We start from the raw sequence: 230,686 nt of genomic DNA, 5'->3' as shown, positions 1-230,686 counted from the left end.
CACCCAACGTTTCGATACCAAGGGACAACGGCGTTACGTCCAGCAGAACGACGTCTTTTACATCGCCTGTCAGTACACCTGCTTGAACGGCCGCACCAAGCGCTACGACTTCATCCGGATTTACGCCTTTGTGCGGTTCTTTACCGATGAATTTTTTAATCGCTTCCTGAACGGCCGGAATGCGCGTAGAACCGCCAACCAGGATTACTTTATCAATGTCGGACGGGTTCAAGCCCGCATCAGACAATGCCTGACGGGTCGGTTTCATTGTACGTTCCACAAGGTGAGCGCTCAGTTCTTCAAATTTCGCGCGCGTTAAGTTTACTTCCAGATGCTTCGGACCGGTTGCGTCCGCCGTAATGAACGGAAGCGAAATCGTAGTTGTTAATACGCCGGAAAGATCCTTCTTCGCTTTTTCAGCGGCATCTTTCAGACGCTGCATCGCCATGCGGTCATTGGACAAGTCAATGCCATGTTCTTTCTTAAATTCACTCACAAGGTAATCGATGATCACTTGGTCGAAGTCGTCACCGCCGAGCTGATTGTCCCCGCTCGTCGCTTTTACTTCAAAGAAACCGTCGCCCAACTCAAGGATAGAAACATCGAACGTACCACCGCCAAGGTCATATACGAGAATGGTTTGGTCTTCTTCCTTCTCAAGACCGTAGGCGAGAGCAGCCGCAGTTGGCTCGTTGACAATACGCAGAACTTCTAGACCCGCAATTTTACCAGCGTCTTTTGTCGCCTGGCGCTGACTGTCGTTAAAGTAGGCCGGAACGGTAATAACGGCCTGTGTTACCGGTTCGCCAAGATAGCTTTCCGCGTCCGCTTTCAGCTTTTGTAGAATCATCGCGGAAATTTCTTGCGGCGTGTACTCTTTCCCCTCAAGATTTACCTTATAATTTGTGCCCATGTGGCGCTTGATGGAAATAACGGTGTTGTCCGGGTTCGTAATCGCTTGACGCTTCGCAGCTTCACCCACGATGCGCTCGCCGTTTTTGAACGCTACCACGGAAGGAGTGGTGCGGTTTCCTTCCGGGTTCGGAATAACAACCGGCTCGCCACCTTCCATTACCGCTACGCAAGAGTTTGTCGTACCTAAATCAATCCCGATTACTTTAGCCATGAAAGTCCTACCAACCTTTCCTAGTATATTTGCATTCATACAATCAATGAAAACAAAAAATTAACAACCTACCTTGCATATATCTTACTAAGTCACATAAAAGGCTTCACAAAGTGCGCTTAAGAACTCACCTTAACCATGGATGGACGAATCACACGATCTTTCAACTTGTAGCCTTTCTGAAACTCTTCGATGATAATGCCAGATTCATACTCATCACTTTCTTCCTGCATGACCGCTTGGTGCATATTCGGGTCGAACGGTTCGCCGACGCCCGGCACTGTCGTCACGCCCTCCTGTTCTAAGACCTGCTGAAGCTGGCGAAACACCATTTCAATGCCCTCAGCAAGAGCGCTCGCGTCTTTCGCATCTTTGCTCGCCGCAATCGCACGCTCAAAGTTATCTACCACAGGCAAAAGGGCTTCAATAACGCGCTGGGACTGATATTTCATCATTTGCTCTTTTTCCCGATTGACGCGTATGCGGAAGTTCTGTAAATCCGCCTGAGCACGTAAATATTTGTTATATAGCTCATCTTTTTCCGCTTGAAGCTGTTGGATTTGCGCCTGTAGCTCCTGTTCGCGCGGCACTTCAACGGCTTCCGCTTGCTCTACAGCCGCTTCTTCTACGTTTGCGGCTTCTTCAGACTGAGAGAATTCTGTCAGCTCGGCCCCTTGCTCTTCCTGTTTTACCGTCTCTTCCATAAACTCATCTGGATTTTTGTTTTCTTCAGTCACAGCACTTCCCCCTATTCATTTGATGGTATAGCTGGAGACTTTTTTCTGATTACAGTATGTATGCGCAGAATCGCGCGGCTAACCTCCCCTGCAGTTTTTAGCGCATGCAGCTTAACCAGCGCAGGATCGACCACCCCGGATTCCAGCATATCCGCACAATGCCCAGTATCGAAATCAAGCCCGATGCTCGACGAATCTGCCTTAGCCTGTGCCGCTTTTACCTGCTCAATTTTCTCCAGCGGATTAAAGCCAGCATTGCGAATCATCTGGGCAAACGGTTTGCGAAGGGCAGCGGCCACCGCTTCCACTCCGAACCCTTCCATTCCTTGAACGGACGTGCGCCATTCCTCAAGATGGCGCGACAAAAATAACTCCAGGCTGCCGCCACCGGGAAGATATCCTCCCCTGAGCGCCGCCTGTACGGCGGCCGCCGCATCTTTGGCAATCCGTTCCCTTTCGCCGACAACTTCACCTGTGGAAGCGCCGATGACCATAGTTGCCGTCGGGATGCCCCGGCCCCCTATAACACGCACCTGACCAAGCGTTTCATCATATTCCAAATGTTCCGCGTAACCAAGTGAGTGCGATAGCTCCTCTACACTTTTATTAAGGGCGATACGCTTTAGTGAACGCGCTCCTGTATAACGGGCGACGCGCTCTCGCTCTGAACGAAAAACGCGGTGCAGGACAACAATACCGTGATCGAGGCAAAATTCTTCCGCCATGCTGTCACAGCTACGATCAAGCACTACCGCGTTTACCCCCAGTTCAAGAAGTTTTTTCAGGTTACGCCGGTACTCTTCTTTTAACTGTAAATACCGCTGAAAGCCAATCTCAGTGCCGAGCGCTTCATCGTCCATTTCTTCCGGTGCGAGCGCGTCGTTCAGCACGAACAAACAAACATTGTCCAACCGTTTCGGCATCTCGCGCGACAACGGGCGCTGATGAATAATAACACCATTCAGCACTTCGTTTTCCGCGCCTTCCCCCGCCGTGACCAATTCGCTGAACGCAAAGTCCGGCTCCAGCATCTTATCGCGTCCGATTAACTTAGCCCCTTCAATAACAAGCCGAGCAATGTCTTCCTGTTCCCTTCCCGCGATATACGCAATATGAAACAGGCGCTCATCCTCAAAAGCTTCAATGGGCAGTGCTGCTTCTTTCAGCTTCGCCACCGCTTCGTTAATCCCCAATTCAATGCCGGCAATAACTTTGGCAACCGGAACCCCCCGTTGAACCTGAGCTGCACCTTCCGTCACCAGTGCCGCAGCAAGCAGGGTAGCGGTTGTCGTCCCATCGCCCACCTCCCTTTGCTGGGAGCGGGCAAGCCCAATCATCAGACGTGCGGCCGGATGTCTGACTTCCATCTCTTCAAGAATAGTGACACCGTCATTCGTAATAATGACGCCGCCTTCTTCATCAACAAGCATCGTATCCAAGCCTTTAGGGCCGATCGTCCCTTCGACGGCGCTCGCAATCGCCTGTACTGCATTCATATTATGAAGCAAGGTGGATAATCGTTCATCTCCTGAGCCATCCCGCTCAGTCGGATGTGAAGCCATAAGCATCCCCTTTTATTCGCAAATTTTTCCGGGACGCACCTTACGCCCCGGATTTGTAAAAGCGTTCAAACGCGTTTGTTAAATTATCGGCCAGTTCGTTCAAAATGGCCATGACCCGGCCATATTCCATGCGGGTCGGGCCGAGAATGCCGACAGTGCCTACCGGCTGGCCATCAAGATGATATGTGGCCGTAATAATGCTGCACCCGCTAACAGCCTGTTCTTTGTTCTCAGAGCCGATGCGCACCTGCAAGCCCCTTTCCTGAGAGTCAAACAAGCGTACTACCATTTCATTCTGCTCAAAAAGTGTCAAAATATCCCTTACTTTATCTACATCGCGAAACTCAGGCTGCATCATGATATTCGTCGTGCCTTTCAACACGATATGATCATCGGGCTCATGTTTCAGCGCCTCTTCAAGAAGCGATATAAAATATTCACACTGTTGGATATAGCGCCCCAATTCCTTGGCGACTTCCGTATGAAGTCTGTTCCGTAGCTCCGCCATCGGCACACCCATAAGCTTTGCGTTCAGCAAATTGACGACACGTTCCACTTCTCCGATTTCTATTTCTTTTGGAAGTGAGATCGTTTTGTTTTCCACTTTTCCGGTATCCGTTACCAGGATGACCACCGCAGAATGCGAAGACAGCGGAATCATTTGAATCGTCTTAAGCCGGGATGATTTTATCTCATGTCCAAGCACGATAGACGTATAGTTCGTAAGACCGGAGAGAATGGACGCCGCCTGGTTCATCACCTGCTCGAACTCATAAAACTTCTCCGCGAACACACGGCGAATGTGCTGGGCGTCTTCTGCTCGCATAAACGGCATATGAACAAGCTGATCCACATAGAAACGGTATCCTTTATTGGAAGGGATACGCCCGGCTGACGTATGTGGCTGCTCCAAATATCCCATCTCTTCCAAATCTGCCATTTCATTGCGAATCGTAGCAGAACTGTATCCAATATCTTCCCGTTTCGAAATCGTGCGTGAACCAACCGGTTCCGCGGAACGTATATAGTTATCGATAATTGCTCGCAAAATTAACTGCTGCCGTTCCGTGAGCATATCGTTTCCTCCCTTGTTAGCACTCAGATAGTTCGAGTGCTAAAAAGCTTACTTCAAACATACCAAAGGATATCAAACTTTGTCAACCAGCCCCAGGAATCTGGCAAACACCTCGTTTCCAAGCGGAATGCCGCGCTTTGTCAGCCGCAGCATCTCACCGTTCCATTCCACCAGTCCAAGTTCGATCAATTCTTTAATTACAGAGCCAAACTGTTCCTCCAGCGTCGTACCGTACCGTTTTTGAAACTCGGACGCCGATACTCCCCGCATCATACGCAACCCCATAATCATATGATCTTCCATCGCTTCCGTCCGGCTTACCGCAAATTGCTCTACGCGCGGCAATCCTTTTTCACCTGCAAGCTGTATATACTGTTTCAACGGTCCGGCGTTGACATGCCGTTCACCGTTTATGTAGCCGTGCGCTCCAGCTCCTATGCCATAATAATATTCATTGTGCCAGTATGTCATATTATGGCGACTCTCCCAGCCTGGACGAGCAAAATTGCTGATTTCATACTGAAGCAAGCCGTGCCTCGCCATCTCTTCCATGAGCAATTCATACATTGCTACTTCCTCTTCCTCGGTCGGAAGCGGCAATTGATCTTTTTCATACAGCGTATAAAAAAGCGTGTTCTCTTCCACCTTTAAGCTATAAGAGGAGAAATGGGGCAGATCAAGGGCAAATGCTTGATCCAGCGTATCTCGAAACTGTTCCACAGTCTGATCAGGCAGACCGAAAATCAGGTCAATGGAAAGGTTTTGAAACCCGGCTGCTTTTGCATTTGCAATACTCCGCAACACCTGTTCACTATCATGAATCCTGCCAATACGCTTGAGCAATTCGTCATCAAACGATTGAACACCAAAGCTAATGCGGTTTACACCGCCATGCCTCATGACGATTAGCTTTTCCATATCCGTCGTTCCAGGGTTCGCTTCCATCGTGAATTCAAGATCAGCGCTCCGCTTTGGGAAATAACGCGCCACTATTTCAAGAAAATATTCCATCTGCTTCGTGTCAAGAAACGTAGGAGTTCCCCCGCCGACAAAAATCGTTTTGATTTCGCCCGGCGGAAACTGACGCACAGTTTCTTTCATCTCTTTTTCAAGCGCATATAAATACTCCCAAATTAATTGCGGGTTCTTAGTTACATACGAATTAAAATCACAATAGTAGCACTTATTTGTACAAAACGGAATATGAATATAAACGGCCTTCGTTTGCATTCTGCCGCACTACCTTTCTATCATAATTAACTATAGCAAAGGAGCGGGGAGCAAAAAGGCTCTTTTCCTTTTTACCCTCCGCTCCTTGTATATGGCCTGTTTCTGATTAATTACCGTCCATCTTAAGCACCGCCATGAACGCTTCCTGCGGTACTTCCACGCTTCCGATGGCTTTCATGCGCTTCTTGCCCTCTTTTTGCTTTTCCAGCAGTTTGCGTTTTCGGGAAACGTCCCCGCCGTAACATTTTGCAAGCACATTTTTGCGCATCGCCTTGATCGTTTCGCGCGCAATAATTTTGTGCCCGATAGCCGCCTGAACCGGTACCTCGAACATCTGACGCGGAATCAGCTCTTTCAGCTTCTCGCACAACACGCGGCCACGCTGGTACGCACTGTCGCGGTGCACGATAACAGACAGGGCGTCCACCACTTCACCGTTAAGCAGGATGTCCATTTTGACAAGCTTTGACTTCTTATAGCCAGACAATTCATAGTCAAATGAAGCGTATCCTTTTGTGCTGGACTTTAGCTGATCAAAAAACTCAAATACAATTTCAGCGAGCGGCATCTCATACACGAGTTGCACGCGCGTCTCATCAATATATTGCATATCAACGAATTCGCCGCGTTTGCGCTGGCACAAATCCATGATGGCACCCACATAATCTTTCGGCACCATAACCGTTGCTTTTACATACGGCTCTTCAATGAAATCGATTTTCTGCTGCTCCGGCATATGGGACGGATTTTCAATCGCAATCTTCTGTCCATCCGTTTTCGTCACATGATAAACAACGCTGGGCGCGGTCGTAATAATCGGGATATCGAACTCGCGCTCGATTCTCTCCTGAATGATTTCCATATGCAGCATGCCAAGAAAACCGCAGCGGAAGCCGAATCCGAGCGCCTGTGACGTTTCCGGCTCAAACTGCAACGATGCATCGTTTAGTTGCAGTTTTTCGAGCGCTTCGCGCAAGTCATTATAATCGGCACTATCCACAGGATATATGCCGCTGAACACCATTGGGTTTACTTTACGGTAACCCGGCAGCGGCTCATCCGCCGGGGTGTCCGCCAGCGTAATCGTATCCCCGACACGCGTGTCGCGTACGCTCTTGATACTCGCCGCAATAAACCCTACATCGCCTACGGTCAGTTCGTCAACCTGTTTCGGGAACGGCGCATGCGTGCCGACTTCCGTCACTTCGAACACTTTGCCAGTCGCCATCATTTTGATTTTGGAACCTTTTTTCACCGTACCATCCACAACCCGCACGAAAGCGATAACCCCGCGGTACGGATCGTACACCGAGTCGAAAATGAGCGCTTTTAAAGGGGCGTCCGGATCGCCGCTCGGCGCAGGCACTTTCGCCACGATTTGTTCCAAAATTTCTTCGATTCCAATGCCTGCTTTTGCCGACGCGAGCACCGCTTCACTCGCATCAAGACCAATGACATCTTCAATCTCCTGCTTCACCCGATCCGGTTCCGCGCTGGGCAAATCAATCTTGTTAATAACCGGAAGGATTTCTAGATCATTGTCAAGTGCAAGGTACACGTTCGCCAGCGTCTGCGCCTCAATGCCCTGGGCGGCGTCCACGACGAGCAGCGCGCCTTCGCAGGCTGCCAGACTACGTGATACTTCGTACGTGAAATCGACGTGCCCCGGCGTATCAATCAGGTGAAGAATATATTCTTCTCCATTTTTCGCTTTATATTTCAATTGTACGGCATTCAGTTTAATCGTAATGCCGCGCTCCTTTTCCAATTCCATTTGATCCAGGAACTGATCTTCTCGCTCCCGCTCGCTTAGCGCCCCGGTAAATTCAAGAATACGGTCAGCCAAGGTTGATTTACCGTGGTCAATGTGGGCGATAATGGAAAAATTCCGGATTTTTTGCTGTCTTTGTCTGCGATCCATACGATACCTCCCACGAGGAAAAAATGCACTAAGTACTATTATATCAGGTGCTGAATAGAACAGCAATTCAAATCTCAAGCTTGGTCAGCGCTTTCGGAAAAGCAGTAAGCGTTTGGGCACCATCCGCCGCCACATACACATCGTCTTCAATTCGCACGCCGCCCACACCTGGGACATATATACCGGGTTCAATAGTAAAGACCATGCCTTGTTCTATCAATTCTTCATTTGTTCCATGTACAGACGGGTATTCATGCACTTCCATGCCGAGCCCATGACCGACCCGATGCGTAAAATACGGCCCGTAACCGGCCGCATTGATTATATTACGAGCGGCTTTATCGACTTCAGCCAGAGGCCGTCCGACCCGTACCGCACGAAGCGCCGCTTCTTCGGCACGCAGAACCGTATCATATATCTTCTCCATTTCCGCACTCGGCTCCCCTATAACAAATGTGCGGGTAATATCGGAACAGTATCCGTCTTTCAATACGCCAAGGTCAAACAGCAAAAATCCGCCTTCCTGCACGATCGTCTTTCCCGGAACACCATGCGGTAACGCTGAATTCGCCCCTGCCAACACCATCGTGTCAAATGCAGGCGCATCCGCGCCTTTCTGTTTCATAATGTATTCCAGTTCAGCAACAAGCTCAAGTTCCGTTATGCCTGCTTTGACGCGTGTTAATCCCTCCGCAAGCACATCTTCAACAAGCTGTACTGCTGCGCGGATGCGCTCAACTTCTTCCTGCGTTTTTTTGTTCCGCATCTTTGCAATGATATGGCCCGCATCAAGCATCTGCAAACCAGGAGACACAGCCATCAAACGTTCAGCTTGACTCAGCCTCATATATTTCTTTTCAACCGCCATCCGCCGAACGGCTCCCTTCATATTTTGTTTTACCAAAGCGAATGGCTCATCCGTATCCCGTACGCCGATAATTTCTCCCTCGATTGCACCTGTTGCGCTCAATGCGTTTTCGGCTTTTTCAAGTTCAAGTAAAGGCACGAATAATACTGCTTTATCTTCCTGCAACAAAAGAGCCATAAAACGTTCGTGTGGATCACAAACAAAGCCGGTTAGATACGCTACGGACAAAGGCGATGTAAGCAATGCCGCATCCGCGCCCCGACCTTCCAACTCCTTACGCAATCTATCGATTCTTGTTCCGTACACGTCCATTGGCCTTCCCCCTGCCTTAAGTAAAGTTCCTCCTCCATGCAATCTTATCATATTCCGTACGCTTCCTCTTCCTCCCTTCCAATCCAGGTAAGAAAAACTTGCTGTTTTATACGCACTACAATGTAAAAAAGCAACCGCTCCAGCGATTGCTTCCTTTACAGCTTATCCATAATCCACTCCATCATATTGCGCGTTATTGCAACCACCCAATTACGCATTTTGTTTCCCAACTGGCTTACCCAGTTCTCGCCTGTCGCTTTGACATCTGAAAACGATTGCTCGGAAATTATCTGCTTCCCCAAAACTTCAACTTCAAAACGCCCGTCCTCCACTTTTTTAACATAAAATCCTTTCAACGGTTGGTCAGAGGCGCCTTCAATACGCTGGATACCTTTCTCCGCCAGATTGATGCCGCATAGAACCCCTGCGAACAAAACACCGACAAGCAAAAAGAATTTGGCGGCCAGCTTCACCGTGCTCCCTCCTGTCAGGACTGTTTCGGCTTCTTTTTCGCATTGACTTTCTCCGCTTCCCAATATATTTCAGCAATCGCATCCCCTAACGCGTCAGCCGTGCGGTAACATTCCTCTAAGGTATTGTCCACACCACCTACTTCGATCAGGATAGCATTGGGAGAAACGGACTGGTTATATTCACCATTCCCACCTTTTTTGCCAAATATACCTTTAGAGAGACCAGGATATTTCTTTTCGACCGCATTGTGTATCTTAAGGGCGAATTGCTGATTTTTCTCCCAGTTTTTGTTACGCATACCGATGACAAAATGAAGTTGTGCATACGTTTTTCCATTAATTTTTACCGTTGTTGAATCACGGCGCAGCGAATCCCTGTGAATGTCGATAAAATAATTCAAGCTTCTGTTTTCGGTCATCACCTCCTTGACCGTTTTTAACGATTCCGCATAAGAAAGCGCGTACGAAGCATGACGATCAATCAAACGACCTGTAAAATCCGTCTTCCCTACAGAAGAGCCGATCCCGTTTTTTTCAAGCGACTGTGCCAAGCGCTTGCTTATGAGGGTAACATTCACTTTTGAATCCATCGCCAAATTCGGATCGTTTTGCTTGCGCGCTTTCGGCACCGCGTGTACCCATGATTCCCTGTTATGCGTGTTATAAATGAAAAAAACTTTTTGGCCGTTGGTAGACAGCGGCTCCCCATTTGGCGGTGCTTCTTTTTCCGAAGTCGCTTCTCTCACCTCACCCGGTGCATCCTTCAGCGCTTCTGGCGGCGGCGAAGATTCAAACGGCAACTCGCTCAATGCTAATTCCTTTCCCGAGACCAGTACTTCCGTATCATATAAGCTAAAGCCCGGCAACTCGTTTCCGAGAAAGCTGCGCGGATCTTTCAAATTAATACTTGTTACAAGCCGAAATGCAAGGGAAGATACATCAATATTTTCTCCATGTTTCGCCATCGTCTTGAAATAAGGAATTTCGTAGCCCATCGTATGAAGAAGCACACTGTTCGACATCGCTACCGTCATTTTTCCGATATGTTGCGAAGAAAGCCGTCTATCCGCCTGCGAGACGAACAAAATACCCATGAATATAAAAATAACCGCCGTTCCCAGCGAAAGGATAACAAAACTTCTCTGCATGCCTGCCCCGTACAAATTCACGACAAAACCGCGATATCTTCTGTACATGCCATACTCTCCTTTCCCGCTGTTCAAAGGTTGTCCATTGTCTTCATCGATTTCTCTACTAAATCTATGAATCGTGAGTCTTTTATAGAACAAAGAAAGACATAAAAAATAAAGAAGTGAGAAAAAGGATATTTCTCCCAGTTTCTCACTTCTTTGTCTATGGTCTATCCATTTTCGTATTTCGCCATTCCTGCTACGCGCCATGAAATAGGGTTGATGTATCAAGTCAATACACCTTAATGCGTGTATGCCGACACATTGTCCATATCAATGGAACCGTGCAAAGCAGCATTAAGCCCGTTCGCAACAACGTTAGCGATATCTTCTACATAATCATCTATTTCTTTCGGGGTCACGATTAAATTGTGGCCGAGCGGGGCGAGTACTTCATGAATAAGCTGCCGCTTTTCATTTTCTTCCAGTCCGCCGATCATGCCAAGAATGGCTTGTTTCTCCTCCGCGTCCGGCATGTCCTCTTCTGTGTATCGCTTCACTTTGCCAGGAAACTGAAAGCCGCGCGGCAGCAGACGGCTGGACGGTTTCGGGTTTTTCGCTTCTTTCAGCTGACGCCCCAGATGACCCAAAATATACGAAATCGTATCATGAACGATGGTCACAGCGTCAACGACCGTAGGTACACCAACAGCGATAACTGGAATGCCGAGCGTTTCTTTGGTTAGCGGTTTTCGCTTATTACCAACGCCTGAGCCCGGGCTGATACCTGTATCTGAAATCTGAATCGTGGTGTTTACTCTTTCAAGTGCGCGTGACGCAAGCGCATCAATTACAATCACAAAATCAGGCTTTGTCTTTTCTACGACCCCATATACAATCTCGCTCGTTTCAATACCGGTAATCCCCAGAACGCCAGGCGAAATGGCGCTGACCGGCCGATACCCTTCTTCCACCTGTTCCGGCATCAATTCAAACAAATGACGAGTGACAAGAACATTTTCTACCACAAGCGGCCCGACTGCGTCCGGCGTCACGTTCCAGTTGCCAAGTCCTACGATCAAAGCACTGTCGTTCTCCTTAATCCCCGTCTCGCTCAGAAACGTATGAAACTCTTGCGCAAACCGTGTTGCCACTCTATCCTGAAGTTCGGAGTCTTGGCTTCGTAAACCGGGAACTTCAAGGGTAACGTACCGGCCCGGCATCTTTCCGATACGCTTCGCGCCTTCCATCGTTTCTACTACCATTTTCGAAACGGTAATTCCGCCTTCTTCTTCGCTGTGGAATCGGATGCCATTCAACTCACCTGCTTGTTCTTGTTCCGCCATCTCCCGTGCTTCCAACGCCAGGTCAGTTCGTACACTATATATGCTTAAATCAAGATGTTTATCCATGCATATCACCTCGTTTCCATGCTTTCCCGTTCCCTTCTCCTTTATACTAAAGTTCTATCGAAAACCTGTACAAGACAAATGCGCCCGAGCGGCCCAGATGTTTTGCGAAGCCGTCCAAGGCGATACAAAGCAGGCATTTTTGCTACGTAAGCGGCAAAAGGAAAACAAAAACTTTCTTGCAAACGTTTGGCGTACATGATACAATTTCATTTGTTGACTTTATAATGACGTATCGGATGCACCAAGGAGGTGAATCTAATGCCAAACATTAAATCTGCAATTAAGCGTACAAAACAGATTGAAAAGCGCCGTGCACACCGTGCCGCTCAAAAATCCGCTCTTCGCACCGCGATCAAAGGCGTGGAGGTTGCTATAGCAGCAGGCGATGTGGAAGCAGCTAAAACCGCGTTGCAAATCGCAAGCAAACGTTTGGATAAGGCTGTAACTAAAGGTCTCATCCATAAAAACGCGGCTGCCCGCAAGAAATCTCGTCTGGCGAAGAAGGTTAACGGTTTGTCCGCATAACCATATATGCATATATGAATGCATTCATATCAAGAAAAAGCGACCTGTATATAAGGTCGCTTTTTCTGTTGCTGCGCTCAGGAAGCATGCATGATATCTTTCAATCCAAGAATAAAAAGCTCCAGCGCAAGCACTTTATCAATTTGCCCGGTTTTAATCCGGATATCTTCTTCAGCCAGTCTGTGCAAAATTTTTCTAAGCGCTTGTTCACTGAATGCCCGCGCCTGCTCAACGGCAAGTTTGGCGACATACGGATGAATCCCAAGCATAGCGGCCATTTGTTGTGGAGAATAGCCGCGCGACTTAAGCGTCTTTATCTGCAACAAAATCCTGAACTGCCGCGCCAGCAAAGCCAGGATTTTCAATGGTTCCCCTTCTCCTTTCGTTTCGCTGCTTCCAACATTTATCCGCTGCAAATCATAATATATTTGAACGGCATCCTCAATTTCGAGGCGTGCAACTTTATCAATTAAACGGAAAATATCATGTTCTAATTCCCGAGTCGCCAGCATTTCAACCGTCTGCTTGGTGATTTCTTCACCTTCGCCGACATACATTGCCATTTTCTCGACCTCTTTATCCAGTTGGCGCAATTGCGTGCCGCTCATCGCGATCAAAAGCTCCGCCGCAGCCACTTCCATGTGGACATGATACCGCTTGGCCTGCCGCACAACCCAATCCGCCAGTTCTGCTTCTTTTAACGGCGCACATTCAAGAACGATGCCGTTATGCTTCAATGCTTTTACCGCTTTTTTTCGCTCATCTAGCTTATCCTGTGCTACTTCAAGAATCAGAACAGAATGTTCAGGCGGATGATTCGCGTATTGTACAAGCGCCTCCAAATCATGTTCTGGCGCACCGGACGGCAACTTCACCCCGGTTAAAAACAGCGCGTGCGAAGCCCGCACAACCCTTTTTTCACCCATAAAAGGAAACGTTTCCGCATCTTGGAGCGCAACCTGCACCGGAATTTCTCGCAAGTCGTACACGCTATAATTAAAATCGCGGCTCGCATCATCCAGCATCCGTTCTTCAATCAGCCTCACCAGCTCGTCCATCATATATTGCTCGCTTCCGTACAATACATACACTGGCGCCACCTTTCCTTGCTTAATTTCCCGTATCACCTGCCGAATCTGCATCTCTTGTCACCCCACTCTCCTCTCATCTATCGTATTATATCAGGTTGAATGCGGACAAATAAAAAAACCATGGCAAAACCACGTGCCATGGCCTATAGAAGGCTATGCGTATATGTAAACGCTCGAGAACCAAGCGGGCCCTTTTCCTGACCCCCGAGCGATAAGCACTGTCGCTTTTACTACATCATACGCAATAAACAAAAAAGCGTGCTTATTTATTAAAAATTGGATGTTCAATATTTTTTTCGAGGTCAATTAACCATTCCTGCGGTTCAGGTACCGGCGCGTCTTCCGTACCTGGACGAGAAATATACTCAAGTTTATACAAAATTTGCTTGTCGTTAATCCAATAATAGGAGACGTTATACACATCAGGCCATGTATGCGTCACAAACTCAATATGCCCTGTTCCATCACGCACAAGCAACCGATTGCCGTTCTTGCTCACAAAAAACTCTCGGCTAGGAGACGGTTTTCCGGGCGGCTTATATGCATTGTTTGCTCCCGTTCCTTCTTTTTCTTGCGCCTGTCCCTCTGCGATAGCAACCTTTTTCTCACCCATAAGCATCGGCGGATGTTCAGTCGTAGCATCTTTCTTTAGCGAGGAAGCCTCACTAGATTTAGCAGCAAACGTTTTATTATCTTCCTGAGGCTCCGTCGCTTTGGCTATGGCGACTTCTTGTCTGGGTTCCGCATCCTCTCTTGGTTCATCTGCCTTAGCAACCTCCGCTTGCGCTTCAGAGTTCGGCTGAGCTAACGACACTTGCGGTGTGGAATCGCGTTTCGGTCCAGCCTGTGGCGTCGCCTCATGTGCCTTTGTTTGCTTGGCAGAAGAAAGACTATCGGATAAATTCCCGGAATTTTGGCGCTTCTCCGCTAAAGAATGTCCCGGGGCTGAAGATTCTCCAAAAGCGGCTGTATTTACTTCTGCTTTATCAGAAGCGGGAGAGCGCAAAGCAATTTTTTGCCCTCCTTGCTGGATATCTTTCTCCTGCTGTGGTTCCGTTCTTTCTTCTTTTGCTTTCATAGCAGTTGATATTCCCGGATTTTCCTTCGTCAAACTCTGCACATTGGTCTCCAAAAGCGATTGTTTCATCGTCGTCTGATCAAGCGTAAAAATGATAGCCGAAATCAGCAAGCCTGCTGCCGTCGCCGTGCCGATATAGCGGTACCAAATCGCCCTTTTCTTCTTTTTCGGCAAAACCTCCACGGAAGCAACTTGCTCACGGTCGGAAGGAGAGAGCTGGCGCGTTCGGTCGATTTCATCAAGCTGTGGCAAAATAGATTGGACAATGCTAAACGGTGGCTCTACTATCGGTAATTGTTCAAGATAGGTAGATAGAGAGTGTAAACGCTCGTACAACAAAGCACATGCTGGACAAGACGTATAGTGCCGCAATAATTCTTCTTTCTCGGCATCATCAAGCTCGCCATCCAAATCGCGCTGCATCCACTCATAAGCTTCTTCGCAACTCACTCTACACACCACCTTTCTGATATTCATGCAGCAATTCCTGAAGATGCTGCCGGGCCCGATAAAGGTATGACTTAACGGTATTCAAAGGCATATCCATAACTTCCGCAATCTCACCATATGATAAATCCTGAAGATAGCGCAATGTAACAACAGTGCGTTGATGCTCGGGTAGCCGCTTGATAGCTTCCCTTACTTCTTCAGCAACTCCTGCCCGCTCTATTTCACGCTCTACATCATGCGAATCGTAAAGCGTAAGCTCATGCTGATCAATTGAGACAGTTTCTTTCTTTTTACGAAATTTATCGATGCATATATTGGTAACGATACGCTGTACCCAAGTGGAAAACTTTGCCTTCTCCTGGTATGTATCGATTTTCGTATAAATTCGAATCAGCGCTTCTTGGGAAGCGTCTAGTGCATCATGCTCGTTTCCCAGTATATAAAACGCGGTACGATACACAGAATGCTCTATGGACTCCAGTAATTGCACAAGAGCCTTCCGATCCCCGTTCTGGGCGGAGCGTATTAACTCTGCATCAACCACGCCCGTGCCTCCCCTCTCATACTTTTAAGACGTAAGGTATATGCTAAATGTTGCGCAAATCATAAATTTTATCTATCTGCACGCCGTAGATTTCCCAAAAGTTCTATATATAACTATGCCATCCCGCACATAAACAGTGATCGCCCCGCATATGTCCGTCCGTAAAATAATGCTATCCAGCGCAGCAAGTCTTGCTATCACTTCACGGTGTGGGTGGCCGTAACGGTTCTTCTTCCCTACGGAAATCACAGACAGCTTCGGCTTAAGATAGTTCACCCAATTTTCCGAAGTCGAACTTTTGCTGCCATGATGCCCAACTTTAAGCACATCCACCCGGCCAATGTTCGCTTCGCTTAATAGACGTTGTTCCCCATCCTTTTCCAGATCGCCCGTAAACAACATGCGCACACCGTAGGCTTGAAGTAACAACACAACCGAATTTGCATTGTCTTCTCCAGTGGATGAAGGCGCGGAAGCAGGATTAAGAACGCGCCATACGATCTCTGGTTCCTCCCTCCACACCTGCCCCTGTTCGGCTTTCCTGACAGAAATGCGTTTTTCTTTAAACAATCGGTTTATTTCTGCTTCGATTTCTGTCTTTGCAGGCAAACCATTTACCATGGCCTGTTTAACGCGAATATGATTTAGCAAATACGGCATCCCCCCAACATGGTCGCTATCTCCGTGCGTAAGCACCAGCAAGTCAATGGTAGAAATCCCCCGCGAATAAAGAAACGGCATAACGACGGATTTGACTGGATTGAACGGGTCTCTTCGCCGCTGCCATGGCTTTTTATTCCCCTCCGGCAGCGGTCCTCCTCCATCAATAAGCACAACATTGCGCGGAGTTTCGACGACGATAGCGTCTCCTTGTCCGATGTCCAAAAATGTAATGGTCACCCCTTTTCTTTCCCAAGAAATAAAAAGAGTTCCGAACAAAAGGAAAGAAAAAGATGCAAAAATCATCACATTTTTCCAATTAAGGGCTATTTTATCATACAACCATCCAAGGAGAAAGAGAAGCCAGAACGTATATCCACCTATCCAAAACAAAGATGGCGAACGAAAAACAAAACGAAAACTCCGCCATTCTTCAGCCTTATCCAACAGCTGTAAAACTGGAAGCAGGAGCGTGTCCACCACTTTTGCCGGCAAGAACCCGAAAGCTGGATGGATCATCCCCAGCATAAATGAAATAGCGGCCATCGGCGCGATCATGATACTTATAAAGGGAACAAACAAAAAATTGACCAGAGGTGAAAGAAAAGAATAAACGTGAAAGTAATAAATCGTCAGCGGAAAAGAAACAAGTGTAGCTGCTAATGTCACCGCAGCAAGACCCCGTACTCCGTCCCGTTTAAAGGGAAGCTTACGCATCAACGGCGGTACAAAGGAAAGCAATCCAAAAGTAACAAGATAAGACAGTTGAAACCCTACATCATGAATATAATAGGGGTTGGCAAGCGCCATACATAAAAAGGAAGCACCCAAAAGGTTCCAGCCATCTTTTGCCCGGCGCATAAGAAGCGCAAACAAGGCCAGTTCACCCATGATAAGCGCACGTACTGCCGAAGCGCTGGAACCGGTCATTACTACGTATACCGGCAACAAACACGCGGTAAGCAAATAAGAACGCTCCCGGGTAAAGCCGAATAAACGTAAAACGTAAACAAGTGCGACAACAAGAAGCGTAATGTGCTGCCCAGAAATCGCAATCACATGGGTAAGCCCAAGCGAAGAAAATGTAGTGTACAATTCCGGGTCTACACGATCCACCGCTCCGAGTAACATTCCTGAAAGCAAGCCCGCTGATGTCGGATGATATAATTCGAAAGCCCGATTCGCCAGCTTTTTCTGCCAGGACATCATCAATCCTGTAAATCCGATTGGTGCATGTCCGTAGGATAAACTTTCAACATCCCATATCTTTCCAATCCGATGAATATGCTTTCTATGGAGATACGTTGGGTAGTCAAAAGCGCCCGGGTTTGTAGGAGGGGCCGGACGTTCGATTTCTATTTTTCCGCTCAAGGTTGCTCCATAGCTGAGAACTTTCTCCGCCTGCCTTCGGCTCGCCTCATTCCGAAAATAAATCGTTGTCTGCACCAGCTCTGGAACTTCTAAGGCTTTCCCATTAAGTACATGAATGCGCAAAATAAATTTGCAGCGATCTCCATCAAACATCACTGCGCTCTGAATCTCTCCCGCAAATGCTGCGTTCGTTTCATCTGGTAAAATGCTCACATTATGTTTTTCGATCCACAAATACCAAGAAAATCCTGTGATAAAGAACAAAAGTCCCGTCACAACAAGTTTATAGTATGCCTTATTCTTGAAAACAGGCAATATCCCCACGATTATAAACCCTAACAGCAAACCGCAACCTAAACGGGCGCTGTTGACAAACTGAGAAGCACACACCAACCCGCTCAGCATGTACAAACCGCAGAAAAAAAGCGCCCGTTGCCTCATTCTTATTTCACATACCCGCGCTTCTTCAACTTTTCCACATGCGCACGCATCAGCGCATCAATATCCATCAAAAAAGTCTCTTCCAATATGTATAACATTGTAAAGCAACACTGGGCAATATGCAGAAGATTTAAACCGCACCCTTTTAAAATTTGTTCATCTGTATGAACCCGCTTCTCTCCGCTAGCACCGCGAAACTTACCGATCCATTGGGCAAACCGCCCGATAGCGACAGAAATATTTAATACTGTACTGTCAAGCGTAACACCAGGAATGGTAAGACGCGGCAAACTCATTGCCCGAAATCCTTCTTCATTCACTTTAATATATACATCACCAGCTACGCTTTCCAAATACCCTTTGCGCAACAGTTTGGCCAGATGGTCATCAATCATATCTTCCAAGCGCACCTCAGGCGCTAAATCTTCCAGAACAAATGTCATAGAAATACAAGTTTGAGCGACATCGAGCAATTCACCGGCTACGTTTTGCAACGCTTCTCGCGCCCGTGGTGTTCCCTGTTCATCCATCCAGCAAAGGATGGCTTCACTGAGCTCTCCCTGTTCTTCCACCAGCTTGCGAAAAGTCGACTCCAGCGAAGGAACGAGTCGATTTAGCCTGGGAAGTACGATCTCCATTTTACTTTCCCCTTTCTCCCCTATACGTTTTTTCTTTCTATTGTATCATAAAAATCAAGATAAATGTAAAAAAAAGGAAGAAGTTTTTTTCCTCTTTCCTTCTAATAATTCTGTAGCTCATTCCATTGATCAGTGAGCAGACACAACTCTTGCTTGATGATATGCACGTGAGGTTCTTTGTTATGTATCATACAATCATTCAACTTCTCCAGCAGGTAATTAATGCGACCTTCTAAAATTTGCCGATCGATATACTGATCCACCAGTATGTTCGACAACTCTTTCTCCTCGCCCAATCCGTTGCTTTCATAGATACGTCCCTCGCGGAAGTGAATATCTCTGCTTACTCCTTCCTCATACAGACGAAGCATGCCGCTCGCTCCCATCAGGTAAATAGAACCATAAAACAGACGAATAAGAGGATTGCTCATCATTTCCTCTTCCGTAATACCATTGATATAAAGACGGCCTTTAATCGGCAGACCTGCTTGTACAACCAAACGAAAGACGCCGTGTTCCGTATAAAAGCCGAGCAACAATGTGCCCTGCATCGTTTTCTTTTCTTCTACCGTTATTTCGGAACGGGATTTCGCTTCTTCCACAATGCGATACACATCATCTGTTCTTTCCTGAGGAGCTTGGAAATTATCACATACGCCACGGATCGTTGCGACATTCGGTTGCATTAAAATCACCTCGTTTATAGTTCAAAAAAATATCCTCTTGCTACATCTTTACCCCCTTAGTTATCATCCATACCACATTTTTACACTTTTTATAAAAAAATATTCTAATCTACAATTTCTATCTGAACCCCGGCCGGAGGCGTATACTCAAGCAACTGACGAAACATAATTTGCTTCTGTTCAAAAAGATGTGCTACCTTCTCATAGTCTTTCAAATATATCCGATGATAGACCACCTCGATGATGCCGCTGTTGGCGATTAAATTAGCGCACATCCAGCACGGCTGATCCGTGACATAGATGGTGGCTCCCTGCCGTTCCTCCTGGTCGGTAAACAAAAGCAAATTCTGCTCTGCATGAATGGTGCGAATGCATTTTTGCTTCTCAACGCTGTTCCCTTGTTCGTCTACCTCATAGTAGGTATGCAACATACATCCAACATCAAGACAAGACTCAACGCCGCTTGGGCTTCCGTTGTAGGCCGTTCCCAGCACTTTTTTATTTTTGGTTAGTACCGCCCCAACGTGACGGCGCGGACATGTGGCCCGGGTCGCGGCCATATACGCTAAATCCATAAAATATTCATCCCATGTCTTCCGTGGGCTCATATCTTTCCCTCTCTTCTGTTTCTTTCTCTTTACTATTCTAACCTGCGAAAAAGAATACCGGAAAGAAAAAAGGGAGAGAAAGTCTTCTTCCTCACCCCTTCTAAAACTTATTACTATTCTGCTTCCGTCAAACTACGATTATGCATTCACCAGTTGGCTGGCTTTAAGCGCCTGCTCAATGTCGGCAATAATATCATCTACCGCTTCAATACCGATAGAGAGACGAATCATATCCGGCGTAACACCCGCACTGCGCTGTTGTTCTTCCGTTAGCTGCTGATGCGTCGTACTTGCAGGGTGGATAACAAGCGTTTTGGCATCGCCAACATTCGCCAAGTGGGAAAGAAGCTTCAGGCTGTTAATAAAGCGTTTGCCTTCTTCCAGCCCACCTTTAATGCCGAACGTGAAAATGGAACCCGGTCCTTTTGGCAAATACTTCTTTGCGCGCTCATAATAAGGACTGCTCTCAAGCCCTGCATAATTCACCCAGGAAACAAGTTCGTTTTCTTGCAAATATTCCGCTACTTTTTTTGTATTTTCCACATGACGCTCCATGCGTAAATGAAGCGTCTCCAACCCTTGCAGGAATAACCAAGAGTTGAACGGAGATATCGCTGCCCCAAAGTCGCGCAGCAATTGTACGCGCGCTTTGATAATGTAGGCAAGATTGCCGACTGCTTCCGTGTATACTACACCGTGATAGCTCGGATCTGGCTCAGTTAACCCTGGGAACTTGCCATTGTTCCAGTCAAAGTTACCGGAGTCGACAATCACGCCTCCAATTGAGGTACCATGACCACCGATAAACTTTGTAGCAGAATGAACAACAATGTCAGCGCCAAATTCAATCGGACGGCAAAGATACGGAGTGGCAAACGTGTTATCTACAATAAATGGAATTCCGTTCTCATGCGCGATGCCCGCTAATGTTTCCAAATCAACTATATCTGCGCGTGGATTTCCGATCGTTTCCGCATAAAGCGCTTTTGTCTTGTGCGTGATCGCGGCACGAATAGCATCCTTATCTTCCGGATCAAAGAATTTCACCGTTATGCCGAACTTCGGAAACGTATGCGCGAACAGGTTGTATGTTCCGCCATATAGATTGCTGGAAGCGATAATTTCATCCCCCGCATGCGCGATGTTTAAAATAGAGAACGTAATTGCCGCCTGACCGGAAGCGACCGCAAGCGCACCCACACCGCCTTCAAGTTCCGCAATCCGCTTCTCAAACGTATCCTGCGTCGGGTTCATAATGCGCGTATAAATGTTACCGAATTCTTTCAATGCGAACAAATTGGCTGCATGCTCCGTGTCTTTAAATACATAAGAAGTTGTTTGATAAATTGGCACCGCGCGCGAAAGCGTCGTCGGGTCCACTTCCTGTCCTCCGTGCAAGCATACCGTCTCGAAATTGAATTTGCGTTCTTCTGCCATTCTCTTTTTCCTCCCTGTCATCATTCTTTGTTTTCGGCGATGCCAACCAAAAGAAAAATCCTCTTCTTTGGAAGAAGAGGATTCTACGCAGGTATGTATCATCGCTCTCATCTTCCAAAGCATGCTGCTTTGCTGGAATTAGCACCTTGCACATACGTGCCGGTTGCCGGGCTTCATCGGGCCAGTCCCTCCGCCGCTCTTGATAAGAGATGTCTTATATAAAATTTTCTCGCTTGAGCTGATTCTGGTTTTATTATAGCCTTACTATTCCTACCTGTCAACTTAATTTGAAGATTTTTATTGTACAGAAATTTTGGCGCGCATTTTCTCCAATGTTTTCGGACCAATTCCTGCTACCTTTGTTAAATCCTCTACCGTTCTGAACAGGCCATTTTCTTCCCTGTATTGAATAATAGCTGCTGCTTTTCCAGGCCCAATACCAGGAATGGTTTGTAGTTGCTCTAATGTAGCTGTATTAATATTAATTTTCTCCTCCTGCCCGGGTGCGCCCGGCGCAGAAGCTGTTCCTGCTGATGCCAGACCCGTTGTACCGATTAGAGCCTCTTCTCCTTTTATCGGAATATATAAGAGCATGCCGTCAACAAGCCGCTGCGCTCCGTTGACTTGCTTTGCATCCGCTTCCGGAAGCAATCCGCCCGCCATCCCGATGGCCTGATACACACGTGCCTCAGCCGGTAACGTATATACCCCTGGCTTCGCTACCGCGCCCTTCACATCAACGACGACAGTCGCCTGAACGGATGGCGCAGGAGAGCGCGCGCTTTCCTCTTTTTCTATGGGATCTCCCGTTTGATCGTTCTCCCCGGCAGTGAAAACGGAGGAGCCCGTAACCGCTTGTTGCTCAGAAAACGGAAGCGTTTTTGCTTCTGTTTCCTCCTGAGTGTAATTATAAAAATAAATACTACTGCCCAAAATAAAAAGACATATACTAATACTGATCCATTTTTTCTTTTCTACAAACCAGCTTTTCACCGCATCTCTCTCCCTTACTTGTAGTTTTCTAACTTTTTGCCTATACTTTTTATATAAACATTCAGAAAATCGCCACTTAAAAAAGGAGGATTGCAAACAATGGGTGTTCATCACGCAATTTCAGCCCACTCCGCAAGGCAAGCTGAGTATATTACGCTCTACCGCAAACTGGATGCGGTGCGGGAAATGTGGATTGAAAAAGCGGTAGAGCAATGCAAGAACGGAGAAAAAATCAGCGTGGAAGAGATTAATAACATCACACAACAAATTAATCAACTTGCGCAACGTTACCATCTTCCGCCGCGCAAACTTGTGACGGAAGAAATGGTACAAAATATTTGTAAATAATTACCACATCTCTATCTTAGCATAATTAGAAAAATATGTGTACTAAATCTTTCTTTCCCCTCATACTTATTAAATAATTATAATCGCCGGGGGGATTTAGATGCATATCGGCTTTATCGGAACGGGAAGTATGGGAACAATCCTCATTGAAGCCTTTATCGAATCTGGTGCTGTTCTGCCCGCCCAAATCTCTGTTGCCAATCGGACACCGGAAAAACTACATGCGCTCACGGCAAAACACCCGGACATCAAGGCTAGCACTAACATAAATGTGGCCCAAAAAGCAGACATTCTATTTCTGTGCACCAAGCCCCTGGAATATCGGACGGTACTCGACGAAATTGGCGAACATTTGACGCCCGATAAACTTGTTCTATCTATCACAAGTTCCGTCGGTGTGCAACAATTAGAAGCATATATTCCTTGCAAAGTGGCCCGTGTCATTCCCAGTATTACGAATACAGCGCTCAGCGGTGCTTCACTCATTACGTTCGGTGCCCGTTTAACCCAGACTGATCGTACCTTGCTGCTCACACTTCTTTCTGCCATCAGTACGCCTATAGAGATTGAAGAATCGCAAACACGAATTTCCTCGGATATTGTAAGCTGCGGCCCAGCTTTTTTTAGCTTTCTAATGCAACGCTTTATTGACAGCGCGGTCGATCATGCATCCATTACGGAGGAGCAGGCTACAAGATTAATGACCGAGATGATTATCGGGCTTGGCCGCCTGCTTGAAGACGGACGTTTTTCGCTGCCGACACTTCAGGCCAAAGTTTGCGTGCCAGGTGGAGTAACCGGCATCGGCTTGCACGTGCTTGATGAAGAAACACAGGATGTGTTTAAACATTTAATTGAAGCAACGCACAATAAGTTCAACATAGATGTACGGGAAGTTCAGGAAATGTTCACCAACCAAAAAAACTCCTTCCATTGAACAAGGAAGGAGTTTTTTGCGCACTCGGAAGATTACTTAACGACCTGAGCGCCTGCTTTTAATTTGTCAGAAATTTTAAGGCTAAAACCCGCAGCAGCTTTCTCATTTACTACTAATTGAACATCTTTCAAAGCTTCAACAGGAATAGAATCCAGCTTCTCGCCCTTTAACCCCCGGGCTGCTATAGTATCGTCTAGCCTACAACGATATTTACCAGTTTGCCCGGAACGGCGATAACTTTACGCACCGTCTTGCCTTCAACCAGCTCTTTGATTTTTTCATTTTCGGTAGCAAGAGTCTCCATCTCCTGCTTCGTCAAATTGGCTGGAATAACCATTTTATCGCGTACTTTGCCGTTGATTTGGACGACAATTTCCACTTCATCAAGCACGAGCGCGGCGGCGTCATACTTCGGCCAGGACTGCTGGTGCACGCTATCTTCATGACCGATCATACGCCACATTTCTTCCGTAATGTGCGGCGCGAACGGCGCGAGCAGCACAACCGTTGTTTCAATGGCGTGAGCTAGCATGCCACGATCCGCAGTTTCCGGATACGCATAAATTTTGTTTACAAGTTCCATGATGGCACTGATTGCTGTGTTGAACTGACGACGCTCACCGATGTCTTCACTTACTTTCTTAATGGTCGCGTGTAACGTGCGGTTCAAATCTTTGGCCGCGCTGTCGGACAAGTTCACCTGCGGGTGTCTTGCCACAAGCTCTGCATGGCTATCCACCATACGCCATACGCGATTTAAGAAGCGATAGCTTCCTTCTACCCCGCTGTCGCTCCACTCAAGATCACGATCCGGCGGCGCCGCGAATAAAATGAACAAGCGTCCAGTATCCGCTCCGTACTTGGCAATGATTTCATCCGGACTGACAACATTTCCTTTTGATTTGGACATTTTTGCTCCGTCTTTCAGCACCATGCCCTGTGTAAGTAAGCTCTTGAACGGCTCGGTAAAGTTAACCATGCCAGCATCATACAATACTTTGGTGAAAAAGCGGGAGTAGAGCAAGTGCAAAATCGCGTGTTCAATACCGCCAATGTACTCATCTACAGGAAGCCACTTATTCACCTTTTTCGAATCGAAAGGAATGTCGTCGTTTTTCGGGTCTGTATAGCGCAGATAGTACCATGACGAATCGATAAACGTATCCATCGTGTCCGTTTCCCTACGCGCTGGCCCACCGCAGGATGGGCAGGTCGTATGCACGAACTCTTCGGATTTAGCTAAAGGATTACTCATTCCGTCAATGACGACATGATCCGGCAGCATGACGGGCAAATCTTCTTTCGGTACCGGAACGATGCCGCAATCGTCACAGTAGATAATCGGGATCGGCGCACCCCAGTAGCGCTGGCGAGAGACGAGCCAGTCGCGCAGGCGATACGATACCGCCGGGCCACCTACCCCCTTCTCCTTCAAATGCTCACTGATGACAGCAAGCGCCTTGCGGTTCGGCATTCCGTCAAATGAATCTGATTGCACAAGTACGCCGTCTTCCGTGTACGCTTCTGCCATTTCCTCATTCGTGTCAACTTCCTCGCCTTCTGGTGCAATTACACGCCTAATCGGCAAGTTGTATTGTTTGGCAAACGCGAAGTCGCGCGTATCATGCGCCGGAACTGCCATCACAGCCCCTGTGCCATAGTCGAGCAACACATAGTTCGCAATCCAGATCGGAATGTCCTCACCGGTCAGCGGATGGCGAGCATACGCCCCGGTAAACATTCCTTCTTTCGGTGCATCGGTCGATGTACGAGTAATGTCCGATTCTTTCTTAATTTTTTCAATGAACTCTAGCACTTCTGCTTCGTTTTCTTTTCCTTTGACAAGCTTGCGTACAATCGGATGCTCTGGCGCCAATACCATGAAGGTTACGCCGTACAGCGTATCCGGACGCGTTGTGAATACGGTCAGCTTCTCGTTCAACTCCGGCACTTCAAATGTAACTTCCGCCCCCGTGCTTCGGCCAATCCAGTTGCGTTGCATCGTTTTGACCTTTTCGGGCCAGCCGTCAAGCTGATCCAAATCTTCAAGCAAACGATCGGCGTAATCAGTAATTTTGAAATACCATTGTTCAAGATCGATTTTTGTGACTTCCGTGCCACAGCGCCAGCAGCAACCGTCTTCCACCTGTTCGTTAGCGAGCACGGTTTGATCGTGCGGGCACCAGTTTACCAATCCTTTTTTCCGGTAAGCCAAACCTCTTTCATAGAACAAAAGAAAGAGTTGCTGCGTCATTTTATAGTATTCCGGCGAGCAGGTTGTTACTTCTCGCTCCCAGTCATAGCTTACCCCAAGCTGTTTCTGTTGGTTTCTCATAAAATCGATATTTTCGTATGTCCATTTTGCCGGCTGGGCCCCCAGCTTAATCGCGGCATTCTCCGCCGGCATGCCAAAAGCATCCCAGCCCATCGGATGAAGAACTCGGTAGCCGCTCATTCTTTTATAGCGTGCGACCACATCGCCAATGGAATACACGCGCATATGGCCCATATGAAGACGCCCGGACGGATATGGAAACTGTTCAAGACAATAGAATTTTTCTTTGGCATCGTCTTCGTTCGTGCGATGCGCGTTTGTTTCATTCCAGTATTGCTGCCATTTTTTTTCGATTTCATGCGGATTGTACGTCCTCATCAACGAATGACCTCCTGATCTTCATTAAGACAAACTCGCAGGCATTGCCCGCAAGTTTTTTCTGCCTACAATTCGGAAAGAAAGTATTTTGGTACGTTATGATTTTAAGATAACATATACTTTCTTATCCACTTGAACACTCCCATTCACGCAGGCTTAAGCCTTTTACGTCCTTATCCTGATACCCGCAACAGGAACACAACTGACTCGATGGGAATATTTTGCACACAATGCTGATTGTACGTCCGTACCATTCGGCTTGGTTGCTTATATTTTACAAAATTGAGGGAGGAAAGAACAGTCGGACTTGTGAGAAGGTAAAAGCCTGCCCTCGTCCGAAGCCGATTCATTCCCCACTTTCACTGGTAACAAAAGCATCTTCACGCTTAGAAGTAGGGGGGCTTCTCGGCTGATATGATAAAAAGCCTCCCGTCCCTATAATCCAGGGACGAGAGGCTTACTCCCGCGGTACCACCCTAGTTAACGCAGAGCTATGTGCAAGCCTTGCGCTCACTTTAGCATCCGTAACGTGGATGAGACGGATAACGGTACCTTTATATCCCGCTATCGGCTCCAAGGCGAGTTCATTGCCGGAAGCGGTTAACTCGCACCAACCGTTAACTCTCTGGTACGCTCCTTAGGCAACTACTACTCCTTATCCATGCCATCATTTACAATTTGTCTAAAATTATATGCAATCTTCCTATCAGGTGTCAACTTTTTATCTAATGAGGCTTACGGGCAATAAAAAATGCGCGTTCGCTGTCTGTTGCTACCGGCTGCGATGTAAAATCCGCGGTAATGGACAGAACATCAAATCCGGTATCCGCAAGCCACTGCCGCAAAGCTTCAAGCGAATACGCCTTCTGGCGATGCCGTTCATGAAACCGGCGGTACAAATCGTCTTTTTCCCGTACAAACAAAGTTAAATCGTGTTCCACTGCTTCTTCATCTTCATAGTAAATGCTCTGCCAAATATACGCCACATGTTCGTCCTGATAAGAGAACGATTCATTCCCAAATACTTCGGCGATTTTATACGGAGTATGCACGTCGAATAAAAATGTGCCGCCGGGCGTAAGCGTAGCGAAAACCCTTGCGAATACCTGTTTTATCCCTTCAGCATCCGGAATGTAATTCAGTGTATCGCAAAAGCTAATCACGCTGTCCACCAGCTCAGGCAGCGCAAGTTCACGGATATCCTGCCTAAGCCAGTGAACGGCAGCGCGCGGATGGCTACGCTGCACCTTCTCCCGTGCTACCGCAAGCATGTCGGCTGACAGATCGACACCCCACACTTCCAGCTCTCGCTCCAGCAGGTAACGGGTCAAAGAGCCTGTGCCACAACCAAGCTCCGCGACGCGGCGCGGTCTCGTCCGCGTCAGGCGCCACGCTTCCACCGCAAACCCCATCCATTGATCGTATGGCGCATCGGCCATCAAATGATCATATACGTCAGCCAATCGCCGATAACTACTGGACAGCGACAACGGGAGCATCCTTCCATAAGCGTTCAATATTATAAAATTCGCGCTCATCACGATGGAACACATGGACAACAACATCGCCCAAGTCTACAAGCACCCAGCGCGCGTCATCGTAGCCTTCACGGCCGCGCACGACAATTCCAGCTTTTTCGGCACTATCTTTTATATGATCAACAATCGCCTGCACCTGTGTCTCTGAGTTGCCGTGACAAACAACAAAATAATCAGCAATAATGGACAGTCCCTTCAAATCAAGAATAACCACATTGTGTGCCTTTTTGTCCTCCGCGGCTTTGGCGGCTAATTGAGCGATTTCCAATTCTGTCATAGTCGCTTTTATTCCTCCTGTTTATTGTTCTTTTTCGACTTTATTAAGGAGTTGCGGGCCAGAACGGTGAGAGGATATATTCTTTTTTCACGGTTTACGAGGAATGCGATGGTGCCGCCCAAAGCTTTGGCAAGCGCCCGATCCAAGTCCTCTTCCGCCACTTGGCGCAATTCCTCCACGCCGGGGAATTGACGACCCGGTTCTATATAATCGGCCAGACAAACGACTTTTTCGAGCAACGTCATATTCTCGCGGCCGGAAGTATGATAACGGATTGCGTTTAGTATTTCTTCATCTTCGATACCAAGGTCACGACGCACCGCTTCCGCTCCGACATGCGCGTGCCATAATTCCTTATCATGTTCCAGCAAATCTTTCGGAATATGCGGCGTTGTCTCGATAATTTTCCGCATGTTTTCTTCTGACCAAAACTTGCAATAATCATGAAGAATAGCAGCCGTCTCCGCCTTTGTCTTATCCGCGCCATACTTCTCAGCGAGACGCACCGCAGTTTCCATGACACCCAGCGTATGTTCATAGCGATGTTTTGTCATTTGTCCCCGCACAGCTTCCAGCAATTGTTCACGCTTCATATAATCGTTTCTCCTCTATATACAATCTTACCGCCTCCGGCACAAGATACCGGATTGACTTTCCATCCGCCGCTTTTTGGCGGATCATAGTTGATGAAACATCCAGCTGCGGCATTCTCACCTGAATAACATCTTGCATATATTTGTTGTCCATTATATAGCCGGGTCTAGCAAGCACCACAAATTTCACCATCGTAATGAGCTCTTCTATTTTGTACCATTTTGGCAAATGTTTAGCCATATCTCCACCAATGATAAAGTAAAATTCTGTGTCCGGGTGTCGTTCTTTCAGCAGACGTACTGTATGATAAGTATATGAAGGCTGTGAACATTCCATCTCCAGTTCCACCGTGCTTAGTGAAAAGTACGGATTGTCCGCAATGGCGAGTTCGACCATCGCTACACGGTGTTTGTCTTCGGTAATCGGGTTCCCCAACTTATGCGGCGGAAGGCGGGCTGGCATAAACCATACTTCATCCAATCCGAGCGCATCCCGTGCCTGTTCCGCTACAATTAGATGAACAGCATGAATCGGGTCGAAGGTTCCGCCGTAAATGGCAACTTTCTTCCGCTTATTTCGGAAGTTCAATGGTTTTTCGTTCCTTTGACTCTTTATATAATACAATTGTATTTCCGATAATCTGCACAATTTCCGCGCCGCTACCGGCAGCAATCTCCTCAGCCACCTCATGCTTGTCCTCACCGCAATTGTTCAGCACGGAAATCTTCAGCAATTCGCGCACTTCCAGCGTATCTTCGACCTGCTTGATTAAGTTTTCATTGACACCGCCCTTCCCTACCTGAAAAATCGGGTCTAAATGATGAGCCAACGAACGCAAATACCGTTTTTGCTTTCCTGTTAACATAACGTTCCTCCTTTTCTCCTACTGTCCACGCAACGCATCCATAACCACTTCGCGCATCACGTTTACGGGAGCCGGCCGTCCCGTCCAATATTCAAAGCTTAAAGCGCCCTGGTAGATGAACATCCCTACCCCGCAATGAACGCGCGCACCCTTCGCTTTCGCATCACGCAACAAGCGCGTTTCCATTGGATTATAAATCAAATCGCTAACCGTAAGCCCGCCGTGCAGCGTTTCCGCCGGGAGAGGGCTCGCTTCCGTTTTTGGATGCATGCCGATTGACGTTGTTTGGATGAGCAACGTGCTAGTTGCAAGCGCCTCTGCAACCTTATTCAGCGGCAGGGCACAAACGGTCGCCTGTGGCACAGCCTGCTTCATATGAGCGGCGAGCTGTTCAGCTTTCTCCACCGTACGGTTCGCAATTACAAGTGAGGGAAGCCCGGCCTTCAGCAGAGCTATGGCTACGCCACGCGCTGCTCCTCCTGCTCCCAGCAGCACGGCAGATTGCGATGCTAAATCAATGCCCGTCTCTTCTGTAAGCGATCGGACATAGCCCCGTCCATCCGTATTATAACCGACAAGTTTGCCTCCTTCATTGACAATCGTATTGACCGCACCGATTATCTTCGCTTCTTCGTCTACTTCATCCAAGTAATCCATAACAGTTACCTTATACGGAATGGTTACATTCACACCGCGCATGCCAAGCGCTCGAACGGCCTGAACGGCCTCCTGCACCCGACTTGGATCAATGTCGAACGCGGCGTACCGGTAATTTAAGCCACACGCTTCAAACGCGCGATTATGCATAAGCGGCGACAACGAATGCCCCACCGGATGACCGAACAGCCCTGTTAATATCGTTTGGCTATCCATATGTTTGCTTCTCTCCTTAACTATCTTTTCCTATTTCTCATCTTATCTCACGGTTCACGTACAAAAAACCCCCTGAAGAACAGGGGTAATCAAAGCGCTTATATTAAAGACGGACGCAGGCTGGCCGCGACGCCTTTCGGCACATGCACCACAACGTTCGCACCTTTACCGTGCAAAGCCACCCATCCTAAACCTGAAACAACGACATCATACTTACCAGGCGGAACTTTAAACATGAATTTTTCCCACACCATTTCTCCGGCCGCTTCTTTTCCTGGCGGCGACAGCAATTCGCCTTTATGCTTTTCATACAATTCATCGGCGTTGGACAGTTTTGTTCGGTGAATGTTCAGATGGTTAGATACATAAACCACAAACGGTTGATGCTCACCTTTGACGAAATCGATACGGGCGAGCCCGCCAATAAATAACGACTGCTCCGCGTTTAGCTGGTACACTTTCGGCTTAATTGGCTTGTCCGGCATCACCAGTTTCAATTCTTGCGGCGCTACTTTATGTACCAGCTGCTCCCGATTTACAATTCCCGGCGTATCGTACAAAGACGATTGCTCGTCAAGCGGGATTTCAATTACATCGAGCGTCGTGCCCGGAAATTGGGAGGTTGTGATGTCCATTTCCGACTCGCCGAATTGCTTAAGCAGGTAGTTAATCAATGAAGATTTGCCAACGTTAGTCACACCGACAACATAAATATCACGCCCTTGACGATGTTCATTCATCGCCGCAACTAGACGGTCAATTCCTTCACCTTTGCGCGCGCTCACTAGCACGACATCTACCGGTTTCAGACCGAGATCAGCAGCCGATTTGCGCATCCAATTCACAAGGCGGTTGCGATTCACATTTTTGGGAAGAAGGTCAATCTTGTTACCAACTAGAAGAATCGGATTGCCTCCCACAAAACGCGGCAGGCCCCTAAGCCAGCTGCCATTAAAATCAAAAATATCCACTACCTGTACCACAAGCGATTCCGTGTCGCCAATGCTGTTAAGAATACGCACGAAATCATCGTCGCCCAGCGTGACGGTGGACGCTTCGTTATAATGCTTAATCCGGAAGCAGCGCTGGCAGATTACTGTCTCTTTTTCCAGCGCCTGTGGCGGGGCATACCCCACTTTGTTTTTATCTTCCGTCTGAATGGCTACACCACAACCAGCGCAATATATCTTCTCTTGCTTATCCATTTGAATCCTCCCAAGGAATTTTGCCACGTTTCCGCATCCAATTGAGGGCGATCTTTTCCAGCTTCCGATTAAAGCGAGTCATAAAACCGTCGGTCTGTGCGACCGGCACGACAAGAATCGTGTAAAAACCCATCCGCTTTCCGCCCAACACATCAGTAAACAGCTGATCGCCGATGACCACAGTCTCATTTACGGACAATCCCATCTCACGTGTCGCCCTGCGGAAGGCGGCGGATGTTGGCTTCTTCGCCTGATGAATAAACGGAACCCCGAGCGGCTCTGCTACTTTAGATACCCGGGTTTTTTTGTTGTTCGATACGATGACAACTGAAAATCCCTGCTCTTTTAGCTCTTTCATCCATTTCACAAGTTCGGGGGTTGCATCAGGACGATTCCACTCAATCAGCGTATTGTCCAAATCTGTAATAATTCCCTTGATGCCGCGTTTTTTTAATTCATTCAAATCAATGTCATACACGGATTCCACATGCAGATCCGGCAATAATAATGGGTAGAGCATGCAACCACTCCATACTTTTTATCCATAATAAAAGTATCTAAATTTAAGAATAGTGTTTGTATAAATCCGGCATTTACTATACCATATCTATCCTCATTCTGTCACGCAAGGCATAAAATAAGAAAAAGCATATGTTACTTTATCACTATAAAGCAACATATACTCTTATACAATATGAACTCCCCCCACTTCCTGTCGATTGAAGTGGGAGTTTCTGAACGATCCTCCTCAGCAGAACAGGCGAGCATTTGTGTTGAAATCCTTCTTTTGCTTAAAGGAAAAAGAAGCGCGATTCATCCTCTACCTACGCCAGGGGCGTGGAGGAAGGGGACTTCTCGCGTATCATGTTAAAAACGCCCTCTTGGAAGAGAGCGTTTCTCATTCTTATTTTTTATCTGCTTGGGAAGCCGAAATCCCTTCTAAAGCGGCTGGCAATTCTTTCGCCTTTTTAGCCTCTTCTGGAAGTTGAACTTTTAGATTATCGTTATAATCACTGTATTTCATATCCTGCGTCATGATCATTCGCTTGAACGGCATATCTTCAATGTTATCTTTGTATGTGACAGCTGTTTGGGTTTGTATACGCTTGACCAGTTTGGTCGCAGGATCGAGTTCCATTACGCCCTGCATGTAAATCGATCCGATCACGCCTTCCGCTTCCTTAAGCGTATCGGTCATTCCCTGCATTCCGTTCATCATGGAAGTCAAATCTGACAATTTGTCGATGCGTCCCTGGAACGCGATCTTTCCCTCTCCCAGATCGCGGTAAAATAATTTCTTTTCCAGTTGCGGCGGAATACCAGACATCTGCTCCACCATTGCTTTCATATCTATGGGGAAGCCGTTTTTCATCTTGACCCAACCGGACGAATGTTCCATGCCTCCGGACAGATTATCCGGCATTTTCATATACATATCCTTACCGAGAATATACTGTTCGAACGCCATGTGGTCCATGCCTTCCTTTTCAAGCGCTGCCGGTGCTTTCATGCTCGTTTGGATGTACATTTTATCCGGCACTTCAAACGTGCTTTTTATATTCATCGATACGCCTTGCAGCATCTCTTTACGTGTTTCTTCAGGCAAGGAAGCAAGCGTCTTCTCATTTCCTTCCATACTAAACGCCACTGTTCCTTCCATGCGGAATGAACGAACATCACGCTGCGCTTTCTGACTTTCTTCCAGCAACTTCTTTGTGCTGTCTGAAGTGGAAAGCATTTGCTGAATTAGCGCTTCTGCTACCTGCTTCGTCAACGGGCGTTCCAGATTGTCCCACTTATAATCAAAGTTGACCGCCGCGAGCCATGATGCCGTGTTATGCGCCCAGTGTGAAGAAGGCAGCGGCGACTTTACGCCTGGCACCTCCTGCTCCGGAATGCCGAGCGCACGACTGAGCATCGCGATTGCCTCTCCCTCTTTTAATACTTGTTTCGGATAAACCATACCATCATCATATCCGCTCAAAACACCGTTCGCCTGAAGCTTGCTTACAATACGAGCAAGTTCGCTGTCACGCTCTACATCCTTGTATGAATACTGCGCCTCTGCTTCCGGCAAATCAATCGCCCGCGCAAGCATTACAAAGAACTCACCGCGTGTCATTTGCTCCGTCTGTGCTTGCATTGTGGTTACCGGTTCAGCTGCTAACACATTTACGGCAGGCACGCCTGTAAGCATCGTCAGACTTAATAACCCGGTCACTGCTATATTACGCTTCTTCATTCCAATTCCTCCTCGAAATTGTTCTTACACCTTTACATACGAAAAAAAGTTGGAAAAAGTTTCAACATTTTATCCGCGTTCCTGATGAATTAACGTTTGCTTTAAATCCCACAGTCTCTGGCTCAAATCTACATGGTATTCATGCGGATTGACAAGCCGCCTGATTTCCGGCGAAAACCGGGCTAGCTGCTTACGAACATAGGCACGAATTTCTTCCAGTGCGGGCGGATCATATAGCCTTCGCCCTCTCTCAATGACCGGATATAACAGTGACTCCGTTCGATAATTGCGCAGTGTTTTTCGTTTGTGCGGGAACAAAGGATGGAAAATTGTAATTTCATCCTGCGGAATCTCTTCTTTCGCAAGCGCGATTAAGTCAGCCAGCGGCTTGTCCGTCGCCCGATCATAAAAACGAATTACCTTTTTATAACCCGGATTCGTAATCTTCGTGGGATTCTCGGAAATCTTCAGTCTCGGTTCCCACTCTCCGTTTTTTTCCACCGCGGCCAGCTTATAGACGCCACCGAGCGCCGGACAATCATACGAAGTAATAAGATTAGTGCCTACACCCCAAATATTGATTTTGGCCTCCTGACTTTTTAAGTCTTGAATCAACCGTTCATCCAAATCACTTGAGGCGACGATCGCCACATCTGTAAGCCCCGCTTCATCCAGCATGCGGCGGGCCTCTTTTGAAAGATAAGCTAAATCTCCGGAATCTAGGCGAATCCCCAACAATTTTTTGCCCTTTTCTCTCATAGCTAGGCCGATCTTGATAGCATGCGGAATCCCCATTTCCAGCGTGTCATACGTGTCCACCAACAGTACTGTCTCATCTGGAAACGCTTCACTGTAAGCCGTAAACGCGTCCAATTCGTGTTCAAACAACTGCACAAAGCTGTGCGCGTGCGTGCCGCGTACCGGGATGCCGAAATCCCGGCCAGCAATTATGTTCGATGTTGCGTGCACTCCGCCGATATAGGCAGCTCGCGCCCCATAATACCCTGCCTCCGCACCCTGCGCCCGACGCAGGCCAAATTCCAGTACGGTGTCGCCTTTTGCCGCTTCAACAATGCGGGCAGCTTTGGTAGCGATAAGCGTCTGATGGTTAATAATTGTTAACATTGTCGTTTCGATTAACTGTGCTTCGCCAATCGGGGCCTCGACCCGTAAGAGCGGCTCTCCTGGAAACACTACAGTTCCTTCTTTCATAGCGGCGATGTTTCCGGTAAAGCGAAAGTTTCTCAACTTCTCTAAAAACGTATCCTCATACGAATAGACGCTTCGCAAATACGCGATATCTTCTTCCGTAAACCGAATATTTTCAATATAGTCAAGCACCTGTTCCAAACCGGCGAAAATCGCATACCCATTTCCACCCGGCGGCTTGCGGAAAAATACGTCAAACACCGCCCGCCGGCCATCCAAGTTTTTCTTATGATAAGCATACATCATATTAATCTGATATAGATCAGTGCTCATCGTCAGGTTGTTCATTTGTTCATCTCCTCGCATCCTCTTTTTCCCAGAATTGACGGAACTTCTGCGGATGATATACTTTGAAATAACAACCGATACGCAAGGAGGCTTCTCCATGTCGTCCATCCATCCACTGCTTATCGATTTGGCCGAGCGCACCGCGACGCTTATTGTACTCGCGTTTTTTCTCTCCCGGTTTCGTTTCTTCCGCCGGGTGCTTCGGCGCACGGACGGACCACGTGACAAAATAATTACAACTATAATATGTACACTCATTGGTATTTACGGAACGTATGCCGCAATTCCCATCGAAGGGGCGCTGGCAAATTCACGCGTGATCGGCCCGGTTATGGCCGGGCTCCTGGGCGGGCCGATCGTCGGTACCGCTGCCGGTTTTCTCGCAGGCTTACACCGCTACTTTCTCGGAGGTTTTACCGATTTGGCCTGCGCCGTCTCCACCACCGTCGAAGGGGCGCTGGCAGGGCTGGTGTACATGCGTTATCATCACCGCTCCATACATTGGAAGATGGCCTGGGTCGTCGGCTTTATCGCGGAAGGGATTCAAATGCTCTTAATTCTTGGGATTGCCCGTCCGTTCGCGGATGCGCTCCACCTTGTCGAAATTATTGCATTACCAATGATGCTAGTCAATGCCTCAGGTATCGCGCTGTTCGTTATGATTGTTCAAACTGCAAAAGCGGAAGAAGAAAAAATCGGCTCTATGCAGGCACAGCGGGCGTTGCAAATCGCTGACATTACGCTGCCGATTCTACGCCAGGGACTCAATGAAACGTCCGCCGAAAAAACGGCTCGCGTGATTTACAATATGACAGAAGCTGCGGCAGTCGCCATTACCGATAGAGAAAAAATTCTCGCTCATATCGGCGCCGGAGATAAGCATCACCAGCGCGGTACCCCTTTGCAAACCGAAGCAACGCTGAAAGCGATCCATACGCAGCAGTTGCTTTGGGCCAAAAACAAAACAGAAATCGGTTGCAGCAGCATCGATTGTCCGCTCCATTCCGCGATTATTGTTCCGCTTCGGAAAAAGGACACGGTGGTGGGCACGCTCAAGCTATATTTTAAAAAACAGCACGAAGTATCCGTCGTCGACTGGGAATTGGCGCGCGGACTTGCGCAATTATTCTCCACTCAGCTTGAAATCGCCGATTTGGAAAAGCAGGCGGCGCTGCTGGCCGATGCGGAAATCCGCGCCTTGCACGCCCAGATTAATCCGCATTTTCTATTCAATGCCTTAAACACAATCTCATCGTTTATCCGTACAAAACCGGAAACTGCCCGCCGTCTAATCGTAAACCTGGCGGAATTTTTCCGGCGCAATCTGCACCAAGGCGACCGGATAATTACCGTAGAAGAAGAGATAAAACATGTAGAAGCCTATTTGGAAATCGAAAAAGCCCGCTTCGGAGACAAACTCCAGATTGTAACCGAGATTCAACCCGAAGCCTGGAAGCAACGCATTCCGGGTCTTATCTTACAACCGATTGTGGAAAATGCCGTTAAGCATGGCCTGCTGCCGAAAAAGGCAGGCGGTACCATCCTTATACGCATCGGAAAAGAAAACAACGCGCTGGTCATTCAGGTTATCGACGATGGTGTCGGCTTTGCCGCGTCGACCGAGTCCCGACCATTCTCCGGCATCGGTCTGCAAAATGTACGCGGCCGCCTGCAATCTCTATACGGCAATCCTTATGATCTGACCATCGAAGCCAATCCTGGAGGCGGCACTGTTTGTACCATTACAATCCCTTGGAAAGAAAGGAATGTATCTTAAATTTATGATACGGGTAATCATTGTGGATGATGAGGCGCCAGCCCGCTCCGAGCTACGTTATTTGTTGGAACAATACGATGACATTGAAGTCATCGAGGAGGCGGCAAGCGGTGAAGAAGCAATTGAACTGATTCAGCGCCAGAAGCCTGATGTTGTATTTCTCGATATTTATCTTCATGATATCGAAGGCATTAAAATTCCGGAAATGATAGAGGGGGAAGAACACAGGCCACATATCGTATACGCCACTGCCTATGACTCGTATGCGCTGCAAGCCTTCGAGACCGAAGCGGCGGACTATATTTTGAAACCGTTTAATGAAGAACGGCTGAAAAAAACGATGACCCGCCTACGCAAAAGAATACAGGAAAAAAAGGCCCAGCCTGCTTCTTTCCCTGCCATCGAACATACGCTTCGCCAAATTATTGAGACGATTCAACCCATGGCAAAATCGTTCTCTTCTTTTTCTCGGATTCCCGTAGAAAAAGCAACAAGCGTAGCGTTTGTCGATATTCATGACATTGTGTACGCGGCAGCGGAAGGCAGGAATTGCCGAATTTTTACAAAAAATGAAGATTATATAACCTCATTCTCCCTTCAGGAACTAGAAAAAAAGCTGCCTGAAGACCGCTTCTATCGCATTCATCGCACCTATCTTGTGAACCTAAGCTGCATTGTCGAATTTATTCCCTGGTTTAAAGGCACCGTTCAGATAAAAGTCGGGGACAAGAATGAAACCGTACTGCCTGTTAGCCGTTCTCTTGTCAAAGATTTAAAAATGCGGCTCGGATTTTAACATCGTAAAAACCCGTTCTTGTGAACGGGCTTTCCATTTACTCAATCCATTTTTTCTTTAGTTTCTCAAATTCTCCTTTTAACTCCATTTCTTCCATCCATAACCCAATCCAATTGCTGAAAACCGTATCCCCGCGGTGCATCATAAAACCTTTCTCATCAATTGTGAACGGCTTATCACTTAACGCCGCGTATAAACGCGGATCTTGTTTAGCATACAGCATCGCTTCAATATTATCAGTAATCATAACATCAAATTTTCCTTCCGCAACAAGATGAGGAATATCGAGATTATTTTCTACAACAGTCACATTTGCTTTCGGAAGGTATGCTCTGACAAACTTTTCATTTGTGCCCCCCGGATTAACGCCGATTCTCACTTCAGGTTTGTTAATATCCTCAATGCTCTTGAACTTCTCCTTATCTTCCTTACGAATCAAAGGCGCTTTTCCAAATTGAATATAGCCTTGAGATAAATGGGCTTTCTTTTGGCGTTCAACATTACGGGTGATGCCCCCAACCGCGATGTCGAACTTATCCGCTAACAAGTCATCCATTAGCGTCGGCCAAGAAGTTTTTACGAACTGTACTTCAACTCCTAAATCTTTAGCGAGCATTTTCGCGGCATCAATATCATATCCTTCAAACTGTTGTGTTTTAGGATTAAAATATGTAAAAGGCTTATAATCTCCCGTCGTTCCTACGCGAATATACCCTCTTTTTAAAATCGTATCAAGCCGGGATTCGATCGAAACCGTTTTGTCTTTTTCATCAATCGTAACATTACGTCCAAGCGCTTTGGCAACGTCCTGCGCCGATACAAAAACATTGCCGTTAACCAGCTGGCTATTTACTTTTTTCCCGTCTATGATTACACTTTCCTCATTGTATGCCTGTGCCTGAGGAAGCGCAATAAAACCGCCCCCAACAAGCAAAGTAGCAGCCAACAATCCCTTTCCTATCATACTGTACAGTTTTTTCATAAGATGCACATCCTTTTCTTACATAAAAATAAATTTATTTTGATAGCTGTTGATGCTCCCTATCATTTACCATGTGAAGGAAATCATCAACAGCTACGTTTATTTATAGTTTAAATTTATGTATCGCTCCTCGAAGATCCCGCACCACACTCTCAAGCGACTTAAGCGAGTCAGAAATTTTCTCCATAGAAGCGATTTGCTCTTCGGTAGCGGATGCAACACTACTCGAATGAGAAGCAGAGTTTTGCGCGATATTGGCCATTTCCTGAATGGAAGCATTTATTTCTTCTGAACTTGCAGACATTTGCTCTGATGCCGCAGAAATCTCCTCGATATACCCCGCCATCCCCTGAGACGATTGGTAAATATGCTGAAAGCCGTTTTTCACTTCTTCAATCAGCGCAATTCCTTCCTGAACATTTTTCTCGCTAGCTCCCATCTCGCCGACAGCATGGGCAATATCCTGTTGAATTTCTTCAATCAATACCGCAATTTGTCTTGCCGACTCATCCGATTGCTCCGCCAGCTTTCTAACTTCGTCAGCGACTACGGCAAATCCTTTTCCATGTTCCCCGGCACGTGCCGCTTCAATAGCTGCGTTTAGCGCCAGCAGATTAATTTGTGAGGCAAGAGTTGAAATGGTATCCAGAATCTGACCAATTTCCTGAGAGCGTCCTTCCAGACGCTGAACGGAAGAAGAGACTCTTACCGTTCCTGCGCTAATTTTGTTCATTTGTTGTACAGCTTTCTCAATCATGCTATTCCCCTGTTCCGCTTCTTTTGCAGCCTCAAGCGAAGAGGAAGCAACCATGGATGTCATACTGGCAATTTGCTGAATACCGGACGCCATCTCCTCCATTGCTTTTGCTGTCTCCTGCGAACTGTTCACTTGTGTTTGCGCTCCTGCAGCTACCGTCTGAATCGAAGCCCCGATCATATTTGCCGCTTTTGTTGTTTGCGTGACGCTGGCGGCCAATTCTTCCGTAAATGAAAGCACGCGTTGCGATGTAGCAGAAACGCCTTGTGTTAACTCTTTTAAGTTGGCTACCGTCCGATTGAAATCGTCCGCTAGGCGCGCAATTTCATCCCGGCCGCTAATATTCACGTGACGGGTTAAATCACCTGTCGCAACGATCCTTACGGCCTCATTCAGCTGCGAAATGGGGCTCACTACATTGCGCGCAATAAAATAAGTAATGACGATACCAACTAGAATTGCAAGAAATCCTAGTTGAAGCAGGATAAATGCAAGCTGTCTTACCGGCGCATACAGTTCTTTCGTCGGGGCTCCAATAACCACTCCCCATCTATCCTTCGTGGCCGCATACGCTCCAAACTTTTCCTGCCCATTAAACATATAGCTCACAATGCCGTGCTTTCCGCTTTTGATATCCGCAAAAACTTTCTGCATTTCAGGAATAGGGGACGCTGAAATATTATCTTTAAAAATTTTATTTTTATCAGGATGCCAAACCGTTGTACCTTTAGCACTAACTAAAAATGCATATCCTGTCTTTCCAAACTTTTCATTAGCAACATATTCCTGTACCTTCTTAATAGAAATTGTGCCTCCGAAATATCCGATTTGCTTCCCCCCCTTCATAATTGGGACAATGATGGTGACAATGTTGTTTCCTGTTCTCTTTGAAACAACAGGCTCTGACACAACAATCTTTCCTTCTCCTTTTCCGGCTTCCCTAAAATGGGCGCGGTCGGAAACGTCTGTTATATCCCCTTTATGATTAATGACATGTCTGGAACTCAGATCGTATGTAAAAAACAGTGTTTCAAAATCAGGGAACTTTTTATTTGCTTTTTGAATGAATGCCAAATCGGTTTGATTATTTTCAGAAGTTAATTTTGCTAATGATACAAGAACTGCCTTTTTTTCTTCAAAGAAGCGATCCAGTTTCCCGGCTAAATTGGCAGCTTGGATTTCTGCTGCATTTTCTAGTTGTTTGCTTAACATAGCCGATGATTTCCAATAGCTCGCAAACGATACAACCACAAGACTTATAACAAGCAAAAGGGAATTTAATAGCAGCAACTTGCTTTTTAGACTTCTCACTCTCTCTTCCTCCTCGTACGCTACAGCGCATAGTAGGTTTTTATTTTATTTTAGTTATAAAGACCCAGTATAAGTAGGTATATAGATGCTATCATACAAGTATAAATGATACATTATTTTCCTTGTTTGGTAAACTAATTTTCTATATTTTAAAAATATCTCAATTAAAAATGCATACAAAACTTGTAGCTAACTACAGATGATGACAAATTTTCTACTGTTCATGTATGGTTTACTACAGATAATTCGGAAAAGGTAGTAAAGAAAGTGCACCTAAGTTACAATATTTTAAAACTAATTTTTTAGAAATTTTAGATTCTGAAAATTTTATAAAAAGGAGGATTCACTATGAAGAGCCGTCTGCTCTCCATTCTCATATGGAGCGCAATCTCCGTGCTTGGCGCTGTCGCCTGGGGCTGGCTGGCGCTTTCGCGCGGCGAAGAAATTAACGCGGCGTGGTTGCTGTTTGCCGCTCTAGCGAGCTATGCGGTTGCCTATCGGTTCTACAGCAGATTTATCGCACATAAAGTCTTCAATCTGGATGATAACCGCGCCACTCCCGCCGAGGTACACAATGATGGTAAAGACTTTGTTCCAACAAATAAATGGGTTGTATTCGGTCATCACTTCGCAGCGATTGCGGGTGCCGGCCCGCTTGTCGGTCCGACATTGGCCGCCCAAATGGGATATTTGCCAAGCACCATCTGGATTGTTGCAGGGGTTATCTTGGCAGGCGCGGTTCAGGACTTTGTCATCCTGATTGCTTCCATGCGCCGCAACGGAAAAAGCCTTGGCCAAATCGCAAAAGAAGAAATCGGCCCGGTTGGCGGCTTGATCGCCATGGTTGGTATTCTTGCTATTATGATTATCTTAATTGCTGTATTGGCGCTAGTTGTCGTCAACGCGTTGGCCGAAAGCCCGTGGGGCACTTTCACAATTGCAATGACCATTCCGATCGCGCTGTTTATGGGTGTATATATGCGCTACATCCGTCCGGGGCGTGTCGGCGAAACATCGTTGATCGGGTTTGTGCTAATGATGCTTGCACTTGTAGCTGGCCAATGGGTAGCCGAATCGCCGACTTTGGCTTCGCTGTTCACATTTAGTCCGGAAGCCCTGGCGATTATGATGATCGTATACGGATTTATCGCATCCATCCTTCCGGTATGGCTGCTGCTCGCGCCACGTGACTATCTAAGCTCGTTCTTGAAAATTGGAACCATCGGCTTGCTTGCGGTCGGTATTCTACTCACGCTGCCGAATCTGCAAATGCCGGCTGTTACGAAATTTATCGATGGAACCGGCCCAGTATTTACGGGCAATTTGTTCCCATTCCTGTTTATCACTATCGCCTGTGGTGCCGTTTCCGGCTTCCACGCACTCGTATCAAGCGGTACAACGCCAAAGCTTATCGCGAAAGAAAGCCATAGCCGTATGGTTGGCTACGGCGGCATGTTGATGGAATCTTTCGTAGCCATTATGGCATTGATTGCAGCTACTATTCTTACACCTGGCACATACTTCGCGATCAACAGTCCGGCCGCTGCGATTGGAAACGATGCCATTACAGCGGCGAGAACCATTACCGAATGGGGGTTTTCTGTATCCGCAGCTGATCTGACGCAACTTGCCGAAGACGTGGGCGAAAAAACAATCCTTTCCCGCACAGGCGGCGCGCCTTCGCTCGCGGTTGGTATGTCCGTTATCTTCTCCACCATCATCGGTGGAAAAGCGCTCATGGCGTTCTGGTATCATTTCGCGATCCTGTTTGAGGCCGTGTTTATTCTTACTACGATCGACGCAGGTACCCGTGTAGGCCGCTTCATGGTAAGCGAACTTATCGGAAACTTCGCATCGAAATTCAAAGATACGACCTGGCTGCCGGGTAACATTATTTCCAGCGCCATCATCAGTCTCGGTTGGGGTTACTTCTTATACGCTGGGGTTATCGACCCGCTTGGTGGAATCAAAACCCTCTGGCCATTGTTCGGTATCGCTAACCAGATGCTCGCTGCTATCGCGCTTGTGGTCGGCACAACGATCATCCTGAAAATGGGCAAAAAAGCGTATGCATGGGTTACTCTTGTGCCGCTGGTCTGGCTTACAACCGTCACAATGGTAGCCGCATGGCAGAAGCTATTCCACCCCGATCCGAAAATTGGTTTCCTGTCTCATGCTTCCGCTTTCACTAAAGCGCTCGAACAGGGGCACCTGCCGAAAGGGGTTAAAACGATAGAAGCGGCCAAGCAGATGATTTTCAACGACCGTGTAGATGCTGTCATGACAGCGATTTTCGTCGGAATCGTGCTGGCGCTTATCATCGACTGCCTGCGCACGTGGATTAGCATTCTGCGCGGTACGTACCGTGGTTCGCTGCAAGAGGCTCCTTACGTACAATCAAAAGGCGATGCTTCCCTTTATACATCGCATTCACACACAGCTTAACTGCGTCTCGAGAAAAAAAGGAGGAAAAAGACATGTGGCGTGATGAGTCTTGCCCGCCGCGCATCTACGTTCCGCCGGAAAAAATAAAAGAGCTGTCCGCAAACCACTCATTGATGCGGCGGATTCGCTCAACGTTCCGAATGATTTTCGGCATTCCGGACTATGAACTATATCTCGACTACTGGCACGCGGCGCCGTCGAAAGGCGAAACCGCGCCGCTATCGGAAAAAGAATTTTTCAGACAAGCAATTGAAGCCCGGTACGGCAAAGGAAACGGTACCCGCTGTTGCTGAGTTAACTAACAACCATCCCCTTCTTCCGTTGCTTGGGTTACTTTTTTCGCTTACGAAACAAATTCGAGACCGAAGCGGAGCGAGCAAGCAACGCTTCTTTGCAAGAAAGTAAGCCAGGCCCAGGAAGAAGGGGAGGATTTGTCAACACGCATACAGCTTATTCCACATGAATTTTCAAATGCTGTTTATACGGGGAAAAATCAATTTGCTTCATTTTCAAATGGGCGACCAGAAACTTATGATCGCGCGCTGGTGTCGCCAAAATATATCCTTTAATTACAAGGTCTTTCGTTATTTTTTCTGCTCCTTCCTCAAGCGCCAGCTTGCCAATTTTGGCCGCGATGCTGCGCCGAGCCACATCCCGGAATAGTTTTGGCACCGGTGTAACAAGTTCGTTTAACAGCTCCATCGTATCCTCAGTCCACATCTGTCGGGTTTTCTCAATATAATAGTCTTGCCAGTCCAACTCTGACATCCCATCCTGTTTTGGCATCGCCTTCAAAAACTTGCGGAACATGAAAAAGCCACCGATCGCGAATAGTGAAATAAGAATGATCATCCATACGATAATAAACGAGCCGAACCACGCTGACATTTCTATAATTTCCCCCTTCCCTTTTTGGTGCTTGATTATGACAACTTAATGGCCTTCGATGATTCGACTTACCTTTTATTATGCACCGTTTTATTCCTGCCTGTCTAATAAAATCCATCTGAACATTTTGTTAGCGAACGTGAAATTTTCAAAACTCATGGAAAAGGCAACGTTTGCACACGTCTTGTGAATTTTTCCTCGTTTATTCTTGGAGAGAAAGCATACGTTGCTTCATCACTATAAAGCAACATCTGCTTTCTTATACGATAAAAAAGCAGACCGGAAATATTCCAGCCTGCCTTTCTTGTCGTTATTTCGATAATGAATGAATACCGTGGCCAAGTGCTGCCTCCGCCGCTTCCATCGTTACTTCTGATAGCGTCGGATGCGCGTGGATGGTCAGCGCAATATCTTCAAGTGTCGCGCCCATTTCGATTGCCAGTCCAGCTTCTGCAATTAGGTCGGACGCTTCCGGCCCAACGATTTGTACGCCCAATACGCGGCCATCCTCTTCATTCGCCACCACTTTTACGAAGCCGTCCGCTTCATTTACACTCAACGCGCGGCCATTCGCAGCAAAGGAAAAACGGCCCGTCTTCACTTTATATCCTTCTTCTTTCGCCTGCTCCTCTGTCAAGCCAACGGACGCCATCTCCGGATCGGAGAAGACAACCGCCGGAATCGCCATGTAGTCAATTTCACTCGGCAGTCCGGCGATAACTTCCGCCGCTACTTTCCCTTCATATGAAGCTTTGTGCGCCAAAGCAGGGCCTGCCACCACATCGCCGATCGCGTAGATATTCGGCACATTTGTCCGGCATTGCTTATCCACTTCAATCAAGCCGCGATCCGTCAGCTTCATATTAATGGCTTCAAGGCCAAGCTCATCCGTATTCGGGCGACGACCTACCGTAACCAGGCAGTAATCCGCTTCAAACACTTCTTCTTTGTCTTTAATATTTGCTGTTACTTTTACGCCGTTCTCTGTCACTTCGCTCTTCGTTGCCATCGCTTCGGTATGGATTTCTACACCCAGCTTTTTGAGTTTTTTCCGAACCATTTGCACCATTTGCTTCTCAAAGCCAGGCAAAATGTTAGACATACCTTCAAGTACGGTTACCTTCGAACCAAGCTTCGCGAACACGGTTCCAAGCTCAATTCCAATATAACCGCCGCCGACTACAAGCAGCTTCTCCGGAATATGGTCAAGCTCCAGCGCTTCTGTAGAAGACAGAATGCGTTCGCCAAATGGCAGCGCAGGAATTTCGATCGGACGGGAGCCGGTCGCAATAATGCAGTGATTGAAACGGTAGCGGTTCACGTCATATCCATGAAATACGCGCACCTCATTTTCGCTAACGAACAGCGCCTCGCCAGGAATGATCTCTACGCCGTTTCCTTTCAGAAGCGTCTGGACACCTCCGGTCAGCTTTTTCACGACGCCTTGCTTCCATTCCTGCACTTTCTTCATATCAACAGAGACGCCTTCCACGTTGATTCCGATGTTGCTTGCTTCCTTCGCCTGTTCATACTGCTTTGCCGCAGAAATAAGCGACTTGGAGGGGATACAACCGCGATTCAAGCACACGCCGCCCACTTCCGCTTTGTCTACGATCGCTACTTTTTTGCCAAGCTGGGCGGCGCGAATCGCCGCCACATATCCGCCCGGACCAGCCCCGATAACAAGTACATCGAGTTCCGTTGTAAATTCGCCTACGACCATGCGTTACACCTCCATGACAAGCATTTCCGGATTTTGCAGCAGTTCTTTCACATAATTCACATACAGTTGTGCCATTTCACCGTCAATCAGACGATGATCGAAGCTTAAGGACAGCGCCATCACAGGTGCCACCACAATTTCATCATTCTCGTTCACAACCGGCTTCTTCGTAATGCGGCCTACCCCAAGAATCGCCACTTCTGGGTAATTGATAACCGGTGTGAAGAACATACCACCGGCAGAACCGATGTTTGTAATCGAAAATGTGCTGCCCTTCAACTCATCAGCCGAAGCTTTTCGTTCGCGGGCTTTCGTCGCCAATTCAGAAATTTCGCTTGCGATTTTCCAAATCGGCTTACGATCCGCATCTTTGATAACCGGTACGAGCAATCCTTCATCTGTCGCTGTCGCGATACCAATGTTATAGTACTTTTTGATGACGATTTCATTCGTTTCATCGTCAATACTTGCATTCAATTCAGGGAATTCGCGCAGGCCAGCAATAGCTGCTTTGACGATAAACGGCAAGTATGTCAGCTTAACTTCTTTCTTTGCCGCAATCGGCTTGAAGCGTTCGCGCATTTCCACAAGCTTAGATACGTTCACTTCATCCATAACAGTTACATGCGGCGCAGTGTACACCGACTTTACCATCGCGGTCGCGATTGCTTTGCGAATGCCTTTCAGCGGTCTGCGCTCCTCCAATCCGCCAGGTGCCGCAACTACGGCTGCTGGCGCTTGTTTTTCTTCGACTTTCTGTTGTGCTACTGGAGTTGCTTGCTCTGTTTGAGCCACGCCTGCTGCCGGGGCTTGGCCGCCACCCTTGGCAAATCGCTCTACGTCCTCGCGCGTTACGCGGCCATTTTTGCCTGTACCCTGCACCTGGCGGATATTAACGCCAAGCTCACGCGCCAATTTACGTACGGCCGGAGTCGCGTATACGCGCTTATTCTCATCAACCAGCCCGGTCTGATTTTGTGCAGGCACAGTTTCCACCTTTGCCTGCTCTGTCTGCGCTTTTAACTCTTCACCGGCATTATGTCCGGCTGCGCCCACCGTTTCATTCTTCGGTTCCGGCGCCGCCTCCTGAGCGGGAGCCGCTCCTTCCGCTTCGAACTCTACAAGCACGTCGCCAACCACCGCTACCGTGCCTTCGTCCACTTTGATAGACAGAACTTTACCGGTTACGGGAGATGGAATCTCCACAACCGCTTTATCGTTCTGCACTTCCATAATAATCTGGTCTTCTTCGACATGGTCGCCTTCTTTAATATGCCATTTTACGATTTCGCCTTCGTGAATACCTTCACCGATGTCCGGCATCTTGAACTGGAACGCCATGAATGAAACCTCCTCTTTCGCTTTCTCGCAGGTCGTAATTTAAAATCCGTCATACAATCAACTTAGAAGTCAAGTACTTTATTAAGACCTTCAATTACGCGGGCCGGGTCAGGTAACCAGATATCTTCCGCGGCCGCAAACGGATAAACGGTATCCGGAGACGTTATGCGAAGAACCGGCGCTTCCAGGGAAAGAATCGCTTTTTCGTTAATTTGCGTAATAACTTCCGCGGCAACTCCCGCCTGTTTTTGCGCTTCCTGCACAACAATGGCACGGTTCGTTTTTTCTACGGATTGAATAATGGTTTCTGTATCGATCGGATTTATCGTACGCAGGTCAATCACTTCTACAGAAACGTTACGTTCTTTTTCAATTTGTTCGGCTGCTTTCAAAGATGTTTGTACCATTGCACCATAGGTAATGATAGTTACATCTTTACCCTCTTTCACTACGCTTGCTTTTCCGAGCGGTACTGTATACGAGCCTTCCGGCACCTCCGCGCGGAAAGAACGGTATAACTTCATATGTTCCAAGAAGATGACCGGATCATTGTCGCGAATCGCTGAAATCAACAATCCTTTCGCATCGTACGGATTAGAAGGGATGACAACTTTTACACCCGGCGTTTGTACGAACAAACCTTCCAGGCTGTCGGCGTGAAGTTCTGGCGTTTTTACGCCGCCACCAAACGGAGCGCGGAATACGATCGGAGAATGATAACGCCCGCCGGAACGATAACGCATGCGCGCCGCCTGGGATGCAATGGCGTCAAATGTTTCAAACACAAAACCAAAAAATTGGATTTCAGCAACCGGGCGGAATCCTTGCAGCGCAAGACCAACCGCCATACCTCCAATCGCGGACTCAGCAAGCGGTGTATCGAATACGCGTTCTTCCCCGAATTCTTTTTGCAATCCGTCCGTGGCGCGGAATACCCCGCCATTTACCCCTACGTCCTCACCAAAGACAAGCACATTCGGGTCTTCTCTCATCTCTGTACGCAGCGCGTCGGTAATGGCTTGAATCATCGTCATTTGTGCCATGGCTTAGTTCATCTCCTTCTGCTTATACTCATCGTATTGCTCCTGCAGAGCTGGAGTCTTCTCTTCGAACATAATGTCGATTAAGTCTGTTACTTTTTGCTTCGGCTGTGCATCGGCTTTCTTAATCGCTTCGTTAATTTCCGCTTTCGCCTGCTCAATTACTTTATCTTCTTCTTCTTTGGACCATAGATTCTTGCTCTCAAGATACACACGAAAACGAACGAGCGGATCTTTTTGCTCCCATTCGGTCATTTCTTCCTGTTTGCGGTAACGTGTCGGGTCATCGCCGGCCATTGTATGCGGGCCATAGCGGAATGTCAATGCTTCAATCAAAGTTGGCCCTTCGCCTGCAAGCGCACGCTCTCTCGCTTCGCGCACAGCTTCGTATACGGCAAGCACATCCATACCGTCTATCTGTACGCCTTTAATGCCCGCAGCAGCCGCTTTTGCCGCGATAGATTCCGCCGCAGTTTGTTTGGAGAACGGCGTGGAAATCGCGTAACGGTTGTTTTGCACGAAGAATACGGCCGGTACTTTGTATACACCAGCAAAGTTCAGTCCTTCGTAGAAGTCACCCTGGGACGTACCGCCGTCGCCTATGTACGTAATGGCGATGCGTTTTTCGTTTTTCTTCTTGAACGCCAGCGCTACGCCCATCGCCTGGGTAATTTGTGCAGCGATGATAATTTGCGGCATTAAAACGTTTACACCTTCGGGGATTTGACCGCCGTGGAAATGTCCGCGAGAGTACAGGAACGCTTGATACAGCGGTAATCCATGCCAAACAATTTGTGGAATGTCACGGTAACTCGGCAAAATGAAGTCTTCTTTGGAAAGCGCGCTTTGGCTTCCGATCATGCACGCTTCCTGCCCCGCAACCGGCGCGTAGAAACCGAGACGGCCCTGGCGGTTCAAACTGATTGCGCGCTGGTCCCAAACGCGGGTATACACCATTTTGCGCATTAATTCTTTCAAAGTGGCGTCATCGACTTGAGGCATTTGCTTTGTGTCAGTTACCTTGCCTTCAGGAGAAAGAATTTGTAACATCATGACAACTCCTTTTTTGATAAAATATGAAAAAAAGAAACATTACCAACACTGTAATAGAACAAGTTTACAGTATAACACCTTTTGTTGCACAACAAGTACAGTTTTAGTATTCTTGACTCGCGATGAGTATAGCACTTCCTCTTTATCATGTCCAATTTTTTTTAGCAATACGTAAAAACATTCGGAGGATTGATACATATGGATCAGAAGTTACGCAAGCGGACGATCGTGCGTCGCGAACTTACAAGCTCTTACCTTGGTGAGACGCGTTCCTACAAAGTATATTTGCCACCCAACTACGACCGAAACAAAGCGTATCCGGTACTGTACGCGCAGGATGGCGAGCAGTTTCTCAACTTCGGACGCGGGGCGACCATCGCTCAAGAAATGATTCTGAATGGCAAGCTGTTCCCTTTTATTATTGCCGCTGTTACAGTTTCGCGCGAAAATCGGACAGAAGAATATGGAACCGGACGCAGCCGCAATGCCATCTACAAATCGTTTTTCACAGAGGAACTGCTGCCCGCAGTTGAGGAAGAATTTTCAGCAAGCGACCGTGTGCTTGTTGGCGACTCTCTCGGCGGCACAGTTAGCCTTGATCTCGCACTGGACAGACCCGATCTATTTAATAAAGTGCTGTCACTTTCCGGAGCTTTCTATCCTGATGTAATGAAAGGGGTCCTGCGTAAGCCAGATCTTTCCTACCTCCTCATCTATATGCTTATAGGACTTGAGGAGACAGCGGTTCCAGTCAGCGACGGCAAAACCGTCGACTTCTTAAGCTATAACCGAGAAATGAAGAATCTACTTGAACAACGGGGCGCTTCTGTAACCTATGTCGAAGAAAAAGGTGGGCACGATTGGGGCTTCTGGCAAAGCCAACTTTCTAGTGCATTTTCCTTCTTTTTTGAGGTAAAATAAAATCATGAATTGGACAGAGATTAAAGCGTATTTTTCTGAAGAAAATTTATTGGCGCTACTAGCCAAATACGAATCGCTCGGTCCATTGCCCGGAATCGTTCTTCCCTTTCTAGAAGCGTTGTTCCCGCCTTTCCCGCTGTTTGCGATCGTAGCCGGAAACGCGGCTGCCTATGGGCTTTGGCTTGGTTTTTTGTATTCTTGGCTCGGTGTTTGCCTAGGAGCAGTGTTTGTGTTCTCTATTTGTCGCAAGCTTGGGCGACACCGCTTCTTGAACTTTCTTACCCGCCATCCGAAGGTAAGAGAAGCGATGGAATGGATGGAGCGGCATGGCTTTAGCGCGATTTTTCTTTTGTCGTGTTTCCCGTTTTCACCTTCTTCCCTTATTAACGTGGTGGCCGGATTATCTAACATGCCAATGAGCCAATTCGTGGCCGCGATCATACTGGGCAAAACCATTATGATTTTCATTATGTCCTTTATCGGACACGATGCGATATCGTTTATTGATCATCCATGGAAATTGTTTATTGTGCTTTTCATCATTTTCGTTCTCTGGTACATCGGCAAAAAAGTAGAGATGCGTCTGACAACGATAAAACAGTGATGAAAGAAAAAGTGGTAAACCCTCTAACTCACGGGTTTACCACTTTTTCGTGTGCAACCTAAAGGCGAAACTGCTCCGATCTTACACTCTTCCAATCACGCGGAGCGCTCCGGATAAAAGCCTAACTTTACTAGGGGTTTTGCCGTTTTTTTCACCATCCATATCAATGAATTGCGCAGGGCTGCACGCAATCGTAAGTTCAGATGCTTTAAACCTGAAAATAGCTTCATGTTGAATCGGTTCGCGGCGCAAGTATGATGATGCCACACTCATGATTTCCGATAGTCCAATATTTTCCACAATAATGACTTCAAACTGGCCGCTATTCAATTCCTTGTCGCCAAACAATTCAAGGCCAGCCAACGATTGTCCATTCGCTACATATACCATGACCGCCTCTTTTTGAATCGTTTTGTCTTCCGTCGTAATCGCAACGCGAAATAGGCTATCCGACTGCAAATATTGCAGCGATTTTAAGTAATATGTAAAATGCCGCAAATATGTTTTCGTTTCGTTTTTTATTTCACTGGATACGGTCGAGATTAATCCAACCCCAAAAAAGTTTACAAAATAACGGTCGTTACACCTCCCTATATCGATAGCACACGGCTGTTCCTGCTTCATAAACTCGCACGCTTCCAGCAAGTCGAGCGGCACCTGCATTGTGCGGGCGATATCGTTTGCCGTGCCGCCAGGCACAATTCCGAGGATCGGACGTTTATCAAACCGCATGAGTCCGTTTACCACTTCATGGATCGTGCCGTCACCTCCAGCGGCTACGACTACGTCATATCCTTCGCTTTCTTGAGCCGCGATTCGTTCCGCATGTCCGCCACACAATGTCGGACGGATGGTCAAGTCCCATTTCTCCTGCAATGAACGCGCAATGTCCCCGATCATCTGGCTTACGGTTTCTTGCCCGGCAACCGGATTATATATCAGCAATAACTTCGCTTTGTCGCCTTCCTTACCCATCTTGCTTTTCCCAGCCTTTCCTGCTAATAAACACAACACTTACTACAAATTATTCCCTAAAAAGAAAGCAGCATAATCGTTAACTTTACACTATCTCCCTCCTATTTCCCCTTTTCTCCTCTGTACAAAAAGCAAAACAGCGAACACAGGCGCCTCCTTTCTAAAGAAAGCCGGATGCTTTGTGTTCGCTGCCTTCCATGCAGTATTTAAAGCGCTTATTCATTATGCGCGTTTGCTTTTTTCTCTACATTGCTCCTATATCTGTAAACGGATAAAACCGAAAACGTACCGTTCCTTCAATCGCATCAGCGTCTACAAATGGAGTGGGCCACAGATGCGAATCATAGCTCTCGTTACGATTGTCCCCGAGAAAGAAAAACTTACCCGGTGGAACGGTAACAGGACCAAACTCATAGTTCATCGGTTCTTTGATATACGGCTCATCCACCTTTTGACCGTTACGATACAAAGCGCCGTTCTTGATCTCTATCGTATCACCTCCGATTCCAATCAGCCGCTTAATAAACCTCTCACCCTCCTTCTCCGGAACCGGAGGATAAAAGACGACGATATCGCCTCGCTGTAAATCTTCCGGTCGAATCAATTTATCAACAGCCAATCGATCGTTAATATGAATGGTCGGTAACATAGAACCGCTCGGCACGACGACCGCTTCCCCTATATAGGTGCGAATGGTCAAGCTTAGGACAATGGCTAGCACAATCACAGGTACCCATTCTTTTATCAACTTTCTCATAACAAGAAGCTCCTCCTGTTTCCTTCCCAAAATAAAAAACGATATACTCTGCTTTTCCTCTCAATTTTAAAACAAAAGAAAGATAAAGTAACGATTTTTTTTACTAATCGTTGATAAGACATTCTATTGGGACGGGCCGTTTCATAGGATAGTAGAGAAATTGAAGCGAAAAGAGGTGGTGAATCGCGAAAACAAATAAAAACAAAGGGAAAGCGATGATACAAGTCGGTTTTACGTATATCGGAACAATTGTCGGCGCCGGATTCGCAAGCGGGCAGGAAATTTTCCAATTCATTACACGATTCGGCAGCAAAAGCACCATTATCATCGCTATTAGCATTTTTCTGTTTACTTTAGCGGGGGCGAAAGTCATGCTGCTCGCACAAAAAATCGAAGCATCTTCCTATCATCAATTCAACCACTACATGTTCGGTGAACGAATTGGCAACTGGGTTAACGGATTTATGCTGGTAACCCTAATCTGTATTACCGGAGTGATGCTGGCCGGAACCGGTGCCCTGTTCGAGCAGCAGTTCGGAAGATTCTACCAGATCGGTATTTTAGTTACGGCGATGTTCGTATACATTGTAACCTCCCGCGGTATAGGAGCGGTTATGACCGTTAATTCGTTTGTCGTACCGCTTATGATTAGTTTTACGGGTCTCATTGGCGCCCATACTTTTCTTGCCGAAAACTATTTTTCGGATTCTCCCACGGTTTCGACCACTCCCCTTTGGATTCTGTCACCTTTTTTATACGTCGCCTTCAACATTTCGCTCGCGCTTGTCGTACTCGTACCGATTGGGGGTGAAATACGAGACCGGAATGTGCTAATCGGAGGAAGCATCATTGGGGGGGCCGGGCTTGGCCTGCTGCTCTTGCTGAGCAACTACACGCTTCTTGTCCATAGCGAAGAAGTTTCTGGCGCGGAAGTGCCGATGGCGATGGTTGTTTCATCGTTTGGACCGCTTATGCAGTGGATGTTCAGCGCCATCATTCTAGCTGAGATCTTCACAACTTTGGTCGGAAACGTCTTCGGTGTCACGCGTCAATTGCAAGTTCATTCCGCTTTCGGAAAGGATAGACGCTTCATCATCATCGGTTTGCTCGCGATTTGTTACGTCATTAGTCAGTTCGGCTTTTCCTCTCTCGTACACCGCTTGTATCCGTTGTTCGGATATATAGGCGCCGGTACACTGCTGATGATTTTTATCATGGGAAAAAACAACAAGAAGACGCGGGACGCTTAACATTGCGTCCCGTGTCTTCTTTTGAGCAGAGAAAAGATGAATGGCTCCGTTCCCTGAATAATAACCGGACTTTTATCCGGGTCAAGCCATTTGAGAACCGCGAGCAAATTCGCTCTGGCAAGGGCCACGCAACCCGCCGTATAGCTGGATGGCCCGCGCCAAATATGCATAAAAATCGCGCTCCCTTTTCCCGGCATGATAGGGTCATCGTTGTATCGAATAACAAGCGCGTATTTATAAAGCGGTATTGCTAGTCGTTCAAACGACTTCCATCTTTTTGCCGGGTTTCCTTCGTAATGTACCCACGTATTGTATTCGGGAGAGGTCTTGTCATCCACCCAGTAATCCCGTCTGGTAACAGGGCGGTACGGCATTTTTAGACCGCGCGGCCTTGCCGCTGTACCAAATGCGGTGCCAATTTTGTAAATTCCGGCCGGAGTTTTGCAATCTCCCTCTTTTTTTTGTTCGGGAAGCGCAAACCCATACTTGCCTACTACCGCCGCCATAGGTGCGAGCGCTGGCATCCACTTGCCTGCTGCTATTTTTTCGAACGTCCGCAAGCGGGCGCAACGGCTGTTCCAATCGGGAACAGTAACGACAATGATCTGCCTTACCGTGTCCCCCAGTGTACAGGCCGCATCATCCGTCAACACCATCCGCGCGAAATCTTGCTTCATAAAAGCCACTCTCCCATAAGCAAAACTTGCAGGCAAGCTCCGCGAGCTATTTCCTTGTATTAGAAAGTTTGCACCCTTTACTAAAAACACCGATCATGCGGCCGATGCTTTACTCTTTAAACGATTTGCTTTAGGAATTTTTGCGTTCGCTCATGCTTCGGTGATGTGAAAATTTGCGCGGGATGCCCCTCTTCAATAATATGACCGTCTGCCAGCATAATGACTCTGTCTGCTACCTCCCTGGCAAAGCCCATTTCATGGGTTACAACAACCATGGTCATGCCATCTTTCGCTAATTCTTTCATAACTTGAAGAACCTCACCGACCAGTTCAGGATCAAGCGCAGAAGTCGGCTCGTCGAAAAGCATCACCTTAGGTTCCATGGCCAGCGCCCTTGCGATAGCAACGCGTTGCTTCTGACCACCGGAAAGCTGTTCCGGATAGGCATCCGCTTTATCGCCAAGCCCTACCTTACCGAGTAGTTCCATTGCTTTTTGCTTTGCTTCCGTTTTGCGTTTCTTTTTTACATGAACCGGGGCTTCGATGATATTCTCAATAACAGACATGTGCGGAAATAGATTAAAATGCTGAAATACCATTCCCACTTCCTCTCTTACTTTGTTGAGATTTGTCTTCTTAGGATCAATATATTCCCCATCAATCCAGATCTCGCCCGAATCGGCAACTTCCAAAAAATTCAAACAGCGCAAAAGCGTACTTTTTCCCGAACCGCTCGCACCTATTAATACTACAACTTCACTTTTTTGAATATCTAAATTTATATTTTTCAAGACCTGTTGTCCATCGAATGATTTTGTTAAATTTTTTACTTGAATCATGCTGCTCTCACCTCACGCTGCGCCCTTTTACTTTTTCCTTTTCCAACATCTAACTTTTCTTCTACTTTATTTAAAATAATAGTAAAAATAAGTACAAGAACAAGATAATAAATCCCAACCACAAAATACGTTTCAAATGGCATGTAATTTTCTCCTTGGGCTGAAAGCGCAGTATTAAACAATTCGGTAACAGCAATATAAGCGACAAGCGATGAATCTTTTAACCCGATAATAAATTGGTTTCCAAGCGGAGGGATCGCCCGTTTCAGTGCTTGTGGAAAAATAATGCGTCGCATTGCCAGCGCATACGGCATTCCTAATGAACGCGCCGCCTCCATTTGTCCTCTATCGATGGATTGAATGGCCCCGCGAAAAATTTCAGCAATATAGGCTCCAGAGTGAATGCCAAGCGCAAGAGCTCCTGCAGTAAAGTCGCTTAGCGTTACAATGCTTGAAATTCCGTAATATAAGAACATCAACTGAACAATAAGCGGCGTTCCTCGAATAAGCGTAATATATACATCCGCGATTCGCTGTAAAAGCTTGCTGCTAGAAATCTTAAAAAATGCGAAGACAAGTCCAATAATAGTAGCGAATACCAGGGAAACCGCCGTAATCTCTATCGTCACCCAGGAGGCCTTTAAAAAAGCGAGGCCATGCACCTGAAAAATTTGAGCAATATTATTGATAAAGTCCCCCATTTACCTTCTCCTTTCCTGTTAGAAAAAAGATGCGCAGGCAAACGGCGCAACGTTCCCTGCTTATTTTAAAATATTGCGGTTAAACCACTTCATGCTGATTTTTTCGTATGTTCCGTCCGCGATCATATCAGCCAACGCTTTGTTCATCTGTTTGAGCAACTCTGTATTTCCCTTGTTAACAGCCATGCCGATTTTATCTTCGTACAAAAGTTCACCGACAGGCTTAATTTTTAGATGCTGCTCATTCATCGCGTTGATTCCTACCATTTTATCGGTAATCACAGCATCAAGACGGCCTGGTGGCAAATCTTGCAATGCATACACATCGCTCGGAAAACTTTTGATTTTTTTCGTATACTTTTCGGCCAAAACCTTAAAAGTGCTTGACTGCACAACCCCGATTACCTTATCTTTCAAATCTTCTTTTGATTTAATAGTATTATTTGATTCGGCTACGAAAATTTGAGCGCCCGATATGTAATATGGGTCTGTAAAATCAACCTGTGCGGCGCGCTCCGGAGTAATGGACATACTGCCGATAATTGCGTCATACTTATTTCCTTTTAATCCCTGAATGATCGTTTCCCAAGGATTTGTAACCGCTTTCGGCTTAAGGCCCATACGCTTTGCAAGCTCATTGCCAATGTCTACGTCAAATCCCGTTAACTGACCGTCTTTCTTAAAGTTAAACGGTTTGTATAAACCGCTGGAAGCAAAAACTAATGTTCCTTCTTCCACCAATTTCATTTTTGTCCCCTGCGCCTTATTCTCTCCCGTAGATTGATTGGAAGCCGTTTCTTTTGCTCCTTGCGAAGAGTTGCAACCCGTTAATACTAGAAAACATAATAAAGCGCAAGTCATTAAAATACTCGTTAGCCTCTTCATATTTCCCCCTCTTTATTACCTTTAATTTAATTTTTCATTCAGTTTTTTTTATATTATAAATTTTTTGTTCATTTTAATATAATCAAAATACACAAAAAATATAGTTATATTTTATACACTATGTACAAAAAAATGATTTTTTTAAATTATTATTCTTTTTACTCTTCAATAAAGCGCAAAAAAGTATCAATATAATGAAAGATTGAATGATTTCGATAAGAAGGAGTGAATATGTTTTATGCTATCCTGCTACGAAGACATACTTTCTTTAACAAAAGAACTGGTACGTACTGAAAGCATTGTAAATACGGAAGGAGAGCAAGTGCTTGCGGAGCAACTATATAACATGATTAAAGCTTGGCCTTACTTCAGACATCATCCAGAACAAGTCATCTGTGCGCCTACGGTTCATGACACAAGCAAACGTTCCAATGTGCTAGCTTGCGTGCGGGGCACAAAAACAGAAAGCCCACGCACCGTAATTTTGATGGGACATTTCGATACGGTCGGCATCGATGACTTCGGTTCGCTCAAAAACAAAGCCTTTCAGCCGGATAAACTCATGCAAGCGCTCCGAAATGAAACTCTTCCTCCCATAGTCAAAGAACAACTAGAATCGGGTGAATGGTTGTTCGGTCGCGGTGTACTCGATATGAAAAGCGGAGTCGCAAGCAACCTATACCTGCTTCGTTATTATGCAGAACATCCAGAGGAACTGGCGGGAAATCTGGTGCTGATCGCAGAATGTGATGAGGAAGACAGTTCACACGGTATACTGTCTGCACTAAGAAACCTAAAGGAATGGAGGGAAAAATACGGATTCGAATACATAGCAGCTATCAACTCCGATTTTGTGTCCTCACGTTCCGAAGGAGATGAAACCAGGTATGTATACAAAGGCACTGTAGGAAAGCTGCTTCCTTCTTTCTTCATTACGGGAGCAGAAACACACGTTGGAGCCTGCTTTGAGGGATTGGATCCAAACTTCATCGCTTCGGAGTTGACAAGGCAAATCGCCTATAATCCGGAATTGTGCGATGAAGCGCACGGCGAAATCCCTGCGCCGCCCGTTTCCTTAAAACAAATGGATTTAAAACCTTCTTACACGGTTCAAACTGCGCTAGCCGCTTATGTATATTACAACTTTCTCATATATTCTTGGTCGCCAAAAGATGTCCTGAAAAAACTAAAAGAACAGGCCAAAATCGCGTTTGATAACGCGCTACGCCTGTTTGCGGAACGTTATAAAGCATACTGCAAGCGTAGCGGGGAGCCATACAAAGAAATTCCGTGGACAAGCCGTGTGTATACATATGAAGAAATGAACGATATGTTGAAAAACGAATGGGGAGACAAATATATTCACCATATGACCGCCTATAAGGAACAGTTGCTTTCCGATACAAGCCTGGACAGTCGAATGTACGCGGCACGCGTCGTTGAAGAAGCTTGGAAATGGATGAAAGATAAAAGTCCGGCCATTATTGTATTTTATTCGTCCCTCTACTCGCCACGCGTAGAATTAACCGACAAGACAGAAAACGAACGCAATTTGAGCGCGGCGCTTGCGCGCGCAATCGAATATGTGCAGCCGTACTATCCGTATCCGATTCGTATCCGCCATTTCTTCCCGTTCATTTCTGATATGAGCTTTGTGGCGCTAAGCGATGACGAAGAAAGCATTCGGTACGAAGCGGCTAACAATCCCGCCTTTGGACAAAAATACACGGTCGACTACAAAGCGATCCGAGAACTGAACGTTCCTGTTATCAATGTCGGGCCATACGGATACGATGCCCATAAAAAATACGAACGAGCAGAAATGAAATTTTCATTTGAAATCGTTCCAAACATTACAAACTATATTATCCGTTATCTGCTCAACTAAAAAACTCGCGGGCTGTTCCTGCCTTTCCCCAACCAAGACAGGGCAGCCTCGCGAGTTTTTTAAATTATTATTCGTACTTAAAGCCTTGCCGATCGAGCATAGGGCGTACTTTAGGATAGTAAATTTGCTTGTAGAACGCGGAGACGGTCTGCGACCAATTGCGCGTCTCCTGTCCCCCTGTCCGCTCGCTCATATATTTGGACATTTGCTCATCGTATTGCTCGATTAAACCGCGCAAATCTCGATTATATTTTTCTTGATGGTATACCGCTTCGCGTGGCAAACGCGGTTTCAGCGCGGAAGGATCGGCCGGATGCCCGACCACGAGACCGGCTACCGGAAATACGTATTCCGGAATATCAAGCAATTCTATCAACTCCTGCGGATTTCGGCGCGCACCGCCGATCGGCACGATGCCAAGCCCCATGGACTCAGCGGCAGCAATGGCGTTACCCATGGCAATCCCTACGTCGGAGGCGCCTACAATAACCGATTCAATGCTGTCTGTAATAACAAGCTCTTCGCCATTCAATTCAGCTGCGATTTTGGCGCGGTAGAAATCAGCGCAGAACAAGAGAAATACAGGCGCTTGATCAACCCAGAGCTGATTGCCAACCAGCTCAGCAATTTTTTTCTTCTTCGCCGGATCTTTTACGCAAATCACAGTAACCTGCTGGCCATTAATGGATGAAGGGGCTGCCTGTACTGCCTGTATAATAGCGTCAAGTTGCTCATCTGTAACCGGCTCGTTCGTATAACTGCGAATCGAACGGTGGTTGGTCAACGTTTTTATCACTTCATTCACTGTTTCTTCCTGCCTTTCCTATTGTTATCTAAATACTACTCTAAAATATAGTACTTACTTTAGTCAAGAAACATGTTTTTTATTATAAAATAAAAACGCCTGCGGACAAAAGCCGCAGGCGCGTCCCCGTATTTACTATTCCCATTCCAATCGGGACAAAATCCGGTATTTGAACAAACTTAACAAAAAGATAACGTAGTAATCCGCACGGACAATAACGTGATACTCATTGTTCCGATGCGTATAAAATAACACATCCGTATGCACGGTGTCATTAGAAAAATACGCCCGTACTTTGCGCAAGGCCTGCAAGTATTGGGCAGGATTTTTTATCTTAATGACAAATTCTTTGTCATTCCCGTTCTTGTGCTCCTGAATATCAAGACCTTCCTTATCATACTCATAGCGAACCATTCGTTAACCCCCATCTTACATTAAATAACGGACGTATACATACACCGTGGAAATAATGATGGAAAGAATCATGAGCGGAAAGCCGACCAGCAAAAATTTCACGAACGAAATATGATGTCCTTCTTTGCTCGCCATACCGGCGACAATCACATTGGCGCTAGCGCCAATGAGCGTCCCGTTCCCGCCTAGGCACGCACCAAGCGCCAATGACCACCACAACGGCTCCAAATCTGTAAGGCCCATTTTCCCCATCTCCTGAATCATTGGAATCATGGTAGCAACAAATGGGATATTATCCACAAATGCAGAAGCAATGGCGCTCATCCAAAGAATGAGCATCGCCGTAGCCGTGATGTCTCCGCCAGTAAGCGCGATGGCTTCCTGCGCCAATTTGGCGATAACGCCCGTTTCCACAAGTCCAGACACAAGCACAAACAATCCAACAAAAAAGAAAATCGTCGTCCACTCCACACGGGTAAGCGCATCTTCCAAATAGTGCTCCCCTGTAATCAAAAGCAGAAGAAACGCGCCGGTAAGCGCGACAGTTGCCGACTCAAGGTGAAACGACTGATGGACAAAGAAGCCCCCGATCGTTAAAGCGAGAACAGCCAGACACTTTTTAAGCAACACCGGATCGGCTAGTTCGTCTTTCGCATTCATCTCCATCAGTTCCTGCTTTAATTCTGGCGTTGTCTTTAATTGCCTTCGGTACCAAAGCGCAAGAATTCCTACTGTAGCAAACAAAATAACGAGTACAACCGGAGTTAGATTCATAATAAACGCCATAAATGTAAGCTCTTTCACAGCACTGCCGATCATAATGTTCGGCGGATCTCCAATCAGGGTCGCCGTTCCCCCAATGTTGGATGCTAACACTTGCGTCAACAGGTATGGAATCGGGGGGACACGCAGCTGTCGGGTAATACTAAACGTAACAGGCACCATCAACAGAACGGTTGTCACGTTATCAAGAAAAGCAGAAGCAATGGCGGTAATCAGCCCCAGAGCTACAAGAATGCGTACGGGATCCCCTTTCGCTTTTTTTGCAGCCCAGATAGCAATGTACTTAAACAGCCCGGTCTGCGCCGTAATCGTGACAATAATCATCATCCCGGTCAGTAAGCCAAGCGTATTGAAATCAACATGATGTAGTGCTGTTTCCTGATCGACAATTCCAAATATGATCATCATAATAGCGCCAAGCATGGCGACAATGGTGCGATGAATTTTCTCAGAAATAATCAACGCATATGTCACTAGAAAAATTACGATTGCGTAAATTGCTTGCTGTTCCATATACTCCCCCTACATCTTCGGTGACATCTTCGTTTACCGTTTACTCAGCATAACTAAAACTTTATTATACTCTATATGACATCAAAAATAAATATTTTCTTTTGCAAAAGATAAATAATTACAAAAAGAAAGAACAATCTTTCTTATCTAACAACCGCTTTTATCATACCTTTTGCTTTTTTTTCATAAATTGTTTGGAATTTATAGTATAGTAGTGTATAGATTTTTGTTTTTATTTTTGTTTATAGTCTGGAGGATGTTTTATGGAACAGGTTAGTGTGGAAATGCTGCTGTTTATTATGGCAGCCGGTTTTCTGGCGTCGTTTATCGACTCCGTGGTCGGCGGCGGCGGATTGATTTCGATCCCGGCACTGCTATTGACCGGGCTTCCATCCACCGTCGTACTCGGCACCAATAAGCTCGCGAGTACCATGTCTTCATGCACAAGCACCCTTTCTTTCATCCGATCGGGAAAAGTAAACATAAAGCTTGTCGCCTGGCTGTTTCCGCTTTCGCTCGTCGGCTCAGCGCTCGGCGCCTATACGGTCACAAAAATTCCGCCTGAATTTCTAAAACCGCTTGTGATCATTCTCTTGATTCTTGTCGCCATTTATACACTCTTTAAGAAAAATTGGGGCACAGAATCTACATACAAAGGTCTTACCAAAGGCCTCGCCCTATTCGCGATTATAACTGCGTTTGTCATCGGGTTCTATGACGGTTTCTTCGGTCCTGGAACCGGATCGTTTTTGCTATTTTCATTTTTGCTGATGGGGTTCGATTTTGTCGGCGCGGCAGGCAACGCTAAAGTGCTAAACTTCGCCAGCAATATCGCCGGCTTGGTTACCTTTATGGTACTCGGTTCCGTGAATTACCAATATGGCATTCCGATGGGGCTTGCAATGATTGCTGGTGCACTTGTCGGGACACAGGTCGCCATCCGCAAAGGAGCTGCTTACGTCAAACCTCTGTTTATCAGCATAACAGCCCTGCTTATTGGAAAACAGATCTGGGATATGCTCCATTAACCGTAGCATTCAAACAACAAAGGTGCTTCCAGCAGAATCGCTTGGTTCTGGTTATAAATCAAGTCGAATTGTTCAAGCGGTACGGGATTTACACCGACGCCGACTTCGACTGTGTAACCCGGACGACGGTACTGCTGGATGAACCAGTCTTTGTACCCAGCAAAACTATCCGCTGTATGCACTGGTGTATACGTGCTCACCACCTGCATCCGCCGTACAATTTCTTCGCTGCCCGGCGGCTCCAAATGCTGAAACCCCCAGAAAATGACCTGCCCTTGCGAATGGTAGGCCAGTACCCCCAGAAAATCGCGGCTTTTTGTAAATTCGTACACCGCGCGCGCTTCCGGCTCCGACAGCGGATAAGGCCCTCCGTAATGACGGGGTGCAGGCGCCTTGGGACTTGTTTTCGCTTCCTCTTCCCATAATGCCGGCCACTGATGGTTTAAATCCACCCCGCGAACGTTGGCCGTCCAGCCCACAAAGTTGTGAGAGCCGTTGTTGATCGCCAGCACTTCCTGATAATGCGGATGTGAAGGATCAATCCCAAGCAACGACAATTCTACCCCGTCCGGGTTCACCATCGGAACGATCCAAATGGTAAACCTGTGCAGCAAATCCATCACATCGTAGCCGCGTAAATATTCTTTTCGCGCATATGCCCGCGCTGTGTCCTCTACGAACTTCATGAGAACAGTCGCCGTAATCCACTCATTGGCGTGCCATGCACCGCTGTAAAATACCTCCTTTTCCCCACTTCCAAGCTGGAGCGCGCAAATCGGCTTGCCCATCACCGAACGCCCGATAATATGGGTTTTCAAACATGGGTATTTGTCCCGCAAAGCTTCCGCATCTCGTACCACATCCTCAGGCGTATACTCTTCATTTGTCCGTACAATTTCCTCGCTCCGGGGATTCGGGATTACGAGCACATCCCCCGGCTTAAGCACCTCTTCTCGCTCCAGGGATGGGTTTGCAGCCTGCAAGTCCCCTAGTGATAAGCCAAATATTTGTGTAATAAAATAAAGAGTATCACCGGGTTGCACTTCGTACTTTGTCGCAGTTTCCGGAACGGTAAGCACCTGCCCGGGGATCAGGTATCCCCTCCGTTCCAATGCCGGATTGGCACCAAGCAAGACGGTAACGCCGATTCCTAGGCGGTTTGCAATTTTCCGTAGCGTATCTCCTCTACGCACCACATATCTCATAAACATCCCCCTCCCTATTTGCGCGCTCCGATAAAAATGCAAGCTAACCCTAGGAAAATCCAAAAAATCTTTGCCAGACTTACCCGATCCGCCATTCCGGCAAGCCCGATCGTAGTTGTCAATAGCAACACAAACGGACCGACCAGCGCCAAGCCGGAATTCACAAGCAAAGCTTTCTCCACTTCGTTCACTTTAATAATTAACAATGCCGCCAAAATTTCCAGCGAACCGGACAAAAGACGCAGCGATGCCATGCCGATAATTGCTTTTTCCAGCAATAGACCTCCCTCCTCTCTTTTCAACGTATGCATGTATGGCGGTGAATAGTCGTCATACGCAGGGGAACTCCTATATTTTGTCCGGCATAGTATGAAGGCAGAAAATCCATGGGAAAAGAGGAAAAGAAAAGCAATGAAAATTGATGTCGTACAAACAATGGAAGAAATTCGGCAGGAACATATAACGGGGCGAACGGTTATTGTTATCGACGTATTAAAAGCGGCTAGCACGATTGTGGCCGCGCTTAGCAGCGGTTTTGCCTCCGTCCTTCCAGTGGAAACCATTGGGCAGGCGCAGGCCTTGCGTTCACAAAATGTAGTATGCGCCGGAGAAAGGCATGGGAAAAAAGTGGCGGAATTTGAATATAGCAATTCCCCCGTCGCGTTTAGCATTACCCGTCAGAACGGTAAACAGCTTGTGCTTACAACCACTGACGGAACGATTGCAATCAGCAAAGCCGCCCGTGCCGCGCACGTACTTATCGGCTGTTTTTTGAACGCGGAAGCATGCATCCGTGAAGCGCTCAAACGACAGCTTGACATTACGCTGTACTGCGCAGGCACGCGCCATGAATTCGCTTTGGAAGATGGGCTAGCGGCCGGGCTTATGATCCACCGCGCACAGCAACTGCAGCCTGCAATAAAAGTGCGCGACCTTGGCAAAGCACTAGAAGCAAGCTACTTGCATCTTAAAAACGAATTGCCCAACCTTTTACTTGAGACATCGAACGGAAAAAGGTTGGCCCAGCAACATGGAACCGACGATGTGCTATACTGCGGACAACTGAATGTGTTTGATATTGTTCCGGTATTAAAAAACAAATACCTGATTATCGCTCCAAACGCCAAATCCGGCGACGAACCGACAGCACCGCAAGCGTAACGGCAATACATCCGCGCGATTTAAAGATTTCAAAAGTTCCAGCACTTCAAGCTGATGTGTCATATCTAGATATGTCGTCGGCTCGTCAAGCAAAAGCAAATCCGGGCCCTGGGCCAGAGCCATCGCGCTCCAGGCCCGCTGCCTCTGTCTGCGCTTTGCGAGGATTAAATCCAGCTGACTCATGATTTATTTTCTTTCCTTTGCCCTGACCGGCTTGCTGTTCCTGGCCGAAGGGTATAGCACCAATCTTTTATATTGCAAGGACTTTTCTATATAACTCGCATTTTGGGATGGGAATATGTCCAAACATCAAAAGCAATTATAAAATTGAACTGGAAAAGAAGAATATGTTAAGATCATGGTACATTCATATTACGAGTAATGAAGAAGAGCATAAAATGTTAGAATTTATGCTCCATTTTTATGCCTAGAATTATGAAACAAAGTAATGGGAAAAGAGGTTATTTATTTTGCGACATTTAAACAGGAACAAGAACAAACGCGCTGGCTACACATTGGAAGAGTATTTGTCACAATAATTACTTATTTTTTCTATAGTAATATGTGCTATCGTACAATTGGAAAGTTTTTTGTTGTTTCTATGTTTACGGAAAAGAAAGGTGTGGGAAAATGAACACAAAACCTTTTAATCATAATTTTTTAAAAGCCTGTCGCGGGGAAGAACACAGCCATACACCTGTATGGTATATGAGACAAGCTGGGCGCTACCAGCCTGAATACCGGAAAATCCGTGAAAAATATTCATTGTTTGAAATTACGCACCGTCCGGAAGTATGCGCGGAAGTTACCATGCTGCCCGTTAAGCAGCTGGATGTAGACGCGGCCATTTTATTTGCAGACATTATGACACCGATACCTTCGATGGGGATCAACGTTGAAATCAAATCAAGCATCGGTCCGGTTATCGACAATCCAATTGCCTGTAAAGAAGATGTCGAAAAACTAAAACCGCTCAATCCGGCAGAAGATATCCCGTATATTCTCGATACGATTAAACTGCTGCGCGAACAACTCTCCGTTCCCCTTATCGGTTTTGCAGGAGCGCCGTTTACCCTTGCCAGCTATTTAATTGAAGGTGGGCCATCACGCAACTACTATAAAACCAAGGCATTCATGCATTCCAACCCGGAAGCTTGGCACCTGCTAATGGATAAGCTCGGAGAAATGACGATTACATATCTCCAAGCGCAAATTCAAGCAGGCGCGCAAGCGGTGCAAATTTTCGACTCCTGGGTCGGCACGTTGAACGCGCAAGATTACGCCACATTCGTCGCTCCGATTATGCAGCGCATTCTCGCGAAGCTTGCCGAGGAAAATGTGCCCAAAATCATGTTTGGCGTTGGCGCGGGACATCTGCTACAGGAATGGAATAAACTCCCACTTGATGTAATCGGCCTAGATTGGAGAACAAGCATCAAGGCTGCGCGCCAGCAAGGCATCACCAAAACGGTGCAGGGTAATCTCGACCCTGGACTTCTGCTTGCAGATTGGCCAGTGTTAGAAAAGAAAACAAAAGCAATTTTGGAGCAAGGCATGGAAAACCCCGGCTTTATCTTTAACCTCGGACACGGCGTCTACCCGCAGGTAAAAGTGGAAACTCTGCAACGCTTAACAGCATTCGTCCACGAGTATTCGTCCAGGATAAAGCGCTCCCTTTGAAACTAACCAAAAACGAGGTTATAGATGATGATTACACAAACCATGGGACTTCTTGTTATGGCGTACGGAACGCCAAGAAACGCTGAAGAAATCGAGCCTTATTATACCCATATCCGGCGCGGACACAAACCGCCGCCAGAACTGCTACAGGATTTAATGAAACGCTATGAAAAAATCGGTGGCATTTCTCCTCTTGCCCACATTACGGAAGAACAGACGGCCAAACTGCAAGAGGCATTAAACCGGGTACAAAATAAAATTGTATTTAAAGCTTACCTGGGCTTTAAGCATGTATCGCCTTTTATCGAAAACGCCGTACAGCAAATGCATAAGGACGGCATCACAAAAGCGGTCAGCATCGTGCTTGCGCCCCACTACTCTACATTCAACGCGAAATCCTATAATATGCGCGCACATGAAGAAAGCAAAAAATATGACGGACTGGAGATCTATTCCATAGACAGCTGGTACAAAGAACCCGCCTTTATCGAATATTGGGCCGATCAGCTACATGAAACGTTCAACCGGATTCCAGAAACGGAACGTAACAGAACGATTGTAATTTTCTCCGCCCACAGTTTGCCAGAAAAAATCAAACAAATGAACGATCCGTATCCGGAACAAATTGAGGAAAATGCGCGAATGATTGCAGAAAAGGCCGGGGTATCCTGCTACACGACCGCATGGCAAAGCGCAGGTCGCACACCGGAGCCTTGGTTAGGTCCCGATGTGCTGGACAAAATCCGTGAATTGTCCAAACAAGGGTATACCTCCATGGTGTTCTGTCCGATCGGATTTGTAGCCGATCATCTTGAAGTGCTCTATGATAACGATTATGAATGTAGGCGTCTAGCGGAAGCGCTCGGTATTCATTACTACCGCCCACCGATGCCCAACACCCACGATAAATTTATCGAAGCATTGACTTCCGCCGTATTAAAGAAGTTACTAATGAAAGAAAGTGATGAATGATGAGCACAGACACGCTGAAAGTCGCGATTGTCGGCGGCGGCATCACCGGGCTGACAACCGCCTACTACCTGCAAAAAACGATTCGCGAACAAGGATTACCGATTGAATACGTACTACTTGAAGCGTCCGATCGTTTGGGCGGAAAAATACAAACGGATTATACGAACGGTTTTGTTATCGAACGCGGACCGGATTCGTTTCTTGCTCGCAAAACGAGCGCATCCCGGCTTGTGAAAGAAGTCGGGCTTGAGGACAAGCTCGTACGTAACTACACCGGGCAAGCCTATGTACTAAATAATGACAAATTATATCCGATTCCGGGCGGAGCCATTATGGGCATTCCGACAAAACTAACTCCGTTTATCACCACTTCGCTGTTTTCGCCGGCCGGTAAATTGCGGGCTGCGCTTGATCTGGTATTGCCGCGCAGCCCCCAGCACGATAACGATCGCTCCCTAGGAGAGTTCTTCCGCCACCGGCTTGGCGATGAAGTAGTGGAAAATTTAATTGAACCGCTTTTGTCTGGCATTTATGCGGGGGATATCGATCAGCTAAGTCTGATGTCCACATTTCCACAATTCCATCAGGTGGAGCAAAAATACCGCAGTCTAATTCTCGGTATGCGCTCCACAACGCCAAAACAACCGAAATCAGCAGGCAATAAAAAAGCGCCAAGCGCATTTTTAACACTGACAACGGGCCTACAATCACTCGTTGCAGCCATCGAAAAAAATCTGGACCCAGCTTGTGTACGCAAACATGCACCTGTGCAAAAGGTAACAAAAACAGGCCAAGGCTATAAACTGTATATCGGCGATGGCTCCGCCGTGTATGCTGACAGCGTTGTCGTGACAACACCCCCACAAGCGACTTTACGTATGTTCACAGAATATGAATGCATGCGTCTACTTGCCGATATTCCGACTACGTCTGTCGCCACCATAGCGCTTGCGTTTCCGAAAGCAGCCATTAAACAGAATATCGACGGTACTGGTTTTGTTGTATCAAGGAATGCCCACTATACGATTACCGCCTGTACATGGACGCACAAAAAATGGCCGCACACGACACCTGAAGGCAAAGCGCTGTTGCGCTGCTACGTCGGCCGCGCGGGGGACGACAGTATCGTATACAAATCGGATGAAGAAATTATCAGGGCGGTGTTGCACGATTTACGGAGAATTTTGGAAATCAATGAAACACCTGAGTTCTACCACATTACACGCTGGAAACAGGCGATGCCACAGTATATTGTCGGTCACAAATACCGCATTGAAAAGTTGAGCGATGAACTCAAACGACATCTTCCCGGTATATTCCTCGCTGGAGCGCCGTATTACGGCATCGGACTTCCGGACTGCATCGACCAAGGAGAAGCGGCAGTGAAACAAGTGCTCAGGCACCTGCGCACACCAATCCTTGTATAACTTAATATATGTAACATGACCTATCTTATCATATTCATATATAAACCCGGCTCTTCCACGGAAGCCGGGTTTTATTCGATTGACTACTTACCGCTTAGCTGTTGCTGCGCCATCTGCACCAAACGTTTTGTAATTTCGCCACCTACGGAACCGTTAGAACGGGCATACGTATCCGCTCCGAGCTTTACACCAAACTCTGAAGCAATTTCGTATTTGTACTGATCAAGCAATTGCGCCGCCTGAGGAACAAGCAATTTGTTGCTTCTGCCCTGTGCCATGGTATTTCACCTCCTGCTTGAAGTATTGTTATTGTTTGTTCTGGATTTCTTTTTATGAAGCAAACATATTGGTAAAGCGGGAGACAATTGACGTATTTTTGTCCTAACTGGGAAAACCCCGGTAATCGTCTTTTTCGATTTGTGCTAACAACCACTAAGGTAAGTAATAAAAATAAAAAAGAAGGGCGTAAAGGCCCCTCTTCATAAACACCGCTACTCTTTAAACAAAAGCGATGCGCCCGCAATACCCGGGTTGGTCATTTCATACGGATCAAGAATCAAGTCCAGTTCCTCTTCCGTTAGTACATTGTAATACAGGCATAATTCGCGAACCGATTTGCCTGTCAAAATCGCCTCACGCGCAATGCGAGCTGCCGTCTCATAACCAAGGTGTGGGTTGACCGCGGTGATCACGCCTACGCTCTTCTCCACGTATTCTTTCAGCCTGTCTTCATTCGCCATGATACCTTCCACGCAATATTGACGGAACACGCGGAAACCGTTGTTCATAATACTGATGGACTGTAATAAATTAAAGACAAGCACCGGTTCCATTACATTCAATTCAAGCTGGCCAGCTTCGGAAGCAAGACAAATCGTATGATCATTACCAATAACTTGGAACGCAATTTGATTAATTACTTCAGCCATTACAGGGTTCACCTTACCTGGCATGATGGAAGAGCCAGGCTGACGAGCCGGAAGCGAAATCTCTCCTAAGCCAACACGCGGGCCAGAAGCCATCAAGCGCAGATCGTTCGCAACTTTAGACATATTCATCATGCACACTTTTAGCGCAGCCGATACTTCTGTGTACGCGTCCGTATTCTGGGTCGCGTCGACAAGATGTTCTGCACCTACAAGCGGGAAACCGCTAATTTCCGAAAGGCGTTTCACCACACTCTTAATATAGCGTGGATCAGCGTTTAAGCCTGTCCCCACCGCCGTGGCACCCATGTTTACCTCATACAGATGCTGGCGGGACTGCTTAATCCGTTTCATGTCTCTTTCTAGCACCCGGCGGTACGCTTCAAATTCCTGGCCGAGGCGAATCGGCACTGCATCCTGAAGATGCGTGCGTCCCATTTTTACTATATGGTCAAACTCTTTCGCTTTTTTCCCGAATGCATCGTGCAGCTCTTGCATCGTAACCAGCAATTTTTCCAGCATAGAAAGCGTTGCAATGTGAATGGCAGTTGGGAACGCGTCGTTGGTGGACTGCGCCATATTAACATGCGTATTTGGACTTAATTGGAAATAATCGCCTTTCTTCTGTCCGAGAAGCTCCAACGCGCGGTTTGCAATCACTTCATTCGTATTCATGTTAATGGATGTCCCGGCACCGCCCTGAATCGGATCGACGATAAATTGATCGTGCATCTTTCCGTCAATAATTTCTTGCGCCGCCTGTACGATAGCATTACCAAGGCGTGGATTTAACTGTCCAGTCTCCATATTGGCAAGCGCGGCTGCCTTTTTGACCATCGCCATTGCTATGATTAGCGATTCGTGAATACGGTATCCGGTAATCGGGAAATTCTCTACTGCACGCATTGTCTGAACGCCATAATATGCGTCAATCGGCACTTCTTTTTCGCCAAGAAAATCTTTTTCTACGCGGAATTTTTTGTTTTGTTCCATGACTCGATAACATCTCCAATAGCTGTAATATTTTGCTTTCTCCATACTCTTATTATAGGTATATTTATTCAACAAACAACAGACTATCATACAAACGTGGCTTATCGTATTCCCGTTCTTTCATGATTCGAAGCCGAAAAAAAAATTCTTCGCTTATGGCTTCATTTCTTATACAATTAAATTATGTATGCATGATCGCTGGCAAGCATTTCATCACATCGTTGCCTCAGAAGTGGAAAAGATTGTTGAAGATTACTGGTTTTTATGTTATTTCAAGCTTCTGCAACATCCTTTTGTTTTAGAAGCATCAAAGACTTCTTTGACGCTTTTTTATCATTCTTCTATTGATTTTATTGAAAAAGAGTTTTATATTTTTTGATAGATTTTGGAAAGGTGCTGAGTGAACGAAGACAGATGAAAACGATGATTGCACGTTGGTTCGGTTTGTTATTGTCATTGTGTTTATTTATCGCACTTGCAACGCAAGTAAGTGCCAAAGAAGCGTCCATGGCTTTCTTTCCCATTGACCTTGACAAGGACGGGATTCCAGAGTTCCGTATTGAAGCCAGTGGGTGGGTTGCCGACGTGACGCCTTCGGTTACAACAGATACATACGAGCATGCGGTATATACGCATTATCAGTATAAAAAAGGCGGGCTCTCTTTTCGCTTAACGCTGGCCCGGATGGAGAATGGAAGCGTGCTTTATTTTGTGCAACATACCGCTTCTGACAGAGCAGTCTCCATTCCGTTGCGCATTCTTGCTTTCGATCCTACGGTTGTCAAAACGGCGCAATTGTCAGCAGTTCCAACCAAAACATGGAAACAAAGCAGCTACATTCCGCCTGTCTTTTCTTCGGCTCTTTATGTAGACGGAGAACGCCTGTTTTATCGGATTGGTCAGGCGGAAGCCTATGCGCCCCTCGGTTATACGGTATACAAACAGATAAGGGAAAAGGAGCAGCCAATAAAACACGCGCAAGCCGCGAACGGTCATACGTTTTCCCTTGTTTTGAACGCGGATGCAAAAACGGAGGCTGTTACATGGGGAATGCTGGGAAATCAGCCGCTTATTCGCTGGGACAACGAGCAGGCGGCAGCCAAAGCGGCGTTATTAGAATTGGATAAAGATAAAAAATTAAGAGAAGATGGAGCCTATTATCCGAATGAGTCCACTTACCGTCCGTACGCACCGGGCTCATTCTACCGAAATCCGGCCAATGGAGACGGCTTACACGCCCTTTCCTTCCTTTCCACGGAAGAAAACGGCGCATTTTTCGTCAATCTCGCCACCCATCTCGCTTACGCGGCAGTAAAAAACCAAAACAAAGAAGGATATTGGGAAACACAGCCGAGATCGGAATGGCTTAATAAGGAATATAAAATCGGCTATAAGTATATGGACAACCGGCGGAACGCAGACAACGCCACCTTCCTGCTCCGCTTCACGCAAGCCATGCCAGATGCCGCCGTTCAGCATGCGTTGCGCAAGTGGAACGCATATCTTACACGTTACATCGCTATGCATGGTATGAAGATCGGCAAATACGGTGTGTTTGTACCCGATTATGTAGGAAGCGCGGAAACGAAGCGAACCCATACTTCCCTTAATCATTTGGTCGCGATTATGAATTATCTATACGAAGCTTACTTGCGTGACCAGGATGAAGAAAAAAGGGAACTCGGTAATAAGCTGTTGGCTGGCATTAAAGCTACACAAGAACTCTGGGTTATGCCTAACCATAATCTGTATTATGCGCTCTATCCGAATTTCACGCCGCACCCGTATCCGGACTATCTTGATTTGACCCGCAACGATTTGTTGCTCTCGCAATACTTTCTCACCCGGATTCAAGGTGAACCAGACCCGGTGCTCCAATATTTAATTGACAATAAAAATAAATGGCTAGATAGTCAACAATAAGAAAAATCCCCCCGTTCTATTATCTCGAATAGAACGGGGGTTTACTTAGTTTTTTCACCCGCTTTATACTTGCGCTTTACTGTACTTCTTTTAGCTGTTTTTCCAGCACGAATTTTTGGATTTTGCCGCTCGGTGTTTTAGGCAGACGCTCCACAAAGTAATACTCGCGCGGTCGCTTATATTTCGCCAGTTGGCCGCCGCTAAGAAGAAAAGCATCCAGTTCTTTGCTATCCACCGCACTTCCCTGTTTGGTTACAACATAAGCAACAACAATCTGTCCCCATGTTGGATCTGGCTTGCCTACCACCGCCACCTCCAGCACCTCTGGATGTTCTATCAGCCTGTCTTCCACCTCACGCGGAAAAATATTTTCCGCTCCGGAAACAATCATATGGTCAATACGATCACGAATCCAAATATATCCATCTTCATCATACGAAGCCATATCCCCAGTATGGTACCAGCCGTATGCCAGCGCTTTCTCCGTCGCTTCTGGCCGCTTGTAATATTCAAGCATCATACACGGACCTCTTACGATAATTTCTCCAATTTCTCCCACGCCGCATATGTCGTCGGGGTGTGAAGGACTGCCGTCTTCCCGCGTGCGTACAATTCTCACTTCGTGCGTCATCACCGCTTTGCCCGCCGATCCGGCCCTGGCCAACTGTTCATCCGGGTACAGTACGGTTACCACCGGCCCCATCTCCGTCAAACCATACATCTGCACCAAATCTGCACCCACCTTCTCCTGAAATTGTCTAATAAGTACAGGTGCCATCGAAGCGCCGCCATAGCCAAGCAAACGCAAAGAGGATAAATCATATCTTTCAAACGAAGGATCGTTCAACAGCATATTCACCATCGTCGGCGCTGCGAACAAATGGGTAACTTTTTCTTTTTCGATCGTCGCCAGCACTTCTTCAGCCTGAAAGGAATGAAGCAGAACATTTGTGGCTCCCACCTGCATGCGCGGAAAAAACGATGTATGCAATTCAGCCGTATGGTTGAGTGGAGCCACGCACAGGCCAATATCATTTTTGTTAAGTCCCATGCATTGCATCATCAGCAAATTATGGTGTACCATATCGCGATGCCGGTGAAGCACGCCTTTCGGCCGCCCGGTTGTCCCGCTTGTATACATCATGATATATAAATCATTTTCATGAACTTCAACGAACGGCGCACGATCCTCACTTTCCTCCAACAATTCATAAAACGAACAGGCATAGTCCGGAACTTGCTCATCAACAAAAATATAATATTCAACCTTAACGCCAAGCTCTTTTGTTTTGTGAACCGTCTCTTTCAGCTGCTCCTCATATAGCAAAACTTTACTGTTGGCATCGTTTAAAATATACTGCAACTCGTAGGCGGTTAGGCGATAATTAATCGGATTAAAAACCGCACCGATTTTTGCAGCTGCGAATAACGCAACCACAAACTCGCTCGTGTTGTACAAAAATACGGAAACAATATCTCCTTTTCTTACACCGAGCCCAATAAGGGCATTTGCAAAGCGATTTACCTGCTCATCCAACTGCTTATACGTCCATACTTGATTTTTACGCCGGTATATCAAACCGATCTTCTCCGGATAATTCCGGGCTGTCCATTCTACTAACTCGCCAACGGTCGTACTCATCCTATCCCCCCAAAAGCATTAAAATCATTCCTCTCCTTCTTCTATTGCAAAAATAAAACCAATTTTCTGACTTATTAATGCTAAAGTGTTGTATCATTAGCAGTGTGTATTGTTTTCAATAGAAACAATACATTTCTAAAAGAAATAATTCATATCAAAAAGAAACAATATTCCTCTATGCACTTGACTTCATTCAGATATCGGCGTTCTCATAGTGAAAGAAGGGGAAAGGGAGAAGAAAAAACAAAACGTGCTTCTTACTTCCAACTTTCCTGCCTTCTAACCATAGCTGAAACGCTGAAATAACAAATAAAATGTTTATGGCTGCTTTACGTAACGTTTGTCTTTCATAAACATTCGCCAGAAATATAAAAATCCCGGGGTTAGAATCGCAAAGCAGACAATGTAGGAAACAAACAGCGCCCGGAACGTATCTGGATGAGTAAAAGCGGACTCAATGGTAACGTGCGGATACACGATATAGGGCAAATGAGCTTTTCCATAAGCATAGCTGGCAAGCAAGTATTGTACCACGATGCCAAGTACCGCCACACGGGGCTGACCGGGCAATGAAGCGCGCTTTCCTCCCGGCCACCACAACGCCGTATAGCCGATAAAGAACGCTACAGCCGATGCAATAAGCAGCCAGAAATGATGTAGCAAATTTTCATACAGCCATAAAGCCTCACTTTTCATGGATGTAACGAGTGCCAGCGCAGTAAAAAAAGAAAGCGGGCCATTCAAAATGGCGTCGCGGCGATATAAGCGGTATGCTTCCATTTCACCCGCGACCCTAGAGTAATCGGATAGCAACAACGAAGACAAAAAGAATGTACTGCTGATGGCAAAAGCCATGTACGAAATCCCGCTTGCGCTTGTCAACAATTTCCCAAGCAACAATTCCTCATGCCCATTTATTACTTGAATAAATCCTCCCTGCGTAACGGGCAGAACAAGAATGAGCAATGCGGGAATAAACAGACCGCTAATGCCAGATATAATCGCAAGCTGCCTTTCATACCCTTCCATCGAATGTGAATATACAAGAAATGCGCTGCGGATAGCCAAAAGCAGCAGAATTAAGCTGCCAGGAATCAGCAGTACCGTGCCCAGCGTAAATGTGGCACCGGGAAAAAAACTCATCAGCCCGACCACAATAAGTACAACAAACACATTCGTCACTTCCCACGAAGGGGATAAGTACCGGTTAGCGATATTGGTTGCCCTGTTCTGCCTCCGGTTCATGTATATCATAGACCAAAAACCGGTGCCAAAATCAATAGATGCAGCAACTGAATACACGAACACAAACATCCATAACATAGCAATTGCGATCAATTCATTACTCATATTCCTCCATCCCTTCCTTATTCCTGTACCTCATGAACCGAGAGACACTTTCTCCAAATCTTTAACAAGCGGATGGCGTTTGAAATAGTGGCGCAGCACAAACACGGTCGCCAAACCGAGCAGTATATAAATCCCAACAAACAGAACAAATAAAAACCCGATATTGCCTGCCTGAGTAACGGAATCAGCAGTCAAAAGCGTCCGGTACAACACCCATGGCTGACGCCCGGTGCAGGCAAAAATCCAGCCACACTCAATTCCGATCATTGCCAACGGTCCCGTTACAATAAACAACCACATCAACCAGCGCGGAAACGTTTCCCGCCTCAGTAAATGACGCCAAACAAATCCAATGATAGATAGCGCAAGAAGCAGGCCACCGATGCCGACCATCGCGTTGAACAATATATGCACATAAAGTGGCGGCCAGTATTCGCGTGGAAAATCGTTTAATCCGGCTACTACCTCGTCAAACCGGTTGCCCGCAAGAAAACTGAGCAGCCCCGGAATCTCGATCGCATACTTGACACTTCTAGTGGCTTCATCCGTATAACCACCGATCGCCAACGGAGCATACGGCTGCGTTTCAAAAAGTCCTTCAGCGGCCGCAAGTTTCTCCGGCTGGTATTTGTGTAGCATTTGCGCCGAATCATGACCGTTCAGCGCCGTGCCAAGAGAAAACAAACCGCCAACGGTAAGAGCCATCATTAACGCTTTGCGGTGAAATAAAAATTCCTTACTTCCCCTGTTACTCTTCAACAATTTAAACGCTGCAATGGAAGCAATCGTAAATGCGCCGGTCATGTAAGCAGACAAAGTAACATGTCCCGCCGATACAAAAAAACTCGGGTTAAAAAATCCAACCCACGGATCCACATCAATCACTTCGCCGTTTTCCATCCTAAAACCGGCGGGCGTTCCCTGAAATGCATGCACATTTGTAATCAGGATCGCGGATGCTGCCGCACCAATCACTACGAATATCATGCTTAGAATGCGCATAGACGCGGACAACCGATCGGCCGCATACACATAAATGGACATGAACAACGCTTCCAACAAAAAAGCGAAAATCTCAATCTGAAACGGAAGAGCAACAACCTTCCCAACGACTTCCATAAAACCAGGCCACAGCAAGGAAAGCTGAACACCCGCAATGGTGCCGGAAGGAATAGCCACCCCGAGAAGCACCGCAAATCCTTTCGTCCAGCGTTGTGCCATAATGCCATAGTCTTTGTCTTTTTTCCACTGGCGCAAAACTTCTGCTGTTAAAATCATCAGCGGAAGCCCCACGCCAAGCGTAGCAAAAATAATATGAAATCCCATTGTCGTCCCAAACAACGCCCGGGCTAGTTGCAAATCATCCACCGTTTTCTGCTCCTCTCATCTGGAATGCTTTCCACTTTAGTATTGTTTTCCTACACGATAAATATTCTGCATGCATTCCCACCCTTTGTAAGCATACCTATCCAAAAACGCGCAAACATTATACATACCATTACATAAAACGGTGAGAGACATGAAAATTGTGAAGCTTTTCGTTAGCTTAATCGCCACATTGTTATGCTGCTGGGCCACTGTGTTTCCAGCAGCGCCAGCAATCTCGAAATCGACTGCTTCCCCTATTTACCATGTTGACACGAAGCGGAAACTCATTGCCCTTACGTTCGACGATGGCCCCCATCCTGTCTATACGGCTAAGTTGCTAAACATTCTTGACAAATATCATGCCAAAGCGACGTTTTTTGTCGTGGGCCAGCGCGCGAAATGGTATCCGCGTGTGATCAGGGACATTAATCGCAGAGGTCATGAAATCGGCAACCATACGTTTACCCACCCGCGTATGAAGAACATAACTACGGCCCGTTTACGTGATGAAATCCGCAAAACCGATCAAGTCATTTACTCGCTAATCGGGAAACACCCGCGCTTCTTTCGTCCACCCGGAGGAGAAGTAACATATACTGTGCTTCTCAGTTCGACAAAACAAAAACATCCGGTCGTCATCTGGTCATACCACCAAGATACGCGCGATTGGGCACATCCGGGGATCGACTACATAGTTAACAAAGTAACAAGTGGAGCCAAACCGGGAGATATTATTCTGTTTCACGACTCCGGTATCGACCAGACGCAAACATTGCTTGCAGTGGAGAAAATCCTTCCTATTCTTTCTAAAAAAGGGTATAAATTCGTAACACTTTCCCATCTTTTACAAGAAAAAGAAAGATAAAACTTTAAGTACTTATAATTACCAGCGATCCTCTTTTGATTTTTGTGTTATGATGTCGGGGTACAAAAAAGCCGAAACTTCTTTAAATAAAGAAGTGCAGGGGATACTCTTTTGGGGTGAATTGCTTATCAAGATACATGGATAAGCATAGGGTAAACTCCTGAACCCGAACCCGGCAACTAACCTTGTAGGCTATCAGGAGAGGAGAGTTTTTTGTATGAAAAAAAGTTTATTTACCGGTTTACTTACATTAACTGCATGCGTAAGCGCCACCAATATAGCCGCCGGTGCAGAGTACAAAGTAAAAAGAAATGATACGCTGTGGAACATTGAAAAGGCTCATCATCTACCTTTCACTTCGCTTCAGGCTGTCAACCCATCCGTTGATCCATTAAACTTGCAAATCGGTTCTACGATTCAATTACCGGACACCTATACAGCCATGGAAGGAGAAACTTTCTGGACCATCGCGAAGAAGCTAAACGTTCCTGTCCAAAAGCTGCAAGCCGCGAATCCAAACGTAGACCCGCAAAATATTCAAGGCGGCACCGTACTTGTGTTGCCAGAAAAGAAACAAGACGATAAAAAGGCACCAAAAAAGAAAGCGAACAAACCAGCGACCGCAATTGCAGCCAACAAAACTTCCGACAGTCCGTCGGTGAAAACGGCCTCTGGTAAAAAGTTTACCTATAAGCGCGTCATTTTTTCAAAAGCAACGGCTTATTCCGCTGCACCTGAAGAAAACGGCGGGTGGGAAGGTGTGGACTACTTCGGCAATAAGCTGAAGGTCGGTACCATCGCGGTCGATCCAGATGTGATTCCGCTTGGAAGCAAAGTGTACATTACAGGCTATTCCTTCCAGGGGCTTCCGAAAGGCGGTATGATCGCACACGCCACCGATATTGGCGGAGCTATTCAAAACAACCGCGTGGATATTTTCGTGCCAGGCTCACCAGAACATGTAAGTAAGTTTGGCGTTCAAAATATAAAAGTTTATGTTTTAAAATAAGAAACAAACCGCCGAAAAATTTTTTCCCATTTTTCGGCGGTTTGTTTTTATATGTTCGATTAATTTTTCACTGCATTCTCGTTTTTGCGGTAAAATTCATGAAACAACTTCAATAAAGCCCTCTTCTCAATCCGCGATACATATGAACGTGAAATGCCAAGCTCACGCGCGATCTCCCGCTGTGTCCGTTCCTCTTCGTTATCCAGCCCGAAGCGGCCAATAATAACTTCTTTTTCCCTATCATCGAGGATATGAATGTGCTGATAAATTTTGTTTTTTTCAATCTTTAGCTGTACCTTATCTTCGACTTCGTTCGCTTCTGTGCCAAGAATATCGATAAGGGATATTTCATTTAACCAAATATGTTGTATGTGTTGTGCGATCAGATCCATATTCGTGTGTGCATTCCCCGACAAAAAGTACTGGTTAACCCAACCTTTATCCGGTTCAGATGGATTCAATCTTTTTTCTCCACAATTATCCAAAAAATAAAATACGGAACCCCCTTTAAATACAACTTTATACGTTACAGACTTATCATTATCAATAAAAGTCGAACTGAAACAAAAAAACTGGCGTGACTATATTCAGCAGGACAATCCTATCGCGGCTGCACTGCTAAGCAAAATAAGGTACACTTCCAAAGAATGAGTAGAAGCCAAAAAAAGAATTTCTTCGCATGCTGGTGCAGACCCGGCTTGTATGACACTGTGATATGCTCCCCTTTAAGATGCAGAACTCCCAGTCAAAACGTTTAGTCCGGTATCCACCTCTAAACTACCTTTACTTCTTGAAAGTCGCACCCAATAATCCCATTCTTCTCTATTTCTTCCCTAAACTTTTCTGACACAAATACTGGTATCTCATCCCCTTTTAGTTTAATTATATGATTCCCAGCTACATTCTCTTTAGTCAACGCATATTTTTGTACCGAATATATTTTTTCTCCATCTAGTTCAAAAACACTATCCTTTGAATGTTCAAGACAAAGCGCGTCTACCACATTTATAATATTTGCCACAAAATAACCTTCCAGCGGCTCGTTCGTACACTTGTCTATGATTCTAACAGGGAAATACTGAATATTACCCTTTTCTAAACTGTCTAAAACCCTCTTCAATTTAGACGAAACGACAAACCACCCTAAATTATTCGCTAGGTAGTCTGTTTGCCGTTCCCCCTCGTTCGGGTCATAATAAAAAGTGATTCTTTCGTTCCAACTTTTGAAGAGTTTTCCCTCTTTAAGCTGGTATTGCTCTATCCCATAAGTTTCTTCACAATAACACATAATATCGTCATCCGGATGCCTACCTTGATGCGGAAGCAATTCTTTATTCCAAGCCTCATCCAAATCTAAGCCATACTTTTTCGTAATCGCTTCTATTTGCGGTGTATACTTCTTACTTTTATTAGTTGCATAATGATGTACTTGTTCAGGTTTAGCTTTTGGCGTCCCCTTAGGAAAGTCTAATAAACATGACTTTATAAAAAGAGTGGCAGTTCAGTAACTACCACTCATTATATCAACTTACTTTGCTGTTAGGTATGTCAGGCATGATATAAGCGGTTTTATTCTCCATCATGCCATAGATAATATTGACAAGTCTTCTCATAATGCAAATAAGCGCTTGTTGTTTGGTTTTACCTTCTGCTAGCTTTTTCTGATAATACTCGTAAAACACAGGATTTCGAGGAGTTTTACTACCTTTACAAATATGTATTTGTTGAACAGCCAAGTTATAAAAGATAGTGTATAATTCCCTGTTTCCTTTTTTGCTTTTCTGAATAGTTTCCTTGCCGCCCGAACCCATTCGGACAGGGGCTATTCCTGCGTATCTTGCAAGTTTATCGGAATTAGTGAAACGATGAATATCCCCGATTTCTGCAATGAAAGCGGATGCTGTCACCGTATCAATGCCTGGCATCGTTTCAAGCTGAAAGAAATCCTGAAAGAACGTGGCATTTCTCAACGTGAATTGGCCCGGCTCACAGGGCTGCGCCCAAGCACAGCACCATCAGCCATCTTTGTTCGGACAACGTAGACAGAGTTTATCTCTCCACATTGGAAAAAGTATGCAAAGTGCTAGACATCGACATCCAGGAGTTAATCGAGTTGGAGTAATCCTCTCGCTATAGTAATCGGTGGTAGTGAAGAAAAAGTTGCGAAAAAAATTTTTAAAACGTTGAGAAAACAAAGGTAAGGTTTTTGGAGATAAAAACGGTGGTAGCTGATGATTTTTCCATTGTTTATCGTTGATGAAAATCATAAAATAGGACATCTTTTCCAAATTCATTCTGTGCGTACAAGATAACTCAAAAAATTATCATTCAAGGAGTTCGGGAGTTATAGGTATAGATTGTCGGTCTAACGGTTTATTCGACACTATATGCCTATAAAAAGAGCCTCAAGGAATTTCTTGAGGCTCAAAGAATTTAATAAAGTATTTTTTCTAGCACCTTTTCCAAGTTAAGAGTATTATTGCTAAATTCGATTAACATTGTATCTTCATCATAAGCAGGTTCGTAACCTATTATCACTTTAGAAATATTATATTTGATTTTTAAATTCATTAAATAATTAACTAACTTTTTAAATCTCGATTTAACCTCACTCTTATCATCTACAAATATTTCGCTTTCAGGAAAATTGAAAACGATATCTCCGTATTCCTCATCAAAAGAAAAAACTATTACTACATTTTTCAGGGTTATTCCTAATTGCAATTGTTCTAGAACAATATTGCCCGTTCCTGTTGGTGATAATACCTCTTTCATGTTTTTTACTTGAGAAAATTCTATATCTTTTCCTAAGTTTAAATCATAAAAATGTGATGATTTAATGTTTAAGGTCGATAACTTAAGTTCTTCATGAATTAGAGTTTCAAGTTCTTCTTTCTTAAAATCCAATAATACAATCTCTAAGTTTTCCATTTCGGCTAACCCCTTTACTGATCAATAAATCCTTTAAATGTTCCGTCAAGATTTAAACGTACCCCACGTCCATCAGGAAGCTTTTTCTCAAGAAACTCTATCCCTCTAGAGTTTTTTACTCTTTTAAATCCTCCTGGTCCATTCAATATTTCTTGAAGATGTTTTAGTGCCATTTGATTTATCTGGTCAGGACCTCCTTTTACTTTCCCCCAAATATCAGGATTTCTGCCTGCATGTTTCTGTAAAGCATGACCTACTACAGTTTCTCCACCTTTTCTATGCGCAGTAGCTGTCTGTATTATTTTATTCTTATCAACCTTAATAAAATTACTAGTACCCTGAGTTGTAAACCAATATGTGTCATGATGTACGTACAGGGAAATCGCAGGAATATTATATAGGCATGATTTGGGTTATGCTTGTTGGTAGTGGAGAAAGCGACTCATTCGACACTGGGGGGTTGGCGATTCATTAACCGCCGCCAAAAGCAAAAGAAGACCACAATACAGACAGTTAACTCGTATTGTGGCATTCGGCATGCATTATATGTGGTATTAGTTGAATGATGAATTCATTCGACATTGGTATCGTCTAATCGTCAAACCTATTTTATTTTTTATGGAGAACTGTAATACTACACTGATTCAAAGTATGCGATTGTAGAATACTTAATGCATTTTGAGTAACAACTAAACTATTATTTTCAGAGAGACAAAAGTCTTCACCTGACCAAAAATGATATGTGTTATCTTCAGTAGTAACCTTTCCCAATGGAATTAACTGCTTAAACTCTGGTAATTCTGTGTCGGGCGAAGAATCCTCGAATTCTTCACTAGTCGTTATTAAACAATTGGTTAACTTGTAGCCAGTTAGATTTGCGGCAACTAATTCTTTTGCTAAAGAACTAGTAATTATAAAACAAGGTGTTGATTCTAATAGTTCATCACCTAACCATCCATAGAACTCATAGTGCAAAAACTTTACTTTATCAAAATCTCCATCTTCGTAAATCGTTTGTTCTCCATGCCCGCCAGCAACTTCAGGCTCTAGTAAATATAAATTCATAGCCTTACCTCCAAATCATTTTTTTACAGGTGGATTAAATAAATGCCCATACTCCTTATCAAGTTTCAACATGAAGTTAATTATGTCTTCTCTGGTTGGGTTTTTGTTATTCTTATAAAAGCTATTCCACTCTTTTCTAATTGTCGATAAATGAAGACTACTATTAATCTCCTTAGGGATTCCACGTAAATTCTCTAGAGCGTGTATTTCTTGCTCACTGAAAAGCCCTTTATATCTTTTTAATATTTGTTGCTCAATAGCGTGATGTACAATAACCTTCCCTTTTAATTCAGGATACTCGTTGAAAAAAGTCTTTCGATAATTTTTAAAATCTTTATTTAGATTGCTCGAAGCATTATCCGTCCCCTATGTTGTAAAGCTAGACTATTGAAAAGTAACGGTGGCTGCTAGATGTACCAGCAATACCACCAGTCAGCTTGCTTGTTTTTCTGCTTTTTCAGGAAGACGGAACGCTGTTTTGTTCTTCATCATGCCATAGATGATATTGACTAACCGCCGCATCACACATACCAATGCTTGCGTTGGCGTTTTTCCTTCTTCTTTTTTGCGGTTGAAGTATTCGTAAAATAATGGATTTCGTGGCTTTTTGCTCCCTTTTGAAACTTGTACTTGCTGGACAGCTAGGTTGTAAAACAAGCCATGCAATACCCTATTGCCCTGTCTGCTTTTTTGGTTCGTACCCTTACCGCCAGAACTGAAATTAACAGGTGCGATTCCTGCAAAACGTGCCAGTTTGTCTGCGCTGGCAAAGCGGTTAATGTCACCTATTTCTGCAACTAGAGAAGATGCCGTTACCAAATCAATTCCTGGCATGGTTTCCAGTTGGAAATCTAGTACCTTCATCATTCTACCTAGTTCTTCCTCCACATACGCAATTTCCTTCTTTTTGAACTGTATATCTCTTACGTGGCTCTGGATAAGAAAGTTGCGCTGTTCTTGGTACTTTCTTGTTGTATCGCCATCTGCCTGAACCAATGCCAATATTTCCTCCGCCTTCCTTGTGGAGCAGGCGTTATTGCTCGACTTCCGCAAAAATGCCGACAATGTTTCTGCCGATACACCTTCCAGCAAATGCGGGGCGGGGTACTTCTCCCAAAACGCCAGCGCACATTTTCCGTCTATATCGCTAAAAAACTTCTTGTAACTGGGGTAATGGTAACTGAGTTGGGTGTGCAATTGGTTTTTAAGGGAGATCAATGCCTTCACCAAGCCATTCCTTCTCGTCACCAGTTGACCAATCGTCCAGTATACGTCTTGCGGGTTTGCGTCGGGTAACATGTCCAGCTTGTTTAGCAGGATTTTTGCTACACACTCCGCATCCCAGCTATCGCTTTTCTGTGTGGTCGGGTAACTTTTGCGCTCGGCGTAGGAAAGAGCGGAGTTTACTTCCTTCACCTTCTGTTTGTTTTCCAGCAGGTACACCGCTAATGCCCTGCCGTACCCGCCTACATCTTCCAACCCATACACAGGGGTCATGCCTCGCTTCTTGAACTGCTTGACATACGTGGTCAGTTCATCAAAAGCGGCGGGCTTGTTCTCAAACGTAATTTCCCCCAGCTTCTCGTTCCAGCAATTGATTACCACAGCCGTATGTGTTTTCTTGTGCAGGTCAACTCCAATGTAAATATGCTTCTGTTTGTAGTGCATGCAAGGCATCACCTCTGTCTATGAAATACGTTGAATGTGGAAAAAATGTCGGCAACCTCAGCTCAAGCGTTAGTCAACAAGTGACCCGCAACGGGACGCCAGCCAGTCCATTTTCTCATCGTTCAACGTCTGTATCAGACATATATCAAAATGTTGTTGTTTTTTAAGTGCCGAGCAAAATTTTTTACTCTCCCGTACACCAACAGGAAACAATGATGCGTAGTATACGATATTTTCCAAAATCTGCACAACCCTGTATGTTTTCTGTCGTTTTCCTCTGGGGGAAGGTCGTATACTGTATATGCGAAATCGTTACACCAGTCGCTGTTGAATCTGCGGTTTATGCTGCCCCCAGCAATACCGCACAAGGTACTTCAACGAGCGATTCCCATTGTTCCCTTGCTAACTGGTTGAAATCTACGTGATACCGGGCGGCAAGGGTTTCTTTTACCGCTTTTCGAATACGACGATCATACATATCTACTCCATCCCTCAAGTTGCGAATCTGTTCTGCCCGTCTTTTAGGGAGTTCGCTCCAATCTGGTACCACTGCCGCAAAATATTGCTTGTTCTGCTCTGGTGGATGTCCGCTCACATCCGTCAACAGTATTTTCTTATCGGGCTTGTAGACAATCTCAATACGGCTCAACTCGTGGTCAAGCATGATCTTTTGCTTTTCCCATAGCTCCAGCTTTTTATCGTAAATGCGGCAGTATCCGTTTGTCTTGCGCTGACAAGGTAATCCGAAATACCTCGTTGTTCCTTCATGAGTCATTTTTCTCTTACCATGCATCGGGATCACCACCACATGTTCCAATGAGGTACGCACATCATACGCCACATCACAGCCAACAAAGTATATCCTGCTTGCCACCTTGCGTATCGGTTCCAGCAACTCATAAAAATGCAAGTAATGTTCGGGGCGCGTCTCTAGTCGCAAAGTATGCAAATGTCCCTTCGTCTCCCTAAAGTTCTTGTAAAATACATGTAGGTAGGCTTTCTTCTCTTTCCGTATATGCAACTCGTAGCAGTATTCGCCCCAATACACCGTTTCTTTCATTTGAAACCCGTTCATCGCCGCATCTCTTATCAATCCGTAATAAGCCCCAAGCGGCACATCCTTGTACTCCATGACAAATTTGTCGATAGATATAGTTGCCTTCATCACACGCTACACTCCCGTTCTCATACGCTTTTTTGGCTACTTGTGATTGTAAAATGTACACTTACTCGACTAATTAAGTAATTATCGGGCGCTGTCCGTTTCTGACTGTTGAACGCAAAAAAGCACTTGTCGCCCATTACAGACAATCAAGTGCTCTAAGAGTTGAAGTTTACCAAGTTAGCAGTATCCCCCTGAATCACAATTGAATACTGTATGGAGATTATGACACGTGCTTTGCTTGGGGTCAACAATAACGTTTAACCCTGTGAGATGGTTCGCTCTTGTTTGTATCTCCCATCATCGGTGTCATTTGTGGTAATCCTACATAAGAACGTCATCTCGCCCTGTTCTCGTTGGTCTGCTGTGGAGTATGCTCGTATCCTAGTCAAGTACACCTAATTCGCGGCGCATCTCAATCTCTAGTTCACGTAACCGCTTTTGCTTGGTAACCAGTTCCTCAAACCATTCTTTATCCTTCATGGCTAGAGCCATGTCAATCATTTCGTCGTAATCCTTAGAACACATCATCATTGGCTCTTTGAATTCGCTCATTTGTTCATCCTCCTATTTAGCTAACCTGCCTTGCCTTATTCCACAACTGGCGGCTAATGATACGAGGGAAAACGTCTTTCTGCCGAATGCCGTTCCTCTCCTTTAGCCCGTTGTACATATTAAAACCTGTATACGTCTCGTTGTTCAAAATGTTTTGTACCTGTACCACTGTCCATTGCTTACCCGTCTTCGTTGTGATGCCTGCTCGGTTCAACTTGCAAGCGATTTTGTATGGGTTATTCCCCTCTACATAGAGTTGAAAGATACTTTTCACCGTCTGCGCTTGTTGCTCGTCCAACAAGATCGTCCCATTCACTACCTGATAGCCGTATGGCACACCCCCACCTGCGTATTTATTCTCTCTAGCGGTGGCAATCCGTCCACTTTTCGTCCGTTCGTTGATAATCTTGCGTTCAAACTCTGCAAAAGAGCCGATCATTTGCAGGAACAGCATCCCTTGCGGGGTGGAAGTATCAAAGTTTTCCGACACGCTAATGAAAGCAATCCCTTTCGGTTCCAGTTCGTCCTCAATCAGTTCCAGCAGATTTTTCAGCCGTCTATGGATGCGGTCTGCCTTGAGGACAACGATACCGCTGATCTCGTTTTCCGTTTGCTCTATGTATTGCATCATATCTCGGTAGCCGCCACGTTCTTTCGTGCTTCCACTTTCCCCTTCGTCAATGAACATCTTTGCCAGTTCCCAGCCTTGGCTGATACAGTATGCTTCTATCTTCCTTACCTGCTCCGCTATGGATGTATTTCCAATCTGGCTATCTGAAGATATGCGGGCATACCCGACCACCTTCTTGATTGTCTCTTGAACCATTTCCAGTTCCTCCTATTTTTTGTTACAGTTTACGACCTGGGTAATACGAATCACAATTCCTTTTATCCTTCCTGCCATGCGCTAACCGTGATCGTGGTAAGCCAACTGTCATTTTATTATCGCGTATCCCCTGCGCGAACCACAAAAAAGGAAGCGAACAAAGCTGTCTGCCTTGTTTGCTTCCCGAATCATTTTTGATGCTTTTTTCTCGCCTGTTCTAGTATGACTGCCAGTTGGTCTAATGCTCCATCGCTTTCTGTTCCGTTCCTTTCCACCAGCCTGCTGTTTTCCCGAATAAGTGTTGCCTTGTTCATCTGTACTTTCGTGATCGCTTCCTCAATGGCTCGGATAGCAGCTTGATTCGGCTTGTCCTTTTCTTCTTCCTGCTTGATACGTTGCAACATGCGCCGGATGCGTATGTCGGACAGTTTGAACTCGTTTTCCACTTGGGTTGTCGGGTCGGTTGATACTCTTGCATACAGTTGCCGTTCTTCGTCTGTCAGCGTATCCAGCCAGATCGTTTCATACAGCCCATGTTTCAGCGCGTTTTTGTTGCCTTTTAGCTTGGAACGGTCTTTCGGCCCCGTTGATTTTCCACCATGCAATCTGCACCGTCCATTATGCAACGCCGCTTTCTGGCAAGGCTCGCCGCTTCTCGTCTTTGCTCCGCAGAGCTTTTTCTCCATCCTTTCACCCCTTACCTTATTTCATGAGGTTTGTTTCCCCGACCGGGGGAGGACTATACGCCCCCAGCTTTTATCTCATCATCCATTTCGGCTTGGTGTAACTCTCTTTGCCAGGTAGGCATGAAACTCGTCTTGCAATCCTACTCCAACGACAAAGTCGATATAGCATTCTAACAGGTTTAGGATTCTCGTATGGCTTTCGTTTGCCATGCTCAGTTCTTCCCATAAGAATTTCTCATGCTCCGTCATTTTTGTTATTCCTCCTGCGACCTTCGTATTTGGTTTGTATCGTGGTTTCGTTCCTTGTCGGGTAATATGTCCTTGCTTTGTTTGTTGATGCGGTTTGCACTATAAGAGCGTGGGGCTGTATGGGTTATTCCTTGGACTGCTTTGCCTTTCGCTCCCAGTACCTGCGCTCGTACTCTCTTTGCTTTTCTTTGTTTTCGGGTTTTTGCCGCCACTTCCGTCTGTATTCTCTTTCGTACTGGCGGCGTGCTTCTACTGCTTCGGGGCTTAGTTGCGCCATTCGTCTATCCCTCCAATTCTTCCAGCTTTGCCATTTGGGAAGCTATTAGCTTTTCCGTTTCCTGTATTCGTTCCTCTGCCCGCCGAATCATCGCCGCCGCTTCTTCCTTTGCTACGTCCAATTCCTTTTTCTGACGGGCTAACACACTTTCGTTATGCTGTACAGTCTCCCTTAATCCAGATGCTTCACGTTGTAGTTCTTCCAAACGGCGAATTGCTTCCAGTCTTGGGTGTCCGTCCTTTTCGTCTGCCAACTGGTAAAAGTATTCAGCCTGTTCGAGTAGTTTCCTTACTTCTGACGCTACCTTTGGGGCGATATTACCTGAACGTCTAAGTTCGTCCGCCTGTTGTCGTAACTCTCGTGCTTTCTGGCAGTATCCCCTTACTTCGTCTACGATTGCCTCATACTCTGCTTCTGCCTGTGCAATTAGACCTACCTTTTCCTGTACCTGCTTTGCCATTTTCCTTTTCCTCCTTTGATTTAGGGCATGCAAAAAAGGCTCATTCCTCCTTATCGTTAAAGTTGGAATAAGCCTTTGAAAGTTGGTCTAAGCGTGTTTGTCAAGTTTTTTAGTGTTTGGTTTATTGGTTGTATTGTACGATCTTGTTTTTAAGATGTAAACCCGTCTATATTTTCCCATCAGCGCGAACGTTCGTTTTTTCAGCACGGGTAACCGTTACCAATTAGCCCACATACTTCTCTATCTCATGTGGCTCAAGTACGATTATGGATTTAGTTCTACCTTCATCATCTACAAATTCGATTTCATATGCTTCATTCGGAACTGTATGCACTGAAACTACCACCCCGATATCACCCTTTTTTATCCCTTCATTTGGGTAATCATTTAATATCACGACAGTATCGAGTTCATCAAAACTCATTTAATCACCTACTTTACATATATTGTTGTCATCTCTGGTACATCTGAACCTGGTTTAATAATCCAACCTGTTCTGACTGTTGTTGTATTACCATTTGGACCTGTTATCTGCATATCCACAGTATACCTTTGTCCATATTGGTCTGCTTTCCCCAAGATAGCTTCACTCTGAGGTAACTTCTCTTGAACCTGCTTCATTAATTCATCGGCATTTGATTTATTGTATCCTAGAGCACTTTCAAACACTTTCGCTTTATTGCCCCCCACTGGATGTTCCGGATTTAGAGCGTAGTCTGTGAGTTTTCGAGGGTCTATCTTTGCATTCTCTAGGTTAGGTAAAGCATTTTGAACTTTACCCATCCCCTTAGTTGCATTCCCAGTGGATTGTTTCGGCTTCGGCGGTTGTAATGGCTGTTTCGCTTTATCCAATCTTTTTGTAATTTTAACCGTTTTATTGATGTTTTTGACAATCTTAAGCCTTCCCAAAAACAAATTTTCTAATGCTCCGCCTGCGGCTTTCACATCATCCATCGTCCATTTATTGTCTGTTAATGCGTCAAAATTCTCTTTTCCAACTAATTCCCTAGTTAAGGGTTTATAATTTGAAAGCGTAGCAAGCTCTTTGGCTCCGTGAGAAAAAGCAGGTTTGAACTCTCTTCCAAACTTCTTTAATCCAACTACCAGATCATCCATCATACTACGCTTTGGTGGAGGTGATGGGGAGACTGATTTTGGTTTTTGAATGGGTTTTGGCTTCTGCAACTTTTTAATAGCGGAATTTTGTTTCTTTATCACCTCAGCCTTCATGATCTTCTTTAATTTGTAAATCTGTTCAATGGGCAATAGGTTGGTTGCGAGTTTTCTAGCGGAAGTACATACCTTACCTAAGGTCTGAAAGGACTGAGTGAACCCTTTCCACAATTGTTTTGTAGCTTTTTCATAAGCTTTTATTTCTTTTAATTGCCTTCTTCCAGCCTTTGTTCTTTTTAATTTTTCCTCCTGCTTTTTCCTTCTCTTTTGATATTCTTTTTCCGCCCTGTTGAGTGATTTTTGAAAACTTTTTGAGTTCACAACACTTTTTCCGAGCCTATACATATCATATATATTTTTTAACGATCCAAACACTTCGTCTTCACTCTTTCTTTTTTTGAATCGGACGTAAAGGAAATGAGTTACATATAATGCATGCATCGCCCAATATATACATATATTAACAATTTAAAATATTTTCCACCTAATTCATAGACCTATTTTTACAAATTATAGGATTATGCATAATTGATTATATTTACCCTTTACCATTCAACGATTATAAGTTTTGCAACACCATCGTAGACAGTAAAAAACTAGCTGAGCCACATAATAGAACCATTACTATAACGCCTAATAATGCCCATTATGGCAAACAAACAACCATTAAAAACACCGTTTTGGTTCAAATTTGACCAAAAACTGTTAATGAGATTACGGTTGGCCAAGAACCGTACGGTGCAGCTCTGTCCCCTGACGGCAACCTGCTTTTCACCAGTAGCAAGCTGGACAATCGCATTGATTTGACACTCCCACGGCTAAAGCCGATGGGATTCTTCGGTAGTTAGCGTTCGCAGTCCATTTCTGTTTTGAACAACCCCGAAGTTTAGGGTGTGCCATCACCCCTCATAGGGCAGAACATATAGTTCCCTATGCTGATTGACTGTTACCATCAATCACAGGTGCATATCGAATATTCATTGCACCTACTACATCTCTGTGCTTTTCAAAGCCACATTCACATTTGTATTTACGGTCTTGTGCTTTATTCCTTACGGAACACTGAAGACACGTTTGGCTTGTATAAGCAGGATTCACATATTCAACTTTGATGCCAACCAATTTTGCTTTGTATTCGATGAATTGGGACAGGCGATAGAATGACCATGAGTGCAAGTTTTTCTCGTTTTTACGGCTTGTTCTTGCCGTCTGTCGGATGTTCGCAAGTCGTTCCAAGCGAATAATAGAAATCTTATTTTCTTTTGCAAAATCAACGATTGCACGACTAACTTTATGGTCTTGGTCTTTCATCCAACGCTGTTCTTTATCGTCTAACTTACGAATGGCATTGAGTTTTTTCTTTTTCCCTAATGCTTTACGAACGGAACGGAATTTTCGCTTCATGTACTTGTTTTGTCTACCATTACCAAAAAAGCGAACCTTTTCATCATCTGTCACAGCGACAGCAGGGACTTTTAATCCCAAATCAACACCCATCACTTTCAATCCTGTTCCTTTTTTATCGCTTGATTTTTGACCGCACTCGGCAAGTGAGCAAAAACATCCTTACTCGACTTCCTTGTGCTTTTCTTTTCCGCGACCATTTCAGATACAAGCGTATTGATAGTCGAAATATACTCTTGACTCATCTGCCGCAAAATAGAAGTCTGTTCTTTTGTTGGAAGTAGTTTGACTTTAACCGTCATTGTTTGTGACATTGTTTCACTCGATACATTTCCTGCGGTAGATACAAAATAGGAACGTGTCCATAAACTTGGCAAATGTTGAAGATGTGGAAATTCCTCCCTTAACTTTTTAGAAGTTACTCTTTTGATTTTTGCCATAATATCAGCAGGACTAAATGTTGGCAACACATTTAGAAACATATGTGTATGGTCTTTGTCGCATTCTAAAGCAACAATGATAATTTCCAATTCCTCACATATTTCCTGCACCAACTGTTTGAAACGTTCCTCTACATCAGCACGAAGGAATATTTTCCTTCTATATCGAGAACAAAAAACGAAATGATAATTGATTAAAGAGACTGTTGTGCGTGTTCTTCTGTATTCGTTCATATCCATTCGGAGAATCTGTAATCAACACTCTCGACAACCAAATTCGGCTTTTTTCTCGTTATCTATGCCACAACCACAGTTAAAAACCTCCCGGACTTTCCCGGAAGGTTTCTGACTGTTCCCCATCCCTATATGGTATGCAAGAATATAGGAATAGGGCTGGTTTTATGAAGAAATTTATTGCAGACGCCCTGTTCTGCCGCTTAATTGTTGCTCTGCCATTTGTACAAGACGCTTCGTAATCTCCCCACCTACAGAACCGTTTTGACGTGATGTTGTATCCGGCCCCAATACCACACCAAATTCAGCAGCGATTTCATATTTCATTTGATCTAAAGCTACGCGTGCTTGTGGAGCCAGTAATTGATTGGTGTTACGTGATTCTTGTTGTTGGTTTTGTTGCATACGTGGCATAATCTTCATTCCTCCTATGTAGATGATTTTGGTACTTGATATTCTTACAATTCCGCATAGGAAGTAATTTATACATAGGATAGGTTGGTAATTTTATCCGTAGAAAATAATTTTAGAAATGTAAAAACGCCTGATTACAGGCTGTTACTTTCGCGAATTAATGGCGTTTTTTTATTAAGGATGCCGTCTATCCTTCAATGATCTGCTTTTTTCCGTCGTCCCCCACTTTATAAATACCATCACGCAGGTATAAACGATACAAACGACTCTCCTCATCATAGGAGGCAGCGTGTTCCCACGCCTCTTCAAGTGAACTTCCTTTCAGCATCCGGTAGAAAAAGTGCATGAGAAATAGCGCTGTCGTTTCTCCGGTGACATCCTCGTCAGCCGCGATGTACGCCTGAATCTCTCCTTTCATAAACGCCTCCCCCGCTTCTTTAACACCGGCCGAGCAGGCGGTATTAATCACCACCGTACCAGGAAGGCGAATCGCTTCGGCGATGACGGGGGGACGCATGACTCCGTCCTGCAAACTGGATACGTCAATTTCTTCTATGTATTCTCCAAAAATAAGGCCGCCCTTGTCGCCGTGGGCACTGATGATCAGATACGGGGGAGCGCTTTCGTTCTGGCTGATAACTTGTAAAAAATCATCCGGCGTGCCGATGGCGTGCAAAAGCGTCACGACGTCAAGTTGTTCAAGCAAAGTACGAATATAATTGGCTTCCGCTCCGTCGCCGATCGCAGCAATGGCCACTGGAAGCTTTTTAGCATAAAAACGGGTATCTACAGGATTCCACATATCTTTTCCTCCTCTTGACAATAAATTTCTGGATTCACAAACCTAATACGCCAAAACGGTCTAAACGTTTCATAAATCTCCTGACAACCCATCTCTCTTTTCTAAATGGCAGCTTTGTAAAACCCAGTTTTTCATACAAGCATATGGGATATCCGACAGGCAATTCTCCATTTGATAGCGTCGAAGAGGCTTCTCGGCAAATTCACTAAAGGCGATTAGAGTAACTCTCCCGAAGTATTTCAGCAATTTCGTCAACAGTGGTTCCTGGCATTTTGGCATGGTCAGCCAACATTTTAGCAGCGGACGGTAATCTCTTTTTATCTGGCCATGTTTCAGGTCCCCAAAGCTTAGAACGTAAAATAGCTTTGGCACAATGAACAAAACATTCTTCCACTTCAACACCTATACCAACAAGAGGACTACGCCCATTGACTTCCATCTGTTTAAGTAATTTTTCATCTTTTACTAAACAGGCCTTCCCGTTAATCCTAAGTGTCTCTCCTAATCCTGGTATCAAAAAGAGAAGACCTACTTGAGGATTAGATAAAATATTACGCATGGAATCCACTCTGCGATTGCCTGGACGTTCGGGAATAACTAAATGTTTCTCATCAAGTACGAATACAAATCCTGGTACATCTCCTCTAGGAGAGACATCACATAGCCCTGAATGATCGGCTGTTGCTAAGAGTAAAAAAGGAGATTGAGCTATAAAATTTCGGCAATGAACATCCAGATGGAAAATGACCTTTCGATTCACAAGGTCGCCTGGATACCCAATAAGCGAACGAAGTTCTTCCTCAGTTGAAATCCTTTCTCCGAACACACTTATTTTATTCATCAGTCCTTAAACACCACCGAGTTTTTATTCATTTCATGTATATGTTTTTATAATTTATAATAAATTGAGCTATTCGTTTGTGTTTTATTAGACTACTACCCGCTCCATCAGCCTACCATGTCTCTGCCGCATGCGGAATTGAGTTTTTACTGATAAAACCGTCTGCCATACAAACACCTCAGAAAAAGAGGGCCGCAAGCACAACCCTCTCATATCTTTAATTTAAAACAACAAACTCAATCATTTCCCAGTCTTCCGAGTCTTCGCTTTCATAATCTTCATATGTCACTTCAATCTTTTTATTCAATAACGCCTGTTGTAAGGCTTTCGTTAGTGCCTTATTCTCCTTGTCCATATAAAACATACAAAGATACCAAAACGCACCCTCTTCATCTTCATCCGTTTCGATGCAATATGACTTTACTTCTGGGTCATAGTATACCTGCTTAATCACGGTTTTCTCAGTCTGTACCTGCGCGGACGCAACACCAGGCAGTAAAAGAAATACAAGCAAAAAGGCTAACCATAATCTTTTCATTTTATATCCTCCCCCGTCATTTGTTATGATTTTACTATAAATTTCATAAAATGTCAGGACTTTTACACATCTTCCTCTTCTCCAAAAGTCATCTCATAATGATGAACCCTTTCGTGAACTTCCTATACATCGGTAACTTTTATCTACCAATTATATACTGCCTAATGTATAATTCCAGTAGAGATTTGCTAATCGCTCAGCGGAGATTTTAATAAAAAGGAGACACTGATATGGAAAACGAGTTCTTTGTAGGTTGGGGCACACTCGCCTTAATCAATGCCGGATTAGCCCAAGGCAAAAATAGAACAGGATTAAATTGGTTCATACTCTCCCTACTTTTAGGCCCTGTAGCTACTCTCATTCTCTTATTCGTTGAAAAGAGATAGTTCCCTACCGCTTTTTCAGTGAGCCCCAGCTATTTTATCCCACTCTCTTCCCCATACTCCTTAGCAGCCTATCCCGCCATACCTTCTACATTCCGTCTCTCCAGAACTTTTGGCATGAGAGCCCGCGACATTTTTCGCTTTTCGATCTCCGCTATACCTATCACCGCACAGCTCATTGAGATATCAAAGATCAATTTTGTGATATACTATATGTATGAAAAAATCTACCATAAAACATGCTCGAACCTGTGTCTACAATGTTAATTATCACATCGTTTGGTCTGTAAAATACCGAAGAAAAGTACTCACTTCCGAGATAGAAGGCTACTTGAAAGACCTTTTTCAAGAAATCGCACAGGAAAAAGAGTTTGAAGTCGTCATGATGGAAGTCGGCGAACAAGACCACATTCACGTTTTTGCTTCTGCTCATCCAAAGATCCCCCCCCCTCGTATATTGTGAAAATGCTGAAAGGAATTTCTGCCCGTAAACTGTTTTTGAAATTTCCACAACTGAAAAAAAGATTATGGGGCGGTCATCTTTGGAACAGTAGCTTTTACATCGAAACCATTGGTTCGATCTCAGAAGATGTAATTCGCAATTATATCGAAAATCAGAAAAAAGGAGATTCGTAATGCTACGAACGTATAAGTTTCGTATTGAGCCAACCAAAGAACAGCGAGAAAGAATAAACGAAACGCTCATGTATTGCCGATGGCTCTATAACGCCTTGCTTGAACAGCGAATTACGGCGTATAAAAAGTGTGGTGTATCCCTGACGTTCTATTCCCAAAAGAAAGAGTTACCTGCGCTGAAAAAGGTGTGTGAAGAGTATAAGGACGTTCATTCGCAAGTCTTACAAAACGTAGTCGAACGTCTGGATAAAGCGTATCAAGCCTTTTTCAGACGGTTGAAGCGTGGCGAAAAAGCAGGATTTCCTCGCTTCAAAGGGATGAATCGCTATCACAGTTTCACGTATCCGCAATCAGGATTTTCACTCGAAGGAAAATACATCACGCTGTCCAAAGTTGGAACCGTTCGAATCAAACTACATCGTCAAGTGCAAGGTATAATCAAAACGTGCACAGTCATCGCTAAAAATGGACGATATTATGTTTGTTTGTCCTGTGAAATGGAAACAAAAACGCAATCAACAGGGAAAAAGATCGGTGTAGATTTGGGCTTACAGCATCTGGCGATCACATCGGATGGTGATTTTTATCATGTCCCCAAGTATTTGCGTAAAAGCGAGCGACAACTCAAAAAGTTACAGCGTATCGTATCAAGGCGAAAGAAAGGGTCAAACCGCCGTAAAAAGGCTGTGGTACTCCTCGCCAAGAAGCATGAGTACATTGCGAATCAGCGCAGAAATAATGCTCATCAGATTTCGCGTCAATTGGTCAATCGCTATGATTTGATCGCCTTTGAAGACTTGAAAATCACAAACATGGTGAAAAATCATCATCTTGCAAAGAGTATTGCAGACGCAGGGTGGAATCAACTTGTGCAGTTCACCACTTACAAGGCTGAAAGTGCTGGTAAGCGTGTTGTTCTGGTTGATCCACGAAACACAAGTCAACAATGCTCAAGCTGTGATGAAATCGTAAAGAAAACATTGGCTGTACGGACACATCGTTGCCCTTCTTGTGGATTTGAATGTGACCGTGATGTAAATGCCGCCAAAAACATTCTCAAACGGGCAGTACAACAACTACAAAACGTGTCGTAAGACACGCTAGGCTAGGAACTAGCCTTCGTGGAGAGTGCGACAATAGTCGGCTCGATGAAGCGAGAAGCTCTCCAATTTATTGGAGAGAGGTTCACTTGCGTTAGTCCAACGACTTCTCGTGCTTCTTTAAGGCGTTCTCCAATCACCATCGTTCCTGTAAATGTTTTGTCAAGGCTATGCTTGTCTTATAGCGGCTCCTTTTCAAGAGCCGTCTTGCTTTTGGAATTGCAAACACTTTGCGATTGCAGGGTTTACACGGGACCAAAACTCTTTTGCTGGAATTCGGCACAAATATACCCGGATATTTGTATTTCCTTGTTTCCCTTCATAATCTGGCTTACGCTCCTGTTTTTGTTCATCCATCTCTGCATCCCCCGGTACATCTATATGCGAATGGACAGAGCGGACAACATTGGAAGTTTTCAAACATAAAAGAAAACACGATTCATTTAGAACAGCTTAACCGCTTTAAACTTTAAAAAAATGATTGTAATCCATTAAGCATAAAATGATAGCAGTATCAAAAGAAGGGAGGAAAAGGCATGCGTGAATTTCCGAAAGACCTAAATCACGTTGCTATGTACCTGCGTAAGTCTCGCGCCGACATTGAAGCTGAAATGCGGGGCGAAGTCGAAACCCTTAGCAAACATAAGAAAGCTTTACTAGAACTGGCGTACAAAAACCGATATAATGTCGTCAAAATATATGAAGAAATTGTGTCTGGCGAACGTATCGCTGACCGACCTGAAGTCATCAAATTACTTACCGAGGTCGAAGATGGTGTATATGATGCCGTCTTATGCATGGACATCGACCGATTAGGCCGTGGTGACATGCGCGATCAAGGCACAATCATTGCCGCATTTAAAGAATCAAAAACGCTTATCATTACACCACAGAAAAGCTATGACCTGGAAGACGAATTCGATGAGGAATATTCCGAGTTTGAAGCGTTTATAGCACGCCGGGAGCTTAAGATTATTAACAAGCGTCTCCAACGTGGCCGTTTGGCTTCTGTAAAAGAAGGAAAATACATCGGTACAAAACCACCATATGGATATGATCGTGGCAAAGATTTAATTCTCATACCGAATGAGAAAGAAGCTGAAATCGTACGACTCATCTTTCACTGGTATGTCAACGAAAAGATAGGAACATGCCGTATTTCTCGCCGATTAAATGAGATGAAAATTCTTTCTCCAGCCGGTAAACAATGGTCACCATACTCCGTTGCTGCTATTTTAAAAAATGAAGTCTACATCGGCCGCATGCAGTGGCGAAAAACATATCGAAACAAAAAGAAAGGGAGCGGCTATATACGTCCTCGCGAAGAATGGGTCGATGTTGAAGGAAAGCATAAACCACTGGTGTCAAAGGAAATGTTTCAGCAAGCCCAGCGCAATCTGCAAAATAAAACTGTTGTACCAAACCGTACAGGCTTAAAAATTACCAATCCCCTCGCTGGCTTAGTCCGCTGCGGCTTTTGCGGTGCTGCAATGGTAAAGCGCCCATATGTGCATCAAGCACCACACATAAGATGCAGTAACGTAAACTGTCGCAACAAAGGTACACGTTTTGAATATGTCGAGCGTGCCGTTCTAAATGAGCTAGAAAAGTGGCTGAAAGAATATGTGGTAAACATGGAACAGGTAGAAAAAGAAGTGTCTGTTTCGACAGAAGTGCTACCTGCTATTTCCGAAACGGTTATACAAGAGTTAGAAAAGCAGTTGATCGAATTGGAGAAGCAAAAGAATAATCTGCACGATCTATTAGAGCTTGGGATTTATGATGTGGATACTTACTTGGAAAGGAATCAAAACATTATGGCACGCATTGTCGACACGAAAGAGGCACTAAAAAATGCGAAAGAAGAAATGGCTCGCATACATGAACAGGAGGCTACTAAAGAAAACCTGTTACCGTGTATACGGCACATTATCGAAGCGTATCACAGGACAGACGATATCGAAAAGAAAAATGACTTGTTAAAACAGATCATCAAAAAAGTAATATATACCAAAGAAAAGCATCAGCGAGGCGATAACTTCAGTTTGGAAATTTTCATTTTCCTGCCGAAGTAATTCGTCTCTCCTTTCTCCACTTATCCACAACAGATAACGTTTAATGTTACATTCATTTCCTTCTTTATCTGTTCCAATTGGATCGTGAAGGGAAACATCCTTTTTTGTTTTCTTTAACGAGCGCAAATGCATTAAAATCTCAATTCTAAAGTCAATAGATACGTATTAATATGTGAAGATTTCAATGTGATCTTCATAAACGATAATCTCCCGAATTAACTGACGAATGATTTTCTGCTTATCATCAAAAGTAAGAGCATCTGGATGTTTGAACAGATAATACTCGGCCGCCTCGCTCAACAGGTTCTGATTAAATCCGGCTTCTTTTTCTTCCCTTATTCTAGCCTTCAGCTCTTTTAGTTGTTTTGTCGCCGTTTCTTCTTTTTCTTTTAATGTACGCATGATGTCGCATACTTCTTCTTCTCCACTATCCATTCCTATAGCAAATAAAGAAAGAATTCTTTTACGTCCTTTTTTCGCTTTTTCTATTTCTTTTTCTAAGCGTTCCATCTCCATCTGTTCAAATGGAATTTCACTTTCCTGTTTATCGTATTCGGCCGCCGCCGCGATCTCATTCGGGTTCTCAAGCCAAGAACGAACCGTTTTCCAGATTTCATTATCGAACTCTTCACGCTTTACTTTCCGGCCACATCCCCTGTTCTTTGCTCCAGCTGTACTTTTAATGTCGGTATACTCATATACGTATTTACCCCAATTCTTCGCGCGTCGGCCTGTCATCGTATTACCGCAATGAGCGCAGCGAAGCAGACCACTCAGCAAATACTGGTGTAAGCCTTTTTTTGCCCATCGTCGCCGTGAATCTTGCAACAGCTTCTGTGCGTATTCGAATTGCTCTCGTTCGATAATGGGTGGGCAAGGAATATGAATCCATTCTTCTCTCGGACGCTGTCTCACTGGCACACGCTCGTCTGGAGCTTTGTGTTTGTTACCTAGCATCCCTTCTGTGTTCCATCTATTCTGATAGAACTCCCCGATGTATGCCCGATTCATCAGTATCTGGCGTACCACCTGGCGATGCCATACCCCTTTTCCTTTCTTTGTAGGGATCGCTTGTTTTGTAAGATAATGAGCAATGCCATTCATTCCTTGCACAGCTCCTGGTTTGGTGAACAAGTCAAAAATAAGACGAACGATAGCAGCTTCCTCTTCATTAATAATCATCTGTTCCGTTTCTTTATTATAACTATATCCATACACCTGAAAGTCACGTAGCACTCGACCTTGTCTTGCCTTCTCGCGTCGACCGCGACTCATGCGCTCATTGATCTTCGCTTTCTCAAATTCAGCAATCGCACCACGCATACTGTAGAATAACTGCCCTTCCGGTGTACGCGCATATTCTCCATTCACAAAAACAAGTTCGATGCCTTGCCGATCAAATTCTTCTGTGATAAGAAGTTGGTGCATCAGTTTCCGTGATAAACGATCCGGATCCAAGCATACTACTTTCGTAATTAACCCATCTCGAACGTCCTGGCGAAGTTGTGACAAAGCCGGTCGATCTAAAAACTCACCAGAAACCCCTTCATCTATATACTCTTTGCATTCATTTGTCCCTGACTTTTTCCGACATTCCCTCACTTGGCTCTCCAAGCTGAAGCCGCTCTTCGCTTGTTCTTCTGTACTTACCCGTGCGTAAATTCCGATCATGAAGCTTTTCCCTCCTATACTTCTCTTTGAGATAAATATAGCAGGCAAGCATATTCTTATCGGTACAATTCCCTTTCATAATTTTCACATGCATCCGCATATCACCTCGTTAATGGATGGTATGCAGATGCCGCTTGACCTCATGCAGGATCATCCATAACAGCTCGAGATGTTTTAACGAAATCGCATTTGTCAATAATAAAATCAAAAGAACGACTTAGGCATTTACCCTGAGGCATCTCACCATATTTTGCATATACTCCTATTGTACCTTATAAATAAAAGGAGGAAAAAAATGTATTATCCATCTTATTCTCATGGTGTTTACCCCTATAATGCCTATCCTTATCATGCCTACCCTATGCCTAATGGATACGATTTTTACTCTGTTTCTAACCAAGCTCAGTATAAACTACCTGAAAGAAAAAAAACTACCGCTCATGTTAAAGCCGATGATAAAATCCCCAATATAGCCGGAATAAAATTCCCCAACCTACAATAAGAACCATAGACATCTGAGAGGAGCTATGGTTCATGATTACGAGAGGGGAATTTTTTATGATCAAGGAGTTATACCGGAAAGGAATGTCTATCTCTGACATTGCCCGGCAGTTGGGGATTGATCGAAAAACAGTTCGTAAGTATCTTGGGGAAAACTCCCCGCCTTTGAAAAAGAAACGAACGAGCCGAGGAAGTAAACTAGACCGCTATAAAGACTACTTGCATAAACGCATGATAGAAGATGGTGTGTTTAACAGCGAGAAACTGTATGGAGAAATCCAGAGCCTTGGTTATACAGGGGGAAGAACGATCCTGAAAGACTACATCAAGCCCTTTCGGGATACGCATAGAGCGAAGTATACCGTACGGTATGAAACGTTGCCTGGAGAACAGATGCAGGTAGACTGGAAAGAAATTGGCACCGTGATCCTACATGGCGAACCAGTCAAGCTGACAATGTTCGTTGCCGTATTAGGATACTCCAGAATGAAGTATGCAGAAGTGACAACGTCTCAAGACCAGGAGCACTTGATGCAGTGTCTCATTCATAGTTTCAAGTATTTTGGCGGTGTTCCGCAACATATCTTGTTTGACAACATGAAGACTGTGACAGATGGACGGGAACAAGGTGTGGTGAAGTGGAATGAACGATTTGCGGAGTTTGCCTCTTACTACTCCTTCACTCCGAAGGCTTGTAAGCCCTACAGGGCTCAAACAAAGGGCAAAGTAGAGCGAGCCATTCAGTACATTATAAATTCATTCTATGTAGGGACATCTTACGATTCGGTAGAGGATCTGAACCAACAGCTTCTTCGATGGCTGGATCGCGTTGGAAACCGCAAGAAAAACGATACGACAGGGGTTTCTCCGCAAGAGCGTTGGGCAGAAGAAAAGCTTCAGCCGATTCTCCAGAAAGCGGACTATGACACAAGTTATCGTTCCTATCGCAAGACGCATTTCGACGGGACGTTCTCCTATCGTGGCGTGAAATGGATTGTGGATCCAGAGTACTCACAAAAAGAGATACTGGTCAAAGAGTCCCTAGATGGACAAGTGACAGCCTACTATCAAGGAGTGCGCATCTCGTGCAAACAGCTTCACGAGAACGTGATTTTCCTTCCGCAAAAGCAAAATGAGAAACAGGACATTGGAGTTGGCCGCTCTCAACCCGCTTCTCATTTTGAGGTACATACTCGTTCGCTTTCTGAATATGACGAGCTCACCGGAGGTGAGATGTCATGATGGAGAAAATCGAAGAGTACTGTCAAAGATTAAATTTACCGACCATATGCGATATGTGGTCGGAAGCAGCAGAACAAGCTGCCAAGAATAATGTACCATACTCTGCGTTTTTATTCAGCCTTCTAGAAGCAGAAATTGCGCAGAAGCATCAACGTACAACGGAAACGTTACTCAAGTTGGCGAAACTACCGTTTCGCAAAACGTTGGACGAGTTTGACTTCTCTGTGCAGACTTCTGTAGATGAACGGCGTATTCGAGAATTGATGACCCTTTCATTCTTGAAACACAAAGAGAACCTCATCTTTCTTGGTCCTCCCGGCATTGGGAAAACACATCTTGCCGTTTCCATCGCTCTTGAGGCAATTGGACAAGGGCATAAGGTATATTTCATTACAGCACAGGAGCTAATCTCCCAGTTACGAAAAGCGGACCAAGAAGGAAAGTTGGAGAAAAAGCTTCGCACATTCGTAAAGCCAAGTTTACTCATTGTGGATGAGATGGGTTATATGCATCTAGAGCACGGAAGTGCCCACTATCTTTTTCAAGTCATCTCTCGCCGCTATGAACGTGGTTCTATCATCATGACCTCCAACAAGTCATTTGGTGAATGGGGAGAAGTATTGGGAGATCCAGTTATTGCGACAGCGATGTTGGATCGACTTCTGCATCATTCTCGTATCTTTAACATGAAAGGTGAAAGCTACAGATTACGGGAAAAGAAGGCTGCATCACGAAAACAGAAGGGTTCGTGAGGAGCCCTTCTGGGGAATTTTAAAACGGCGATTTTGGGGAAGTTATAGCCGGCCTTGACACTCAAAAAGAGGCCACCCCTGAGAAAGTGGTCATAACAAATGGTGAACTTATTTCTAAAGAAGAGCCTACCTTTGGTGAGCTTATCTCTAAAGAAGGTTCTCCCCTCAAAGAGGAATCCACTTCTAAAAAGAGCAACACTTTTACGAAACGATTGCTCAATCACTTAAACCAAAGAAAGGGAAAAAACATCTCCGTTGCAACTCCGATTAAAGAAATCCAAGGAAAACTAGAGGAAGTTTTTCCTGATTATATTTTAGTGAATATGGATGGACAGCATTACCATATTAGGTGGGAGGGGATTGTTTACATCAGTTAGAACCCAAACAAGAGCAGCCGTTCTTTTTTCGAAACGGCTGCTCTTGTTTATACCGTAATCTCAAAACTTTATTATTCAATAATTCCTAAGTAAAGTAAATCTGTATCATGAATCTGTTTCGTTACAGGCAAATGATTCTGTTTTTGAAATTGAATCACGGCTTGTTCTGTACTCCAATCAAAAATGCCGTGACACTTACCCTGATAAAAACCAGCAGCCTGAAGACGATTCTGGACAAGTTGAACCAGCGCTCCACGCGAGCCGCGTACCAGTACACGATACGTCAAATCTTTATGGCCGGTAATGGGCCCTTCTACGATAACCTTTGTTCCTATTGGAACGATCTCATACAGTTCTTCTATATCTCGATTTCGCATGCGAAAACAGCCGTGGCTAACATGCTGACCGATAAGATAAGGTTTGTTCGTACCGTGTATCCCATATGTCCCCCATGGCACATTTAATCCAAGCCAACAACTTCCAAAGCCACCGCCCCATCCCTCATCCTTCGAAACAATACGAAAGATTCCTACTGGGGACGGGGTGTCGAGCGCACCTGAAGCCACTTTAAAGGTTTTTGTTATTTTCCCCTCTTTAATAAGCTGAAGCTCCTGATACCATAAGTTAATGCGGATTTCGTAAGAAGAGCTCGATTCATCGCCAGAATGAGCCGTTACTGTACATAAAATGAAAGCAAGAATAAAAGCGATAACCAAGGTAATTACCAGCTTTGTGAAATTAAGCGAAAAAAAAACTGCTGTTTTCATGAAATATATCCCTTTCCTCAATTAAATCACATGCATAATATTTTATATGGTTCCCTTTGTTTTCATCGCTAATCAAAAAATTTTTCAATAGGGAAAGAGGTTCATACTACTTTGTATAGGTCTTATCTTGCCCCATGAAAAATCCCTCCTGTATTTACAGTGATGGTTATACCAAACTGTCTACACAAGAGGGATAATATTAGGTGCTCTAATTACTCCGTTGTTTTCTTAGCTCTTGATCGTTCATGTCCATAAAAACACTATTATCATATTTCAGTTTTCGAAAAATAAGCCACGCTGTCACTCCACACAAAACAACCATAATCATAATAATTACAAAGTAAATTCCCATTATAGCGTTCATTTTTTACGCTGATTCCTTCGTTTTTCCCACTTTTGTTTTTCCTTTTGCCAGTACTTCTGTACGCACGATTCCCAATTACTTTTCGGATTAGGCATAATCACTTTTACTTCCATATTTATAACCTCCTATAATTTTCCACACTTTTATTATGCATCAAATTAGAGGAGGTTATAACTAATACTTGTCGTCAAATTCTTCGTCGTTACTGTCGTTTCCTGGCGACATAAATAAGAAAATGACGAACGAATTTTATTTTACTATCTATTTACACTTTTCTTTTTTATATTGACCTGATAGTACCCAGCACTGTACCGTCAAAAATTTTGTGTAAGCAAGCAGGGTAGCCACCGAGGGGGGATAGAAAATCGGAATCAACTACCTTGTTAACTGTAGCAAAAACAAGGATGAAAACAATGGACGCACTTTTATTTAAAAAAGTTAATAAAAGATATAATGCTTGGTATTCCGAATAAGTCAATTAAAAATGCACCAACGACAGGAACAATCAAAAATGCGCGCTTCGATTCTCCATACCGTTCTGTAATCGCTCCCATATTTGCCATCGCATTTGGAGTACCTCCCAAAGCATGTCCGGACAAACCGCCAACCATAACGGCTGCATCATAATCTTTCCCCAACAAACGGAATACGACAAAAATACCGTACAAAATAATAAACAATACTTGGAACACTAAAATAACGAACAGCGGAACCGCCAAATCGAAAATTTCCCAAATTTTCAAATTCATTAATGCCATAGAAAGGAAAATTCCCAGCGAAACATCTCCGATAAGGTTTACACACTTCAAATCAAACTTCATAACGTGAAAACGATCATTAAGATTTCTGATAATAACGGCTAAAAACATCGCGCCAACATACTCCGGCAAAACAAAGCTTGTTATTTGTGCAAAAGATTTACTTATAATAACGCCGAGACACATACAAAACGTGATCAAGCAAATGTGCGTAAAAATACGGTGAGAGGTTAAAGGCTCATCATGTTTATTCATACCAACGACCGCTTCAAATGTTTTAATTTCTTCATTTGAAGTTTCAGGTTTTAAATCGTATTTATTTATCAAATATCTCGAAACCGGTCCGCCAATTAGGCTGCCAAAAATAAGGCCAAAAGTAGCCGCCGCGAAGCTGATAGTGGTAGCTGCCTGAACGCCCAGCTCTTCAACAGTCGGCCCGAAAGCGCCAGCCGCTCCATGACCGCCTTCCATCGAAACCGCTCCCGCCATAACGCCCAATAACGGATGAATCCCCAGAACTTGCGCAAGTGAAACGCCAATCACGTTTTGGAAAATGGCGACAAAACCACAGAGAAGCCAGTAAACAATAAGCAATTTTCCACCTTGTCTTACGAGCGAAAAGCTCGCACCTAAACCAACCGTAGTGAAAAAGGCCAGCATAAACGAACTTTGCAGCGAAACATCCAGCGTGATCGTCCCTACATTCAGTTCCTTAAGCACCATAACGAAAATAGAAAAGAGCAGACCGCCAATTACTGGGGCTGGTATACAAAAACGATGTAAAAATTTTATCTTTTTTCTTATAAAGTATCCGAACAACAAGAGTAAAACAGATAAGAAAAGTGTTTCAATTAAGCTAAATTCCAATTTCATATCTTAACCACCTATAAAGTTATGCTAAACTGTCGATGATTTCATACAACATCGTAGCGGCAAGTTTCACCGTAAGACCGCTTTCATCTAATGTCGGATTGATTTCAGCGATATCAAAGCTTAAAACCTTTTTATGTTTTACGATGTCTTTTAAAAAGTATTTAACGATTTTCGGGTCAAGTCCGAACGGCTGCGGAGCGCTAACACCAGGAGCATCGCTTGAACAAAAAACATCACTGCACAAAGTAAGCATGATCGTATCACTTTTAGCAATAAACTCGTCGATCTTTTTGCTAACTTTATCTAAATGAAGCAAAGAAATCTCATCTTCACGAATATATTCACATCTGTATCGTTCCGCTGTTTCAAATAAATATTTTGTATTTCCGCTTTTTTGAATTCCGACACATAAATAACGGAACGTTTTATTTGCGGCCACAAATTCATCCGCAATTTGTTTAAACATCGTACCGGAACTGGTTGTCTCGTCATACGATCTCATATCAAAATGCGCATCAAAATTGATAATTCCGATATTTTCAATATCTTTCTTGTACTTTTTATGGCCCAGAAAATGTCCATACGCTACTTCATGACCTCCGCCTATAATCAGCGGAAAAATGTTTAGGTCCAATATTTTTTTTATGGCTTCGCCCAATTCTTTTTGGGCTTCTTCAAGATTTCCGTCATCACAGCTGACATTCCCGAAATCAAATAGCTTGATATCTGAATGAAAATTGTACGGTAAAGAAGATAACGATTTTCTAATGGCATCCGGAGCATAATACGCACCTGTTCTTCCCTTATTTCTCCGTACGCCCTCATCACATCTGAATCCAATTATTCCGATAGCGCTTTCTTTTTGCTTTTCATTGAAAGTTGCCAAATTTTCGATTCTTACAACTTGATGCAATCTAAACATCTCAGTTACCGACTCACTATCTGTTCTCCCCATCCAGTATTCTTTTGCTGCTACAGTATACACTTTATACCTCCATGATTTTCTTTCATGTATTTACTTCTATGATGATTTTGTTTAAAAAGCGTTACAGAAGCATGTTCTCATCAGCATCCTCCTTAATTTTTCAATGTTTTCTATATATCGAAGCAATATTTATGCCAAGAAAATATTTACGAAATAGGTAAAGTCATAATAAGAAAAACTCGCGGGCGTTGCCCTCCGGTTAGACTGGTAAAATATCTGGGTACCTCTAGGAGGGAGACAATTGCCGGTCTTTCTCTCCCTCCATGCCACACGCTCCACATGGAAAAAGCCACGTTTGGCACACGACTCACGAGTTTTTCCTCGTTTACTTATAAAAAGAAAGTAGGCGAAAATTGCCGGGCGGCAATTTTCGCCTACTTTTCTTCCCGATATTTTTTTAATTTTTCCCGCAATGTCCGCTCCCCGATTCCGATTATTTGCGCCGTTTTTCTTTGATTCCCGTTACAAGCGGCTAAATTATGCAAAATAACTCTTTTCTCAATTTCCTCCATCGTTTCGCCTACATAAACAGGAATTAATGTATCGCTAATAAATGCCCGGTTGTTTTTCCGAATTTCCACCGGCAAATCGACTTTTTGTATACAGAAAGAACCCGTTAAAGCAATGGCTCTTTCAATCATATTCTGTAATTCCCGAATGTTCCCCGGAAAGGCGTATTGCTGTAAAAGCTGAAGCGCTTCCTGAGAAATTCCTTCAACAGGTTTTCCCATTTTATCGCTATATTTTTTAATAAAGAATTCTACTAGCAGAGGAATATCTTCTCTTCTTTCCCGCAGGGAAGGAAGCTGAATCGGAATCACGTTTAATCGGTAATACAAATCCTCACGGAAACGGTTCTCTTTTACTTCTTTTTCCAGGTTCCGGTTCGTCGCCGCAATAATACGAACGTCTATACTGATTTCTTCAATCCCACCAATCGGCATTACTTTTTTCTCCTGAAGAACACGCAAAAGTTTACCCTGTAAAGCTAAATCCATTTCACCGATTTCATCTAAAAAAATCGTTCCGCCTTCCGCCAGTACAAACAACCCGGACTTTCGTTGTACCGCTCCCGTAAACGCTCCCTTTTCATATCCAAATAGTTCCGACTCTAACAAATGGCCCGGAATGGCCGCGCAATTAATCGCCTGAAATTTTTTGTTCCTTCGCTTACTTTGATAGTGAATCGTTCTCGCTACTACCTCTTTTCCTGTTCCGCTTTCTCCGGTAATCAGTACATTGGAGTCAATGTCTTTAATTTTATCGATTAAAGTAAAGATTTCGCGCATGGCTGCACTTTTTCCAATCAGTCCATAGTTATCCGTCACCTTATCCAATTCATGACTCAACCATTGAACTTTGGAATGCAGCGTATATACTTCTTCCGCTTTTTGCATTAATACTTCCAATTCATCAATGTGAAGCGGTTTTGTCGCGTACGAAAACGCTCCCTTACGCATGGCTTCCACAGAAGAAGGGATGCTTCCGTAAGCCGTCATGATAATGACAATAGTGGAAGGAGAAATACGTTTTATTTCTTCCAACACGTCTATTCCGTTGTATTCTCCGATTTTTAAATCCAGCAACACAATGGCAATGTCCACCCTTTCGAAAAGAGGAAGAGCTTCCCGCGGGTCAGTAAAGGCATAAACATGATATCGGTCTTCCAATGCAAACGTTAATGACTGGCAAATCGCTGGTTCGTCATCGATAATCATAACATGATACATCATCTTCATCCTTTCTACAGCACGGTAAACATATGGTGACAGTCGTTCCTTTTCCCTTTATGCTTTTTACATCAATTGTCCCTTTATTTTCTTTCATAAGCTGATATGAAATGGAAAGCCCAAGTCCGACCCCATTTGCTTTCCTGCTATAAAACGGCTCGAAGATTTTGTCAAGCTCGTCCTCCGAAATTCCTGCTCCAGTATCTTCAATCTGCATAACGGCAACATTTCCCCGGTAATATCCGCGAATGGTTAGCGTTCCGTGTTCATCTACCGCCTGAATGGCATTTACGATAATATTCATGAGTACTTGTTTGATTTGTTGTATATCCGCAATGGCCTCAATCTTCTCAGGAAACTCCCAAACTATGTTTATCTGTTTTTCTTTTATTTTCGGTTTGAATAACCTTACAATCCCTTCAGCAACATCATAAAGCGAACAGATTACGGGTTCTGATTTTTTCGGGCGCGCATAATCGAGCAAATCGTTAATTAATGCATTAAGGCGAGTGATTTCGCTGGAGACATGCTGGGAAAAGAAGGAACGAAACTCCGCATTGGCAAATTTCTTCGGAAGCAATTGCGTATACGTAAGAATCGACATTAAAGGATTGCGGATTTCATGGGCAATTCCCGCTATCAGTTGCCCCAAAGAACGCAGCCGATCTTCCTGGGCTACCTTTTTTTCAAACTCTTTTTGTTCTGTAATATCCAGAAAGTTGAGCATGACGCCGACACTATCCCCCGTTGTCGTTTTAATCGGATAAATGCTATAGGTAATGTACCTTTTTTGGGAAGGAGTTTGCAGCCAGGTCGTTTCTTTTTGCAGGAACATTTTTTTATCCTCTAACGCTGCGTTAATTTCTTGTTCAGGAATAAACTTTACAATAGGCGTTTGTTGGAAAGGCCTGCCCACGGCCTTTTCGTTTAGACCCAAATACTCCATTGCCCGGCGATTGAGCATGGAAACAGTACCTGCTTGATGCAAGGTAATAAAAGAGCTGTAGGCACTGTTTAGCAATTGCTTCTGAAAGTAAAGATTTTCTTTCAGAAGTACCATCTTCTCTTCCAAATCTTTATTTATTCTTTCAATTTGCTTTGTTCGTTTGCTCACTTCCTTTTTTAACATGCGGTTCCACCATAGTATGAAAGTAATGATAATAAGGGTAATAACAAGCCCGGTTTCCAGATAAAACAAGGTTTTGCGCAATACCGGGGCAGACGGCATGATATATTCTCCAAACCACTTTTTCTCTATTTTTTCATAGGTTCCATCGCTTTTGATTCGATCAATTCCCTGGTTAAATAGCTTTAACAAACCATTATTTTTCGGCAAAACAGCGATAGCATAAGCTGTAGGATCAAGCGGTTCGCCGACAATTTTGATCAATGATTGCTGCCTGCTTTTTTGAAGGAAGTATTGGCCGGTAATCCTGTTGCCCACAAAAGCGTCAACCTTTTCTTCCACCAGTAATTGAACGGCCTCTTGCTGGTTATCGGCTTCTATCAACTGTACGTGATTCACTTTATTTAATAAGTCGTTGGCAACATCGCCTTTTTGCACCGCTACTTTTCTTCCTTCCAGATCATCGATTTGTCTAATATACATGTTATCTTTTAACACAAAAATCGCCTGTGAACTTGTAAAGTAAGACTCGGAAAAATCATATACTTCCTCACGTGCCTTACTATACTTCATGCCCTGAATCGCATCTACTTTTCCCGAGCGCAAGGCTTGTACCGCCTGATTCCAAGGCATAGGATAATATTCAATATTGATACCCGTCTGAATAGAGATAGCGTTCATAATGTCGACATTAAAACCTGAGTAAACTCCTGAATCGCTTAAATATTCAAAAGGAGGAAAATGATTGTCCCCCGCAATCCGGATTGCTTTTTTCGTTTCCTGATAAGCAATAGAAGGGAAAAACAGGCACGAAACAAACACACATATCGCTATACTAATACGGAGGACAACTGGATTTCGCACATCTATTCTCCTTTCCTTACTTTCCGCCGCGTACAACAACATCATCTCATATACATGCCCAGATAGCTCCGCTCACAGTTTTTCCCTTTATCCTCTCTTCCCTAAAACCGTAAAAGAATACCGATATATCAAGGAGAGTTGACATAAATAAGCCCATCTTTTCATCTGGACACGAACGAAGAATCCCCAGGAACATATAATGGCATAGTCAAATAACCAAATAATGAATGGAGGAAAGTATATGGAACGTCAATTCACACCATTTGGAGGTTTTGGAGGACCTTTTTTCCCGCGTCGTCGCTTTTTCCCTTTTTTCTTCTTCTTCCCGTTCTTCTTTCCTTTTTTCTGGAGGGAAGATGAACGAGACGGCATGTATTCTGTTCACACATGTGCAGAAGGAGACACTTTGAAAAAACTGGCTAAAAAATATAATGTTCCTCAACCGGTTCTTGAAACGATGAATCCTCACATTCAAGACCCGCACATTTTGCGTCCAGGAGAAATGCTCCATATTCCACGTATGGATAAAATGTATTGTCAAAAAATGTACATGGAATATGAGGCACCGGACATGGCAGCACCTTCACAAATGTATATGGGAGGACAAATGCCTTATCCGATGTATCCGGGACAGCCAACATCGCCTTATACAGGAATGGCTTATCCTACGGACAGTTACCATTCATATAAGGATTCTTAATAAACCGCGACCGGGGCCTGCATCTGTGTCTTACCTACGACGATGGCAAGAAAGCACCGAACCCGCCGGGTTCGCATACATGCGCCATTGACCCGGGTGAAATTCATACGCTTGCGGCCGTCGCAACAACTGGAGACAGTCTCATTGTGACCGGACGAAAAATCCGAAGCATTCACCGCCTGCGTAACAAGAAGCTTGCAGAGCTTCAGCGAAAAATGAGCAAGTGCCAGAAATACAGCCGCCAGTGGAAGCGGTACAACCGAGCCAAACAATATCTTCTTTCTAAAAGTAAACGCCAGTTACAGGATGCCTTGCACAAAACGACGAAACAGTTTGTCGAATGGGTGGTCGCCCAGCAAGTGAACGAAGTCTACCTTGGAGATGTCGAAGGCGTCCAGCGAAAGAAGAAAAAGAAACGTTCTCGCTGCCACAATCAGCGAATGAGCCAGTGGCAGGTTGGGAAAGTAAAGAAGTACCTAACGTACAAACTGAAGGCGAAAGGCATCATACTCCACAAGCGCGAGGAACGCTATACATCGCAAACCTGTCCGGTTTGCGGGGCGAAAAAGAACGTGCGTGGGCGTATGTATCGCTGTTCGTGCGGCTATACCCAACATCGGGACATTCACGGTGCGGCGAATCTACTGTCCAAAGTGTTGTATGAAAATCAGATTCAGTCCTTGCCGTTTGAAATTCAGAAACCCACGTATCTACGGATCGCCTAAGCGAGAAGTAGTAGATGGTTTGTTCCGACCCACGCCCGTAAGGGTGTGTTGCTGAATGATTCCCCTCGCAGACGGCACGTGTCTGTAAGATCAGCGACAACCCGCTGATCGCCTGTTCTGCCGAGGTGGATCGTTCAGAAACCCCCACTTCAACCTATGGTAAGTGGGGGAGGTTCATACTCCAAAATAACGTGGATATACAAAGTCAGATAGTGCTTATCTCCTTTGTTTTCTTCAACACTTATGCAACGCTTCCGAAATAATATACTGAATCAAAGACAAGCGGCCGCTTTGTGTCGTTGTTTTAAGCAGATTATTTCAAGAATGAACCTCACTAATGATTAATCATGGCATGCGTGATGGATAGCCTGGCGCAGCAAATCCATCACATGCTCATCATCATGCGAGTAGTACAACATAGTTCCGGCCCGTCGGAATTTCACAAGCCTTAAGTTTTTCAGAAACCGAAGTTGATGCGAAACCGTAGACTGCAACAAGCCAAGCGCTTCTGCAATTTCACTAACAGCGCATTCTTTTTGCGACAATAAATACAAAATTCGAATGCGCGTAGGGTCTGACAATGCTTTAAATGTTTGCGAAACCATGAATAAGGTTTCCTCATCTAAATTTTCGCATGATGCTGAATTGAAGTTTTCGTTATGCTCCATCTTCTTTCTCCTTTCTTATAAAATATATATCACTTTTGATATTTCAAATTTTCTCTTCCTTCATGCTTCCCTCAACCCCCGGAAACATGTTGGAATATCCGTTTGTTTTTACTGTATATGACTCACTCTTAACACCCTCATCGAATTTAATACCGCCAGTACGGTTACGCCAACGTCAGAGAATACGGCTTCCCACATTGTCGCGATCCCAAACGCACCGAGAAGCAGGAAAAATCCTTTTACAGCCAGAGCGAATATAATATTTTGCCAGACGATTTTTCGGGTACGTTTAGCAATCGTAATGGCCGTTGCGATTTTCGATGGCTCATCTGTCATGATAACGATATCTGCCGCTTCAATTGCCGCATCGGAACCTAATCCTCCCATGGCAATTCCAACATCTGCCCTTGCCAAAACAGGCGTGTCATTAATGCCATCACCAACGAATATCAACTTTTCTTTCTGGCTTTTGTGAGCGTCTAATCTTTCGATCCATTCGACTTTATCCTGCGGGAGCAACTCAGCATATACTTCATCTACCCCTAATTGTTGACCGACTTTTTCCGCTACATTTTGCGCGTCACCTGTAAGCATGACCGTCTTTTTGATTCCTAATTGCTTTAACTGTTGAACGGCACGTCTGGCATCTTCTTTTGGTTCGTCAGAAATAACGATATATCCTTCATATGCTCCATCGATTGCGATATGAATAACAGTACCCAATGTTTCGGGATGAATAAAGTCAATTTGCTCTTTTCGCATCAGTTTTGCGTTTCCTGCAAGAACGTTTTTACCATAAATTTTTACTTTAATACCATGTCCTGAAATTTCCTCGTAGCCTTCTATAACACCTTTGTTTACATCTTTTCCGTATGCTTGCAGAACGGATTGCGCGATCGGGTGATTGGAATACGATTCCGCAAAAGCGGCATATTCTAACAGTTCATCTGCTGTTAGCTTTCCTTCGGTTTGAATATGCGTTACGTTAAATACGCCTTTAGTTAATGTACCGGTTTTATCAAAAACTACATATTTTACATCATTTAATGCTTCTAAGTAGTTGCTTCCTTTCGTAAGGATACCTTTTTTGGAAGCGGCACCGATCCCTCCGAAAAATCCGAGCGGAATGGAAACAATGAGAGCGCATGGGCAAGAAATAACGAGAAATACTAATGCCCGATATACCCAATCAGAAAAAAGCTCATTAGGAATCAACAAAGGTGGAATAACTGCCAATAATAAAGCGCCAAGCACGACGACAGGCGTATAATAGCGCGCAAATTTCGTAATAAAGTTTTCTGTTGGAGCTTTCCGGCTGCTCGCATTCTGCACAAGATCCAAAATTTTCGCCACGGTGGATTCGCCATATTCTTTTGTAACCTTGATCGTTAATACGCCATTTTTGTTAATAAATCCGCTCAATACTTCGCTGCCTGCTTCTACTTCTCTCGGAACCGATTCACCCGTTAACGCGGACGTATCAACCATAGAGCTTCCTTCGATAACTTCCCCGTCCAACGGAATTTTTTCACCCGGCTTTACAACAATAATATCATCTGTCCGCACTTCTTCAGGGGAAACGGTTTTCATCTCGCTTCCGACTTTTATGTGTGCATAATCCGGACGAATATCCATCAATGAGCTAATGGATGTACGTGAACGGTTTACTGCAATTCCTTGCAAAAATTCCCCTATTTGATAGAAGAACATCACACCGACAGCTTCCGGAAATTGCTTAATGACAAACGCACCGATTGTCGCAATGGCCATTAAAAAATTTTCGTCAAATACTTGCCCTTTCGCTATATTTTTTACGGCACGGAGTAAGACATCACCACCGACAATGACATAACTAAGCAAGAATAAAGTAAGTTCAAACGGAAGCGATAACTTTGTCAATCCGGCGATGAGCGCAATAGCTCCGCCAATCGCCAGTCGAATGAGCAACCTCTTTGTACGGCTTGTATCGTGATGACGGCTATGTTCTGTATGGGAATCTTTTGTTTTTTCAGTAATTTCTATATCCGGTTCCAGCTCGTTTATAATTGCTTTCGCCTGCTCGACTACTTTGCGGGAATTGCTTCCTTCTTTCACTTGTATCGTCAATCGACTTGATACAAAATCAACATTTGCCATTTCAACTCCAGCCAAAGCTTGAACTTTCCCCTGTATTTTATTGGCGCAATTGGCGCAATCCAACCCCTCTAACAATAATTCTTTTCTTATTGTCACAGTATTCTCCCCTCTTCTTTCCTTCATTTATATACGTACAGGCTTGTGTGAAATCTTACGTTGCATGATTATCAAAAATACATGATATTGAATATATGAGCATTTATTCATATATTTAATTATATTGTATTTTTATTTTTTGTCAATTGTTACAATTAATCACTTGCATTCAATTTCAGAAACATAATACAGATCATGCGATGTACGATATACATGTCTTTGATGTTTCGACATCTGGATAGTGAGAAGAGAGACAGGAAAAGGAACCTCTCGGCTGGTTAGGATACAAATGCTATAGTGGACGGAGCATAAAAATGCCGACATTCCTCTACGCCATTAAAATGACGAGCGTCCTGTCGGCATGAACATGAAGAAATCTCAAATCATTTGCCATCAAACTACCGTTCTATTTTATACTCGCTTCTACCTCTTTCACCATTTCTGAAACCGAAACGAGTCCTCCACCGGAAAGATACCAGTAGTTAGGGTCTAAATATACAACATGACCATTTTTATAGGCTTTGGTGTTTTTCACCAATTCATTTTCTACAACTTGTTTAGCAGACGATTGACCACCTACAACCGCTCCCCTATCGATAACAAATAGATAGTCGGGATTTTTTTCAACGATATATTCAAAAGAAATGCTCTTGCCATGAGTAGATGCTTGAATATTTTTATCGGCCGGAGTAAAGCCAAACTCATCATGAATAATACCAAACCGGGAACTTGGTCCAAAAGCGCTAACTTTGCCGTCATTCGCCAATATAATGAGGGCATTTTTGCCTGTAGCAGATGCTTTTTCTTTTAATTTTTTAACATCTTCTTTAACTTTTGCTAGTTCTTTTTCTACCTCTGACTCTTTGTTAAAAATCTTGCCTAATGTTTTAGCATTCTCTTCAAAGGATTTCATATATTTCTTTGTATCTACTCCTAAATAAATCGTTGGAGCGATTTTCTTAAATTCATCATATAATTTTGACTGTCTTCCGGAAATAATAATTAAATCCGGGTGAAGCGCATTAATTTTTTCAAAGTCTGGCTCTAGCAAGCTGCCTAAGTTTGCATACTTATCATCTTTAAATTTTGCAAGATACGGAGGAAGATGGCTTTTTGGCAAACCCGCTACTTCGATTCCTAACTTATCTAAAGAATCTAATGTACCATAATCAAAAACAACAACTTTCTCAGGATTTTTCTTTACTTTCGTTTCGCCTAATTGATGCTTGATTGTAATTTCTTCACTTTCTTTTGTCGGTTCTGATCCCTTCGACACCTCATTGGAACGATTTGAACCGCATGCAACAACAAGCGTTGCTAAAACGGCAATGATGAAAAACATAAATGCTTTCTTCATTTTTTCACCCCTACTAATTTTTTATTTAACATCGATGATGTCGCATATTCGTATACATGAGCCATACCGTAAACCATTTTATTCGTATCGCTGAAACTCATACCTTTTTCTACCAATATGTCGAAATATCAGTGTACATTCAGATGGGTATCTCTCGTAATGTTACGATGATAATAGTAATCATTACGAAATTCCTTCCATACGTATGAGTGTTGCATACGTTTAGCTTTTCAAAAGGAAAAGTTTTTTAGGGTATGACTCCTTTATACTTTTTGCGAAATCATCGAAATTAGCAAACTGAATACAATGATTTACTTAAGAAAAGTAAACGCAAATTTTATTGTCATTTATGTCCTCGATCTCAATATCCATATCATAAATTTCCTTTAATACGGAATGATCGATAATCTCATCGGTAGTGCCTTCTCTTACTATCTTCCCATCTTTGAGTGCAACGATATCATCCGAATAACAGGAGGCAAAGTTAATATCATGTATAACGATAACGATCGTTTTGCCCAATTCATCAACCAATCTTCTTAATATCTTCATAATTTGAACAGAGTGCTTCATATCCAAATTATTGAGCGGCTCGTCCAAGAGAATATACTCCGTATTTTGGGCAATAACCATAGCAATATATGCTCTTTGTCTTTGACCTCCACTTAATTGATCAAGATATTTGTTTTGTATATCCTCCAACCCCATATATCGAATCGCTTCATCAACATGTTTCCAATCCTCTCTAGAAAGTCTTCCTTGAGAATAAGGAAAGCGTCCAAAAGAAACTAATTCTCTAATCGTTAATCGAAGACCAATATGGTTGGATTGCTTTAGAACCGATATTTTCTTTGCCAAATCATTACTTTTATACTGACTAATCTCCCTATTATCTATGTAAATTTCTCCTTCATCCTTATGTATAAGGCGGCTGATCATAGATAATAGCGTACTTTTACCAGCTCCGTTCGGCCCAATAAAAGAAGTAATCTTCCCTTTGGCTATTTTTACCGATACATTGTCCACTACTTTTTTGTCGCCGTATTTTTTAGAAACATTTCTTACATCTACCATGATCGATTCTCCCTTAATAGTAGATATATAAAGTAAACGCCACCGATGAAGTTGATAATTACGCTTAATGTTGTGGAGAAGGTGAAAACTCTTTCAACAATCAATTGTCCACCGACTAATGCAATGATACTGATGAAAATTGAACCTAAAATTAAATATTTATGTTGATACGTTTTTAAAAACTCATAGGTGACATTCACTACAAGCAGTCCTAAGAAGGTGATGGGGCCAACCAAGGCCGTTGAGATTGAAATAAGGATAGCCACTACGATTAATAGCCTTCTTACAACATAATCATAATCTACCCCCAAGTTTATGGCCTGTTCTCTTCCCAGTGCCAATACATCCAAGTATTTGGTAAGCCTTGAAAAATAAACGGAAACGATGAACACAGAAATACTGGCAATTACGAGAAGATCAGTATTAATATGATTAAAACTGGCAAACATCTTATCCTGTACGATCTGAAATTCATTAGGATCGATGAGCACTTGCATAAAAGATGATAAACTTTGGAATAATGTTCCAAAAATTAAACCTATCAATAACAGAAAATAAATATTTTGCTGTTCTCTCTTAAAGAGTAATTTATATAACACTCCCGAAAACAGAATCATTAAGCCTACAGAAATCACAAAGTTAACATTACTGTTCATCATTGTTAGCGTAGCAGATCCAAATATGAAAATAACAAAAGTCTGTATTAACATATATAACGAATCTAAGCCTAATATACTCGGGGTCAAGATTCTGTTATTCGTAATGGTCTGAAATACTGTTGTCGCAAAAGCAATTGCCCCCCCGGTTAGCATAATCGCCAGCACCTTCTTTATTCTTCTCGGAAGGGCATAATCCCAATTTCCACTAAGATCTATAAATAAAAAAAGTACAATGAGTATTGCTGCAATAATAGCAAGGACACCTGTTTTAGCTTTATAACCCATATGCCTTTCTCCTCATCAGTAGATAAACAAAAATACCACTTCCTATGATTCCAACTGTAAGACTGATTGAAATCTCGTACGGATAGATAACGATACGACCGAGTATGTCACAGAACAGGACAAATACCGCCCCTAATAAAGCTGTATGAGAAAGACTTTTTTTCAAATGATCGCCTCGGTATATCGTGACAATGTTCGGGATAATAAGGCCTAGAAAAGGAATCATCCCTACTGTCAGTACTACTGAAGATGTCATTAAGGCTACAATAATCAATCCTATATTTACCACTTGCTTATAGTTCAGCCCCAAATTTTTTGAAAAATCCTCGCCCATTCCTGCTACAGTAAATTTATTGGCAAAAACATAGGCGATGATGAGCAAAGGAATACTAATATACAAAAGCTCATATCGGCCTTTCATAATCATTGAAAAATCACCTTGTAACCATGAAGACATATTCTGAATTAAATCATACTTGTAAGCAAAAAAAGTCGATATGGAGCTGATAATATTACCAAACATCAATCCTACCAACGGTATGAAAATAGTATCTTTGAATTTTATCTTCTCTAAAATTTTCATAAACAGAAACGTTCCAAGCAACGCAAAGATAAAAGCAACGAGCATCTTTTGCAAAGGACTCGCCGTCGTGAATATCATTAAGGAAACCAAAATTCCTAATCTGGCGGAATCCATCGTTCCAGCCGTAGTCGGAGATACGAACTTATTCCTGCTTAGCTGTTGCATAATTAAGCCGCATATACTCATACTTACGCCGGCAATAATAATGCTAATAAGACGAGGAAGCCTGCTTACCAATAAAATTTGAGCTTTATCGTCCGTTAAATCAAAAATATCTAAAGGTGATATATCTTTTACACCAATAAAAATAGAAATGAATGACAAAACAATGAGTGTAATAAATAAATATCTTTTTTTCATGACTTTCCCTTTTCTTTTGGTAACTGGTAAGTTTTATGTATGGAATTCATGCTATGATAGAGCAAAATTAGAGATAATGATATTCATTATCATTATTGTTCGCAATTAATATTATAGCATGTCATTGGAATAGATCAACACTGTTCGACATAGCACATCTAAAGAAATGCACACGCATCACACGCTCGTTACGGTAAAGCGCAGAAGCAGAGTTTTATTTTTCGTTAGTGTTTTGCATGTCTGCTTACGCTTATTTTATCGTGGCCATTCATACACGATGATTCACAATGACGATGGGGAATGTTAAGATAAAAAAGAAAAGAAGGGCCTAGTTAACTCCCCTCTCTTTTATGCACTGCTATTGACATTAGAATCTCATTTTCAATGCACCGTGCGGCATATGTAGCTAGTTTTGTTCCTTTGCTTTTCTTGTAGCTTTCGATGGCTTTGATGAGACCGATAGTGCCGATGGAGATAAGGTCTTCGCTGTCTTCCCCTGTGTTTTCAAATTTCTTGACGATATGAGCCACCAAACGCAGATTGTGTTCAATCAACCTGTTTCGCGCATGCTTATCTCCTTCTGCCATTCGTTCCAGATACATATTTTCTTCTTCTTCACTTAACGGTTGCGGAAACGCATTATTTTTGATGTATGACACGAACAGCATCAAGTCTCTGAAAAACATCGTGATTACCGTAAGTAACCCTGCCATCGCGTTCACCCCCAGATTATTCGCCCTTATCTTCAGCCTATGAGGCGAACGCCTATCGCGTGCCTGTACGTTGTTCAGATGTAATCTTAATTTTTTCGTAAAAAAACAAGTGGTTTCACTTTGTAAGCCACGGAATCACAAACGGGGCAAGAAAAGAAACGAAAATTCCGTTGAGCCCCATAGCTACTCCAGCGATCGCTGCCTGAAGCTCCCCCTCTGCTGCGGCTTGCGCAGTTCCGATCCCATGAGCCTGCGTGCCAAAGGCAAGCCCTCTAGATAAAGGATGATAAATCTTCATTTTATTCATAATCCAAGGACCTGTCATGGCCCCTACCATTCCTGTTAATATTACAAAAATAGCGGTCAGAATCCCATCTCCGTGAATGATTGAAGCCACCTCGATAGCAATAGGGGTCGTGATAGTTTTTAAACTCATGGAACGAATAATTTCAGACGATAGATGCAGGCTTTTTAACAGAAAAACGGTCACCATTATACTAACTAGGGAGCCGGCTAACAACCCTGCAAATGAAGGAATGATATTTCGAAATAAAACTTCTCGGTTTTGATATAACGGGATAGCAAGTGCCACTGTAGCAGGACCCAAGAAAAAAGCCAAAACATCCTTTGTGATCTGGTATTCCGTGTAATGAATGTTACTGCATACAAGAACAAAAATAATGAGTAAAGTGCTTACAAACACCGGGTTGGTAAAAGGGGAAGAATATCTTTTATTTAAGAACAGACTCCACATATAAGCTCCAGCCGTTACTGCAAAAGTATATAACGCGATTAATTTATCCATATCGTCGCTCTCCCCTTTGTAGATATTCTTCTTGCTTATGTTCTTTTTTATGGATGAGAAATTGAGAAATACCCCCAGTTGTGTAAATTCCGATCCATAAACTTATCAAAATAAGAAGCAAAAAAATCCAGCCTTGATGTAAAAAAAGATGCCCATAATTCATTAATCCCACCGCAATCGGAATAAAAAAGAGAGATAAATGCTTTAACAAAATGGAAGAACCTTCTTTAACCCAATGTAATGGTACAGCTCCCATCATTAATAAAAGAAAAAGAAGTAACATCCCGATCAAATTTCCGGGTAAAGGAAGACAGGAAACCTCAACAATGAGATTTCCCAGTTCATTAAGCCCGCACAAAAATAAAATTTGAATGGACATCCGAAGGGCCAATCGAATCTTCCCCTTCACATCTCCCACCCCTATCTATAAATTTAAGTAATATTTATCATTTGGATTTTTACTTTAAATATAAAAACTTCAGGATAGGGCGCAAACCCTATCCTGAAAGCAAACCAATATCCAGGCAAAAATTTGATTTCTATTCTAACATTAAGCACCAAAAAAAGGGCATTCCTACAGGGATACATTCATTTTAATTGTTCTTTTATTCTTCCATATTATTTATGCACCGTTCACAAAGATGTAGATAGGATTCGTATTGTTCTCTAATTTCACAGCCGCATTCAATGCATTCTTTTTTCGGAAGATTCTTGTGGAATTCCGATTCCATTTTAGATTCCTCCAGTTTGCTATTTATTGCCCAGTGCTGTATAATAAATAAGAATTATCTATAAAACTCATCAGCCTAGATAGTAGAAAAAGTGAATTAGGCTTTGGTGAACTGTTCGGCTTCTGTTGAACCGGCAAGCGCGATCGTGGAAGAGGTTCCGCCGCTAATAACTTGAGAAACTTCATCAAAATAACCGGTACCAACTTCGCGCTGATGCCTTGTCGCAGTGTAGCCGTATTCTTCAGCAGCAAACTCTGCCTGTTGCAATTCGGAGTACGCCGCCATACCGCGCTCTTTATAGCCACGAGCCAAATCAAACATACTATAGTTAAGAGCATGGAAGCCGGCGAGGGTAACAAATTGGAACTTGTATCCCATTTTGCCTAGTTCAATCTGGAATTTTGCGATGGTTTCATCATCCAGCTTCTTCTTCCAGTTAAAAGAAGGCGAGCAGTTATAGGCAAGCAGTTTTCCAGGGAATTTTTCATGAATCGCTTCGGCGAAGCGTCTTGCCTCTTCAAGATTAGGTTCAGAAGTTTCACACCAAATCATGTCCGCATATGGTGCATATGCAAGTCCTCTGGCAATCGCCTGATCAAGACCTGCTTTAGTCCGGTAAAATCCTTCCGGAGTACGCTCACCCGTAATGAACGGAGCATCATACGGATCGGCATCGCTAGTAATTAAGTTTGCTGCGTTTGCATCTGTTCTGGCAATTAATACAGTCGGAACTCCCATTACATCGGCAGCCAATCGTGCGGCAATGAGGTTGCGAACAGCGGTTTGTGTTGGCAGCAGAACTTTACCACCCAGGTGTCCACACTTCTTCTCAGAAGATAATTGGTCTTCGAGGTGGACGCCAGCTGCACCTGCTTCAATCATGGCTTTCATCATTTCGAATACGTTTAACGGGCCGCCAAATCCTGCCTCAGCATCGGCAACGATTGGAGCAAACCAATAGATATCATTTTTTCCTTCCGCATGATGAATTTGATCTGCACGTTGCAGAGCCTGATTAATACGCTTTACGACATGCGGTACACTGTTTGCCGGATACAAGCTCTGGTCAGGGTACATATGTCCGGCAAGGTTCGCATCAGCAGCAACCTGCCAGCCGCTCAGGTAGATAGCTTTTAACCCGGCTTTTACTTGTTGAATGGCCTGATTTCCCGTTAAAGCGCCAAGCGCATTAATATAGTCTTCAGTATTTAAGAGATGCCAGAGACGCTCAGCACCCATGCGGGCAAGTGTATATTCGATTTGAATAGAGCCACGGAGCCGAATTACGTCCTCTGCTGAATATGGTCTCTCAACCCCTTTCCAGCGATCATCTTTCCAGCTTTCCTTTAATTGGGATACATAATGTTCTTTCAACATAATCTCTTCCACCCTTTCAAAAATTAATCAATATATTTATAACCAGGGAGAGTTAAGAAGTCTTCAAACTCATCGTCCAAGATAAGTTTGGAGAACAACTCACTCGCCAGCTGATATTTACCGGAATAATAACGATCTTCCCCGACAGTTTTTTCGATTTTTACTAATTCCTCAGCAAGCAGTTGCTTGAATAACTCAGTAGTAACCTTACGTCCGTCATCAAGGATTCCTTTTGGATGACGAATCCACTGCCATACCTGCGCCCGAGAAATTTCTGCCGTAGCCGCATCTTCCATAAGGTTAAAGATTGGAACAGCGCCAGAACCACGAAGCCAAGCTTCAATATATTGAATTCCTACACTAATATTGGTACGTAATCCTTCCTCTGTAATAGCTCCTTCAGGTACAGCAAGAAGATCCGCAGCCGTCACCTGTACATCCTCACGTTTTTTGTGAATTTGATTTGGTGTTGGCATTAATTCATCAAATACTTCCATTGCGACCGGAACCAATCCCGGATGAGCCACCCAAGTTCCATCATGACCATCTCTGGCTTCTCTTTCCTTATCCGCACGCACCTTGTTAAACGCTTCTTGGTTCGCTACCGGGTCGCCTTTAATTGGAATTTGGGCTGCCATACCACCGATTGCCGGAGCATTCCGTCGATGACAGGTTTTAATGGTCAATTGCGTATAGGCCCTCATAAACGGTACTGTCATGGTAACTGTTGCACGATCGGGCAGGATTACATGTTGTTGATTACGAAACTTCTTGATGTAGCTGAAGATATAGTCCCATCGACCACAGTTTAGTCCCGCTGAATGTTCACGTAATTCGTATAGAATTTCATCCATTTCGAATGTTGCTAAAATCGTTTCGATAAGAACGGTCGCTTTAATTGTTCCCTGCGGAATTCCCAGCTCCTTCTGCGCCAAAACAAACACATCATTCCAAAGTCTTGCCTCCAAATGGCTTTCCATCTTCGGAAGATAAAAGTATGGCCCTGTTCCATTCTTCAAAAGAGTGTGGACATTATGATAAAAGTAAAGACCGAAATCGAACAAACTGCCGGAAACAGGTTCCCCATCGACCAGTACGTGCTTTTCCTCCAGATGCCATCCACGCGGACGAACGATTAATGTTGCAATGTTTTCCTTTAATGCATATCGCTTGCCTTCAGGGCTTACAAACTCAATCGTTCTTCTAATCGCATCCCTCAAGTTAATTTGACCTTCAATCGTATTCCTCCAAGTTGGAGAATTAGCATCTTCAAAATCTGCCATAAATATCTTCGCACCCGAATTAAAGGCGTTGATTACCATCTTGCGATCCCCTGCCGGTCCGGTAATCTCTACCCTTCTGTCTTGCAGATCCCATGGAAGAGGCGCAATGGTCCACGAACCGTCACGAATATGTTTAGTCTCCGGTAAAAAATCCGGCATTTTCCCTGCATCAATTTCTTTCTGTCTTTCTTCACGTTTCCGGAGCAAAGAAATCCGTGTCTTATTGAACTCCCTTTGCAATTTAGCTACAAACCCCAGCGCTTCGGGTGTAAGAATCTCGGCATATCCTTCAGGTACCGCTCCAAGAACCTGAACGCCTATCGGGTAAGTTGTCGTACCCATAAATCAAAAACCTCCTATCCATGACTTTTTACTTGCAGGTTATATTATATAACAGTTTCCGATTTGTTGTTTTTATTATATTACAGAGATTTTGTTTCGGCAATAATTTTTTATTTTTTTTTAGAATCGAATGAAAATTAAAATCGCATTCGTTCAAAATCTCTATAATAAGTAAAAAGAGACATCATCATTCATCCTGTGTAAAAATAGATGTACTCCCAACCATTTTTACACAGAAAAGAATGTTAGATGTCTCATGCATATGGCATAGCATCACCAGAAAATTAACAACCTATTTCGTGCGTCGTGATGGCCGCTTCATTTCTCAAAAGCAGTGATGAGCTATTTGTTATACATTTACACATTAGAAAAGTGCAAGCACTTCTTTGGCTTTGTTTCTATTATTCCGATCACAACTTATATTGCGCTGAACTTCTAAGGTTCTAATTTGGGCAGAGGCATAGGCCTTCAAAGTAAAATCGGTCTCATGATTGGAAATAAGGACTGGAATGTTTCGGTCTGCCAGTTCTCTTGCGATGCGCGCCAGTTCGAGTTGCTGTTCCTTGCCAAAACCGCCTGCGCTGTAAGTTGTAAATAGCGCTGTTTCCGATAAAGGCACATATGGAGGATCGCAATATATAACATCGCCTTCTTGGGCGGTATACATTGTATCCGTAAAACCGGCGCAAACAAATGTAGCTCTCTTTGCCTTTTCATAAAAATAATGCATTTCCGCTTCCGGAAAATACGGCTTTTTATAACGTCCGAACGGAACATTGAACTTGCCGCTGGTATTATAGCGGCAAAGACCGTTATATCCGTGACGATTCAAATATACAAATAAAGCTGATTTTACCGTAATATCCTGTTCACTGTTAAATCGTTCCCGTAATATGTAATACATCTCTTCAGAATTATGTTCCGGCGTAAAAAACGACTTGCAGAACTGTATAAATGCCGGCCCTTTTTCCTGCAATGTCTTGTATAAATTGATTAAGTCCCGGTTTATATCTCCCAGTAGGTATTCATCATATTCTATATTTAAAAAAACTGCGCCGCTGCCAACAAACGGCTCAATCAGGCGCCGGGTTTTGGGAAGCAATTCTTTAATATGAGGGACCAGCTTATATTTTCCCCCTGCCCACTTCAAAAACGGCTTCAAAGGGGTTTCCTCCTTACCATTCTGATCAGAGAACAATCTGTATATGCAAAATAAGCAATCATGAAAATATGTAAGAAAAACCTGCAAGCATTGCCGCGCTTCCTTTACCATGAAAAAAGCCCCCTCTTGCATGATACGGGGGCCCCGTTCTTTGCTAGTAGTGGTTCTGGCGTTGCAACGCAAGCATAGTCAACTTGTCTTTCAGCTCTTGTTGCATCTTTTCGATCTCCGCTTCGGCCTGGCGGCGCTTCTCACGCCCCTGACGCTGAATATTCAGCGTTTCCTCCAGCGTTTCCAAAAGATTCGCCTGCGTTTTCTTCAACGTACTGATATCGACAATTCCTCGTTCATTTTCTTTGGCAATTCCGATAGCGTTCATTTTCAGGAGTTCCGAATTTTTCAGCAACAGCTCATTTGTGGTGTCAGCGACCTGTTTTTGCACCTCGAGCGCCTGTTTTTGTCTGTGCAATCCGATGGCAATAACCAGCTGGTTTTTCCAAAGCGGCACAGTTGTGAGAATAGAGGATTGAATCTTTTCCACCAATACCTGGTTATTGTTTTGTACCAGCCGAATTTGTGGCGCCGATTGGATGGTAACCATACGGGTCAATATAAGGTCATGGATTTTCTTCTCCAAACGGTTGATAAGTTGACCCATATCATTCAATTCCTGTACATCCGCCGGATCCTGGGACGCTTCAGCCTTCCGTTTCAACTCTGGCAGGACTTCGCGCTCAAGCTCCTGCAATTTCAACTGGCCTGCAGCAATATATAAATCCAGCTGACGTACAAATTCCCTGTTTTTTTCGTAAAGTGTGTCCAACAGAGAAATATCTTTCAACAATTGCGCATTCGCTTTATTCAATTGACGCGTAATCGTCTCTATCTGGCTGCCCAGCTTTTCATACTGAGCCACTAACTTTTTCCCGGAATTCACAAGGGAACCGAGCACCGGCATTTTAGAAAGAAATCCTCCTCTTCTGCCGGATAATGTATCGGTGTCTACCTCTTTAACCTTTAGCATTAATTCTGTTAGCGCTTGTCCTACTTCACCGCTGTCTTTGGCACGCACATGATCGAGAACAGTATCGGAAAAACGGGAAATTTCACTCTGCAATCCTACGCCATATTGTAATATAGACATACTATCTTTTACTTCAATCTGTTTCGCCAGTTCCTGTACTTTCTTCCGTTCTTCTTCCGACAAGGACGCAATGTCGAACTGCCCGTTTCCCAAGGTAGCAGCTTCTGTTAACGATAAAAAATCCGCATGCTGGCGATCATTTGTGTTCGATAAGTCATCCATCCCTATCACCTCCCAATATATAAGCCACAAAGGCATTTGTAATTATAAACGATACAACCATAAAAAAGTTCCCTTTACTATTCAATTATAGCGTATACATACAATAAAAAAACGATAGAAATCATGGATTCCTTTATTCAATGCCAATGGCAAACATATTGCCAAAGAAACTATTTTCTTCCTTGTGCGTCTATATAATTGAACATGTTCTTCACTTCCTATTATAGTCGTGATGTAAAATTATAAAAAAACTTTCACTAAAAAACAAGATAACAAGGGAGAGGAAAAAGTGAAAAAAGCATTATCGCTTATGCTAGGACTTCTTCTCGTTTTCGGTGTGTTTGCACCATCGGGTGAAGCGAGAAGGAGCGATTTCAAACTTGGGAATGAGGTATTCCTAGAAAAATATGCTTATCTTATCAATGGAAAGCGGGTCGGACTTGTTACGAACCAGACCGGGGTCAACAGCCAAGGAAAAAGCACGATTTCCGTGTTAGCTGAATATCCGCATGCTACATTAACGGCGCTCTACGGTCCTGAACACGGTATTGACGGCAAAGCGAAAGCCGGAGCTTACGTAGAGTCGTCGATGCACCCAACCTTAAAAATCCCGATTTACAGCCTCTACGGCAAAACGAGGATGCCAACCGCTAAAATGCTGGAAAATATCGACGTGCTTGTTTTTGATATACAAGATATCGGTGCGCGCTCCTATACATACATATCTACCTTAAATTACTGTATGAAAGCTGCCAAACAGAATAACAAAACGATAGTTGTGTTGGACAGACCCAATCCGCTCGGCGGAACTATTGTGGAAGGCCCGGTGCTTGAAGATAAATATAAATCATTCGTCGGTGTTGATAATCTGCCAATGACCCATGGCATGACAATCGGAGAGTTGGCTCTGTTTTTTAACCGCAACATCGGCGCCGATCTTCATGTAGTGCCGATGGAAGGCTACACACGCGATATGATTTTCCAGGACACAGGGCTGCGCTGGGTACAAAGCTCTCCGCTGATTCCGGATTTGCAGTCTGTATTCGGTTACGCAGCTACCGGATTGGGAGAAGGGACAGGCATTTTCCAGGCAGATGCGTTCAAGTGGATTGGCGGCAAAGGAATTGACTCGAAAAAATATGCCGCTCTGCTAAACAAAGCCGGCCTGCCTGGTGTCACTTTCATTCCAGAGAAACGCGGCTCCGCGGGCGGAGTACGTTTGAAAATTACCAATTACCACGCGTTTAATCCGGCCAAAACAGGAATTTACGCGCTGGCGTATGCCCACTCGCTCAATAAATTCAAAGTACCGAAAAGCGGAAAAACGATTGTAATGTTCGATAAAATCATGGGTACCGATAAGATCGGCAAATATCTTTCTCAAGGATTAAGCCCGCAGCAAATTGAAGCAAACTATGCACCGCAATTGAATAAATTCAAACAAGAACGCAAACAATATTTAATTTATAATTAAAAACCACTCAAAACATTTTTTGAGTGGTCAGCTTGCAGACAAACTCCCTCGTTGCCACTAATAGGAGAGGGGGTCTATCTGCAAGCTGACCCTGCCTTCTAACAGGCAGGGTTGATTTTAAGGCACCGTTTTGATAAAAACTTCCATTCCTCTGATCGTTCAATGTCATACACGGAAAAATCGCATACAAATGCGGCGGGCGTTCAGCAGCTGCCAGCAATTGTGTGAATCCATAGTAAGATAGACCAAACATTCCGACTTTTCCAGAAGAATAAGGCAATGATGCAGCCTATTCTACCGTATCATAACCATCTTCTGCTTCATATGTGAATGGATGAAATTCCCCTTCGGAATGATAACGGCCCCGAACATCCTGGATGATGACAACATAGCCATTGCTGACAAGGCGGTTTGTATCAAGGTAACGATGTGAATAAAAGGGCAAATCTTTGCCATAAGGAAGTCGTGTCAATAATACAGGAAATTTCCCTTGCTGATTGGGTCGATAAATATTGGCATACAACACCGTCCCGTCTCACATCGTACATGGAACATTTTTTTCTAACAAGATTTGTGTTATTTCCAAACCATTCACCCCCTTTGTTTTTCGTATCGTTATTATTCAAAAGTAACTCTTTTCTCAATATATGCTCTCACCCTTGCTTTACTAGTAACAACGCTAACTAGTAACATAACTACTGTATTAATCGTAATCGCTACTATACCAATATCAAGATCCTTTATAAACTGTGGGAAATTAGGAAACAAGGTACCCATAGTCATGTCGGTAATTGTTACATAAGCAACCGTAGCTACACCAGCTATTATCCCGGCAGAAGCACCTAGTTTGGTAACAGGGTTTTTCTTCCATAAACTAAAGAATAAAGATGGAAATAATTGTAAAACAAAACTATAAGCCATTATTAGCAATGCAATCATGGTGTTTCCACCATAAAAAGTAAAAAATAAAGAGATTAGTGCAACGATAGGTACAAAAATACGAGTTAATCGTGCAAGTTGTTCATTGGTTGTATTCGGTTTTATCGCTTTATAAATATTTTTTGACAGAATCGTAGACGCTGTTAGCAGTAACATGGAACAGGGCATAAGCGCCGCCAACAATCCCGCAGCTCCTATGACACCCACAAACCATGGGTCAAATGTTGCTTTTGCTATTTTAAATAAAGCTAAATCTGTATCTGCCCCTTTTAAATTCGGTATTTGTAAAAGAGCAGTGAATCCGATAAATAGTATGAATACCAAAATAATTTGGTAAATTGGTAAAATGGCTGCATTCTTACGCAATGTCCCTTCATCCTTTGATGATAAACTTGCACCAAAGCAATGCGGCCACATATACTGTCCCAAAGCAATGATTAAACATGTAGAAATGTACCAGGATATGCTAAGTCCTTCGTTAGGTAGTAATAAAAATCCCGGCTTTGTAGCATCTAATGTTTCAAACATAGGTTTTATGCCACCATAATAGTGATAGGGTAGATAAATACCTAAAAATAGGATAACGACTAGCATAAGAATGTCTTTTAAAACTGATGTCCATGCTGAGCCATGAATCCCAGACACATAAACAAATATAGTAACAGCAATCATACCTATCCATACTGCTAAATTCGGTGAAATTCTTCCATAAGAAGCTTCTGATACAATGATTTGAAATCCCTTTAACTGTAGAACGATATAAGGGATCATAGACACGACACCAACTGTTGCTACCAATAACCCTAGTGCCTTACTATTATATTTCTTCGCAAAAAAATCAGATTGAGTAAGTAAATTATGTTTTTTTGCATAACGCCAAATAGGAGGTAAAATCCAGTACGGTACAATATAGGTTAGAGCACAAAATATATAAATAGCAGGGCCCCCCATTCTATATGCGCCTCCGCTTGCCCCTAGAAACACAAATGTCGAAAACATTTCTCCTGCCATTAGTACAAACATGATTAATGAACCGAAATTACGATTAGCAACTGCCCACTGTTCTAGTTGCATTTCTTGCCCTTTACGAGCGCGAATACCTAAATAGAAAGCAACTAAAAAAGTGACTATTATGATTAATATTGCGCTATTCATTTATTTACCTCCTTTTTGTCATGGATCATGCTACTAATATATAAACATACTGAAGTTAAAATGAGCCAAGCGGTTGCCCAAAAGACAATAAAGGGTAAACCAAGTATATAAGGTTCTACACGGTTTATTACCGTTAATGAACCAATAGCAGGTATAAGACTCAGTAACCAAATTAAAATTTTCATTACTGCATTCCTCCTTTTAAAAAATATCAATCGTGTTCTGAAATGCTTTTACAAATGCAGGCTAATTAAGTAACTACATTTCCTATCTTTTGTATAAATTATTTTAAATTATCAATCTTTTGAATGTAATAATATATCAATTTTTAAAACGAACCAAATAGTGTTAATAGCTCAAAGAGAATACTAGCCTTTCCGCTGCAAATATTTTGCCATTTGAAAGGCTAGTATGCATCGTTATCTTACTCTTCTTCTATCTCAATCACTTCACGAATCATATCATGAAACTGTACGACCCCGTTTTCTGTAGGTGAAAAAATACCTTTTTTAAAGGCTCGAGAGCGGAAACCAATTTGCTCCAACTCGACTAATTCCACATCTTCATCCCGCACTTGTTCCATAAATTTGATTAAATCAAGCTCTTCCTGTGTCAGATTTTCATCTCGGAAGAAATACGTATACACACCTAATGTTGTTTCATGATCAATCGGAATCATTTGGATAAGCGACATATTTCCCGGGCCTGGATAAATTGTAACCATCAGGTTCGGCCAGAGCCAATAAAAACGGCCCCCTTGCATTTCCGCTTTATCCAGTTCTACGCTTCCCACCTGTTTGTTCCGCTTTACAGTCGTACCTTGAATCGAATAATTCTCGCAAGGGATAATCTTGTAATTATTCATATCTAACGTAGCAACCAGAGCCGGATGGGAAATCGGACAATGATCACATTCCAGATAATTGTCAATGAATGCTTTCCAGTTCGCCTTAATGACTCGTGTTTTTTGTCTTACCTTTTTCAATTCTCTAATGAATTCAAATCTATTTAGATCTTCAAAAAAATCACCGTAGCTTTCAGCAAGTGGTTTAGCGCTTTCATCAAGATTCACAAAAATCAAGGAGGCTTCCGTTTCTACCCGAACTGAGCGAAGACAGGCGCTTCCTGAACAAAAATCAGGGACATCCTTAAAGTTCGGCGCTTTATGCAAAGAACCATCCAAATTAAAAGTCCATCCATGATAACCACATTGCAGAACCTTCCTATTCCCTTCTTCCTTTTTCTCTAATTTGGTTGCACGATGTGGACAAACATTATAAAACGCTCTTATTTCTTCGTCTTTCCCACGCACAACGATAATAGGCTCGCCGGCTACCTCACATGTGAAATAGTCACCCTGATTTGCTAACTGGCTAATGTGTCCTACAAATTGCCAACTTTTCGCAAAAATCTTCTCTTGTTCTACCCTTAATACATTCGGGTCGGTATAAAGATAATACGGAATCGTTTGTTTGGGTTTGGATACAACCTTCTGTTCTTTTACTTCCATGACTGAAAACTCCCTTCTCACACTTTTGTTTAAAAATTCGGAGAAAATTGTACAAGTTGTTGCTTTCTTTAACTATTTTTAAAGCAATATTAATGCCAATAAAAATTCCGCTATTCCCAACACAAATAACTCTATTTTTTCTTTTTTTAACTATAAAAATGAGTTATAATTAACTCAATCGAGTGAATTTATACTCAATTTATTAAATTCGGAATGTTTATACAAAAAATGGAATTAGAGTAAGGCGTGGTGATTATACATGCAAAGAACTGCGGAAAACAATAAACAAATAGAAATCAGTGCCGAAACTCTTATGAACATTCTCGATCATTCATCGGATGAAATTTTTGTGTTAGACAAAGAGGGTCGTATCATCTATGTCAATAAAGTTTGTGAGCGGCATTACGGCTTGAAGCCAAGCGAAGTCATCGGAAAAACGAATGATGAGTTCGTTTCGAAAGGATACTGGTCACCTTCGATCGTTCCTTTCGTTTTAACATCGAAAAAACCAATCACCATTAAGCAGACAACATATATAGGGGGAGAACTCATTACAACAGCCATTCCGATTTTGAACAAAGATAATGAAATCGAATTGATCGTTACGACCTCTCAGGAGCAAAACTACAAAAAGCTCCAAATGCCAGATACTCACGAAAAGAATGATTCCGAAACAGAGTATCCATCTTCAAAAAATCTCATCACAAACAATAAAGAGATGAAAAAACTTATTGCCTTTTGCGAAAAGGTAGCAAAAGTGGATACAACCCTTTTAATTCAGGGGGAATCTGGCACCGGAAAAAGCGTGCTAGCAAAATATATCCACCAGATGAGTACACGAAAAAACGGCCCTTTCTTATCTCTTAACTGCGCGGCCATTCCAGAAGAACTGCTCGAATCGGAACTATTCGGCTATGTCCATGGAGCATTTACCGGAGCAAGCAAAGGAGGAAAAATGGGACTCCTGGAAGCAGCGAACGGCGGTACAGTTTTCCTGGATGAAATCGGAGAAATCTCACCAAAAATGCAGGCTAAACTGCTACAAGTGATTCAGGAACGCCAATTCTTTCCTGTCGGAGGGCGGGAAGCAAAAAAATTGGATATCCGTATTATTACGGCAACAAACCAAAATTTATACGAAATGGTGCAGGAAAAACGCTTCAGAGAAGATCTTTATTATCGGCTCAATGTCATCGAAATCAAATTGCCACCTTTACGAGAGAGAGTAGAAGATATTATTCCTTTAACATATTACTTCCTTAACAAGTTCAATAAAAAATATGAAGTATATCGGCTCATTTCACAAAAAGCGCTCGATATTATATTCAGTTACGATTGGCCCGGCAACGTCCGGCAACTAGAAAATGTCATCGAGAGACTGGTCGTCACAACTGACTCCATAATTGAAGTAGAGGACTTGCCAGACACGATTGTACAAAGTGCAAAACCGAAATCATATTTTACATCTTCCGCTTCGTTGGATGAGGCTATAGAAGAACTTGAAAAAAACATGGTTATCAACTCATACCAAAAAAACAAAAGTTCCCGAAAAGTCGCCAAAGATTTGCAAATTAGCCAAACGAGGGCATGCAAGCTGATCAGAAAATATTGCCGAACCTCATAAACACAAAAAGGATAAACATGCAACCAATCCTTGTGGCGATATTTACGTATAAATCAAACCATATTCTACACAGCAAAAATGAAAGCCCCCTATTCGATAGGGGACTTCCAACCATATCATATCGCCATATTATTGTTGAGAGAACAAGGGACGTTAAAGCTGTTCATCATGCAACATGGAAGAGAGAATTTCTACTATTCTGTCCCCTACTTCCGAAGTAGAAGACGTGCCGTTCATATCCGGGGTGAGAACTTCTTTTTCTTGCAATATTTTTTCGATAGCTTGTATCACAGTGTCTGCCAATGCTTCGTATCCCAAAAATTCAAGCATTTGGCTCGCAGACCATATCGCCGCAAGGGGATTGGCAATGCCCTGGCCTGCAATATCCGGCGCAGATCCATGAATCGGTTCAAACATTGAAGGATACGTTCGCTCTGGATTGATGTTCGCTCCGGCAGCCAATCCTATTCCTCCGGCAATCGCAGCCCCTAAATCCGTTAATATATCGCCAAATAAGTTCGAAGAGACGACGACTTGAAAGCGTTCCGGCTGTTTCACCATAAACATGCTGGCCGCGTCCACGAGATACGAGCGTGTTTCAACATCCGGATACTCCTGACTTATCTCATCAAAAATTTGATCCCAGAATACCATGGAGTAATTTAACGCATTTCCTTTGCTTATGCTTGTTAACGATTTGCCCATTTTCCGTGCCGTCTCAAAAGCATATCGAATAATTCTCTCCGTCCCTTTGCGAGAAAAAACGCCCGTTTGTAGCACAACTTCTTCAGGTTTCCCTTTAAACAACCAATCCCCGGCACCGGCATATTCCCCTTCGCTGTTTTCGCGGATAAATAGCATATCAATCTCTTCTTTTCTAACATCCTTTAACGGACAAGGCGCTCCTTGTAATAATTTAATGGGACGAATGTTCACATATTGATCAAATTCTTTACGAATCTTTAACAACAAATCCCATAATGAAACGTGATCCGGAACGCCCGGATAGCCGACAGCTCCAAGATAAATGGCATCAAACGCTTTTAATTGCTCAATCCCATCATCATCCATCATTTTTCCATGCTTTAGGTAGTATTCACATCCCCATGGGAAATACGTAAAGTCAAAACAGAAATCTCCGCTACATTCAGCCACTTTGTTTAATACCTTCACACCTTCACCAATAACTTCCGGCCCGATTCCATCACCTGCAATGACTGCAATTTTAAATGTTTTCACCAATCTACTCCTCCTATGCTCTAGTTTTATCTTTGAAGAAGGAAAATTCCTGTTCCCAGATCACTTGACACTAATTTCGGTTCCAGACAATAAGTTTTAGTTCTGTCATTTCCTCAATAGCAAACTTGACCCCTTCACGCCCCATGCCACTTTCTTTCACACCACCGTAAGGCATATGATCGACACGGAATGTCGGAATATCATTCAGCATAACCCCGCCTACATGCAATTTCTCAGCTGCATCCAGCGCAGTACGCACGTTTTCCGTATAGATTCCGGCCTGTAGACCAAAACGAGAATCATTCACAAATTCAATGGCTTCTTCAACAGACTTCACTTTATTAATCAACACGATCGGGGCAAACACTTCCTGACAGGAAACTTTCAGGCACGCGTCCGCTTCCAGAATGACGGTCGGATACAAAACATTCCCTTCCGCTTTTCCACCTATCGCTACTTTTGCCCCTCCTTGTTTTGCTTCTTCAATCCAATCAAGCGTACGCTGTACATCCTGGAAAGAAATCAACGCAGATATATCGGTGGCTGGGTCGAGTGGATCGCCTATCTTTAATAGCTTCGTCGCCTCCACAAACTTTTCAACAAAAGCCTCGTATATCTCTTCATGGGCATATACTCGCTGCAAGGAAATGCATACTTGTCCCTGGAAAGAAAAAGCACCGGTAACACAACGAGAAATAATACGGTCAATATCAACGCCCTTATCGATAATAACAGCAGCATTCGAGCCGAGTTCTAACGCAACCCGCTTTAATCCTGCTTTATTGCGTATGCTAATCCCAACGCCAGGACTGCCGGTGAATGTAATCATATTCACTCTCGGATCAGTAACAATTTTCTCCCCTACGTCTTTTCCGCTTCCGGTCACTACATTTAACACTCCTGCAGGCAACCCCGCTTCTTCAAATAATTCAGCCAAAAACAAAGAAGATAATGGAGTTTGTAAAGCAGGCTTCAGCACAACGGTATTTCCCGCTGCAATTGCCGGACCTACTTTATGAGCGACAAGGTTCATCGGAAAATTAAATGGTGTAATCGCTCCAATCACACCGACAGGTTCCCGAACCGTATACGCGACTCTTCCTTCCCCGCCTGGCGCAGCATCAAGTGGAATTGTTTCACCGTGTATTCTTTTTGCTTCCTCAGCAGAAAACTTGTACGTTTCAATCGTACGCGCTACTTCCGCCCGTGCCAATGCAATCGGCTTGGCCGCTTCAACTGCAATGATTTTCGCCGCTTCTTCCATGCGCTCTTGGAGAAGAAAAACCAGTTTCTCCAAAATACTTGCCCGCTTGTGCGCAGGCATCTTTGCCAATACATCTTTGGCCTGACAGGCTGATTCAATGGCGTGTTCAACTTCTTTTTCTGTAGCCATAGGAATGTAAGCAAGCAGCTCGCCTGAATAAGGCGAATAAAGCGGATGATATTCCTTCGATTCGATCCATTCTCCATTGATAAACAATCTTTTTTGCATACTCCCATCCTCTCTTCCTTTGAACATCATCAAGGTGACAAAACATTCATGCATGGATAAGTATAAAAATTTTTACACTATTTTTATAATTGCAAAAGGAATGCCAAGCGAATTTTTCTGATGTTTACCCATATTTTCATTCTCTTGATTTTGTCACTGCGAGTTCATACTAACTCATTTCGAATTGCTATCAACTCAAAACAACCTCAGTATTTATCGGGGTACCGCCACATGCCCATCAAGTTAACGGGATAAAAACCCAAGAGAACGATAAAGCTCTATCATTTTATTGCTTGGAAGAATTTTAGGAAATGCGGACAGGAATCCGCTGCCTTTTTAGAGGAGAGGGGAATGTCAATTATTATATCGTCTGGTCTGTAAAATATCGAAGAAAAGTGCTTATGCTATCTGAAAAACCTTTTTTATGTGAAGAGTATAAGACTGTTCATTCGCAAGTTTTGCAAAACGTAGTCGAACGTTTGGATAAAGCGTATCAAGCCTTTTTCAGACGTTTGAAGCATTGACAGGAATAAATTTCCTTCCACAATTATACTAAAACAAAAGTCAAAGAAAGTAAAAGTCGAAAATTGAAAGCCTCCTGTTTTCTCAGAAGGCTTTATTGTCTTCCTAAATAAAAATTTATCCTTTCATTTTCCAGAATAAATCTTACCTTAAAGTCCCAGTTTCTGATTCCAAAAACAGTATTAGCGTGGGTTATACGTCAAAATGTTGGCGGTACCCCTTCTAGGCATCTACACGAAACTTCCTTGACCAAATCGTACTTCTGCTATCGCTTGTAGTTGTTTTCGATCTGTCTTTCCATTAGCTAGAACCGGTAAATCAGGAAGCATTTCATAAAAACTCGGTCGGGAAGGCTCTTCTATTCTATCTTTTATAAATAGGTCAATGTCTCTTTTCGTAATAGACTTATCCCCTACCACAAAAGCACACAATCGATTTCCGCGTGTTGGATGAGGAATCCCCACAACAGCTACGTCTCTTATTCCATCATATTCTCTTATGGTTCTTTCTACATATTCTGGGCTGACATTATATCCATTGACAATAATAATATTCTTTTTTCTTCCCAAAATCGTCACATACCCCTGCTCATCCCTCATTGCCATATCACCAGTAAGCAGCCATCCATCCTTAAGCATTGAGGCATCTACTTGTCCATCGGCATAATACCCTAACATTATAGAAGGACTTCGTACCCATAACTCTCTATCCTCGGAAAAGCAAATTTCTGTTCCAACAAGTGGTTTGCCAACCGTTCCGTAACGATAATCGTAAGGACTATTCAGTAATACATTAGGCCCCGCCTCAGTTAACCCGTAACCATCCAATATAGGAACACCCGTCATTTTCACCCACTGTTGAACAAAAGCATAGGGAAGTAAATCACCTCCACATCCCCATCCCTTTACTCCAATATCTACAATCCCTCTACGTTCTTTTAATAGATAAGGAAGCATAGATTGATAAAAAAAAGGAGCACTTTCTACCCATCTAACTCCCTGCTTCTGTAGTACAGTAAGTATAGATCGGGGACGTAAATTAGCAGGAATGACCAAATCCATACCATTTTGCTCCAAGATACCCACAATACTCAATCCATATGCACCCCAAAGCGGTAATGTGAAAAGAAGTCGCTCCCCCTCCTTATACTCGAATACTCGTGTTGTCTCACGTTTCTGATATTCAATTCCCTCTTTACTCCATACTACATATTTAGGTATTCCTACAGTAGAGCCTGAGGTTCTACAAATGAGGGCGGTATTACTAGGTATATTCTTTTCCCCTACCAAGGACAGTCTCTCAATCTGTATCCTGTAATGATCGCTCATATAGCACACATAGTCAGCTCGAACTATCTCTAACTGTTTGTCTAATTCAGCCACCTTTCCGAGCATGATAGGAACCGCTTCTAGTTCCTTGCATGCATAATAGGCAATTAACCAAGAGATAGGCTCATGAATAGCGATTGCAACCAAATGACCCTCAGAAACCCCTAAACGATTCATACTAAACATGAGTTGTTGTATTTCTTGTTTAATAAAACCTGTATAAGATGTACTACCAACAAAAACTTCATAATTAATCAAACCGCTTCTTTCCTTCCTTGAAAGATCATATTTGGATTGCTTTTATGGGTTTTACTAAAGAAATTTGAGAATGTCTTTGGAGGAACTCAATAAAAAATTGATTTTCTTGCATCTTTGTTTGCTCTACTGACTCAATTGTTGCTTCTAAAAACTTTTTAAGTGGTGACTGTCGCATAATATTCTTCATCAGACCAATACTTATAGCTTCCCATTGTTTTACAATCCTATTAAACCAGGCCAAATCCTCCTCATAAGCAGAACCGTATAGCATTACCAAATCTTTAAGCAAATCTAGGTAGTAGTAGCGCATTAATTTTATTTCCAGAACAGCTTGACCATAATCAGAAAGATGACCTCCATTCAGGTGATCATCATATTTATAGGAGATCAAATCCTCTACTAGCTGATTAATCGCACTTCTTCCAAAGTAATGCGTGTCATTACCTTCTCGGATTATGAGCCCCCGATTATATTCAAAAGCAACTGTAACAGCTACACTCTCCATCAATTTCATTACGTCACTCTTACCTATTTTGCAAATTTCATATAGCTGTAGCATTTCAAATTCTTTTTTACCCTGTACTTTCGTATTTTTTTCTAATTGCTTAATAGCCCGATCTCCACGCCAGCATGCTTCAAAGTCTCGAATTTTTATGCTCCCAACATAATCTGCTGGAACACCATCATAAATTAATGCCTTCTGCTCATCTATCCCATATACAGATATCCAATGCTTAATAATTCCAGGGTGAAGACTATTGTACTCAATCAGATACTTATCACTATGATAATATTCACTGTAAGGTAAGTGGAAATACGTAGCACCAATCAATGAGAGATGTTTATTTTTAATATTATGAATAATCGCTGCTTTACCTTCCTCATAGGTTTTAAACGATATGTTCTCTACTTTATAGCCCATATGCTCCGGGCTGACTCCATAGCCCAGCTTACTTAAACGGAAAGAATCTATATATTCGTCCCATAAGCCATACTCCATGTTGATTACATCTTTTTTCTTAGAATAAACCGTTACGCTATACATCTCTAAATTGGGATGTAAACTAAGGAAACTAGTCATTCCCTCATGCCTTAGTCGTTCATGCAAAATAACGTGAAGACAAATGGAATAATACGGAGCTTTCCTTTCTGGTGCGAATGGTTGTATTTCCATTACTGTACGCTCCCTTTCTTATGCAAATGATCGTATTTTCATTATTGTACGCTTCCCTTTTGAACGTATTGGCTCTATACGTTACACAGGGTAAGAGCAATTATAATCAGATATGGATTCCTTGGCAGTATGATTTGTTTAATACGCTCTGGATACTGAAGAGATACTTTCTGCAACCAAATGGTTCTTGGGAGTTCAGTAAGAATCATGTTCTCTACATAATAGGGGAGAGACATTGCTATCTGCTCTCCAAACAATGGTGTCCCAGTTTTATACTGTTTCCAGTTAGTCAAACCAAATCGTGCTTCTTTTTCCATCCCATCCACATATCTAATTATAAATTTATCCTGATAATCACCAAACAGCGAAAAGCCTAGGAAAGCTAAGGTTTGAAAGGAACTTTGAGCGTTTACTTCAATAATTTGACCATCACAACTTATAACATCATTATCAACCGTTTCAGTTAATGGGAAGAAAAAAGGAATTCCCCCATATGAAATTATTTCATCACTTGGAAATATCTCCCCAGGAATACTGCTGTGTACATGATCTAATTGAGCAACATACGTTGGGTCTTGAGTTGATACTCCCTTTGTATTAAAAACGGATGCCAAACTAATTATATGTGCATCTGTCATACTCATTGTTCAAGCACCTCAATTACTTTTCTAACAATCTAGAAATAGCTGATTAACTTTTCATAGACCTCTTTTTCTTTTTCAATAATTTTATCAACCCAATCAATCTGTTTTTGGAAATTAACACTACCTGTAATCTTTGCTTTAATCAAATAATTTCGAAACACAGCCCACATATTTACCGTCTCTTCTACTAAAATAATAAGTGCTGGATCTATCTCACCGCGAACCGGACTTGTTTGATCCTGATTTACATATAAAACAAACTCTAAAAAACCATCCCGATAATTTATTACTCGTTTTAACATATCAAACATTTTATTTAGATGAATTCCCAAATCTCTTCCATACGATATCATATCTTGCTTACATGTAAGCAATGCTTTTTGTCCGCTAAGATAGCCCTCATATCCGGGATCAGTACCAATAATTTTGTCGCAAACAGACCTAAATTGCTGTAGAAGCAATTCCTCGTTGATTTGTAAGGATGGTTCGGTCAATACAAAGCTGTATCTACCTTCTACTTCATAGGCTTGCTTAGTAGGTTCAATCGGGAACCAGCCAGAAAATTCATATGGCCACAAATCTGTTATATAAAAAACCTTGGATGCAGGGTCATAGTCCTGAATTAAAACAAAATGTGAGAAGATTTCCATATCGGTATACCATGGAAGGAATCTACCATCCACAACAGTAAAAAGTTGTCGATTTTGATTGATGGTTTCTTTTACTACATCCAATAGCTCACGTTTTTCGTAATGAATAAAATTTGCCTTGTAAATTTTTTGTAATGTACTTGGAAAAGGTATTAACACCTCTTCTTTTGCTGCTGTAAAATCATCAATGCTTCGATAATAAAATCCCCATCTGTCGGAAAGAAGCCAGTGATACGGTACTCCAAATCCTTGAATATAAGAACAAATAAGATACTCTAAACAATCTAAAAATTCTTTTCGTTTGTTATACATGACAGGATGGTATGTCGGAATAGTCAGATTCATTGGACTCCCCCTAACTTATTTAGACATCTACATATATTGCTTTGAATCAAATACTCCTATGAGACACACTTATTATCCTTTGTTCCCATATTGCATCATTACTGTGATTGGTAAATCTTGATCCCAATTGACTACTAATTCTAGCAAGGCAATCTTATTTTGTTTTGTGTACAACCTTGCTTCTTTTAATGCTACTTGGTATTCATTTAGAGTAGTTAATTTTGCATAATAACCACCAACAGATCGGGCTAAAGCTGCATAGTCTAGCTGTATTTGAAAGCAACACCCTATTTCCATTCCGCTCATGCTTTGTTGAAATCTTGGCCAAGAAAATCCACCATTATTTATTACTATAAAAGTGATACCTAATTGATGCTCAGCGGCACTACCTACAGCAGAGTATCCCATTTCAAACGAACCGTCTCCGAGTAAAGCGATAACATTCGCTTTTCTATCAGCAATCTTCGCTCCTAAGGATATACCCATAGGTAAACCCAAGGCTGTCTGTTCACCTGGAACAACTGTACGACCAGGCGGAGCAACCGTATAAACAGGATACGAATATCCCCACATATCATGTAAGCCATTATCTTGAACCAAAATGACATATTCTCCAAACTCACGTTCGATTCCCTTCAGAATACTTCTTACAGGTGCCTTTACGTCTTCTATTTCTGACCAGACTGACAAAACTTCTTGTTTTACTTCCTTCATTCTTTTTATCCACTCGTTTTTGTTATTGATACCGCAATTCATATCCTCGCATGAGATTCGCCATAAATTTTGCAGAAAAAGTTGGGCATCCCCAAGTAGCCTGTGATTGGCATGAACAGAGCGTTCTAGCGACCCATAATGGCAATCAATATGCACAAAGAATGTATTTGAGAAAGCTTCCTTCCAACCCATCAAAGCAGTTTCCTCTAATTGAGTTCCAATCGCCATAATCAAATCTGCTTCGAAAAGAAGTTTCTTGATTTGTGGTAACGTATACAATCCTACACTTCCAAAAGCATAGGGATGTCTCTCATCTATGATTCCTCTTCCAGATGCTGTAGTAAAGATGGCTAATCCATGTGCCTCTGCTAAGGAAATTGTTAGTTCAGACACAAATGGACGATGTTGACACCCTCCTCCTAACAGGATGATGGGGCGTTTTGCTTCCGTTAGCTGCTTGAATACTTTATATATACTTTGTTCCTCTGGCTGAGAAAAAATAGGGCCTTGTTCATGAAGGCTCTTTTTATCAGCATCCCATAACAATTCACTACTTAGCTCCTGATATGTGAGATCATCTGGAATTTCAAGATAGACAGGACCGGGCTTTCCATTAATAGCCATAAAAACAGCTCGTCGCAGGGCCCAAAGGGCTTTCTCTGAATGCTCAACACGATAGCACCATTTAGTCATAGACTGCATCATAGCAATAGAGTTGGTTTCTTGAAAGGCTCCTTCACCACGTATGTTCCGTGCTGTGGCATTTGAGATAATTATTAAAGGTACAGCAGCAGAGTATGCCTCTAAAACACCCATCATGCAGTTTGCAATTCCAGGTCCCGGACTGGTAACAAGCACAGCTGGATCTCCTGACACCTGAGCATATCCCATTGCCATTCCAACCGCTATTCGCTGATCACGTGCCGTGAAAATATTTAGCCCCTCTTTTTTGTGTGCAGCTTCAATTAATCCCGCACCATCTCCTACCATACCGAAAAGTTTTGTTATCCCTTGCTCTATAAGTACATTCACATAAGCATCCCAGATCGTTAGACCTTTTATTCCCTCCATTATTTCACATCCTTCTATATGTTAATGTAGCGATTTATTTGCTACCAAATGCAATTGATACTTCTTTGGAGATTAAAAGAGGACGACTAATAAAACTTCCTTGATAGCACACATAATTCGCTTGTAAGCCATAACCACCGAATGGATGATTTCCGTTCTCAATATCATACAGACTCAAATCCTCTGAAACGATATGGGTAGAACGTAATTTTTCTACTAGTTCTGGTACTCCAAAAACAGATGCACCGAGAGTACTCTCTACACGTTCAGGCGCATGCAACCAATCTACTACCTCTTGTTCATCTCGGTAGGTTACAACATGAAAGATAGGGCAGAAAAACTCAATAACGTTACCAATTTTTTCGAGTGGGGATACAACAACAGTCGGCTCTACAAAATTAATGGACAAATCCACTTTTCCACCATAAACAATACGATCCTTCATTTGTATAAGATAATCCTGTGCCTGCTTTGACAATCCATCGTAAAATAACGGAGTAATTACATTTCCTGGTATGTTTCGCTCGCCAATCTGCAATTTTTCAATATCCTGAATCAATGTATTTAGAAAACGATCTTTAATATTCTCATGGACAAAATACACATTGGGGCACATACAATCTTGTCCCGAATTATAAACACGAGCAGCTACGGCTCGTTTGGAAGCATCCTCTATATTTGCTTTTTGTCCAATGATAAATGGGTTGATTCCAGCTCCGAAATACAAGAACAAAGACTGCGGATATGTTTTCTGTACATTCAAACTATTTTTGTAATTACCGGTAAAGACAACTACATCTGGTTGCCCTACCTGTGCCCTAAATTCCCGTTGGGAGATAGGGAGCAGCCGGGACGGTATATCTACCTGCCTCATCAAGAAATCATGAAGTTTTACCATTGTAGATAAAGATTTTGTAGAGGGTCTAATCAAGATTTCCTTGCAAAATAAACTTGGTACTGCGGCATATAACACGTAGGAGTACAGCAAAACATTTGATGAATGATAAACAGCAATTCGATTAATAGTAGGGGGATTGTAAAGATTCACTTCCTCTTCAGCTCCAAGCAAAGTCGAGATGGAAGATTCTATCTCAGCCTCAGCACTATCATAAGTAGCAATCTCCGTCAAAATATCTAGCAGTTCTACTTTGTTGGTTCGAATTCCTGAAACAAGCCTTTCCAATCGTTTTAATTGCACATCTCTTTCTTTTGTGGAAAAAACCATAAATAGTAACCCTCCTTCTATTTACAAACAGAAAAAAATTTATATATCCAAAATTTCCTTTATGTAAGTAGGCCATTCTTGAAGTTGAGTACCATACACAGCTAGCAAAGCATATACCCATCGGTCAATCCCAAAAGCTACACATCCTGAATGTAATATCGAACCATTTGATCCAGTAATGCTAAACTCTTTACATAGTGTATCTTTTACATTATTAAAGGAAGCAATCGAAAAATTACCTATATCCGTTGAAATAATCAGCTCATATTTCATGTGAGCCATCAACTGATACTGGCTTTTTCCAGCATGATGAGGAAAATAAAACGGATCATGTGCCGTCTCTATATAACCTCTAAATCCCAAATTAACAAATAAAATCCATATTAGATCTAAAAAAAAGGACCTTGTTTCCTCTACAAATGATTCATCTCCCATAAAAACAAACTCTCTCATTCTAAAATTATGCAGTCGGTGTTTTCCCAGACGCCATGGGGCTTCATGACGGAAGCAAACACCTTCTGTACTAAGTAGTAATGGTTCATGCAATGTTTGATTGGAATACTCCTCATAGCAATGAAAACATAGGGCTGGCGAAAGAAGATACTCACTACAACGAATATATTCTTCATAATTATCTGTTTGACTAACATTATTAAGCACTTCATACTCATGAGGAAATTCGGCAACTACATATAAGTTTTGAGGGAAGTTTTTCACATACTGACATTTTTCCAATGTCTGTCTTAGAATTAAAGAAGAATAGATTCTCGCCCTCGCCTGTTTAGAAATTGCATATTTGGTAAAAAGGCGCTGTAATGCATCATATAAAATAACTGCAGACTCTTTTCGAATCAGCTCTGAAAACTCCGCTACTATTTTTTCCTCATCAGCCTGTACTTTTGTGATGTCACCATCGGTCTTTCGAATAATTCGCTTAGGAAAAGGTCGGATACTCTTTTGTTCCTCTATCATAGTTTGAATAACCTGGTCAATATGTTTTTCTTTACTTTTGTCCACAATGTCAATTTCAATTTGCTTTGTTTCAGGATAAAAGCAGCAATGAGAAATCCCCTCAAGACTATATATCAATCTCGAAGTAATCGCTTCTACTTGCGATTGAGAAAGTTCTTCAACTACTTGATACTGTTTCTTCATTAATATTCACTCTCTTCTGTATAGACTACTTGCTCTAATTGTCGTTCATTAATTAGAGTTCCTATTTTCTCTAGAGTTCGGAAGTTTTCAAGTAAGAGGTCTTCGTCTCTAAACTCCAGATCAAATTCTTGCTCTAGTGCAACGATTAAGTTAATCGCAACCATGGAATCTAAACCTATATTTGTTAAGTCTTCGCATTCAGCAATAGGCTCTTCGATCTTAAGCAGGTCTTGTAATATTTTACATATCTTATCCTGAATCATTCCTATCATTCCCTTTCATTAGATAGTTTGAACATTCGCCCCTTTTACAAGCAAATGCAAACGTTCCAAACTCTCCATAATTTTCTGTTTTTCTAATCCAAAGTCAATCAGCGCAGCAACCTGTGTAACACCTATCTCCTCTAGCTTTTTCAATACGGTTTTACACGTCTCTGGAGTACCCAGCAAGGAATAATGAGGAGAATACTTTCTAAGCATCAAGGTTTTCGCAATCTCTTCTTCGCGCTTACTTACATAATGGGGAGTAGCCTCTGCCAATGACAGGAAAGCATACTGGTACTCGTAAAAGGCATTTTTTACGACCTGTTCTACCGTTTTAAGGTCATAATCCAGATAGGTATGAAGCAAAATGGTTACATCTTTATCTTTTATACTATGTCCTCCATCTCGTAATCCCGCATAATACAACTCAATCTTCTGCTTTACATCATTCATATCATTAAAAATAAAATGAGTTAACAAATGGTATCCACGTTTCCCCGCTTCATAACAAGTCTTTTTTGAAGAGGCTACTGTTACGTAAATCGGGATTCGTTTCTGGTAGGTTTTAGGAAATATTGTTATATCTTTTTCTCGGTCATTCCAAAGGTTTTCAATCCTTTTCATCCCCTCCCACATTAGTTCTTTTCTATTATCGAAATTCTCTGGATTTTCTATAAAATCGTTAGGGTTCCAACCAGAAGCAAAGGAAACACTTACTCGCCCTTTTGACAATTGATCCACCATCGCCCATTCTTCTGCAATTCGAATAGGCGAATGGAGAGGCAATATGACACTCCCAACCTGAATACGCAGTTTTTTTGTTTCTCTTGCTACAGCCGCAGCAAAAACGGATGGACTAGGAAATAAGCCACCAAAAGTATGATAATGTCTTTCAGGAAACCAGACACCATACCAGTCGTGCTCCTCCGCAAACTGAATTACTTTGAATAAAAATTCATAGTGATTCTGCATATTTTGCGCTACAGAATCATTTATGTTTGAAAAAAAACTAACTGAGAATTTCATTACTCTTTCACCTCTCTGTGAAAACTCAACTGCTTGCACTGGAATAATTCCGAACAGCTGCCTTCCATAATAACCGAGTCAAAAACAATAATGCTAGTGGAGCAAAGATACCCCACATTATATTCGCTGTGCTTAATTGATTTAAGAGATACAATGGTCCGAAGTTACTTGCTAAAAACAACGGAATAATATAAATACCAATAGTCTGGATTATCTTACCATAAATTCTCGCTGGCATATGACCAAATTCCCAAATGTCATTGCTTAAGTCGTTCACAGATGATGTATTAATAAACCAAAATGAAAAGAGGTGCGGAATCAACATAATCGTATAACTAATTACAATTCCTCCGATTAAAAATAGCGCATAGCCTACGATATTAGCAAAACTAACCTCAATTCCCAATCGAACCCATCCCATCACTAATAGCACACTTCCAACTATTAAGTTTGGAATCGCCAAGCCGAAGTCTATATATCTCATTGTAGTAAGGAATTGTAGGGATATCGGTTTTGTAATATACAAATCTAATTTCCCTTCTTGTATATATTCCTCTGAAATTTTGAAAAAGTTAACGACAAAAAGGCTTACATATGCCCCTGTCACCAACATAAATGTGCCTGAGAACAATAGAATAGAATCTCTGCTTAATCCTTCGATAATCAAACCCGACTGGTATATTACGAAAATATAAATCAACTTCGATAATACAAAACCACTCTCCACAATGACTCCAACAAAGAAATTAAAACGATATTCCATCTGCGCCATCATACAATTTTTACCGAATAGATAATAAATCTTTAGTAATTTTTTTACTTCTCTAACCCATGCCACGTTTATCCACCTATAGCAATATATTTTTTAATACCAATACCCCATAAAAGTTTGGAGATAAGAGCAAAAGCCACAATCCAGAATACCTGTATACCCACTCCTCTCACTAGCTCCATACCTTGGTACTTCCCAATAAGCACATCTACTGGATAATTTACCGTATATTTAAAGGGTAAGTAGTTCAGAAAGGAGAGAATTGTATCACTAAAGACATCTAGTGGAAAAATCCCTCCACTTAAAATCACCAGTAAAATCTTCGGAGCTTCAAATATATAAGAGACATTCTCAAGCCAAAAGGCTATGGTAGTAATACAAAAGAAGATAAAGAAGTTTAATACGAGAGCAAGCAAAAGTGTAATAAGAAAATAACAGATATTAACAGGTCTAATCTCTACTTGAATCAGCCTATTTAACATGAACAAAATAATAAAGATTAAAATAAAACTGACAACAATATAAATTAGCTTAGAACCAAGAAAAGAATAGATTTTATAAGGAAGATAGCCAATCGGTCTAATTATAAATTTGTTAAGTCCACCCTCCTTTATATCTTCCGCTACATCATACTCAAAACCAGCTTGAATGATCCTGGCTGTCACTGCCGCAATCAGTGTATAAGTAATCATCTCCCGATATGTGTACCCAAAAACGGTAGAGCCAGGACTTTGACTATTAAAAATAGCTGTCCATAAGTAAGTCAATATGGTGATGGAGAATACACTTCCTACAATCCCCAAAACAAAATTAGCTCGATATTCAACTGCTGATTGTATACCTAATTGAAAAGTATGAATGTACTTCCTATAACTGCGCAACCTTCTCATTTTTCTCATCCTTCTTATACAAAATCGTAATGCTATCTTCGATGGGGATATCCTCTACATTAATGTCACTTACAGGCAAATGTTCTAATATCAATTTAGAATTTTGTTTTAATTGCTCGCGATCCAGCTCAATCAAACTTTCAAATTCATTGTGTTCTTTTACAATCCCATAAGCTTCTACAGCTGTTTGTGGAACAGGAGAGGAAAATTGAATTTTAACAAGCTTCTTCTGATTCAGTAATTCATTTACTTTGTTTAAGTTGCCATCATAGGCAATCTTTCCTTGATTGATAATAATAACTCTTTTACAAAGGTCTTCTACATCTTTCATATAATGCGTTGTTAGAATAATCGTAGCTTTCGTCTCTTCATTGTAATACTTCAAAAATTTACGAATACTTTTCTGGGAAATAAGATCTAATCCAATTGTAGGCTCATCCAAGAAAATAACCTTAGGTCGATGAATTAATGCAGCCACCAATTCTAGCTTCATTCTTTCTCCCAAAGAAAGTCTTCTCACCTGTACATCCAAAACATCCTTAACATCAAGTAACTCTGTTAGTTCATCCAATGTTTTTTGATACTCACGATCTTCAACTTCATAAATAAATTTATTTAAATATAGGGATTCATTAGCAGGTAAATCCCACCATAACTGACTTTTTTGTCCCATAACGATAGAAAAGTTCATTTTAAATTCCTTTTTACGCTCCCATGGAACATAACCCATCACAGTTGCTTCTCCACTTGTTGGATGCAAGATGCCCGATAAAATTTTCAAGGTTGTTGTTTTTCCAGCACCATTCGGTCCAAGAAAAGCTATCATCTCTCCTTCATCAATATCAAATGAAATCTTCTGTACCGCTTCCTTAACCAGCTTTTCCCGATGAAACAGGTTTTTAATAGAATTGAGTAATCCAACTTCTTTTCTGTAATAAGCATATTCTTTCCGTAGATTAGAAACGTGTATAAAACTCATACTTCCTCCTATTTTCTGACACTATCGCACAATTTTTCTACAAAAATACACTTTTAATACTCATTGTTTCTTAAGATTTCGCTGAAGTAACTACCATAGACACATAATTTCCGCAGAAACCAAAACTATTGATAAGCACAGACTCTACTGTTGCTTTCATACTACGTCCGATTACTGCGTGAATAGGACAGGCCCGATCGAGGTTTATCAAACCAATAGTCGTTGGTATTGCTTGACATTTCAAGGAAATTACCCCTGTAGCTAATCCCATTACTCCTGAACAACGTAATAAATGCCCAATAGCACCTTTATGGGAGCTAACCGGAATCATGTTCCCCTCTTCTATAGCCTCTACAATGCTCACTGCCTCAATAAGATCACCTTGTGGTGTGCCTGTTGCATGTGCCTGAATGCAATCAACTTTTTTACGCTTCGCTTCCTCTAGTGCTTCACGCATGGTTTGCATCGTACTCTCTTTATCTAGCTCAACCATATTTGTTCCATATCCACTAACAATATGACTAATTCCATCTATCCATGCTAGCGGCTTTTTCCCACGATCTCGCAAACATTCCTCTGACTCTAGTAAAATGACCCCCGCCCCTTCTCCTACTAAAATTCCATTACGATTTTGGTCGAAGGGACGTGCTGTGTCTGTTGAAATAGCTTTAACAATGTCAAGTGAAGCATATTCATATTCATTTAATAACTCTGCTCGTGCAATCATTACCATATCAAGCTGTTCTTGTGAAACAAGGCTTTTGGCCATTGCGATTGCAGAACTAATGGAAGAGCATGCTGCTGATACACGTAATACAGGTGTTCGCTCACGCCATGCAAAAGGGAGGAAATCCAAAGGATCTTTTACCCAGATCTCTGCCCTTTCTCCATATGTAGATGAAGAATCCCCACTCACAACTGGTAAAATAATAGCTTTCTTACAGCTCCGCCACGTCTCTATCTTGCATTCTGCTTGTTTCATTGCCTCTTCTAAGGCTTTGTTCAACCAAAATTTCGATATTGATTCCTCCAATTTGTCACTTTGAAAGTCAACTTGTCCACCCACTTGAGATCGAAACCCTCGAGCATCAAATCTGGTTAAAGGAGTAAGCGCGCTTTTTCCAGAAAACAGACCTTTAGAAAACGACTCAAGACCGAATCCATAAGGAGAAACAATACCCAGACCAGCTATACCCACTCTCACTCCTTGTCCCCCCTATGATTTGGTAAAGCAAATTGCCCAGTTGTCGTGATCGACATAACCAAACCTTGGCAATGAATTCTCTGATTCAAGCCAGGTCATTGCCTGTTCTAACTTACTTCCGTATAAACTATCATTTCCTGGATGCCTAAATGACCAATCCACTAATTTACCGATTGGTACTATCCCCCCCAGGGAAGTCTCTTTCATTAACGCCGCAACACTAATACTTCCAACAAAATTATCTGTTAAGGACCGTTCTCTATCTATATCAACTACTAACATTAAATCAGTACGATCCTCCTTTATCAGATTATACGCCCAGCCTAACCCGCTCAAACCACCATACAAGTCAGTCAATGTAGCTGAGGGTCCTTTAAAATTGAATTGTAAGGTAACAAGTGCAGTTGGGGAGCTTGAATCTATAGATAAACTCTGATGAGGTCTGATTCTTCTGCGCGGTTGATGGAAAGCATTAAGATAAGAATCAATTTCTATAGAGATAGCATTAGGCACATTCATAATGACTCCTCTTCGATCCGGTTCCGGTAAAAGATTTCTCTGTTCTAACAAAGAAACAACATAAGCAACGGATTGCAGAAGAAACGGTGCCAATTTTTGATGAATTTTGAACGGTTTTAGTGTAAGTGTTGAAGTGAAAGTTACATCATTTATTTTCCCAAACCATTTATTCGAGCTTATTTGTTCTTTATTTATAAAGAAATGATACCCGGTCACAACTGTAATCAATTCCCTATCCATCACCCTAACCTCTCCATATTTTTCAATATATGTTATTACAAACCAATTTATTTACATATTATCACCATATTTTCCAAAAAACAAGTTGCAGAAATTATATATTTATTACAATATACCATATTTTTCTTGTTATTATACAAAAATATATAGCGAAGTTGGCATAAAAAGAGTATTTGTACTAGCAATATTATCCCTCTCCCCTCTTCCTTTATCAGGTAGCGGAATGAAGAATGAAGCGAGTAAAAATTACGAATACTCATGGCTGGACAGTCAAAACATGACGAAAACAGGAACGGAAAGTCAAAGATCCTGCCTTACAAGCGCGTGTCATGGCGGTTCGTCTTGTCATGGAAGGCTATCTTAGAAAAGAGGTCGCCGCCACGCTAAATATTAAAAATAGTAAAAATATAATATATTTTTAAATTCATAGGGATGTTTTTTATTTGGAATATAGTACCAAATGATAGAGTTAAATTAAGTAAAAATATGTTAAAATATAGATTGTTATTTGATTTGTTAGGAGGGAGAATATTGAAGTGTAACTTTTTAAAAATTTTTTTATGGATAGGTTTTTTATTTTCTCTAAGCTATTTAATTTTTGATTTAATCCAAACTGGTGAAAAGAAATTTATCACTATATTTATAACTTTGGCTTTTTGTGTCCTTCTGTTTCTTTCGAATAAGGTTGCAGAAAATAATAATAAAGTGAGGGTGGAGTGGAAATATAAAGAGAAAAGGATGAAATCAAGTAATATTGTAGTGGCATCAGCTAATGTTAAAAATCCTGAATTTAATTATTCTTACGCATTTAATAGAGTTGGAGAAATAGGAGTTGATGAGGGTGTTGCAAAACTAAAGTGAAAATCCAAGCGAAAAATATATGAGATCACGGAATCAGGAAGACAGGCATTAATCGAGTGGATGAATGAGCCTAGCGAGCTGGAACAGACGCGCGACGATTTTCTGTTGAAGGCTACAATTCATGGCTTGTAGAGCCATCACAGATGATCAGGCAGGTTACGGAGATGAAGAAACAGCATGAAGAGAGATTAACGGCATACTTGGAAAAAGAAGGAACTTACCCGGATGCTCGAACCGTCCAACAGCGCTGACCCTATTGCCTCCAGCATCTCTGTAGTAGATTTCGGCATCCAATATGAACGGCTCTATATAGAATGGTGTGAGAATTTAATGAAAAAACTTTTAAGGGGCTAGGAAGTACTTAACTGATTCATGGAACTGCTTCGTGATTCGCCCCAACGATCTTCATGAGTTTGGATACGTCCAGGTATATGGAATCATGTTGATTTTTTCCCTATAATCAATTAGAATAAGATTACTATCTTGTTTAACAAGATAGCTTACTTTTGGTCATCTACCTTGTTAAACAAGATAGTATATGCACTACGGATTTGCCAAGCTCTGTAATATCGTAAAGGTTGTTCAGCAAAAAAATGGGGATAGTGGTGAATGAAGCGTGTCGTCTAAGAGTCAATTGCTCAAAGGAGTATTGGAAGGATGTATTTTAGCCGTAATTGCCAGTGAAGAAGTTTATGGATATGAACTTAGCGTTAAATTGGCAAAATACGGTCTATCATTTGTGAGTGAAGGGAGTATCTACCCCGTTCTTCTGCGCATGGAAAAGGATAAATTGATAGCTGGAACGCTCAGAGATTCGCCGAGCGGACCAAAACGCAAGTATTACCATCTGACGGAACAAGGGTACAAGGCTTTAGGGGCATTTAAAGAGATATGGTTGGATATGAAGAATTCAGTTGATCGTATCCTAAATCTAGGGAGTGAGAAAAATGATAGTTAAAGAGATGATTGACGCAAACAATGAACGGCGGAAGCTGTTGAACAAGAAAAACAAAGAGTATTATGAAAAGATGCTTATTTATTTGCGATTGAGTCCAATTCCCGAAAAGCGGACGGAGGAGTTGCTGCTGGAGATTCTTGATCATTTGCTGATTGCACAGCAGGAAGGAAGGTCAGCAGAAGAGGTATTTGGTGAGAATCCGGAAGCCTATTGCGAGGAACTGGTGCAATCAATGGGCAAATATTCTCCTTACAGCATTGGCCGTTTTCTCTTCATATTTGGTGTCGGACTATATGTGGGTTTTCTATATGACGGTATTTTCCGTTTGTTGATTGATCCTTTATTACATCGTTTTTTTAATCTGCCCCATAAAACAGGGATGGATGTGAGTATTTTTCTTTTCCCTATGTTTATGGTTTTCGCGGTAGATCTCGTCATGTTTTTTCTCAGGAAATCAACTTTTATGAAATTAGGCGGGCGTATACTTTGGGGCTATTTTCTGCCCTTAGCCTTTGTTTATATTGTTCCTCTGGTCATCTATTATTTCTTTAGGGATGAACTGCCAGTGATTCCTCTTCCGGCTTGGATGAGTTTGCTCATCGGAGTATTGCTTTGGATTATTCACAAAGCATTGTTTAAGCGCGTTAAAGTTTTTTGACCAACCGTTCACTTATTATGAATAATAACATATAGATGGCAATGAACATGATAACGATTTTTACCGTGCCAGTGCGGTTGTTCTATTCCTTGTTTATTTTTCAAAAAGGAGAAGACACGTTCAATTTTTGAATGGTGCAGAAATAAAGCGCGACCAAATACCAAATAGTGAGGTCTTTCCTTGATTCATCAACAGATACTTTCTGATTTAGACGTAAAACATATTCCTTTAGCTTTAATTGATAGTACTTATGACCAACAGGCAAAATGGGGCATGTCTACACGCCATAAGTGGTACAAGGGTTACAAGTTACATCTGGCAACAACACCGACAGGTATTATTTTGGCACAAGAATTAACAACAGCAAATGTGTACGATAGTGATGCTGTATCCGATTGATTAAGTCAACTTACAGATTTTAATATCCAAATGATGATTGGTGATTTGATATCCCCGCCCGTGTCGTCCGCAAGGTACTCTCGATTTTAATATCCAAATGATGATTGGTGATACCGCTTATGACAACAAAAAAGCACGCAAGCAATCAGAGGAACATGGCATCCTGTTTCTTTCACCAATTCATCCTCGAAAAGGTGATGGAAAGACTCTTGTAGTAGTGTACAAGCAAAAGAGGCTGAAGATTTACAAGAGCATTTACAAAAAATACAGGAAGAAGCTGAGTTAATTTATCCTTATATCAAAGTAAACGGTGAGCAAATAACTTTTGACGCTAAAGCTGCTGAACAAAATAATGTTCCTCAAGAATTAGTTGAAAGAACAAAAAATGAAATAAATAATTATGCTAACACTATGAAACAGAAACAAAGTTCCGCCACTCATGAAAATCAAAAAATGACTGTATATGCAGCCTCTAATTGTCAAGGAAAAAGCGGTACAGAAAGTACCTGGTATGGATCTATTGTGTATTATAATAGCTGTCAAGCAAATGCAATTGTTGGCCTATTAACAAGTGGAACTGGTGCAACGGCAACAGCAGCAGCTTTAGCAGCCTATCATAACAAACCTGTTACAGCTTTATATACAGGAGTTGCAGCTGGATTAATGACTATAGGTGCTGGTGTTGTTTCTGCTGCTAATGCATGGGGAACGGGCATAACAATTAGATATGTAGATTCGTATATTACTTCTGATCTACCTTTTTGGGTGTGGGCTCAATAAATAAAATGAGGTGAGGAAACTGACAAATATATCTAGAAAGGCTTGGCTTTTTCTTTCCATAGGATTAGGTATCATTACTAACAATTACTGTACTTACTGTAATTAACGCTTTAACTTTTATTATCGTTAGTTCTAAAAAATAAAGTTCATGCTTAAGCCGATTTTCAGTACATTAAGGAAATCGGCTTTTTTCATGTGAAACATCGCTTAGCGTATAAGATTTTTTATGAAAATAAAAAACAGGTTATGACCCATTTTTACACGTATCTCGGCTGAACCCCTTATAGAGATCGTATTGATCTTTCACAAAATCTAGCATAAATAAAAAATCGATCAGCTTATTGCTTTTAACCTACCTCGCCAAAAGTCTTCTACTTCTAAACATGAAGGTGTGATAACACGAGTGAAAGGAGGAAGGAGTATAGCTTACTTACTTCCAAAACGGTCGTGGGTATGCAGACGCGGCTGGTTTCTTGCCGCGCGCTCGGCATGTTCCAATGCTTCTTCAGATCCTGCAAGAACGGCGAACTCTCGGCATTGATTAATCCCCCAAGCACCCTTCTCTCGGGCAAGCGCATCTTGTAGGGAAAGGTCAATGTCAAGGGGGTTGAAAGGATGAAGTGGCTTCGGCTGATTCGTGACGGTATGCGTCTCACGTATCATCACACTCACCTCCTTGCCGCCTAACAACCAGTCTCTGATTTTTCAGATGCTATCGTCACAATAGTTCCCTGGGCGGTGGCACAAAGTGTCTCCTCTCCTCCATCCTTGATAACGAGAACATCACAGCGACATACCGCTTGGAGTTTGCCGGCATAAACAACAGTCCCACGGGCGACGAGCTTCTCCCCAATGGCAGGCCTCAGGTAGTTTATCTTGTATTCGGATGTCAAGACATTCGGCCCCAGAACCGAGCCACCAACGAAGGTTAGTGCGTTGTCAGCCGCATAACTGAGAACACCGCCGTGAACGAATCCGTTTTGTTGCAACAATTTTTCGTGCACCGGAAGCTCCAATACAACTTCGCCGGGCTGAAACACCATAAGTTTCGTTCCAAGAAGTCTGCTGAAAGATTGCGCTGCCAATGCATGTTGACCAATACTGAATAATTCATTGCTCTCCATCACTTCAACCTCCTTTTATAATGAACCTCCCCCACCTACGCCGGAGACGTGGAGGAAGGGGTCTTCTCGCGTGTCATATCAAAATATTTCGTGGTTAATTTCCTTCATTTTCCGTATTGCTTCGCTTTAACTCCCACAACCGAGCTTCAAAGGCTTCTTTGAAACTTAGCAATTCATCCCTTAAAACGGTTAATTCTTCAATTTGCTCTTCTACTTGCTTGATTTTCTCCACACCGTATTCGATGGTTCGTTCCAGCTGTTTTACTCCTAAGCGATCTTCATAAAAAAGATCGAGCATTTCTTTGATTTCGTCCAGACTAAAACCAAATCGCTTTCCTCTAAGAATCAATTTCAGCCTGGCTCTGTCCGCTTTTGTGTAACGTCGGGTGCCCCCCGGTGAACGAGTTGGATGCAACAACCCCCTTTCTTCGTAATAACGAATCGTTCGGGTGGATATATCCAATTCACTGGATAATTGAGATATAGAGTAGGTTTCTTGCCTCTTCATCAGCCGTGATCACCTTTTCCTTATATGACTGTCAATTTTGATTATACTAAAAATTCTATTTAACGTAAACGTTATATATTTATCCTATTATATATTTACGAAAAAAAGGGGGCCCAAAGTGATGGGGCCCCTCTTTTTTTGCTTTCATTAGATTGCGAAATATTCATTCACACGCTCTTCAGTCATGCGATTGCCGACAATAAACGTGCCGAACTCGCCGAAACGCGCGCTCGCTTCGTCAAAACGCATCTCATACACCAGCTTTTTGAATACAATCGGATCATCCGCAAATAGCGTGACGCCCCATTCCCAATCGTCTAGTCCAACGGAACCAGTAATGATTTGCGTAACGCGTCCCGCGTAACTGCGCCCGATCATGCCGTGACTGCGCATCATCGCGCGGCGCTCTTCCATCGACAGCATATACCAGTTGTCATTGCCTTCGCGTTTCTTGTTCATCGGATAGAAGCAAATATGCTTCGTTTTTGGAAGAATTGGCTTCAGACGCGCCTGAATCGCCGGGTCAGCCTCAGGGTTTTCAGCCTGAGAGACGTAACTGCTTAGTTCGACAACAGAAACGTACGAATATGTTTGTATGGTATACATCGCAAATTGCGTCTTGTTGAATTCTGCCTCCAACGCATCCAGTTCTTCTAGGGTTGGGCGTAAATGCATAAACGCGATATCCGCTTTATGACCGACTACGGAAACCATCGTGCTGCTTCCCTGCTTGTTCGCTTCTACATCCCCCCATTTATGCATAAATGCGATCAACTCTTCCAGCGCCGCCCGACGTTCTTCTTCTGAAGCGCTTTTCCAAGCTGCCCAGTCAATGGAACGGAAGTCATGCAGGGCAAACCAACCTTCAAGCGTGTTTACTGCTTCACTCATCATCGTTCAACTCCTTATTATTTCTTCGTTTATGTATCCTTCTTCCACTATTTTTCATTATAACAAAAACCGCATTCAATTTTGTTTATATTTTTCTTGCTCTGCCTGTGCCAAGTCCGTAATAAACGAACCAAACAGCTTTGTAGCTTGATTCATACCGGTTGTTGGCTGCTCTTCCACGAGCACCGCAATGGCATAGCGCGGTTTTTCACGCGGAACATAACCGACAAACCAGTGGTTGTTTTTTGGCTCATCCCTCACGATTGTTTGCGCTGTACCGCTTTTACCAGCTACCTTCCACGGCAATCTTTTCAGGATGGTAGCTGTTCCCTGATCCACGACATCTTCCATAAATTTGCGAAGCGTACTTGCCGTAGCGGGTGAAATGTCCGCTCCATCTAACGGTCGATCCTCAAAACGGTAAAACGTTGTACCGTTCTGATAATTAACGGACTGAACAACACGGACTTTTTGTTTTTTCCCCCCGGAAGCAATAATCGCCGCCATATTCGCCGCCTGCATCGGGGTCAGTTGCACATCGCGCTGTCCGATCCCTGTTTGAATTAGAATTCCCTCGTCCTTTACCGGTATATCATGTGCAAATACCTGTCCCCGATCCTCGCTATCAAACTGCCGAAATTTGCCCAGCTTATAAAATGGGAGCTTTTCCCACCCGATTTGCTGATTTAACCCGAGCTTGACCGCATATTGCTGAAGCTTCTCCGGGCCAACTTTTTTGACGATTTCAGCAAACGCAATATTGCATGATTGAGCGAATGCCTGTTCAAATGTAATGTCACCGTGCCCCTCTTTCTTCCAGCAAGAAAAACCATATTTACCCAGATTTCCTTTGCATGTGAAGTGATCGTCCGGTTTTACCACCCCTTCCTCCAGCGCCGCTGCAGCCACAACAATTTTGAAGATGGAACCGGGGATCGCTTGCTTTATTGCCCGATTTCTCCACGCGTCGGAAGCCGTATTCGCCTTTGATGGATCTAAATTCGGCCGCGATACCATGGCCAATACATCTTTCGTCTCCACATCAAGCACGACCGCGGCTCCTTTTCGTACCGGAGAGCTGTCGAATGCCTTTTCCAGTTGTTCTTGAATAGTGGTGTCAATCGTTGTGACAAGCGTGAGCGGATAAAAAGAATTGTCCGCTTTCTGCAGCCGCACATCGAGACCGTTTAATGGATTGCCGCGTCCGTCCACATAATACGAAACCGATGTCTCCCCGACGCCCATAAGAAACGGCTGAAACGTTCTCTCCAGCCCTGCTATGCCGACTTTGCTTGTAGGCTTGAGCACCCCTGCCTCTACATCTTCTTGGTATTTTTCTTGAATCAGCTTCGGATTTTGCCCGATATACCCGATAACATGACGGGCCAGCCAATTTTTTGGATAACGTGTCGTTACAGGTAGCGGAACGACACCGGATAGATTCAACTCGCGGATTTGTCGCGCTTGGTCTTCACGCAGAGAAATAATATTCCCGTCCTTGTCCTGCCAGAATCCGGCGTGCTTTACGCTCGACAAAAGCATGCCTGCTTCTTCTTTTGTAATACCTAAAATTTGCCCCAGCTTACCAACTTTCCCACTATCCCCAAGCGAATATCGCACCAGCGGAAAAATAGCCAACCCTATTTGTTCATCGCCGGTCAAGGGATTTCCCTTGCGATCGTAAATCATACCGCGCCCGGTATTGAGCACAATTTTCTCCCGACGCTGCGCCACGGCCCGTTCTACAAGATCCACATTATGTACCGAAAAAGAACGAGTAGCAATAACCTGAATCCAGGCCAACCGGGTAATAATACCTGTATACAGGAACGTAAACAGCAAAAGCACGATAAACATCCGGCGCTTTTTCCGATTGAGTGACATAAGAAAGCCCCTTTCCCAAATCGGTAGACTATTTATTCAGTTTTGCCGGGCGATAAGGGGAATAAACACGAAACAGGCCGGAAAATCATAATAAGAAAAAGCCGGGCTTTTATCGCATTGCAAACGCCGGCTTTTCCATATGTGTAAATTACATTCCAGCCGAAAGCGACTGGAGCACAGTATCAATTTTTGTGGAAAGCAAGTCAATAGCCACACGGTTCTGTCCACCTTCCGGAACAATGATGTCCGCGTAGCGTTTAGTCGGTTCGATAAACTGCATGTGCATGGGACGCACAACCGTTAAATATTGTTCCACGACCGACTCGAGCGTACGGCCACGTTCCTCGATATCACGCAGTATACGGCGGATAATACGCACATCTGCGTCCGTATCCACAAATACTTTAATATCCAGCAAGTTACGGAGCCGCTCATCTTCTAAAATAAGAATGCCTTCAAGAATAATAACATCTTTCGGTTCGATCCATACCTTTTCTTTGGCCCTTGTATGCCGTTTATAGTCATATACGGGCTTCTCAATCGGTTCGCGTCGACGCAGACACTTCAAGTGCTCAATAAGCAGATCAGTATCAAACGCCATGGGATGATCGTAGTTCGTTTTCGTCCTTTCTTCAAACGTAAGATGAGATTGATCCTTATAATAAGAATCCTGTTCAATCATCACGACGTTCATATTTTCAAACCGACGGTAAATCTCGCGAGCGACCGTCGTTTTGCCGGAGCCAGTGCCGCCCGCCACACCAATAATAACAGGTGTTACCATTCTTACTTTTTCTCCTTGCGCATCATATCATAACGGCTGACCGGACGAGCTACGCGCAGCTTTATAGTCTGCATTGCGTGCGGTGCGGACGCAATTTCCTCCCCGTCCTCATTCCACATTTCTTTTACCTTCTGCGCAAAACGATCAAGCGTCGGACCGAAAAATTCGACCGTATCTCCCACGCTGAATTTATTGCGCTGCTGCAGCGTCGCAATTCCAGTTTCTGGATCATAATCAAGCACAAGACCCGCAAAATCGTATTGCGGCATCTCTTCATTTTCTCCGTATAATTGATCTTTCTCTGTCGGTACGCCATAAAAGAAACCTGTCGTTAGCGAACGATGGGATGCTTTCCTGATTTCTTCCATCCATTCTGGGTTCAGCTTGTAGTTATCCGGGTCAGCACAGTACGCATCCACCGCCCGGCGGTACTGGTTGGTTACGGTCGCCACATAATGAATGCTCTTCATCCGCCCTTCGATTTTGAAACTGTCTACACCCGCTTCAATCATGTCTGGCAGGAATTCAAGCATACACATATCTTTCGAACTCATCGTAAATTGTGGATCGTTCTCACTAAACATCGGCAGCGCTTTTTTGCCGATTTGTTCCATTGATTCATCATCTTTCGGTAACTCCTCGAACATATCATACTGCCAGCGACAGGATTGCGAACACCCGCCGCGATTTGAGTCGCGCGCCGTAAAGTGGTTGGATAGCACGCAGCGCCCAGAATAGGAAATGCACATCGCTCCGTGTACAAACGCCTCGATTTCAATATCAACATGCTTTTTGATCTCACAGATTTCGCGGATAGAGACTTCACGTGCAAGCACTACGCGACTTACACCCTCATCTTTCCAAAACTGCACTGTCTGCCAGTTCGTAGTCGAAGCCTGAGTGCTCAAATGGAGCTCCAAATCGGGCGCCGCCTGTTTCGTGCGCTCAATTAGCGCAGGGTCGGCTACAATGATCGCGTCGATGCCGACACGCTGCAAGTTGCGCATAAAATCGTCCACCTGATGCAAATCTTCATTGTGTGCGATAATGTTGGTCGCCACAAATACTTTTGCGCCATGCTCATGCGCAAATTCGACAGCCGCCTGCATTTCATCAAATGAGAAGTTGTCCGCGTTCGCGCGCAGGCCAAGGCTTTGGCCACCAATATATACTGCGTCCGCACCGTAACGCACTGCAAATTTCAGCTTTTCCAAATTGCCGGCCGGCGCCAGCACTTCCGGCTTTTTCAGAATGGTTCGGCGCGGCGTTACAATTTTTTTATCGGAAATGACGTTTATTTCCGTCATGGATTATCACCTCATTAATAAACTTGCTCTTTAAAGAAAAAGCCTGTCGTAAGTTCCCGATCGGCCGGCTGAATGGCGCGCAATTCTTCCATTAATCCACCTACTATGTCCCTGAATTTATCCGGACTTTCGGCGTACGCGTCAATCGCACGGCGGTAAATGGAAACGACTTTTACGTTATAGTCTGTGTCCTTCATAATTCCTTCAATCTTAAAGCTGTCAATTTCCGCTTCCATCAGTTCATCGAGATACTCAAGGATGCAGATGTCTTCTGCGCTCATAATATGAGTACCGTTCCTATCTTCATAAATCGGATAATGTAAATCCTCACGCTTTTCTTCCGTAATGAACAGCCTGCGATCCATTCCAGCCGATTTGGCTTCCTGGCCTTTGAATTTTTCGTAGTTAGACACCAGGTCACGACGGGAATGGAAAATACACGTCATCCCGTGTACCTGTACCTGAATTTCCACATCCGCGTTTTCTTTGATTTCAAAAATCGCGTCCATATTCAACTCACGCGCCACAAACGCGCGCGTCGCACCTTTGCTACCCCAATAGTTAATCGTCTCATAGTTTGTCGTCAGCACTTCCGCATTCCAGTGCAGCGGTGTTTTCAGCCCAAGCTGACGCGCCGTTACAAGAACCGCGGTATCGCCGAAAACAATCGCATCCACACCGATGTCTTCAAGCGCACGCAAGTATCCGGGCAACTCTGCTAAATCATCATTATGAAATAAAGCATTAACCGAGATATATACTTTTGCCTTCCGCCCATGCGCGAGCTCCGTCGCCTGACGAATATCATCCAGTTCAAAATTTCCCGCGACCCGGAGGCCAAATCGTTCATGGCCGATACTTACCGCATCTGCTCCGGCGTCAATGACCCGTACAAGCTCATCCAGATCGGCAGCCGTACAGAGCAATTCCGGTTTTTTCACATTACTTCCCCCCGTTTTATGCATAAAGCTAATCCATCTCCTATGGAAACAAATGACGTCTCAAGCGCCGGATGTTCAGCCAAAAAGTGATTAAACGCGCGCAATTTTTTTATCATGCCGCGCCTGCTTTTAGGAACATCTTCGTCTGCTTCAGCGATCATGCCGCGAAAAAAGACGTTATCACAAATTAAAAGCCCGCCTTCCACTAAATACGGCACATACGTATCAAAATAAGTGCGATACTGCCCCTTAGCCGCATCGAAAAAGATGCAATCAAAACGAGGCTCGCCATCGAGCCCGTCCCGTGCATCCTGATGAAACACGGTAATCCGGTCGCTTACACCCGCTTCAGCGAAGTTTTGCCGTGCGCGCCGCACCATTTCCTCCGAAATCTCAATGGACGTAATGTGGGCGTCCGGCGCCGCCTGCGCAAGCCAAATGGTAGAATACCCGATCGCCATACCTACTTCTAGAATCCGCTTCGGCTTATGCATAGTGAGCAAAAAGCGGATAAACTGAATACTGGGCAACTGGATAATCGGGATGCGCTCCGCAGCAGCTTCGCGTTCCATCCGCATAAGAAGTTCCGCACGCGGCGGAATGAGCGACTCCATATAACGATTGACTTTGTTTGAGGTTATCATTATTTTACACCCCATCGTTTCTTTATAAACTTTTATATAATAACATATCCATAGTGTAAAATCTATTTTTGGTTTGCTTTGCTTTTGTCAATATTTCTGAGGTGTTCCTCATATGTTGTCGCAAAATAATGCTGGCCTGTGCCGTCCTTTTTCGTTACATAAAACAAATAGTTATGCTTCTCCGCGTTGACGACCGCATCAAGCGCCGCTTCGCCAGGATTGGCGATCGGTCCCGGTGGGAGTCCTTTTACTTTATAGGTGTTGTACGGATTGTCCATTTTCAGATCGCTATACGTTATCCGTTCCTTCTGTTTATCGAATAAGTACTGTATCGTTGCATCCGCCTGCAAGGGCATTTGCTTCGCTAGGCGGTTAAAATAGACACCTGCTACTTTTTTGCGTTCATTCTCAGCGCGTACCTCTCGTTCGACAATGGACGCAAGCGTAATTGCCTGATGTTTACTCAAATTACGCTGTTTCAATTTGTCTTCCCATTCTTCGTTCCACACTTCTTCAAAACGGTCAAGCATCCGCCCGATAATTTCATGCTCTGTTATTCCTTTTTTAAACTCATACGTATCTGGAAACAAATATCCTTCCAGTCTGTACTTCATTCGCTTGTCTGCTGGAATGCCTTTTACAATTTCCTGAGCGAACTTTCCCTGGTTTACTTCGCGCAAAAAAGCATCTTTTTTAACAAGCCCTTTTTCCGAAAGTCGTGCAGCAATCTGTTCAACCGTAAAGCCCTCCGGAATGGTCACAGTAATAGTATCTTTATAAACATCCCCGTTTGACATTTTCACAAGTAATTCGTCGATCGACTGCCCTACGGTTAACTGATATTTCCCGGCTTTTAGGTCAGAGCCTTTGCCTTTTATTTTTGCATAAAGGGAAAAAAGGTGCGCGTCTTTAATCAAATTGTTCTCTTCAAGAATTTTTCCTATCCGGCCCACCGATGAATTCGGAGGAATTTCCACTACTTTCTTCTTCCCTTTTTCCTCCTTGACAGGCTGAAGACCATTCCAAATATAGTAATAAATTCCACCTATTACAAGCGCAAACAAGAGCAAAGTTGTAAACGCAAATGTAATGGTCTTACGCACAACGCTTCCTTTCTGATTTCGCATTGGCAATATCCTCTCTCTTTCTCTATCGTTTTCCATCGCTTTATTATACAACAAACTTATCGAAACGTCGTACGGAAAAACGAGGGACGAAGAGGGCCAAGAAGAACGTTTTTCCGTTATGATGTGACGTTCCGGTATTGTCATATGCTTCATCGCTTAGGGGTTTGCTGGAAGCACACAACCTGTGTGCTATCCAGAGCGTTTTTTTATTATTTCCATGAAGGAAGCGACCAGAATGGCTTTGTCATAAGCGTTATGGTCACCGCAGCTAATGTCCATGACAGTCAAATCTTTTCGGACGTTTTTGAACAAGTCGTGGAACATGTAGGAAAACCGGAGGCTGCAAAACGGGGAATCGACACATTTGGGCGAATTACTTGGACGAAGCAAAGCATCTGCGATACAGAAGTGAATAAACGCCTGTATGCATAATGGAAAGAAATGGTTGAACACGTATTTGCATATTTAAAGGAGAAGCATGGATTGCGTTGGCCCCCTTTACGATGACTAAAGAAAGGGACGAAGCAAGCAATGCTTGTTTTTACTCTCTTAGCTTTTGTTGATGTTGTTTAAGCATATCTTCTAAGTATTCTATAGACTTTCCTTTAGGAATACTTAAAGAGGACCAGTTTTCATTTTTAATTTGCTTACCAATGTAAACAATTTGTCCAATATGGTATGAATAGTGGGAAATTTGCCTTTGTATGGCTTTTACAACAGAGTGAGCTTCGCCGCGAATATAAATAGTTTTTAATAGGTCATTCTCCGTTAAACTGTGCAAGGTAGTAAAGAGAGTGTTCCACCCATCCTCCCATGCTTGAAGAAGGGCTTTTTTTGTTGGGTATCCTCCTTTAAACTCATCATCCCGGTTTCTATTAGGCTTTTCACCATCTGTTGTTAGGAAGTCCGTCCATCTTGAAAGCATATTTCCACTGAGATGTTTGATAATAATGGCGATACTGTTTGACTGACTCGTTGGACACCAGTGTAATTCCTCGATGTCTAGTTGAGAAATGGTTTTTTCTCCTAAATCTTTGATAGTTTTGAAATTAGCAATGACACATTGTAAGTATTCATTTTGAATGCTCATTTTTCTCCCCCTTTTAAAATGACATATTAATAAGATTATACAAAAAAATGAAATCACCTTCTTGGAGAAGCGAGGTGCATATCCGATAACAGTCATTACAGCAAAAACCCGGAATTCGACCATTTTCAGCCAAAATCCGGGTTTCTTCGTTTAGCCCTATGAATGTTCATTGGAACGAATTATCCTTCAGCCAATCTGCAAACGCGTCAGCCGCGCGCTCCCATTCATCTTCCGCTTCAATCGGCGCAAGGGCGGGAGTTCCGTTCTGCGAAAAAGAATACTTAAAAAGGTACGGATGCGGATCAGCAAAGCTTGCGGGTTGAAGCAACGCATACGTCTGCTCATTCACCCTCATTTCAAACGCGATATCATATCGTTCTGTTCGTCCTAGCTGCTCATCATACCACTCGACTTGGTTTCCCCAGGAATCGCGCAAATGCCTTACCTCCACCGCGTGGCCCGTTTTTTTCCGCACGGATTAGACTTCCTCGTTATCCAGCTCGTTCATGAGTGTTTCAAATGTGGCTTCTACCTGCTCCCATTCCTTCTCGTCCTCAATCGGCTGTAGTGTATCCGTTCCATCGTAACGAAGGAATTCTACTTCGTACTCTTCCTGATCTTCCTGATCGGCCGGAACAAGGCAGAGGTACACCCGATCTTCGATTTCAAAAATATACATGACAAGATATTCATATTCATGACCTGATTCTTCATCCGTAAGCGTGATGTATTCGCCCACTTCGATTCCCATTTTGTCCAAATCCATACGGATAACCTCCTATTTCTGGGCATCCAGGTAATTTTGCAAAATCATTACCGCTGCCATTTTATCAATCACTTGTTTTCGTTTTTTACGGCTGACGTCAGCTGAGAGCAACACCTTTTCCGCCGCCATTGTCGTTAAGCGTTCATCCCACAGTTTGACAGGAAGACGCGAACGGTTGTGCAGATACTCCGCGAAAACCTGGCACATTTCACCTCGCGGGCCGATTGTACCATTCATATTTTTCGGCAATCCAACAATAATTTCTCCAACATCATACTGCTTTATGAGTTCTTCGATGCGGAGATAATCTTTTTTTCTGCTTTCCCGCTGAATCGTCTCAATTCCCTGCGCTGTCCAGCCAAGTTCGTCGCTGATTGCGACGCCGATAGTTTTCTCTCCAACATCTAGTCCCATGATACGCATACATTCTCCCTCAACATATCCGCGCGTGTCATGCCCGGCTTTTGTCATCTAGAAAAAACCGGGCTACGCGTTCAAGGAATTCCCCCTTGTTATTGGTTCGAGCGAAGATATGAACGGACAAGCTCCTCAATTAATTCATCGCGCTCCAGCTTGCGGATAAGCGTGCGGGCGTTATTGTGGCGCGGGATGTAGGCTGGGTCGCCGGAGATTAAATAGCCGACAATTTGGTTAATCGGGTTATATCCTTTTTCTTCGAGCGCCTCGTATACTTGCAACAGGACTTCCCGGGCATCTACCTCGACTTCGTCCTGCTTAAAGTTAAATTTCATTGTATGATCCATGGAACTCACTGCCTAGCACCTCTTTCAAAGGATCTTATTCCTTTCATATTCGCCCTCACCCGTTGAATTCCCTTTTTCAACGATACACTAAATTTGTTCGCTTACCCACTGTTTCACAAATGCCAGTGCTTCAACGAGCTGCGCCGGATTCTTGCCGCCAGCCTGCGCCATGTCTGGACGGCCGCCACCGCCACCACCGCAGCGAACAGCCACTTCCTTTACAACCTTACCTGCATGAATCCCCTGCTTCACCAGATCAGCAGTTACGCCCGCAACGATGTTTACTTTTTCGTCTTTTACGGAACCCAGTACGACAACAACAGAACCAAGCTTCTGCTTCAGGTCGTCTACCATGTTGCGCAAGTTGTCCATATCAACGCCGTTTACTTTCGCAGCAAGAACCTTGATTCCCTTTATTTCTTGCACTTGTTCGGTAAGGGAAGCCGCTTCCAGATTGCTTAATTTAGCACGCAACGATTCGTTTTCACGCTCTAGGTTTTTCATTTCTGCTTTCAGCGCTTCAATGCGCTGCGGCACGTTGACAATGGTTGTCTTCAGCTCATCAGCCACCATTCTCAGCGTTTGCAGCTGTGTATTCAAATATTCGTAAGCCATACGGCCAGTTACTGCTTCGATGCGGCGTGTACCTGCGCCGATGCCCGCTTCACTTACAATCTTGAACAGACCAATTTCCGCGGTGTTACCCACATGGCAACCGCCGCACAGCTCAAGGCTGTAGTCACCTACCTGAACAACACGAACGATATCGCCGTATTTTTCGCCAAATAGGGCCATCGCCCCCATCGCTTTCGCTTCCTGAAGCGGCTTATGCATAATATGGACATCCATGTTGCACCATATTTGCTCATTGACTTTCGCTTCGATTTGCTCCAGCTCTTCCGGGGTCACTGCGCCGAAGTGCGAAAAGTCAAAGCGGAGACGGTCTGGAGCGACAAGCGAACCGGCCTGATTCACATGCTTGCCCAGCACGTCTTTCAACGCCTGATGCAACAGGTGCGTTGCGGTATGGTTCTTAATAATATCGGCGCGGGCTGCACGGTTCACAGCAGCTTCAACTGTATCACCCACTTTTAGTGTGCCGTTTTCCACAAGCACCGTATGCACATGCTGACCGTTTGGTCCCTTTTGCGTATCTTCGACTTTCGCCTGCATGTCGCCCGCACTCAAAAGCCCTTTGTCCGCTACCTGTCCACCTGATTCAGCATAGAATGGTGTACGGTCAAGAATAACCTGGCACTCTGTTCCAGCTCCCACCATGTCGACTGATCGGTTTTCGTGAACAATGGCCACAACTTTGGCGCTGCTAACAAGTTCACTGTAACCGACGAATTCGCTCTTCACTTTAATATCGCCGAGTACGCCGCCCTGTACCTGCATGCTGTCTTCATCCTGGCGGGCTGCCCGCGCACGGGCGCGCTGCTCTTCCATCGCCGCTTCAAATCCTTCGCGATCAACAGTCATCCCCTGTTCAGTCGCAAAGTCTTCCGTCAAATCAAATGGAAAGCCGTACGTATCATACAATTTAAACGCTTCTGGCCCACTGATTTGCGTTTTGCCTTCTTTTTTCGCTTCCGTTACCATTTGCTCCAGAATGTGCAGACCTTCATTCAGCGTTTCACGGAAACGCTCTTCTTCATTTTTGATTACGCGCTCAATAAACTCACGCTTCTCTAGTATTTCTGGATAGTAGGATTTCATAATTTCTCCCACAACCGAGGTCAATGTGTACAGGAACGACTTATCGATGCCGAGTACTTTTCCATACCGAACCGCGCGACGCAACAAACGACGAATTACGTAGCCGCGACCTTCATTAGACGGAAGGGCCCCATCGCCGATGGCAAACACAACTGTGCGCGAGTGGTCGGCAATAACTTTTAAAGCCACATCCTTCTCCGGCGATTGACCGTATTTTACGCCAGCGATATTGCAAGTTGCTTCAATAATCGGGAACAAAAGATCCGTTTCAAAGTTATTGTCCACGTCTTGCATAATGGACGCCATACGTTCAAGCCCCATGCCTGTATCGATGTTTTTCTTTGGCAGCGGCGTGTAAGAACCGTCAGGATTATGGTTATACTGCGAAAACACAAGATTCCAGATTTCAAGATAGCGCTCATTTTCACCTCCCGGATACAATTCCGGATCATTCGGGTCATTGCCGTATTTTTCTCCGCGATCATAAAAAATCTCGCTGTTTGGTCCACACGGCCCTTCTCCAATATCCCAAAAATTCCCTTCCAAACGCACGATGCGTTCATCCGGAATGCCCACTTTTTTATTCCAGATTTCATACGCTTCATCGTCTTCCGGGTGAATGGTTACAGACAATTTCTCCGGATCGAAACCGATCCACTCCGGGCTGGTTAGGAATTCCCATGCCCACAGAATCGCTTCTTCTTTAAAATAATCGCCAATGGAGAAATTGCCGAGCATTTCAAAAAATGTATGATGACGCGCCGTTTTTCCTACGTTTTCAATGTCGTTTGTACGAATTGATTTTTGCGAGTTTGTAATGCGCGGATTTTCCGGCACAACGCGGCCGTCGAAATATTTTTTCAACGTGGCAACACCGCTATTAATCCAGAGCAACGAAGGATCGTCAACCGGAATCAGCGGTGCGCTAGGCTCTACTTTGTGCCCCTTGCTGACGAAGAAGTCCAGAAACTTCTGGCGAATCTCAGCGGATGACATTTGTTTCATTTCAATCTTACCCCTCCATAAAAGTGTATATAATAGCACTCTTTACGGATAAGAAACAGCGTCTTATCCATCAAAAAAGCCCTCCATCCCAGAGTTTCTTCAGGGACGAGAGCTTATCTTCTCACGCGGTACCACCCTGCTTACCCGCACATATAGCACGGATCGCCTTATTTTACAGATAACGGGCTTTTTAACCCGGCAGGATTTTGCGCCCTGCTCTCAGGAGTAGCATTCAACGGCTCTTCTTGTAAAGATTCTCTCAACCATGGAATCTTCTCTCTGTGACAAGGGCTGCCGTCTACTCATTCCTTCAACGATTTAGCGATATTTCTAATGATACAGTATAATTTATTATACAGATTTACCATCTTTCCTGTCAATTAACCCTCTTCTGGACATTCCGATCTGCGTATTGTATGGATAATGATATGCTGAATGACCACTTTCAAGCTTGCCACGATCGGCACCGCAAGAATTAATCCAGCGATGCCGGCGATTTCTCCACCGATCATTACCGACAAAATAATCAACAGCGGATGCATATGAAGCGATCTCCCAACAATCATCGGAGACACAATGTTGCCTTCCAGCACTTGAATGACCGCGTTAACAATAAGCGCATAGAGCGCCATTTTCCAGGAAATCGTCAGTGCAAACAAAACAGCGGGCGCCGCGCCGAATACCGGACCAATGTATGGAATAATGTTTGTAATGGCAACAAATGAAGCAAACACAATCGCGTACGGTAAACCGACGAAAAAATACCCGGCATACGCCAGCGCCCCTACTGCTACGCACACGATAAGCTGACCGCGAATATATTGCCCGAGCGCTGTATCAATATCATGCAGCATCCTGCGTACGGTCGGTCGATGCCGTTTGGGCACAAGCAGCAACATACCTTTTTGCATTGGCTTCATGTCTTTTAGCATATAAAAAACGATAAACGGTACAAGCAAAACAAACAAGATTTTTTCCAACCAACTGTCTACGCCAGTAAATAATCCATTTACATAGTTGGTCATCGCAATCTCAATCTGTTGGATACCCGCGGTTAACCCTCCGTGCAAAGAAAATGGCGTCTGCGCCTGCCGGATGCGCATATAACCAATCCAATCCCTGTACGTTCCGACAAGTTCGGGAAATTTAGCCGATAATTCTTTGTATTCGCGAATAAGGATCGGCCCGGCATTGACAATAAGGAATAGAAGAAACAGAAAAAATAAAGTGTAAATCAGGAGAATGGCCAGGCTGCGAGGAAAATGACGGCGCATCAAAAACGTAACGATAGGATTCAGCAAATAAGCGATAATCAACGCGAAAAAAAACGGCGTTAACACTTTTTTTGCAATCTCAAATGCTCCGATAAAAAATACGCCCACTTTACCCAGCAAAAAAAGAATAAGCAAAGCAAGAGAAATGATTAGCAGAAAATACAACCAGTTGGTTCGCGTAATCCGTTCCATGTTCATTCACTTCCGCCCATGCATAACCTTTTTGGCGTTTCTAGTATGCGCCAAAAAGGGAAAGAAATTCATGGAACTATTTTCCACGATGTAGCAGGATTTTTTTAGAAGGGCGCGAACATACAAGTAGAAACAACTGACAATATATAAACCACCCATGTGTAAAGAAGCAATGAAAGATAGGCCGTCACTCCTTTCTTCCAAAGCTTTAGGCAGTGCCTATCCAACCTCTTTTTACTATAAGACAGGCACTGATGCATAAAAAGTGATATGGAAATAAAGGGGAGTCGCTATGCTGGGTACAGGAAAGTTCAAAAGAATACAGTAAACTACTTAAGCAATACGGAGAAACTTATCTGTATTAAGAAAAAATGAAAAGAAAAAGGAAGTTTACCAATGAAAAAATTTATCTTTGTTATTCTTCTCATCATCTTACTGCTTTCAGCATGTTCGAAGCCTCCGAGTCCTACTCCTAATTCGGAACATACTTCCACTATCAAGAATAACTTTCTTTATATATCACCAACGGATTTATTTGAAGGAGATGCAGCAAAATTTCAAGCTTTCCTTGGTCCTCTATCCGGCGCAGTAAAAATAAAATACAAAGGTAACAAGCGAAAACTAAAATCTACCATTGAGCTTTGGGAAAACGGAAAAAAAACTCAAACGATAGGTGGAGAAGAGACTGACATTTTTAGTAAACAAGGGGAATTTAACGGAGAGCTCGCTTTTTCATTTCAAGAAGAAACCATTGAAAAGACGAAACCTCAATATACTGTCACTTCTGCTCTTATTCATGAGGGAGGATACTCAAGCTCTACTTTTCATCTTAATAAGAATGCACAGCACCATATACATGGCATAGTGAATCTAAAACAAGACTTAGCTATCGCTGATAATGCAGATGTTGCTGTTTGGGGAATTCAAGCAACGGATGAAAATAGCATATCAACAAGTTCCCCCGAGCAAGCTTTGAAAACTGCCAAGTGGTTATTAATCGTCAAAATTTCATTATTGGATTAGCTGTTTCATCGATATTTGTCAAGCAGCCGAGTCGGAATGATTTACCACGACTACATGACTGAAAAGATACAAGCCCCCATTTCAAACGGTGTGATCCGTTAAGTGGGGGTAGTTGAGTTGGCGTAAGCAAGTCCAAAAAAACAACGACATGTTCTTAAATCACATTGATTGAACAGAGACCTTTTTTCGGCTGGCAATCCACATACTAAAGGGAATACTTAAAAATCCTAAAATAACATAAACAGGGGTGAAATATGGAGCTGCTTCAGCTTCAATAAAGTTCATTACTGTTACTCCACTGGTATCCCCATCTCCTCCAGCTGCAAGCAAAACAGCTCCAATAAAATAGATGAGTACCTTCTCACATACTACTGGTACAACACTTAGCCAAAACGCGCTTTTTACAGGATGAGAAAAAAACATCCGAGCATATATACCAGTTAAAAAATAGGGTACAATAATTAACAAAATTCCAAGATAAGTACCTGAATAGATTCGATAGCGATCAATAGGAAGCCCAGTAATTAGTCCATATAAAGTTGTAGCCACTAAAAAGACCGTAAAATAGCAAAGAGTAATCATCAACCAGCCATTAATAAATTTCCCCATAGATGCACCTCCATCCTTATTTTACCACATAGCTTCGCCTTCATCCTATATCAACTACATTTTTGAAAAAATGACTGAGAAATTATTTTGCCTTATTCTTTCCTCAAGCGTAACTTATGGTGAAGAACCATTTCCCATTCAATTTAACCAAATTTTTATATTGTATTAATATATACCCAAAATTACCCTGCTATCATAAACATTAAATTAGTTCTTAAGACCTCAATAAAGAAGAATAATTCTAGCATATTAAGGCGGAAGAATCATGAAAAAACATATAACTCTCCAGACAAGATTAATGATTTTATTGACAGTAGTAACGGTCATCGCTTTCGCTACCCTGTACTTTTTCGTGGAACGAAGCGTCACCCAATCGCTGCGCTCCGCTACTTTGCAAGGGATGGACCAAGCTTCAAGCGAAGCTGCCATCCTTGTCGGCAAGGATTTGACTGACAGGCAACAATCGCTGTTTCAATTGGCCCAATTTCCCATAATTAAAGCGGTTGACACCCGGTCAGACCGAGCGGATGAAGCGGGCCGTTTTCTGACTTCCATTACTAGAAATCAACCTGAATACGAAGCGTTGTATATTACGATGCCGGAAGGAAACATCATTGCCGGCTCAAACGGATACATGATTGGCCAAACGTTTCCCGAACTTGATGTATTACAAACAGCGCAAAAAGCGGGAAAACGCATCATTAGCAATGTGCGCTATGGAGAGGATGGAAGTCCTTTGCTTTATTTGACAGAGCCGGTTAACAATGGACGCAGCTTCCTCGTGGCTGCCATACGGCTGGACGCTATCGGTTCGCATATTGCGCGAATAAAAATGGGGAAAACGGGATACGCTTATTTGGTTGATAAAAATGGTCTCATATTGGCGCATCCACTGAAAAAACACGTGGCCAAACTCCGGATAAACAAACAAAACTTCGGTCAAGCCATGCTAAAGATGAAAAAGGGGCAACTGGAATACACGTTTGAAGGAAAATCCAACCTCGTATCATTTCGGCCCATCGAACAAACCGGGTGGATTGTGGCTATTACAATGGAAAGTCAAGAAGCGTACGCGGCCATTGCGCAGACCCGTTACATCATTTTAATGATTTCCCTGATTTCCCTTCTTGTTTTGCTGCTTATTCTATCATTCATTATGAAACGTACGCTCGTAAAACCCATTCAGCATGTTCAGGAATGCTTTAAAATAGCCGCAAGCGGCGATTTGACAACACAGGCGCATATTGTACGCGAAGACGAGCTAGGGCATCTGGCGCGTGGTTTTAATCAAATGACCGGTGACTTACGCAATCTGGTAGCTACCATGCAGCGCTCGGCAGAAGAAGTATCTTCCACCTCCGAACAATTGGCCGCCACCGCTGAAGAGACCGGCGCCTCCGCCTCGCAAATTGCCCATACGATACAGCAAATCGCGAAAAATATTAATGAACAGGCAGAAGCGGTTGACCATGTTCATGTAGAGATGAACCATGCCCATGAAAAAGTCAAGGATACCACGACCGCCGCGTCTCAGGCGCTGCAAGTGGCCGAGGAGACACGCCGAGCCGCAAATGAGGGAATGGCGTCTGTTAATGAAGCGATCCAGCACCTTGATACGGTAGCCCAAGCCGTTATCTCCACCACAGAAACCATTCAAAAATTAGGGCAACGCTCGGAAGAGATCGGAAATGTCGTGCATATGATTTCCTCCATTGCCGAGCAGACCAATCTATTGGCACTAAATGCCACTATCGAAGCCGCGCGGGCCGGTCAACATGGAAAAGGATTTGCGGTCGTCGCAGGAGAAGTGCGGAAGCTGGCAGAAGAAGCGGCAAAAGCGGCACAGGAAATTGTGAATTTGGTGAAACATATCCAAAGCGAAACAGCGGTTACTATCCGCTCAATGGAAATGAATGTGGAGCAAGTACAGCGCCAAATCTCCATCATTAATCAAGGGGAAAGGGCTCTATTCAACATTGTGGAGAAAACGAACCAAACAAAAAAAGAGATGGAAAAAATTAAACAAAAACAAGAAGAAGTTCATAAAATGGTAGAAAATTTGCACGAGCGAATCCGGTTTGTTGCGGCAGTGAGCCGGGAAACCTCGGGCGGATTACGTGAAATCTCCGCTTCCATCCAAGAGCAAAGTCAAACAGCTGAAGATATGTCCTTAAATATCGAATCATTGTCTGAACTGGCCGCACGAGCCCATCAAGAAGCCCTTAAATTCAATGTATAAGAAACCGAAGCAATAAAAAACGAGGAAGCATGCACGCGAAAAGTCTATGTCCCAAGCAGGGAAAAAGACAACACGTGTTGCTCCTCGTTTTCGTTTTTATCGAAACGCCTTTCGCAGCATCCGCATGCCGGCGCCTGTCATAAAGCGTGGCGAAATGTTTAACATCCCGGCGAATCTAAAATTGCGCAGCATACGATTTCCGAAACGGAAAATACGCTCCGCACGGCTTCGTCTCGCCCGCCGCATGATTCCGACAAGGCTCATTGCGACCAGTATCGCAGCTCCCATCCAAAGTGAACGGTTCACCGCACTCATCTCCTTACATATTAGTCTCAAACGGCGGTGGGCAATCTTCAAAAAACAAATCATTCAGCGAATGCAAAGTTCCGTCTTCTTCCACCTGGAAAACGGACGATACTTTATTCCCTGAAGTCGTAAATTCAATGTAGCAGTTCCAGCAATAGTACTGATTGGTACCGATTTTACCGATATCTTTTGACTGACAGTTAGGGCAATTTATCATTCCTTTTTTCCTCCTGTACGCGGAAGGGCCGCCTTACTCCCCAGGGGAGACAATTACCGTATCCTCGCCCATTTTTATATTCGGCGCGCTCCGAATCATTTTACGACCGTCCATAATATCCGACAAAATTCCGTTAGACAATTCGTACCCTACTATTCTCCCCGTTTCCGCAGAAAAATAAACATCTTCCACAAACCCCAACTGCTCGCCAGTGTCCGTGATAAACATTCGATTCTGCATGTGAGCCTTTCCGGTCTGAACACATATCCAGTTAGAAGGAAGAGAAGAAAAGAGTACCATCGCCCTCTCAGTTATCGTTACGCAATCGGCACCTATCGCACAAATCGCTTCCGCTGGCACATACTTTCCCTTCCTAAGAAAGTTTTTCTCCACAAGCAAAAGCCCGGCCAGCTCCATCCGTTCATTGAACAGAAGATCATGGACATAGCCCACCTCTTTGCCCCGCTTCAGTTCAATAACAGGAAGTCCAATGATGTCGCGTGCCCGCTGCATAGCGATCATCTCCTTCCATATCCTTTAGTATGGGGCAAAGAGGTGAGACTATGCTACAAAAAGGATACCAATCATCCCTTATTCACAATTCGCGCAATTCGTTCCGCAGCTTCCCGCACTTGCTCTTCCGTATTGCCGTAACCAAAGCTGAAACGAATGGCAGAAATGAGCCGATCTTCCGGCAGGTTCATAGCGCGCAGCACATGAGAAATTTCCAGCGATCCGGACATGCATGCTGAACCGCTCGCAGCGGCAACGCCCGCGATATCGAGCTTCATCAGCATCGCTTCCGTCTTCGTACCAGGAAAACTTACATTCAAAATATGCGGCATATAAAACTTGGGATGTCCGTTCACTACGTAATCAACACTTTGTTCATCCCAAACGGCCATCATCATCCGACGCAGCTTCTCATAATGCGCGCGCCTCTCTTCCCGTGTATTTATAGCGAGCTCAGCTGCGCGGGCAAATCCGACAATACCGGCTACATTTTCCGTTCCGGCACGCCGCTTTTTTTCCTGATTGCCACCGTGTATATAGGAAGCAATTTTAATTCCGCGTCTTGCGTAAAGGGAGCCAACACCTTTCGGCCCGTTGACTTTATGGGCAGAAATCGACAGCAAATCCACATGCAAGCGTTTCACATCCACTTCTTCAATCCCAAACGCCTGCACCGCGTCCGTATGGAAATATACGCCTCGCTCTTTGGCTAGCTTGCCGATTTTACCGATGTGTTGCAACGTACCAACTTCATTGTTGCCAAACATAATGCTAATCATCACCGTGTCCGGACGGATCGCCTGCGCTACATCTTCAACAGCCACGCGTCCCGTCTCATCGACAGGCAAATACGTCACCTCATAACCGAGAGACTCAAGATATTCGCATGTATGCAAAACGGCGTGGTGCTCAATCTGGCTCGTAATCAAATGCTTGCCTTTATCCCGGTTGGCCGTCATCACGCCAATAAGCGCCATATTATCGGCTTCAGTACCACCGCTCGTAAAAATAATTTCTCCCGGTTCTGCATTCACGCAACGTGCGATAATGGAACGCGCTTCATCAACGGTATGTCGTACACGCTGTCCGAATCTATGCATGCTAGACGGATTGCCATGCATGTCACGATAATACGGAAGCATTGCTTCCAGCACTTCAGGATGAACAGGAGTGGTCGCCGCATGATCCAAATAAATTTCTTGCATGGTGTCTCTCCTTACCATTCATCAATTTACCTGTGTTAAATATAAAACATATACGAATCCGTCTGATTTTCGTCTTTATAAGAGATCAAATCCTGCAACGTAGTCGTATCGAGCACCTGACTGATACTGTCACGGATGCGAATCCATAAATTGCGCTTGGCTGGATCTTCTTCCTCTTCAAATTCAACTGGACTGATCGGGCCTTCCAGCACGCGAATAACATCGCCTGCCGTAATCTCTTCCGGCGGATGAGCAAGAATATATCCACCATAAGCGCCGCGGATGCTTTTTACAAGTCCAGCATTCCGGAGCGGAGCCACAAGCTGCTCAAGATAATGTTCTGATAAATCATGTTTCTGTGCGATCGCCTTCAACGACATCTGGCCTTCCCCATATCGGTTCGCCAGTTCCATCATAATAGTCAAACCATATCTTCCTTTTGTTGATATTCTCAAATAAATCCACCCTTCTTTCTATTTTTCTTTCCTTATGGTACGCAAATACTCCTTCATATGGCGTTCATAGCCAATTTCTTTCGGCCGGTAAAATGTCTCGTTTACCCCTTCGGGCAAGTATTGTTGTTTCACATATGAATTCGGATAATCATGCGGATACAGATATCCCTCCCCATGTCCGAGTTTCTCGGCACCTTTGTAATGCTTGTCCCGCAAATGCAGCGGTACAGCACCATGCCCGTGCTGCCGAACGTAACGAAGCGCAGCATTGATTCCCTCGTACGCAGCGTTGCTTTTAGGCGCCGAAGCGAGGTATGTAGTCGCCTGCGCCAGCGGAATGCGTCCTTCCGGCATGCCAACAAGCTCCAGCGCTTGGAATGCTGCGATCGCCACCTGCAAGGCCCGCGGATCGCCATTACCTACATCTTCAGAAGCAGCAATGACCAGCCGACGCGCGATAAATCGCGGATCTTCCCCGGCATCAATCATGCGCGCCAGCCAATACAGCGCCGCATCCGGGTCAGAACCACGAATGGATTTAATGTATGCGGAAATCGTATCATAATGGTTGTCTCCTGTCTTATCATACCGCACCGCGCGCCGCTGGATAGAATCAACCGCTATGTCCAGCGTAATGCGCACATTTCCCTCACTGTCTCTCGGTGTTGTCGCAACAGCCAGTTCCAGCGCATTCAGCAAGCGGCGGCCATCTCCTTCCGCATACCGGATAAAATGATGACGCGCTTCCTCATCTAATTGTACAGAAAGTTTACCATATCCCCGTTCCTTATCGGTAAGCGCCCGGTCAATCACCCGGTTCATGTCTTCCTCCGTTAACGCGCGCAACTGAAACAGTTGGGAACGGGAAAGCAGCGCGGCGTTTACTTCAAAAAAAGGATTCTCAGTTGTCGCGCCAATTAGCCGGATGGTGCCATCTTCCACATACGGCAATAACGCATCTTGCTGGGATTTATTGAAACGGTGGATTTCATCCACAAACAGCGTTGTCCCTTGTCCGTACATCTCTCGGCGCTGCTTTGCTTCTTCCACTACCCGCCGGATATCCGCCACACCCGCGGTGACGGCATTCATATCGGTGAAGTGCGTTTGCGTCGTCCGAGCAATGATGCGGGCGAGCGTCGTTTTTCCGGTGCCTGGCGGCCCGTGAAAAATAAGCGAAGATATGCGATCAGCTTCGATCGCACGGCGCAGAAGCTTCCCTTCACCAAGAATGTGATTCTGTCCAACAAACTCGTCCAGCGTGCGCGGTCGCATGCGATCCGCCAGCGGCTGGTGTCTGCTTTGTCCGCGCTCATTTTCTTCTTCTTGAGCGTAGGAGAATAAGTCCATTCGTTGCCCCCTCCTTGCGCCTCATTCCTAAATCCTACTAATTATAGAAAAAAAATAAGCATAAGTAAAGGATGCCGCCACAAAACCAGCACCCTTTCCTTGCTTTTTTTCCTATCTTAGTCTTCCCGCAACACTTCGATACCGGCTTTCTCCAGCAGGTCACGAATAATGACACTTGTCATGATTAATCCGGCGACAGATGGTACAAACGCCACGCTCGCCGGTGGACGGATCGCTTTGCGGATCGGGGAATTCGGATCCTGCACAACCTCTTTCAATACCTCTTCACGGGCCGCGACCGGCGTTTCAGTAGAATATACCACTTTTACACCTTTCTTGATCCCTTTTTTGCGCAGCTCCCGGCGTAGCACTTTAGCTATCGGATCATAAGAAGTTTCAAACAAATCCGCTACCTGAAAACGCGTAGGATCCAGCTTATTGGCTGCTCCCATGCTGCTGATAAGCGGAATGCCGCGCTCACGACACTGAAGAATCAAGTGCAACTTGGCCGAGATGGTATCCATCGCGTCAGCTACATAATCAAGCTTATGTTTAAACAATTGCTCATACGTTTCCTCGTTGTAGAACATTTTTAACGTAACAACTTCACATTCTGGATTAATGCTCGCAATCCGCTTTTTCATTATATCCACTTTTGACTGCCCGATCGTCTCAAGCGTCGCCGGAATTTGCCGGTTACAATTCGTGATGTCGACATCGTCCTTGTCGATAAGAACCAGTTTGCCGATACCAGTACGGGCGAGCGATTCGACGGTAAAGGAACCGACCCCCCCTACACCCAGCACGGCGACGGCGCTGTCCCTAAACAATTCGATTCCTTCGCGACCGACTGCAAGCTCTGTGCGAGAAAATTGATGCAGCATAACGATCTCCTTTTCATTTTGTTTTCTTATATGGTAAAAGAAAGCCCGCAGAGAGAAATCCTCTGCGGGCCGCAGCATTAACAATAAAAGTAAGAACCCCAGGAATGCCGTGATGCCTGTGTTTTGAACCTGCTCTGGCAGGTGGGAGACCTGTCCGCTGCTTTACAGGTCCGCTCAATTCAGGGCGGCTTCTGCGCCACAGCGGAACCCCAGTTTCCCTTTTCATTAGTGTTGGTACAAAACAAACGGGTCGCTCACGCACATCACAGGGTTCTTAACTTTGTTGTGACTTCATCTTACACAATTTTGAAAACGATTTCAAGCGGTAAATTCGGCCCAATTTTCACTAATTATTACCAAGTTACTTATTTATCATCTGACTTCTTTGGCATAAAAACGCGGATCGATAACTCTTCCAACTGCTTCGGATCGACCGTGCTCGGTGCGTCCGTCATAAAATCACGGGCACTTGCCGTTTTCGGGAATGCGATCGTGTCGCGCAGACTGCTTCGACCGGCCAAAATCATTACGATACGATCCAGGCCAAACGCGATACCGCCGTGCGGAGGCGTACCATACTCGAATGCATCCAGAAGGAAGCCGAATTTCTCCTGTGCTTCTTCCTGGCTAAAGCCAAGCGCTTTAAACATTTTCTCTTGCACATCGCGCTTATAAATACGCATGCTGCCGCCGCCGATCTCAAAACCGTTCAGTACCATGTCGTACGCTTGAGCGCGAATTTTCCCAGGATCGGTATCGAACAATTCCACATCTTCCGGACGCGGGCGGGTAAACGGATGGTGCAGCGCCACATACCGCTTTGCCTCTTCATCCCATTCAAGCAATGGGAAATCCACAACCCATGCAAAGGCAAACTTGCTTTCATCAATGAGACCGAGCTCTTTACCGAATTTCAGACGCAGCGCACCGAGAGAATCGGCCACGACTTTCGGCTTGTCCGCCACAAATAACAACAGGTCATTGTTCTCTACCTGCATGCGATCTTTGATAGCGGCAATTTCTTCTTCCGTAAAAAATTTGGCGATCGGCCCTTTTATTTCATCATCTTTAAACGCCATCCATGCCAGGCCTTTCGCACCATAGCGGCCCGCAAATTTCATCAATTCATCCACATCTTTGCGGGAGTAGTGCGCGCACCCTTTTACGTTGATGCCTTTTACTTGCCCGCCTTTTTTCATTGTGCTGCTGAACACCTGGAAGCCACAGTTTTCTGCGATGTCCGAGATATCTACTAATTCCATACCGAAGCGAAGATCAGGCTTGTCTGAGCCGTAACGATCCATAGCTTCCGCGTATGTTAGGCGCTGGAACGGTGTTTCAATGTCGATATTGAGCACTTCTTTGCAAACTTTTGCCATCATTTCTTCCATCATGGACATTAACTCCTCCATGTTAAGGAACGATGTCTCAATATCGACCTGTGTAAACTCCGGCTGGCGATCTGCACGCAAGTCTTCGTCACGGAAACAACGCACAATTTGGAAATAGCGTTCATAGCCGGCCACCATCAGCAATTGCTTAAAAATCTGCGGCGACTGCGGCAGCGCGAAAAATTCACCCGGGTTCACGCGGCTAGGCACCAGATAGTCACGCGCTCCCTCCGGCGTACTTTTGGTAAGCATAGGCGTTTCGATTTCAAGAAAACCTTTGCTATCCAGATAATCGCGGAACAACTTCGTCACTTTATGGCGCAGTTCCATCGTTTTATACATTTCCGGACGACGCAGATCCAAATAACGATACTTTAAGCGAATTTGTTCATCTACATCGATATTATCTTCAATAAAGAACGGTGGCGTTTTTGCCTGGTTAATGATTTCAATTTCATTTACCTGTACTTCAATTTCCCCGGTTTCCAAGTTCGGATTCACTGTTTCCGGATCTCGCTCTACGACTTTTCCTTTTACGCTGACAACATATTCACTGCGCAGCTTATCACCAACCGCATGCGCTTCCGGATTAATCTCAGGATTAAATACGATTTGCACAATACCCGTACGATCGCGCAAATCGACAAAGATAACCCCCCCCAAGTCGCGGCGCTTCTGCACCCATCCGTTTAAGACAACCTCTTTGCCCACATCTGTTCTGCGGAGCGTGCCGCAAAATACGTTTCGTTGTTGGAATTCCATTTCTCTTCCTACCTTCCTTGCTTATCGTTTTTAGTAATTTCCTGGACTTTTGCTATAACTTTGTCAAAAGCCACTTCCTGCTGATCGCCTGTCTCCATGTTTTTGAGAACGACGATATCCCGCGAAAGTTCATCCTCTCCTATGATAACCACAACTTTCGCCTGCAAACGATCTGCCGCTTTCATCTGAGCCTTCATCTTCCGACCCAAGTAATCCTTATCAGCAGTAAGCCCTTGACGGCGCATCTCGTTCAAAAGCAGAAACGCCTTCTCCTCCGCTGCTTCCCCAAGGCCAATGACAAAGCAATCCAGTCCTTGGTCAATTGGAAGTTCTACGCCTTGGGTTTTCAACGCGAGCAGCACCCGCTCAATACTCATAGCAAAACCGATTCCTGGCATATCGTTGCCGCCGATTTCCTGCACAAGGCCGTTGTAACGTCCGCCACCGCAGATGGTGCTGACGGCGCCGATGCCGCGTTCCATAATCTCAAACGCAGTGTGTGTATAATAGTCAAGACCACGTACCAGATTCGGATTGACTACATATGCGATTCCTAAATCATCCAGATGCTTTTTCACTTTCTCGAAATACGACTTGGATGCTTCATTTAAATAATCAAGAATAGTAGGCGCCGTTTTCATTACTTCTTTGTCCGCATCTTTTTTGCAATCAAGAATACGCAGTGGATTACGCGTAAGGCGCGACTGACAATCGGAACAAAACTCATGGATGTGTGGCGTAAAGTGTTTGATGAGCGCTTCACGGTGCGCTTTGCGGCTTTCCGCGTCACCCAAGCTGTTGAGTTCAACGTGCAGTTTTTTCAGGCCGAGTTCTTCGTACAATCGCATTGCCAGCGCAATGACCTCCGCGTCAATCGCTGGATCATTGCTGCCAATCGCTTCGACACCAAACTGCGTAAACTGGCGCATCCGGCCCGCCTGCGGGCGCTCGTAACGGAACATGGGTCCTATGTAATATAGTTTTGTTGGTTGCTGCGGGGAGCCATACATTTTGTGTTCAATGTAAGCGCGTACCGTCGAAGCGGTCCCCTCCGGGCGCAAGGTTAGACTGCGGCCGCCTCGGTCTTCAAACGTGTACATTTCCTTTTCCACAATGTCCGTCGTCTCGCCGACACCGCGCTGAAACAGCTCAGTATGTTCAAAAACCGGCGTTCTAATTTCCGAATAATTGTAACGACGACAAATGTCTCGCGCCTTATCTTCAATATACTGCCACAGTTCGATCTCGCCAGGCAGAACATCAGCTGTTCCTCGTGGAACCTGGATCATCATTGGCCCTCCTTAAAAATTAAAAATGTATAAACATGGAAGAAGAATGAGCGGTTCGACGATTGCATCCGACCTTTTTTCTCCTGTCTCCTTCCACATTAAAAAATCTCCCGCCACTGACACAGTTGTCAGGGACGAGAGATTGCTATTTATTCCCGTGGTACCACCCTGCTTGGATATATAAATATCCCGCTCTATATCCCGTAACGCGGGAACACGCCATGTGTTTGTTTCCACAAGGTCTTCCGGGTTGTCGTTCATCAAGAGCTGTCGGGAATGCTTCCAGCCTCTGACATTCCTCTCTGTGCGGCAGTACTTCCTGACTACTTTGTGCCCTTCATCAGATCAATATCATTTTGTCACAATTGTTTTTTATATTACTTATTTCGACAGTGTTTGTCAAGAGTGGGGGATTATACTCCTGTCTTGATTCCAAACAAATCATCAAGAACTTTGATTTTGGCTTCAGTGTAATGTTTGTAGTTTTCGTTGTAAGCTTTCGGCTCTTTCGGATTGGCAAAGCGGGAAATAGCCCCGGTCATAGGATGAACCCATTTGCTGGCCGCGCCACATCCCAGACCGATAATGGTTTGCATTTCTTCCATGATCATAATATTGTACAGGCTTTCCTGACCCGGCTTTGCGTAACCAACATTCTCCAAATTCCCAAGGATATTTTTCTGGCGATAAAGGTAGTATGGTACATAGCCGCGCGCTTTCGTCCATTCCTCCGCCCGCTTCATCATCTCCTGGATTTCTTCGCGGCTTGCGACTTTGTATTTTTCTTTATTGCGTGTCATTTCCGAAGCGCGCTTAAAGGATAACGTATGCACCGTCACCGACTCCGGCATTAGCTTCTCCGTTTCCGCAAGCGTATGTTCAAATTCAGTCACACCTTCGCCAGGCAAACCGATAATCAAATCCATGTTGATATTGTTCATCCCAGCTTCGCGTGCGAGGCGGAACTTATCGATCGTTTCCTGCACCGTGTGGTGACGCCCGATAGCTTTCAGTGTTTCTTCAATATACGATTGCGGATTGATGCTAATACGGTCAATCTTCCATTTTTTCAGCACTTCCAGCTTTTCTAGCGTAATTGTGTCCGGGCGGCCCGCCTCCACCGTAAGCTCTCGTACTTTATCCATATGAGGGAAAGAAGCGTACATTTCTTCATATAGCCTATCCATCTCTTCGGCGGTAATGCTTGTTGGCGTCCCCCCTCCGAAATAAATCGTTGTAATTTTCATATCATGCTCTTTTAGCCAGCGTCCGATCTCGCGCATTTCATAATGTAATCCGCCGAGAAAGGAGTCAACAGAGCCCTGCTTTCCGCTAATCGCATAGGCTGGAAACGTGCAATACGCACATTTGGTCGGGCAAAACGGAATGCCGATATAAATGCTGACTTCTCCCCGCAAATGATACAAGTCAGGCACCATCGTCAACTGGCGGTCAACGATTTGTTGCATAAGATCAATTTTTTCCTGGCGAATCAAAAAATCCTCGCGCAACTCACGGTGCGCTTGCTCACGCGGTACATTTCGCTGAACTTTGCGATGCAACAGCTTCGTTGGCCGGATTCCGGTGAGAATGCCCCAGGGCTGTTCAATACCCGTATAGCGTTCCAACACGTCAAGCAGCGGGTGGCTTATCACCTGCTTGGCCTGTTTTCGCCATTCTTTATCCTCCTGACAATACGAAATCCGGCGCAAATACGATGCTTCATATACCTTTCCGCTCCGCTTTTCCGTCAGGCGGGCATGCGCGTACAGTTCCTGTTCCCCTGTAAGCGTAAGCTCGATATTTACATCCGGCGTTCTATCTTCCGCACTTATTCCAAACCAAATCTGTGCTTCTTCAAAAAACAGTTGAACAATATGTTCTAACGGCTGGCGGAATAATTCCGCCGCACCTACTACCTGTATAATCATGAAATAACTCCTTTATCAGCACTTTCCGTTAAGAGGGTAGCGAACGAGAAGAACAGGGGGGACTTTCGACAATCAAGGTAACCGGTCCATCATTGATAAGAGCTACTTCCATCATTGCTCCAAAGATACCGGTCTCGACCTTCAATCCCTGCTCACGAAGCTTCTCATTAAAAAAATCATACAGCGGTTGCGCCTGCTCAGGTCGAGCTGCTTCCACAAAGCTGGGGCGACGTCCTTTGCGCGTATCGCCATACAGCGTAAACTGCGAAACGGAAAGAATCGCCCCGCACACATCTTTTACCGAGCGGTTCATCTTTCCGTTCTCATCCTCAAAAATGCGCAAATTGGCGATTTTTTCCGCGACATACTCCGCATCTTTCTTCGTATCATTATGCGTAATGCCAACCAAAAGAACAAGCCCGCTGTCAATTTTGCCGATCATCTTATGATTTACTGTAACGGATGCTCGTTTGGAACGTTGAACAACTACTCGCATTGTGTGCCAGTCCTTTCTACGTATTCATTACACGACGAACGGAATACACATCGCGAATTTTCTTGATCCGCTCCACTACCTTGTGAAGATGATCTAAATTCTGGATGGAAATCGTCATATTGATTTTCGCCACACGATTTTTATCCGATTTGCCAGAAACGGCCGTAATCCTCGTCTTCATATCAGCTACCGTCGCCAGCACTTCATTCAACAAACCGCTTCGGTCATGACCGGTAATTTCGATGTCCACATTGTACTCATGTTTAAGATCGGCGTCCCATTCAACCGAAATAAGGCGCGCCCTATCTTCTTCACTACAGGCTTGAATATTCAAGCAATCCTGGCGATGGACAGAAACTCCGCGACCACGCGTAATAAACCCAACAATGTCATCACCTGGTACGGGATTACAGCAGCGCGAAAAACGGATCAGCAGATTATCGACACCTTTTACGCTTACTCCCTGATCCGGACGCTTGCGCGGCGCATCCTGCTTAATCTCGGTTACGTTGGATTGCTGTTCTTCTCGCTCTTTACGAATTCTGTCCGTCAGACGGGTAGCGATTTGCGCCGCTGTAATGCCACCGTATCCAACCGCGGCAAACATATCTTCTTCACCCTGAAAGTTAAACTTGTTCGCTACCTCCTGCAAATTTTCCGCAGTCATGATCTCTTTCGGTTCATAGTTATTTTTCTTCAGTTCATTTTCTACCATTTCACGGCCTTTTGCCACGTTTTCTTCCCGTTTTTCCTTCTTGAACCACTGCTTAATTTTGTTGCGGGCGTGGGAAGACTTCGTAATCTTCAACCAATCGCGGCTCGGCCCATAGCTATGCTTCGAAGTAAGAACTTCGACGATATCTCCTGTCTTCAGCTCATGATCAAGCGGAACAATTTTGCCATTGACCTTGGCACCAATCGTCCTGTTGCCGACTTCAGAGTGAATGCGGTAGGCAAAATCGAGCGGAACAGAGCCTTTTGGTAATTCGATGACATCCCCTTTTGGCGTAAAAACAAATACGTGATCGGCAAACAAGTCCATTTTCAATGACTCCATGAACTCTTGCGCATCTCTCGTCTCATTCTGCCATTCTAAAATTTGACGGAACCAAGACAGCTTCCGCTCAAAACTGTTCTCATCCCCGACTGTTTTTCCTTCCTTATAGGCCCAGTGAGCGGCAATACCGTACTCGGCAATCCTATGCATCTCATATGTGCGGATTTGCACTTCCAGCGGTTCACCATTAGGCCCGATAACCGTCGTATGGAGCGACTGGTACATATTCGCTTTTGGCATGGCAATGTAATCTTTAAATCGGCCTGGCATCGGCTTCCACAGCGTATGAACGATCCCAAGCGCTGCGTAACAATCGCGTATATCATCCACAATAATTCGAACGGCCAGCAAGTCATAAATTTCGTTAAATTCTTTGTTTTGCTTAACCATCTTACGATAGATGCTATAAATATGTTTAGGGCGTCCGGAAATCTCCGACTTGATATTAATTTCCTTCAGCTTCTCTTCAAGTGTCTTGATAACACCTTCAATATACTTCTCCCGTTCAGCCCGTTTCTTTTTCATTAAATTGACAATTCGATAATATTGCTGCGGATTGATGTAGCGTAAGCCCGTGTCCTCCATCTCCCATTTAATGGAAGCGATTCCAAGTCGATGTGCCAGCGGTGCAAAAATTTCTAGTGTCTCATCCGAAATCTGGCGCTGTTTCGCTTCCGGAAGATGCTTAAGCGTCCGCATATTGTGCAACCTGTCTGCCAGCTTAATTAGCATGACACGCAAGTCTTTCGCCATAGCGAGGAACATTTTCCGGTGGTTTTCCGCCTGCTGCTGCTCTTTTGATTTGAACTTAATCCGTCCAAGCTTCGTAACGCCTTCAACCAGATTTGCCACTTCCGTCCCAAATTCTTCGGCAATCTGTTCGCTCGTTACTTCCGTATCCTCTACCACATCATGCAAAAACGCGGCGGCCACCGTAACCGCATCCATCTGCAAATTAATCAGAATGCCGGCTACTGCAATCGGATGGATAATATATGGTTCTCCTGATTTCCGCACCTGCCCGTCATGGGCTTTACGCGCGAATTCATAAGCCTTCCAAAGAAATTCGACATCTTTTTCCGGTAAATACGCCTTTGCTTTTTCTATGACTTGATCGATCGCGCTCTCAATCGTCGTTTCGGTGCTCATGACATTAATCTCCTTTGTCACTCCCCTAGAATATTACCTTTTATTATCTGTGAATTACATGGGAAAGTAAAGAGGAAGGAAAAAATCCTTCCTTGTCATGTGTGAGGAAGGATGTTTGTCTGCATCGCGAAAGGGTCGCAAAATCAATACTGTATCAATGTAAAGATATCGTGTTCATCACCAAGTTTCTCGCGGCCGTTCAAATACGTAAGTTCGATCAGGAAAGCAAAGCCAACGATTTCGCCGCCAAGCTGCTTAACAAGGTTAAGCGTCGTTTGAATTGTCCCGCCGGTAGCAAGCAAATCATCAGCAATAAGTACACGCTGCCCAGGTTGAATAGCGTCTTTGTGCATCGCAAGCGCATCTTTTCCATATTCGAGGGAGTACTCCGCCTGGACGGTTTCACAAGGCAGTTTCCCCTTTTTGCGAACCGGCACAAATCCGGCTCCAAGTTGAATGGCAAGCGGACAACCTACAACAAAGCCGCGCGCTTCCGGCCCTACAATAAGATCCGGCTTTTTCTCACGTGCAAATTCGGCCAATTTTTCAATGGCAGCTTTGTAAGCCGGGCCATCTTTTAAAAGTGTCGTAATATCCTTAAAGCGAATGCCTTCATGTGGATAGTCCGGAATGACCCGAATTTTTTCTTTAAAGTCCATGATACATCTTCTCCTTTGTCCCGGCGTCCTGTAGCACCAATTGCTTCAAAAACGCACGCAATGATTGATATGAAGAATATAACAGCTCGGTTTCAAGTTCCAGGGCTTCTTTCTTCCGCTGGTAAACGCGGGATTCGGTCAGATCCCGCTTTTCCGTTTTTTTCACTAGCTCGTACACTTCTCCGTCGTCGGAAAGAAAACCAAGCTCAAGAAAAACTTCCAGAATGAAAGACACAGCCGACGGCATAAGCTTCTTCGCTTTGGCAAGCAACGGAATGTCTTTATGCGCCAGTTTTTTATGCTGATAAACCGCCTTATACACTTCTTTAAACTGCTCACGCGAAGGCAAAGCAGGCAAAGAATCCGGCTCCTCCCCGAACAGACAATACAGCCGCTCCAAGGTCGAACAAGCGTTCAGAACTTCTTTCAGCTCAGCGAAAGAACGCGGCAAATCATATAGCACAAGCTGGCGCGTCCCTGGCTTCGGCTCAAGATAAAGCGTGCGCCAAGAAGCGGATTGCCGCTCTAGCTGTTCCTGTCCGCGCGGCCGAAACGCGACGACACGTGCACGCACCTCCCCGTCCAAGGCTTTTAACTTATCCGCCTTACCGCGCGTACCGCGCCAATCGAAGATCTGCATTCCCGGTATGGCCAAATCTTTCAAAATAAACTGGACTCTGCGCTGGTTATTCCATTCATTCACCGCCAGTTCGCCCACAATATTTGCTTCATCACGAAGCGACAGGTCGGCGCTAATATCGGCCATTTTAAAACCGATTCCATCCAGCGTGACACCATCTTGATGGAACTGGCATTTGATGTGGTTCCCATCTTTGCCGATGATGCGCAGATCCACAATTTCTACGTCTTCGATCAAAATGCGAGGGCTGGGATTGCCAACACCGAACGGAGCAAGCCGCTCCAGCTGCTCAATCGTCTCCAGATTCGCGTCAGCAAGCCGGCATACAGCGTCCACTTTGGTAATCGGAATGTAATCTTCTTTCGTTAGCCAATCTCGCGCCAATTCGTTTAAACGACGGCGCAATTCTGGTACATCAGAAACCGCGAGCGTCATCCCCGCTGCCATTGGATGGCCGCCGTAATGCGGCAAAATATCATCGCATTCTGTGAGTGCTTCATACATATTAAAGCCGGCAATACTGCGTGCCGACCCTTTTGCCTTGTTTTCGTCCGCCTTGACGCTAAGCACGATCGCTGGACGGTAAAACTTTTCTACAAGCCTAGAAGCGACGATGCCGATCACGCCCTCGTTCCATCCTTCCTTCGCCACGACTAGTACATTCGTTTCTTCCTCCGGCATCGCAAGCACTAGCTGCTCCGCCTCCGCTGCAATCGCTTCCACCAGATCCTGTCGCTCTTTGTTTAGCATGTCCAGCTCATATGCGTATTTTTCGGCATCTTCCGGATTGTTCGTAATAAACATTTTGACCGCTCGATCCGCCGTTTCCAGCCGTCCACTTGCGTTAATGCGCGGACCTATACCGAATCCGACGTGATAAGCAGAAACTTTGCCTTCGATACCGCACACCTTCTTCAACGCCTGAATGCCAGGATTAGCAGAATGCTCAAGCGCTTTTAGACCCAGTTTAGAAATAAGGCGGTTTTCATCAACAAGCGGAACGAGGTCAGCAATCGTTCCAATGGCGGCAATTTCGAGCAAGTGATACGGAAACTCGCCGAGCAAAGCGTGTGCAAATTTAAAAGCGACTCCAGCTCCGGCCAGCATTTTAAACGGATACGGACAACCGGGCTTCTTCGGATTAATTACCGCGTACGCATCCGGCAGCACCTCAGGTGGCTCATGATGGTCAGTAATAATCAGATCAAGGCCGAGTTCTTTCGCGAGTTCCGCCTCTTTTACCGCGCTGATTCCCGTGTCGACCGTCAGCACAACCGCAAACCCATTTTCCGCTGCTTTCGTAAGTGCCCCCTCATTCAATCCGTACCCTTCTGTAAACCGGTTTGGGATATAATATTGAAACGTCGCGCCCGCCATACGCATCGTGTGAATCATAATACTGGTGCTGGTCACGCCGTCTGCGTCATAGTCGCCGTAAATCAAAATCGTTTCTCCCGCTTCAATCGCTTCCTTCACACGGGTGACAGCTGTGTCCATTCCGTCCAACAAAAAAGGATCATAAAAGTCGTGCACGCTGCCACCCAGGAATTTTTCAGCCTCTTCCAACGTACAAATACCTCGTCCAACAAGAAGTTGGGCAATTAGCGGTGGAATATGTAATCGCTGCTGCAAGCGCAGTGCAAGCTCTTGATCAATTTCTTCTATTTTCCAGCGGGTCTTAGATTTTACCAACGTCTTTCCCCACCTCCCTCTAAACACTTGTTCATTATACTAGAGGGGGGAAAAATTGGGCAACTGCCGTTTAATGCAAAATCGAACCTTCGTGTTCATTTGTTTCCGTTTTGTAAAAGGGGATACGTTGCAGATCGTCTTCAAGGGTGCGCGCATACGGGTTGACATGTACAAATACATTCTGCATATTCGAAAAATTCTCCAGTAATGCTTTTTTTACATGTTTTCCGATACGGCGCCCTTCTTCTACCGTAATATTGGCATCCAGGCTAATTTTCACATCCACAATCACATAATGACATTTCAGTGTATCCTTTTATAGCAGGAGCTGTTAAATCACCATAAATATACTTATGGCCGTTCGGCTCGTCCCATACAATTTGATCAATATATAGAACTGTAACAGGCGGCGCGGAGTCAAATGCACTAATGCCAGATAGCTGCACTTCTTGTTTTGCTTCTTTTTCTACTTTCGTGCGCATTTCTTCCTTGATTTTAATTGATTCCTCCGGTGTTATCTGTTTAATTTCCAAGTTCGGATACTTCTTCTTTGTATCTTTTTCAAAATGTTCAACTACTGACAACTCCTTATCAGTCTTTTTTTCCGCTTGTGTAGCAGCTTGGATAATACCAGAGATGCTGAAACACATTAAAGTTGCAAGAATGGAAAGCTTAAACTTTTTCTTCATCTTTTATCTACCAAAAATGGTTTGATATGGATTTAAAAAATCATTATATAACATTTTATTGTAGATTAAAGTAAAAAAATGCAAATCAATTATTTGAATTTATCCGATATTATTAGTGGTAAGAAAAGCAATTAAATAAAGGAGTTATAAAATGGATACAGGATTCCTAAAAAGTCGTTCTGATTTAGAAATGAGATCTGGTTACTTTTTTCTTCGCGCTTTCTATGGATATAAGGGAAAATATCAAGATTTTAAGGATGCAATGTTAAATACGAAAGAACCCATAAATCCAGATAACGTTAAGCAAGTATCTACAGCAGATGCAAACTGGAAGCGTTCAAACGGAACTAGCGAACTGTTTGTTCAAGTAGAAGAAAGAGCCGGGGAGTTAGGTTTGTTGGATGAAAAAGCGTACCAACAAACAATGGAACGTCTTCAGCAACGTTCCAAGAAGTATGCGTATATGTCTATTGAAGGACGAGGCATAAGTCAAAGCTTCAATCTTTCTCAAGCTTTCACTAATAGCAAATGGCGCACTGTTTCTGACTTGTACGAACGTAACATGTTTTAAGATAATCTTTACGGTGGACTCCCCACCACTTAGCTATCGCTTGAAGTGGGGGCTTCTTGGGTAATACCTGCCAACGCAGATACGTTTAGCAATTTACCAAGCTAACCCCGTTGTCCCAACGGTTCAGAAAAAGGAAATATGATCATGTTTCATAAGAGAACCGTTCCTTTGGTGGTTGTTGTTTCGTCACTTCAATTTTGCCAAATGGAGCGATTCTCTTTTATATTTAAAAAAGAGAGGGCGAACCCTCAAAGGAAATTTTTAGTTCCTTTTGGGTCACCCTCTTTTTTCTATCTCCCTGTAGTATGGCTGGTCTTACGCTTCATTATTAGCAGGCGCCAATTTTTTCTTTTTCTTCAATTCGCGCTCTTTTAGCGATACCCAAATCTGGCTGGCGATAAAGATAGATGAGTACGCCCCGAATACAAGGCCGATAATCAAAGCAAGCGTAAACGAACGGATGCTTTCGCCGCCGAAAATGAAGAGGGCAATCGCGCATACAAGCACGGTCAGAACCGTATTGATAGAACGTGTGAGCGTCTGACGAATACTGAGATTCACCATGTCCTCAATGTCCTGAATCTTTTTGATTTTTGTCTTCTTCAAATTATCGCGGATGCGGTCAAAAATAACGATCGTGTCATTAATCGAATAACCAACAATCGTCAAAATCGCCGCAATGAAAGGCAAGTCCACTTCGATGTGGAACAGGCTGAAAATCGTAATAACAAGAAACGCGTCGTGCAACAACGCGAGGACAGCCGCAAAAGCAAACTTAAACTCAAAGCGTATGGTAATATAGATAATAATCCCTATGGAAGCGATAAGCACCGCATACAGCGCGGAACGCGCCAGCTCACGGCTAACCATAGAGTCAACTGTACTCTGTTGCAGATCGACATGTTTTCCGTATTTGCTCTGCATCGCTTTGGTTAGCTTCGCATAGTCCTCTTTCGTAATCGGGTCCGCAAACTGAATGACCGCAATGTCCCGATTGTCACCGGCGGTCGTAACACTGCCCGGCTTCAATCCAAGCTGCTCCGCGTCCTTTTTGATCTGCTCCTCAGAAAACGTCTTGCCGACGTGCACCTGAACGCGCGAACCGCCCTTAAAGTCGACGCCGAGATTCATCCCCATCGTCAAAAGCGAAACCACGCCGATGAGAACCAAGATAAGCGAAACAATAAAGTAATATTTTCGGTTTTTCACGAAATCAAAATTAGAGTTCACGGATGTCACGCTCCCTTACCCCGAAATACGCCGGTTTTTTGAACAGATTGGAACGTACCACCAAGTTCAGCAGGAGCCGACTTCCCACCACTGATGTAAGCATGCTCATCACGATACTCAGAATCAGGATGACGGCAAAGCCTTTTACCGAACTAGAACCAAACTGGAACAACACAAGCGCTGCGATAATGGTCGTAATGTTCGCGTCGAGAATCGTGCTCAACGAACGCTGGGAGCCTACCCTAAGCGCCGACAGAATCGTTTTGCCGCTGCGCAGCTCTTCCTTGATGCGCTCATACATGATAATATTGGCGTCCACCGCCATGCCGACCCCAAGAATAAACGCCGCGATTCCCGGCAGCGTCAGCGTAACGTCCATCAAGTTCTGCACGAGCAGCAAAAGAAACATATAAGCAGAAATCATGATGCAGGCGATAACGCCCGGCAGACGATATACTGCCAGCATAAAAATGTATACAAGGGCGATTCCGATAACCCCGGCTTTAATTCCGTTCTGCAATGATTGAGTGCCCAGCTTCGCGCCAACGCTTGTCGAGAACACTTCTTTCATTTTTACCGGCAGCGCGCCCGCATTCAGCAAAGCAGCCAAATTTTTCGCTTCCTGTATGCTTTCCTGACCGTCAATCTGAGCGCTTCCGTTCGGGATCACTTCGCGGATGGTAGGCGCAGTCAGCATTTTTTCGTCAAGATAAATCCCCATCGGCTGTCCCACATACTTCTGCGTAACTTCAGCGAATTTTTTCGCGTCTTTAAACTGCAGAGTAACAACCGGTTGCTGTGTCTGAGGATCCAATACACCTTTAGCCCCGTTCTCTGCAAGATCCGATCCTTTCATCAGGATATGACCCTGCATGTCACGGAATGTCAAATTGGCAGGCTTACCAATTACGTTGCGCGCTTGCTCCTGATCATGCACACCGGCCAACTTAACGCGAATCCGATTCGTCCCCTCCACCGTAATCTCAGGCTCGGTTACACCAAGTACATTGACGCGTCTCTCGATTGCAGAAACCGCATCTTTCACCGTCTGCTGCGTCATTTTGGCACCCGGTTCAAGCGGAGACACTTCGTATAAGATTTCAAATCCTCCGCGCAAATCGAGACCGAGCGTAGTGCTTTTCGCCACTTTTTCCCCATACACTCCAATCACGCCGAAAACAAGCAGCGTAATAAGGAGAAAAGTGACGATCCGACTCCAATTAATCATTAGCCGTACTTCCTCCTTTTTCAACCAATACACTCTATTATAGTCGCCCTTATTTTTTACTGTCAATTTAAGGTCCAATGGAAAATAAGACAGCTGACAGACAAGCTCGTCTTTTAGTCCCCGCATCATACGTAAGAACAAAAAGAAAAACGAGCGCATATGACAAATATCAATACGGCTCGTTTTTCTTTTACGCATAAATAAGCGATTGGTTTCTTAAATAGACTGTTACAAATCATTCCACTTTCTTCAAGTCGATTGCTAGCGGTTCTTCCCGATAGGCGCGCATCGTCATCCAATTCATCCAGAGACCGGGTTTTAGTGACAAAATATCGTTGACAATTTTATAAAGCGGGGGCATTTCCTTATATTTCTCTGATACACACTCCCAAATTTCCTCTATTGTAATATCCTCATAGCCGAGCATGGCGAACTCCTGTGCCTTGATTTCGCATACATAAGCCAACTGTTCGTCAAGCGGATAGTTTGCCATTTCACAAAGCCTCCTGTTCTTACAAGTTAGTTTAAGGCATGTTTGCACAGGGTACATGCATATGCTGTCAACAAATACGCATGAGAAAAGTGAGGGCATAGGATGACGAAACAAACGTTTATCAAAGGAACGATAATTCTTGTTCTCGCCGGCCTGATTGTAAAAGTATTGGGCTTCATCAACCGCATTATGCTGGCCCGCATCATTGGCGCAGAAGGGCTTGGCCTATACCAGATGGCGGTACCAACGCTAATTCTTATTATTTCGCTCGCGACATTCGGCCTGAACGTTTCGGTGTCCAAGCTGGTTGCCGAAGCGGACGCGCGGGGCGAAAGCGGAAAAGTCCGCTCCATTCTGCAAATTTCGCTCGTTATCGTTTCAATACTTAGCCTGATATTTACTGCTGTCATGACTATCGGCGCTTCCATTATCTCGCGTTACTTTCTTACGGATGAACGAGCGTTTTACCCGCTGATCGCCATCGCTCCCATCGTTCCGCTTGTCGCTGTCTCCTCCGTATTGCGCGGGTACTTCCAGGGCAAACAAAACATGGTACCAACAGCCAGTTCGCAAGTGGTTGAACAAATCGTTCGCATGTTTACGGTTATTATTCTTGCTTCTTGGCTTATGCCGCGCGGCGTTGAATATGCGGCGGCCGGCGCGATGGTGGGCGTGGTTATCGGGGAAGGATGCGGAATGTTGAGCCTGCTCTTGCAATTTCGCAGGCAACGTCTACCGCGGATTTTCCAGCAGCGCAGCCTGTCCGAAACGTTGGAGCGGAACCGCGGAACATTCCGCAGTCTGCTCGATATTTCCGTTCCGGTAACCACAAGCCGGATTGTGTCTTCCCTTACGTTTTTTATCGAACCAATTATCGTGGCGCAAAGCTTGATGCTCGCCGGCATTTCAGCCAGCGCCGCAACCAGCTTTTACGGGCAATTGGCTGGAATGGCGATTCCTCTCTTAATTTTTCCGACATTTATTACGTATTCGCTCTCGGTTTCGCTTGTTCCTGCCGTCGCGGAAGCGGCAGCGCAAAAAAACGATCAGCTTATCCACCGCCGCATCTATCAGTCGATAAGGCTGGCGCTTGTCATCAGCGCCCCATGCGCCGCCCTGCTTTACGTATTTGCCGAACCGCTTGCTTCTTTGCTGTATCATGACGAAAAAGTCGGACATTTCCTTAAACTGATGGCCCCTTACTCGATTTTCCTGTACTTTCAGGCACCGCTTCAGGCTGCGTTACAAGGGCTTGATTACGCAGGAGTAGCCATGCGAAACACCATTATCGGGGCATTATTAAAAACAGCGGCCATCTTCCTGCTCGCTTCCCGTCCGGAATTCGGATTCGACGGGGTGGTTCTGTCGGTGAATATCAGTATTTTATCGGTGACATTGCTCCATTTCTTCAGCCTTAGCAAAGTAACAGGCTTTACAGTCGAGATAAAAGATTTGCTAAAAGTTATTGTCAGTGTAGTGCTGGCAAGTTACGCCGCGCTACATATGACGCGTCACTGGTCACACGTAATGGAACTTTGGCAAGCGATACTGCTCGGAACCGGACTTGCTCTTATTGTTTATGCGCTTCTTCTCGTCTGGCTCAAAGTGCTCGGTAAACAGGACGTCGAACGCATTCCGTGGATCGGCCCGGCGCTCGCCCACTTCCTGTCTAAACGATAAGCGGTTCAAGCAAAAGCGCAGAAGCGTCCACAACTGTCTCCATCCTTGAACGCGATCCGAATGCTTTACGGACGCCGCTTTTGCTAAGAAGAATGGGATATGGATGAACAGGCTGATTTCGCTACAACCAGCGCTTGCGCTTAAAATAGAGAAGCATAAGAGCAATAACCGTAAACAATATCCCCATAATCGCCCAGAAACTGTAAGGCGAATCCTGTCCAGGCAAATGGACATTCATACCCATAAGACCAGTAATAAAAGTGAGCGGCATCATAATGGTGGAAATAATGGTAAGAATCTGCATCGTTTCAGTCGTTTTGGCGCTAACGATCGAATAATACGTATCGAGCGCACCGTTTACGAGATCGCGGGACGTCTCTGCGGAATCCACAAGCCGTTCAAGATGGTCCACCAAGTCAATATAGAATGGAATATTTTCTTCATTAATTTTGAATAGCATAGTTCCGTTCACCGGTGCGAAAATCCGTTTTTGCGGCAAAATTACGCGACGAATCAGGATAATGGTACGCTTTAGGGCCAGGAACTCTTCCGTAATGGCTTCCATCTGATGCTCATACATCTCATCTTCTAACTCATCAATCCGCGCGCTAATCCGATCCATAATCGGAAAATACTCGTCAGTAATACCGTCTACAATGGAATACAGGAGAAAATCCGGGCCTCGATTCATGTATTTTTTGCTGTGCAGACTAACAGCTGCAATCCGCCCAATACTTGGCATTGGCTTCTTATGAATCGTAACAATATAGTTAGAACCTAAAAACACATTTAATTCAAGCGTCGTAATTTCATTATCGCTCTCTTCGTTATACCTCAACGCATGAATGACGAAAAAATAATAGTTTTCATAGTCATCTACTTTCGCGCGGGGACTTACATGTAAACAGTCTTCGATCGCCAGCGGGTGAAAGTTGAAAATATCGGCCACATATTGTAGTTCATCATTGCCTACATCATACAGATCAATCCACAGCAAATCTTCCGGCGAACGAAGAAAACTATGCACCTGGCTTAAATCGACATCATGGTGCATCGTTTGTTGTGAATGATTATAAAAATATGTTTTAATCACGGATTTTCACCCCCTGAAATGCAATGCAAAAAGCATTGTGCAGTTGTTTTCATTTTACCATCATTCGAAAAATTCTTCCGTGTTTTCAGATGGAATTTATAGAGGAAGCGGGTAGATCTGCTGAGCATAATCCGTCCATTTCGTTCATAGGATTTGTACAAAAAAGCGAGGTGTGTCCGATGTTGAAAATAAGTCAAGTAAAGCTTCCAGTAGTAGCCGGCTTCATCTATACGTTTGTCATTGTATTCATCGGTGCTGTCCTTTTTTCACTTATTCTTGCGTTTACTGGCACGCGCGAAGCTTCCCTTCCCACCTTTGTTTACGCGGTAAATGGCCTGGCATTGTTTTTCGGCGGTTTTGTATCCGGCAAGCGCGGAGGCGAAAAAGGCTGGTACTATGGTGGAATGACAGGACTATTTTATTACCTTTTCGTGCTTCTGCTCAGCTTCCTTGGTTTTGACGCCAAATTCGGCGTAAGTCACCTCTACTCTCTTCTTCTTTCCTTCCTTATAGCCGCTATTGGAGGCATTATCGGAGTAAATATAACAAAGAGGTAAAAAAAAGCGGGAGCATGAGCGCTTCCCGCTTTCTTTACTATTGCGACTTCTGCACGCTTTCGCCGATGACGGACTGTACCGCCATCTTTTCAAACGTCAGCTTATGGCCGCCGGCATTGATTACGATTGTATTGTTTTCATCGTTGATTAAATCAATCGTGCCGTGCAATCCACCAATTGTGACAACACGATCCCCTTTTTTCAGGGCGGCCAGCATCGCATTTCGCTGCTTCTGGCGCTTTTGATTCGGACGAATCAAAAGAAAATAAAAGATAGCAAACAATACAACCCACAAAATTACTTGCTGCATACCCGCACTCATGGTATTCCTCCTTTTTTCATTACTTATATTCTTGCCAGTCCACGTTTTTTCCTAAAACGTTTTCTTTATTATTTTAAAAAAAAACATAGAACTAGGCGGGCTTCATATACCAAAAATTCTAGAATCCTCGCGTCTCTGTGATGCCATACTTCGCAAAAAACTCGTCCCGGAAATCACGCAGACGATCTTCCATAATCGCCTGACGTACCTGCTTCATCAAGTTTAGCAGGAAGTACAGGTTATGATATGTTGTCAGACGTACGCCGAGAATCTCATCACAACGGATAAGATGACGAATATACGCGCGCGTATAATTACGACAGGTGTAGCAATCGCAATTCGGATCAAGCGGCGTAAAATCGCGCGCATACTTAGCATTGCGAATGACCAGGCGACCTTCGCTTGTCATACACGTACCATTGCGCGCAATACGTGTCGGTAACACGCAGTCGAACATATCGATCCCTCGCATTGCCCCTTCGATCAAAGCATCCGGAGAACCAACACCCATCAAATAGCGCGGCTTATTCGCTGGAAGAAGCGGCACCGTATAATCCAATACTTCATACATCAACTGGTGGGGCTCGCCCACGCTTAACCCGCCAATCGCATAACCCGGAAAGTCAAGGGACGTGATGTCGCGTGCGCTCTGCTCGCGCAAATCACGATACATACCGCCCTGCACAATTCCGAACAGCGCCTGATCATGCGGTCGCTTATGCGCTTTTAAGCAACGTTCTGCCCAACGGGTCGTTCGCTCCATAGAAGGCCTGACATATTCTCTCTCAGCCGGATATGGCGCACATTCATCAAATGCCATAATAATATCCGCACCCAGCGCATTTTGAATTTCGGTCGCTTTTTCCGGGCTAATGAACAGCTTTTCGCCGCTTAAATGCGAACGGAACGCTACACCTTCTTCGTCGATCTCACGCAGATTGCTTAAGCTAAATACCTGAAAGCCACCACTATCGGTCAAAATGGCCCGATCCCAATTCATAAACGAATGGAGTCCGCCCGCTTCCGCCACCAACTCATGTCCGGGACGTAGAAAAAGATGGTACGTATTACTCAGAATAATCTGTGCGTTCATCTCTTTCAGCTCTTCTGGCGTCATTGTTTTCACTGTGGCCAGCGTGCCTACCGGCATAAAAACCGGCGTATCTATCGTTCCGTGTGGTGTGTGCAGTTTCCCGAGCCGCGCTCCCGTCTGCTTGCATGTTTTAATCAATTCATAGCGTACTGCCAATGTTATGTCCTCCTACTTCTTACAAAATCAGCATCGCATCACCAAAACTGAAGAAACGATATTTCAGACGAATGGCTTCTTCATAGGCGCGAAGAATATTTTCACGTCCCGCAAGTGCGCTTACAAGCATGACAAGAGTTGACTTTGGCAGGTGAAAGTTTGTCACAAGTCCATCAATGACGCTGAACGTATAGCCGGGATAAATAAAAATATTTGTCCAGCCTTCTTCTGCGACCAGCTTTCCGCCATGCTTTTTGCCGATGGTCTCCAGCGTGCGGCAGGAAGTAGTCCCTACGGCTACAATACGTCCGCCACGCGCTTTGGTTTCATTAATAATGCGAGCATTTTCCTCATTCAGCATATAATATTCGCTGTGCATCTCGTGCTCTTCCACCGTTTCCGCCATGACCGGCCGGAACGTTCCAAGCCCAACATGAAGCGTCAAAAACGCAAGATTTATCCCCATCGCCTTCAGCTCTGCCAAATACTCTTTCGTAAAATGAAGGCCCGCCGTCGGCGCCGCTGCAGAACCACGATGCTTGGCATATACGGTCTGATACCGCTCGCTATCATTCAACTGCGCTTTAATGTACGGAGGCAGCGGCATTTCTCCTAATTGATCCAGAAGCTCGTTGAAAATCCCTTTATATTCGAAACGAATCATTCGCCCGCCCACTTCCGTACTATCCAAGCATTCGGCCGTAAGTAAGCCATCGCCGAAGAGAATACGCGTGCCGGGTTTGACCCTTTTCCCCGGTTTTACAAGCGTCTCCCAACAATCATCACCAAGCGGTTTAAGCAACAGCACCTCAATATGGGCACCTGTTCCTTCTTTCACGCCAAAAAGCCGGGCAGGAATTACCCTCGTATCATTTAACACGAGGGTATCGCCGGCTTTTAAATATCCCTTCAAATCGGTGAATTGTCGGTGCTCAACTGCTCCTGTCTGCTTGTTCAGCACAAGCAGTCTGGAAGCGGTTCTCTCCGGAAGCGGATTCTGCGCGATAAGTTCTTCTGGTAAATAAAAATCGAAATCGTTGACGTTCACGGCCTATCCCTCAGCTTTATTTTAAATCATCAGTATAACGTCCTCTATCATACCGATTTTTTCCCTTATGTGCAAGGAATAGACATAAAACTGTTAATTTCCTGCTTCATAATTTTCGCTAATTTGTGCGGGAGCATAATAAAATTGTAAAATGTCCTGATAGTTCATTCCTTCTTTGGCCATTTGTCTTGCTCCCCATTGACTCATGCCAACACCATGGCCCCAACCGCTTCCAATAAACGTAACTGAAACCGGTTTGACTGCCGGATCGCTACTTCCCTGATCGAGCGTTTTTTTCTGATCGGCCCCTTGCAACACAAGCCCAGAACCAGCGACTGTTTTTTCCGTGGTTCCGTTTGTTATTGTTAATGAACCTATGTCTTTGCGCTCGGTAGTCACCCCATTGTAAGCGGACAGCAACTCTTTTGGCGAAACAGGCGCATTATAATTGACCTGTACATGATACAATGAACTTTTCAGGCCCAGCACGGAACGCGCCTCATCTTTGGTCAAGTGTACCGTACCTTTATCGCCTTCAATCATCAAATCAGCGATACGTCCAGAGGGATACGTTTGCTTTACTTCTACCTTTTTTATCGTACCAATCGCAGGCGTGCGATTTTTAAGTTTTTCCTGCAACTGGGCAATGGTCATCGTCTCCTGCCAATTTTTATACGGCGAAATTTTGGCGTCATACGGATCAGGCTTGGCTGTTAAGTACGGTGCGCCTTTAGAGTTTTTCCACACATTCTCCGGTGCTTCGCTATGTCCGCCGTTGCTAGACGCATATAACGCTTCGATTAATTCGCCATTATATGAAAGAACTTGACCTCTCGTCTCTTCTACTGCGGCGTTGGAATTCGGATGCTCAATCGAGACTCCCTGGTACGCCTGATATTGAGTCGTATCGTTAATAGCCGCACCGTGCTTTGCTATCATTTGGCGCATAGCATACGTACGGGCAGCAACCGCTTGCGCTTTCAGCGCTTCCCGCTCCCAGGAAGCGCTCATCTCTCGCGGAACAACACCTTTTAAATAGTTTTCCATTCCAAGCTCGTTAATAGGAATAATGCGGGGCTTCGTTCCTTTATATCCAAGCTGAAATTCCATGGCTCCGCGGTACTTGAAGCTCTTACTCTTTCCCTGCACTTGTATGATTGAATTTTTCGCTTCCTGTATTACCGGAACAGCCCGAATTGTGCTCTGCCCTTGCAGAAGCGGCACAGGCAAACCAATTGACCCGTATTGGTATAAACTAAGCGTTCCATTTTCGATTTGTACAAAATACTTCTGCCCTGCTAGCAACATAACATTCGGGTGGTTCTCTATGATATAATTGCTTTCTATCGTAAATGAAAGATTCGTTAACGCTTCCTCACTTCCTGACGAAAACGGAGTCACCAATTCTACTCTCACCGTTGGTTCGTCCATCGCTTGCGCTTGGCCGGAAAACGGCAACAGCAAACCTATACTCAAAACTACCGAAAATACTTTCCCCAGTTTCATCTTTCTCGCAACCTTTCTCCTCTATCCACCTGATTTGATATTTTAACAATTGTACACTGGGCATTCGTGCCACAATTCTATTCTATCAACTTTAATTAAATTAGACGTCCAAAAAGAAAGAAAGTCGCCCAAAATTTACTAAGAAAAATCCAAAGTCTATACCAAATTTTGCGCCTGGCGAATTCTCTATGTAGTAAAATATGAATATCAAATAACCAGATTCTCTTATAAATGGGGATTTCTCGCTTCCATACTAGCTACATTAACCGCAAACTCTTCCGTTTCCTCTGACAAAAGCTGAGAGAACTCGACCCGCTCAGCTCGGCTCTCTATCACTTTCACCGCTCGCTGCATTAAATCTTGAGAGGAAATCTCCCGTCCAATTAGTTCGGATAACGAAGCGACTGTCTCCGGGCGGACAAAAGGAAACGTATCATTTGGACATGCCGCTTTATCATAAAAGCCCCGAACCAGCTCGGCTCTCGCACTGCCGCTTCCATCGGCCAGCAAAAACGCCTGCACAGCTACCGCGCCCCGTCTTCGACGCTGCGCCAGTCCACCGAATTTTCGCCCATCAATGCTTACGTCAAAATCACCCGGACAGTAAGAGCCAGCAACTTCTCCCGTCTCTACTCGCACGCCATAAGGTTCTAGCATGAGGCGAATAAACTCTGCCATTGTCCGGTAGCCAGCGTGAATATCGGCAAATGCATCTTCAGCGGGAAGGATAAGCGACAAATTCAAAACGCCAGCGTCCAGCACAACCGCTGCGCCTCCAGAGTTACGTACGATAGGCAAATATCCTTTTTCCTTCAGATAAGCCAGTCCTTCTCGGATGCCGCTTAATTTATAGTCCACGTTTCCCAGCACGACATTATTATGATGCACCCAGCCACGCATCACCGCCGGACTATGTCGCAGGCGAACTGATGTGCACAACGTATCATCCATCGCAAAGGAATACAACGCATGAAAAGACGGATGGGTTTTCGTCTGATCAATAATCCGCCATTCGGTATGGCCGAACAAACCGCTTTCCTGTTTCATTATTTTTATCCCCTTCATAATATTGAATGCCGATCTATCAAGCTATATTTATATACGATACCTCTTACTTTACAGGAATCTATCCATCGTTTGCAATCCATAATAAATAGCGGACGATGGTTAACTGAAGCATCATTGTATATTGACATTTATCTTGTTTTTCCTTATATTTAGCTAGGTAATTAATTAGTGATAAGGGGTTTTTTGTGTTATGAATGTATACGGCCACCGCATCAATCAGGCAGCCAGACATTTTGTTAAAAAGTTGAATGAACACCTTGCTCCACTCGATTTATATAATGCCCAATGGGCCGTTATCCTTCGTTTACGGGAAAACGGAACATCTACGCAAGTTGAACTATGCAACGAGCTGTGTGTAGAACCGCCCACGATGACGCGTACGCTTGCCCGCATGGAACAGGGGGGATGGATTACCCGTGAAGAAGGAACAGACAGACGTGAACGAAAAGTGAAATTGTCGCAGAAAGCGTATGAAATGCTTCCCGTCTTGGAAAAAGCGTCCGAAATGGTAGAAACGCAGGCACTCAAAGGAATTAAGGAAGAAGATTTAAGGATATTCACCTGTGTGTTGGAGCAAATGGTAAAAAACTTAAATGAAAAATAAAAAGGATGGGAGAGAAGGAGGGTTGTCAACATGAACCAACACCAAAAAGCGGGCAGGTATCTGACACGGTTCATCTTGTTTATCGCGGGCCTGTTCATTCTTTCGCTAGGTGTCGTCATAATGATGCAGGCAGGTTTGGGGGTTAACTCTTGGGATGTGCTGCACATCGGTCTTACACAAATGACGTCATTATCCATGGGTACATGGGTGCAAATCGTCGGCATTATTGTTATCGCGCTTACCTGCTATCTAGAACGTAAATTTCCTTCTGTCGGCACCGTACTCAATATTGTCCTTATCGGTTTCTTTATCAATTGGATTTTGTCCCTGCATATCATTACCTCTCTGCACAATTTCTGGCTTAATCTCATTATGCTTATTTTCGGAATTGTGCTTATGGGATTTGGCGCAGGCATGTATGTCGCTTCCGGCCTTGGTGCCGGCCCGAGGGACGGTCTTACGCTAGTACTGTCCGACCGCCTCGGCTGGTCCATTAGCCGCGTGCGCACAATGCTGGAAGGCATCGCCCTTTTTCTTGGCTGGCTGGTGCACGGCCCTATCTTTATCGGCACTCTACTTTCAGTATTTCTCATCGGCCCGGTCATGCAGGTTTCCCTGCTCTTCTGGCGCAAGCAATTGGTGCCGTCGGTCGCTAAACCGACCAAACTTCAGAAAGTGGCGTCGATTAAGGCTGCGGCACGCCGCTCATGAGAAAAACTCGCGGTTGTTTCCTTGTTTACTCACGAAGAAAAAGCCACGAGCCATCGAAGATGAGGGCTCGTGGCTTTCGTCTATCAACGAAACAGCCGGAACAAATAAAACAGAAGCGAAAGCACGATACTCAGAACGATACTGGTCATTACCGGGAAATAAAAGCGGAAATTTTCTTTTTCTATCACGATATCGCCCGGCAAACGCCCCAAATTCAGAAAACGTCCTCCTACTTGCCAAAGAAAACCAAGAACAATCAATACAACTCCAACAACAATCAGCATTTTCGCCACTGGATTCATACGCCCGGCACCTCCTTGCCGAAATACTGGTACGCGAGCGGCGTTGCCACGCGCCCGCGCGGTGTGCGCTGCAAAAAACCGATCTGCATCAAATAAGGTTCGCACACATCTTCAATCGTCTCCGCTTCTTCACTCACAGTGGCCGCCAATGTATCCAGCCCAACCGGGCCTCCCCCGAACAAGTCTATAATAGATAACAGCAATTTATGATCAATCTCGTCCAGTCCTAACCGATCCACTTGAATACGTTCCAGCGCTTCGCAGGCCAACTCGCCGGTAATCACTCCATCGCCCTGAACCTGGGCAAAATCGCGCACCCGCTTCAAAAGGCGGTTCGCAATCCTTGGCGTACCGCGAGAGCGCCGTGCGATTTCCTCCGCTCCTTCTCCGCGAATTTCGACGCCGAAAATCTCCGCCGCCCGCATCACAATGTATGTGAGTTCATCTACGGCATAATACTCCAGACGACTCACTACACCAAATCGGTCACGCAGTGGCGCGGACAGCATTCCGGCTCGAGTCGTAGCCCCCACCAACGTAAATGGTGGGAGGTCAAGACGCACCGATTTTGCCCCTGGTCCTTTCCCAATGACAATGTCCAGCGCAAAATCCTCCATTGCCGGATACAGCACTTCCTCTACGCTGCGCGGCAGACGGTGAATCTCATCGATGAACAATACGTCCCCCGGCGCAAGACCAGTCAGAATCGCCGCCAAATCGCCAGGGCGCTCAATCGCTGGACCTGATGTCGTTCGCAAATTGACTCCCAGCTCGTTGGCAATAATCGCGGACAATGTTGTTTTCCCAAGCCCCGGCGGGCCGTACAACAACACATGGTCAAGCGCCTCATTCCGAAGCTTAGCCGCTTCAATAAATACTTTCAGATTCTCCTTAATCTGCTTCTGGCCGATATATTCGGCCAGATACCGGGGACGAAGGCTGAATTCTATGTTGTATTCTTCCATATCGTGCGCATGGGCAGATATGATTCGCTCTTCCATACTATCTCCCCCCTTATGTTGTCAAAAAGAATTGCAAAGCACGCTTTACGATTTTATCGGTAGAAGCCAAATCAGCCCCTTCTTTCTCCAGCTTTTTCATCGCTTTCTGAATTTCCGCCTGACTGTAGCCAAGCGCGGCGAGCGCCTCCATCGCTTCCTGCTTCGGCTCATCAAATGCATGAAGCAGTGTTGGCTGATCCGTTGCCTCCAGCCGATCAGCCACTTTCAGCGCCGTTTGTTCTACGTTTGACATCGCCTTCAGCTTGTCTTTCAAATCGAGAATAATACGCTGGGCCGTCTTTTTGCCGATACCAGGAAAACGCGTCAAAAATCCGATATCCTCACGGGCCACAGCGGCGATAATTTGCTCAGGCGTTCCGGCTGACACCATCGCCAACGCTCCCTTCGGTCCAATGCCAGAGACGTCGAGCAGCTTGCGGAACAAATCGCGCTCACCCCGCGTCGGGAACCCGTAGAGATGCATCGCATCCTCGCGCACATAATGGTGCGTATAGACACGCACCTGCCTTGTTTCTCCCTCTCTATATTGAAAAGGATTCCCCGAAAATATACGGTAGCCAATACCATGGGAGACGATTACAATTGAATCAGCTTCCACATAGGCGACCTGTCCCTCAATAAAATCAATCATGTCATTTTCCCCCTGCTTTTGCCATAAACCTGATTCTTTTATTTTACACTATCTTAAAAAAGGCGAACATGTATTTTACATAAGAAAAAGAGGCGAAGCCTCCTGTTTCGCCCCTTTTTCTTCTCTAATGCGCATGCACCGCTGTCTCTTTTTCTTCGTTCGTAAACTCACTGTACGTTGAGATGATAGAATTATATTCCGCCGCATTGGAAATATGAATCCCTTTGCGCAACAGATCCAATTCCTCTGGCGGAAGGCTGGATTCCAGCTTTTTCGTATCCAGTTGGAAAAATGTCTGGATAATTTGACCTTTCTCCGGGAGTCCATCAAATAAGGTCAGCTCCCCATTTTCATTGATGCCGAAATAAGCGTGTTCCTTGCAGCGTGGAGAAAGATCATTAATTTTCTTCTCGAATGTGTATACATTGCGGTCGCGGGAAACAAAATCCCAGTCATGATAGCGCTGAAGCAATTCCTCCGAAGAGGATACTGTTTCCCGGTGCGTTTCTTTTTCCGTCTCACCGCAAATGTATTCTCGCTTCAGCACAACATCGACGGTTTGCGTTGATGCTTCATTCCCTTTTAGTTCTTGAATCTTATTGTATAAATACCATGTTCCACTGCTTATAACGGTGATGAACAAAAGCGATAAAGCCAGCAGTGTTCTCCAATGTTTCGGCAATTGTTTGCGGACCATCCTTACCCCTTCTTTTCAGGACGAACTTTTTATTCCCTAGCATTTCCAATCTGTAGAAATTTTATACATAACGCTCGCCTACCCGTGGCAAAACGCCCGCCCATGCATATGATGTAAGGTAATTTTCTATGAAAGGATGGTCAAATACATGAAAATCCATATCGTAAAAAAGGGAGACACCCTATGGAAAATCGCTCAAAAATATAATGTGGACTTTGAAACATTGAAAAAAATTAATGTGCATATTAAAAATCCGGATAAAATTATTCCCGGTATGAAAGTAAAAGTGCCGACAAGCGATGTACCGCTGAAAAGCGAAATGCCGAAGGAAATGCCGGTAGCGCCTGAATTGCCAACAACTCCGCATACGCCGAAACCGCAACCGGAAAACCCGGATCTGACGATTGACATGGATACAGATATGAGCATTAATATTCAAATGGCTCCAATGTCCGAAAAAGAAAAGCCGGCAAAAGAAATACCAAAAAAAGAGATGCCTGCTCCGGCACCCAAACCCAAAATGAAACCGCCGGCAAAAGAAATACCCAAACCTTCACCCGCTCCCATAGCACCTATGCCGGCTCCGGCTCCAATGCCAGCCCCTGTGCCCATGCCACACGTGCCCATAGTGCAACCGCAATATTGTGCGCCGCCAATGCCGATGTGTCCGCCAATGCCGATGTGTCCGCCAATGCCGATGTGTCCGCCACCGCATATGGTAATGCCTTATCCATGCTACGAAGATAACGATTCTCATATAGCGGATATGCCATACATGATGCCTTGCCCAATGATGCCCATGCCGCACCCGATGATGCCCATGCCGAGTCAACCGATGCCGCAAGCGCAAATGCCGGCCGAATACAAACCGCTTCAACCGCAGCCAATGTCGCACATACCTGAGTGTGCCTACCCAACACAACCGATGATGCCGGCAATGCCGTATCCGGTAATGTCAATGCAAGAAAACGAAGTAAAAAAAGAAGAGATGATATATGATTCATATGAATCGCCCGCGATGACACACGTACCACCGTACGCCCCACCTTCCATGGGAGCACCTTCTGGCATGATGCCGTCTATGGACTATCCGCCCGCAACATCAAGCATGATGAACCCGTATGCGCCCTCGTTTGCATCTCCGTCAGCACCGCAAATGACTTCTTACTACTTCCCGCATATGTCGCATGGCTATCATCCATATACGGGAATGGAAACACCTGCTTATAAAGACAGTTGTGATTGCCGAGAAAGCAGCTCTGCTCTAGGCTCATCAGACTGCTGATCGCCCAGGCGGACTCCTTCTCTACCGGGAGTCCGCTCTTTTAGCAGTCACAGATCAAACGATGAACTCCTTGTTCCCAACTTCATACCAAATAAAGGATGATCACATCATAAGTCGTATTTATATAAAGCAGGAGGATATTTTATGAACCAGGAACTAGCCGCCGCCATTGAAAAGATGTACCGCTGCCGCGTAAAAAGCTTAAAGCCAAAACGCACCGTCTGGCTCTGTGAAACAGATCGAGGCACCTGGGTTGTCAAAGGTTATTCCGACTTTCAAAAAGCCGCATGGGTCACGTATCTGTCACGTACGCTACACGATCGTGGATTTCTCGATGTCGTTCGTTATCTTCCAACGATTCAGGGCGTTCCCGTTTTTAAATGGAACAATACGTATATGACCGTAATGGAACGCATGCCAGGAAGAGAGGGAAGTTATTTTCATAAATCGGATGTCATGCTTTCGCTTCGAAAACTGGCAGAATTCCACAAGTATAGCGTCCGTATTCCACAAGGGCCACCGCCGGAAGAAGGCATTCCTCTTATTGTAAAATGGGAAAAGCGCTATGAATCATTCCTTTGCATCCAACAGGAGATTGAAAGCGGAAGAATCAAGCCGAGTCGTCTGACATATCTTGTACAGCGCAATGCGCCTACCATTCTCAAAGAAGCGAAATATACGCTTGACGTTGCCCGCTGTTCTGGACTTGCTGCTGAATATACGAGCGCACTCTACCGCCAGCACATTGCGCACAAAGATTTAGCCAGCCACAACTTCCTTATCAGCGCTTTCCGTCAGTCGATCATCGACTTAGACACAGCCGCTTACGACACACCGCTTGTCGATATCGTTCAATTAATCAGCCGAGCGCTCGTGCTTCAGCGATGGGATTTGAACGTGTTTACAGAAGCGATCGAAACATATCGCCAAATTCTTCCTCTTTCTGAAGCACAAGTCGCGCTCATTTTCCTTCTGCTTCGTTTCCCGGACAACTTTATACGGGAAGTGACTGGCGTGTTTGAAAAGCGGAAAAACTTCCAAGAAAACCAGGTGGAATATTATTTGCGTATCATTATGAAAAATTGGCAGCACAGGGAGCGTTTCTTCGCTGGATACGAGAATTTTATCTATAACAACTATGTCTAATCCTCAACCAGTGCTCCATCAAGCGCCCTAGTCTTTCATTTGTTCGCGCAATATATAAACGCTTTGCCCTTTTTCCGTTCTTGTGCTACACTGAAAAATGGATTTTTGCGCCGTACAAACAGCGCGCGAGCAATATAGAAGAAAGAGGGATTGATGTATGGCGGGTCATTCCAAGTGGAAAAACATCCAACACCGCAAAGGCCGCCAGGACGCGGCAAAAGCAAAACTTTTCACAAAAATCTCCAAAGAAATCTATCAGGCAGCACGGGCAGGCGGCGCGGATCCAAATACGAACCCGCGTCTTAAACATGCCATCGCGAAAGCGAAAGATGCTAATATTCCAAGCGAAAATATTGAACGGACTATAAAAAAAGCCACCGGCCAGCTCGACGGTGTATCATATGAGGAAATCATCTATGAAGGCTATGGCCCAGGCGGCGTAGCAGTTATGGTGGAAGCGTTAACCGATAATCGAAATCGTACCGCTGCAGACGTGCGCCACATTTTCACAAAAAATGGAGGAAATCTGGGTGAATCGGGCTGTGTTAGCTTCATGTTTGATCGGAAAGGCATTATTGAAATCAGCCGCGAAAACAAAGATTTGGACGAAGATTCCGTAATGATGGCAGCGCTTGATGCTGGAGCGGAAGATTTCGAAGCAACCGAGGAAAGCTTTGAAATTAAGACCACGCCGGAAGATTTCGAAACGGTGCGCACCTCGCTCGAAGAGGCAGGGTATGAACTCGATACAGCCGAGATTTCCATGATTCCGCAGAATACGGTAAAAGTGACGGGAGAAGACGCGGAAAAAATGCTAAAACTGGTGGAAATGTTGGAAAGCAACGATGATGTGCAAGACGTATATACAAACTTCGATATCGATGAAGAAGAACTGGAAAAAATGCAGTAGCGGCTGTCTCAAAAGATTGGTTGATCTCAAATAGAACACAACATATATATAGATCATGTATTGTTTTTCTATACGTATATACGATAACGCAAAAGGGTGCCCCATCACTTTTTGGGACACCCTCTGTTTTCGTTTATCTATCGCTATCTCTTTTCCACTCCTGAACATTCATATACTTTCATACCATCTGTTTCTACACGCTCGCGGAACGCCGCCAGCAATTCGTGTGTGACAGCGCCGGGCTTGCCATCCCCGATTTGCCGCGCATCTACCTCAATAACCGGAATCACTTCCGCCGCCGTACCTGTAAGGAAAATTTCGTCCGCAACGAATACATCATGACGGGTAAATGGCTCTTCTTTCACCACATACCCTTTCTCGCGTGCGATCTCAATAATCGTATTACGCGTAATGCCTTCTAGCGCTCCCAGATATGCTGGCGGCGTGTAAATCATGCCCCTCTTAACGATAAAAATATTATCTCCTGATCCTTCGCATATATATCCCTGCTGGTTAAGCATCAACGCTTCATTTACACCCGCGTTATTCGCTTCAATTTTTACTAGGACATTGTTCAGGTAGTTTAAAGATTTGATCTTCGGGTTTAAAGCATCAGGTGTATTACGTCGGGTTGGCACAGTGATAATGCGAATCCCCGTCTCATACAGTTCCTTCGGAAACAGCGCCAACTGTTCGGCAATAATGACAATGTTCGGTTTGGAACAGCGGCGCGGGTCAAGCCCTAAGTCTCCGGTACCGCGAGAGACGACAAGACGAATGTACGCGTTTTTGAGATGGTTCTGGCGTACCGTCTCCAGCACGCATTCACACATTTCTTCCTGTGTCATTCCAATGTCCAGCAGTATGGATTTAGCCGATTCATATAGCCGTTCAATATGCTCCTTTAATTTGAACACATTTCCATTGTACGCCCGGATTCCCTCGAAAACGCCGTCACCATACAAAAAGCCATGATCGTACACGGAAATTTTCGCGTCTTCCTTCTTCACAAATTCCCCGTTTAAATAAATTTTTTGTTCCAAAAGAATTCACCCTCCATCATTCTTTCACGAACTTGCCCTGCTCTCTGGCTGTATCTCTACCGGAGCGAGATGCGGGCCCCATTTCGCTCTTTCACAAACACAGGATATGTGCCAAGAAAACGAACCTGGCACCCCAGCGCTTCCATCTCAGCAAAAGCGCCCGGAAGCAGAACATCATCCATTTTCTGCTCAATATCAATCACAAAATAGTAGTTCCCTAACCCTGTTTTTGTCGGACGTGATTCGATGCGTGACAGGTTCAGGCGGCGCCAGGCGAACGCTGACAGCACCTGATGCAGCGCCCCCGGAAAATCGGATGGAAGGGTCACGAGAATGGTTGTCTTATACTTTTCCGATTCCGGAAATGGTAACGGCTTTTTTCCCAGCACGATAAAGCGGGTAAAATTGTTTTCTGTATCCTCAATGTTTTCGGCGATGAGCGTTACCGGGTACACATGCACCGCCTGCATGGCGGAAATCGCCACCCAAGGTTCTTCGAATCGCTCGCTGACGAGGCGCGCCGCTTCTGCCGTACTGCTTACGTATTCAATCTCTGCATGCGGTAAATGCTCATGCAAATAACTATGGCACTGTGCTACCGCCTGCGGATGTGACAGCACTTTCGTCACCTGGGAAAGCGCAAGCGGCTCTTCGCGCTTCGCGCTTACTAGATGATGGGAAATCGGCATAATAAGCTCGCTTAAAATCGGCAAATCAATTTTATGAATGATCCAATCTAACGTTAAATTCACGGATCCTTCCAGCGAATTCTCCCAAGGCACAACCGCATAATCTACTTTTCCCGCCGCGGCCGCTTCCAAACAGTCAGGAATTGTGCGGTAAGGAAGGAATCTATTTCCTTTCTCCTGGAATATCAGACGCGCGGCTTCTTCCGTATTTGTGCCGCGCGGGCCCAGAAACGCGAATGTTCTCTCCATGTTCGTTATCTCCTTTATCCAGTCACACCCGAGAAGCAGTGTTCAATCTGTACTCCAGCTTCGTCGGGTACAAGCCGCATCACCGTACAATCGACGCCGTGTCCGGCAAGCGTTCTGACCATAAATGCTTCAAGCGGTGCAACCGGCATCCGATTGTCAATAAACGCGATGATCGTTGGACCAGCGCCGGACAGCGCCGCGCCGAGCGCACCGTGCAGGTGTGCTTCATTCAATATTTTTTCCAGTCCCGGCACAAGCGGCACGCGATACGGCTGGTGGACCACATCCTGCATCGCGGATTTAAGCAACGACAAGTTACCGGTCGCCAGCGCTCCCACGAGCACGCCGGTATGACTTACCGTATGAACCACATCCTGGCGGCTATACATGGATGGGAGTACATTCCTTGATTTTTCAGTAGAAAGCATAAATTCTGGAATCACTGCGATGGCCTCAAGATGTTTCGGTACATTAAGCCGCACATATGGCACGTTTTCCCGCTCCATTAATGCGACAACAATGCCACCAAATAACGAAGCTCCTACATTGTCCGGATGTCCCTCCCGCTCTGTCGCCATCATGTACAGATGTTCCTTCGTAAAAGGCCGGCCAGCCAATTCATTGGCCGCCACAAGCGCCCCTACGATGGCGGACGCACTGCTACCGAGCCCGCGGGTCAGTGGAATATCAGAAGCGATCTCAACCACAAGCTCCGGCGCCGCGAGGCCAGCTTTCTCAAACACTTCGGTCGCCACTTTATAAATAAGGTTGCTTTTGTCGGCAGGGATGCCGGAAAGGTTCGGGCCGTGTAAACGAATCGTTGTTTCTTCCGCAAGCTCCAGCGTAATGGTGGTATACAGTTGGAAAGCCATACCTATCGTGTCGAATCCGGGGCCGAGATTAGCCGTGCTAGCTGGAACCTTTACTTTCACCTTTCCGTTCTGCACGCTATACACCCGCTCCCCGGGCGATGATGCCAAGCACTGCTTCTTCCGTGCTTTCCACCACGATCGGCTCCACTCCCACAGACGTAAGTGCGATGTTCGGGTCTTTCAGGCCGTTTCCGGTTAATACGCACACAACCTGCTTGCCGGCTTCAATCCGGCCCAGCTTACGCATCTTTATGATGCCTGCCAGCGATGCCGCGGAAGCCGGTTCGGCAAAAATTCCCTCTGTCTGGGCCAGCTTGCGATATGCGTCCAAAATTTCTTCATCTGTAACCATGTCGATATGACCGCCGGACTCATCACGGGCGTTGAGCGCAAGATTCCAGCTAGCCGGATTGCCAATGCGGATGGCTGTCGCCAGCGTTTCCGGATTTTCGATCACTTCGCCTTTGACAAGCGCGGCCGCTCCTTCCGCTTCAAACCCGAACATGCGCGGCCTGTTTCTGACAACCCCTGCTTCATAGTATTCTTTAAATCCTTTCCAATACGCTGAAATGTTTCCCGCGTTACCGACCGGAATCGCAAGGATGTCCGGTGCCTTGCCCAGCGCGTCGCAAATTTCAAAAGCCGCTGTCTTCTGCCCTTCAAGACGGTACGGATTCACCGAGTTCACAAGCGTAATCGGATGCTTTTCCGTAATATCGCGCACGATTTTCAGCGCTTGGTCGAAGTTGCCTTCGATGGCGATAATTTCAGCGCCGTAAACCATCGCCTGGGCCAGCTTACCCAGCGCGATGTTGTTATTCGGGATAAGCACGATACAGCGCAGATTCGCGCGCGCTGCATACGCTGCCGCCGCGGCCGAAGTGTTTCCTGTGGAAGCGCACATAATCGTATGGCTGCCTTCTTCGACCGCTTTCGCCACCGCCATAACCATCCCCCGGTCTTTAAACGATCCTGTTGGATTTAAACCTTCGTATTTGAAATAAATCTCCAAGTCTAATTGTTGCGACAATTTCGGCGCAAAAATGAGCGGCGTATTGCCCTCATGCAACGTCAACCGGGGGGTTTTCTCCGTCACCGGTAAATATTTTGCGTAGCGCTCAATGATGCCAGCCATTATTTTTCCTCCCCACCTTCTACCCGATACAGGCTTTTTATTTCAAACACGCTTTCCAGCTCTTCAAATTGGCTGCGTACGGCATAAATATTTTTGCGCGAAGCATGGTGCGTGATCAGAATAATTTCCGACTGCTTGCCGTCATTGTACGGTTGTTGCAGGACTTGTTCTAAGCTTACATCATGGTCAGCGAGAATGCGAGTAATTTGTGCAAGCACGCCCCGTTTGTCTTCCACGATTAGACGAAGGAAATACTTGGACACAATCTGGTCGTCCGTTTTCAAATGCTTCTCGCGATACGGTGCCACGCTGCCGCGTCCGTTTACGCCAAGCTTCATGTTTTTCACAACTGTTACCAGATCGGAAACAACTGCCGTTGCCGTCGGCAACTCGCCCGCTCCTGGACCGTAGAACATTGTCTCTCCCACCGCTTCGCCGTGCACATAAATCGCGTTGAAGACACCATTGACGGATGCAAGCGGGTGTGTATGATGAATAAGCGTTGGTTGTACGCTTACCTCGATCAAATCATCGTCGCGCTGCGCGATGCCGAGCAGCTTAATCTCATAGCCCAGCTTTTTCGCATATGCGATGTCTTCTGCTGTCACTTCGGAGATTCCCTTACAGTCTACATCCTCAAGGCTCATATCGACATGGAAGCCAAGCGTGCTTAAGATAGCCATCTTCCGTGCTGCGTCATGACCTTCCACATCCGCCGTCGGATCCGCTTCCGCGTAACCGAGCGCCTGCGCTTCTTTGAGTACCGCGCTGTAATCGGCACCTTCCTGACTCATCTTCGTCATGATGTAATTGGTCGTACCATTCACAATTCCCATCATTTTCGTAATGCGGTCAGACGCAAACCCCTCCACCAGCGCGCGCAGAATCGGAATACCGCCGGCCACGCTCGCTTCATAGAATACGTCACAGCCTTTTTCTTGCGCTTTGGAGAGAATTTCTGCCCCGTGGAGCGCCATCAAGTCTTTGTTGGCCGTCACAATATGTTTGCCATTCTCAAGGGCTTGCAGAATATATTCTTTCGCTGGATGAATACCGCCAATCACTTCGATAATCACATCGATGTCCGGGTTGTCAAACAGTTCAGAAGCATCGGTTGTAATCATGTGTCTATCCAGTTTCAAGTTGCGTTCTTTCTCAAGATCCTGCACCAGTACCTTAGCGATTTCAATCGCTAAGCCCGTCTGTTTCTGCAAATCCTCCTGGTGACCCTGTACGATACGTACGACGCCCGTACCCACAGTTCCAAGCCCCATAAGTCCTACTTTTACTGTGTTGTTTCGCATCCTGCTCTCTCCTCCATGTGTATATTTTTGTTTGTTTATAATAATATAATGAAAAAAATGCTTATCCCCGTCCGACAATCACTGCACGCTTGACGCCGTCGAGCGCGTTCAATTCGTCAAGAAACTCAGTTGTCGGTAAGTTCAACTGCCCGGTGTCAATGGACATCGCAACATTGGCCATACCCTGTAGCGGAATCGTCTGATTAATCGTCAGGATGTTGCCGCCCTTTTCGGCGACAAACTTCAATACCTGGGACAGCACACCTGCGCGATGCTCTAGATTAAGTGATACGGTAATAATCACTTCACGCATCATAGAATTAAATGGAAAAATCCCATCTTTGTATTTATAATAAGCGCTTCTGCTTAGTCCCACTCTCTCCACCGCTTCATTGACCGTCTCCGCTTCTCCGGAATCGAGCAGCTTTTTTGCCTCTATTGTTTTTATAATTGATTCAGGCAAAATATCGGCCCGGATTAAGTAGAACAGTTCTTCCTGTTTTCCCATTCCGTCCTCCTAGAATAAACAAATGTTTATATATAGTGGACATTATACTTTGTTTTTTCTGATTTCACAAGAGATATTCATTTATTTTTCAAATATTTTCTCTCAACGCTGTCCATAGTGGAAAAACATGAGAAAAACTCGCGGGCGTTGCCGCTCATCACCATAAAAAAAAGCAAGACTTTTCGTCCTGCTTTTTACTCCACGAATTCAAACTCAAACTTGCCAATACGTACAATATCACCATTTTGCGCGCCCTTCTCGCGCAGCGCGTCGTCTACGCCCATATTACGCATCATACGGGCAAAACGCTGGATGGAATCCCGACTATTTAAGTTCGTCATTTTCACCAATTTCTCCATTTTCTCGCCTTCCACCACGAAAATCTCGTTTTCGCGGCGAACCGTAAACGGCTCCTGTTCCTGTTCCGCCTTATACACCACCGTTGTCCCTTCGTCTGCTACATCCTCAATAAGCGGTATCCTCGAAGTATGCTCAAGCATATCGGCCACCTTATACATTAACTCGCGCACTCCTTGCTTGGTCGCAGCTGAAATCGGATAAATTGGAATATCATCCCCGACTTTCTTCCGAAACTCCCGCAAATTCTCTTCCGCTCCCGGAAGATCCATTTTGTTGGCGGCTATAATCTGCGGACGCTCTTCCAGTTTCTTATTATACAACTTCAACTCTTCATTAATCTGTATATAATCTTCATACGGATCACGGCCTTCAGAACCTGCTATATCAATCACGTGAACAATGACCCGCGTCCGTTCAACATGGCGCAAAAACTGGTGCCCCAGACCAACCCCTTCATGCGCGCCTTCAATCAGTCCCGGCAAATCCGCCATTACGAAACTGCGTTCCTCGTCAATATCTACCACGCCCAAGTTCGGCGTAATCGTCGTAAAATGATAGGCCGCGATTTTGGGACGCGCCGCCGACACGACCGATAAAAGCGTGGATTTACCCACACTTGGAAACCCTACTAATCCAACATCAGCTAGCACTTTCAGCTCCAGACGCACATAACGTTCCTGTCCGGGTTCACCGTTCTCCGCAATTTCCGGCGCCGGGTTCACCGGCGTCGCAAACCGGATATTACCGCGGCCACCGCGGCCGCCTTTGGCAATCACTGCGCGCTGACCATTCACTGTCAGGTCAGCAATAACCTGTCCGGTATCATCATCAATAACGGTCGTTCCCGGAGGCACGCGAACAACCAAATCTTCTGCGCCCGCGCCATGTTGGCCTTTTGGTCGCCCATTCTCTCCCCTAGCCGCTTTAAAATGGCGTTGATAGCGAAAATCCACCAATGTCCGCAACCCCTCATCCACAACAAACACAACGTCACCGCCACGACCGCCGTCACCGCCGGCTGGGCCGCCCTGCGGCACGTATTTTTCCCTGCGGAAAGCAACGATACCGTTTCCGCCGTCGCCTCCTTTAACATATACTTTTACACTATCTACAAACATCTTGATTCCACCTTTTCCGTAATAACTTCTCCGCTCCTAGGCAAAAGGAAAGACACACTCCAAAACCGATTCTGAAGCTGTATGAGGCATAAGCAATGCTTCGCCACCACATGCCCTCATCCGCGCACACAACTCGTTCAGCCCGGCTTCGATGCCTTTCACATCAAGTTCACCCGCAAAATCTGCCACAATTCTAAGAGCGCTTTCCTGGTAATGCAACGTAAGCAGAAATGTATTACTTTCCCCGCCATTATACAGGGCATGTTGCTGATATAGTTTTACTAAAGAAACAATAAAATCACCCAGCCAATTTCCTTCTTTAAGCTTGAGTAATGAAAAAGAAGCCGGAATTTCCACTTCTATTCGCATATTGGAATGCAGTGCGTTAAACGAGAGAAGATAAGCCACAACAGGAGGGTATTCCAGGCGGGAGACTAACGTGTCCCTGTTTGCCCCCGCAATGATGCGGTGTATGTATTCCTCGCACATATCATATTTCCCAAGTTTCAAATAACTGAGCAAGACCTGAATATGATTAAGCCAGTCATGCCGTTGGTGATTAATTACTTCGATTAATTCCTTCATACCGCGTTCACCCTCTTTGGCTTTTCTGTACATTTTACCACATCCAGGGCTAGAGAAGACATGACGTGTCATAAGAAATAGGGAAAACAGGTACAAAAAGCAAAAGCTTATTTTCGACCTGTTTTCCTCATTCTGCAAAACTGGCTTTTACACACGAAGTATAGGTGGTAACGTAAAGCGTCCTTCCTCTACAAATTCTTTTATCATATGTTTGGTAAACCCTGCTGCCTGACCAAAGGTAATTTTCGGCGGCATCGGTGCTTCGTCTGCTTCCACCAATACGTCAACAATACATGGACGCCTGGCGGCGACAGCTTTCTGTAAAACAGGCAACAATTCCTCACGCTTTTCCACCCTGAATCCCACCGTACCGCACGCTTCTGCGTAAGCTGCAAAATTCGGATTTACCAAATTCGTAGCGTATTCAATATTGCCCATAGCTTCCTGTTCGAACTTAATCATGGCGATTTTATGATTATTAAATACAACAGTAATAATCGGGAGCTTGTATTTGATCGCTGTGACAAAATCGTTCATCGTCATGCCAAATCCCCCGTCACCACAAATCGCGAATACCTGGCGCTCCGGGTACGCAATCTGAGCGGCAATCGCGCCAGGCAGACCGCATCCTAGCGTAGCCAGCCAGCTGAACGTAATAAACGATTGATTTGTCACCCGAAAATGGCGGGCCATCCAGACTGTTACATTGCCGACATCACACGAAAGCACTGCGTTCTCCTCCGCTACCTCTTCCAGTGTTCGTGCTACATACTGGGGCATGATCAAGGAGCTTTCGATTTTCTCCTGCTCCTCCATTTTCCCCCACCATTTATCCATTTTTTCTTTGCACCGAGCCAAAAACTCCCTGTTTTCCTGATAAGGAATTCGCTCTGTCAATCGGGCAAGCGTATGCTTTGCCTCCCCGATAAGACCGATATCTACCGGATAACGCTTGCCGATTTGGCAAGGTTCTGTATCCAATTGGATGGTCATCGCTTTCTCCGGTAAAAATCCCGTAAACGGATACGAAGTACCTACCATAAACAACGTATCTGCTTCTTGCATAGCATCGTACGCCGCTCTCGTTCCAATTAGACCAAGCCCTCCCAGGCAGTACGGGTGTTTATCCGGTACGACGCCCTTTCCAGGAAGCGTCACCACGATGGGCGCCCCAAGCCTTTCCGCGAATGCCAGCAGTTCTTCACGTGCTCCCCGTGCGCCTTTACCCGCTAGAATGACTTTTTTTCCTTCCTTGCTGAGAACCTCGCAAGCGGCATCCATATCTTCCGTACGCGGCTCAAGATTTCCACTGTCCACTTTGGCGTACGTATAGCGCGTTTTTCTGTCTAATTCAATATCGGGCACATCACCTGGAATGGTCAGAACAGCCACGCCTTTGCGCGCATATGCTGTACGAATCGCCTGATTTACTACTGAAGGAATTTGCCCCGGGGAAACGATCATCTGGTTATATACGGCTACATCATCAAAAAGACGCGATACATTCACTTCTTGGAAATAATCAAGGCCCAATAAATCAGTTATTACCTGTCCAGTAATTGCCAGCACCGGTGCATGATCCAGTTTGGCATCATAAAGACCGTTCAGCAAATGAATTGCACCCGGCCCAGCAACAGCAAGGCATACGCCAAGCCTGCCGGTAAGTTTCGCATAGGAAGCGGCGGCCAGGGCCCCCGCTTCTTCATGGCGAACCTGAATGAACTTAATTTTATCCTTCTTCTGACGAAACGCCTCAATAACCGTATTAATCGAATCGCCAGGCATTCCATATACGTGGTCAACTCCCCACTCAATCAGCGTGTCAACAAGTGCTTCTGCCCCATTTTTTCTAAACATAAGCAGCACCCTTTCTTTTTTTTCTAGTGTGCCGCAAAACAAAAAAACAAAACGTCAAGAAAAACTTGCGGGCGTTACCGCTCGTCCTTTTTCTTCAAAGAAAGCCAAACGGCCGTTTCGTGTCCCTTCGGTACGATAAAAAAGACCGTTGACGTACGTCAACGGTCTTTTTATTTAAACGATTATTACACTTCGCTTGCTACCGGTTCAACAACCACTTGTTTGCGATCGCGGCCCAGACGCTTGAAGCGCACGATACCATCAGTCAGAGCGAACAGCGTATCGTCACCGCCGCGGCCTACGTTCGCACCCGGATAAATTTTTGTACCACGTTGACGGTACAGAATGTTACCGGCTTTTACGAATTGACCGTCCGCACGCTTGGCACCCAAACGCTTCGCGATAGAGTCACGGCCGTTTTTGGTACTACCTACCCCTTTTTTCGAGGCGAAGAATTGCAGATCCATTCTTAACATAAGGGACACCTCCTTACTATTTCAATCTGTCGATAACCCGAACATATTTGCCGTTACTTAACGCTACCGAATACAACGAGGCAATCATGCCCTCAAGCAAAAGCTGCACTTTCTCTTGAAGTTCCGGAGCGTAGTCGTCCGGTACTTTCACATGTAGAAAACCACTTTCACCCTGTTTGACTGGCAGCTCTATGTTTAACAACAGTTCAACCGCGTTGATTCCTCCAAGCGAAATGCCCGATACGGCGGCACATACTAGATCATGTCCAGGCTCCCCAGCATAGGCATGTCCAGAAATCTTGATTTCTTCAATGGAGTCATCGCCGCGGCGCTTCACCTGCACCGTAATCATTACGCGTTGATCGCTTCGATAACAACCTTCGTATAAGGTTGACGGTGACCTTGCTTACGACGGTAGTTTTTCTTTGCTTTGTATTTGTACACGATAATTTTCTTACCTTTACCGTGACGTTCTACTTTCGCAGTAACAGTAGCACCTTCCACTACCGGAGCGCCTACTTTCACACCGCCATCGCCAGCCACCAGCAATACGCGGTCGAAAGTAACTGTCTCACCCTCAGCGTTTGCCAGCTTTTCGATGTACAGTTCAGTACCTTTTTCTACTTTGTATTGCTTACCGCCAGTTTCGATAATTGCGTACATTCGTTGCACCTCCCCTATATACTAAGACTCGCCGATATCCGGTGCGGCGCATATACGCCGGCTTGCAAACCTTAATCGAGCGGTTGTAGTATGCTTGAGGTGTCAAGCACACCAGTTAACAAAAAACAGCTTATCATATTCTTGCAAGAAAAGCAACCTAAACACCGCGAGAAGGAAGTGTTTATCACTGTTTCTGTAAGCGTCTCCGCGCTTCTGCTTCACTCCCCGCAAACAGGATGCGATACCGCTGTTGATCAAGAGCAGAATTTTCCGCAATATAGAGAGCAATGCTCGTGCTATTCCGCAATTCTTCTATATAGTCCCGTTCCACAAACACGCGGGCGATATGGGGATGCACTTCAAGCAAGACCGCTTCCACGCGGTCATCGTGACTGAAGCTTGCGAGTTCGCGTTCCAGCGCACTCGCAAGCGTCTCTTCGGCTGTGATTCTGCCTGTTCCTTCGCAGCAAGGACACACGCGCAGCAAGATATCAGCAAGATTTTGCCGCTCTTTTTTGCGTGTCAGTTCAAGCAGCCCCAAGCGGGTAAATCCAAGCACTTGTGTCTTTGTCTTGTCTTTCCGCAATTCCCCTTCCATACACTCCAACACCTGGAGCCGATTTTCTTCTTTCTCCATGTCAATGAAATCGATAATAACAATGCCGCCAATGTTGCGCAAACGAAGCTGGCGGACAATTTCACGACATGCTTCCAGGTTGGTCTTCAGAACCGTTTCCTCAAGGGTATGACTGCCTGTATACTTGCCGGTATTTACATCAAAAACGGTCATCGCTTCCGTCTGATCAATGACCAAATAACCGCCGCTCTTTAGCCATACTTTCCGTCTCAGCGCCCGTTCGATTTCCCCGTCCAAGCCATAATAAGAAAAAATCTCCTCGGCCCCGGTATACAATCGAATTTTCTGCTCCCACTCAGGCCGGTAACGGGCGAGCAATGCTCGAACTTCCGCGTAGCGCGGGCGACTGTCAATCATGATTTCTTCTACTTCTTCATCTACAAAATCGCGCACCACGCGGGAGACAAGATCTAAGTCTTGGTAGACGAGCGCGGGCGGGCGAACATGCTTTTTCTCGCTCCACACCTGTTCCCAACACGCTCTCAGAAATGAAACGTCCGCCTCCAGCTCAGCTCGACTCATTCCCTCGGCCATCGTCCGGATAATGATTCCCTCATTCGGTCCCAGAATCTCGCGTGCCATCCGGCGTAGACGTTCGCGTTCTTTTTCCTTGCGTATGCGACGTGATACCCCAATATAGGTCACATTCGGCAAATATACAATGTAGCGCCCAGGCAAAGAGAGCTGTGTTGTTACTTTAGCACCTTTCGTGCCAAACGCTTCTTTACTGACTTGAACGATAATCTCTTGGCCTTGCGTAATCAGCTCATTAATGGAGGGCCTCTTCCCTTCCTCAGGCTCTGTCTCCGGTGGCAAACAGTCAGCTACGTATAAATACGCATTTTTCTCCATACCGATATCGATAAATGCCGCCTGCATGCCTGGCAACACATTTTCTACCCGTCCTTTATAAATGTTGCCGACGATCCGTCGCCCTTCCGGCCGTTCGATGTATAATTCAACCAACCGACCGCCTTCCAACATGGCCACTCTCGCTTCGCGGCCGGTACAGTTGATGATTATTTGCTTCAACAGTTGTCCTCCTTACGCTTTCTTTTCTTCTCAATTTTACCGCAAAAGTTCCTCTACTGCACAATGGGGTGATCGTCCGGAAAAATAATAGGCAAGCAGCACTTTTTCTGAAAATACGGTACCAGAACTAGGCAGCGAGCGTCCGTGCACAATAAAAAATTGGTAAGAATTGCGCTTGATTTTTTTTACTGCCTGAGCGAGCGTGAGCGTAGGTGGTACGGATACTAAACGTTCTATTTCCGGGCCTAATCCTTCCTCTAATTGCGTCTTTCGTGCAAGCAAAAACCTTATAAATTGAACATGACGCTGCCGATACGCCATCCACGCGCTAAACAGCAGATAAAATGCCACCGCCAACCCGTTCAAATGCGGCGATGGTTCAAAAGACAAACTCCACGCAATCAATCCGGCCGCCCCTGCGCCGCTTATATATATCGACCATAGCATCGCCTGGCGGTAAGGCAAAACAAGACTCAAAGCGGTCTGCATTACCCTCCCCCCATCAAGCGGCCAGATAGGAAGCAAATTAAACCCACCAATTAGCAAATTACTGTACACAAAAAAAGCCGTCCAAACAGACGACCATATTTCAAGCTGCATCATCGCCAAGCCGAAAACGATGAGCAACGCATTGACAAGCGGGCCCGCCAGCGCTACGACGAATTCCGCCCCCGGCATCGTATTTCCCCACTCTTCGATCTCCAACACGCCACCAAACGGAAGCAATTCAATACGTTTAACCCGCCATCCATACCAGCGGGCGGCTGTAACATGTCCCAATTCATGCAGTAACACAATGCTAAACAGCGTAATGACCTCCATAAACTGACCGACAAGCAACGCGCCGAGCATAATCAGCCAGAACAGCGGGTGTACATGTAGTGAGATATTATTCAAAATGAACCACATCCTGTGGATTCACGAATTGCCCATTTTTCTTCACTGCGAAATATACCGGCTTAATCAAGTGTCCTTCTTTCGCCGCTTTTCCGATAGTGTGTTGAATCTCCACCCAATCATTTTGCTTTACTTCCACTTCCGCAAGCCCTGCGTACCATGTTTCCATTCCTTTAGCATGCTGGATAATCACCGTGTTGCCTAGCCCTTCTTTTTGGCCCACGAAGGTGACCCATCCTTGATCGACCGCACGGATAGAAGTTTCACCTGGCGTGAAATAAATCCCGCTCCCCTGTTCGGCAAACGTCTGTACGACTTTGCCCGAAGCAGGCGCTTTTAATAGCATATTCTGCGCTCGCAGCACAGGTTGTACTTCGTTGCCAAGACCGCCCACATTTGGCAGCAAGGTGGGCACAGAGCCGAAATTCTTTTCATACCAGGCCGACATACCGGCGAAATCATACGAACGGTGCATAACCTCATTCATTACTGTCCGGTATTTCTCAGCTCCCGGAAAAGAAACATTGTTAATGACATACGCCAAACTAAGCAAAAAAAACGACGCTATAATTTTAATAAATAATTTGTCTCTCCGTTTCACTGTTTTGTGAGACATTCCAAAGCTTAACATAGAACGTGAACTGCTTTCCTTGTGCCCATAGCGCTCCCACGGCTCTTCCCACTCCCGCTGGCGATATATAGGTTCTTTATACACCGGCGGCAACTCGCCACTATCCTCAAAAAAATAAGAAGAATACGTATCTTCCATCTGTTCTCTTAAACGGCGAAGCCTTTCCTCCCTGCGTCGCTTAATGCCATCCATATCAAAACGCGCCATGCTTCCACACCCCTCGCTCCCTTTACCTTTTGTACAAGTGTATGAGGGAGGAAGGAAGGCTATTCCCACTTAAATCTTGTAGAAAGAAGGAAGCGCGCCTGTCCGTTTCGCGGGATGTACAGGCGCGCTTCCCTTCGCACTTATTCAAACATCAATTTTTTCCGCCGCATTCCAATGCTGAGGACAATCCCCATCACAAAAAAGTTCGTCACAAGCGAACTTCCACCATAACTGATAAACGGCAATGGAAGTCCGGTGATCGGCATCAGCTGAATCGTCATCCCGATGTTCTCGAAAATCTGAAACACATACATTCCGATAACCCCGGCAATGACATACATGCCGAATGTATCTTTTGCTTCCATAGCGATGCGGAGCATCCGATAGATAAAGAAGAAATAAATAAAAATCAAAATGCTGGAGCCAATAAAACCTAGTTCCTCAGCGATTACAGTGAACACAAAGTCGCTCTCCCCAACCGGAACCCAACCGTTGCGTGCCTGTGTTCCTTGGTTAATCCCTTTTCCCAGAAGCTGTCCGGAGCCGACAGCTGTCAATGACTGTCTAAGCTGGTAGCCGTCATCCTTGTATTTCGGGTCATAAGGATCCAGCCAAACCTCAATCCTCTTCCATTGATATGGTTTCATAATATGGTCAAAAAAGAAATCCTTATGAAACATAAAAATATAAGCGATTGAAGCAAAAAAAATCGCGCCTAAAAGGCCAAGCATTACGAAATAACGCATAGGAACACCGGCCACGATCAGCATGCAAAACAAAATTCCGATGAATACGAGCGATGTTCCTAAATCCGGCTGAATAAGAATTAACAACAGCGGCACGCCAATCAGCAGAAAAATCGGAAGCATCGCTTTTAGATTATCGATCTTCTCTTCCTGCTCATCCTTTTTGGAGATGTATTTGGCAACCGCGAGAATGGTAAAAATCTTCATCAATTCGGAAGGTTGAAAGTCAAATAGACCAAGCTGGTACCAGCTGTGCGCACCGCTCTTCTCGGGCGTGAACAGTACGCCAATAATAAGCACCAGCCCAATACCGTAAAGCACATAGGCAAGATTGCCGAATGAATGATAATCAAACAAAAGAACGGTGGCCAGAATCAGAAAGCCAATGGCATACCATACTACCTGCTTCCATTCGTAATTGGCGGTTGTTGTCGCGCCGGAAATCCCGATAAAACTAAAGATTCCCAAGCACACTAGAAGCAAAATTAAGAGCCAATCCAAATTCCGTATATATTTTTTTTCAAAATCCATGCTTCATCCTCCGATGCATGCACCACACCTTATCTAATGCCGAATAAACGCTTCACTTTCTTGAAAAATCCTTCTGGCTCATCCATATTTAGAAACGGCACCGAATCGCCCAAAATGCGGCGCGCGATATTGCGGTATGCAAGTCCGGCTTTCGCTTCGTGATTCATTGCGACCGGCTCTTTTAAATTTAAATGCTTGATTACTTCTTCGTCATCCGGCACATATCCGATCGGATCGATCGACAGCATCGCAACCACGTCATCTACATCAATCATATCGCCTGTACGCGTCATATGCGGCCGGATACGGTTTACGATCAAATAGGTGCCTTCCAGGTTTTCCCTCTCTAATAAACCAATGACTCGATCCGCGTCACGAATAGAAGAAACTTCAGGTGTTGTGACAACAATTGCCTTATCGGCGCCGATGACCGCATTTCTGAATCCTTGTTCGATTCCTGCCGGGCAATCAATCAACACGTAATCAAAATCCGCCTTGAGCTGGTCGATAAGTTCTTTTACTTGTTCGGGCGTAACCGCTGATTTATCTTTTGTCTGGGCAGCGGGAAGCAAGTATAATAAATCATCAAAACGCTTATCTTTAATCATCGCCTGATGAAGCTTACAATTTCCTTCCACAACATCCACCAGATCAAAAATGATACGGTTCTCCAGTCCCATCACAAGATCAAGGTTACGCAATCCGATATCAGTATCCACCAGACAAACGCGTTTGCCCAGCTGCGCCAAAGCCGTGCCAATATTGGCCGTTGTCGTCGTTTTGCCGACCCCGCCTTTTCCCGATGTAATCACAATGGCTTCACCCATAAGGATCCCCCCTATATGACAAACCGACCCAATTCAGGCCGGATTTTATGCAATTGATTCATTTTTTCGATCACCAGACGCTCCTCGGCAACATACGCAAATTCCATCCAAGTCAGCTCTTCAGGCTCCCTTCCATCCGAATTACGGTTCACGATCCCGGCGATACGGATTTGTGCGGGAAACATTTCAAACGCGGCAATTACGGATTCCTTGTTGCCGTTGCATCCGGCATGCGCCGTTCCGCGCAACGACCCAAGTACAAAAATATTTCCTGTACACATGACAAGCGCTCCGGGGTTGACATCACCAATCAGCAATAAATCGCCTTCATGACGTATTACCTGTCCAGAACGTACCGTACGCGTATAAATTCGTACCTGGGAGGCCAATTTGTCGCGCAATGCCTCTTCCTTTGTAATTACATCGGATTCAATCGCCTTCACAACTAGATTGCCGCGCATTCTGAGAATGTCCCGAATCTGCTGCTCCTGTTCTTCCGACACATAGCGCATCCCCAACTTAACCGTAATCCCAACGGTAGGGCCGGTCAAAATCCGCTGATGGCTGTTCTCGACTTTCTCTCGTAATTCTTGAAGCAGACTGTCAAACGAACAGGTGTCATCCATGTGAAACACGAGGCCCTCTTTGGTTCCTTTGATCATCACTTTTTGTTTTATTTTCGTCATAGCCAAAGATCCACCCCATATCCTTATTATTCGCTACGAAAGCGAAGGTCTCCTGCACAATGCTTACGTAAGCTCCTCGATCCGCGATTGCTTAAGCAGCTTGCTCATCGGTCGGAAAATGAGTACAGCATACAGCGCATTAACAATAACGGTGGGGATTATCTCTTTCGTGAATAAATGAATCCAGCTCATGTAGACTATATTAAATAAATGATAAATCTCATATACAAGCAACTCGTTTACAAAAATAACGAGCAGCACAGTAAAGAACACAAGCAACCAATTCTGGTGAAAATACCGGGTCGCAAGTCCAGCCAGATATCCCAAAAGCGCTGTTGAAAACGCGTACACACCAATAACCTGAGCATAAACAATATCATAAAGGAGTCCGAAACACAGGCCGAAAAAAAATCCCCTTCTTCTGCCTCCATATAACCCGATAAACACGACCCCCACCAAAACGAAACGAGGGACGATAAGCCAAGGAAGATCCCATACTTCCGAAGCGAACACCTGGGCAATCGTACCTTCAATTAAAAACAGAAAAAACATGACAACGGATATTGCGCCAATTCTCACTTGCCAAGCCCTGCCTTTCTAAAGGTTCCGTTACTTGTTAGCCTTCTTCGCACGTTGTTCTTTTTCCTGCTCTATCGATTCCGGCTTGGCGACAAAATCGCGCTTAACCACGAACACCTGTTCAATCTGATAGAAATTCGCCAACGGAGTGATGCGCGCGGTCTGTGTTAATCCGTAATCTCCCTCCTCGACGGAACTTACACGTCCGATAACTAAGCCCGGTGGCATCACGCCTCCCATACCGGAAGTGGTCACGTATTGACCCGGCACAATCTTCAAATCTTTTGTTTTTGGAATTTTACGCATGATAAGTTCATGCTTTTCTAAGTCATAGCTCTCGATGACTCCGTAAATCGCCTGACTCCCTTGAATCACTGCTGAAATGTGATTTGCCTGTTCGATATCCATCAACAATTCAACCTGCGAAGAAAAATGGGAGACGTTCTTGATGCGCCCGATAAGCGCGCCCTGTGACGATATGACGGCCATATCCGGTTCGATACCATCGTTTTTTCCTTTGCTGATAATCAGCGTGTTGTTCCAGCGATCTGGTGTACGTGCGATGACATCGGCCGCATACCACTTATACCCTCTCAGTTTGTCATCTTTAATATTAATCATGGAACGCAAGCGGGCATTTTCGCGGCGAAGTTCTTCCACTTCCCCCTTCAGCTTCGCGTGCTTATCCAGTTCCGCTTTCAATGCCTTGTTCTCTTCGTATACGTTATAAATGTCCCTAACATCTTGAAAAAAACCGGAAACAAGCATGGTCGGCTTGTAAAAGAGTCCCTGAACAAATGAAACGGAGTCTTTCACCAACCGTTCCGGCCATGTGGGAAAAGGGCGCTCCTTTAACGTAGCACCCATCACCACAATCAGCACAATCAACCCCATGAGTATCGCAATTAACCGCTTATTGCCAAAGAAACTGGACACTCCTCAACACCTGCTTACTTGCGGCTGGAACGCATCGTGATGCCAGATTTTGATTTAAATAAATGAAGATTTTCAAGCGCACGGCCTGTACCAATTGCCACGCAATCAAGAGCATTTTCCGCTACAAGCACAGGCATACCTGTCTCTTCCGCCAGAAGTTTATCCAGATTGCGCAACAGCGCGCCACCGCCAGTCAGTACAATACCGCGATCCATAATATCGGCCGCCAGCTCCGGCGGGCTTTTCTCCAGGGTAATTTTCACCGCGTCCACAATGCTTGTCACGGTCTCACTCAGCGCTTCAGCAATTTCCTCAGCTGTAATTTCGATTGTCTTCGGCAAACCAGAAATCAAATCGCGGCCACGAATATCCATTTTTTCCGGCTGCTCTGGCGGAATGGCGGAACCGATTTCCATCTTCAGCGTTTCCGCTGTCCGCTCCCCGATCATCAAATTATATTTCTTCTTAATATATTGGATAATTGCTTCATCCATTTCATCGCCAGCAACACGGATGGATTTGCTTGTCACAATTCCGCCCAGCGAAATGATCGCTACTTCTGTCGTACCGCCGCCGATATCAACAACCATGCTTCCGGTCGGTTCCCATACAGGAAGATCTGCGCCAATAGCCGCAGCAAACGGCTCCTCAATCGTAAACGCTTCACGCGCACCTGCAAGCTTTGTCGCGTCTTCTACTGCGCGTTTTTCTACCGCAGTAATACCGGAAGGAACGCATACCATCACATTCGGCTTGCGC

Annotated in this window: 223 protein-coding genes, 1 other RNA gene, 14 pseudogenes, 2 riboswitches and 3 other annotated features (2 of these 243 cut by a window edge); of the genes and pseudogenes, 50 read left to right on the top strand and 188 right to left on the bottom strand. The window is 44.6% G+C overall.

Annotation, left to right across the window (positions count from 1 at the left end):
• The 10 genes from dnaK to gpr form a co-directional block, all read right to left on the bottom strand.
• On the bottom strand, window positions 1-1,126 hold the 5' portion of the coding sequence (gene dnaK, locus ACH33_RS05305) for a molecular chaperone DnaK (protein WP_057898068.1). The gene continues 710 nt to the left of window position 1, outside the view; 1,126 of the gene's 1,836 nt are visible here — the first part of the coding sequence; its start codon is at window positions 1,124-1,126; the stop codon falls past the left edge of the window.
• 119 nt (window positions 1,127-1,245) lie between these two features.
• Complete coding sequence (grpE, locus tag ACH33_RS05300; RefSeq protein ID WP_057898067.1) at window positions 1,246-1,863, bottom strand: nucleotide exchange factor GrpE; 618 nt, start codon at window positions 1,861-1,863, stop codon at window positions 1,246-1,248.
• Between the two features lie 11 nt (window positions 1,864-1,874).
• The gene (locus ACH33_RS05295) at window positions 1,875-3,425 is read right to left on the bottom strand and encodes a TCP-1/cpn60 chaperonin family protein (RefSeq protein WP_057898066.1); all 1,551 of its coding nucleotides are present in this window, start codon (window positions 3,423-3,425) and stop codon (window positions 1,875-1,877) included.
• 40 nt (window positions 3,426-3,465) lie between these two features.
• Window positions 3,466-4,500, bottom strand: coding sequence for a heat-inducible transcriptional repressor HrcA (gene hrcA / locus ACH33_RS05290; RefSeq protein ID WP_057898065.1), 1,035 nt, complete (start codon window positions 4,498-4,500; stop codon window positions 3,466-3,468).
• Between the two features lie 72 nt (window positions 4,501-4,572).
• Entirely contained in the window at window positions 4,573-5,730 is a 1,158-nt protein-coding gene (hemW, locus tag ACH33_RS05285) for a radical SAM family heme chaperone HemW (protein WP_057898064.1), read from the bottom strand.
• 106 nt (window positions 5,731-5,836) lie between these two features.
• Window positions 5,837-7,651: a translation elongation factor 4 gene (lepA, locus tag ACH33_RS05280; protein ID WP_057898063.1), complete on the bottom strand. Its 1,815-nt coding sequence runs from the start codon at window positions 7,649-7,651 to the stop codon at window positions 5,837-5,839.
• 67 nt (window positions 7,652-7,718) lie between these two features.
• The gene (locus ACH33_RS05275; RefSeq protein WP_057898062.1) at window positions 7,719-8,831 is read right to left on the bottom strand and encodes a M24 family metallopeptidase; all 1,113 of its coding nucleotides are present in this window, start codon (window positions 8,829-8,831) and stop codon (window positions 7,719-7,721) included.
• A 155-nt stretch (window positions 8,832-8,986) separates the two neighbouring features.
• Entirely contained in the window at window positions 8,987-9,304 is a 318-nt protein-coding gene (locus tag ACH33_RS05270; protein WP_057898061.1) for a DUF3679 domain-containing protein, read from the bottom strand.
• A 14-nt stretch (window positions 9,305-9,318) separates the two neighbouring features.
• Complete coding sequence (spoIIP, locus tag ACH33_RS05265; RefSeq protein ID WP_057898060.1) at window positions 9,319-10,500, bottom strand: stage II sporulation protein P; 1,182 nt, start codon at window positions 10,498-10,500, stop codon at window positions 9,319-9,321.
• 236 nt (window positions 10,501-10,736) lie between these two features.
• The gene (gene gpr / locus ACH33_RS05260; RefSeq protein ID WP_057898059.1) at window positions 10,737-11,846 is read right to left on the bottom strand and encodes a GPR endopeptidase; all 1,110 of its coding nucleotides are present in this window, start codon (window positions 11,844-11,846) and stop codon (window positions 10,737-10,739) included.
• Window positions 11,847-12,104: 258 nt separating this feature from the next.
• Here gpr and rpsT point away from each other — a divergent pair, with 258 nt between their 5' ends.
• A complete protein-coding gene (gene rpsT, locus ACH33_RS05250) occupies window positions 12,105-12,371 on the top strand; it encodes a 30S ribosomal protein S20 (protein WP_057898057.1) in 267 nt (88 codons plus the stop codon).
• Window positions 12,372-12,448: 77 nt separating this feature from the next.
• On the opposite strand, the gene holA is transcribed toward rpsT, so the two are convergent.
• The 9 genes from holA to ACH33_RS05205 all read right to left on the bottom strand — a co-directional run bounded on the left by holA (window position 12,449) and on the right by ACH33_RS05205 (window position 22,368).
• Window positions 12,449-13,513 (bottom strand): DNA polymerase III subunit delta, encoded by a 1,065-nt coding sequence (gene holA, locus ACH33_RS05245; RefSeq protein ID WP_057898056.1) that lies wholly within the window; start codon window positions 13,511-13,513, stop codon window positions 12,449-12,451.
• Window positions 13,514-13,724: 211 nt separating this feature from the next.
• Entirely contained in the window at window positions 13,725-14,990 is a 1,266-nt protein-coding gene (locus tag ACH33_RS05240; RefSeq protein WP_057898055.1) for an anti-sigma factor, read from the bottom strand.
• Between the two features lies 1 nt (window position 14,991).
• A complete protein-coding gene (locus ACH33_RS05235; RefSeq protein ID WP_057898054.1) occupies window positions 14,992-15,534 on the bottom strand; it encodes an RNA polymerase sigma factor in 543 nt (180 codons plus the stop codon).
• A gap of 72 nt (window positions 15,535-15,606) precedes the next feature.
• Complete coding sequence (locus tag ACH33_RS05230; protein WP_057898053.1) at window positions 15,607-18,006, bottom strand: DNA internalization-related competence protein ComEC/Rec2; 2,400 nt, start codon at window positions 18,004-18,006, stop codon at window positions 15,607-15,609.
• A 2-nt stretch (window positions 18,007-18,008) separates the two neighbouring features.
• Window positions 18,009-18,644 carry a MazG-like family protein gene (locus ACH33_RS19815; RefSeq protein ID WP_057898052.1) on the bottom strand — a complete coding sequence of 212 codons (636 nt, stop codon included), beginning with the start codon at window positions 18,642-18,644 and terminating at the stop codon, window positions 18,009-18,011.
• Window positions 18,645-18,745: 101 nt separating this feature from the next.
• Window positions 18,746-19,339: a hypothetical protein gene (locus ACH33_RS05220; protein ID WP_162265000.1), complete on the bottom strand. Its 594-nt coding sequence runs from the start codon at window positions 19,337-19,339 to the stop codon at window positions 18,746-18,748.
• Window positions 19,340-19,434: 95 nt separating this feature from the next.
• Window positions 19,435-19,938: a deoxycytidylate deaminase gene (locus ACH33_RS05215; RefSeq protein ID WP_057898050.1), complete on the bottom strand. Its 504-nt coding sequence runs from the start codon at window positions 19,936-19,938 to the stop codon at window positions 19,435-19,437.
• A 138-nt stretch (window positions 19,939-20,076) separates the two neighbouring features.
• The gene (locus tag ACH33_RS05210) at window positions 20,077-21,375 is read right to left on the bottom strand and encodes a homocysteine synthase (protein ID WP_057898049.1); all 1,299 of its coding nucleotides are present in this window, start codon (window positions 21,373-21,375) and stop codon (window positions 20,077-20,079) included.
• Between the two features lie 104 nt (window positions 21,376-21,479).
• A riboswitch (SAM riboswitch) is annotated at window positions 21,480-21,584 on the bottom strand.
• A gap of 88 nt (window positions 21,585-21,672) precedes the next feature.
• A complete protein-coding gene (locus ACH33_RS05205) occupies window positions 21,673-22,368 on the bottom strand; it encodes a helix-hairpin-helix domain-containing protein (protein ID WP_057898048.1) in 696 nt (231 codons plus the stop codon).
• A gap of 99 nt (window positions 22,369-22,467) precedes the next feature.
• On the opposite strand from ACH33_RS05205, the gene ACH33_RS05200 reads away from it, so the two are divergent.
• Entirely contained in the window at window positions 22,468-22,716 is a 249-nt protein-coding gene (locus ACH33_RS05200) for a DUF2533 family protein (protein WP_057898047.1), read from the top strand.
• A 100-nt stretch (window positions 22,717-22,816) separates the two neighbouring features.
• Complete coding sequence (gene comER / locus ACH33_RS05195; protein ID WP_057898046.1) at window positions 22,817-23,653, top strand: late competence protein ComER; 837 nt, start codon at window positions 22,817-22,819, stop codon at window positions 23,651-23,653.
• 193 nt (window positions 23,654-23,846) lie between these two features.
• Here comER and leuS read toward each other — a convergent pair whose 3' ends face one another.
• The 12 genes and pseudogenes from leuS to ACH33_RS05140 form a co-directional block, all read right to left on the bottom strand.
• Window positions 23,847-26,306 carry a leucine--tRNA ligase gene (leuS, locus tag ACH33_RS05190; RefSeq protein ID WP_057898045.1) on the bottom strand — a complete coding sequence of 820 codons (2,460 nt, stop codon included), beginning with the start codon at window positions 26,304-26,306 and terminating at the stop codon, window positions 23,847-23,849.
• Between the two features lie 130 nt (window positions 26,307-26,436).
• Window positions 26,437-26,568 (bottom strand): annotated as a pseudogene (locus ACH33_RS18580) (zinc ribbon domain-containing protein); the annotation flags it as partial.
• 179 nt (window positions 26,569-26,747) lie between these two features.
• Window positions 26,748-26,977, bottom strand: a binding site (T-box leader).
• Between the two features lie 54 nt (window positions 26,978-27,031).
• Window positions 27,032-27,796 (bottom strand): class I SAM-dependent DNA methyltransferase, encoded by a 765-nt coding sequence (locus ACH33_RS05185; RefSeq protein WP_236781972.1) that lies wholly within the window; start codon window positions 27,794-27,796, stop codon window positions 27,032-27,034.
• Window positions 27,780-28,121 carry a ribosome silencing factor gene (rsfS, locus tag ACH33_RS05180; protein ID WP_057898043.1) on the bottom strand — a complete coding sequence of 114 codons (342 nt, stop codon included), beginning with the start codon at window positions 28,119-28,121 and terminating at the stop codon, window positions 27,780-27,782. Before rsfS ends, ACH33_RS05185 begins: the two co-directional genes overlap by 17 nt.
• Window positions 28,122-28,129: 8 nt before the next feature.
• On the bottom strand, window positions 28,130-28,714 hold the full coding sequence (gene yqeK, locus ACH33_RS05175; protein ID WP_057898042.1) for a bis(5'-nucleosyl)-tetraphosphatase (symmetrical) YqeK: 585 nt from the start codon (window positions 28,712-28,714) through the stop codon (window positions 28,130-28,132).
• A complete protein-coding gene (locus ACH33_RS05170; RefSeq protein ID WP_057898041.1) occupies window positions 28,704-29,303 on the bottom strand; it encodes a nicotinate-nucleotide adenylyltransferase in 600 nt (199 codons plus the stop codon). Before ACH33_RS05170 ends, yqeK begins: the two co-directional genes overlap by 11 nt.
• Window positions 29,287-29,580 (bottom strand): ribosome assembly RNA-binding protein YhbY, encoded by a 294-nt coding sequence (gene yhbY / locus ACH33_RS05165; RefSeq protein WP_057898040.1) that lies wholly within the window; start codon window positions 29,578-29,580, stop codon window positions 29,287-29,289. The genes ACH33_RS05170 and yhbY overlap by 17 nt, the downstream gene beginning before the upstream one ends.
• A gap of 18 nt (window positions 29,581-29,598) precedes the next feature.
• The gene (gene aroE, locus ACH33_RS05160) at window positions 29,599-30,453 is read right to left on the bottom strand and encodes a shikimate dehydrogenase (protein WP_057898039.1); all 855 of its coding nucleotides are present in this window, start codon (window positions 30,451-30,453) and stop codon (window positions 29,599-29,601) included.
• A gap of 98 nt (window positions 30,454-30,551) precedes the next feature.
• Complete coding sequence (gene yqeH, locus ACH33_RS05155) at window positions 30,552-31,658, bottom strand: ribosome biogenesis GTPase YqeH (RefSeq protein ID WP_057898038.1); 1,107 nt, start codon at window positions 31,656-31,658, stop codon at window positions 30,552-30,554.
• Window positions 31,651-32,178: a YqeG family HAD IIIA-type phosphatase gene (locus ACH33_RS05150; RefSeq protein ID WP_057898037.1), complete on the bottom strand. Its 528-nt coding sequence runs from the start codon at window positions 32,176-32,178 to the stop codon at window positions 31,651-31,653. The genes yqeH and ACH33_RS05150 overlap by 8 nt, the downstream gene beginning before the upstream one ends.
• Before the next feature lie 384 nt (window positions 32,179-32,562).
• Window positions 32,563-33,900: an S-layer homology domain-containing protein gene (locus ACH33_RS05145; RefSeq protein WP_057898036.1), complete on the bottom strand. Its 1,338-nt coding sequence runs from the start codon at window positions 33,898-33,900 to the stop codon at window positions 32,563-32,565.
• Between the two features lie 69 nt (window positions 33,901-33,969).
• Window positions 33,970-35,397 (bottom strand): nicotinate phosphoribosyltransferase, encoded by a 1,428-nt coding sequence (locus ACH33_RS05140; protein ID WP_057898035.1) that lies wholly within the window; start codon window positions 35,395-35,397, stop codon window positions 33,970-33,972.
• 97 nt (window positions 35,398-35,494) lie between these two features.
• Here ACH33_RS05140 and ACH33_RS05135 point away from each other — a divergent pair, with 97 nt between their 5' ends.
• Window positions 35,495-37,174, top strand: a complete 1,680-nt coding sequence (locus ACH33_RS05135; protein WP_057898034.1) for a sensor histidine kinase — start codon at window positions 35,495-35,497, stop codon at window positions 37,172-37,174.
• A 4-nt stretch (window positions 37,175-37,178) separates the two neighbouring features.
• Window positions 37,179-37,970, top strand: a complete 792-nt coding sequence (locus tag ACH33_RS05130; RefSeq protein ID WP_082706155.1) for a LytR/AlgR family response regulator transcription factor — start codon at window positions 37,179-37,181, stop codon at window positions 37,968-37,970.
• A gap of 37 nt (window positions 37,971-38,007) precedes the next feature.
• Here the strand turns inward: ACH33_RS05130 and ACH33_RS05125 are convergent, their stop codons facing one another.
• Both ACH33_RS05125 and ACH33_RS05120 read right to left on the bottom strand, forming a co-directional pair.
• On the bottom strand, window positions 38,008-38,952 hold the full coding sequence (locus ACH33_RS05125; protein WP_236781971.1) for a transporter substrate-binding domain-containing protein: 945 nt from the start codon (window positions 38,950-38,952) through the stop codon (window positions 38,008-38,010).
• Window positions 38,953-39,055: 103 nt separating this feature from the next.
• Window positions 39,056-41,020: a methyl-accepting chemotaxis protein gene (locus tag ACH33_RS05120; RefSeq protein WP_057898032.1), complete on the bottom strand. Its 1,965-nt coding sequence runs from the start codon at window positions 41,018-41,020 to the stop codon at window positions 39,056-39,058.
• A gap of 348 nt (window positions 41,021-41,368) precedes the next feature.
• Between ACH33_RS05120 and ACH33_RS05115 the strand changes: the two genes are divergently transcribed.
• Window positions 41,369-43,465, top strand: coding sequence for a carbon starvation CstA family protein (locus ACH33_RS05115; protein WP_057898031.1), 2,097 nt, complete (start codon window positions 41,369-41,371; stop codon window positions 43,463-43,465).
• Window positions 43,466-43,497: 32 nt separating this feature from the next.
• Complete coding sequence (locus ACH33_RS05110) at window positions 43,498-43,758, top strand: CstA-like transporter-associated (seleno)protein (RefSeq protein WP_057898030.1); 261 nt, start codon at window positions 43,498-43,500, stop codon at window positions 43,756-43,758.
• 157 nt (window positions 43,759-43,915) lie between these two features.
• Here the strand turns inward: ACH33_RS05110 and ACH33_RS05105 are convergent, their stop codons facing one another.
• The 5 genes from ACH33_RS05105 to pdhA all read right to left on the bottom strand — a co-directional run bounded on the left by ACH33_RS05105 (window position 43,916) and on the right by pdhA (window position 49,510).
• The gene (locus ACH33_RS05105; protein ID WP_057898029.1) at window positions 43,916-44,353 is read right to left on the bottom strand and encodes a DUF2621 family protein; all 438 of its coding nucleotides are present in this window, start codon (window positions 44,351-44,353) and stop codon (window positions 43,916-43,918) included.
• A 310-nt stretch (window positions 44,354-44,663) separates the two neighbouring features.
• Entirely contained in the window at window positions 44,664-46,076 is a 1,413-nt protein-coding gene (gene lpdA / locus ACH33_RS05100; protein WP_057898028.1) for a dihydrolipoyl dehydrogenase, read from the bottom strand.
• Window positions 46,077-46,079: 3 nt separating this feature from the next.
• Window positions 46,080-47,417: a dihydrolipoamide acetyltransferase family protein gene (locus tag ACH33_RS05095; protein ID WP_057898027.1), complete on the bottom strand. Its 1,338-nt coding sequence runs from the start codon at window positions 47,415-47,417 to the stop codon at window positions 46,080-46,082.
• A 62-nt stretch (window positions 47,418-47,479) separates the two neighbouring features.
• Window positions 47,480-48,460: an alpha-ketoacid dehydrogenase subunit beta gene (locus ACH33_RS05090; protein ID WP_057898026.1), complete on the bottom strand. Its 981-nt coding sequence runs from the start codon at window positions 48,458-48,460 to the stop codon at window positions 47,480-47,482.
• Window positions 48,461-48,463: 3 nt separating this feature from the next.
• Entirely contained in the window at window positions 48,464-49,510 is a 1,047-nt protein-coding gene (gene pdhA / locus ACH33_RS05085) for a pyruvate dehydrogenase (acetyl-transferring) E1 component subunit alpha (RefSeq protein ID WP_057898025.1), read from the bottom strand.
• A 198-nt stretch (window positions 49,511-49,708) separates the two neighbouring features.
• Between pdhA and ACH33_RS05080 the strand changes: the two genes are divergently transcribed.
• Together ACH33_RS05080 and ACH33_RS05075 are read left to right on the top strand one after the other, a co-directional pair.
• Complete coding sequence (locus ACH33_RS05080) at window positions 49,709-50,431, top strand: alpha/beta hydrolase (RefSeq protein ID WP_057898024.1); 723 nt, start codon at window positions 49,709-49,711, stop codon at window positions 50,429-50,431.
• A 4-nt stretch (window positions 50,432-50,435) separates the two neighbouring features.
• Window positions 50,436-51,035 (top strand): TVP38/TMEM64 family protein, encoded by a 600-nt coding sequence (locus ACH33_RS05075; RefSeq protein WP_057898023.1) that lies wholly within the window; start codon window positions 50,436-50,438, stop codon window positions 51,033-51,035.
• Window positions 51,036-51,116: 81 nt separating this feature from the next.
• On the opposite strand, the gene ACH33_RS05070 is transcribed toward ACH33_RS05075, so the two are convergent.
• Window positions 51,117-52,010 carry a diacylglycerol/lipid kinase family protein gene (locus ACH33_RS05070; protein WP_057898022.1) on the bottom strand — a complete coding sequence of 298 codons (894 nt, stop codon included), beginning with the start codon at window positions 52,008-52,010 and terminating at the stop codon, window positions 51,117-51,119.
• A 244-nt stretch (window positions 52,011-52,254) separates the two neighbouring features.
• Window positions 52,255-52,767: a signal peptidase I gene (gene lepB / locus ACH33_RS05065; protein WP_057898021.1), complete on the bottom strand. Its 513-nt coding sequence runs from the start codon at window positions 52,765-52,767 to the stop codon at window positions 52,255-52,257.
• A 215-nt stretch (window positions 52,768-52,982) separates the two neighbouring features.
• On the opposite strand from lepB, the gene ACH33_RS05060 reads away from it, so the two are divergent.
• A complete protein-coding gene (locus tag ACH33_RS05060) occupies window positions 52,983-54,017 on the top strand; it encodes a YkvI family membrane protein (RefSeq protein WP_057898020.1) in 1,035 nt (344 codons plus the stop codon).
• Here the strand turns inward: ACH33_RS05060 and ACH33_RS05055 are convergent.
• The 4 genes from ACH33_RS05055 to ACH33_RS05040 all read right to left on the bottom strand — a co-directional run bounded on the left by ACH33_RS05055 (window position 54,014) and on the right by ACH33_RS05040 (window position 57,119).
• Window positions 54,014-54,694: a L,D-transpeptidase family protein gene (locus tag ACH33_RS05055; RefSeq protein WP_236781970.1), complete on the bottom strand. Its 681-nt coding sequence runs from the start codon at window positions 54,692-54,694 to the stop codon at window positions 54,014-54,016. The genes ACH33_RS05060 and ACH33_RS05055 overlap by 4 nt on opposite strands.
• Before the next feature lie 116 nt (window positions 54,695-54,810).
• Window positions 54,811-55,533 carry an amino acid ABC transporter ATP-binding protein gene (locus ACH33_RS05050; protein ID WP_057898019.1) on the bottom strand — a complete coding sequence of 241 codons (723 nt, stop codon included), beginning with the start codon at window positions 55,531-55,533 and terminating at the stop codon, window positions 54,811-54,813.
• Complete coding sequence (locus ACH33_RS05045; protein WP_057898018.1) at window positions 55,530-56,234, bottom strand: amino acid ABC transporter permease; 705 nt, start codon at window positions 56,232-56,234, stop codon at window positions 55,530-55,532. Before ACH33_RS05045 ends, ACH33_RS05050 begins: the two co-directional genes overlap by 4 nt.
• Before the next feature lie 60 nt (window positions 56,235-56,294).
• Window positions 56,295-57,119: an ABC transporter substrate-binding protein gene (locus ACH33_RS05040; protein WP_057898017.1), complete on the bottom strand. Its 825-nt coding sequence runs from the start codon at window positions 57,117-57,119 to the stop codon at window positions 56,295-56,297.
• 238 nt (window positions 57,120-57,357) lie between these two features.
• Here ACH33_RS05040 and ACH33_RS05035 point away from each other — a divergent pair, with 238 nt between their 5' ends.
• Window positions 57,358-59,007 carry a M20/M25/M40 family metallo-hydrolase gene (locus ACH33_RS05035; RefSeq protein ID WP_057898016.1) on the top strand — a complete coding sequence of 550 codons (1,650 nt, stop codon included), beginning with the start codon at window positions 57,358-57,360 and terminating at the stop codon, window positions 59,005-59,007.
• A gap of 67 nt (window positions 59,008-59,074) precedes the next feature.
• On the opposite strand, the gene ACH33_RS05030 is transcribed toward ACH33_RS05035, so the two are convergent.
• From ACH33_RS05030 to ACH33_RS05020, 3 genes are all read right to left on the bottom strand, one after another.
• Window positions 59,075-59,812 (bottom strand): NADPH-dependent oxidoreductase, encoded by a 738-nt coding sequence (locus ACH33_RS05030; protein ID WP_057898015.1) that lies wholly within the window; start codon window positions 59,810-59,812, stop codon window positions 59,075-59,077.
• Between the two features lie 135 nt (window positions 59,813-59,947).
• Window positions 59,948-60,226 carry a hypothetical protein gene (locus ACH33_RS05025; RefSeq protein WP_057898014.1) on the bottom strand — a complete coding sequence of 93 codons (279 nt, stop codon included), beginning with the start codon at window positions 60,224-60,226 and terminating at the stop codon, window positions 59,948-59,950.
• A 15-nt stretch (window positions 60,227-60,241) separates the two neighbouring features.
• Entirely contained in the window at window positions 60,242-61,522 is a 1,281-nt protein-coding gene (locus ACH33_RS05020; protein WP_057898013.1) for an ArsB/NhaD family transporter, read from the bottom strand.
• A 263-nt stretch (window positions 61,523-61,785) separates the two neighbouring features.
• Between ACH33_RS05020 and ACH33_RS05015 the strand changes: the two genes are divergently transcribed.
• Window positions 61,786-62,550: a TSUP family transporter gene (locus ACH33_RS05015; RefSeq protein WP_057898012.1), complete on the top strand. Its 765-nt coding sequence runs from the start codon at window positions 61,786-61,788 to the stop codon at window positions 62,548-62,550.
• On the opposite strand, the gene ACH33_RS05010 is transcribed toward ACH33_RS05015, so the two are convergent.
• Together ACH33_RS05010 and ACH33_RS05005 are read right to left on the bottom strand one after the other, a co-directional pair.
• Entirely contained in the window at window positions 62,547-63,755 is a 1,209-nt protein-coding gene (locus ACH33_RS05010; protein WP_236781969.1) for a M14 family zinc carboxypeptidase, read from the bottom strand. The genes ACH33_RS05015 and ACH33_RS05010 overlap by 4 nt on opposite strands.
• A 14-nt stretch (window positions 63,756-63,769) precedes the next feature.
• Window positions 63,770-64,033, bottom strand: a complete 264-nt coding sequence (locus ACH33_RS05005; protein ID WP_057898010.1) for a YqhV family protein — start codon at window positions 64,031-64,033, stop codon at window positions 63,770-63,772.
• A gap of 91 nt (window positions 64,034-64,124) precedes the next feature.
• Between ACH33_RS05005 and ACH33_RS05000 the strand changes: the two genes are divergently transcribed.
• Window positions 64,125-64,916, top strand: coding sequence for a 2-phosphosulfolactate phosphatase (locus ACH33_RS05000; protein WP_236781968.1), 792 nt, complete (start codon window positions 64,125-64,127; stop codon window positions 64,914-64,916).
• Window positions 64,917-64,931: 15 nt separating this feature from the next.
• On the opposite strand, the pseudogene fecE reads toward ACH33_RS05000, so the two are convergent.
• Window positions 64,932-65,063: pseudogene (fecE, locus tag ACH33_RS19095) on the bottom strand (Fe(3+) dicitrate ABC transporter ATP-binding protein FecE); the annotation flags it as partial.
• Window positions 65,064-65,546: 483 nt separating this feature from the next.
• On the opposite strand from fecE, the gene hemE reads away from it, so the two are divergent.
• The 3 genes from hemE to hemY are packed head-to-tail and all read left to right on the top strand — an operon-like array spanning window position 65,547 to window position 68,995.
• On the top strand, window positions 65,547-66,596 hold the full coding sequence (hemE, locus tag ACH33_RS04990; protein ID WP_057898008.1) for a uroporphyrinogen decarboxylase: 1,050 nt from the start codon (window positions 65,547-65,549) through the stop codon (window positions 66,594-66,596).
• A 27-nt stretch (window positions 66,597-66,623) separates the two neighbouring features.
• On the top strand, window positions 66,624-67,568 hold the full coding sequence (gene hemH / locus ACH33_RS04985) for a ferrochelatase (RefSeq protein WP_057900245.1): 945 nt from the start codon (window positions 66,624-66,626) through the stop codon (window positions 67,566-67,568).
• Window positions 67,568-68,995 (top strand): protoporphyrinogen oxidase, encoded by a 1,428-nt coding sequence (gene hemY / locus ACH33_RS04980; protein WP_057900244.1) that lies wholly within the window; start codon window positions 67,568-67,570, stop codon window positions 68,993-68,995. Before hemH ends, hemY begins: the two co-directional genes overlap by 1 nt.
• An 83-nt stretch (window positions 68,996-69,078) precedes the next feature.
• On the opposite strand, the gene ACH33_RS04975 is transcribed toward hemY, so the two are convergent.
• Together ACH33_RS04975 and aspA are read right to left on the bottom strand one after the other, a co-directional pair.
• Window positions 69,079-69,273, bottom strand: a complete 195-nt coding sequence (locus tag ACH33_RS04975) for an alpha/beta-type small acid-soluble spore protein (protein ID WP_057898007.1) — start codon at window positions 69,271-69,273, stop codon at window positions 69,079-69,081.
• A 213-nt stretch (window positions 69,274-69,486) separates the two neighbouring features.
• Window positions 69,487-70,914 carry an aspartate ammonia-lyase gene (gene aspA, locus ACH33_RS04970; protein WP_057898006.1) on the bottom strand — a complete coding sequence of 476 codons (1,428 nt, stop codon included), beginning with the start codon at window positions 70,912-70,914 and terminating at the stop codon, window positions 69,487-69,489.
• A gap of 187 nt (window positions 70,915-71,101) precedes the next feature.
• Here aspA and ACH33_RS04965 point away from each other — a divergent pair, with 187 nt between their 5' ends.
• Window positions 71,102-71,293: a hypothetical protein gene (locus ACH33_RS04965; RefSeq protein ID WP_057898005.1), complete on the top strand. Its 192-nt coding sequence runs from the start codon at window positions 71,102-71,104 to the stop codon at window positions 71,291-71,293.
• Window positions 71,290-72,837, top strand: a complete 1,548-nt coding sequence (locus ACH33_RS04960) for a hypothetical protein (RefSeq protein WP_057898004.1) — start codon at window positions 71,290-71,292, stop codon at window positions 72,835-72,837. Before ACH33_RS04965 ends, ACH33_RS04960 begins: the two co-directional genes overlap by 4 nt.
• Before the next feature lie 76 nt (window positions 72,838-72,913).
• Here the strand turns inward: ACH33_RS04960 and ACH33_RS04955 are convergent, their stop codons facing one another.
• The 3 genes from ACH33_RS04955 to ACH33_RS04945 form a co-directional block, all read right to left on the bottom strand.
• Window positions 72,914-74,479: a fatty acid--CoA ligase gene (locus ACH33_RS04955; RefSeq protein WP_057898003.1), complete on the bottom strand. Its 1,566-nt coding sequence runs from the start codon at window positions 74,477-74,479 to the stop codon at window positions 72,914-72,916.
• Window positions 74,480-74,797: 318 nt separating this feature from the next.
• On the bottom strand, window positions 74,798-75,829 hold the full coding sequence (locus tag ACH33_RS04950) for a cytochrome d ubiquinol oxidase subunit II (RefSeq protein WP_057898002.1): 1,032 nt from the start codon (window positions 75,827-75,829) through the stop codon (window positions 74,798-74,800).
• Window positions 75,830-75,859: 30 nt separating this feature from the next.
• A complete protein-coding gene (locus ACH33_RS04945) occupies window positions 75,860-77,197 on the bottom strand; it encodes a cytochrome ubiquinol oxidase subunit I (RefSeq protein WP_057898001.1) in 1,338 nt (445 codons plus the stop codon).
• Window positions 77,198-77,348: 151 nt separating this feature from the next.
• Here ACH33_RS04945 and ACH33_RS04940 point away from each other — a divergent pair, with 151 nt between their 5' ends.
• Window positions 77,349-78,062, top strand: a complete 714-nt coding sequence (locus ACH33_RS04940) for a polysaccharide deacetylase family protein (RefSeq protein ID WP_057898000.1) — start codon at window positions 77,349-77,351, stop codon at window positions 78,060-78,062.
• Between the two features lie 59 nt (window positions 78,063-78,121).
• Window positions 78,122-78,271: riboswitch (cyclic di-AMP (ydaO/yuaA leader) on the top strand.
• Between the two features lie 8 nt (window positions 78,272-78,279).
• Window positions 78,280-79,071, top strand: coding sequence for a LysM peptidoglycan-binding domain-containing protein (locus ACH33_RS04935; protein WP_057897999.1), 792 nt, complete (start codon window positions 78,280-78,282; stop codon window positions 79,069-79,071).
• Window positions 79,072-79,130: 59 nt separating this feature from the next.
• Here the strand turns inward: ACH33_RS04935 and ACH33_RS04930 are convergent.
• Window positions 79,131-79,424, bottom strand: a pseudogene (locus tag ACH33_RS04930) (sigma-70 family RNA polymerase sigma factor); the annotation flags it as partial.
• A 199-nt stretch (window positions 79,425-79,623) separates the two neighbouring features.
• Between ACH33_RS04930 and ACH33_RS20030 the strand changes: the two are divergent.
• Window positions 79,624-79,719: pseudogene (locus ACH33_RS20030) on the top strand (DUF4351 domain-containing protein); the annotation flags it as partial.
• Window positions 79,720-79,843: 124 nt separating this feature from the next.
• Here the strand turns inward: ACH33_RS20030 and ACH33_RS04925 are convergent.
• Together ACH33_RS04925 and ACH33_RS04920 are read right to left on the bottom strand one after the other, a co-directional pair.
• Window positions 79,844-80,557 carry an AHH domain-containing protein gene (locus ACH33_RS04925; protein WP_082705899.1) on the bottom strand — a complete coding sequence of 238 codons (714 nt, stop codon included), beginning with the start codon at window positions 80,555-80,557 and terminating at the stop codon, window positions 79,844-79,846.
• A 37-nt stretch (window positions 80,558-80,594) separates the two neighbouring features.
• Window positions 80,595-81,011: pseudogene (locus ACH33_RS04920) on the bottom strand (transposase); the annotation flags it as partial.
• Between ACH33_RS04920 and ACH33_RS18570 the strand changes: the two are divergent.
• A pseudogene (locus ACH33_RS18570) lies at window positions 80,982-81,193 on the top strand (helix-turn-helix domain-containing protein). The pseudogenes ACH33_RS04920 and ACH33_RS18570 overlap by 30 nt on opposite strands.
• A 311-nt stretch (window positions 81,194-81,504) precedes the next feature.
• Here ACH33_RS18570 and ACH33_RS04915 read toward each other — a convergent pair.
• The 19 genes and pseudogenes from ACH33_RS04915 to ACH33_RS04845 form a co-directional block, all read right to left on the bottom strand.
• Window positions 81,505-82,002 (bottom strand): hypothetical protein, encoded by a 498-nt coding sequence (locus ACH33_RS04915; protein WP_057900483.1) that lies wholly within the window; start codon window positions 82,000-82,002, stop codon window positions 81,505-81,507.
• A gap of 14 nt (window positions 82,003-82,016) precedes the next feature.
• Window positions 82,017-82,175, bottom strand: coding sequence for a hypothetical protein (locus ACH33_RS19810; protein ID WP_175493630.1), 159 nt, complete (start codon window positions 82,173-82,175; stop codon window positions 82,017-82,019).
• Window positions 82,176-82,611: 436 nt separating this feature from the next.
• On the bottom strand, window positions 82,612-83,067 hold the full coding sequence (locus ACH33_RS04910) for a hypothetical protein (protein WP_057900482.1): 456 nt from the start codon (window positions 83,065-83,067) through the stop codon (window positions 82,612-82,614).
• Window positions 83,068-83,499: 432 nt separating this feature from the next.
• Window positions 83,500-84,735: an IS110 family RNA-guided transposase gene (locus ACH33_RS04905; protein ID WP_057900023.1), complete on the bottom strand. Its 1,236-nt coding sequence runs from the start codon at window positions 84,733-84,735 to the stop codon at window positions 83,500-83,502.
• A 340-nt stretch (window positions 84,736-85,075) separates the two neighbouring features.
• On the bottom strand, window positions 85,076-85,900 hold the full coding sequence (locus ACH33_RS04900) for a hypothetical protein (RefSeq protein ID WP_057900481.1): 825 nt from the start codon (window positions 85,898-85,900) through the stop codon (window positions 85,076-85,078).
• 381 nt (window positions 85,901-86,281) lie between these two features.
• Complete coding sequence (locus tag ACH33_RS18565) at window positions 86,282-86,452, bottom strand: IDEAL domain-containing protein (protein WP_082705898.1); 171 nt, start codon at window positions 86,450-86,452, stop codon at window positions 86,282-86,284.
• A gap of 16 nt (window positions 86,453-86,468) precedes the next feature.
• Window positions 86,469-87,278, bottom strand: coding sequence for a recombinase family protein (locus ACH33_RS04895; RefSeq protein ID WP_057900480.1), 810 nt, complete (start codon window positions 87,276-87,278; stop codon window positions 86,469-86,471).
• Between the two features lie 188 nt (window positions 87,279-87,466).
• The gene (locus ACH33_RS04890; protein WP_057900479.1) at window positions 87,467-87,964 is read right to left on the bottom strand and encodes an HGGxSTG domain-containing protein; all 498 of its coding nucleotides are present in this window, start codon (window positions 87,962-87,964) and stop codon (window positions 87,467-87,469) included.
• A 78-nt stretch (window positions 87,965-88,042) separates the two neighbouring features.
• Entirely contained in the window at window positions 88,043-88,213 is a 171-nt protein-coding gene (locus tag ACH33_RS19090) for a hypothetical protein (protein ID WP_156424000.1), read from the bottom strand.
• 124 nt (window positions 88,214-88,337) lie between these two features.
• Complete coding sequence (locus ACH33_RS19805; RefSeq protein WP_175493629.1) at window positions 88,338-88,490, bottom strand: hypothetical protein; 153 nt, start codon at window positions 88,488-88,490, stop codon at window positions 88,338-88,340.
• Between the two features lie 4 nt (window positions 88,491-88,494).
• Window positions 88,495-88,950, bottom strand: a complete 456-nt coding sequence (locus ACH33_RS04885) for a hypothetical protein (RefSeq protein WP_057900478.1) — start codon at window positions 88,948-88,950, stop codon at window positions 88,495-88,497.
• A gap of 223 nt (window positions 88,951-89,173) precedes the next feature.
• Window positions 89,174-89,374 carry a DUF4926 domain-containing protein gene (locus ACH33_RS04880; RefSeq protein WP_057900477.1) on the bottom strand — a complete coding sequence of 67 codons (201 nt, stop codon included), beginning with the start codon at window positions 89,372-89,374 and terminating at the stop codon, window positions 89,174-89,176.
• 8 nt (window positions 89,375-89,382) lie between these two features.
• Window positions 89,383-90,498, bottom strand: a complete 1,116-nt coding sequence (locus tag ACH33_RS19800) for a DUF6883 domain-containing protein (protein WP_204244855.1) — start codon at window positions 90,496-90,498, stop codon at window positions 89,383-89,385.
• Window positions 90,499-91,053: 555 nt separating this feature from the next.
• A complete protein-coding gene (locus ACH33_RS04870; RefSeq protein ID WP_236782011.1) occupies window positions 91,054-91,620 on the bottom strand; it encodes an RNA-guided endonuclease TnpB family protein in 567 nt (188 codons plus the stop codon).
• A 212-nt stretch (window positions 91,621-91,832) separates the two neighbouring features.
• A pseudogene (gene tnpA, locus ACH33_RS19645) lies at window positions 91,833-92,201 on the bottom strand (IS200/IS605 family transposase); the annotation flags it as partial.
• Window positions 92,202-92,378: 177 nt separating this feature from the next.
• Window positions 92,379-92,606 (bottom strand): alpha/beta-type small acid-soluble spore protein, encoded by a 228-nt coding sequence (locus tag ACH33_RS04860; RefSeq protein ID WP_057900486.1) that lies wholly within the window; start codon window positions 92,604-92,606, stop codon window positions 92,379-92,381.
• A gap of 196 nt (window positions 92,607-92,802) precedes the next feature.
• Window positions 92,803-93,417, bottom strand: a complete 615-nt coding sequence (locus ACH33_RS04855; RefSeq protein WP_057900476.1) for a CHAT domain-containing protein — start codon at window positions 93,415-93,417, stop codon at window positions 92,803-92,805.
• 205 nt (window positions 93,418-93,622) lie between these two features.
• Window positions 93,623-94,258: a pyridoxamine 5'-phosphate oxidase family protein gene (locus ACH33_RS04850; RefSeq protein WP_057900475.1), complete on the bottom strand. Its 636-nt coding sequence runs from the start codon at window positions 94,256-94,258 to the stop codon at window positions 93,623-93,625.
• A gap of 217 nt (window positions 94,259-94,475) precedes the next feature.
• The gene (locus tag ACH33_RS04845; protein WP_057900474.1) at window positions 94,476-94,796 is read right to left on the bottom strand and encodes a hypothetical protein; all 321 of its coding nucleotides are present in this window, start codon (window positions 94,794-94,796) and stop codon (window positions 94,476-94,478) included.
• A 230-nt stretch (window positions 94,797-95,026) separates the two neighbouring features.
• Here ACH33_RS04845 and ACH33_RS19795 point away from each other — a divergent pair, with 230 nt between their 5' ends.
• From ACH33_RS19795 to ACH33_RS04835, 3 genes and pseudogenes are all read left to right on the top strand, one after another.
• Window positions 95,027-95,182: a hypothetical protein gene (locus ACH33_RS19795; RefSeq protein WP_175493690.1), complete on the top strand. Its 156-nt coding sequence runs from the start codon at window positions 95,027-95,029 to the stop codon at window positions 95,180-95,182.
• 214 nt (window positions 95,183-95,396) lie between these two features.
• Window positions 95,397-95,815: pseudogene (gene tnpA / locus ACH33_RS04840) on the top strand (IS200/IS605 family transposase).
• Window positions 95,815-96,909, top strand: coding sequence for an RNA-guided endonuclease InsQ/TnpB family protein (locus ACH33_RS04835; RefSeq protein ID WP_057900473.1), 1,095 nt, complete (start codon window positions 95,815-95,817; stop codon window positions 96,907-96,909). Before tnpA (ACH33_RS04840) ends, ACH33_RS04835 begins: the two are co-directional and overlap by 1 nt.
• 201 nt (window positions 96,910-97,110) lie before the next feature.
• Here the strand turns inward: ACH33_RS04835 and ACH33_RS19085 are convergent, their stop codons facing one another.
• Window positions 97,111-97,272, bottom strand: a complete 162-nt coding sequence (locus tag ACH33_RS19085; RefSeq protein WP_156423999.1) for a hypothetical protein — start codon at window positions 97,270-97,272, stop codon at window positions 97,111-97,113.
• Window positions 97,273-97,451: 179 nt separating this feature from the next.
• On the opposite strand from ACH33_RS19085, the gene ACH33_RS04830 reads away from it, so the two are divergent.
• A complete protein-coding gene (locus tag ACH33_RS04830; protein ID WP_057900472.1) occupies window positions 97,452-98,990 on the top strand; it encodes a recombinase family protein in 1,539 nt (512 codons plus the stop codon).
• A 47-nt stretch (window positions 98,991-99,037) separates the two neighbouring features.
• On the opposite strand, the pseudogene ACH33_RS20020 reads toward ACH33_RS04830, so the two are convergent.
• A pseudogene (locus ACH33_RS20020) lies at window positions 99,038-99,131 on the bottom strand (RNA polymerase subunit sigma-70); the annotation flags it as partial.
• Window positions 99,132-99,155: 24 nt separating this feature from the next.
• Window positions 99,156-100,661, bottom strand: a complete 1,506-nt coding sequence (locus ACH33_RS04825; protein WP_057900471.1) for a recombinase family protein — start codon at window positions 100,659-100,661, stop codon at window positions 99,156-99,158.
• Window positions 100,662-100,956: 295 nt separating this feature from the next.
• Here ACH33_RS04825 and ACH33_RS04820 point away from each other — a divergent pair, with 295 nt between their 5' ends.
• From ACH33_RS04820 to ACH33_RS04805, 4 genes are all read left to right on the top strand, one after another.
• Window positions 100,957-101,163 (top strand): hypothetical protein, encoded by a 207-nt coding sequence (locus ACH33_RS04820; protein ID WP_057900470.1) that lies wholly within the window; start codon window positions 100,957-100,959, stop codon window positions 101,161-101,163.
• Window positions 101,164-101,195: 32 nt separating this feature from the next.
• Window positions 101,196-102,404, top strand: coding sequence for an IS21 family transposase (gene istA / locus ACH33_RS04815; RefSeq protein ID WP_057897356.1), 1,209 nt, complete (start codon window positions 101,196-101,198; stop codon window positions 102,402-102,404).
• Window positions 102,401-103,156 carry an IS21-like element helper ATPase IstB gene (gene istB, locus ACH33_RS04810; protein WP_057897355.1) on the top strand — a complete coding sequence of 252 codons (756 nt, stop codon included), beginning with the start codon at window positions 102,401-102,403 and terminating at the stop codon, window positions 103,154-103,156. The genes istA and istB overlap by 4 nt, the downstream gene beginning before the upstream one ends.
• An 86-nt stretch (window positions 103,157-103,242) precedes the next feature.
• Window positions 103,243-103,533: a DUF2642 domain-containing protein gene (locus ACH33_RS04805; protein ID WP_057900469.1), complete on the top strand. Its 291-nt coding sequence runs from the start codon at window positions 103,243-103,245 to the stop codon at window positions 103,531-103,533.
• 71 nt (window positions 103,534-103,604) lie between these two features.
• Here the strand turns inward: ACH33_RS04805 and ACH33_RS04800 are convergent, their stop codons facing one another.
• The 5 genes from ACH33_RS04800 to ACH33_RS04780 form a co-directional block, all read right to left on the bottom strand.
• Window positions 103,605-104,300 carry a L,D-transpeptidase family protein gene (locus ACH33_RS04800; RefSeq protein WP_057900468.1) on the bottom strand — a complete coding sequence of 232 codons (696 nt, stop codon included), beginning with the start codon at window positions 104,298-104,300 and terminating at the stop codon, window positions 103,605-103,607.
• 789 nt (window positions 104,301-105,089) lie between these two features.
• Window positions 105,090-106,295, bottom strand: coding sequence for a sodium/glutamate symporter (gene gltS, locus ACH33_RS04795; protein WP_057900467.1), 1,206 nt, complete (start codon window positions 106,293-106,295; stop codon window positions 105,090-105,092).
• A 19-nt stretch (window positions 106,296-106,314) separates the two neighbouring features.
• Window positions 106,315-107,280, bottom strand: a complete 966-nt coding sequence (gene hutG / locus ACH33_RS04790; RefSeq protein ID WP_057900466.1) for a formimidoylglutamase — start codon at window positions 107,278-107,280, stop codon at window positions 106,315-106,317.
• A gap of 374 nt (window positions 107,281-107,654) precedes the next feature.
• Complete coding sequence (locus ACH33_RS04785; RefSeq protein WP_057900465.1) at window positions 107,655-109,010, bottom strand: sigma-54-dependent transcriptional regulator; 1,356 nt, start codon at window positions 109,008-109,010, stop codon at window positions 107,655-107,657.
• Window positions 108,985-111,045 (bottom strand): transporter substrate-binding domain-containing protein, encoded by a 2,061-nt coding sequence (locus ACH33_RS04780; RefSeq protein WP_236781965.1) that lies wholly within the window; start codon window positions 111,043-111,045, stop codon window positions 108,985-108,987. The genes ACH33_RS04785 and ACH33_RS04780 overlap by 26 nt, the downstream gene beginning before the upstream one ends.
• A gap of 196 nt (window positions 111,046-111,241) precedes the next feature.
• On the opposite strand from ACH33_RS04780, the gene ACH33_RS04775 reads away from it, so the two are divergent.
• Window positions 111,242-111,700, top strand: coding sequence for a LysM peptidoglycan-binding domain-containing protein (locus ACH33_RS04775; RefSeq protein WP_057900464.1), 459 nt, complete (start codon window positions 111,242-111,244; stop codon window positions 111,698-111,700).
• Entirely contained in the window at window positions 111,700-112,425 is a 726-nt protein-coding gene (locus tag ACH33_RS04770) for an RNA-guided endonuclease InsQ/TnpB family protein (protein ID WP_082705895.1), read from the top strand. Before ACH33_RS04775 ends, ACH33_RS04770 begins: the two co-directional genes overlap by 1 nt.
• A gap of 341 nt (window positions 112,426-112,766) precedes the next feature.
• On the opposite strand, the gene ACH33_RS04765 is transcribed toward ACH33_RS04770, so the two are convergent.
• From ACH33_RS04765 to ACH33_RS04705, 14 genes and pseudogenes are all read right to left on the bottom strand, one after another.
• Complete coding sequence (locus ACH33_RS04765; RefSeq protein WP_057900462.1) at window positions 112,767-113,093, bottom strand: ArsR/SmtB family transcription factor; 327 nt, start codon at window positions 113,091-113,093, stop codon at window positions 112,767-112,769.
• Between the two features lie 108 nt (window positions 113,094-113,201).
• Window positions 113,202-115,319, bottom strand: a pseudogene (locus ACH33_RS04760) (heavy metal translocating P-type ATPase); the annotation flags it as partial.
• Window positions 115,320-115,731: 412 nt separating this feature from the next.
• Window positions 115,732-116,682: a siderophore ABC transporter substrate-binding protein gene (locus ACH33_RS04755; protein WP_057900460.1), complete on the bottom strand. Its 951-nt coding sequence runs from the start codon at window positions 116,680-116,682 to the stop codon at window positions 115,732-115,734.
• 315 nt (window positions 116,683-116,997) lie between these two features.
• Window positions 116,998-117,756, bottom strand: a complete 759-nt coding sequence (locus ACH33_RS04750) for an iron ABC transporter ATP-binding protein (protein ID WP_057900459.1) — start codon at window positions 117,754-117,756, stop codon at window positions 116,998-117,000.
• On the bottom strand, window positions 117,750-118,700 hold the full coding sequence (locus ACH33_RS04745; protein WP_057900458.1) for an iron chelate uptake ABC transporter family permease subunit: 951 nt from the start codon (window positions 118,698-118,700) through the stop codon (window positions 117,750-117,752). The genes ACH33_RS04750 and ACH33_RS04745 overlap by 7 nt, the downstream gene beginning before the upstream one ends.
• Entirely contained in the window at window positions 118,690-119,643 is a 954-nt protein-coding gene (locus ACH33_RS04740; RefSeq protein WP_057900457.1) for an ABC transporter permease, read from the bottom strand. The genes ACH33_RS04745 and ACH33_RS04740 overlap by 11 nt, the downstream gene beginning before the upstream one ends.
• A gap of 344 nt (window positions 119,644-119,987) precedes the next feature.
• Window positions 119,988-120,356, bottom strand: a pseudogene (locus ACH33_RS04735) (sigma-70 family RNA polymerase sigma factor); the annotation flags it as partial.
• 115 nt (window positions 120,357-120,471) lie between these two features.
• On the bottom strand, window positions 120,472-121,161 hold the full coding sequence (locus tag ACH33_RS04730) for an LrgB family protein (RefSeq protein ID WP_057897997.1): 690 nt from the start codon (window positions 121,159-121,161) through the stop codon (window positions 120,472-120,474).
• Entirely contained in the window at window positions 121,154-121,540 is a 387-nt protein-coding gene (locus ACH33_RS04725; protein ID WP_139184918.1) for a CidA/LrgA family protein, read from the bottom strand. Before ACH33_RS04725 ends, ACH33_RS04730 begins: the two co-directional genes overlap by 8 nt.
• Before the next feature lie 226 nt (window positions 121,541-121,766).
• The gene (gene yhfH, locus ACH33_RS18555) at window positions 121,767-121,892 is read right to left on the bottom strand and encodes a protein YhfH (protein ID WP_082705893.1); all 126 of its coding nucleotides are present in this window, start codon (window positions 121,890-121,892) and stop codon (window positions 121,767-121,769) included.
• Between the two features lie 96 nt (window positions 121,893-121,988).
• Complete coding sequence (gene aceA / locus ACH33_RS04720; protein WP_057897995.1) at window positions 121,989-123,269, bottom strand: isocitrate lyase; 1,281 nt, start codon at window positions 123,267-123,269, stop codon at window positions 121,989-121,991.
• Between the two features lie 23 nt (window positions 123,270-123,292).
• A complete protein-coding gene (gene aceB, locus ACH33_RS04715) occupies window positions 123,293-124,894 on the bottom strand; it encodes a malate synthase A (RefSeq protein ID WP_057897994.1) in 1,602 nt (533 codons plus the stop codon).
• Window positions 124,895-125,258: 364 nt separating this feature from the next.
• Window positions 125,259-126,056 (bottom strand): Dam family site-specific DNA-(adenine-N6)-methyltransferase, encoded by a 798-nt coding sequence (locus ACH33_RS04710; RefSeq protein WP_236781964.1) that lies wholly within the window; start codon window positions 126,054-126,056, stop codon window positions 125,259-125,261.
• A 154-nt stretch (window positions 126,057-126,210) separates the two neighbouring features.
• On the bottom strand, window positions 126,211-127,362 hold the full coding sequence (locus ACH33_RS04705; protein ID WP_057897993.1) for a toxic anion resistance protein: 1,152 nt from the start codon (window positions 127,360-127,362) through the stop codon (window positions 126,211-126,213).
• A gap of 289 nt (window positions 127,363-127,651) precedes the next feature.
• Between ACH33_RS04705 and ACH33_RS04700 the strand changes: the two genes are divergently transcribed.
• Window positions 127,652-128,836, top strand: a complete 1,185-nt coding sequence (locus ACH33_RS04700; protein WP_408863251.1) for a DUF1343 domain-containing protein — start codon at window positions 127,652-127,654, stop codon at window positions 128,834-128,836.
• 7 nt (window positions 128,837-128,843) lie between these two features.
• On the opposite strand, the pseudogene ACH33_RS18550 reads toward ACH33_RS04700, so the two are convergent.
• From ACH33_RS18550 to ACH33_RS04675, 4 genes and pseudogenes are all read right to left on the bottom strand, one after another.
• Window positions 128,844-129,362: pseudogene (locus ACH33_RS18550) on the bottom strand (CocE/NonD family hydrolase).
• 92 nt (window positions 129,363-129,454) lie between these two features.
• Entirely contained in the window at window positions 129,455-130,930 is a 1,476-nt protein-coding gene (locus tag ACH33_RS04685; protein ID WP_057897990.1) for a sodium:solute symporter family protein, read from the bottom strand.
• Window positions 130,927-131,115, bottom strand: a complete 189-nt coding sequence (locus ACH33_RS04680; RefSeq protein WP_057897989.1) for a DUF3311 domain-containing protein — start codon at window positions 131,113-131,115, stop codon at window positions 130,927-130,929. The genes ACH33_RS04685 and ACH33_RS04680 overlap by 4 nt, the downstream gene beginning before the upstream one ends.
• Window positions 131,116-131,354: 239 nt before the next feature.
• Window positions 131,355-132,440: an aromatic ring-hydroxylating oxygenase subunit alpha gene (locus tag ACH33_RS04675; RefSeq protein ID WP_057897988.1), complete on the bottom strand. Its 1,086-nt coding sequence runs from the start codon at window positions 132,438-132,440 to the stop codon at window positions 131,355-131,357.
• A 259-nt stretch (window positions 132,441-132,699) separates the two neighbouring features.
• On the opposite strand from ACH33_RS04675, the gene ACH33_RS04670 reads away from it, so the two are divergent.
• The gene (locus ACH33_RS04670; protein ID WP_057897987.1) at window positions 132,700-134,064 is read left to right on the top strand and encodes a sigma-54 interaction domain-containing protein; all 1,365 of its coding nucleotides are present in this window, start codon (window positions 132,700-132,702) and stop codon (window positions 134,062-134,064) included.
• Window positions 134,065-134,217: 153 nt separating this feature from the next.
• Here the strand turns inward: ACH33_RS04670 and ACH33_RS04665 are convergent, their stop codons facing one another.
• From ACH33_RS04665 to ACH33_RS04585, 16 genes are all read right to left on the bottom strand, one after another.
• Window positions 134,218-135,303 carry a tartrate dehydrogenase gene (locus tag ACH33_RS04665; RefSeq protein WP_269465343.1) on the bottom strand — a complete coding sequence of 362 codons (1,086 nt, stop codon included), beginning with the start codon at window positions 135,301-135,303 and terminating at the stop codon, window positions 134,218-134,220.
• A gap of 70 nt (window positions 135,304-135,373) precedes the next feature.
• Window positions 135,374-136,795, bottom strand: a complete 1,422-nt coding sequence (locus tag ACH33_RS04660; RefSeq protein ID WP_236781963.1) for an aldehyde dehydrogenase family protein — start codon at window positions 136,793-136,795, stop codon at window positions 135,374-135,376.
• Between the two features lie 752 nt (window positions 136,796-137,547).
• Window positions 137,548-138,903: a class I adenylate-forming enzyme family protein gene (locus ACH33_RS04650; protein WP_057897983.1), complete on the bottom strand. Its 1,356-nt coding sequence runs from the start codon at window positions 138,901-138,903 to the stop codon at window positions 137,548-137,550.
• Window positions 138,904-138,928: 25 nt separating this feature from the next.
• Window positions 138,929-140,077 carry a cysteine peptidase family C39 domain-containing protein gene (locus ACH33_RS04645; protein WP_057897982.1) on the bottom strand — a complete coding sequence of 383 codons (1,149 nt, stop codon included), beginning with the start codon at window positions 140,075-140,077 and terminating at the stop codon, window positions 138,929-138,931.
• A 74-nt stretch (window positions 140,078-140,151) separates the two neighbouring features.
• Window positions 140,152-140,721 (bottom strand): hypothetical protein, encoded by a 570-nt coding sequence (locus tag ACH33_RS04640; protein WP_057897981.1) that lies wholly within the window; start codon window positions 140,719-140,721, stop codon window positions 140,152-140,154.
• Between the two features lie 32 nt (window positions 140,722-140,753).
• Window positions 140,754-141,716 carry a hypothetical protein gene (locus tag ACH33_RS04635; RefSeq protein ID WP_057897980.1) on the bottom strand — a complete coding sequence of 321 codons (963 nt, stop codon included), beginning with the start codon at window positions 141,714-141,716 and terminating at the stop codon, window positions 140,754-140,756.
• A gap of 72 nt (window positions 141,717-141,788) precedes the next feature.
• Entirely contained in the window at window positions 141,789-143,501 is a 1,713-nt protein-coding gene (locus ACH33_RS04630; protein WP_057897979.1) for a thiamine pyrophosphate-binding protein, read from the bottom strand.
• A gap of 34 nt (window positions 143,502-143,535) precedes the next feature.
• Window positions 143,536-144,726: an aldehyde dehydrogenase family protein gene (locus tag ACH33_RS04625; protein WP_057897978.1), complete on the bottom strand. Its 1,191-nt coding sequence runs from the start codon at window positions 144,724-144,726 to the stop codon at window positions 143,536-143,538.
• A gap of 39 nt (window positions 144,727-144,765) precedes the next feature.
• Window positions 144,766-145,881, bottom strand: a complete 1,116-nt coding sequence (locus ACH33_RS04620) for an aminoacyl--tRNA ligase-related protein (RefSeq protein WP_057897977.1) — start codon at window positions 145,879-145,881, stop codon at window positions 144,766-144,768.
• Entirely contained in the window at window positions 145,881-146,144 is a 264-nt protein-coding gene (locus ACH33_RS04615) for an acyl carrier protein (RefSeq protein WP_057897976.1), read from the bottom strand. The genes ACH33_RS04620 and ACH33_RS04615 overlap by 1 nt, the downstream gene beginning before the upstream one ends.
• 18 nt (window positions 146,145-146,162) lie before the next feature.
• Entirely contained in the window at window positions 146,163-147,170 is a 1,008-nt protein-coding gene (locus ACH33_RS04610; RefSeq protein ID WP_057897975.1) for a MupA/Atu3671 family FMN-dependent luciferase-like monooxygenase, read from the bottom strand.
• Between the two features lie 25 nt (window positions 147,171-147,195).
• Window positions 147,196-148,008 carry an ABC transporter permease gene (locus ACH33_RS04605; RefSeq protein ID WP_057897974.1) on the bottom strand — a complete coding sequence of 271 codons (813 nt, stop codon included), beginning with the start codon at window positions 148,006-148,008 and terminating at the stop codon, window positions 147,196-147,198.
• Between the two features lie 2 nt (window positions 148,009-148,010).
• Complete coding sequence (locus ACH33_RS04600; RefSeq protein ID WP_057897973.1) at window positions 148,011-148,832, bottom strand: ABC transporter permease; 822 nt, start codon at window positions 148,830-148,832, stop codon at window positions 148,011-148,013.
• On the bottom strand, window positions 148,810-149,811 hold the full coding sequence (locus ACH33_RS04595; RefSeq protein WP_057897972.1) for an ABC transporter ATP-binding protein: 1,002 nt from the start codon (window positions 149,809-149,811) through the stop codon (window positions 148,810-148,812). The genes ACH33_RS04600 and ACH33_RS04595 overlap by 23 nt, the downstream gene beginning before the upstream one ends.
• Before the next feature lie 70 nt (window positions 149,812-149,881).
• Complete coding sequence (locus tag ACH33_RS04590; RefSeq protein ID WP_057897971.1) at window positions 149,882-151,015, bottom strand: beta-ketoacyl synthase N-terminal-like domain-containing protein; 1,134 nt, start codon at window positions 151,013-151,015, stop codon at window positions 149,882-149,884.
• A 12-nt stretch (window positions 151,016-151,027) separates the two neighbouring features.
• The gene (locus ACH33_RS04585; protein ID WP_057897970.1) at window positions 151,028-151,774 is read right to left on the bottom strand and encodes a beta-ketoacyl-[acyl-carrier-protein] synthase family protein; all 747 of its coding nucleotides are present in this window, start codon (window positions 151,772-151,774) and stop codon (window positions 151,028-151,030) included.
• A gap of 531 nt (window positions 151,775-152,305) precedes the next feature.
• On the opposite strand from ACH33_RS04585, the gene ACH33_RS19075 reads away from it, so the two are divergent.
• From ACH33_RS19075 to ACH33_RS04560, 5 genes are all read left to right on the top strand, one after another.
• Window positions 152,306-152,635 carry a hypothetical protein gene (locus ACH33_RS19075; protein ID WP_057897969.1) on the top strand — a complete coding sequence of 110 codons (330 nt, stop codon included), beginning with the start codon at window positions 152,306-152,308 and terminating at the stop codon, window positions 152,633-152,635.
• Window positions 152,636-153,251: 616 nt separating this feature from the next.
• Window positions 153,252-153,593 (top strand): PadR family transcriptional regulator, encoded by a 342-nt coding sequence (locus ACH33_RS04575; protein WP_057897968.1) that lies wholly within the window; start codon window positions 153,252-153,254, stop codon window positions 153,591-153,593.
• A gap of 37 nt (window positions 153,594-153,630) precedes the next feature.
• On the top strand, window positions 153,631-154,251 hold the full coding sequence (locus ACH33_RS04570) for a DUF1129 family protein (protein ID WP_162264999.1): 621 nt from the start codon (window positions 153,631-153,633) through the stop codon (window positions 154,249-154,251).
• 180 nt (window positions 154,252-154,431) lie between these two features.
• Window positions 154,432-154,650, top strand: a complete 219-nt coding sequence (locus tag ACH33_RS04565) for a transposase (RefSeq protein ID WP_062731146.1) — start codon at window positions 154,432-154,434, stop codon at window positions 154,648-154,650.
• A 411-nt stretch (window positions 154,651-155,061) separates the two neighbouring features.
• Window positions 155,062-155,430: a hypothetical protein gene (locus ACH33_RS04560; RefSeq protein WP_057897966.1), complete on the top strand. Its 369-nt coding sequence runs from the start codon at window positions 155,062-155,064 to the stop codon at window positions 155,428-155,430.
• Between the two features lie 426 nt (window positions 155,431-155,856).
• Here the strand turns inward: ACH33_RS04560 and ACH33_RS04555 are convergent, their stop codons facing one another.
• The 10 genes from ACH33_RS04555 to mltG all read right to left on the bottom strand — a co-directional run bounded on the left by ACH33_RS04555 (window position 155,857) and on the right by mltG (window position 164,640).
• A complete protein-coding gene (locus ACH33_RS04555) occupies window positions 155,857-156,093 on the bottom strand; it encodes a hypothetical protein (RefSeq protein WP_057897965.1) in 237 nt (78 codons plus the stop codon).
• Between the two features lie 20 nt (window positions 156,094-156,113).
• Window positions 156,114-156,554, bottom strand: coding sequence for a PaaI family thioesterase (locus tag ACH33_RS04550; RefSeq protein WP_057897964.1), 441 nt, complete (start codon window positions 156,552-156,554; stop codon window positions 156,114-156,116).
• 94 nt (window positions 156,555-156,648) lie between these two features.
• Entirely contained in the window at window positions 156,649-157,062 is a 414-nt protein-coding gene (locus ACH33_RS04545) for a MerR family transcriptional regulator (protein WP_057897963.1), read from the bottom strand.
• Between the two features lie 147 nt (window positions 157,063-157,209).
• The gene (gene hemQ / locus ACH33_RS04540) at window positions 157,210-157,953 is read right to left on the bottom strand and encodes a hydrogen peroxide-dependent heme synthase (RefSeq protein ID WP_057900241.1); all 744 of its coding nucleotides are present in this window, start codon (window positions 157,951-157,953) and stop codon (window positions 157,210-157,212) included.
• A gap of 75 nt (window positions 157,954-158,028) precedes the next feature.
• Window positions 158,029-159,837: a peptidoglycan D,D-transpeptidase FtsI family protein gene (locus tag ACH33_RS04535; protein WP_057897962.1), complete on the bottom strand. Its 1,809-nt coding sequence runs from the start codon at window positions 159,835-159,837 to the stop codon at window positions 158,029-158,031.
• 148 nt (window positions 159,838-159,985) lie between these two features.
• Complete coding sequence (gene udk, locus ACH33_RS04530) at window positions 159,986-160,621, bottom strand: uridine kinase (RefSeq protein WP_057897961.1); 636 nt, start codon at window positions 160,619-160,621, stop codon at window positions 159,986-159,988.
• A gap of 2 nt (window positions 160,622-160,623) precedes the next feature.
• Window positions 160,624-161,919 carry a peptidase U32 family protein gene (locus ACH33_RS04525; protein WP_408863347.1) on the bottom strand — a complete coding sequence of 432 codons (1,296 nt, stop codon included), beginning with the start codon at window positions 161,917-161,919 and terminating at the stop codon, window positions 160,624-160,626.
• 23 nt (window positions 161,920-161,942) lie between these two features.
• Window positions 161,943-162,869 carry a peptidase U32 family protein gene (locus ACH33_RS04520; protein ID WP_057900240.1) on the bottom strand — a complete coding sequence of 309 codons (927 nt, stop codon included), beginning with the start codon at window positions 162,867-162,869 and terminating at the stop codon, window positions 161,943-161,945.
• Window positions 162,866-163,513, bottom strand: a complete 648-nt coding sequence (locus tag ACH33_RS04515) for an O-methyltransferase (protein WP_057897959.1) — start codon at window positions 163,511-163,513, stop codon at window positions 162,866-162,868. The genes ACH33_RS04520 and ACH33_RS04515 overlap by 4 nt, the downstream gene beginning before the upstream one ends.
• Window positions 163,514-163,575: 62 nt before the next feature.
• On the bottom strand, window positions 163,576-164,640 hold the full coding sequence (mltG, locus tag ACH33_RS04510; protein ID WP_057897958.1) for an endolytic transglycosylase MltG: 1,065 nt from the start codon (window positions 164,638-164,640) through the stop codon (window positions 163,576-163,578).
• Window positions 164,641-164,996: 356 nt separating this feature from the next.
• On the opposite strand from mltG, the pseudogene ACH33_RS20525 reads away from it, so the two are divergent.
• A pseudogene (locus tag ACH33_RS20525) lies at window positions 164,997-165,144 on the top strand (IS5/IS1182 family transposase); the annotation flags it as partial.
• A 37-nt stretch (window positions 165,145-165,181) separates the two neighbouring features.
• Here ACH33_RS20525 and ACH33_RS04500 read toward each other — a convergent pair.
• From ACH33_RS04500 to ACH33_RS04470, 7 genes are all read right to left on the bottom strand, one after another.
• On the bottom strand, window positions 165,182-165,730 hold the full coding sequence (locus ACH33_RS04500) for a DUF1572 domain-containing protein (RefSeq protein ID WP_057897956.1): 549 nt from the start codon (window positions 165,728-165,730) through the stop codon (window positions 165,182-165,184).
• Between the two features lie 166 nt (window positions 165,731-165,896).
• Window positions 165,897-166,205, bottom strand: a complete 309-nt coding sequence (locus ACH33_RS04495) for a DUF1292 domain-containing protein (RefSeq protein WP_057897955.1) — start codon at window positions 166,203-166,205, stop codon at window positions 165,897-165,899.
• Between the two features lie 3 nt (window positions 166,206-166,208).
• On the bottom strand, window positions 166,209-166,496 hold the full coding sequence (locus tag ACH33_RS04490; protein WP_057897954.1) for a DUF1292 domain-containing protein: 288 nt from the start codon (window positions 166,494-166,496) through the stop codon (window positions 166,209-166,211).
• Window positions 166,497-166,508: 12 nt separating this feature from the next.
• Window positions 166,509-166,919 carry a Holliday junction resolvase RuvX gene (gene ruvX, locus ACH33_RS04485; RefSeq protein ID WP_057900239.1) on the bottom strand — a complete coding sequence of 137 codons (411 nt, stop codon included), beginning with the start codon at window positions 166,917-166,919 and terminating at the stop codon, window positions 166,509-166,511.
• Between the two features lie 89 nt (window positions 166,920-167,008).
• On the bottom strand, window positions 167,009-167,269 hold the full coding sequence (locus ACH33_RS04480) for an IreB family regulatory phosphoprotein (protein ID WP_057897953.1): 261 nt from the start codon (window positions 167,267-167,269) through the stop codon (window positions 167,009-167,011).
• Window positions 167,270-167,347: 78 nt separating this feature from the next.
• Window positions 167,348-169,984, bottom strand: a complete 2,637-nt coding sequence (alaS, locus tag ACH33_RS04475) for an alanine--tRNA ligase (protein WP_057897952.1) — start codon at window positions 169,982-169,984, stop codon at window positions 167,348-167,350.
• 380 nt (window positions 169,985-170,364) lie between these two features.
• Window positions 170,365-171,456, bottom strand: a complete 1,092-nt coding sequence (locus tag ACH33_RS04470; protein ID WP_057897951.1) for an AI-2E family transporter — start codon at window positions 171,454-171,456, stop codon at window positions 170,365-170,367.
• A 390-nt stretch (window positions 171,457-171,846) separates the two neighbouring features.
• Here ACH33_RS04470 and ACH33_RS04465 point away from each other — a divergent pair, with 390 nt between their 5' ends.
• A complete protein-coding gene (locus ACH33_RS04465; protein ID WP_057897950.1) occupies window positions 171,847-172,473 on the top strand; it encodes a hypothetical protein in 627 nt (208 codons plus the stop codon).
• A gap of 159 nt (window positions 172,474-172,632) precedes the next feature.
• Here ACH33_RS04465 and ACH33_RS04460 read toward each other — a convergent pair whose 3' ends face one another.
• A complete protein-coding gene (locus ACH33_RS04460; protein WP_057897949.1) occupies window positions 172,633-173,082 on the bottom strand; it encodes a hypothetical protein in 450 nt (149 codons plus the stop codon).
• Between the two features lie 265 nt (window positions 173,083-173,347).
• Here ACH33_RS04460 and ACH33_RS04455 point away from each other — a divergent pair, with 265 nt between their 5' ends.
• A complete protein-coding gene (locus ACH33_RS04455; RefSeq protein WP_057897948.1) occupies window positions 173,348-175,321 on the top strand; it encodes a methyl-accepting chemotaxis protein in 1,974 nt (657 codons plus the stop codon).
• Between the two features lie 96 nt (window positions 175,322-175,417).
• Here the strand turns inward: ACH33_RS04455 and ACH33_RS04450 are convergent, their stop codons facing one another.
• The 17 genes and pseudogenes from ACH33_RS04450 to ACH33_RS04365 all read right to left on the bottom strand — a co-directional run bounded on the left by ACH33_RS04450 (window position 175,418) and on the right by ACH33_RS04365 (window position 192,006).
• On the bottom strand, window positions 175,418-175,627 hold the full coding sequence (locus ACH33_RS04450) for a hypothetical protein (protein WP_057897947.1): 210 nt from the start codon (window positions 175,625-175,627) through the stop codon (window positions 175,418-175,420).
• Window positions 175,628-175,640: 13 nt separating this feature from the next.
• Window positions 175,641-175,844 carry a hypothetical protein gene (locus ACH33_RS04445; RefSeq protein ID WP_057897946.1) on the bottom strand — a complete coding sequence of 68 codons (204 nt, stop codon included), beginning with the start codon at window positions 175,842-175,844 and terminating at the stop codon, window positions 175,641-175,643.
• Between the two features lie 33 nt (window positions 175,845-175,877).
• Window positions 175,878-176,357, bottom strand: coding sequence for a PRC-barrel domain-containing protein (locus ACH33_RS04440; RefSeq protein ID WP_057897945.1), 480 nt, complete (start codon window positions 176,355-176,357; stop codon window positions 175,878-175,880).
• 71 nt (window positions 176,358-176,428) lie between these two features.
• Complete coding sequence (locus tag ACH33_RS04435) at window positions 176,429-177,562, bottom strand: cysteine desulfurase family protein (RefSeq protein ID WP_057897944.1); 1,134 nt, start codon at window positions 177,560-177,562, stop codon at window positions 176,429-176,431.
• Between the two features lie 35 nt (window positions 177,563-177,597).
• Complete coding sequence (gene cymR / locus ACH33_RS04430; RefSeq protein ID WP_057897943.1) at window positions 177,598-178,017, bottom strand: cysteine metabolism transcriptional regulator CymR; 420 nt, start codon at window positions 178,015-178,017, stop codon at window positions 177,598-177,600.
• Between the two features lie 18 nt (window positions 178,018-178,035).
• Window positions 178,036-179,367, bottom strand: a complete 1,332-nt coding sequence (locus ACH33_RS04425) for an AAA family ATPase (RefSeq protein ID WP_057897942.1) — start codon at window positions 179,365-179,367, stop codon at window positions 178,036-178,038.
• 116 nt (window positions 179,368-179,483) lie between these two features.
• Window positions 179,484-180,251, bottom strand: coding sequence for a tRNA threonylcarbamoyladenosine dehydratase (locus ACH33_RS04420; RefSeq protein WP_057897941.1), 768 nt, complete (start codon window positions 180,249-180,251; stop codon window positions 179,484-179,486).
• Window positions 180,252-180,342: 91 nt separating this feature from the next.
• A non-coding RNA gene (gene ssrS / locus ACH33_RS04415) (6S RNA) lies at window positions 180,343-180,526 on the bottom strand.
• A gap of 90 nt (window positions 180,527-180,616) precedes the next feature.
• Window positions 180,617-182,404, bottom strand: a complete 1,788-nt coding sequence (gene aspS, locus ACH33_RS04410) for an aspartate--tRNA ligase (protein ID WP_057897940.1) — start codon at window positions 182,402-182,404, stop codon at window positions 180,617-180,619.
• 8 nt (window positions 182,405-182,412) lie between these two features.
• Entirely contained in the window at window positions 182,413-183,696 is a 1,284-nt protein-coding gene (hisS, locus tag ACH33_RS04405) for a histidine--tRNA ligase (RefSeq protein WP_057897939.1), read from the bottom strand.
• A gap of 124 nt (window positions 183,697-183,820) precedes the next feature.
• Window positions 183,821-184,043 (bottom strand) — a binding site (T-box leader).
• Between the two features lie 63 nt (window positions 184,044-184,106).
• Window positions 184,107-185,624 carry a coproporphyrinogen III oxidase gene (locus ACH33_RS04395; protein WP_057897937.1) on the bottom strand — a complete coding sequence of 506 codons (1,518 nt, stop codon included), beginning with the start codon at window positions 185,622-185,624 and terminating at the stop codon, window positions 184,107-184,109.
• Between the two features lie 28 nt (window positions 185,625-185,652).
• Window positions 185,653-186,120 carry a D-aminoacyl-tRNA deacylase gene (gene dtd, locus ACH33_RS04390; RefSeq protein WP_057897936.1) on the bottom strand — a complete coding sequence of 156 codons (468 nt, stop codon included), beginning with the start codon at window positions 186,118-186,120 and terminating at the stop codon, window positions 185,653-185,655.
• Between the two features lie 16 nt (window positions 186,121-186,136).
• Window positions 186,137-188,326: a RelA/SpoT family protein gene (locus tag ACH33_RS04385; protein WP_057897935.1), complete on the bottom strand. Its 2,190-nt coding sequence runs from the start codon at window positions 188,324-188,326 to the stop codon at window positions 186,137-186,139.
• Between the two features lie 143 nt (window positions 188,327-188,469).
• Entirely contained in the window at window positions 188,470-188,985 is a 516-nt protein-coding gene (locus tag ACH33_RS04380; protein ID WP_057897934.1) for an adenine phosphoribosyltransferase, read from the bottom strand.
• The gene (recJ, locus tag ACH33_RS04375) at window positions 188,975-191,317 is read right to left on the bottom strand and encodes a single-stranded-DNA-specific exonuclease RecJ (protein WP_057897933.1); all 2,343 of its coding nucleotides are present in this window, start codon (window positions 191,315-191,317) and stop codon (window positions 188,975-188,977) included. Before recJ ends, ACH33_RS04380 begins: the two co-directional genes overlap by 11 nt.
• 70 nt (window positions 191,318-191,387) lie before the next feature.
• Window positions 191,388-191,615 (bottom strand): annotated as a pseudogene (locus ACH33_RS04370) (cation transporter dimerization domain-containing protein); the annotation flags it as partial.
• Window positions 191,587-192,006: a hypothetical protein gene (locus ACH33_RS04365; protein WP_057897931.1), complete on the bottom strand. Its 420-nt coding sequence runs from the start codon at window positions 192,004-192,006 to the stop codon at window positions 191,587-191,589. The pseudogene ACH33_RS04370 and the gene ACH33_RS04365, both read right to left, overlap by 29 nt.
• Before the next feature lie 151 nt (window positions 192,007-192,157).
• Here ACH33_RS04365 and ACH33_RS04360 point away from each other — a divergent pair, with 151 nt between their 5' ends.
• Window positions 192,158-192,577 carry a hypothetical protein gene (locus tag ACH33_RS04360; RefSeq protein ID WP_057897930.1) on the top strand — a complete coding sequence of 140 codons (420 nt, stop codon included), beginning with the start codon at window positions 192,158-192,160 and terminating at the stop codon, window positions 192,575-192,577.
• Between the two features lie 315 nt (window positions 192,578-192,892).
• Here the strand turns inward: ACH33_RS04360 and secF are convergent, their stop codons facing one another.
• The 3 genes from secF to ACH33_RS04350 all read right to left on the bottom strand — a co-directional run bounded on the left by secF (window position 192,893) and on the right by ACH33_RS04350 (window position 195,528).
• Window positions 192,893-193,786 (bottom strand): protein translocase subunit SecF, encoded by an 894-nt coding sequence (gene secF, locus ACH33_RS18540; protein WP_236781962.1) that lies wholly within the window; start codon window positions 193,784-193,786, stop codon window positions 192,893-192,895.
• A gap of 10 nt (window positions 193,787-193,796) precedes the next feature.
• Window positions 193,797-195,035: a protein translocase subunit SecD gene (gene secD / locus ACH33_RS18535; protein ID WP_082705888.1), complete on the bottom strand. Its 1,239-nt coding sequence runs from the start codon at window positions 195,033-195,035 to the stop codon at window positions 193,797-193,799.
• Between the two features lie 235 nt (window positions 195,036-195,270).
• On the bottom strand, window positions 195,271-195,528 hold the full coding sequence (locus ACH33_RS04350; RefSeq protein WP_057897929.1) for a post-transcriptional regulator: 258 nt from the start codon (window positions 195,526-195,528) through the stop codon (window positions 195,271-195,273).
• 102 nt (window positions 195,529-195,630) lie between these two features.
• Here ACH33_RS04350 and spoVB point away from each other — a divergent pair, with 102 nt between their 5' ends.
• Window positions 195,631-197,208 (top strand): stage V sporulation protein B, encoded by a 1,578-nt coding sequence (gene spoVB, locus ACH33_RS04345; RefSeq protein ID WP_057897928.1) that lies wholly within the window; start codon window positions 195,631-195,633, stop codon window positions 197,206-197,208.
• Window positions 197,209-197,329: 121 nt separating this feature from the next.
• On the opposite strand, the gene corA is transcribed toward spoVB, so the two are convergent.
• A complete protein-coding gene (gene corA / locus ACH33_RS04340) occupies window positions 197,330-198,301 on the bottom strand; it encodes a magnesium/cobalt transporter CorA (protein ID WP_057897927.1) in 972 nt (323 codons plus the stop codon).
• 179 nt (window positions 198,302-198,480) lie between these two features.
• Between corA and ACH33_RS04335 the strand changes: the two genes are divergently transcribed.
• Complete coding sequence (locus ACH33_RS04335) at window positions 198,481-198,858, top strand: TIGR04086 family membrane protein (RefSeq protein WP_057897926.1); 378 nt, start codon at window positions 198,481-198,483, stop codon at window positions 198,856-198,858.
• Between the two features lie 37 nt (window positions 198,859-198,895).
• Here ACH33_RS04335 and yajC read toward each other — a convergent pair whose 3' ends face one another.
• From yajC to ACH33_RS04310, 5 genes are all read right to left on the bottom strand, one after another.
• Window positions 198,896-199,180 (bottom strand): preprotein translocase subunit YajC, encoded by a 285-nt coding sequence (yajC, locus tag ACH33_RS04330; RefSeq protein WP_057897925.1) that lies wholly within the window; start codon window positions 199,178-199,180, stop codon window positions 198,896-198,898.
• Between the two features lie 118 nt (window positions 199,181-199,298).
• Window positions 199,299-200,429 (bottom strand): tRNA guanosine(34) transglycosylase Tgt, encoded by a 1,131-nt coding sequence (gene tgt, locus ACH33_RS04325; protein ID WP_057897924.1) that lies wholly within the window; start codon window positions 200,427-200,429, stop codon window positions 199,299-199,301.
• Window positions 200,430-200,448: 19 nt separating this feature from the next.
• The gene (queA, locus tag ACH33_RS04320) at window positions 200,449-201,477 is read right to left on the bottom strand and encodes a tRNA preQ1(34) S-adenosylmethionine ribosyltransferase-isomerase QueA (RefSeq protein WP_057897923.1); all 1,029 of its coding nucleotides are present in this window, start codon (window positions 201,475-201,477) and stop codon (window positions 200,449-200,451) included.
• A gap of 93 nt (window positions 201,478-201,570) precedes the next feature.
• Entirely contained in the window at window positions 201,571-202,953 is a 1,383-nt protein-coding gene (locus ACH33_RS04315; RefSeq protein WP_162264998.1) for a SpoIID/LytB domain-containing protein, read from the bottom strand.
• A 255-nt stretch (window positions 202,954-203,208) separates the two neighbouring features.
• The gene (locus tag ACH33_RS04310; RefSeq protein WP_057897921.1) at window positions 203,209-204,030 is read right to left on the bottom strand and encodes a lipoate--protein ligase family protein; all 822 of its coding nucleotides are present in this window, start codon (window positions 204,028-204,030) and stop codon (window positions 203,209-203,211) included.
• A gap of 211 nt (window positions 204,031-204,241) precedes the next feature.
• Between ACH33_RS04310 and ACH33_RS04305 the strand changes: the two genes are divergently transcribed.
• Window positions 204,242-204,655 carry a MarR family winged helix-turn-helix transcriptional regulator gene (locus ACH33_RS04305; protein WP_057897920.1) on the top strand — a complete coding sequence of 138 codons (414 nt, stop codon included), beginning with the start codon at window positions 204,242-204,244 and terminating at the stop codon, window positions 204,653-204,655.
• Window positions 204,656-204,685: 30 nt separating this feature from the next.
• A complete protein-coding gene (locus ACH33_RS04300; RefSeq protein ID WP_057897919.1) occupies window positions 204,686-205,366 on the top strand; it encodes a YczE/YyaS/YitT family protein in 681 nt (226 codons plus the stop codon).
• 83 nt (window positions 205,367-205,449) lie between these two features.
• On the opposite strand, the gene ACH33_RS04295 is transcribed toward ACH33_RS04300, so the two are convergent.
• From ACH33_RS04295 to ACH33_RS04280, 4 genes are all read right to left on the bottom strand, one after another.
• Window positions 205,450-205,668 (bottom strand): DUF2905 domain-containing protein, encoded by a 219-nt coding sequence (locus tag ACH33_RS04295; RefSeq protein ID WP_057897918.1) that lies wholly within the window; start codon window positions 205,666-205,668, stop codon window positions 205,450-205,452.
• On the bottom strand, window positions 205,665-206,669 hold the full coding sequence (ruvB, locus tag ACH33_RS04290) for a Holliday junction branch migration DNA helicase RuvB (RefSeq protein WP_057897917.1): 1,005 nt from the start codon (window positions 206,667-206,669) through the stop codon (window positions 205,665-205,667). The genes ACH33_RS04295 and ruvB overlap by 4 nt, the downstream gene beginning before the upstream one ends.
• Before the next feature lie 13 nt (window positions 206,670-206,682).
• The gene (ruvA, locus tag ACH33_RS04285) at window positions 206,683-207,321 is read right to left on the bottom strand and encodes a Holliday junction branch migration protein RuvA (RefSeq protein WP_057897916.1); all 639 of its coding nucleotides are present in this window, start codon (window positions 207,319-207,321) and stop codon (window positions 206,683-206,685) included.
• Window positions 207,322-207,445: 124 nt separating this feature from the next.
• A complete protein-coding gene (locus ACH33_RS04280; protein WP_057897915.1) occupies window positions 207,446-208,018 on the bottom strand; it encodes a BofC C-terminal domain-containing protein in 573 nt (190 codons plus the stop codon).
• A 148-nt stretch (window positions 208,019-208,166) separates the two neighbouring features.
• Here ACH33_RS04280 and ACH33_RS04275 point away from each other — a divergent pair, with 148 nt between their 5' ends.
• The 3 genes from ACH33_RS04275 to ACH33_RS04265 all read left to right on the top strand — a co-directional run bounded on the left by ACH33_RS04275 (window position 208,167) and on the right by ACH33_RS04265 (window position 211,359).
• Window positions 208,167-209,303, top strand: coding sequence for a LysM peptidoglycan-binding domain-containing protein (locus tag ACH33_RS04275; protein WP_057897914.1), 1,137 nt, complete (start codon window positions 208,167-208,169; stop codon window positions 209,301-209,303).
• A gap of 144 nt (window positions 209,304-209,447) precedes the next feature.
• The gene (locus tag ACH33_RS04270) at window positions 209,448-210,449 is read left to right on the top strand and encodes a phosphotransferase (protein WP_057897913.1); all 1,002 of its coding nucleotides are present in this window, start codon (window positions 209,448-209,450) and stop codon (window positions 210,447-210,449) included.
• Window positions 210,450-210,606: 157 nt separating this feature from the next.
• The gene (locus ACH33_RS04265) at window positions 210,607-211,359 is read left to right on the top strand and encodes a YebC/PmpR family DNA-binding transcriptional regulator (protein WP_057897912.1); all 753 of its coding nucleotides are present in this window, start codon (window positions 210,607-210,609) and stop codon (window positions 211,357-211,359) included.
• Between the two features lie 143 nt (window positions 211,360-211,502).
• Here the strand turns inward: ACH33_RS04265 and ilvE are convergent, their stop codons facing one another.
• The 21 genes from ilvE to ACH33_RS04160 form a co-directional block, all read right to left on the bottom strand.
• Complete coding sequence (gene ilvE, locus ACH33_RS04260) at window positions 211,503-212,402, bottom strand: branched-chain-amino-acid transaminase (protein WP_408863252.1); 900 nt, start codon at window positions 212,400-212,402, stop codon at window positions 211,503-211,505.
• Between the two features lie 56 nt (window positions 212,403-212,458).
• Complete coding sequence (gene pheA, locus ACH33_RS04255; RefSeq protein WP_057897910.1) at window positions 212,459-213,340, bottom strand: prephenate dehydratase; 882 nt, start codon at window positions 213,338-213,340, stop codon at window positions 212,459-212,461.
• A 14-nt stretch (window positions 213,341-213,354) separates the two neighbouring features.
• A complete protein-coding gene (gene thrB, locus ACH33_RS04250; protein ID WP_057897909.1) occupies window positions 213,355-214,287 on the bottom strand; it encodes a homoserine kinase in 933 nt (310 codons plus the stop codon).
• Between the two features lies 1 nt (window position 214,288).
• The gene (gene thrC / locus ACH33_RS04245; RefSeq protein ID WP_057897908.1) at window positions 214,289-215,347 is read right to left on the bottom strand and encodes a threonine synthase; all 1,059 of its coding nucleotides are present in this window, start codon (window positions 215,345-215,347) and stop codon (window positions 214,289-214,291) included.
• On the bottom strand, window positions 215,347-216,651 hold the full coding sequence (locus ACH33_RS04240) for a homoserine dehydrogenase (RefSeq protein ID WP_057897907.1): 1,305 nt from the start codon (window positions 216,649-216,651) through the stop codon (window positions 215,347-215,349). Before ACH33_RS04240 ends, thrC begins: the two co-directional genes overlap by 1 nt.
• Before the next feature lie 61 nt (window positions 216,652-216,712).
• On the bottom strand, window positions 216,713-217,159 hold the full coding sequence (locus ACH33_RS04235) for an ACT domain-containing protein (protein ID WP_057897906.1): 447 nt from the start codon (window positions 217,157-217,159) through the stop codon (window positions 216,713-216,715).
• Between the two features lie 194 nt (window positions 217,160-217,353).
• The gene (gene obgE, locus ACH33_RS04230; protein ID WP_057897905.1) at window positions 217,354-218,637 is read right to left on the bottom strand and encodes a GTPase ObgE; all 1,284 of its coding nucleotides are present in this window, start codon (window positions 218,635-218,637) and stop codon (window positions 217,354-217,356) included.
• A 36-nt stretch (window positions 218,638-218,673) separates the two neighbouring features.
• Window positions 218,674-219,255: a Spo0B domain-containing protein gene (locus ACH33_RS04225; RefSeq protein WP_057897904.1), complete on the bottom strand. Its 582-nt coding sequence runs from the start codon at window positions 219,253-219,255 to the stop codon at window positions 218,674-218,676.
• Between the two features lie 114 nt (window positions 219,256-219,369).
• On the bottom strand, window positions 219,370-221,079 hold the full coding sequence (locus tag ACH33_RS04220; protein WP_057897903.1) for a pyruvate oxidase: 1,710 nt from the start codon (window positions 221,077-221,079) through the stop codon (window positions 219,370-219,372).
• Window positions 221,080-221,264: 185 nt separating this feature from the next.
• Window positions 221,265-221,555 carry a 50S ribosomal protein L27 gene (rpmA, locus tag ACH33_RS04215; protein WP_057897902.1) on the bottom strand — a complete coding sequence of 97 codons (291 nt, stop codon included), beginning with the start codon at window positions 221,553-221,555 and terminating at the stop codon, window positions 221,265-221,267.
• Between the two features lie 16 nt (window positions 221,556-221,571).
• The gene (locus ACH33_RS04210) at window positions 221,572-221,907 is read right to left on the bottom strand and encodes a ribosomal-processing cysteine protease Prp (RefSeq protein WP_057897901.1); all 336 of its coding nucleotides are present in this window, start codon (window positions 221,905-221,907) and stop codon (window positions 221,572-221,574) included.
• Complete coding sequence (gene rplU, locus ACH33_RS04205; protein ID WP_057897900.1) at window positions 221,907-222,218, bottom strand: 50S ribosomal protein L21; 312 nt, start codon at window positions 222,216-222,218, stop codon at window positions 221,907-221,909. Before rplU ends, ACH33_RS04210 begins: the two co-directional genes overlap by 1 nt.
• A gap of 14 nt (window positions 222,219-222,232) precedes the next feature.
• Window positions 222,233-222,313 (bottom strand) — a sequence feature (ribosomal protein L21 leader region).
• Window positions 222,314-222,402: 89 nt separating this feature from the next.
• On the bottom strand, window positions 222,403-223,887 hold the full coding sequence (locus ACH33_RS04200) for an Rne/Rng family ribonuclease (RefSeq protein WP_057897899.1): 1,485 nt from the start codon (window positions 223,885-223,887) through the stop codon (window positions 222,403-222,405).
• A 36-nt stretch (window positions 223,888-223,923) separates the two neighbouring features.
• The gene (locus ACH33_RS04195) at window positions 223,924-224,784 is read right to left on the bottom strand and encodes a M50 family metallopeptidase (RefSeq protein WP_057897898.1); all 861 of its coding nucleotides are present in this window, start codon (window positions 224,782-224,784) and stop codon (window positions 223,924-223,926) included.
• Complete coding sequence (locus tag ACH33_RS04190) at window positions 224,777-225,622, bottom strand: M23 family metallopeptidase (RefSeq protein WP_057897897.1); 846 nt, start codon at window positions 225,620-225,622, stop codon at window positions 224,777-224,779. The genes ACH33_RS04195 and ACH33_RS04190 overlap by 8 nt, the downstream gene beginning before the upstream one ends.
• Window positions 225,623-225,762: 140 nt before the next feature.
• Window positions 225,763-226,899, bottom strand: coding sequence for a rod shape-determining protein RodA (rodA, locus tag ACH33_RS04185; protein WP_057897896.1), 1,137 nt, complete (start codon window positions 226,897-226,899; stop codon window positions 225,763-225,765).
• Window positions 226,900-226,928: 29 nt separating this feature from the next.
• The gene (minD, locus tag ACH33_RS04180; RefSeq protein WP_057897895.1) at window positions 226,929-227,726 is read right to left on the bottom strand and encodes a septum site-determining protein MinD; all 798 of its coding nucleotides are present in this window, start codon (window positions 227,724-227,726) and stop codon (window positions 226,929-226,931) included.
• Window positions 227,727-227,737: 11 nt separating this feature from the next.
• Window positions 227,738-228,412: a septum site-determining protein MinC gene (minC, locus tag ACH33_RS04175; protein WP_057897894.1), complete on the bottom strand. Its 675-nt coding sequence runs from the start codon at window positions 228,410-228,412 to the stop codon at window positions 227,738-227,740.
• Window positions 228,413-228,475: 63 nt separating this feature from the next.
• Window positions 228,476-228,991 (bottom strand): rod shape-determining protein MreD, encoded by a 516-nt coding sequence (gene mreD, locus ACH33_RS04170; RefSeq protein ID WP_057897893.1) that lies wholly within the window; start codon window positions 228,989-228,991, stop codon window positions 228,476-228,478.
• 30 nt (window positions 228,992-229,021) lie between these two features.
• Window positions 229,022-229,927: a rod shape-determining protein MreC gene (gene mreC, locus ACH33_RS04165; protein ID WP_057897892.1), complete on the bottom strand. Its 906-nt coding sequence runs from the start codon at window positions 229,925-229,927 to the stop codon at window positions 229,022-229,024.
• 14 nt (window positions 229,928-229,941) lie between these two features.
• On the bottom strand, window positions 229,942-230,686 hold the 3' portion of the coding sequence (locus tag ACH33_RS04160; protein WP_057897891.1) for a rod shape-determining protein. The gene runs 293 nt beyond the window's last position; 745 of the gene's 1,038 nt are visible here — the last part of the coding sequence; the start codon falls outside the window, past its right edge; the stop codon is at window positions 229,942-229,944.

This window comes from Aneurinibacillus sp. XH2 (assembly GCF_001439585.2).
GTDB classification, from domain to species: Bacteria; Bacillota; Bacilli; order Aneurinibacillales; family Aneurinibacillaceae; genus Aneurinibacillus; species Aneurinibacillus thermoaerophilus.
This window is presented reverse-complemented; position numbering and strand designations above follow the sequence as displayed.

Excerpts from the sequence above, each read along its gene's own strand:
- ACH33_RS05295 (WP_057898066.1), bottom strand. The coding sequence starts at position 3,425 with ATGGCTTCACATCCGACTGAGCGGGATGGCTCAGGAGATGAACGATTA.
- hrcA (WP_057898065.1), bottom strand. The coding sequence starts at position 4,500 with ATGCTCACGGAACGGCAGCAGTTAATTTTGCGAGCAATTATCGATAAC.
- hemW (WP_057898064.1), bottom strand. The coding sequence starts at position 5,730 with ATGCAAACGAAGGCCGTTTATATTCATATTCCGTTTTGTACAAATAAG.
- lepA (WP_057898063.1), bottom strand. The coding sequence starts at position 7,651 with ATGGATCGCAGACAAAGACAGCAAAAAATCCGGAATTTTTCCATTATC.
- ACH33_RS05275 (WP_057898062.1), bottom strand. The coding sequence starts at position 8,831 with ATGGACGTGTACGGAACAAGAATCGATAGATTGCGTAAGGAGTTGGAA.
- spoIIP (WP_057898060.1), bottom strand. The coding sequence starts at position 10,500 with ATGTACAGAAGATATCGCGGTTTTGTCGTGAATTTGTACGGGGCAGGC.
- gpr (WP_057898059.1), bottom strand. The coding sequence starts at position 11,846 with ATGGATAAACATCTTGATTTAAGCATATATAGTGTACGAACTGACCTG.
- rpsT (WP_057898057.1), top strand. The coding sequence starts at position 12,105 with ATGCCAAACATTAAATCTGCAATTAAGCGTACAAAACAGATTGAAAAG.
- holA (WP_057898056.1), bottom strand. The coding sequence starts at position 13,513 with ATGCAGATTCGGCAGGTGATACGGGAAATTAAGCAAGGAAAGGTGGCG.
- ACH33_RS05230 (WP_057898053.1), bottom strand. The coding sequence starts at position 18,006 with ATGAGGCAACGGGCGCTTTTTTTCTGCGGTTTGTACATGCTGAGCGGG.
- ACH33_RS19815 (WP_057898052.1), bottom strand. The coding sequence starts at position 18,644 with ATGGAGATCGTACTTCCCAGGCTAAATCGACTCGTTCCTTCGCTGGAG.
- ACH33_RS05215 (WP_057898050.1), bottom strand. The coding sequence starts at position 19,938 with ATGAGCCCACGGAAGACATGGGATGAATATTTTATGGATTTAGCGTAT.
- ACH33_RS05210 (WP_057898049.1), bottom strand. The coding sequence starts at position 21,375 with ATGGCAGAAGAACGCAAATTCAATTTCGAGACGGTATGCTTGCACGGA.
- ACH33_RS05200 (WP_057898047.1), top strand. The coding sequence starts at position 22,468 with ATGGGTGTTCATCACGCAATTTCAGCCCACTCCGCAAGGCAAGCTGAG.
- comER (WP_057898046.1), top strand. The coding sequence starts at position 22,817 with ATGCATATCGGCTTTATCGGAACGGGAAGTATGGGAACAATCCTCATT.
- leuS (WP_057898045.1), bottom strand. The coding sequence starts at position 26,306 with ATGAGGACGTACAATCCGCATGAAATCGAAAAAAAATGGCAGCAATAC.
- rsfS (WP_057898043.1), bottom strand. The coding sequence starts at position 28,121 with ATGACAGAATTGGAAATCGCTCAATTAGCCGCCAAAGCCGCGGAGGAC.
- yqeK (WP_057898042.1), bottom strand. The coding sequence starts at position 28,714 with ATGAAGCGTGAACAATTGCTGGAAGCTGTGCGGGGACAAATGACAAAA.
- yhbY (WP_057898040.1), bottom strand. The coding sequence starts at position 29,580 with ATGTTAACAGGAAAGCAAAAACGGTATTTGCGTTCGTTGGCTCATCAT.
- aroE (WP_057898039.1), bottom strand. The coding sequence starts at position 30,453 with ATGGATAGCCAAACGATATTAACAGGGCTGTTCGGTCATCCGGTGGGG.
- yqeH (WP_057898038.1), bottom strand. The coding sequence starts at position 31,658 with ATGGATAAGCAAGAGAAGATATATTGCGCTGGTTGTGGTGTAGCCATT.
- ACH33_RS05150 (WP_057898037.1), bottom strand. The coding sequence starts at position 32,178 with ATGCTCTACCCATTATTATTGCCGGATCTGCATGTGGAATCCGTGTAT.
- ACH33_RS05145 (WP_057898036.1), bottom strand. The coding sequence starts at position 33,900 with ATGAAGAAGCGTAATATAGCAGTGACCGGGTTATTAAGTCTGACGATG.
- ACH33_RS05140 (WP_057898035.1), bottom strand. The coding sequence starts at position 35,397 with ATGAACAACCTGACGATGAGCACTGATCTATATCAGATTAATATGATG.
- ACH33_RS05135 (WP_057898034.1), top strand. The coding sequence starts at position 35,495 with ATGTCGTCCATCCATCCACTGCTTATCGATTTGGCCGAGCGCACCGCG.
- ACH33_RS05130 (WP_082706155.1), top strand. The coding sequence starts at position 37,179 with ATGATACGGGTAATCATTGTGGATGATGAGGCGCCAGCCCGCTCCGAG.
- ACH33_RS05125 (WP_236781971.1), bottom strand. The coding sequence starts at position 38,952 with ATGAAAAAACTGTACAGTATGATAGGAAAGGGATTGTTGGCTGCTACT.
- ACH33_RS05115 (WP_057898031.1), top strand. The coding sequence starts at position 41,369 with ATGAAGAGCCGTCTGCTCTCCATTCTCATATGGAGCGCAATCTCCGTG.
- ACH33_RS05110 (WP_057898030.1), top strand. The coding sequence starts at position 43,498 with ATGTGGCGTGATGAGTCTTGCCCGCCGCGCATCTACGTTCCGCCGGAA.
- ACH33_RS05105 (WP_057898029.1), bottom strand. The coding sequence starts at position 44,353 with ATGTCAGCGTGGTTCGGCTCGTTTATTATCGTATGGATGATCATTCTT.
- lpdA (WP_057898028.1), bottom strand. The coding sequence starts at position 46,076 with ATGGTCGTAGGCGAATTTACAACGGAACTCGATGTACTTGTTATCGGG.
- ACH33_RS05095 (WP_057898027.1), bottom strand. The coding sequence starts at position 47,417 with ATGGCGTTCCAGTTCAAGATGCCGGACATCGGTGAAGGTATTCACGAA.
- ACH33_RS05090 (WP_057898026.1), bottom strand. The coding sequence starts at position 48,460 with ATGGCACAAATGACGATGATTCAAGCCATTACCGACGCGCTGCGTACA.
- pdhA (WP_057898025.1), bottom strand. The coding sequence starts at position 49,510 with ATGATGTTACAAATTCTTTCTCCTGAAGGCAAGGTAACTGACACAAAG.
- ACH33_RS05080 (WP_057898024.1), top strand. The coding sequence starts at position 49,709 with ATGGATCAGAAGTTACGCAAGCGGACGATCGTGCGTCGCGAACTTACA.
- ACH33_RS05075 (WP_057898023.1), top strand. The coding sequence starts at position 50,436 with ATGAATTGGACAGAGATTAAAGCGTATTTTTCTGAAGAAAATTTATTG.
- ACH33_RS05070 (WP_057898022.1), bottom strand. The coding sequence starts at position 52,010 with ATGGGTAAGGAAGGCGACAAAGCGAAGTTATTGCTGATATATAATCCG.
- lepB (WP_057898021.1), bottom strand. The coding sequence starts at position 52,767 with ATGAGAAAGTTGATAAAAGAATGGGTACCTGTGATTGTGCTAGCCATT.
- ACH33_RS05060 (WP_057898020.1), top strand. The coding sequence starts at position 52,983 with ATGATACAAGTCGGTTTTACGTATATCGGAACAATTGTCGGCGCCGGA.
- ACH33_RS05055 (WP_236781970.1), bottom strand. The coding sequence starts at position 54,694 with ATGAAGCAAGATTTCGCGCGGATGGTGTTGACGGATGATGCGGCCTGT.
- ACH33_RS05050 (WP_057898019.1), bottom strand. The coding sequence starts at position 55,533 with ATGATTCAAGTAAAAAATTTAACAAAATCATTCGATGGACAACAGGTC.
- ACH33_RS05045 (WP_057898018.1), bottom strand. The coding sequence starts at position 56,234 with ATGGGGGACTTTATCAATAATATTGCTCAAATTTTTCAGGTGCATGGC.
- ACH33_RS05040 (WP_057898017.1), bottom strand. The coding sequence starts at position 57,119 with ATGAAGAGGCTAACGAGTATTTTAATGACTTGCGCTTTATTATGTTTT.
- ACH33_RS05035 (WP_057898016.1), top strand. The coding sequence starts at position 57,358 with ATGCTATCCTGCTACGAAGACATACTTTCTTTAACAAAAGAACTGGTA.
- ACH33_RS05025 (WP_057898014.1), bottom strand. The coding sequence starts at position 60,226 with ATGGTTCGCTATGAGTATGATAAGGAAGGTCTTGATATTCAGGAGCAC.
- ACH33_RS05020 (WP_057898013.1), bottom strand. The coding sequence starts at position 61,522 with ATGGAACAGCAAGCAATTTACGCAATCGTAATTTTTCTAGTGACATAT.
- ACH33_RS05015 (WP_057898012.1), top strand. The coding sequence starts at position 61,786 with ATGGAACAGGTTAGTGTGGAAATGCTGCTGTTTATTATGGCAGCCGGT.
- ACH33_RS05010 (WP_236781969.1), bottom strand. The coding sequence starts at position 63,755 with ATGAGATATGTGGTGCGTAGAGGAGATACGCTACGGAAAATTGCAAAC.
- ACH33_RS05000 (WP_236781968.1), top strand. The coding sequence starts at position 64,125 with ATGAAGGCAGAAAATCCATGGGAAAAGAGGAAAAGAAAAGCAATGAAA.
- hemE (WP_057898008.1), top strand. The coding sequence starts at position 65,547 with ATGAACACAAAACCTTTTAATCATAATTTTTTAAAAGCCTGTCGCGGG.
- hemH (WP_057900245.1), top strand. The coding sequence starts at position 66,624 with ATGATTACACAAACCATGGGACTTCTTGTTATGGCGTACGGAACGCCA.
- hemY (WP_057900244.1), top strand. The coding sequence starts at position 67,568 with ATGAGCACAGACACGCTGAAAGTCGCGATTGTCGGCGGCGGCATCACC.
- ACH33_RS04975 (WP_057898007.1), bottom strand. The coding sequence starts at position 69,273 with ATGGCACAGGGCAGAAGCAACAAATTGCTTGTTCCTCAGGCGGCGCAA.
- aspA (WP_057898006.1), bottom strand. The coding sequence starts at position 70,914 with ATGGAACAAAACAAAAAATTCCGCGTAGAAAAAGATTTTCTTGGCGAA.
- ACH33_RS04965 (WP_057898005.1), top strand. The coding sequence starts at position 71,102 with ATGCATGATCGCTGGCAAGCATTTCATCACATCGTTGCCTCAGAAGTG.
- ACH33_RS04955 (WP_057898003.1), bottom strand. The coding sequence starts at position 74,479 with ATGAGTACGACCGTTGGCGAGTTAGTAGAATGGACAGCCCGGAATTAT.
- ACH33_RS04950 (WP_057898002.1), bottom strand. The coding sequence starts at position 75,829 with ATGAGTAATGAATTGATCGCAATTGCTATGTTATGGATGTTTGTGTTC.
- ACH33_RS04940 (WP_057898000.1), top strand. The coding sequence starts at position 77,349 with ATGAAAATTGTGAAGCTTTTCGTTAGCTTAATCGCCACATTGTTATGC.
- ACH33_RS04935 (WP_057897999.1), top strand. The coding sequence starts at position 78,280 with ATGAAAAAAAGTTTATTTACCGGTTTACTTACATTAACTGCATGCGTA.
- ACH33_RS04915 (WP_057900483.1), bottom strand. The coding sequence starts at position 82,002 with ATGGAAAACTTAGAGATTGTATTATTGGATTTTAAGAAAGAAGAACTT.
- ACH33_RS19810 (WP_175493630.1), bottom strand. The coding sequence starts at position 82,175 with ATGGCACTAAAACATCTTCAAGAAATATTGAATGGACCAGGAGGATTT.
- ACH33_RS04910 (WP_057900482.1), bottom strand. The coding sequence starts at position 83,067 with ATGAATTTATATTTACTAGAGCCTGAAGTTGCTGGCGGGCATGGAGAA.
- ACH33_RS04905 (WP_057900023.1), bottom strand. The coding sequence starts at position 84,735 with ATGCACTACAAACAGAAGCATATTTACATTGGAGTTGACCTGCACAAG.
- ACH33_RS04900 (WP_057900481.1), bottom strand. The coding sequence starts at position 85,900 with ATGAAGGCAACTATATCTATCGACAAATTTGTCATGGAGTACAAGGAT.
- ACH33_RS18565 (WP_082705898.1), bottom strand. The coding sequence starts at position 86,452 with ATGAGCGAATTCAAAGAGCCAATGATGATGTGTTCTAAGGATTACGAC.
- ACH33_RS04895 (WP_057900480.1), bottom strand. The coding sequence starts at position 87,278 with ATGGTTCAAGAGACAATCAAGAAGGTGGTCGGGTATGCCCGCATATCT.
- ACH33_RS04890 (WP_057900479.1), bottom strand. The coding sequence starts at position 87,964 with ATGGAGAAAAAGCTCTGCGGAGCAAAGACGAGAAGCGGCGAGCCTTGC.
- ACH33_RS19090 (WP_156424000.1), bottom strand. The coding sequence starts at position 88,213 with ATGACGGAGCATGAGAAATTCTTATGGGAAGAACTGAGCATGGCAAAC.
- ACH33_RS19805 (WP_175493629.1), bottom strand. The coding sequence starts at position 88,490 with ATGGCGCAACTAAGCCCCGAAGCAGTAGAAGCACGCCGCCAGTACGAA.
- ACH33_RS04885 (WP_057900478.1), bottom strand. The coding sequence starts at position 88,950 with ATGGCAAAGCAGGTACAGGAAAAGGTAGGTCTAATTGCACAGGCAGAA.
- ACH33_RS04880 (WP_057900477.1), bottom strand. The coding sequence starts at position 89,374 with ATGAGTTTTGATGAACTCGATACTGTCGTGATATTAAATGATTACCCA.
- ACH33_RS04870 (WP_236782011.1), bottom strand. The coding sequence starts at position 91,620 with ATGGGTGTTGATTTGGGATTAAAAGTCCCTGCTGTCGCTGTGACAGAT.
- ACH33_RS04860 (WP_057900486.1), bottom strand. The coding sequence starts at position 92,606 with ATGCAACAAAACCAACAACAAGAATCACGTAACACCAATCAATTACTG.
- ACH33_RS04855 (WP_057900476.1), bottom strand. The coding sequence starts at position 93,417 with ATGTGGAATCCTGTAGATACCCGTTTTTATGCTAAAAAGCTTCCAGTG.
- ACH33_RS04850 (WP_057900475.1), bottom strand. The coding sequence starts at position 94,258 with ATGAATAAAATAAGTGTGTTCGGAGAAAGGATTTCAACTGAGGAAGAA.
- ACH33_RS04845 (WP_057900474.1), bottom strand. The coding sequence starts at position 94,796 with ATGAAAAGATTATGGTTAGCCTTTTTGCTTGTATTTCTTTTACTGCCT.
- ACH33_RS19795 (WP_175493690.1), top strand. The coding sequence starts at position 95,027 with ATGGAAAACGAGTTCTTTGTAGGTTGGGGCACACTCGCCTTAATCAAT.
- ACH33_RS04835 (WP_057900473.1), top strand. The coding sequence starts at position 95,815 with ATGCTACGAACGTATAAGTTTCGTATTGAGCCAACCAAAGAACAGCGA.
- ACH33_RS19085 (WP_156423999.1), bottom strand. The coding sequence starts at position 97,272 with ATGGATGAACAAAAACAGGAGCGTAAGCCAGATTATGAAGGGAAACAA.
- ACH33_RS04830 (WP_057900472.1), top strand. The coding sequence starts at position 97,452 with ATGCGTGAATTTCCGAAAGACCTAAATCACGTTGCTATGTACCTGCGT.
- ACH33_RS04825 (WP_057900471.1), bottom strand. The coding sequence starts at position 100,661 with ATGATCGGAATTTACGCACGGGTAAGTACAGAAGAACAAGCGAAGAGC.
- ACH33_RS04820 (WP_057900470.1), top strand. The coding sequence starts at position 100,957 with ATGTATTATCCATCTTATTCTCATGGTGTTTACCCCTATAATGCCTAT.
- istA (WP_057897356.1), top strand. The coding sequence starts at position 101,196 with ATGATTACGAGAGGGGAATTTTTTATGATCAAGGAGTTATACCGGAAA.
- istB (WP_057897355.1), top strand. The coding sequence starts at position 102,401 with ATGATGGAGAAAATCGAAGAGTACTGTCAAAGATTAAATTTACCGACC.
- ACH33_RS04800 (WP_057900468.1), bottom strand. The coding sequence starts at position 104,300 with ATGAAAACAGCAGTTTTTTTTTCGCTTAATTTCACAAAGCTGGTAATT.
- gltS (WP_057900467.1), bottom strand. The coding sequence starts at position 106,295 with ATGAAATTGGAATTTAGCTTAATTGAAACACTTTTCTTATCTGTTTTA.
- ACH33_RS04785 (WP_057900465.1), bottom strand. The coding sequence starts at position 109,010 with ATGTATCATGTTATGATTATCGATGACGAACCAGCGATTTGCCAGTCA.
- ACH33_RS04780 (WP_236781965.1), bottom strand. The coding sequence starts at position 111,045 with ATGATGTTGTTGTACGCGGCGGAAAGTAAGGAAAGGAGAATAGATGTG.
- ACH33_RS04775 (WP_057900464.1), top strand. The coding sequence starts at position 111,242 with ATGGAACGTCAATTCACACCATTTGGAGGTTTTGGAGGACCTTTTTTC.
- ACH33_RS04765 (WP_057900462.1), bottom strand. The coding sequence starts at position 113,093 with ATGGAGCATAACGAAAACTTCAATTCAGCATCATGCGAAAATTTAGAT.
- ACH33_RS04755 (WP_057900460.1), bottom strand. The coding sequence starts at position 116,682 with ATGAAGAAAGCATTTATGTTTTTCATCATTGCCGTTTTAGCAACGCTT.
- ACH33_RS04750 (WP_057900459.1), bottom strand. The coding sequence starts at position 117,756 with ATGGTAGATGTAAGAAATGTTTCTAAAAAATACGGCGACAAAAAAGTA.
- ACH33_RS04745 (WP_057900458.1), bottom strand. The coding sequence starts at position 118,700 with ATGGGTTATAAAGCTAAAACAGGTGTCCTTGCTATTATTGCAGCAATA.
- ACH33_RS04740 (WP_057900457.1), bottom strand. The coding sequence starts at position 119,643 with ATGAAAAAAAGATATTTATTTATTACACTCATTGTTTTGTCATTCATT.
- ACH33_RS04730 (WP_057897997.1), bottom strand. The coding sequence starts at position 121,161 with ATGGATAAATTAATCGCGTTATATACTTTTGCAGTAACGGCTGGAGCT.
- ACH33_RS04725 (WP_139184918.1), bottom strand. The coding sequence starts at position 121,540 with ATGTCCATTCAAATTTTATTTTTGTGCGGGCTTAATGAACTGGGAAAT.
- yhfH (WP_082705893.1), bottom strand. The coding sequence starts at position 121,892 with ATGGAATCGGAATTCCACAAGAATCTTCCGAAAAAAGAATGCATTGAA.
- aceA (WP_057897995.1), bottom strand. The coding sequence starts at position 123,269 with ATGTTGAAAGAACATTATGTATCCCAATTAAAGGAAAGCTGGAAAGAT.
- aceB (WP_057897994.1), bottom strand. The coding sequence starts at position 124,894 with ATGGGTACGACAACTTACCCGATAGGCGTTCAGGTTCTTGGAGCGGTA.
- ACH33_RS04705 (WP_057897993.1), bottom strand. The coding sequence starts at position 127,362 with ATGGATGACTTATCGAACACAAATGATCGCCAGCATGCGGATTTTTTA.
- ACH33_RS04685 (WP_057897990.1), bottom strand. The coding sequence starts at position 130,930 with ATGAATAGCGCAATATTAATCATAATAGTCACTTTTTTAGTTGCTTTC.
- ACH33_RS04680 (WP_057897989.1), bottom strand. The coding sequence starts at position 131,115 with ATGAAAATTTTAATTTGGTTACTGAGTCTTATACCTGCTATTGGTTCA.
- ACH33_RS04675 (WP_057897988.1), bottom strand. The coding sequence starts at position 132,440 with ATGGAAGTAAAAGAACAGAAGGTTGTATCCAAACCCAAACAAACGATT.
- ACH33_RS04670 (WP_057897987.1), top strand. The coding sequence starts at position 132,700 with ATGCAAAGAACTGCGGAAAACAATAAACAAATAGAAATCAGTGCCGAA.
- ACH33_RS04660 (WP_236781963.1), bottom strand. The coding sequence starts at position 136,795 with ATGCAAAAAAGATTGTTTATCAATGGAGAATGGATCGAATCGAAGGAA.
- ACH33_RS04645 (WP_057897982.1), bottom strand. The coding sequence starts at position 140,077 with ATGGAAATACAACCATTCGCACCAGAAAGGAAAGCTCCGTATTATTCC.
- ACH33_RS04640 (WP_057897981.1), bottom strand. The coding sequence starts at position 140,721 with ATGAGTATGACAGATGCACATATAATTAGTTTGGCATCCGTTTTTAAT.
- ACH33_RS04635 (WP_057897980.1), bottom strand. The coding sequence starts at position 141,716 with ATGAATCTGACTATTCCGACATACCATCCTGTCATGTATAACAAACGA.
- ACH33_RS04630 (WP_057897979.1), bottom strand. The coding sequence starts at position 143,501 with ATGGAGGGAATAAAAGGTCTAACGATCTGGGATGCTTATGTGAATGTA.
- ACH33_RS04625 (WP_057897978.1), bottom strand. The coding sequence starts at position 144,726 with ATGGTTTTTTCCACAAAAGAAAGAGATGTGCAATTAAAACGATTGGAA.
- ACH33_RS04620 (WP_057897977.1), bottom strand. The coding sequence starts at position 145,881 with ATGAAGAAACAGTATCAAGTAGTTGAAGAACTTTCTCAATCGCAAGTA.
- ACH33_RS04615 (WP_057897976.1), bottom strand. The coding sequence starts at position 146,144 with ATGATTCAGGATAAGATATGTAAAATATTACAAGACCTGCTTAAGATC.
- ACH33_RS04610 (WP_057897975.1), bottom strand. The coding sequence starts at position 147,170 with ATGAAATTCTCAGTTAGTTTTTTTTCAAACATAAATGATTCTGTAGCG.
- ACH33_RS04600 (WP_057897973.1), bottom strand. The coding sequence starts at position 148,832 with ATGAGAAGGTTGCGCAGTTATAGGAAGTACATTCATACTTTTCAATTA.
- ACH33_RS04595 (WP_057897972.1), bottom strand. The coding sequence starts at position 149,811 with ATGAGTTTTATACACGTTTCTAATCTACGGAAAGAATATGCTTATTAC.
- ACH33_RS04585 (WP_057897970.1), bottom strand. The coding sequence starts at position 151,774 with ATGGATAGGGAATTGATTACAGTTGTGACCGGGTATCATTTCTTTATA.
- ACH33_RS04560 (WP_057897966.1), top strand. The coding sequence starts at position 155,062 with ATGAAACAGAAACAAAGTTCCGCCACTCATGAAAATCAAAAAATGACT.
- ACH33_RS04555 (WP_057897965.1), bottom strand. The coding sequence starts at position 156,093 with ATGATACGTGAGACGCATACCGTCACGAATCAGCCGAAGCCACTTCAT.
- ACH33_RS04550 (WP_057897964.1), bottom strand. The coding sequence starts at position 156,554 with ATGGAGAGCAATGAATTATTCAGTATTGGTCAACATGCATTGGCAGCG.
- ACH33_RS04545 (WP_057897963.1), bottom strand. The coding sequence starts at position 157,062 with ATGAAGAGGCAAGAAACCTACTCTATATCTCAATTATCCAGTGAATTG.
- hemQ (WP_057900241.1), bottom strand. The coding sequence starts at position 157,953 with ATGAGTGAAGCAGTAAACACGCTTGAAGGTTGGTTTGCCCTGCATGAC.
- ACH33_RS04535 (WP_057897962.1), bottom strand. The coding sequence starts at position 159,837 with ATGTCACTCAATCGGAAAAAGCGCCGGATGTTTATCGTGCTTTTGCTG.
- udk (WP_057897961.1), bottom strand. The coding sequence starts at position 160,621 with ATGGTAACACCTGTTATTATTGGTGTGGCGGGCGGCACTGGCTCCGGC.
- ACH33_RS04515 (WP_057897959.1), bottom strand. The coding sequence starts at position 163,513 with ATGATAACCTCAAACAAAGTCAATCGTTATATGGAGTCGCTCATTCCG.
- mltG (WP_057897958.1), bottom strand. The coding sequence starts at position 164,640 with ATGCGAAATCAGAAAGGAAGCGTTGTGCGTAAGACCATTACATTTGCG.
- ACH33_RS04500 (WP_057897956.1), bottom strand. The coding sequence starts at position 165,730 with ATGAGCATTCAAAATGAATACTTACAATGTGTCATTGCTAATTTCAAA.
- ACH33_RS04490 (WP_057897954.1), bottom strand. The coding sequence starts at position 166,496 with ATGGATTTGGACAAAATGGGAATCGAAGTGGGCGAATACATCACGCTT.
- ruvX (WP_057900239.1), bottom strand. The coding sequence starts at position 166,919 with ATGCGTATCATGGGACTAGATGTTGGAGAGAAAACTATCGGCGTCGCA.
- alaS (WP_057897952.1), bottom strand. The coding sequence starts at position 169,984 with ATGAAACAAATGTCATCCGCTGAGATTCGCCAGAAGTTTCTGGACTTC.
- ACH33_RS04470 (WP_057897951.1), bottom strand. The coding sequence starts at position 171,456 with ATGAACATGGAACGGATTACGCGAACCAACTGGTTGTATTTTCTGCTA.
- ACH33_RS04465 (WP_057897950.1), top strand. The coding sequence starts at position 171,847 with ATGAAAAAATTTATCTTTGTTATTCTTCTCATCATCTTACTGCTTTCA.
- ACH33_RS04460 (WP_057897949.1), bottom strand. The coding sequence starts at position 173,082 with ATGGGGAAATTTATTAATGGCTGGTTGATGATTACTCTTTGCTATTTT.
- ACH33_RS04455 (WP_057897948.1), top strand. The coding sequence starts at position 173,348 with ATGAAAAAACATATAACTCTCCAGACAAGATTAATGATTTTATTGACA.
- ACH33_RS04445 (WP_057897946.1), bottom strand. The coding sequence starts at position 175,844 with ATGATAAATTGCCCTAACTGTCAGTCAAAAGATATCGGTAAAATCGGT.
- ACH33_RS04440 (WP_057897945.1), bottom strand. The coding sequence starts at position 176,357 with ATGCAGCGGGCACGCGACATCATTGGACTTCCTGTTATTGAACTGAAG.
- ACH33_RS04435 (WP_057897944.1), bottom strand. The coding sequence starts at position 177,562 with ATGCAAGAAATTTATTTGGATCATGCGGCGACCACTCCTGTTCATCCT.
- ACH33_RS04425 (WP_057897942.1), bottom strand. The coding sequence starts at position 179,367 with ATGGACTTATTCTCCTACGCTCAAGAAGAAGAAAATGAGCGCGGACAA.
- ACH33_RS04420 (WP_057897941.1), bottom strand. The coding sequence starts at position 180,251 with ATGCTGCATCAATTTTCTCGCACAGAGCTTGCAGTCGGTCGCGAAGGA.
- aspS (WP_057897940.1), bottom strand. The coding sequence starts at position 182,404 with ATGGAATTCCAACAACGAAACGTATTTTGCGGCACGCTCCGCAGAACA.
- hisS (WP_057897939.1), bottom strand. The coding sequence starts at position 183,696 with ATGATGATCCAGGTTCCACGAGGAACAGCTGATGTTCTGCCTGGCGAG.
- ACH33_RS04395 (WP_057897937.1), bottom strand. The coding sequence starts at position 185,624 with ATGATTATACAGGTAGTAGGTGCGGCGGAATTATTCCGCCAGCCGTTA.
- dtd (WP_057897936.1), bottom strand. The coding sequence starts at position 186,120 with ATGCGAGTAGTTGTTCAACGTTCCAAACGAGCATCCGTTACAGTAAAT.
- ACH33_RS04385 (WP_057897935.1), bottom strand. The coding sequence starts at position 188,326 with ATGAGCACCGAAACGACGATTGAGAGCGCGATCGATCAAGTCATAGAA.
- ACH33_RS04380 (WP_057897934.1), bottom strand. The coding sequence starts at position 188,985 with ATGGACTTTAAAGAAAAAATTCGGGTCATTCCGGACTATCCACATGAA.
- ACH33_RS04365 (WP_057897931.1), bottom strand. The coding sequence starts at position 192,006 with ATGAAGAAAAAGTTTAAGCTTTCCATTCTTGCAACTTTAATGTGTTTC.
- ACH33_RS04360 (WP_057897930.1), top strand. The coding sequence starts at position 192,158 with ATGGATACAGGATTCCTAAAAAGTCGTTCTGATTTAGAAATGAGATCT.
- secD (WP_082705888.1), bottom strand. The coding sequence starts at position 195,035 with ATGATTAATTGGAGTCGGATCGTCACTTTTCTCCTTATTACGCTGCTT.
- ACH33_RS04350 (WP_057897929.1), bottom strand. The coding sequence starts at position 195,528 with ATGGCAAACTATCCGCTTGACGAACAGTTGGCTTATGTATGCGAAATC.
- spoVB (WP_057897928.1), top strand. The coding sequence starts at position 195,631 with ATGACGAAACAAACGTTTATCAAAGGAACGATAATTCTTGTTCTCGCC.
- ACH33_RS04335 (WP_057897926.1), top strand. The coding sequence starts at position 198,481 with ATGTTGAAAATAAGTCAAGTAAAGCTTCCAGTAGTAGCCGGCTTCATC.
- yajC (WP_057897925.1), bottom strand. The coding sequence starts at position 199,180 with ATGAGTGCGGGTATGCAGCAAGTAATTTTGTGGGTTGTATTGTTTGCT.
- ACH33_RS04310 (WP_057897921.1), bottom strand. The coding sequence starts at position 204,030 with ATGAAACAGGAAAGCGGTTTGTTCGGCCATACCGAATGGCGGATTATT.
- ACH33_RS04305 (WP_057897920.1), top strand. The coding sequence starts at position 204,242 with ATGAATGTATACGGCCACCGCATCAATCAGGCAGCCAGACATTTTGTT.
- ACH33_RS04300 (WP_057897919.1), top strand. The coding sequence starts at position 204,686 with ATGAACCAACACCAAAAAGCGGGCAGGTATCTGACACGGTTCATCTTG.
- ACH33_RS04295 (WP_057897918.1), bottom strand. The coding sequence starts at position 205,668 with ATGAATCCAGTGGCGAAAATGCTGATTGTTGTTGGAGTTGTATTGATT.
- ruvB (WP_057897917.1), bottom strand. The coding sequence starts at position 206,669 with ATGGAAGAGCGAATCATATCTGCCCATGCGCACGATATGGAAGAATAC.
- ruvA (WP_057897916.1), bottom strand. The coding sequence starts at position 207,321 with ATGATTGATTTTATTGAGGGACAGGTCGCCTATGTGGAAGCTGATTCA.
- ACH33_RS04280 (WP_057897915.1), bottom strand. The coding sequence starts at position 208,018 with ATGGTCCGCAAACAATTGCCGAAACATTGGAGAACACTGCTGGCTTTA.
- ACH33_RS04275 (WP_057897914.1), top strand. The coding sequence starts at position 208,167 with ATGAAAATCCATATCGTAAAAAAGGGAGACACCCTATGGAAAATCGCT.
- ACH33_RS04270 (WP_057897913.1), top strand. The coding sequence starts at position 209,448 with ATGAACCAGGAACTAGCCGCCGCCATTGAAAAGATGTACCGCTGCCGC.
- ACH33_RS04265 (WP_057897912.1), top strand. The coding sequence starts at position 210,607 with ATGGCGGGTCATTCCAAGTGGAAAAACATCCAACACCGCAAAGGCCGC.
- pheA (WP_057897910.1), bottom strand. The coding sequence starts at position 213,340 with ATGGAGAGAACATTCGCGTTTCTGGGCCCGCGCGGCACAAATACGGAA.
- thrC (WP_057897908.1), bottom strand. The coding sequence starts at position 215,347 with ATGGCTGGCATCATTGAGCGCTACGCAAAATATTTACCGGTGACGGAG.
- ACH33_RS04240 (WP_057897907.1), bottom strand. The coding sequence starts at position 216,651 with ATGCGAAACAACACAGTAAAAGTAGGACTTATGGGGCTTGGAACTGTG.
- ACH33_RS04235 (WP_057897906.1), bottom strand. The coding sequence starts at position 217,159 with ATGGGAAAACAGGAAGAACTGTTCTACTTAATCCGGGCCGATATTTTG.
- obgE (WP_057897905.1), bottom strand. The coding sequence starts at position 218,637 with ATGTTTGTAGATAGTGTAAAAGTATATGTTAAAGGAGGCGACGGCGGA.
- ACH33_RS04225 (WP_057897904.1), bottom strand. The coding sequence starts at position 219,255 with ATGTACAGAAAAGCCAAAGAGGGTGAACGCGGTATGAAGGAATTAATC.
- ACH33_RS04220 (WP_057897903.1), bottom strand. The coding sequence starts at position 221,079 with ATGTTTAGAAAAAATGGGGCAGAAGCACTTGTTGACACGCTGATTGAG.
- rpmA (WP_057897902.1), bottom strand. The coding sequence starts at position 221,555 with ATGTTAAGAATGGATCTGCAATTCTTCGCCTCGAAAAAAGGGGTAGGT.
- ACH33_RS04210 (WP_057897901.1), bottom strand. The coding sequence starts at position 221,907 with ATGATTACGGTGCAGGTGAAGCGCCGCGGCGATGACTCCATTGAAGAA.
- rplU (WP_057897900.1), bottom strand. The coding sequence starts at position 222,218 with ATGTACGCAATTATCGAAACTGGCGGTAAGCAATACAAAGTAGAAAAA.
- ACH33_RS04190 (WP_057897897.1), bottom strand. The coding sequence starts at position 225,622 with ATGGCGCGTTTTGATATGGATGGCATTAAGCGACGCAGGGAGGAAAGG.
- rodA (WP_057897896.1), bottom strand. The coding sequence starts at position 226,899 with ATGGATTTTGAAAAAAAATATATACGGAATTTGGATTGGCTCTTAATT.
- minD (WP_057897895.1), bottom strand. The coding sequence starts at position 227,726 with ATGGGTGAAGCCATTGTGATTACATCGGGAAAAGGCGGGGTCGGCAAA.
- minC (WP_057897894.1), bottom strand. The coding sequence starts at position 228,412 with ATGACGAAAATAAAACAAAAAGTGATGATCAAAGGAACCAAAGAGGGC.